The sequence below is a fragment of the Halobacillus sp. B23F22_1 genome, from assembly GCF_043497005.1.
GTDB lineage: Bacteria > Bacillota > Bacilli > Bacillales > Halobacillaceae > Halobacillus_A.
Genome location: NZ_JBIEKE010000002.1, coordinates 1,152,074 through 1,380,367, shown reverse-complemented (window position 1 = coordinate 1,380,367; position 228,294 = coordinate 1,152,074). Strand labels below are relative to the sequence as shown.

The following is a 228,294-nucleotide window of genomic DNA, read 5'->3' as shown; positions in this document are numbered from 1 at the left end:
AAAAATTAGCAGCTACGAGCGATATTTTATTTTTAGCTGTGAAGCCATATATGTATGAAGGTGTTATCCAGGAAATTAAATCTTCCGTTACTGAGGACACGATTATTATTACAGTGGCAGCAGGGATTACGCTTGATAAAGTCAAACAATCTTTTGATTTTAACGTCAAAGTCATTCGTTCAATGCCGAACACCCCCTCTTTAGTCGGTGCGGGAATGAGTGTACTTTGCCCGAATGATTTTGTAACAGAAGAAGAGCTGGCTTTGGTGAAGGAACTCTTTGAAAGCTTCGGCGAGTCTGAAGTGATAGGCGAGCAGCACATGGATGCGATTCCTGCAATAAGCGGATCTTCACCTGCTTATGTTTATATGTTTATTGAAGCTATGGCTGATGCAGCCGTGCAGCAAGGACTGCCAAGAGATAAAGCATATAAACTGGCAGCTCAGTCGGTTCAAGGAGCAGCAAAAATGGTCCTCGAAACTGGAAAGCATCCAGGTGAATTAAAAGATATTGTATGTACGCCGGGAGGTACGACCATCGAGGCCGTAAATATGCTTGAACAAACTGGTATGCGCAGCTCTGTCATTCAATCTATGAATGCAGCAACGACGAGAGCAAAAGAATTATCAAAAGGAAAGAAATAATCGTAAAAATCCAGACTCGTTTAGTCTGGATTTTGTTTGAATTGAAACGTTACCCTAAGGACATTCGTATATAGTCTGGGATGGAGGATTGCTAATGAACGAACCAACTCAACGAATATCAACTCGTGCATTAACCTTATGGCGGCTTTATGGAATCATTCAGGCAGGCATTATCGCACTGCTGACAATAGGAACGGGAGTTTTTACATATTTGTTTAACTGGCCGCTGTGGCCATTCCTTTCCATAAGTACGATCTTAGTACTTGTAATTGTATTATACATATTTGTCGTTCCAAGCGTTAGATGGAAACGATGGAGGTATGAAGTACGTGATCAGGAAATCGAACTTCAATATGGTCTGTTTATTATTACACGGACACTTGTGCCAATGGTTAGGGTGCAGCATGTTGATACAGAACAAGGACCGCTCTTAAGAAAATACGGGTTAGCTACGATTAGTATCTCTACCGCAGCTACGACTCACAAAGTTCCTGCGCTCGATGAAAGAGAAGCAGAGGAATTGAGGCATTCGATTTCCTCACTTGCAAGGGTGGCTGAAGACGATGTATGAACCTAAACGGCTGCATCCGATCTCAGCTCTGATTAATTTTATTAAAGGATTAAAAGATGCAATTCTTCCTCTTGTAGCTATTGTTTTTTTAAATAGCAATCGTGGAGATGGTTGGCTTGGAATGCTTCCGTTTCTATTTTCGGGGCTGCTCCTTTTAATCATTTTCGCGGGGGGAATCATTAAATGGCTGCGCTTTACCTATTGGGTGGAAGAAGGCGAACTTCGCATTGAACACGGACTTTTTGTGAAGAAAAAAAGATATATTCCTATTGATCGTATTCAAAGCTTAGATTTCTCTGAAGGTATATTCCATCGTCCATTTCAGCTTGTAAAAGTTAAGGTGGAGACGGCCGGCTCCTCTGATGTAATGGAAGCAGAAGCTGAACTGACGGCGATTCGTAAGGAAGAAGCAAAACAGCTTGAACATTTTATCGAAGAAGTTAAAAGCGGCAGCCAGCAGAATGGAGAACGAGAAAGTGATCGTCCGAAACGCCAGCTCGTTTATAAAATGAGTATGAAAGAAATTATCATTATGGCTTTAACCTCAGGTGGAGCAGGTGTGGTCATTTCAGGTGTGTTAGTTTTTCTTTCTCAAGGAATGGAATTCCTTCCAGTCGACGCCATTTACGATGAAGTCATTGACTGGCTGCAGTTTGGATTCTTAATTATTGCAAGTTTGATTTTATTTGTTTTACTAATTGCTTACGGTATCTCCGTTCTATTAACGGTTCTTCGCTACAGTCAGTTTTCTGTATTTCTAGATTCTGGAGACATCATTATGACGAGGGGACTACTGGAAAAGAAACAAGTCACTGTCCCTTTAAATCGAATTCAAGGCATACGTATTGATGAAAATTTAATTCGTGAGCCTTTAGGTTTTGCTACAGTTACGATTATTAGTGCAGGAGGCTCTCTAAAGGATGATTCGGAACAAACATTACGAGTGCTGCCGCTCATTAAGCGTAAAGAGATTGAACATGTTCTTCGCCGAATTTTGGATGATTATCAGCTTGATCTTCCTGTAAAACGGCCGCCAAAGCGGTCAGTTATTCGTTACCTTTTACGATTTGTATGGTTACCGGCCGCAGCATCAACGGCGGCCAGCATTCTTTTTTATCCTTTAGGTCTCCTCTCATTACTTGTTCTTCCTGTGTTTGGCTGGCTCGGGTATTTGTCGTTCAAACATGCAGGATGGAACATTGAAGATCATCAGCTTACGTTGACCCGCCGCCTTTTTGTTAAACAAACTTATATTATGAAAAAGTTTCGCATCCAATCGATGCAGAGAGACCAGTCTGTCTTCCAGAAGCGTGCTCAATTAGCTATGATTGGAGCTACATTAAAATCGGGGGTAGGCGGGGAAAGTGCTAGAGTATGGTATCTTGAAGAAGAAGATACACACAAGCTGTTAAACTGGTACCGCCATGAAACATAAAAATAGAGCGATAATTTCCTTGTTTAAGAGGAAATTATCGCTTTTTATATGCGAAAACCGAACATTTTTAAGTTTATAGTTGAAATTTGTTCGTAAAACGAATAATATATTATTTGTTGGTTATTTCATTCGAAAGTAAGGTGTTTGTCGTGTTCAAAATGTTTCAGTTAGAAGAAAATAAAACAAATGTGCGAACAGAATTATTAGCTGGAGTAACCACGTTTTTAACGATGGTTTACATTGTCGTGGTGAACCCAGCGATTTTATCAGAGGCTGGATTGCCTTTTGAGCAAGTATTTATGGCAACGGTATTAGCTGCTATTATAGGTACTTTAATTATGGCGCTTGCCGCAAATTATCCTATAGCTATTGCTCCAGGTATGGGAATGAATGCTTATTTTGTAACGGAAGTAGTTCAGCAGGATGTCAGCTATTCGGTTATTCTTGGAACCGTTTTTCTAGCTGGGGTGTTGTTTGTGATTCTAAGCTTAACTCGTTTACGAGAGATTTTAATTACAGCCATTCCTGCTTCTCTAAAATATGGTATTACATCAGGAATCGGTCTCTTTATTGCTTTTCTAGGATTAAGGATGTCCGGAATTATCGTTTCTGATGAGTCAACACTAGTGACGCTGGGTGACCTGGCTGCACCTGGTACATTTTTAACGATTATTGGTTTGTTTATTACACTAGGATTGATTGCTAGACGAGTGACAGGAGCTTTATTTATCGGAATGGTAATTACAGCAATTATCGGAATGTTTACCGGTCAGTTATCGTTTAATGATGGATATGTCTCCTCGCCGCCGACTCCGGTTTTTTGGGATGTTGATTTGGCGGGTGTGTTCAGCAACGGACTTTATACGGTAATTTTTGCATTCTTACTCGTTACTATTTTTGATACAACAGGTACGATGATCGGAGTAGCCGAACAGGCTGGTTTTATTCGAAAAGATGGAAGTCTTCCCCGTGCACGCGCTGCTTTAATGGCAGACGCAACAGCGACAACAGCAGGTGCGATGTTTGGCACAAGTCCTTCTTCTGCTTATATCGAATCTTCTTCAGGCGTGGCTGTAGGAGGAAGAACGGGTTTAACAACTATTGTGGTAGCAGGCCTTTTCCTGTTATCGATTTTCTTCTCGCCTCTCGTAGGAGCCGTATCAAATCTTCCTGCTATTACAGCTCCAGTCCTTATTATTGTAGGCTGTTTTATGATGGAAGGGCTGGCAAAAGTAAATTGGAAAACGTTTGATGAAGCTTTTCCCGCTTTTATTATTATTTTGACGATGCCTTTAACTTCCAGCATTGCTACGGGAATTGCGATTGGTTTTATAACGTATCCGTTATTGAAATTGTTTAGCGGAAAAGGAAGAGATGTACACTGGATCTTATACCTTTTCGGAGCGATCTTTATTATTCAAATGATTTTCTTCCCGGGACATTAATATTTTCACAACGAAATCGTAGTAAAGGCTTTTTTCATGGGCCCATGACAGAAAGTTGTAATCTTAATATCAGGGATAGAATTTATTAAATCGGTCCGTGCGGAATTTAATTTCCGCACGGACCGATTTTCTTCTAGGAGATATTTGAACATATGAATGAGCTTGTAGATTGATTACTGTTGTTCCCAAAATGAGCGTTCGGTGGTGACGCCTGCGGGAACTGTGCGAATACTGCTGACCGCAGTGTTTTTTTGTGAATCACCCTATGAATAGGATTCTATGATAATGGAATGCTAACAACAGGTGATGACTATGGGATTCTTTAGAGATTTATTCCAGAGAGAACAGCGAACGGATCGGCGGATTGCCGATGAAAGTCCAGAACCGCAAGAACCGAGCACAAGAAACCTCTCTAAAAATATTGACTATATCTTATATGCTCTAAAACGTACGGAAGATTTGAAAGTTCGTATTCTCAAAAAAGGAGACGCAGCTTTACTTTATTTTGAGTCGATGGTAGATCAGGAAAAGGTACAGGCAAGTATATTTTCTCCTATAGAAATTGGGAAAGCGGACTCTATCCATGATATTCCAAATGCGAAGGAAACGAGTAACTTAGAGGAAGCCGTAAAAAGTTTATTAAGAGGGCACGCCATTTATATTGAAGATGATAATCGGAGAATATCTCAGTTTAATGTAACTTCCGTTTTCAATCGGAATGTGGAAGAACCAGTGAATGAAAAAGTAGTCAGAGGGTCCCATGATGGATTTGTGGAAAATATTATGGTGAATATCAACCTTGTAAGAAAACGCATTGAGCATCGAGATTTAAAGGTAAAGTTTTATCGAGTTGGCAAGAAGACGAATACCAACCTGGCTATTTTGTATATGGAAGGCATTGCGGATCCAGAAGTCATCTTAAAAATGGAAGAAAGAATTAAGGGGATTGACTCTGATAAAGTGCAGAGTCCCGGATATATTGAGGAGTTCATTGAAGATAGTGCATGGTCTCCCTTTCCGCAGATGCTTAATACAGAACGGCCCGACCGTGTTGTAGCTAATTTGATGGAGGGGCGCGTGGCGTTATTTACGGAAGGCAGTCCGACTAGTCTTATTGCACCATCTACGTTTTTTATGTTTTATCAGTCGCCTGATGATTATAATACTAGATGGTATACAGGAACGTTCATTCGCTTAATTCGCTTAGCTAGTTTCTTGATTGCTATTGGACTGCCTGCTTTATATATTGCTATAGTGAGTTTCCATTTTGAAGTTATTCCGGACGATCTTATTACTCCAATTAAAGGTTCGATCAACGAAATTGCCTATCCCCCTGTAATAGAAGCGCTAGTTATGGTGGTTATTATTGAGTTGATTCGGGAATCCGGGATACGACTTCCTTCTCCCGTTGGACAGACAATAGGGATTGTAGGCGGTCTTGTAATTGGAGATGCTGTCATTAGAGCGGGGTTAGTGTCGAATATAATGGTGATTGTGATTGCATTAACGGCGATCTCTTCCTTTGTTGTACCGTCGAATGAATTAAGTACAACGCTTCGTTTGTTAACGTTCCCCTTAATAGGGTTATCAGCTACCCTTGGGTTTGTAGGGCTGATTTTTGGACTTTTGTTCATAGCGGTTCATTTAACTAAATTAGAATCGTATGGTGTACCTTATTTTGCTCCTGTGGCGCCGCTACGTTTAAGAGATTTAAAAGATACGTTTGTACGCCTGCCAATTTTCATGCTGAAGAACCGTCCTAAAGATGCCCATCCCATGAATGATCAAGCTATGAAGGACTCAAGGAAGTGGAAGAAGAATGAGCAGTCAAAAAAATCTTAAGTTGACAAGACGACAATACTTCTTCATTATTATTCAAACCCAAATCGGGGTAGGCATTCTTGCTTTACCATTCGATCTGCATACAGCAGCCAAACAGGATGGCTGGATTTCATTAATTATATCAGGGACACTGTTAATTATATTACTGATTTTTCTTTGGATGCTTGCCAATAAATACCCAGAAAAGGATTATTTTAAGATTCAGGAACATGTGCTTACGCGCTGGGTGGGAAAAACGTTATCTGTCCTTTATGTTATTTACTTTTCCAGTGTAGGCATCCTCATTCTTCTACTATACAGTCGGATGATTAGTTTATGGGTGCTGCCTAATACTCCGTATTGGGTTCTTTCCATTATGATGATTCTCATTAGTATGTATATTGTATGCTGTGATCTTATCACGATCGGCCGCCTTTACACGATGTTTTCAGCTCTTCTCATTTTTCTCGTAGGTCTTATTATATACTCTGTTAAAGACAGTAAGCTCATGTACTTACTGCCGATCGCTTCAAATGGGTGGGGTGAGATTTTAACAGGAGTAGACAAAGGACTCATTTCCTTTCTCGGATTTATTGTTGCTTTAGTCATTTATTCTAAAGTTGAAGGAAGAGCCAAAGATAAATTAAAGACGATTATATATGCGCAATTTACTGTTTTGGTGTTTTACTTATCGATCGTGCTTGTTACTTTTACCTTTTTTAGTACGAAGGAAATAGCTTTAGTTCCTGAACCTGTCCTTTATATGTTAAAGTCTTATCAATTTCCTATTGTAGCCAGAATTGATTTGTTTTTTATTTCAATGTGGATGGTTTTTGTAGCTACTTCTCTTTCTACTTATTTGTATATGGCTGGGCTTGGGGTAAGGCGGATTTTTAAAACACAGAATAATAAAATGACTGTATTTTCAGTAGGATGTTTGCTTTTTATCTCCTCTTTATTTGTAGGATTTGATTTAGCTAAATTGGATATCTTTAGGTCCTACGTTGTTTATGGAGGCTATATTTTTTCCATGGGGATCCCGCTAGTGATTCTGCTGATTAGTTTGTTTAGGAAAAACAGAAACAAGGTGAAAGACTCATGAAGCGACTATGTTTAATTTTTTTAGTTTCTATACTTACGCTCACGGGATGCTGGGATCAAAGACAATTCAAAAACGTGAAGCTTGCTTTGTCCATTGGAATTGATCAAGGATCGAATGGTGAAATAGTTAAAACCGTATCCGTACCTACAGTAAGCGGTGGAGGAGAAGGAGGGGAAATAAGTGAAACAATTCAAATACTTTCAACTGAAGGGCATACAATGCTCGATGCGAGAGAGAAAATTGATCGTATGCTGGATCAGTCCTTCAACCCGTCCAAAATGAAAGTAGTTATATTAGGAGAAGACATAGCTAAAAAAGATATTTATCCTGTTTTGGACAGCTATTATCGCAACCCGAATAGTAACTTAAATGCTCACTTAGCCATTGTAGAAGGAGAGGCCAAAGATGTTCTCTCTTTTAAAGGAGCCGGGGAAGCGCGAATTAGTGAATATTTAAAAGGCATACTTAATGGAGCTACAGCTGCATCAAGAACAACTGGAGAAAATCTGCAAATGATCTGTGCAGAGCTTGTAGAAGAAGGAGAAGACTTCACGGTTCCGCTCATGAAATTAGATGAAGAGAATAATACGATTAAATTTAACGGCCTTGGATTAATGAGCGGAGAGAGCTATTCTGGAGTGAAGCTATCCCCTGAACAAGCACCGCTGCTTATGTTAATGATGGGGTATAAAGGAAGAGTGGCTCAGCTTACCAAAAAAGTGAATGAGCATCAGAAGGAAAAAATATTAGATTATATCACTGTTGAAGTAATGAAATATGAAAATGATTTAAAAATACATCCAAGTGAAGATGAGGTACGTGTAGATATTCAATTAGACTTAGACGTCCGTGTAGTCGAATATCCGCATGACCATCTTGTTTCAGAAAAAGTAATTGATGAATTAAACAGTAAATTAAAAGAAACGCTTACCAATGAGGCTGAAGAAATTTTCACGGTGTTGCAAGAGGCCAACAGCGATGTATTTTCTATAGGGAGAAAAATACAAGCTTATCATCCGAAGGTTTGGGAGAAAATCGATTGGAAAGAAAAGTATCCGGAAGTGCAATTTAATCCGGAAATAAACGTAAAAATTCAGCAGCATGGAATTGTGAATTAAAAAAATAAAATAGGTAAAACCATACGAACGGTTGCATCGTCTAATGTATAGAAGTGCTTTAAAGCGCTAGTGAATCATGTAATTCTCTAGGCGGCAAAGCCTTCTATGAGAAAGCTGGCACCCAAGCTGCGGGTTGCATTTTTTCAAAACGATATACCTCCCCTTAGGTATAGCACCCTTCGTCTGACCACCGAAGGGTGCATTTTAGTGTGCCTACAGAGTCGGATTTTGCCTCATTCCCTGAAAAGTTCCAAAATAAACGTCTACATTCGACAATGAATTAAAAAAATCTACAGAAATTTAGGAAAAAAATCACCGTTCATTAATGCGCTTACCTGCCTATGGAGCAAGGTTTCTCTTATCAAAAGTGTGAACTAGTGATTTAGTAGCAATATTCATTTTTTTAATTTATATTGCAAGACGTCTGACAACCTGTTAAAATCCTATTAGAAACAAGTGATGAAAGCATTTTCATTTTTGTTGTATGACGACTTCTAAAACTTTTTGAGGAGGAAATTAAGCGTGGATATTATATTGGGTATTCTAGCTATTGGTGTTATTCTTGGTATTGCTTTCTTAATGTCTAATGATAAGAAGAACATCAACTATTTTGGTATTGGTGTCATGTTGCTGGCTCAAGTGATCACAACATTTTTCATGTTCCAAACACAAGCCGGTGCATGGGTTATTGAAAAGATTTCAGCAGGATTTAACAAACTAATTGAGTTTGGTACGGAAGGTGTTAACTTTGTACTGGGCGGATTCGTTCTCGAAGACGGAGCGACTATTTTCTTCTTTAATGTCTTACTTCTCATTATTTTCTTTGCTACAATTTTATCCGTTCTTACTTACTTGAAAGTATTGCCATTCATCATTAAATATTTGGGACAAGCCTTGTCTTACATTACACGCTTACCTAAAGTTGAATCGTTTAATGCTGTAAACAGTATTTTCTTCGGTCAATCCGAAGCCATTATTGCGATAAAGTCACAGTTTAAACAGCTTAGTGACAACCGCTTATATATTGTCAGTGCTTCAGCGATGGGATCTGTCTCGGCATCTATCGTAGGTGCGTATATCGGTATTCTTCCCGCGGATTATGTATTAGTAGCCCTGCCGCTTAACATGTTCAGTGCTTTAATCGTAGCATCACTTATTGCACCTGTACGTGTTCCTAAAGAAGAAGACCACGTAGATGTGCACGATGTATCTAATGCAAAAAGCTTTTTTGAAGCGATGGGAAATGGTGCGCTTGATGGAGGTAAAATTGCTTTAATCGTTGCTGCTATGCTGATTGCTTTTATCGCATCCTTAGAACTGGTAAACGCAATGTTCTCAGGATTGTTTGGAGGCATCACGCTGCAGGAGGTATTAGGCTACATTATTTCTCCTATCGGTATATTAATGGGTATTCCCACTTCCGAAGTATTGGATGCTGGTTCGATCATGGGTACCAAGATCGTTACAAACGAATTCGTAGCTATGCTTGAGTTCCAGGGTATGGTTGATTCCGTTTCAGAAAAAACAGTAGGTATTGTTACTGTATTCTTGACTAGTTTTGCTAATTTCTCTTCAATCGGGATCATTGCCGGTACCGTTCAAGGGATCGATGCAGACAAAGGTGCGCGTGTATCTGGTTTCGGTATGAAACTATTGATCGGTGCAACACTTGGTTCCATGCTTTCAGCTACAATGGCTGGTCTATTTTTATAATAAAGTGAACCAGGCTAAAACAAAACTGAATAAAGAAAAAATAATCCGAACGATTTTGTAGAAATCAGTTCGGATTATTTTATATAAATAGAATTCATACAGCCCCGAGCGGTCTCAGCTCCCTTAAAAATCAACTAGCGCTTTCCAGCAGGAACTTAGGTGAGGCTTCGCATTTTGACCTCACTGCTTTACTCATAAATTAAAGAGTAAGCCGCCCATTAAGAATTTGCATAAATTTTATTTTGCATACGACCGTATATTTGCTCTTTGCAGCTGAATCATACGAAACCATAAAGTAATGGCGCCGGCGGTTAATCCGATAATTAAACTCATCCAATATCCGTATGGACCGAGGTCTGTATAGTTTGCCAACAAGTAACCACTTGGCAGACCAATAACCCAGTAAGAAACAAAAGCCATTACAAGTGTAATATTAACATCTTTGTAACCACGTAAAATGCCTTGCAAGGGCGCCCCGAAACCGTCAGATAACTGAAAGAAAATCGCATAAAAGATAAAAGACTTTGTTAATTCAATCACTTCTTCATTGGAACTGTAAAGTCTGGCGACTGTATCATCAAATATATATAAAATTAGTCCTGCCAGGATTGACATTCCAACAGCCATAGTAATCCCTAAGTAAGAATAAGTACGAGCCTCTTTATAACGTTCAGCTCCAACTTCAAATCCAACCGCAATCGTCAGCGCAAAAGCAATGCTGAGCGGCATCATGTAGACTAAAGAAGCAAAATTAATAGCGGCCTGGTGAGCAGCAATTGTGTATGTATCGTAAACTGTCATAAAAAATGTAACTGCAGCGAAAATGCTTGTTTCGAAAAAAATCGCAAAGCCAATAGGAATTCCAATGCGTAACTGTGCATACCAGCTTTTGAAGGACGGGGGAATCCAAGTAGAGAAAATGCCATATGTTCGTAATGGATACAGCTTGTGGACCACAAGAACAATTAAGCTGCAGGCTACCCAGTACGTTAGAGCGGAAGCAACGCCAGCCCCGACACCTCCAAGAGCGGGTGCGCCCCATTTCCCAAAAATGAAAATATAATTAAACAATATATTCGTAGGAAGAGTGAGTAAAATGATACCCATCGAGATTTTTGTCTGGCCTAATGCATCAATAAAAGAACGAAGTAAATTAAAGACAAATAGAGGAATGATACCAAATCCCAAAGTGATCAAATAGTACTTGGCTACGTATCGCACTTCTTCTTCAATCGAAAACAAGTTAAGTATAGGATCTAAAAGCAAAAAGCCGATTAATCCAACAGCTGACGCTAGGACAATTGATAAATAAAACCCCTGTTTTACAGAATAGGAGATTTCTTTTTCTTGCCTGGCCCCTTTTTGCTGGGCCACAATGGGGGAGATGGCCATCATAATACCATTCAATCCTGTGAAAACCGGCAGCCATATGTTTGAACCAATCGCTACTCCGGCTAATTGGTCAGGGCCGGATTGTCCAGCCATAATGGTATCGAAAAAGTTCATTAAATACATGCCGATCTGAGTCACTAAGATAGGTAATAAAATAATGAGAAATAATTTGATTTTTTCACGTAATGTTTTAGTTTCGTACATAAACGTTCTCCTTTTTGATACAATTCCTTTAGGACACGAGGATTATAGCACAAGCCAGTGCGTTAACCTAACCCCACGCACCTAAAGAAAGGACGTTGAAGAATTTGAGTCAAAAGCGAATATTATTTACAGGGGGCGGGACGGCCGGTCATGTCATCGTCAATCTCGCGCTCATCCCTGAATTTCAAAAACAAGGGTATGAAATAGATTATATTGGTTCCTACGAAGGTATTGAAAGGAATTTGATTGAATCATTAAACGGAGTAAACTACCACGGGATTTCTACTGGAAAGTTAAGACGTTATATGTCTAAAGAAAACTTTAAAGATCCATTTAAGGTATTAAAAGGTCTCTATCAATCCTTACGCATTATTGGGAAGCGAAAGCCTCAAGTGATCTTTTCTAAAGGAGGATTCGTTTCTGTTCCTGTAGTTGCGGCCGCCAAGCTGAAAAAAGTCCCAGCGATTATTCATGAATCAGATTACACACCTGGACTTGCAAATAAACTGTCTTTTCCATTTGCAGAAAAAGTACTGGCCACGTTCCCTGAAACGATGAAATACTTGCCGGAAGCAAAAGGAAAATATATTGGGGCCGTAGTCCGTGAAGAGCTTTTTGAGGGCAGTCGGGAGGCAGGCTTACGATTTTGTGGATTTTCCCAATCGAAACCAGTTGTTTTAGTAATGGGAGGAAGTACGGGCTCGAAAAAAATCAATGTCGCCATCCGTGAAAATTTAGATGAACTACTAAAAGATGTGCAAATTGTTCATTTATGTGGAAAAGGCCATAAAGACGAATCAATCAACCGCACCGGCTATACGCAGTTCGAGTATGTCAATGAAGAGTTGAAAGATTTATTTGCAGCTTGTGATTACATTATTTCCAGAGCAGGGTCCAATGCTATCTTTGAATTTCTTGCTTTAAGAAAACCCATGCTTTTGATTCCTTTATCTCGTCAAGCGAGCCGCGGGGACCAAATATTAAATGCCGATTCATTTGTTAAACAAGGATACGCTTTAAAACTCGAAGAGGAAGATTTAACTTCAGAAACGCTGTTAGAAGAAGTTAATAAACTTAGAGATAGAAGCTCTGAGCTCTTAGAGAATATGAGGACCTATGAAAACAGAAAAACAAAACAAGAAGTGATTCAGCTTATTAAACAAGCTGAAAGGTAATAAAAGCAGCCGCTGTGATTTATTTGCAGGGGCTGCTTTTCATTTTAGAAAAAGCTGACAAACCATCAGGCAGCTCAATTCAAACTTCTGCCGATAATATCTGAATGGTATTAAACTTAGAATAGAAATGATGTTACGAAATAGGGAAGATATAAGATATAATAAAAGAAGATGTGAAAGTTTCTTCATCTAAAAATATAACCATCAGGAGTAGGTGCCATGAGTACGAAAGTATGTCGTTATTGTTATAAGCAGATACGTGATCGGGATGAACTCGTTACAGCTTCCAATTGGTTTAGAGTCAGACCATATCACTATCGATGCTTTCAGTTATTAGAAGAAGACACGAGTACGATTGCAGGAACGTGGACACCAATTAATGGGAGAGTAGGGTTAATTACGGTTGCCTTAATGCTGGTTTTATCCATTTGGATGCTTACAACTGATACCCTTTCTATGATTGGTGATCTAATAGGTGTATTAGCTTTATATCCTGTTCTGCTGCGCATTATTTCCTTCTTGTTTATTGAAAGTCGTTTACCTAAATACATAGAAAACAAGCCTCACCTGTAACAAGAAACCGCTCTCTAATACGGTTCGTGAGATTTAACTATATCTTTGACAGCTCTTTAGAGTGGGGAAGGACTTTTTCAGTTGCCTCAATAGTCGTTGGTCAATGAGGCAGGCTTATCTCTACAAGCTGAGAATTGCTTATATCAGTTTTTCTGTTTATTTTTTTATGGATAAGGGGAAAAGGACAATAAAATTGGTAATTAGGGGGAAATTTAATTGGATTTAGAATCGACACTTGAACTTTCAAATGGTGTTAAAATTCCTCAGCTTGGATTAGGCGTATACAAAGTTGAGCGAGGAGAGGAAGTTTACCAAACCGTACACTCTGCTTTAAACGTCGGGTATCGACATATAGATACAGCATCTTTCTATGGAAATGAGGAAGGGGTAGGGAAAGCGATTAAGGATAGCGGAATTTCAAGAGAAGAATTGTTTGTCACAACGAAAGTATGGAATGACGAACAAGGATATGAAGAAACCATTGAAGCCTTTGAACGCAGTCTGAAACGGCTGCAGTTGGATTACGTGGACGCGTATTTAATTCACTGGCCCGTTCCTGATCAATTTAAACAAACGTGGAAAGCGCTCGAAAAGCTTTATTATGACGGGAAAGTAAGGTCGATTGGAGTGAGTAATTTCTTGCAGCATCATTTGGATGATCTGCTTTTAGAAGCTGAAATCGTGCCCATGATCAATCAAGTGGAGTTCCATCCACAACTCTATTTAAAAGAACTGCTTCACTATTGTCAAAAACGTGGCATACAGCTGGAAGCCTGGTCTCCACTAGCACGTGCTAAGTATTTAGACCACCCTTTACTGCTTCAGTTAGGGGAAAAGTATGGAAAATCTCCTGCTCAAATTATTTTAAGGTGGGACCTGCAGCATGAAATCGTGACCATTCCTAAGTCTACCCATCAAGAACGGCAGATTGAAAATGCAAATGTATTTGATTTCAGTTTAACAGAGCGGGAGATGGAGGAGATAAACAGCCTTCATTGTGATCGCAGAGTAGGTTCGCACCCAGATCAAATCAATTCATAACTGATAAAGTACCGTCCGATTCCATCGGTCGGTATTTTTTATTTGCTTTCTTTCTGAGTCACTGGGTCTTTATCCCGCACATCTTCCTTGTAAATGACGAAAAATGGAAGGAACATAATAATTAGCAAAAAAGAAAATAAGATGATTTTAGCAATTAAATTAAACAAAAAGAAGATCGTTAGAAAAAAAGCTGCTAAGACTAACATTGGAATGATATAAGCGTAAATCAAGTCATTACCTCCTTTCCCATAGCTTTCCCCAATTCGCATAAAAAAACAAGGTATTGTGAACAATAAAACAGAAAGAAAGCCGGTATAAATGAATACGGTTAAGGAGTTTAATCATGTGGAAATGGAAGCGGAAACGAGTACAAGAAGAAAAACAGCAAGAGTTAAATACTAAGGCAGAAGAGACATTGGAAACGTTATTCGAGACCTTGAAGAAATCAGACGATTTTAAATCCTACCAAGCTGGGGTTAGCAGCTACATTGTTTCCTACATGGGAACGTTATGTGAACCCAGGCTTCTTAACCATTCCGTTTTACCTGTACTTAAGCAGCATACGGTGTATACGCTTGATGATTTAAAAAATCTTCTTCCAGTGGAAGATCTTCAGATTACGAATGATCCGGCCTTGGTCAGACAAAAAATTATGACAGGGCATATTGCAATTCAATTAAATGAGAAAGACCCAGGGGTTTTGCTTATTCCGGCAGTAACGGTTGAAGGAAGAAAAGTTTCCATTCCTGAAGTGGAGTTTAGTGTCGTAGGTCCAAAAGAAGCGTTTGTAGAATCCATTGATAAAAATATGAGTTTAATGCGGAAGCGATTAACTATTCCACAATTTACGATGAAAGAAGTTAATGTTGGAAAAATAACTAAGACAAGGGTAGGTGTGGTGTACATAGATGGGATTGCCGATCCGGATAACGTAAATACGGTGCTGCAGCGATTAGAGGATATTGAATATGACCAAATAATTGACAGTTCATTTATCACTCAGATGATAGCAGATAACTCTACATCACCTTTTCCACAGCTGTTAGACACAGAACGTCCAGACCGGGCCGTACAAGTAATTGTTGAGGGGAAGATTGCGATTATCGTAGACGGTTCCCCCCATGTTTTGACATGTCCTACCACAGTGGTCGAATTTTTTTCATCCTCTGATGACTATTTTTTACCGTGGCCCTTAGCCAGTGTCTTTCGTTTAATTCGCCTGTTTGCAGTATTCTTTTCTGTGCTTAGTACTTCTTTGTATGTTGCCATTTTAACCTATCATCATGAAATGATTCCTGAGGAGTTAATGTCGACAATTGTATCTTCAAGAGCTGACATTCCTTTTCCTCCAATTTTGGAAGTTATCATTTTAGAACTAACCATTGAATTACTTAGGGAAGCGGGAGCCAGACTTCCTACTAAAATCGGTCAAACGATAGGTATTGTAGGAGGAATTGTTATTGGAACAGCGGCAGTAGATGCAGGACTGACAAGTAATGTCCTCCTCATTATTGTCGCACTGGCAGCACTGGCGTCCTTTACTACCCCTGTGTATCAGATAGGTAACACCATCCGCCTCATTCGATTTCCATTTCTGCTTGGTGCTCAAATGTGGGGATTAATTGGTGTTTCAATGGTGATGGCCTTTTATATTGGGCATTTGATTAAATTAAAGTCTATTGGCCGCCCATTCTTTGCGCCAATTTATCCCTTGCGGTTTCGCGATTTAAGAGATGCGTTTATTCGCCTGCCGTTCAACAAGCAGTCGGAAAGGCCTTTACAGACCCGCCCGGTTGATCCGGTCAGGTTTAATATTAAACGAACATCTGAGAAGAGGGATGTGGATGAATAAACTTTCAAATACAAATAGCGTTCGTATACCTGAACAGTTTCTTATTACTCCGATGTTTGTATTTTTTATTATTCATTCGATGCAAGTAGGAGTAGGGATATTAGGATTCGAGAGTTATATAGCTGAACATTCAGGATTTGATTCCTGGATTTCAATTTTGTTAGCTGGGGCATTCATTCATCTTTTGCTATGGATGGTGTATGAGATTCTCAAAAAAAGCGGAGGAGATATTGTATCTGTTCATAAAGACTTGTTTGGAAAGTATATAGGCGGACTGTTTAGTCTGTTCTTTAGTTTTTACTTTTTACTGTTAGCCCTTACTGTGTTACGTACGTTTATTGAAGTGATTCAAGTATGGGTGTTTCCGAGTCTTCGAATAGAAATTTTTACTTTAGTATTTCTAGGGCTGATCTATTATTTAGTCATCGGCGGTTTTCGTTTAGTTACTGGTTTTTGCATGATTAGCGTAGTGTTAACAGTTCCGCTGCTTCTATTGAAATTCTTCCCAATTGAAGTAGGAGAAGTCAATTATTTATATCCTGTCGTTGATCACAGCTTACTCGATTTTTTAAAATCGGCAAAGGCAAGCATTTTAAGCTTCTTAGGCATTGAACTGCTGCTAATTTTTTATCCTTTTATAAAAAACCCCCAAAAGTCCGTCAAATGGGCCCATTTCGGAGTTTTCTATACAATTTTAGTCTATTTAGCAACTGCCCTTGTAGCTTTTGTCTATTACAGTGAAGAGCAGCTTCAACATGTAACGTGGGGAACAATTTCTTTATGGAAAATTGTTGAGTTTCCGTTTATCGAACGTTTTGAGTACATCGGTATTGCCTTATGGGTATATGTCATTGTTCCTAATATTTGCTTAGCTATGTTGGGGGCTAGCCGTATTCCAAAACGAATATTTAATGTGAATCAAAAAGTAATGATTGTCATTTACTGTCTTATCCTTTATGCAGCTGCTTTATTCCTGGATGACCGGGAAATAGTGGATAAAGTGAACACATTTACTGGAGAAGTAGGTTTGTATTTTCTTTTGTATATTCCTGTATTGTATGTATTAACGTTGGTACTCCATAAAGTGAGGAATCAAAAATGAGACGAAAAAGCTATTGGCTGCTTGTTGTTATATTGTTAGCAGGGTGTCAAGCGATTTATAGTGTGGAAGACCGGGCAATCGTTCAAATTTTAGGCTATGACTATGTGGATGAAGATCAATTGAAAGGAACGGTCGGCATCCCTCATTACGGCGAAGACGCATCTCGAACTGTAGAAGAGTTAAACTTAACGCTCACAGCAGAATCATTAAAGGACTTCTCAGAGAAGGTCGAAAGAGAAACCTCTAAACCATTATCAATGGGTAAATTAGCTGTGACGCTTTACGATGAGCGTATAGCACAGGAGGGGATAGAAAAGTTCTTGGATGTATTAAGCCGTGATCCTAGGGTGGGGCGTAATATTTACATGGGGATCGTAGAAGGTGATGTGCAGGAATTAATTGAAGAGAAATATGAGCAAAATGAGACGACCGCTAAATATGTGAAAGGGGTTATTGAAAATAACAGTCAACGTAATTTCCCGGAAACGAATCTGCATTCTTTTTTGTACGCTTACTATGCAGATGGAATAGATGGTTTTCTCCCGTATATTACAAAGAAGAATGGTCACATTCAAATATCAGGTATAGCTTTATTTGATGGAGGTAAATTAGTATCGGTTGTTTCTGAAGAAGATGCTTTGACTTTAAAGTTACTTAAAGATGAAGTAAATCAAGGAGCAGCTAACATTAGGACTGCTCAGGAAAGCTTAGGAAATGTAGGGATTGAAGTAACTGATTCAGCTGTAAAGTATAAAATAGATAAAAGTAAAGAAATGCCCGAGTTCGAAATTAATATCAGGGTGAAAGCGTTTATTAATGAAATGAAACAACAAGAAGTCGATAGTGTCCAAACTCCTGAACTTGTAGCAGAGATCGAAAAGAAATACAAAGAACAATTTAAGGAAACAGCAGAAGACTTAGTCCAGCAATTTCAAGAAGCCGGTACGGATCCATTAGGTCTTGGGAACCTTGTAAAAAACAGGTATCGGAACTTTGATAAAGAAAAGTGGGAAGAACAGTACCCTGAGGTGCCGGTAAACGTAAATGTAGAGGTTAATATAACTGGTACAGGAATTTCACTATAAAAAGACAAGTTGGGACAAAACTGAATAAAGGCATAAATAACCCGAATGATTCTAGTAGAATCAGTTCGGGTTATTTAGTCAAATCGCTTGAGGCCGCTAAAAAGTCTTTTTCTCATCTAAAAGAGCTGTTAAAGTTTGTTTTTAGATCTCACGAATCGCTTGTCGGTGGATGCTTGCAGCGGGCAAGGCCTCAGCTTCTGCTGAAAGCAAAGAGGGCTCATCGACTTGCGCTGTTTTATGTTTTATTGGTTTAAACGGCTGTAAATCTCAACATAATGGTTCTGACGAGAAGTCCGATTCCTATGCCAGGAATAAGAAAAAGAATAGGGAGCCATATCGGACCTAAAAGCATTCCATTCACCTTAAATTCAGCAGAATAAATTACTCCAATGGTAACGAAATAGGCTGAAAAAGCGAAAGGGAGAAATGACAGCGGTGGTGTGTCAGAGTCTGCACCTGCCTGTTTATAAGCATCCCAAATGGCGAATGTATAAATACATGGGTAGAACATCAGCCATTGATAATCCGTTATTTCAACAGCCTCCGAGATCTTTCCTTTGAAACTAAAGAGGATGGCGGTATTAAAATGACTATAAACGTTAATAATCACTTCCAATAGAATGAAAAAAATCCCTTTTAAAAATTGGTGATTAAGCAGCTGACCGAACCCTGGAAAAGCGATACTCCAGAATAAAACTTCTAATCTTTTGTTTTTCATAAGTTGGCCTATCCCTTAATGCGGTTAAATAGCTGGGAACGATTTACCGCTTGGGGAGGTTCCTCTAACCAGTGGTTTTTGATCATAAGATCAACTCCGTCTTTTGCATATAAACCTATCTCAATGGCGAGCTTCTGATAAAGGAGCACAAGATCATAGCGAAGACTTGCCGTGGATGCAGCAGAGTAGTTACCCTGCCCAGTGCTCGTTAATACACTGATGAGAAAAACAATCAATTTATTTGAAAAAGGAGCAATTGTCGATTGAGTCACGTAGGATGAAGAGCCCATTGGCGGATGAATATTAGATTCGTTAAATAGCTGCGTGAATAATTTAATGTGCTTTTGAGATGCATCTCGACCTTTAATCATAAAGGTTTGGACTTTTTTACTGTTTGTGGTTTGAGCAAACCCAGTACATAATAATTCACCAATTGCGTTGCTCTTAATGTTTTCAAACAGGTGAGTCATTTCAACTGCATTTAAAGAGCGCTTATGAAAAGGACTTAAATATTTTTTTCCTTTTACAAATTCAACTTCTTTCTCAATCTCAATTTCGGGAGCACTTGTAAATATTCCTTTCGATATTGATGTGGCAACAGCGTTATTGAAGAAATTGGTGGTGGCTGTCAAGGTTGTTGAATAAAAGGAGCGAATTTCCTCAGTCACACTTGAAGACAAAGATAAGCTGTAGGCCAATAATCCGGCTTTGCCCATGTTCTCAACAAATTGAAGCATTAAAGCATCAGAAAAAAGTTTAGGTGCTTCTAAATTAACGTCATCTTCAGTAAATCCTACGGGAATAGGGAATTCCCCTACTTCTAAATATTGTTGGGTTTGTGCATATACATCATTCGAGACTTGAAAAGTTTCGTCTATAATTTCTTTAATGTTTTCGTCTTCGACCGTTTCTAAAAAGTATTTTAACACTTGAATTGACATTCCTGCCTGCAAGTTTTGTGTCCAAAGTGATCCTATTTCATTTGTAGTTAATTTATTAGTCATTCAACAATCTCCTTTACTTCCTCATTTTGATTTATTCTTACCATAAGTGCTCATTTTATTTCTTTTGTTTTAGCATCAGTCTGAAAATAAAGGAAAAGATAATCGAAACTGGTATTTAGTAAAGGAGGGAGCAGCCATGAGTTTACAGCTCGTAGAAGTTCATGTTCCTCCGTCACACCTTGAATTGTTTCATAATAAGTTAGACGATTACGAATATGAGTCGTATTGGATTGAAACTCAAAAGGACGGAAGAACGTTATTTCGAATTCTTTCTAGAACAGGAAATGTGGAAGATATTTTAAATGATTTAGAAGAAGTTTCTCATCAGGTGGAAGGGTTAGAAACCGTTCTATTGCCTGTGAGAGCTTATTTTTCTAAGCACACAATTAAGTCGAAAGATAAAAAAGAAGAGAAGAACCAGGAAGCAAAGCTGAAAAGAGCGAGCCGTCAAGAGCTCTTAACTACGATCGAAAAAAATAGCAAAGTCACATGGAATTATTTACTTCTCATTTTATTATCAGCTATTGTTGCTACGACTGGTTTTCTAAAGGACAGTGAAGCGGTAGTCATAGGGGCGATGGTTATAGCACCTATGATCGGTCCCGTGATTGCAGTTGCGTTTTCCTCCATTCTTGGAGATTATAAAATTCTCGGTAAATCAGCTTTCACCTCCTTTATAGGGGTATTCATTGTCGTTGGTATTTCTATTCTTTTTGCCGGGTTGATGAACCTGGATTTAGAGACGAAGCAATACTTAAGCCGGACGGAAGTCACAATCATTGACGTTATTTTAGGAGTGGCTTCAGGAGCAGCTGGAGCGTTGGCTTTTCTTAACCGCTTGTCTGGAAACTTGGTCGGTGTAATGGTGGCCGTTGCCCTTCTTCCTCCCTCGGTTGCTTTAGGGATGTCGATAGGTAGCGCGGAATGGGCGTTCGCTTATGGTGCATTTCTGTTAGTGACTGTCAATATTATGTCCATCCTATTGGCGGCAGTCGTGATTTTCTCGATCAGCGGGATCCGTCCTGTGCAATGGAGAGAAGTACAGAAAGCAAATGTGTCCCGCCGTTTGTCGATGGTTTTTATCTTTACCATCGTAGCGGTTCTCGCTTTGTTAATATTTATAAGTGAAGGACAATCCAATTTGTAAAAATTTCAATTTGTATTGCAATAATTTTCCGAAAACTATATAATAAATAATCATTAAGTAAAGGGGGTCACGAACATGAAAAAGCAGCTGAATGAAGTACGCATGAACTTCATATTTTCGTGGCCTCTACGTTTCTTCTAAAACAACATTAAGAGAAGCAAAAGGGTCACATATGTCCGTGGCCAGCTCTATTTATTTTTCTAAGCATACGTCACGTACGTATGCTTTTTTAGTGTCCAGGAATTATAAAATGCCACACAGAGGCATCCAGTTCCAGCGTTTTAGTTTTGATTAAGCGGTTTCATCCGCTTCTCATAAAATTAAAAAAAGGAGGAAGGAAAGATGGATCAACAAAAAGCTGAAAAGAAAACGTTAAAAGAATGGAAAGAGAGTGGCTAGCTGTTTTACGGTGGAAAGGATGATTAGATGTTTAGTGTTTTATTTAAGTTAAGCTGGTTTTTTAAAGAATATTGGAAACGATATACGTTTGCAATTGCAGCGCTGATTATCGTTAGTGCCATTGACTTAATTCCCCCAAAATTAGTGGGGATGACGATTGATGAAATACAATTCAATACGCTGACAAGGGAACGATTAATAGAAATTTTAATGATTTACGGCGGCATTATTTTTGTGAGTTATTCGCTGTCTTACATGTGGGATTACACATTATTTAGTGGAGCAGCAACTTTAGAAAGGACCATGCGTTCACGGCTGATGAATCACTTTTTACGCATGACCCCAAGGTTTTTTCAAAGCAACAAAGTTGGAGATTTGATGGCACGATCAACTAATGATTTAAAAGCCGTCATGATGACTTCAGGATTCGGAATCTTAACGTTAGTGGATTCAACGGTATTTATGATTTTAATTATACTAATGATGGGGTTCACCATAAGCTTTAAGCTTACTTTAGCAGCTTTGCTGCCTTTACCGATTATGGCGGTGGTCATGAATCGTTATGGAAAAGTGATCCACGCAAGGTTTATTGAGGCTCAGGAATCGTTTGGTGATTTAAACAACAATGTGCTGGAATCTGTGAGAGGAGTACGGGTAATTCGCGCTTTCGTACAAGAGAAAAATGATGAAGAAGCGTTCCAGCGCATGACGAATGAAGTGTACAACAAAAATGTGGCTGTAGCAAAAATAGATGCTTTATTTGAACCGACGATTACGGTTTTAGTAGGAACTGCGTACACGATTGGCTTAGGATATGGTTCTTCGCTCGTCTTCCAGAATGTTATTACGCTTGGTGAAATGGTTTCGTTTAATGTCTATCTTGGGATGTTAATTTGGCCGATGTTTGCTGTAGGGGAACTCATAAATGTGCTGCAGCGAGGAAATGCGTCGCTTGACCGAGTGAATGAGACGTTAGCTCAACAACCTGATGTAGCTTCTCCATTAAAGCCGGTCCACATAAATGCACCTAAATTAATAGAATATCAAAATGTTTCTTTTACTTACCCGAATACAAGAAAGCCAGCATTAAAAGGGGTGGACTTGCGTATCAAACAAGGCGAAACAATAGGGGTTGTAGGTAAAACCGGAGCTGGAAAGACGACCTTTATCCGGCAATTTCTCAGGGAGTTTGCCGGTATGGAAGGTTCAATTAAAGTAAATGGGGTGGACTTAAACGACATTGATTTAGATGAGACTCGTTCTTGGATGGGCTATGTTCCTCAGGATCAGGTGCTTTTCTCAAAAACAATACGTGAAAACATTCAATTTGGTAAACAGGAGGCCTCTGATAAAGAAATTTATCGTGTATTAGATCTCGCCTGCTTTTTAGAAGATATCAAAGTCCTGCCAAATGGATTGGATACCCTAGTAGGGGAAAGCGGTGTTACATTATCTGGAGGCCAAAAACAAAGGGTAAGTATAGCCAGGGCATTCATTAAGAATCCTGAAATTCTTCTACTCGATGATGCAATGTCGGCTGTTGATGGGAAGACAGAAGCAGCAATTATTAAGCATCTTCGAAAACAGAGAATGAACAAAACAACCATTATTGCCGCACACCGATTATCGGCTGTGACTCATGCTGACCATATTATCGTTTTGGCTGAAGGAAAAGTCGTGGAAGAAGGAAGACACGATGAGTTAATGCAAAAAGGCGGCTGGTACCAACAGCAATATAAACACCAGCAGTTGAAGGAGGGGACAGAATGAAACGACGCTCAACAGAAAGAAGGTTAATTGAATATGCTTTCACGTTCAAAAGAAGTGTAGCCATAGGTTTGATCTGTCTCATCGTTGCTGTTGGACTTGAACTAACAGGACCTTTTATAGCAAAACATTTAATAGACAAACATATCGTAGGGATAGAAACACAATGGCACGAAGTAACAAAAGAGGATCAGTGGACGGTCTCTTATGAAAATAAACAATATAAAAGGGATGATCGTTTAACGAGTGAGGAAGAAAGCAGGGGAGTAGCTACGATACTCCAAGTCGGACGCCAGTATTATTTTGTGGATGAAGAAGTTCCAATGACGGGAAGTCGTTCAGTTACAGATGGGGAGCTTCAGGTGGAACAGTCTGATCAAAGTATTCTCGTGGATGCGAACCCATTATCTTTATCAGAGCTTTATTCTTTTTTCAAACCTGAACAAGCACCAATCTATTGGCTGCTTGCTCTATATGCAGGTCTCCTTCTTATTGCGGCATGTTTTCAATTTATCCATACTTTCGTATTACAGAAAACATCCAACCGTATTATTCGCAAGATGAGAGATGATTTATTTAGTCACGTCCAACGGCTGCCGCTCTCCTATTTCGTCAATCAACCAGCTGGGAAAGTAGTAGCTCGAATTACCAACGATACAGAAGCAATTCGAGAACTTTATGTAAAAGTATTAGCTACATTTGTAACGAGTGTTTTCTATATGACGGGAATTTATGTGGCATTGTTTCTGTTGGATGCCAAACTAGCTTTGCTATGTTTAGTGGTGGTACCGATCATATTTATTTGGATGAAAGTTTACAAGTACTACGGCGGTAAATACAATACAGTAGTGCGCTCCACAGTCAGCGACATGAATGGAAATATTAATGAAGCTATTCAAGGTATGTCAATTATTCAAGCTTTTCGTCAAGAGAGGCAGACTTCTCAGGATTTTGAAAAACTTAATAATAAACATTTTTTCTACGCACGGAAATTAGTTCAGTTAAGTGCGTTAACATCTTTCAACCTTGTGAATGTGATTAGAAATATCGCTTTTGTAGCTCTTATATGGTATTTCGGCTCAGGGTCACTTGGGGCAGAGGGAATCGTAACAGTAGGAGTACTTTATGCCTTCGTTGATTATTTAAATCGATTATTTCAGCCGGTAACGGATCTCGTTAATCAGCTTCCTCAATTAGAACAAGCTCGTGTAGCTGCAGGAAGAGTGTTTGACTTGATGAATGAAGAAGGAGAGAAAGTTTCTGAGACACCAATGAAGCGTTATAAAGGTCATATTGAATTTAACGATGTGTCTTTCGCCTATAACGATAAGGATGATGTTCTGCACCATATATCTTTCGAAGTAAAACCGGGAGAAACAGCGGCTTTTGTGGGGCATACCGGTTCAGGGAAAAGTTCAATTATGAATGTGCTTTTTCGATTTTATGACCACCAAAAAGGAACAGTGAAAGTGGATCAACAATCTATAAGTGAATGGTCAAGACAGCAAATCCGGAGTCATATGGGTATAGTACTTCAGGACCCATTCATCTTTTCAGGGACGATTTTGTCGAATGTTACGATGAATGATAAGAACATTTCCCGTGAAATGGCGATTCAGTCATTGAAGGCTGTAGGAGCTGACCGTTTTATCGAAAAACTCCCCCGGCAGTATGATACTCCTGTAAGAGAAAATGGCGATGCATTGTCAATGGGAGAGAGGCAGCTGATATCGTTTGCCAGGGCACTGGCTTTTGATCCTGTGATTCTTATACTGGATGAAGCTACAGCCAACATTGATACAGAAACAGAACAGGTAATTCAGAAAGCTTTAGAAATATTAAAACAGGGGAGAACGACGCTGGTTATTGCCCACCGTTTATCGACGATTAAGCAAGCTGATCAAATTTTTGTGTTAGATCGTGGTACAATAATAGAAAGTGGGAAGCACGAAACTCTTATTCAAAATGGCGGGAAGTATCATCACATGTATAAAATGCAGCAAGGTGCCTTAAAGGAGCCGGCTGTGTAAGGTGTTACCTATACTAGTTCACGAGGTGGATTAATGGCTGATCGTGACGAGCACAAAAAAGATATTATCGATGAAGATCTCTATGAGGACATAGATGAAGAAGAAATGTATGAACTTGTTCAGGAAGAGAAAAGAAAAGCGATTGAAAAGGCGAGAAGTGAAAAGAAATCTACTGTTAAACGACCTTTTCCTAAGTGGGTTTTCTACTTCATTGCATGTATGATGGTTGCAGCCATTCTGCCAAATACTTTTTCCTTACCTGCGTTCGATTTCCTGGTGACTTCAGCAAAACTTTCTACTAACGATCAAATAGCAAAATATAAAGAATCGGTCGTAGTCGTAGAAGCAGGAGAAAGCAAAGGGACAGGATTTGCTGTCAGCGCTGACGGTCTGATTTTAACCAATCATCATGTGATTGAAGAGAAAAGGAGAATTTCTGTAAGTTTTCCTGAATCAGGTCTTCATGAAGCTGAAGTTGTGGAAGAAATGCCTGATATTGATTTAGCAGTCCTGAAAGTAGAAGGGAATGATTTCTCTTATTTACCATTAGCAGAAGAGACTGTTTTTGATCCCGATGAGGAATTCTCATTCATAGGAAACCCCTTGAACTTTACAGGAATTGCTAATCAAGGAACCATCATTGATTATACAGAGCTGAGTAACTGGGACCGCCCTGTTCTTATGCTGGATGCTCCCATTTACAGAGGGAATTCGGGAAGTCCTGTTATCAATGAAGATGGCGAAGTAATCGCTATTGTGTTTGCTACTTCACGTAAGGAGGAGCATGGACGTGTGGGATTAGCCGTACCTGTCGATTATTTCTATGAAGAAAGCGACAGCCCCCTCATTCAATAAAAGAGGGGGCTGTTTTACGTTTCAGATGTGTCTTTTATCACAGGGATGGGGTGGAAGCTTAGGATTTCGGCAAAGTTAATCAAATTTGTACTCATCTTAGCCACTTGGGTTTGAATAGAAGTGGAAATATAATCAGGGTGACAGGCTTCGCTGCAAATAGACCCTGCATGAGGTGGAATTGTAAAGCCGAGCATAGACAGGCTGTACATGATTGATTGAACGGCTACTCTTGCCCCGCCATCTCCCCCGTCTACAGCAATGATTCCTCCAACTTTATTGTAAAAGAGGTGCTGACCTTTTTGATTCTTCATATCATGATAGCCTTGCAGGCGTTCAATAATTAAAGTAGCTATACTGCTCTTCTCTCCGAGTGTGATGGGAGTAGCAAAAAGTACAATATCCGCTTCGCAAATTTTATCGAAAATAAATGGCCAATCATCATCTCCATCTAAATTACTGGTGATGCCAAAAGAAATATGGAAATCACGGAGGTGCACTCTTTCAACATCTGTCTTTTCACTTTGGAAAGTAGAGGCGGCTTCATTGAGTAGAAATTCTGTATCGGTTTCTTTGTAACCTTTTTCCAAACTGCAGTTTAACAATAATGCTTTCATTTAATTACCTCCATTAAATGTTGCTAATGAAGGTTTAACCTATATTAAATATTTTAAACGTAAACGACTTATAGTTTTTCTTTTTGTGGGCTAAAAGACCTAGTTACGTTTGGTTAGTTCAGGATGAAATCCTCATAAGGCGGAATGTAAGTCATTAGTACTGTTTTTTGAAATGATTATTTAACAAAATGTAAATCGAGTGTGGTGGTATTTTTGTAGAATTTTGAGTAAAATTGTCTTGCTCGATACAATACCCAAACATGCCTATTTTATATAATTAGTGAAAACTGCTTCATTTGACATGGTTGATACAAGATTGTAATCTAATTGAAATTATTTTTTAAAACACGCCCAAATAAATTAAAAATTATACGAAAACGTATGAATGGCTGGAGGTGATGAAGGTTGATCAAGCGCCTGGCAAGAAAGAAAGACACCTTCCTTGATGAACGTGTAGCAGCTGCAAAAGAGGGAGACGACGATGCAAAAAACGAAATTCTACAACAGTATCAACCTTTTATCGCCAAAAGTGTTTCTGAAGTATGTAAAAGATATATCGATCCTGCGAAAGATGATGAATTCAGTGTTGGTTTATTAGCTTTTAATGAAGCGATCCATGCTTATTCTTATGATAAAGGAAGCTCATTTTTATCTTTTGCTAAATTAGTGATCAAGCGTAAGGTTATTGATTACATCCGGAATGAGCAAAAACGTCCTAAAATGGTTTCTTTAGACGAAGAATATGTAGACGATGAGCAAATGGAGAATCCTTCAGAAATAAAAGCTGCTAAAGACCGGTTCATCTTGGAAACAGAGTCCTGGTACCGGCGAGAAGAGATCGTGGAGTTTCAGTCCCAGTTGCATAAGTACGGGCTGACATTTGGCGAGTTAACAGAATCATCTCCAAAGCATGTGGATGCCAGAGAATCTGCGGTACACGTGGCTCGTATTGTATACAATGACGACGAACTGCGCGAACAAGTACTTTTAAAAGGACGTCTGCCTATGAAAGATCTAGTGAAGAAAGTAGACGTTAGTAAAAAGACGCTTGAACGGAACCGTAAATTCATCATCGCCATGGTTCTCATCTTAGCCGGTGATTATGTATATCTAAAAGAATATTTAAAGGGTGTGGGTATGTGAGGAAAGGTATTGTAATGGAGCAGAACGAAAAATTCACCATCGTTATGGCAAGTGATGGTACCTTTCATAAAGCCAAACGCTTAAAGCGGGCAAATATTGGGATGGAGGTTCATTTTCAACCCTTTAAAGAGTCAAGTATGAAGAATATGTTTCTTATCCATCGTATGAAATTTGCTGCGGTTGCATTAGCACTTCTACTGACGCTGTTCCCTGCTTATTTTTGGCACGAAAATAATAAAGCTTACGCCTATGTAAACGTTGATATTAATCCTAGTGTTGAGATGGAAGTTAATGATCAAATGAAGGTGCTAACCTTAAATCCGCTAAACGAAGAAGCAGAGCAGCTGATAACTAAGTTAAATAATTGGAAAAAGAAACCGGCCTCGGAAGTAGCTCTTCAAATGATCTCATTAAGTCAAATAGAAGGTTATATGAAAAGCGATCAAGAGGTTTTAATTGGAGTCAGCTATATAAAGGAAAGCGCCGTTGATTTTTCTGAAGCGATCGAAAGTTATTTGGATCAAGAGGTGGAGGACCTCATGCTGGCTTCTTATAACGTTCCAAAGGGAGTACGAAAACAAGCGGAAGATAAAGATACGTCGGTCAATGAATTGATGGCTGAATCTTTAGAAGAAGAAGCTGAGAATATGAATAAGGAAGGCAGCTCCATTGAAGATGATGACAAAGCCATTATACAATCCTTTTATGAAGAAAGTGATTCGTCTGAAATAGAAACGCTTCCGAATGATTCTTTAGAAAACAATTCTTCTGACACTCCTTTTGAAGAAGAGTTAATACTTCCTGACCAAAAGCCTGAACGTGAGCAGCCTGAACTGCAAGAAAATAAAGGGAAGGCTGATCCCTCAGAGGGAGATCAGCCTTCTGCCCAAGATAAAATGAATAAAGCTAGTGAAAATAAAACTCAAGAGAATAAAAAAGATAAAAACAGTAAAAATGATCTAAAAAAAGATCACCCTTCTGAGATAAAAGAAGAGAATGGCAAAGATAAATCCAATGGAAAAAAAGAAGATAATACTAAAGATAACGCTAATAGTGAAAGACAACATAAAGAAAAGCCAAAGGGAAAAAGTAAAAAGAATAAAGAAAATACTGGACCTAAAGACAAAGATGATGAGCATCCCTCCCATCAAAATAACGGCCAGAAAGGCAGCAAACCGGATAAAGAGGATAACCAAAAACCTCAGTAATTTATTATTTCAACATTTCCAGGATAAATGGAAGTGTTTTTTTATAAGCAAAATAGTGAATATATAAACAGTAGTCAATGAGCTGAGGAGGAAGAGGAATGGCGCAGTTATATTCAGGAATTAAAAATGGGTATTTATCACCGTGTCCAAAGTCGCCTAATTGTGTATCTACTCAAACCGATCAAAATGATAAAAGGATGGAGCCTTTGCCTTTTATTGTTAATACGAAAAGAACAAAGGAGGTTGTTAAAAGTATTATAGAAAAAACGAAACGAGTAAAAATGCAGGATGAAGCAGAAAATTATCTCCATTTTACATTCACCTCCAGAGTGCTAAGGTTCAAGGATGACGTTGAGTTTTATATGGATGATGAAACTAATCTTCTTCATTTTCGCTCTTCCTCAAGAGTGGGATATTCAGACTTGGGAGTTAATCGAAAACGAATGGAGGAGTTCTCCAAGAGGTATGCACAAAAATACGAAAGTGAGGCTTCTTCATGAATTATGACTTTCAACTAGCCGTCATCGGGGGCGGGTCGGGCGGCCTTACTGTAGCTGCTGGAGCAGCTAGTTTTGGCGCATCCGTGGCGCTCATAGAGCGTAAAAGTGAGTTAGGCGGCGACTGCTTACATTATGGATGTATGCCATCTAAAGCACTCATTCAGGCAGCTGCAGAAGTTCAAGAAACAGCGGCCCATACGGAATTGTCCTATGAGCAATATAATCAAATGTTTGATAAAGCTATGGCACGCGTGCGCGAAGCGGTTCAGGATGTCCAGGTTCATGATTCTAAACAGCGTTTTATTGATTTGGGGATTGATATATACGAAGCGGATGCTCAATTTGAAGATGATCACACGCTTAAAGTAGGAGAAGAAGTGATTACGGCGAGGCGTATTGTCATTGCTACAGGATCATCCCCTGCTATTCCTCCAATCAGTGGTTTAGAGGACGTTCCCTATTTAACGAATGAAACCATTTTCTCACTTGAGGAAAGACCAAGTTCGCTTATAGTGATTGGCGGAGGTGTGATTGGTGTTGAGCTTGCTCAAGCCATGGCTGATTTAGGGGTGAGTGTGACAATTCTTGAAAGTTCTGAACGTATTCTTTCGAAAGAAGATAAGGAGATTGCACTTTTAGCTCACGAAGCGCTTGCTCATAAACTTACCATTATTACCCATTCTCAAGTAGAACGTGTAGAGTCGTCTACTCAAGGTGTAACTGTTTATTTCGACAAGCAAGGCGGCCGGGCGTCAGTACAAGCAAGTCATTTACTCGTAGCTGCCGGAAGAAAAGCTAATGTTGAAAAACTACGTGTAACTCAGGCAGGTATTGAAACAAAAGATGAGGCGATTCAAGTAGATCAACGTCTTCGAACGAACAAATCTCATATTTATGCTGTAGGTGATTGTAATGGATCAATGCCTTTTACCCACGTAGCAGGGATGGAAGGGAAAATTGCCGTATCGAATGCAGTATTTGGTCTTTCGAGAAAAGTGTCTTATGAAAATGTGCCTTGGGTTGTCTATACTACACCGGAGATCTACCACCTGGGGTTAACAGAAGAAGAAGCATTTACAATGCATGGAGATAAGCTGCTTACGTTTAAAACGAAGTTGAAGGACGCCGATCGCTTTATGGCTGAACGTAATACGTCAGGGCTCATTAAAGTGATAACAACGGACAAAGGAAAAATAATCGGTGCTCACGCTTTGGGTCCAGGAGCTGGAGAGTGGATGCAGGAAGTTGGCACTCTTCAGGCACTAAATAAGAAATTTCAAACCTTATCCACGATTATTCATCCTTATCCAGCAAGAAATAATGCTTTAACTCAGACAGCTGACTTGTATTGGCGGGAGAAACTCTTTAACAGCAGGTGGAATCGACTCATCCAGTGGTATGTCCGGACTTTTCGTTAAACAGACCTTTAGATACTAGACAGTGTTACCTGCACTAAGCAGGATAAGTGAAAGTAGAAGTTAGAGATGAAAGGATTAATGAAGATGTCAAAGTTAGACTTATCTCAGTTTGAGAAAAAAATGATTGTTAGAAACACGATAGACGCTGACATTGAACAGCTTCTTCAACTTCAGAAGCTTTGTTTTCCTAACATGGAGCCATGGAAGAGAGAGCACTTGGAAAGCCATTTGCGCCATTTTCCAGAAGGCCAGTTTGTTGTGGAATATGATGATGAAATTATTGGCAGCTGTTCAAGCCTGATTGTCAATTTTGATGAATATGATGACAAGCACACGTGGGACGATATTACGGATGAAGGGTATATTACGAATCATGATCCTGATGGGTATAATTTGTACGGCATTGAGGTTATGGTGCATCCTGAATTCCGGAGAATGAAAATTGGACGTCGTTTATATGAGGCGAGAAAGGAGCTGGCTCGGGAATATAATCTAAAGAGTATTATCATTGGAGGCCGGATTCCAAACTTTCATAAATATGAAAGCGAAATGTCGCCAAGAGAATATGTAGAAGAGGTTCGTAACCAAAACATTTATGATCCTGTCCTAACATTCCAAATCATGAACGGGTTTGCTGTCATGCGGATCAACCCGAACTACTTACCGGATGATGAGCTCTCCTCAAAGTACGCTACACTAATGGAATGGAATAATATTGACTACCGGGCAAGATCGAAGCGTCACTTTAAAACGAGTCATCCTGTAAGAATCATGGTTATTCAATATATGATGAAAAATATCGTTTCTTACGAAGAATTCAGTCGACAGTGCGAGTACTATGTTGATGTAGCTGCAGATTACGGAGCGGATTTCGCTGTTTTTCCTGAAATCTTTACGACCCAGCTCATGTCTTTTTTAGAAGAGAAAGTTCCATCCAAATCCGTCAGGAGGCTAGCGGAGTATACGGAGGAATATATTGAAATGTTTACCTACTTAGCCGTGAAATACAATGTAAATATTATTGGCGGCTCTCACTTTGTGGAAGAGGACGATCAGATCTATAATATTTCTTATTTATTTAGACGTGATGGTACCATTGAAAAACAGTATAAAATACACATCACTCCAAATGAACGAACGTGGTGGGGCATCCAGCCTGGTGATGCAGTAAAAGTGTTTGACACAGATTGCGGAAAAATTGCCATACAAATTTGTTATGATATTCAATTTCCTGAACTTGCCCGTTATGCTGTTGATCAGGGAGCCAATATTATTTTTGTTCCTTTTTGTACCGATGATCGTCAAGGTTACTTGCGCGTGCGTTACTGTGCCCAGGCACGGGCGGTGGAAAATCAAGTATACACCGTCATTGCAGGGACGGTTGGCAATATGACACAAGTAGAAAATATGGATATTCAATATGCACAATCGGGGATTTTTACTCCTTCAGACTTTGAATTTGCACGTGACGGTATTGTAGGCGAATGCAATCCAAATGTAGAAAGTGTTGTCATTGGCGACGTGGATTTAGAGATTTTAAGAAGACAGAGAAAATCAGGAACGGTGCGCCAGCTTCGTGACCGTCGTAAAGATTTGTTTGACCTGAATTTCAATGTGAATACTGAGGTTAAACCTGAACGAACGTAAAAGAAAACCACCCTTCTTATGTGTGATGAAGGGTGGATTGTCTATACATAATACTCTGTTTTTGTCGTCGTAGCATGGGCATGGTCAATATAGTGTAATAAGTTTTCGTGTGATACATATAGGGAAGCTTCATGGTTTGGGTAGTGAAAAGCGTGAAGGAAACACTCGATTTTTTTAGCTAAAAAGTGATCGCGCGTCCTTACCATAAGGACAAGTAAATCATCCCACTGGCCCCAGATCATATAATGGAGAGCTTTCTCATAATCGTCTGGAAACATGAAGTCACATCCTTCTTGGAAAGGAGTGTTTTTATTATCTCCTTGAAGGGTAACTTAGAAACGAGAGAGTTCTTCACAGTTATGGAAAAATCGACAACTATAAATTAGGAATAGAACTCAAATTATTGGCGGGAAAGGATTCGTTAGGAAATGGAAGGAGCATTAGGTTCAATGACGGAAAGACAGTGGATTTGGATTAACGTGGGAAACGTTATAGCTTTCCTTACATTTGTATTATTATCATTAAGTACTGGAGGTCAGCGAGCGATTGTTGTATTAACAGAGACAATGGGCGTGCTGGCTTTAGTTTTTGCTATTATAACAGTCATCTATAGGAAATCTGAATATAAATGGTTCGCCTTGTGTGCCATAGCTTATTTGGCCCCCTGGGCAGTTTTTGCTATTGGGTATGAAACAGGGATAACAGCTGCTAGCAGTTATTATCATCTTGGATTCCTGTTTTTTTATATCGTTATGATTGCTTCTATCGTTTTTCTTAAAATCAGCTTTCAAAAGCTGCATGAGCAATTCAAATTAATGCCTGTATTTTTGCTATTTTTTCATGCGATCTTGCTTTTATTCGTAATGGTTATACATATTTGGTGGCTTCTCCCTTTTTAAGTGAATCAACCGCATATTTCTTCTTTCCCTACGCATACTACTTGTAAGCGATGGAAGGAGGGAAGATAAAATGAAACTAAAAGTATTTACAATCGGTTTGCTCGCTTCATTTTCGCTTGTAGCTTGTCAAGCTGAACAACAAGAATCATTAGACAATACAGGCAATTATGATGGAGTAGAAAATACACGTTTTGAACGAACAACAGATCAGGATTACAGTGAGGCTCCTCAAAACAGAGAAGAAAATGATCGAGGAATGCAGCACAATACAAACTATCAAGTAGCGGAACGTGCAGCAGATCGTATTACTAAAGATGTAGAAGGTATTGAAGATGCATATGTATTAAAAACCCGTGATAATGCATATGTCGCAGCTGTATTAGATAATAAAAACGGAGAGTCAGATGAAGTATCTGATGAAATTGAAAAACAGATTACGGATATTGTAAAAAATACAGATCAGGATATCAACAATGTGTATATCTCGACAAACCCTGATTTTGTAGACTTAACAAACAACTACGTAAACAATGCTGAGGAAGGTGAACCTGTCGAAGGTTTTTTCCGTCAGTTTGGCGAAATGGTTGACCGTATTTTCCCTAATCAAGAAGGTTAATTAAAAGTCAGGTTCTCTTAAAAAGGGAATCCTGGCTTTTTAATATTTACTAATTAAGGTTTGCTGCCCGTTTAAATGTCCTCGCTATCGTATAGGGGAGTCTATATTAGAAAATCAATTGTGAAAAATACTCTTTCTTTGTTCATTTAGATAGTTTTTATTCATATAGATAACTATGTAATTCAAAGGAGGGGGCAACTTGAAGCCGCAAGATCAAGTTGAATTAGAAAGAGCGATTGGCGAAATTACTGAAATAGCGGACGGTTTTGGTTTAGACTTCTATCCAATGCATTATGAGATCTGCCCTGATGATATCATCTATACGTTTGGTGCTTATGGAATGCCTACGAGATTCTCTCATTGGAGCTTTGGAAAGCAATACTATAAGATGAAGCTTCAATATGATTTAGGATTAAGTAAAATATATGAGCTCGTCATTAATTCAAACCCTTGCTATGCTTTTCTGCTAAATTCAAACAGTCTGATACAGAATAAGCTGATTGTGGCACATGTATTAGCACATTGCGATTTCTTTAAAAATAATGCTCGCTTCCAAAATACAAAACGGGATATGGTTGAGAGTATGGCTGCCACAGCGGAGCGCATTGCAAGTTATGAGAAGAAACATGGGAAAGAAGCAGTGGAGTCATTTTTAGACGCAGTATTGGCGATTCAAGAGCATATCGATCCATCGCTCGTTCGGCCAAAACTAACGTGGCAGAAGGATGAACCTGAAGGTGAAAAGAAAAAGCGGAGAACGCCTTATGATGATTTGTGGAAGCTAGGTGAATCACCAGATGAACCTGTGTTTAAAAAAAGTAAGAAGTTCCCGCCTCAGCCTGAAAAAGATTTGCTGCTGTTCCTTGAGCAGTTCAGCCGGGAATTAGAAGATTGGCAGTGTGATATCTTAACGATGATGCGAGAGGAAATGCTTTATTTCTGGCCGCAGCTTGAGACAAAGATAATGAACGAAGGATGGGCATCTTATTGGCATGCACGAATTATAAGGGAAATGGATTTAACGAGTGGGGAAGCGGTTGATTTTGCTAAATTAAACGCAAGTGTTGTTCAGCCTTCCAAAACCCAGCTTAACCCCTATTATTTAGGCTTGAAGATTTTTGAAGATATTGAGAATCGTTATAATAACCCAACAGAAGATATGATCCGCCATGGGGTGAAATCTGGATCAGGCCGGGAAAAAATGTTTGAAGTTCGTGAAGTTGAATCTGATCAAAGTTTTATCCGTAATTACTTGACTAAAGAATTAGTAAGAGAAGAGGATTTATATTTATTTCAAAAGCAAGGCCAGAAGTACAAAATTACTGATAAAGATCATGAAGCTGTTCGGGATCAGCTCGTCACCATGCGAGTGAATGGTGGATTTCCTTATATTACGGTAGAAGATGGAGATTATATGAAGAGCGGGGAGCTTTACCTTAAGCATCATTATGAAGATGTGGAACTGGACTTAACCTATTTAGAAAAAACATTGCCTTATGTTTATCAGTTGTGGGGCAGACCAGTCCATATGGAAACTAGAGTAGAGGACCGTGATGTGGCCTTTAGTTATGGTGGAAAAAGAGTGCAGAAAAAATATTTATAATTCACAAAATGAAGATCATCCTCTGTAGGATGATCTTCATTTAGGTCATTCGTACCATATTCAGAATATTATATGAATGACACGACGGTTCACGGTTTTTTTGGTAAACTAGGCGTTACACAGATTCAGCTTCAAGGAGGCATTTATATGAGCGTATACGACTACATTTTGACACATACGAATTTTGTAAAGAAAGATGATTTGAAGTATCCATTTGAAGAAAGAGGTTTGCAATTCGGTGATGGAATATACGAAGTGATTCGAGTCTATAAAGGGAAGTATTATCTGATAGAAGAACACGTGGAAAGGTTATATCGTTCAGCAGAAGCCGTAAAAATAGAAATTCCTTTTACAAAAAAAGAAATGTACAGCCATTTAGACGAACTTTTACGTAAAAACAGCATTGCTGCGGATGCAAAAGTTTACTTGCAAATTACGAGAGGCTCAGCCCCTCGTGATCATGCGTTTCCATTAAACACGACAGCTAATTTATATGCTTACGTACAGGACTTACCGCGCAAAATGGAAATTATGCGTGAAGGGGTATCTGTGATTACCCAGCCTGACGTCCGCTGGGATTGGTGCTATATTAAAAGTTTGAATCTGCTTCCAAATGTTATAGCTAAACAAACAGCAAGTGAAGCAGGCTGCTTTGAAGCTATTCTTCATAAAGATGGCGAAATAACAGAGTGCAGTTCTTCTAATGTATATTTAGTAAGGGAGGGCAAAGTATATACCCATCCTGCGAAAAAAAATATCCTTCATGGCTGTGTTCGAATGAAAGTGGAACAATTTTGTAAGGAAGAAGGTATTCCTTTCATCGAAGAAGCGTTTCGAGTAGAAGACATTCAGTATGCAGATGAACTATTTCTTTCGAGCAGTACAGCAGAAGTAACCCCTATCACTAAAGTAGATGAACATTTTGTAAATGAAGGGAAGCCTGGGCCCATTACGAGAACAATTCAAGAGAAATATGAACAGGATGCTCATATTGACAAGGTTTCCTCGATTTTCGCGCAGGAAGTTTAAGTATGGTATAATGACCCTGCTTACATTATCACCCAGGAGGGTTACCATGAAAAAGATAAACTTGGAATTAGATGAGAAACAATACCAAACGTTAGTTGAAGCCGTTTTTCTTGGTACTTGGATGGTCAATTCAACAAAATTGGAATTAGATGAAAATTTTGAAGAAATTAGAGAACTCGTATTATCAAAGTATAAAGAAGCCGGGCTTGAGGATAAAATCAGTTTTCAAGAGGCTTTTGAAGTTCATGATTTGCAAGCGGCTTACGAACGCCAGCTTTTTGAAAAATATGTAGATGAATATGAAGAATTCAGCTTTTGGGATATGCTGATTGAAAAGATGTCTGAAAAGCGCTTGAAAGAAGAATATGGAGATATTAGCGTACCATTATCAGATGAAATGATGGAACGTCGTTTACAGATAGAAGAAGAGTTAGGAAATGAACTAGAAGAACGAGGCATAACGAATTTAGAATTAAAATAATGAAGATAAGCAGAGGGTGTACCATTGCAGGACACCCTTTGTTATTTCTTGACAATTATTTAATGGAAAATTAAGATTATTTTATACAATTCACTAGTCCAAAGGTTGGGTCCAGTAATGTAGGAAAAGCTATTTTATATTTTGTAATTTTCGTGTAAAATAGGGGTGTCGTCTATATGTGAACTTTCATTACATTTGTGGACGATCATTCAACTTTCAAATTGTACATAGTAACGACACGGTTTGAAGGTGGAATGTGGTCATAAAATTATTAGGGGAGGAATCATTATGTTTAGTAAGAAAAGCTTGTTAACTATTTCAATGTTGTTAGCGCTTTCTCTGATCTTGTTCGCTTGTGGCGGCGGTACATCTGATGGCGGCGGCGATGACGGCGAAGAAGGCGGAGGAGCGGATGAACAATTCATTCAAATCCTTACGGGTGGTACAGAAGGAACATACTATCCACTTGGAGGTACTTTTGCTCAAGTCATTAATGATAATGTAGAAGGTGTAGAAGAAGCTAACGCGACCTCTACCGGTGCTTCTGTAGAAAACATGAACTCTATTAGTGATGGAGACGGTGAAATCGCCTTCACCCAGACTGACATTGCATCATATGCAGCTGAGGGCGAAGTGATGTTCGATGAAGCGAATGAAGACTTTGGGGCAATTGGTACCCTTTATCCTGAAACGATTCAAATTGTAACAACGCAAGACAGTGGAATTGAAACGGTTGAAGATTTAGAAGGAAAGACAGTTTCCGTAGGTGCTCCAGGATCTGGTACTTATGCAAACGCGGATAATATCCTTGAAATTCACGGTCTTAGCATTGATGATGATATTGAAGCTCGTGACTTAGACTTCGGTGATTCAACGACAGGTATTCAAGATGGAACAATTGATGCAGCTTTCATTACTTCTGGTACACCTACTGGTGCAGTTGAAAGCTTAGCCGCTTCTGTTGACGTTAACATTGTCAGTGTTTCAGAAGAAAAAGCTCAGGAACTTATGGATGAATACAGCTACTATGCTGAAGATGAAGTACCTGAAGGAACGTATGGATTAGAAGAAGCTGTTCCAACTGTAGCTGTACAAGCTATGCTCGTTGCTCACAGTGATCTTAGTGAAGATACAGTTTACGAAATTACGAAAGCTATCTTTGACAACACGGATGCCATTTCACATGATAAAGGCAGTCAAATCGATGCAGAGAGTGCACTAGATGGAGTAGGTGTAGACCTTCACCCAGGTGCTCAGAAATATTTTGATGAAGAAGGAATTAGTGAGGAATAAGGCTGAATAAAATGAAGTCTTGCGGGGCTGTCTTAGGTTTGAATTGCTAACTAAGTAATAAAACCTGAGAACAGTCCCTTCTCATGTAAAATGCAATAAGTAAATAATTGCATCTATTACTATTTGCTGGAGATTAGGTGATCAGTTTTGAGAGTTCCTAGAAGATATATCATCATAGGTGCGGGCTTAATAGGGCTTTTTTTGACTATCGTATGGGCATTTTATCCTTACCGATCTGTGGTGGCATTTCAATCTATGGATCGGCAAGGGCCAAATGCCTATATGCTCATTACGGAAAATGAAAATTTCGAACTTAAGTTTACTCATTCTGTTCACTTATCAGATGTAATAGAAGAATATAAGGTCAAAAATGGAAAGCTATACCCTGTGCAAATGATTTACGAAGATACGGCGATAGGTATGCCTTCAAACGCAGGTGAAGGGGAAACATTTGAAATGAAAGACGGGAAGTATTACATTTCAAATCTGCAAGGTTCTCATGAATCCATTAACTTATCAGTCGGTCAAGTCCGGGCAGATCATACCATTATATATAGAAAGCAATCTTATCTTTTGAAAGATATCGTCGGTGCTGGCGCAGTGATCAAGATTGAGCCTGACCATGTATCGAATTGGGAATTGATGAGAGGAGAGACACTTGATGAGTGAGGAAAGCAAAACAATATCGACAGAAAAACAACAAGAAATCATGGAAAAATATGATCCAGATGCAGGAAGCCGGGAGTTAACAGGATGGTTAGGCAGACTTGCATTTATAGGTCTGCTCGCTTTCTCTTTATTCCAGCTCTATTCATCAACGATTCACCCCCTTCCTGCACAAATTTTAAGATCAGTGCACGTTGGATTTGGACTCGTATTGATTTTCTTATTATACCCTGCTACAAAAAAGAATCGAAAATTAGGAAAGCTAGCCTGGTACGATGCAATATTTGTTTTATTGAGTCTCGTAGTCGGCACTTACTGGTTGTTTTTTTATGAAAGAATCGTTACGCAAGCAGGCTCGTTAACGACTATTGACTTCTATGTGGGAGTTTTAGCTGTACTGCTTGTACTTGAAGCAACACGAAGAGCAGTAGGAATTCCGATAACTGTCATTGCTATCGCGTTTCTTGTTTATGCTTATTGGGGAAGACAGATGCCCGGCTTCCTTATTCATAGAGGAGTCGACGTAGACAACCTCGTACAGTCAATGTTCTTTACAACTGAAGGTATACTTGGAACACCAATTGCTGTGTCTTCAACGTTTATCTTTTTATTCTTATTGTTTGGAGCTTTTCTTGTAAAAACTGGGGTCGGTCAGTATTTTAATGATTTAGCTGTGACACTGGCGGGGCGTCGTACAGGCGGACCGGCAAAGGTTGCCATTTTCTCCAGTGCACTTCAAGGAACTATCAGCGGAAGTTCAGTTGCTAACGTAGTAACTTCTGGTGCATTTACGATCCCGATGATGAAAAAACTCGGTTACCGAAGAGAGTTCGCCGGCGGTGTAGAAGCCGCAGCTTCTACAGGTGGTCAATTAATGCCACCAATTATGGGTGCAGCAGCCTTTCTTATGATAGAGTTTATCGGAGTGGACTACTGGTCGATTGCCAAGGCAGCATTGATTCCCGCCATCCTATACTTCACAGGGATATGGATCATGACACACTTTGAAGCGAAAAGGACAGGGCTAAGCGGTTTGTCGCCGGAAGAAATGCCAAACCGTAAAGAAGTATTTAAAAAGCTTTACTTATTGTTACCTATTCTTGCTATTATTCTTTTCTTAAGCAGCGGAATGAGTGTTATGCGTGCAGCGCTGTATGGTATTTTGACTACTATTGTTGTGGGATTACTGAGAAAAGAGAAGTTCCGTAAGCTGTATATCATTGCTTTTGGAGCCGGATTTATCGGCTACGTTATTTATGGTATGGCAACAGGCGGATTTGAACTTGTGCAGGCATTCATTGTTGCTGGTATGGTCACCGTAGTTGTAAGCTATTTGTTTGATGGAAATCTTGTAGAATCTATTGAAGCCCTTGTTGACGGGGCGCGTACGGCTCTGGGTGTTGTAGCAGCAACAGCTGCTGCTGGTATTATCGTCGGGGTCGTAACGAAGACAGGCCTTGGATTGAAATTAGCCAACAGCCTTGTATCAATAGCTAACGGTCAAATCTTATTAACATTGTTCTTTACGATGTTAGCGGCTATTATTCTGGGGATGGGTTCTCCGACAACAGCCAACTATGTTATTACGTCCACGATCGCAGCACCTGCTGTTATATTACTAGGTGTACCGGATTTAGCAGCCCACTTGTTTGTGTTCTACTTCGGTATCATTGCAGATATTACGCCTCCGGTAGCATTAGCAGCTTTTGCAGCCTCAGGAGTTGCTTCCTCGGAACCGATACGAACCGGGGTGAATGCCGCCAAGCTCGCCATTGCAGCGTTTATTATTCCATATATGTTCGTATTGGAAAATCAGCTGCTTATGATAGGTGTGGATAACGCTTTTGAGCTTGTGTGGATTTTATTTACAGCTATTTCAGGTATGATTGCTATTGGCGCCGGGCTTGTCGGGTACTGGTTCCGTAAAGTAGAATGGTATGAAAGGATTCCTGCTGTCATAGGGGGGCTTTCCTTAATTTACCCAAGTACGATGAGTGATATCATTGGAGTGTCCGTATTCGTTATTCTTCTAGCTCTGCAATTCCTGGTGAATAAAGATAAAATAGGCGTCCCCGTTTATAGGGCGAGGCGTAAGTCTTCTAAGGAACAGGAAGCCTAGGGTAGAAAGAAAAAGCGTGAATCCTGCAATTAGGATTCACGCTTTTTTCTTTCAGATTCGGTCCATATGCTAGCGATTGGACGTGACAATTGGTAAGCCCATTGAATGACGGGACCAAGGCCGAGAGCAACTATTAAGGTTCCAATCCCTACTGGAGCACCAAGTAAAAAACCGATAAGAGCCATGCCCGATTCAATAAAAATACGTGAGGTGCTTTTAGACTGCTTTGTCTTTTGATCGAGAATCATCATAAAATGGTCCAAAGGAATACGGGAAAAAGGGGTACGTAAATAAACTGCGATTCCAACAGCCGTTGCTAACAAACCGAGAGTGAAAATTCCCCACTGCGAGTACCATGCTTCATAACTCGCATCTGATAACCATCCGTATAGGAAATAGTCCAGACTCGTTCCCCGGACAATAATGGGCAATAATGATTCATATTGAGGTCTTTTCTTCTCTAATTTCGCATTAACAAGTAATAAGATGACAAACGCGATGATCATGACTGTCCCTACTGTGATAGGGGTATGCATAGAAAGACCAACGGCAATACTGTCTCCCGGGCCCACACCTAATCCAGAGCGGATAATGAGAGCAAGCCCAAGACTTGATACAATTAAACCAATTAAGTATATAATAAATAAGTATAAATATTTCATAGTGACTCCTTCTTCATGACGCGGAGATAATCTTTCATAATCATATATGCTCAAATGGGTGTTGTAAAGGTATACACGCTTACGAGTGTTTTATATTTAATTAGCCGGGGAAATGTAAAGTAGAAAAAAGGAGGATATATAATGAAGTACGCAATAGTAACAGGGGATTCCAGAGGGCTGGGAGAAGCGATTGCAGACCAATTTCTTGAAAAAGGGATTCACGTTATTGGAATATCGCGAACATATAATGAAGATCTTAAAGAGCAGGCAGAAGGAAAAGATGTGACGTATTCCCACATCAGCTGTGATTTAAGCGATGCAGATGACTTGACTCAAGGCATTGATAAGGTTATGTACTTAGCCTTTCAAAATGACGTTGATATGGTTTACCTCGTTAATAATGCCGGAGTAATTGATCCGATAGAGACAGTGGGAAATTTAGACACTGGATTAGTGAATAAACATCTTCAGATTAATTTAGCAACTCCCATCCTGTTTATTAACCGATTGTTAAAAGAGGCAAATGAGCAGGGAGTAAAAGCAGGCATCGTAAATATAACGTCAGGTGCTGCCGAGAAGACGGTTCATGGCTGGAGTGTTTACAGCAGTGGAAAAGCAGCGATCAATCAATTTACCGCTACAACTGCTATGGAACAAGAGGAAGCTGGCAAAGATCATACCATTATTGCTTATAGTCCTGGAGTAGTTGATACAGAAATGCAGGGAGAAATCCGGGCTTCTGCTGAATCAGCTTTTGCTGATGTTGACAAATTTAAGAAGCTTAAAGAAGAAGGTCAGCTCCGTTCTCCTCAAGAGGTAGCTCGTGTATTGATGAACGTTTTATTTAATGAGGGTTCAATTGAGAATGGTAAAGTGTATAAGCTGTATGATTTGATAAATAAATAATTTTGCAAGAAAAGTTGTGATCTTACATTGATCAGCTTATAATAAAGATAGCGAAATAGAAGGGACTGACGTTTAAAACAATGAAGTACTAATCCTTATGTTTTTACGAGACATGTTTATAAAAACACTCGTTTCAGAACAAGGGATTAGTCTGCCATTTAAAAGAATGTCATTGCTTCAGCATACCTTCAAGTATGTTGTCTTTGCCTTCGAACGGTTTGATTAATCCTCTCTGGAACGAGCAGGGAGGATTTTTATTATGCAAAAATTGAGAGCGATAAATATCCATTATGAGATTGGAGATCGTACGCTTCTTAATATCGATGAACTTGTTGTTCACCAAGACGACCGAATTGGATTAATTGGTAAAAATGGCCAAGGAAAAACACTGCTTTTTCAATATCTCATGAAGGAACTTGTAGAGACGGCGGATGTGAAAGTCAGCGGCACAATAGAATGGCTTAAACAATTAAATAATGAAGAAAACATGATAGGGAGCGGGGGCGAGATTACTCAGCAAAAAATTAAAAGAGTCTTTCTTGCTGAGCCGGATGTGTTACTTTTAGATGAGCCCACGAATAATTTAGATATTAAACACATTCACGATGTAGAAGAAAAACTAAAGTTATTTAACGGGGCTTATATCGTCATCAGCCACGATCGTGACTTACTAGATCATGTGTGTAATCAAATTTGGGAGCTTCAAGATGGAAAACTCCATTACTATCGTGGGAGCTATACTTTTTATGAACATCAAAAAGGAATAGAGAAGAATCAGCAAATCGAAGAGTATGAAAAATATCAGAAAGAAAAGAATCGTCTTCAGGAGACAATTCGCAACAAACAGGATCAAGCAGGTAAAATGAGAAAGCCGCCCAGCCGAATGAGTAACTCCGAGTGGCAATTAGGTAAAAATAAAGCAGCCGCCAAACAAAAAAAAGTACAGCGGGCCGGAAAAACATTGGAGAAAAAATTGGAACGGCTCTCAAAAGTGGAAAAGCCCTTCGAACGTAATCAATTAAAAATGAGTTTTAACCAGGTTGAGCCTATTTACCATAAATATGTAATGGATGCAGAGGACGTGGAAAAGAACGGCTTATATCGTATTTCTCCCCTGCAGTTGAGATCAAATTCTAAAACGGCCTTATTAGGAGCCAACGGATGCGGAAAAACAACTCTGTTAGAGCAGATCTTAAATTGTAAAGAGGCTTGGAAAGAAAATGCCAGAGTCGGTATATTTCAGCAAAACTTAACTGAGCTTCCTGATGATCAGACGATATATGATTACGTGAGTGAGGGAAGTTTATTGCGAGAGTCTGACATTCGAACCGTATTAGCACGTCTTCATTTTTACAAGAATGACGTGTTCAAGAAGGTTGGACATTTAAGCGGAGGGGAAAAGGTAAAAGCCGCTCTCGCTAAATTACTCGTTGGTCATTATAATGTTCTCTTTTTAGATGAACCGACTAATCACCTAGACGTGGAAGCGAGAAAAGCCTTAGAGTCATTAATACAAGATTATCCCGGTACGGTTTTATATGTCACCCATGATCGACGATTTATAAAAGAAACAGCGAATCAACTGTGGGTGATGGATAATGAAACAGTTAGAACATTTGATGGAACGTATGAGGAATGGGAGATGGAAAGAGATAAACCTTCTTCTGTCAGTGAGGAAGAGTATGACACGATGGCCCTTGAAACAAAGCTTACTGAGTTAATTAGCCGACTGAGCATGCCATCACCCCGTGAAGATCTTCAATTATTAGAGGAGGAATATGAAGAAACGTTGAAGAAGTTAAATAAGAAACGGATATAGAAGGAGAGAATTTAATTGTCAGTACCAGTATTTGATGGGCACAATGATACGCTGCTGAACTTGTACATGAATTACGATGCTTCAGCTGAACAATTTTTTCAAGAGATAAACGGAGGACATATCGATTATTCCAGAGCTCAAAAAGCTGGACTGAGGGGAGGATTTTTTGCTATTTTTCCACCTCCATACGCCGGGTTATCAGTTCCTGATCCGGAAGACTATTTAATGGAAGAAGGGTACGATGTCCCTCTGCCGGAAGAAGTGGATGCTGAGGCGTGTAAACGGGTAACGGATCATATGATTGATCTTTTATACCGAATGGAAAGCTCTTCGAATCATAATTTTAAAGTGGTTACCAATTTTGATCGCTTACGTGAAACCTTTGCTCATAATCAACTGGCAGCTGTCCTTCATTTTGAAGGGGCAGAAGCGATTAATCCTGATTTAAGTAATTTAGAGAATTACTATCAAAAAGGTTTGCGTTCGCTTGGACTCGTATGGAGTCGTCCAAACGCATTCGCTCAAGGGGTACCTTATCGTTATCCTTCAACAGGCGATATCGGTCCGGGACTTACGAAAGCAGGTAAATCTCTCGTCAAGAAGTGTAACCAGCTTGGAATCATGCTGGATACCTCGCATTTAAATGAAAAGGGTTTTTGGGACGTAGTGAGTGTGTCGGATGCGCCTATCGTAGCCACTCATTCGAATTCCTATTCCCTATGTCCGATTTCAAGAAATCTCACTGATGAGCAGCTAAATGCCATTAGAGCATCTCAGGGTGTCGTGGGAGTGACTTATAGTGTGAATATGCTTCGAAGCGATGGAAAAATGAACCGTGATACATCTCTTCAAGAAATTGTACGTCATATCCGTTATATTGTGGATTTAATAGGAGTGGAGCATGTAGCCCTTGGATCAGATTTTGACGGTACGACTCTGCCTAATGAATTAAAAGATGTAACTGGCGTGCCAAAAGTGGTAGATCTTTTACGGAAGGAAGGATTTACTCTTGAAGAGGTTCATAAAATTGCTTCTCAAAACTGGATGAGCGTATTAAAAAAGACGTGGAAATAGGGCATCAGGTACGGTTTTCCTTCAGCTTGTTTGAGGAAACGACTGAGGTCACTGAAAAACTAAAGGTCGATGAAAGATGGTGAAATTCGGTACCTGGTACCGAATTTCTTCTTTACTTTAAACGGCTGGCTTAGCTTCTTTATTATTACGTAAAAACATGTAAAGAGAAGCACCGAAAATAGTGAAATACCCTACTATACTTAACCAGTCTGGAACTTGTCCAAATAAAAAGATGCTGATAAGAGCAGAGTACACGACGGTGGAGTAGAAAAATATAGATATCTCTCTGGCGGGAGCAAATTTGTAAGCAATCGTCAGGCCGAATTGACCAACTGTTGCAAATCCTCCTGCAGAAAGAAGGTAAATCCACTGTTCAGTAGACATAGGCTCATAGTACGCAATCGTAAACGGAGTCAGGGAGACTGTCGTAAAAAAGGAGAAATAAAATACAACAGTGTAGAACTTCTCTTTATCTCCTAACACTCTTAACAATGTATAGGCACCAGCAGCGAATACGGCAGAAAAGATCCCTGCTAAATAGGGGATAAATTCGATGGAAAACTGCGGTTTAATAATGAGCAGGGTGCCAAAGAAAGCAATGACAATGGAAACCACCTGGTACGTTCGCGCTTTTTCTTTTAAAAAGATCGCTGAAAAAATAATTAATAAAAATGGACTTAGTTTATTCAGCATATCAGCATCAGAGAGAACAAGATGGTCAATAGCATAGAAAAACAGCACCATTCCAATCGTACCCAAAGCTGAGCGAGATAGGAGAAGCCCCTGGTTTTCTTTTTTTCCAAATAGACGTTCTTTATGGTAAATCACTAATCCAAAGGCGATAACTGCCGAAACAGCATTTCTAAATAATGTTTTTTGGACAGTAGGTACATCACCTGAAAGTTTAACGAAAGCCGCCATCATAGCGAAGCCGAATGCTGAAATAAGTAGTAGTATGATTCCTTTATTACGGTTGCTCATGCTTAGGATCCTCCATTAATTTTAGCTTTTACAAAAACACCTGTACTATCCTAATACATTCACATGGTAATTGAAAGAAAAAGGCACAAGTTTGACACAGGAGAGTGTTATCGCTACCCTTAAAGAAGAATATGGGGAAGGAGGCGTATAAAATGATCTGTTCTCAGCCGATCGTTTGGGTGGTGCGAGAAATTAAACATAACCAGCAGCATTTCATCGAAGAGGAATCTTCGATCGACTTATACTATGATCAAGTAGTTACGCCGTTTGAACAATTCCCTATGAAAGATATTCACGATGCGTCTTACCGTCCCTTATCAGGGCGTTTAGGTTTCTTTTATTTACACACCATACGAGGCGTTTTTTCCTATAAAGTTAAAGAATCACCTGAAAAATGGATTGCTGAATATAAAAAAGTGCAAATAAAGTAAAGAAGGAACAGAACGGAATAAAGCAAAAAATCATCCGAACGATTCTATTGAAATCAGTTCGGATGATTTTTATTTCATCGAATGTAAGCCGCTCGCTCAAAATCCATGAGGTCACTGAAAAACTATAGTTCCAAGAAAGATAGAATGTAAAAAAGCAGCCCTTCATAAGTTCTCACGTTTTTTCGCCAGACACCGCATAGAAAGTTTTTTTGAAGTAGTTATTTGTTTGAACATACGTATGGGTGCTAGATTGATCTCTGTTGAACTTCTTGACCATGTTATCTGAGGCCGTGCCCGCGGCAAGCATCCATCGACAAGCGATTTGTGAGGCTCAATATGATTAGACAGGACTTTTTCAGTGACCTCAAGGGGCTTTCGCTCCTGATGACAAGCAGGGTTTCTCTTTTCTTTCTTTTATGAGGCTATGGAATAAAAGTGATTGTTAATCATCTTTTTTAAAATGAGATGACTGACGAATGTAGACACAGCGAGCAGCACTGTTAATACACCTGTTGTACTCCATAGACCAGTGATAAACGATGAATTCCATATAATTAAAACCATACTGCCAAAGAGAACGACTTCTATTACTAAAGCCAAAATACCAATTATCCGTCCTTTAAAGATTTCACGTTCATCCGTCCATTTAAGGTTCGGCATATATAAGTCAAGGGAGGTGCCCACAACACTTGCCGCCCAGTTAGTAACCAATGATAACACCAGCCATACGCTGACAATATCAGCAGGAATGTTCATAAAGCCAAGAGCAATTAAACTGATTACAAGTAAGGTGATCAGATTGATGGTGAAAGCAGCAAGTACTTTACTAAAAATCACAGTTTTAGGTTGAAGCGGCATATATAAGTGATTAAACCAGCTCTTTCCATCCCGGGAAACAGATGAAATGGATGCAGGATTAATTCCAAGCGCAAATACAGTAAAGCCAAGCATAGCCAGCACGATATATTTTTCATCCGTCCCCTCAAGCATCGAGCCAATACTTGCTGCTGAGAGACTGCTATTACCTGTATCAAACACAACGATAACGATAAACAACACAGGAAAAACGAGAGACTGGACAATGATTTGAGTGAAGAAAGTCGGTGTGCGCAGCATAATCTTCATTTCTTTCATCCAGCTTATATACAGGACGTTCTTTTGCCTCGTTTGTTTTATCACTTTCTTTTTATTTAAGCGGTTTTTAGACCCAGCTGATAAACCTAGCACTCCTTTAAAATAGAGCTTTTGTCCAGCCGTAAGGTAAATGAGAAATAGGAGAGCGGTTAATAAAAATAAGAGCATCAAATAAAAGAAACCAAGTAACGTAGCCGGCTGGGTTAAGCTAATTGAGCTTAAGTAAGCAGAAGGGAAGAAAGCTGTAACTAGTTCTAACAGGGCATTCTTTTCCATAAACACTTGGCCAAGATCTTCACCAAATTGAGAAGATCCTGAGTCTAGTCGCAATATAATATTTAATCCGATGATAAAAACAAATGTAAATAAACCTGTCATTATTTTTATTCGATCTTTATTCTTGGATAGGTTAAGAAAACGCATAAGATACATTATGACGATGGCGGTCAAGGCAAAAGGAAGAAGGGGCGTAACGAGCCAGATTAAAAAAGCGTACATGTAATAAAGTACTCCGGCATCACTGTACCCTCCATAAATAAATAATGCTGGAGCTAAGATCACTGCATTCGTTACATATAGCGTTAAAAAAGGAGCAGCGGATTTACCAAGCATAATTTGATAAGGGTGGTAAGGCAACGAAATAAAGGCTTCAATATCTTCAGCAAAGTAAAAAGAGCTGATAATTGAACCAAGACTGATAAATATAAATAGACAGAACATTGAAATGAGTAGAATTCCTATAATGAAACTTTCATTGTTTAAAGGGGCAAGGACCTCATAAAGACCCCCTATAATGCCGTCCATCGCGTAAAAGATAAATAAAGAAAAAGGGATAGCAAAGATAAATAGAAATAGATAACCCATTTTCTCACCTGAGCTTTTGCCTGCCATGGAAAACTGCATCTTTAACATTAATCGGATTAAGCGCCAGGTTTTATTCATGCTGAGTCAGCTCCAAGAAGACTTTTTCTAAATTATCATCATCTTTAAAGTGACGTTTCATCTCGGCCATATCACCTAAGAATTCAAGTTGGCCGTTATTAATAATAGCCACTTCGTCACACAGCTGTTCAACCACTTCAAGAACGTGGGTAGAGAAAAACACGGTTTTGCCTTTTCTGGCATGTTCACGCATCATTTCTTTTAAAGTAAAAGAGGATTTAGGGTCTAATCCTGTTAATGGTTCATCAAGAATCCACACCTCAGGATCATGTAGTAAGACCCCACACACGACTATTTTCTGCCTCATGCCATGAGAGTATGTAAGAATATGATCGTTTAACGCATGTTGAATACCGAAGCTTCTCGTTAAGTTGTTAATTTTCTCTTTTCGTATTTCTGTAGGCACGTGGTAAACATCGGCAACATAATTTAAATATTCGATTCCTTTTAAGCGTAAAAATACATCAGACCGATCCGGCACGTACCCTATTTTTTGTTTTGTTTCTAAGGGCTTTTTAGCCATATCACTACCGTTGAGGATAATCCTGCCTTCATCAATAGGTAAAATACCGGTCATCATTTTAATGGTCGTTGACTTGCCAGCTCCGTTTGGGCCAAGAAAACCAAAAATTTTTCCGTTATTTACTTGCAGAGATAAATCACTTACAGCCACTTTACCAGAAAATTGCTTTGAGATATTCTCAATCTCAATCATAAAGGTCCCCCCTTTGTTCTCTTAATCTATACGACTAAAGTGTAAAAATGTTTCAGCTTCCAGGGGAAGAAATGAAATATTCCATCCAGTACTCATCTAGATAGCGGTCTTGAAGCTTAATCGCATGGTGTTCTGTTCCAAATATTTTAAAACCTGCTTTTTCATATAATCGAACGGCTGGTTTATTATCAGTGACAACCGCAATCTGAATGAGCTCTATTTCTAAAGAAGCAGCTTCTTTGATCATTTCCTCAATAAGTAGTTTTGCTGTTCCACTGCGACGGTGAGCGGCTGTTACGTATACACCCACAATAGAAGCTTTATGGAGGTATTTGGGGTGAGAGCCTTGAATGAGCGTGGCTACGCCTATTAGCTGTGGTCCCTCAAAAGCACCGACTGTGATTGCTTGAGAGCTGTCTAATCGTTCAGCTGTCGATTCAATTGGGTTCGGTCGCTGCTTTTCTTGTTCATAAGTCGTAATAAAAGCATCTGGGTTGGTTAAAAGTGCTTCAAGTCTTAATTCGCGATAAGCTGCGGCATCTTGGCCTGTTAGTTTTTTTATGTTCATCGTATTATCCTCTCCTAATTGTTCTAAGGTTAGCGAATCAATGTGATAAAGTAAAGGAAGAATATTTAAAATTAATATGAAATAAGGGGAATGTCAAATGTCAGAAAAAGAAAAGATGATAGCCGGAGAGCTTTATAAGTCATGGGATGAAGAGTTAGTGTATGAAAGGCAAAGAGCAAGACAGCTTCTACATGAATATAATCATTCAAAGGTGACGGAAGAACATTACCGCGGGCAGATTCTTCAAGATTTATTTGGTTCAAGTGGGGAAGGGGCCTTTGTCGAACCTATGTTTCAATGTGATTATGGCTATAATATTCATGTTGGCGATCACTTTTTTGCAAATTTCAATTGTGTTTTTCTAGACGTATGTCCGATTATGATTGGAGATCGAGTCATGTTTGGGCCGAATGCTCAAGTGTATACGGCTACTCACCCTTTAAGTAAAGAGGAACGAGCAACGGGGCTGGAATCCGCAAAGCCGATTACAATCGGTGATGATGTGTGGGTAGGAGGCAGTGCTGTCATTAACCCGGGAGTTAAAATAGGAAATGGTGCTGTCATTGGTGCAGGGGCTGTGGTTACAAAAGACGTGCCATCCAATGTGTTCGTTGGAGGAAACCCGGCCAGGATAATTAAAGAGATTTAAGACGGCGTACTAGTCTTGAGTCTTATTTTTCGTTATGATACAAGATGGCAGAAGCATTTAGATAGTAAAGAGAGGGATCGGGTATGATTAAAAGAAAGAGTAAGCGAGAAATAGAACTTATGCATGAAGCGGGGAAGCTGCTGGCAAATGTTCATAAAGAACTGCGTCACTTTATTAAACCAGGGGTTACAACATTAGAAGTAGAGAATTTTGTAGAGAATTACTTAGCCAAACACGGAGCTACTGGTGAACAAAAAGGATATCAGGGCTACGAGTTTACAACTTGTGCTTCGATAAACGATGAAATATGCCATGGATTCCCTCGTGATGAGAAGTTGAACAAAGGGGATATCGTAACAATTGATATGGTAGTTAATTTAAACGGTGCGTTAGCAGATTCAGCTTGGACCCATGCTGTAGGTGAAATTAGTGAAGAGGCTCAGAATTTATTAGATGTAACGAAAACGGCATTATATAAAGCTATAGAGCAAGCGCAGGCGGGTAACCGTATTGGTGATATCGGCCATGCTATACAATCTTATGCTGAAGGAGAAGGTTATTCAGTTGTACGCGACTTTACCGGCCATGGCATTGGAGAAACGATTCACGAGGATCCGTATATCCCTCATTTCGGTCAAGCGGGTAAAGGAGCACGGTTGAAAGAGGGGATGGTGATTACCATCGAGCCTATGATTAATATCGGAACGTACGCTAATAAAATGGATGAAAACAATTGGACGGCACGAACACTGGATGGTTCATTGTCAGCTCAGTATGAACACACCGTGGCAATTACAAAAGATGGTCCCCTTATTTTGACTGAGCAAGACGAATGATAAAACAGCCTGTCTGAGACAATTAAAAAAGCTCCCATAAAGGGAGCTTTTTTTATATTATGCTTTTTGAACGTTAGCAGCTTGAGGTCCGCGTTGACCTTCTTGGATTTCGAAGTTTACTACTTGTCCTTCTTCAAGAGATTTGAATCCTTCTTCTTGAATAGCAGAGAAGTGAACGAATACATCGTCTTGACCTTCAACCTCGATGAAACCGAAACCTTTTTCTGCGTTAAACCATTTAACTGTACCTTCTACCATGTAGAATACCTCCTGCGTGGAACTCTCTCCACAATGTATTACTATTCTTGCTCTTCACACAATCAAGACGAAAATCACTATGAAGCAATTTCTTTGAATCGTATCCGAACAACAATAACTATAAATAGTATAACAAATTGAGCATTTAAATGATACTATTTAAGAAATAAATTTTTTGCACACTGGTTTTTTTTTTAGATGGGAATTGTTTAAGGAGCTTTGTTCAATAAAAAAACTCCCATTACGGGAGTTTTTATTATTATGCTTTTTGAACGTTAGCAGCTTGAGGTCCGCGTTGACCTTCTTGAATTTCAAAGCTTACTGCTTGTCCTTCTTCTAGAGATTTGAATCCTTCTTCTTGAATAGCAGAGAAGTGAACGAATACATCGTCTTGACCTTCAACCTCGATGAAACCGAAACCTTTTTCTGCGTTAAACCATTTAACTGTACCTTCTACCATGTAGAATACCTCCTGCGTGGAACTTTGCCCCACATTGTATTACTATTCTTGCTCTGATATTCAATCAAGACGAACTCACTATTACGTTACCTTCTCTGTTATGAATCGAACAACAATAATTAACCCAAGTATAACAGGTTGTGAGGGAATTGCAACCCCTACTCCTGAGATTGAATATATTTTGATTCTTCCATAACTTGATAAAGGGACTTTTCAATCAATGTTATGACGCGGTCTTCAGGGATTAGGAGCAGTTCTGGTAAGGTATATCCTCTTTTTAACATGTGTTCAACCACGCACCAGCCGACGAATCCAGCTTCATTCTGATAACCAGATGCTCCAGTTCCTTTTGTAAAAGAATAGATGGCCTTATAGTCAGACCGGCGTAAGTGAGGGAAGATATTCATCATGATTCGTGTAGGTTCAAGCTGACACTTTGACATCCAGGGATAGAGGCTTGTTCGGCTGGTATCTGAGGCTGCTACTAGATTAGCCGTATGTAGAGCCAGCCCTTCAAGAAAGATAACAAATGCAATATTAATTAAATGTGATGGATTTATTTTTGATTGGTTAAGATAAACAGCTTTTACGAGCTCATTGACGAAATAGATGGGTTTCCACTCTTTTTCAATCGGATAATAAAGCGTGTACGCTTCGTTATCTTCTATCTCAATAAATGGATCGGTTTCAAAATCACCGACAAAGAAAACAACGTTCAAGTGCATAGGTTCAAAGGCGCGAAGTTGTTCTCGAATGCAGGATACATAGCGGTAAATGCTCTCTTCTTCAAGTTCAAAACCGCTGATATGACAGAGTGCTTCTTCGTACTTGGGAAAAGCTTGAGTGAGCATTTCTTTAGCTAATTGTTCTCTCTGCTCTTCTCTTCGAAAAGGATTAAAGCCATAATGTTTTTTCCAAATATAAAACCGTTCCTCCAGGTCGGCATTTAAATTTGAAGCGTGTTCATAAAATGTTAGAAATTCATTTTTATAATGAGAAATCTTGATGGCGTCCACATTTATCCCCCTTATCCTTATTGAGTTATGAACTCAAGGCGCTTTCTCCAGACGTTTGCAGCATATTCTCCAATCCAAATGAGATGGCTGTCTGATTTAACTTCATATATTTCACAGTTTGGTACCGTAGATTGCAGCAACACAGCATTAGAATAATCAACGCTGCGATCCTTTTGGGTGTACATCCCTAAGACAGGAACTTTTATTTGATTCATATTTGCAGCTTTGTGCGTGATGTCTAACAGGAAACCTTTACCTGATTGAAACGAGCACAACATATCATAGATAAAGCGGCGATCATTGGGAGAAAGATTATTTAAATAATCTTCTACCGGCTCTGTCGTTAATGAGCCCATTATTTGTTTGATCGCTATGTTAGGGGAGACTTTAAGCAAAGTTCTCATAACTTTCCACACAGCTTTTTCCCCTCTTCCAAAAAGTATGCGTGCCTGCGACAGAGTTTTATGATCCCAGGGGCTGAGCAGGGCAGCTTCCATGATTAACTTGTTTACTCTTTCATGATGGTTAACAGCTAAGGCAACACCTGTAGGACCAGCGGCAGAAATGGCAATAACGGTAACTTGATCAATTTTTAAATGGTCAAGTACTTCAATTATGGTTTGAGCAAACTCTTCAGGAGTCCGCCCAGTAGTTACTTCTGTGCAATCATAACCCGGGCGTGAAATGGATAGTAAAGCATACCCTTCGTAAACTAAGCTATTGTGTGACAAGTCAGTATCTCTAGTGCAATGACCTCCTTTAAGAAGCAGAAGGACGGGCCCATCGCCTATATAAGAATACTCGACCAATCCTTTGGAAGTATCAAACAATGTTGATGCCACACTGTTCACCCTTTCTATCTTTTTCCTTATCCTAAATATAAGCTATAATGAGAGAAATTGAAACATCAGACGATTCAGAAAAAAGGAGTGGTTTTATTCGAATTGTGTCGATTTGCCCAAGCAATACTGAAATTGTAGCTTATCTAGGTTTGACGGGGATGTTGATTGGTGTCGACAATTATTCTGATTATCCTGACACCGTTCATGAATTACCTAAATTAGGGCCGGATCTTTCTATAGATATAGAGAAGGTAGCTAGCATGAATCCTGATCTCGTGCTTGCATCATTAAGCGTTCCAGGAATGGAAAAGAATATTGAAGGATTGAAGGACCGTCAGATTCCTTATGTCGTTCTTAACCCTCAGTCTCTAAATGAGATTGCAGAGGATATTAAGAAGGTAGGGGAAGCAGTCGGGCAGAAAGATTTAGGTGATAAGAAATCGATAGAGTTTTTAAAAGAGATCGAAACGTATCGTAAAGCTGCTCAGTTATCTAGTCACAAAAGACCTTCCCTTTATTGGGAATGGTGGCCTAAGCCTATCTTTACCCCAGGGAAGGCAAATTGGTTAACTGAAATAAGTGAGTTAGCCGGCGGATATAACATATACTCGGATGAAGAAGAAGCAAGCATACAAACCAATTGGGAGGATGTTAGAAAGAAGCAGCCTGATCATATTTGTATGGTGTGGGTGGGAGTAAAGGAAGAAAAAATGAACCCAGACATTGTGAAGAAACGACCGGGATGGAGCAAATTAGAAGCTATACAAAATGACCGGATTCATGTTTTAGAAGAATCCCTTTTCTGTCGGCCTAGTCCGCGGCTTTTAAAAGGACTGAAAAAAATAAAAGGTGTCTTAAACAATTACAAATAAAAAGACCGGCAGTTATTCTGGGCGGTCTTTTAATGAAGCTTGCTTTGATTATTAGGGATAGCAAGTTCTTTAAAATTAAGGGCAAGATGACTCAACTGTTCTTGGAGAAGCTCACCATCCATAGGGAGGCCATGACCTGTTAAAGCTGTGACAGGGTTAAGTGCAGCAAGTTTTTTTACAGAACGTTCAGCCTCTGGCCAATTAGGAGTGAAATAAGCTGGGGGACCGTGAACGTGCTGATGTTGAATGAAAGCTGCCATACTGGATTCCTGCTTCACAGTGATGAAAGCATCTCCAGCGATCAAGGTTCGATCTCGATCTCGAAATAGGGAGATGTGACCAGGCGTATGCCCGGGTGTATGAATTACTCGCCATTCATTTGAAAAAGGGATCGACCCATCTTTCGGCAGCGGATGAACCCATTTTTTTAGATTGACGGGTTCCGTTGGGAAAAAAGGTGAGAGTACGGCCAGTAATCCACCTCCAACTGTTGAATTCCCTACTGGGTAAGATCTCTTGCCTGTTAAGTAATCCAATTCTTTTTCATGGGCGTAAATAGGAGTCTTGTAGTGTTGTGCCAGTTTTTTGGCCGAACCGATATGGTCGAAGTGTCCATGTGTTAAAATAATGGCTTGGGGCGGCTCAGGCCCATACCTTTTTTCAGCGGCTTCAATTATTCTTTTTGCATAATGATTAATGCCGCAGTCCACTAAAACCCATTCCTTAGACCCGGGTTTACCTATAAAGCCTACGTTAGCCATTAGTGTACGATAATAAGCAACATCCTCCAGCACCTCATCTGCTTCGGCGTGGGTCATGTCAAAATAGCCATCTTGCGGCAGCTCTTGATGTTCTTCCTTCATGTTCTCATCACTCCTTTACTCGATTAGTTTGGATGAGGAAGCAAGGTTCTATTCGCAGCTTTAAAATAACAAACCTTGTGCCTGTAATCTTTTTTTGCCGGCAGGAGTGGAAGTGTTAAGCTTTTAGGTAAGAAAAAGGCTCTCGTCCATATTGTTGGTAAATGGATGAGAGCCTTTTTCCTATCTTTTTCGCATCACCTCTTCATTTAAAGCCATTGGGGTTTTCCCCTTTCTAAATAGAAAAAGCACATAGCTTATTTAGAAGAACAGGTATTTCGTACTTATGTTCTTTATTAATTCGTTGTTGCTTTGGTTAAGGTTTTTCCTGTAATTCCATAAAGGATTGTTAATAATGGTGATAGTAAACAGAAAAAGGCAAAAGGTAAATAGTCAATGACCGGTACTTCTAATACGTCAGCTAAAAATACTCCGCAAACACTCCACGGCACGAGTGGATTAATTACTGTGCCTGCATCTTCGAGTGTTCTCGATAAATTCTTACGCGCCAGGTTTACTTTCTCATAAAAATCCTGATAAGCTTCTCCTGTTAATAGGATAGATAAATATTGTTCTCCTATGGCTAAGTTAATGCCTATCGCCGTGAAAGCAGTGGAAAGCGTAACAGAGCGAGCAGAAGTTAAAGCATGCTGTACATTTTGTAATATGGAAGGAATGATTCCTGTAACGAAAAACAAACCTCCCAACGCTAAAGCCAGGATGACAAGGGAAATAGTGAACAGCATATCATTCATTCCCCCGCTTGATAGCAGTTCATTTACAATCTCATGATCAAAATCAGCGACAAAACCTCCAAACCAGGAATTCCACAGTTCCGACCATGTCAGTGAGCCTCGCAATCCTGCGATACCTGTAGCTATTACACTTGTAATGGCTAGCGAGATAAAAGCTGACTTCTTACTAATAGTTAATAAAATAAGAATCCCCAGTGGAATCCATGAACTCCAATGAATAAGCTGCGTGGAAACAAGCTCTTCCTGCAAGGATGTTAATTCCCCGCTCCTAGATTGAACAGAAGGAGAAAGAAAAGCAAATAAGATAAAGCTGATGACGAAAGCTGGGACTGTGGTCCACGTCATGTTTTTTATATGCTCAAACAAATCAACTTTAACAATGGTTGAAGAGAGGTTTGTTGTATCAGATAGTGGGGACATTTTATCACCAAAGAAGGCCCCTGAGACAACAGCTCCTGCCGTAATAGATACAGAAAAGTCTCCTGAAGAAGCGACGCCTATCACTGCGACGCCCACAGTAGCAGCTGTAGTAAAGGAGCTGCCTAAAGCGACTCCTACAATTGCAGTAATCGCAAACGTCAAGGCGTAGAACCAAGGCCCTCCCGTTAATGTGAAAGCAGCATTCATAAGAGCAGGGATGGTTCCACTGGCCATCCAGCTGGAAATTAATATACCAATGAGAAAAAATAACAATACAGCTCCTAATCCGGTTTGAGCTCCTTGAGTCATTCCGTATTGAAGCTTGGAGAAAGGCATTTTTTTAATGGAGCCATAGGTAATCATAATAAGAATACCGAGCAGAATTGGAACGTGAGGAGCACTTTCTATCCAGATAATGAAATAGCTGATAATTGCCATGATAACGAGAAGTAAAGAAGCTGACTCGATTACTCCGGGTAGTTGTTTTGGGCTTAAATGAAACATCTTTTATACCTCCTTAAATCATAAAAAAACTCCGTCCCCTTCTATAAGGACGAAGCTGAACTCCGCTTTCCCACCCTGATCGAGGTGCAAAATCATCCGCTTTATAGATGGGGTCATGCTTGATGTTCAGGGGATTTTCAACGGCTGCCTGATCTATAAGAACTGTGATTTTCCACCATACTTTAAGAGGGGGTGTCACGATTGTATTTTCATACTTGAACGCTTTTATGCACTGAAGAATCCTTGTAAATCATAAAATAGATTTTAATAGATGTCAATTTATTTTCAACTAAAAACGAATCATGTATAATAGTGGAAATTTGGTGAAAGGAGACTTGAACAATGAATTCAGAAGCCGTACAAATGATACAATATTCCCGGTTTCAAATGGTAAGGCGCGGCATTATGGCTGGATTCCCGATAATGCTGGGTTATATCCCTGTAGCATTAACTTATGGGGTGTTAGCTTCACAGTCAGGAATGACAAATATTGAATTAACGTTAATGAGTGTACTTGTATTTGCAGGAGCCGCGCAATTTTTAGCTGTGAGCATGGCAGCTGCAGGTACAGGGGCTATTGAAATAATAATCGCCACCTTTGTCTTAAACTTTCGCCACTTCGTTATGAGTCTCTCTTTCATGAATCGATTGCGATCGATTGGATTAAGAGCTAAAGTGCCGTTAGCACTCGGTTTAACAGATGAAACATTTACAATGTCTTCTTTACATAAGCGGGAAGCAAAAGAGGAGTTTGGATCATGGTTTTATGCTTCATTAATGTTAACTGCGTATTTTTCATGGGTCGGCGGTTCATTCTTAGGCGGGGTATTGGGGGATGTGATCCCGCAGCGTTTAAGTGAGAGTATGGGGGTCGCATTGTATGCTATGTTCATTGGTTTACTAATCCCCTCTGTAAAAAAATACAATCGAATTGCTTACATTGCACTTGCAGCAATGGTTATCAATTATTTGTGCCAGATTTGGGGAATGAGCCAGGGGTGGGCGATAGTAGTGGGGACCCTTCTTGGAGGGGCAGCCGGTATATGGATCCTGGATGATGAGGAGGAAGAATAATGGTATGGATGATTATAGGAATGGCTATCGTTACAGCGGTGCCACGATTTTTGCCAGCTTTCATCGTTGATCAAATTCGTTTTCCTAAGTGGATTGACAGATGGCTGAATGCGATTCCTTATGCCGCCTTGGGTGCTCTAATTTTCCCCGGGATCCTAAGTGTTAAGCCGGATGCTCCACAAATCGGGGTGATTGCAGCTTTAGTTGCCGCTGCTCTGGCCTGGCTTAACCTTAATATTATCCTTGTCGTGGCAGGGGCAATTGCCTCCGTTTTTATCATGACTTTTTAGCACGCCCATTAGGTTTACGCATAACTTATAAAGAAACTCCATGAAGGGATGGAACGTTATGCATAGACAAAATGGATTTCCTGGAGGACAATTTCCTGGTTTAGGCCCAGGACAGGGAGGACCAGGCGGAGGCATGGGACCCGGAGGACAATTTGGCCCTGGAGGTCCTGGTGGAGGCCCCGGGGGACCGTTTGGCCCTGGAGGCCCCGGGGGCGGTCCCGGAGGTCCCGGCGGACCACCGTTTGGTGGAAGTCCACAGCTGCCACCACCTCCAAGCGCGCCGCCTTCTGGACAGAGCCCAGGTTTATACGCAGTAGATCCTGGTTCACTTTATGGCTGTCTGTATCGGTATACGTGGATGCGTTTAAACAACGGGCGGCGTTTTTGGTTTTACCCAGTATTCATAGGAAGAACTTCAGTAGCAGGGTATAGATGGCGTCCTAACCGACGTCAGTGGGATTACTTTGGCATTGATACAAACCGAATTGCCAGCTTCCAATGTTTCTAAACAGGAGAATATGGAAAAAGGTATCACAAGCGTGATGCCTTTTTTTCTGCTAAAATAAAACCATCAACAAGGTGGAAAAGGAGAGGTCATGATGGCCCAAGTAAGAGAAGCTAAATTTGAAGATGCGGAACAAATTGCTAATATTCACATACAAAGCTGGAAATCTACATATAAAGACTTAATTGATGAACAGGATATGAGCAACATTACGTTAGAAAATCGTATAGCCTTATGGGAAACGATTTTAAAATCGCCTATAAACGGGCAGATTGCCTATGTGATAGAAAATGATAACGGGCAAGTAGTGGGTTTTGTTTCAGGAGGAAAAGAACGAACGAAGAACTACAGTTATGATGGGGAAATTTATGCGATTTATATGCTGGATAACTACCAGCGAATGGGATATGGGAGTATGCTCCTTAGTACTTTTGCCAAAGCAATGAAAGAAGCAGGCTATGAGTCTCTGCTCGTTTGGGTGCTTACGAGAAATCCTTCAGCCATGTTTTATAAAATTCTTGGGGCTAAGCCTGTAGAAGCTGAGGAAGTAACGATTGGCCAAGGAACTTATGAAGAAACAGCTTATGGATGGGAAAACATTAACGAATTGGTACAGGATATATAAATACCATTTAATCGTTTAACTAGATGATTTTATCTGGAAGAAAAAGACGCATTCCATGAAGCATGGCGAATGCGTCTTTTCTAACACTTAATTCTCCTGTCATCAGAACCTATTTCATTTCAAAATGTATTATCCTCTGGTTAAACTTTTTCTAAATGTTATTTCTAAATGTTATAAGGGGGGATTTATTCTTCATATGGCTCAATGTGGATGTGAGCGTAGTAAATGTGAAGTTTCTTCTCTAAGATGGATTCAACTTCATCCGTTATTTCATGGCCTTCCTCTATCGTTATTTTTGGATTCACATGAATCGTAGCCTCAACTAAAGTCTGATTGCCTTGCAGTCTGCCTTTTACATCTCGCACAGCCCAGACTTCTGGGTGAGCCTCTATAAGTTTGCGGATTTCCTCGATTTCTTCTTCATCAAATCCATCTGTTAAACGGTGACTAGAATCTCTAAAAATATACCAAGCCGTTTTACAAATGATGAATCCTACTATTAAACCGGCTAAAGGGTCCAGCCAATAAGCACCAAATTGAGATCCGAATATACCTATTGCGGCACCCACACTGACAAGAGCATCGGAGCGGTTATCTTGAGCAGCAGCATATAGCGCATTGCTGTTAACCTTTTTAGATAGATTTAAGTTGTAGCGATACACACCAAACATAACGACAGCGGCAGATAATGCGGTCCAAGCTGTTAGTAAAGAAGGTTCGATTGATTTCTGCTGGATAATATCTTGAAATGTTCCAATAATGACTTCAAGTCCAACAGTCATCATAATGAAAGCAGCAATTAATGAAGCAATGGTTTCTGCACGGAAATGCCCGTAATGGTGATCCTCATCCGGTGGTTTTCTTGAGATTTTTAATCCAATTAAAACAGCGACAGATGCTACTACATCCGTTGTATTATTTAATCCATCGGCTCGTAAGGCTTCTGAATTACCGATCGAAGCTACGATGAGTTTAACTGCAGCCAGGATAAGGTAAGCAATAATACTAACCCAGGCCCCGCGCTCTCCTTTTTTTAAGTTTTCATATTCTCCCATCATTTTGCGCCTCCACTCCGTAACTTAAAGCATGGTTAAGCTTACCAAAATCAACCCGTGTGGGTCTAGAGAAAAAAAGCTATCCCAATGCACATCCCTTGGATAAGGTAAGGTTCTTTGCGTGAACTCAACTCATTAGGATTAAAGATCGGGGAGTTAGGGTAGATATTTATAAGATTTTATATTTAATTATATATTGACCAGAGAGGGGAGTATTTATGATTCAAGAAAAAATTGTTATAGAAGGTTATGTCAAAGGAATGAAATTTTCAAAGACGTTAAACCTTACGTACGACCCCGATCATCAAGATATAGAGGAAGCACTCATTTATTATTATGGGAGTAGTGCGCTGTCATTTGAAGAACTCGCCATTGAACAGGGCTGGCACGATTCTTATTGGACATACCCAACATACTTAAACCTTGTAATGTAGAGCCTTCTAAAGAAGGTTCTTTTTTTGCCAAAATATCTCGAAACTAAGATTCTTTAGTTTGAGTGATGGAGGAGCAGGGTAAAAGTTATATGTGAATATGACATCTTATGGTGGAGACAATAGGAACTACACTTAAAAAGGAGAGGTTATTTATGGCAAATGTGAAGTTGGCGATTATTTATTACAGTTCAACAGGGACGAACTATCAAATGGCCCAATGGGCTGAAGATGCGGCTCAGCAGGCTGGAGCTGAAGTGAAGCTTGTTCGTGTTCCTGAACTTGCACCGATGGAAGCTATTGAACAAAATCCTGCCTGGAAAGAACATTACTTAGCAACGAAAGATAAAGTACCTGAAGCGCAAGTGGAGGATCTAGATTGGGCCGACGCACTGGTTTTCAGCTTTCCTACAAGGTTTGGTACACTTCCTGCCCAGGCGAAGCAATACATTGATCAGGCTGGCGGATTATGGGCGCAAGGTAAACTCGTCAATAAAGTAGTGAGTGCTATGACATCCGCTCAGAATCCTCACGGTGGACAAGAAGCCACCCTATTAAGCTTATACACAAGCATGTTCCACTGGGGGGCCATTGTGGCAGCCCCTGGCTACTCCGACAATTCCATCTTCTCTGCTGGAGGAAATCCGTATGGAACAAGTGTTAGTGTAGACGGAGAAGGTAATATGAAGGATGATATTGAACAAGCGGTTCGTCACCAGGTAAATCGAACATTGGAAGTAGCAGGAAAAATTGTGAATGGTTAAACGCTGAAAGCTCTTCTTCGAAGAGAAATCAGGCTGTCAAACTCTCGACAGCCTGATTTTTTTCTGACTTCTTTCATTTTTTACTTCGCTTATTTGTTATTAAGAGAAGGTGGAGCTTAGCTTTGCATTAAAAGAACTGCATGGGCTGTGTTATAGTCGTTTGCGTGGAAAAGAGAAAATGAAGGTATGGACGCTGATAACGGCTGCATGCCAGAATTGGAAAAAGGTTGTCCTCCATCAAGCGAGGGTGAGCTTGGTGAAGGAGAGTCTTTTCTGACTTAAAAAAATTTCAAAAGGCCTTCGCTACTGGCGGCAAGTAATAAAGCTTGTGGTAAACAGGGGGTGCTCCACAATTTGAGCTCTATTCTTTGAAAAGAACTTTTATTTTTTAAAAAAAATTAAGACGAGCAAATGCCTCTATAGAGGTTTAAAATGAAGAAATTCGGGAATTGTATAACTAAATATTCAGAATATTGTTGCTAAAAGTCTGGAAATCCTTCATAATGAAAAAAAGCAATTAGGGGGTAATCTCATGAGAAAGCAAAAATTAATCTACGTGCTGCGTCGTGACCCTGGGTTTAGAAATCGTGAAATTACTGCAAAAAGAGAATTGTCCTTTGGGATTAAATTAGCCTCAAGGCTTATGCTAGATGAATTAAGCTTTCAGTTTAATAAAGAACGTTTAGATGAAGAAATCAATATGGCCATTGCAAATAATGATCGTGAAGAATTTGAGCGCTTAAGCTTAAAATATCAGCCATATACATGGGAATAATAAATTCAGGTGCCTCTCTCAGGAGTGGCACTTTTTTTGAAAATGTTTATGCAGATGCTTCATAACAATGTTATAGTTGGAGAGAATATTTTACGTAGGAAGGTTTTAAGTGATGAGAGTTCGACCAACTATACTCTTACTGTCAATAAGTCTTTCTTTAACGGCCTGTTCATTAGATGAATGGACGAACCAACTGACTGGTCCTTCAGAAGAAGAACATCCTTCTGAAGAGCAGCAAATTGAGGAAGATGAGAATAAGACAAACGAAGAGGAAAATGAAAACAGGGAAGAAGAGTCAGAGAAACAGCATGAAGATGCCCATCCGAATGCTTATGCCAATGAACTTGATGAAGAAGTGGATGAAGATGGCTTAACGATTATTGAAGAGCCGGATCTTATCGAAGTGGTAGTAAATAAAAGCCGTAAGCTTCCTGAAGGATACGAGCCTGAAGAATTAGTAAAACCGGATGTTCGATTCCCTTTTGAAGAAGATCTGCCGAAGAAATATATGCAGCCTGAAGCAGCAGCAGCCCTGGAAGAATTATTTGCTGCCGCAAATGATGAGGGAATGAGATTATATGCGACTTCCGGTTACCGATCTTATGAAACGCAAGAACAGATCTATGAGAGTAATGTAGTTGAAAAAGGCCGAGAGGAAGCCGATAAGTTCTCTGCCCGCCCTGGTACTAGTGAACACCAAACTGGGTTGGCCATGGATGTAACAACGGCTGAAATGGAATTTAAGCTTCAACAATCCTTTATCGATACAAAAGAAGGGAAATGGCTGGCGGATCATGCGCACGAATATGGTTTTGTTATTAGGTACCTAGAAGGTACAAATGATATAACCGGTTATGAGTATGAACCATGGCACTTACGTTACGTAGGAAAAGAATTATCAACAGATATACATGAAAGCGGCGGCACATTGGAAGAATTTTTCGGCTTTCATCCTGAATAATAAGAGGATGGAGCTAAATGGAATAAAGCATAAAATCATCCGAACGATTCATTGAAATCAGTTCGGATGATTTATGTTCATAAAAGAATTTTTCTGACGTTCTTTCAAAACCGCGGAAATGTCCACAGCTTCTTCTTAAAGCAAATAGCGCTTCTGCTGGATCTTTGACTCGCGCTTTTCCCCAGGAGTCCGCGTACGCTTTCACCTCATCTTTCCCCGCGTAAAAGTAATTCTTTCATACATTGTACTAAACATGATTTTTTAGTAACTTAATCCTACTCTCGTATGGTGAAATTCCTCTTTTTTTATTTCTTCTAAAGCAAATCGAGCGGTATCCGTTACCGTTATTTTTTTGCCATTCTCAGGCAGGTGATTTTCCTCATAGCGAATTTTACCTTCAGTGTCACCGTCAGGCAGATATGTTGGACATAAGATGACCCAGTCTAATGCGCTCTTGTTCAAGGCTTGATAAGCTTTTTCATGTTCTTCAGCTGCGAAAGTAGATCGACGCTTTGATTCATTGGACTGGTAACGATATTTTCCTTTCTCCGTGCGACTATTTAAAATACCGGCAGTTCCAATCGTAATAATCCGCGAGATGTTGTGCTTTACCATCATTTGGATGATCACTGGTGTTGCCGTAGAAAGAGTGTCTGTTTTATCTGTATTCAGGGCGCTGAATACTAGATCGCATCCTTCGATCGTTTGTTCTACTGCCTTGTGGTCTTCTACCTGCCCATGGACGATGTGTGCTCCTGGGATGATGGATTCTGCTTTTTCTTTATCCCTTACTAAAGCTTTCACGTCAAAACCTTCTTGTAAAGCAAGGTTAGTTACTGTTGACCCTACGCGACCGGTAGCTCCAAAGATCGCAATTTTCATAAAAAAACTCCTTATCATGTAAATATTTTAAAAATTCGCTCTATATCTCTTTTTCTTTTGCTAAGCTATAAGAAGAAAAGGAAATGGGGGAAGCTTATGAAAAAGAAGCGAGAGATGAGCTGGATACTTTATGATGTCGGTAACTCTGCCTTTGCCACTACCATTATGGCGGCCGTTCTGCCTGTCTTTTATTACGACGTAGCGGCTAAAGGTTTAGATCAATCGTTAGCGGCGAGCTATTGGGGATATTCCCAATCTATAGCCGTTCTAATCGTAGCTCTATTAGCACCTGTTTTAGGGGCCATCAGTGACTTTTCTGCTGCAAAGAAAAAATTCCTCATGTTTTTTGCCTTTATGGGCATGACTGCTAGCGTTCTTCTTGCATTTGTAGGAGAAGGCGACTATCTGTTAGCTTCTCTGCTCCTTATAGTCGGCACCATTGGTTTCTCGGGAGGAAACGCATTTTACGATGCTTTTTTACCGGAAGTAGCTGATGAGGAAAACATGGATAAGGTGTCTTCCTGGGGCTTTGCTTTTGGCTATATAGGAGGAGGCGTCTTATTGGCAATAAATTTATTAATGATTTTAAACTACCAATGGTTTGGTCTCCCCAGCTCACTAGCAGGAACAAAGCTGGCATTCATTTCTGTTGGTATTTGGTGGCTTATTTTTTCTATCCCCTTATTTAAAAATATAAAAGAAGAAAACAAGAAGCAGAAAGAGCGCTCTCACTCTTATGTAAGAGTCGGTTTTAACCGGGTAAGGACTACCTTTAAAGAAATAAAAAAATTTAAGCAGCTATTATTATTCTTAGTTGCTTTTTGGCTTTACAACGATGGAATATCAACCATTATTAAGATGGCAACGATTTATGGAAGAGACATAGGAATCGATAGCAATTCATTAATCATCGCTCTGCTTATTACTCAATTTGTTGGTATTCCTTGTACGTTTTTCTTTGGTTACCTTGCGGGGAAAATTACTGCTAAAAGAGCCTTAACCCTCTCTTTATATGTTTATCTAGCCATAGTGGCACTTGGGTATTTTATGACATCGGCGTTACATTTTTATGTACTTGCAATATGCGTTGGTCTCGTTCAAGGAGGTGCTCAATCATTAAGCCGCTCCATTTTCGGTAAAATGGTGCCTGGTGATCGCCACGCAGAGTTTTTTGGATTTTACGGAATTTCGGCTAAGTTTTCCGCCATTTTTGGTCCTTTTGCTTTTGCTCTAGTCGGTCAATTGACGGGTTCGAGCCGTTTAGGGATATTATCATTAATTGTTTTTTTTATTGCTGGCATAGTGCTGTTAAAGTTTGTTGATGTTGAGAAGGGCAGAGAAGAAGCTAAAGCTCAAACGGACCCTGAACTTAAGACAGTGATTAAAACATAGAAACGAGGCCGTGCCATAGCTAAAGCAGGGATGTCAAAAAACGAACGATCGAGCAACTCTATTGCAGCGAGAGAGCATAAAGGTACCAGGTACGGAAAAGCTGTAAAAGAGCGAAGTGCCAAGAGTGAATTTCGGTACCTGGTACCCTGTCCCATCCTCGTTATACGATCGGATCACTATATAAATTATCTCGCTTTTCAGCTAAGGATGTACCGGTATCGTAAGAAATGTGCTGCACGATATTTTTTACTTGTTGGAAAGTTGTTTGCTGTTGCGGTGACCAGTAATCTAAAATCGTTTCAAAGAGGGTGGAGGCTTCTATTAAAGCCTGATGATATAAATCCTCAAACGATTCATTATATGGCTCATAAGTAGCTGAATGGCGCCAAGTATTACGGTTTGAATTTAAATAGTCGACGCGGCCTGTAAGCGGCTGGTGGGAGAAAGAAGAAACGAGAGAGCCCAGCCATTTGTTTTTCCAGCCATAAGGGTCAAATAACACACGTTGCGCCACTGCCATATCTTTAAAGGATTTTTCAATAAAATGTTTAGGAAGAGCTTCAGTAGAATAGTGCTTTTCAATAGTTGGTTTCAACCACGAGGCGATCTCCTTTCTCTCTACTCTTTTTAAACGAATGATTGGTGATACAGACGTCTGCCACGTTTGTATGTGACGGTGTTTCTCAAGCATAAGTGTATCAATCGCGACTTCTAGCGCCTGGTGCTTATTTCCTTCATACCCCGCTTTGTAATGGACGTATGGATGAGTGATACGATCGAGAATATGATGACTGACGAAACCGAGAATATAGGCCTGTTTATTATTCTTAAAAGAGGCACCCTGATTAATTAAATCGATTAAAAAATTTCCGCATTCTTCTTTATGTAAACGAAGTCCCAAATCATTGACGCCATGATCATTTACTTTAGGCCAGAAGTTAAAGTAGAAAAAAGGATCCGGTCCTTGTGCACCCAAATAAAGATGGCGTTCACTAGTAGCTAAGAGATCGTCTCTTTCAATATTTATGCATAGATCTTCAGCAAAAAGAATATGTGTCCAAATATTCGGCATGCTATCACTCCTAGAATCCATAAAAAAGAGCCTGTGTAAGGCTCTTTTTTAACCATTTACCCATTGAAAAAGATCAAGCAAAAACAGTTTAAAGTTCTCCAGCCCTCCTTAAAGGAATATGTAAAACTCTTCTGTTTCTGCCTCCTTTCTTTAAGTTATTCTTATAATACTACAAAGATTGAATAATGTAAATACTCTGATTATTTAAATTTCGACATGATTGTATCCATCTTATCGATTGTTTGTGAGAATATTGATACAATTATAAATGGAATTTAAGTTTATTGAAAAGGGAGGATCCACATGGATTATCGTATTGAAAAAGACACATTAGGTGAAATTAAAGTACCAAGCGATAAGTTTTGGGCTGCGCAAACTCAAAGAAGTAAACAAAACTTTCCGATCGGCCAAGAGAAAATGCCGGTTGAAGTTATTGAAGGATTTGCGGTTTTGAAGAAAAGTGCCGCTAAAGCGAACGCTGAGCTGGGATTGTTGGAAGATGAGAAAGCCCAGGCTATAGGTTACGCAGCGGACCTTATTTTAAAGGGTGAATTAGAGGAACATTTTCCACTAGTTGTGTGGCAGACGGGAAGCGGTACACAATCGAATATGAACGTTAATGAAGTAATCGCAAACGTGGGGAACACGTGGCTTGAAGAAAAAGGAAGTGAGCTGCGCCTCCATCCTAACGATGATGTTAATAAATCTCAAAGCTCAAACGATACGTATCCGACAGCGATGCATGTGGCTTCCGTAAGAAAAGTAGAAGAAGTACTATTGCCGGCGATCGGACAGTTCAAACAAACACTAAAAGAAAAAATGGAAGCGTTTCAAGAGATCGTGAAAATCGGCCGTACACATTTGCAGGATGCAACACCGCTCACATTAGGACAAGAAATTAGCGGATGGCATCGTATGCTCGAAAAAACAGAAACGATGCTTGTTGAGAGTACAAAATATGTGAAAGAATTAGCCATCGGCGGGACAGCTGTAGGCACTGGTTTAAATGCCCATGTAGATTTTTCAGAACAAGTAGTAAAACATATTAACGAGGAAACATCCAATTCCTTTATTTCTGCACCGAATAAATTTCATGCTTTAACTTCTCATGACGAACTTGTTCATACTCATGGAGCTATTAAAGCACTTGCTGCAGACGTTATGAAAATTGCGAATGACGTACGCTGGTTAGCTAGTGGACCTCGCTGTGGGATTGGAGAAGTTACAATTCCAGCAAATGAACCTGGCAGCTCGATCATGCCTGGTAAAGTTAATCCGACCCAAAGTGAAGCTATTACGATGGTGGCGGCCCAGGTTATGGGGAACGATGCTGCCATTGGGTTTGCAGCGAGCCAAGGAAACTTTGAACTAAATGTTTACAAACCGGTCATTGCTTATAACTTCTTGCAATCCGCTCAGCTACTGGCTGACAGTATTGTGTCGTTTGATGAGCGATGTGTAAGCGGACTTGAACCTAATCATGAGCAAATTGAAAAATATTTGCGCGATTCTCTTATGCTTGTTACAGCTCTAAACCCGCATATTGGCTATGAAAATGCTGCTAAAATCGCGAAGACAGCTTTTGAAAAAGATCAAACATTAAAAGAAACGGCTGTAGAATTAGAGCTTTTAACCGAAGATCAATTTGAAGAATATGTTGATCCAAAAGCGATGACTAAGCCAAACGCTTAGGATCGATCAATCGTTAGCCAGGGATGGTAAAAAAAATACCGTTTATTACCAACTTATTTCTGTGATAAAAAACGTAGTCCGTGATCATACTACTATCATACACAGGAGGTGAGACAACATGGCTAACAACAGATCTAACGAGTTAGTAGTACCTGGTGTACAACAAGCTCTAGACCAAATGAAATACGAAATCGCTCAAGAATTCGGAGTACAGCTTGGTGCTGATTCTACTTCCCGTTCTAACGGTTCTGTAGGTGGAGAAATCACTAAGCGTCTAGTACAAATGGCTGAACAGCAGTTCGGTGGACAACAAAAGTAAATAAAATGAAGAAGGAGAAAGGGTGCGCCCTTTCTCTTTTATTTTGTATGAATTCAAAAAGCAACGAATGGGCGGCATAAAAAAACACACGGCCGAAACCGTGTGTTAGGGGGAGCTTAGCGGATACGTTGTTCTGACTCAGCATCAAAGAAGTGGACTTTGTTCATGTCGATCGCAAGTTCAATTTTGTCACCACCGTGAATATCTGAACGAGAGTCAACACGAGCGATAAATTCCTGATCAGCAATACGAGAATACAGGTAAGATTCTGCACCCATAAGCTCGGCCACTTCAATATCTGCTGTAATTTTTTTATCCGGGTTTGCATCAATGAATAGCTGTTCATCATGCATATCCTCCGGACGTACACCCAGGACAATATCTTTACCAATGTAACTTTGCTCACGTAATGTTTTCATTTTACCTTCCGGAATGGCAATTTGCACATCTCCCAGCTCTACGTGACCTTCACGAAGAGTAGCATTAAAAAAGTTCATAGCTGGTGATCCAATAAATCCTCCTACAAAGACGTTTTCTGGTTTATCATAAACTTCTTTTGGAGCTCCAACTTGCTGGATAAGTCCGTCTTTCATAACAACAAGACGTGTAGCCATTGTCATAGCTTCTGTTTGGTCGTGCGTTACATAAATGGTTGTCGTTTGCAAACGCTGGTGAAGTTTTTGAATTTCAGCACGCATTTGAACACGAAGTTTAGCATCAAGGTTGGAAAGCGGCTCATCCATTAAGAATACTTTGGCATCACGTACAATCGCACGTCCCAATGCAACACGCTGACGCTGACCACCTGACAGCGCTTTCGGTTTACGGTCTAATAAGGCTTCCAGACCAAGAATTTGTGCTGCATTATTTACGCGCTGTTCAATTTCCTTTTTATCCATTTTACGAAGCTTAAGGCCAAACGCCATGTTATCGTATACATTCATATGTGGATAAAGAGCGTAGTTTTGGAATACCATTGCGATATCACGGTCTTTAGGAGCAACGTCATTCATACGCTTCTCATCAATTAAGAAGTCTCCGCCTGTAATTTCTTCCAGCCCGGCAATCATACGAAGTGTAGTTGACTTACCACAGCCTGATGGGCCTACAAATACGACGAATTCTTTGTCGCCGATATGTAAATTAAAGTCGTCTACTGCTTTCACACTTTTATCATACACTTTTTCAATATTATTTAGCTTTAACTCTGCCATTTTTAGTTCCTCCTCAGTTGAAATCGCTTTCTTTTGTATGTTTATAGTCTAGCGAAGTTGAGGAATCAGGTAAATGGACAAAGTGCACAAAGAATTTTGTCGTTCTTTGTGCACCCTGATTAGAGACTGTTTTCAAGTAAGAGTAAATATACGATCAGACCTTGCTGAAACTGCTTTATATCGACTCCTGTTTTTTCAATAAACTTATCGACCCGGTATTGTAAACTGTTTCGATGCATAAATAAGAGCTTTGCAGCTAAACTGGTATTTGACCCGGATTCAAGGAATACTTTAATTGTGCGAAGCAGATCACGGTCTGATGCTACTTCTTTTAGAATGACTTGCTTTAGTGTTTCCAGCTCTTCTTGTGGTAGAGCATCAATAAACATATAAGGAACGATTTGCTCAAAAGTGACCACTTTGCCAAGTTTATATTTCTTTGAAAGGGAAAAGCATTTATATGCCCAGTTGTAATGAAGGGGTGCACTTTCAAGTTCATTCAATTCTTCACTTATGTAAAAGTGTAATTTAGTATAAAAATCACTCATTAGTACATCAACTAAACTGTCGAGTGAGACAGCTTCCTGATCAGATTCAAAAAACTCTTCTATAATTAGACCTTCCGCTGCCCCTAACCATATGAGCGGCATCTCATATGGGAAAGAAGCCTGCAGGGCTTCTCTAAACGTGTCCTGGTCTGCAGGTAGATCAGAAATAGAGAAAAGGATCAACCGAATTTTCAGTGGACGGTCAAGCGATAATACTTGATCCTCTTTGTTGTCAATAATAAAGTTTTTCCATTGGCGCTCTTTTTCAGTCAGGTGGCTTTCGTTCCACTTTACCGGCTGAAGGAAAGCGGATAATAAATCATATTCCCTCTTTGGTAAATCAGTGGAGCCAATTCCTATAATCCCTCCGTCAGCTGTTCGAAATAAATAATAATCATCCACAGGCCGCTCCATACCTGATTCGTAAACGATAAGAGAGGGGTAGTTTTTTTTCAATTGGTCAACATAGGACATATAGAGAACTTCCTTTTTTAAATAAAATTTACTATTATGATAATATACAGTATAAAATAAATGTTTATCATTTTATAGTATACATCAAGTCTAGCTTTTCATAATGGGACAGGAGGATATAAACGTGGCAGATGTGAAAAATAAATACGAGTATCCGCAAGAAACGAAAAACCGCTTAAAACGAATTGAAGGTCAAGTTCGCGGTGTCTTAAAGATGATGGAAGAGGATAAAGAATGTAAGGATGTTATCACTCAGCTTTCAGCTGCTCGATCAGCTATGGATCGAGCCATAGGATATATTGTAGCTAAGAATCTGGAAACTTGTATTAGAGATGCGAAAGAAGAAGGCGAATCAGCAGAAGAGTTAATTAAGGAAGCTGTCAATATGATTGTTAAAAGCCGTTAATAAAAGATGAAGCCCTGTAGGAGCTTCATCTTTTTAGTTTGCAGGGAAACCTTAGTTATTTTTATAGTTTTTTATTCAACGTTAATTATTCAGTTTTTCCTATAACTTTGTTATTTTTTTTGTTCTGTTTTTTGTTCAGGAATTGGGTGATCTTCACCTATTTGCTCATGACCGTAAGCAGACTGAGGCCGGCCTCCTGCCATTCCTTCATTAATCATTCGATCGACATCGAGTTCGAAACGGTCTTTTCCTTCGTCCACTTGTTTTGCTCGCTTGTCCATTTGATTCACCTCCCTTCTCTTAGTCTTACCAAATAAGAAATTTGCTGCTTTGCTAATAAATGGAGAAAATTAAGCTTCATCAGTGCTGTGAGTAGCTAAGCGCATGATATTGATCTATAATTGGACAGGAGTTCTAGAGGGAAATGAGGGTCTCATCAATGAGTACATTTATATTGATTTTATTAATGATGACAGTGGGTGCCGCAATTGGTGGTGTAACCAATTCGTTAGCCATTAAAATGTTGTTTCGTCCTTATCGGCCGATCCAATTAGGAAGTGTCCGGCTCCCGTTTACACCCGGGTTAATACCTAAGCGTCAGAATGAGTTAGCCAGACAGTTAGGAAAGATGGTCGTTAATCACCTTCTTACGGCGGAAGGGTTGAAACGTAAAATAGAAGGAAAAGAATTTCAAAATCAATTGACAAGCTTTGCCCAAACAGAAGTAGAAAAAGCATTACAAAGTGATCAATCGCTTGAACAGCTTTTTCATTCCTTTGACGTAAACATCGATAGGGAAAGAGTGGAAGACGCGGTAGCTGCGTGGATTGACCGCAGGTATAATGGCATGATGAAAGAGTTGAGGCAGAAAAAGGTGAAAGATATTCTCTCTTCAGATTGGCAGCAGAGGGCGGAAGCGGAGACGAATCAGCTTGCTCACTATATCCAGAATAAAGTTCATCAGTATTTAACGAGCAGAGAAGGAAAAGAAAAAGTGGGTGCTCTCATCGATGATTATTTAGAGAAACAAGGATTTTTAGGGAATATGATTCAATCCTTTATGGGGTCCGAGCGAGTAATTGATCGTGTTCATCCGGTTATTGTCCGCTACGTATCAGCGAGAGAAACAACAGAATGGCTTCAAACAATGCTGCAAACGGAACTGAAAAGCGCGTTGAACCAGCCCCTCGACTACTTTGAACAAAAAATTGGAAAAGATACCATTTCCTATGGATTAGGCCAGGCGGTCACGAAATCTATTCCTATAGAGGAATGGCTTCGTCAGTCTGTTGCTGTATGGACAAAACCGCTTCACTCAAAAATCATATTAGACGTTGTTCCTGCCCTTATACCAAAAGCGACTCACTTGCTCTCTTCAAAAATTGAAACGATGATGGAGTCGATGAACTTATCAGAAATTGTGCAGGAACAAGTGGAATCATTTAATGTGAGCAGGCTGGAAGAAATGGTCCTCGATATTTCAAGAAGAGAGTTTAAAATGATTACCTATTTAGGTGCTCTCCTTGGAGGAATTATTGGAATTCTACAAGGAATTCTCGTTCTTTTTATTGGATAACCGTCAATTCCTATACATGCGCAATCATGTTTGTTATAGTGAGGAAGGAGTTTAAAACTCAACATTTCTAGGAGGTACTTTTAACTTATGGCTAATATTTACGATCACGCATATGACCTTGAAAAAGCAATTCGCAATAGCGAAGAATTTACCGGATTAAAAGATGCTTATGAAGCAGTAATGGAAGATGAAGCGGCTAAAAAAATGTTTGAAGATTTCCGTCAAACACAAATCACCCTTCAACAAAAGCAAATGCAAGGTGAAGAGATTTCTGAGGAAGAAGTAGAGCAAGCTCGCCAGGTCGTTGAGCTTGTACAACAACACCCTCAAATTTCTAAGCTAATGGAAGAAGAGCAACGCCTGAATACGGTGATTAATGATATTAGTAAAATCATTACAAAACCACTAGAGGATCTTTATGGAAATCCAGAAGAGCCTCAACAGTAATTTTTACAATCCTAAAAGCTGCCCAATCGGGCAGCTTTTTTTGTACAAAGAGAGACTGATAAAATTTAAAAAGAAACGAATATGAAAAAAATTGTCGAACGAGCAGGAACATAAACGTCTTCTGGCGAATTTTTAAACTAAGAATGTGGAAAGGGGATACGTATGAAATTCTTTAATGTAGACAGACAGGGTTCAGCTGTTTATATCACACTTGCCCGCGGGGAAAAGTATAACGCGCTGCATGTGGATATGCTTAGTGAGTTTGCAGAAATCGTTCAAGATATAAAGCATGATGAGCAATCTCAAATTGTCGTACTCTCTGGTGCAGGAGACGGTTTTTGTGCGGGCGGCGATGTTTCCATGATGCAGGACGTAAGTGACCCAGAAGTGTATGACCAAGTTATGAATCATATTGAAACCATTGTTACCGGTTTTTATACAATGCCTAAAATCGTTATTGCAGCGCTGCATGGTCCGGTTGTAGGGCTGGGCTTAAGTATTGCACTATCAGCAGATTACCTTATGGCTGAGGCCGATACAAAACTATCGATGAATTTTATTGGGATCGGTTTAGCACCAGATGGAGGCGGACATTTCTTCTTGGAACAGCGGCTGGGTACTCATCGAGCGAAGCAATTTGCCTGGAATGGAGAGCAGATGCGAGCTAAAGAAGCGTATGATTTTCAATTAATTGATGTAGTTTTTGAAGGGTACATTTATGATGAGGCACAAAAACTTGTAAAGGAATGGACGCAGCGTCCGCTGCAGTCCATGATCGCTACGAAAAGCATTTATCACCAATATGGTATCGATCAACTGCTGCAATATCTTGCGAAAGAAAGACATTCACAATGGAAACTTAAGCAGACAGCAGATCACCGTGAAGGTGTAGAAGCTTTTCTGGAAAAAAGAATACCTGCATTTAAAGGGAAGTAAAAAAGTCGCGTATGCTGCGCGACTTTTTTACTGTTCTATTATCGATGAAAAAGAATAAGATGTCCTTCAGGAGCTGCGCAACGGTGAGTGTGTTCAGAGAAGCCCTGCTGCTCAAGTTTCTGAGCACCGATCCGCTTAGCTTCCTTATCATTCTCCGCCTCAAATGTTTCATCGAGTAAATTACTGCCATCTTTCTCAAATACAGTTAGAAAATATTTTTTCATGGAAGAAACCTCCTAAGATGAATGGTGACTCATTTTATACATTAGTCATTAAGGTGCTTAATTCCTGCTTGTTTTTTAAAAAAGTTGAAACTAATTTTAACTATGTTTCGTAATGTAAAAAGGAAAGGGGAAAAGATTGTGACGTTAAAATTACATAATGTAACGAAAAAATTTGGATCATTTACGGCTGTGGATCGTCTATCCATTGAAATACCTGAAAAGCAGGTTTTCGGATTTCTTGGTGCGAATGGCGCTGGGAAAACGACAACGTTTCGAATGATTTTAGGACTTATTGAAGAAACGGATGGGGAAATATCCTGGAATAATGGAGAAATAGGATATGAACAAAGTCATTTAATTGGTTATCTTCCCGAAGAGCGGGGGCTGTACCCTAAAATGAAAGTTCAAGATCAGCTCATTTATTTAGCGAGACTAAGGGGTATGAATCGAGCAGAAGCAGCCTCTGAACTTACGTATTGGCTGGATAAATTTAAGGTGCCCGATTATAAGTCGAGAAAAGTGGAAGATCTGTCAAAAGGAAACCAGCAAAAAATTCAATTTATATCTGCTGTTTTACATAAACCCAAACTGCTTATTCTAGATGAACCTTTTTCCGGACTCGATCCTGTAAATGTAGAGATGTTAAAAGAAGCCGTGATTGAATTAAAGAACTCCGGCACATCCATCGTATTTTCTTCTCACAGGATGGAACACGTAGAAGAGCTCTGTGAAAATTTATGCATTCTTCATCATGGCAAGCCTGTGGTACACGGAGAGCTTAAGGAAATTAAAAGGTCCTTTGGCAAGAAAAATGTACGGGTCAAGGCCGAATTTGATTTAGACTTTCTGCAGGACCTTCCGGGCGTAACAAAGTTTAAAGGCTTTGGAGGGCAGTGTGAAGTCCAGATCGAAAATGAAGAAGTCTCTCAGCTCCTATTTAAAGAGCTGAATGGAAAAGGATTTGTACGCACCTTTGACTTAGAAGAACCTTCTTTAAATGACATTTTCATCGAAAAGGTGGGGGCTGCGTATGAATAAATTTTTTATCATGGTGGCACAAACGTTTAAATCGAGAGTGAAATCAAAGTCTTTTGTGATTACGACAGCTATTACGCTGGCCCTTATTTTAGTGTTAACAAACCTTCAGACGATTATGGAAACGTTTGATCGAGGGGAAGAAGATGGAGACGGTACAACTGAAATTAGTGTTGTCAGCGACGAGGCAGAGTGGGCATCATTGTTCCAGGATATACTTGGCGCTGAAGACTCATTTTCAGTTACGGTTAACGAGCGTGAATTAGATAAAGCGAGAGCCGAAGTGGAAAATGGGGGCTTAGATTCTGTTATTGAAATAAAAGCTGGAGAATCCGGTTTGCCTGAAGCAACAGAATACGTGGGTGAACAAACTACTCCAATGAATAGTGAAATGATCCAGCAGGCCTTACAGCAAGTGAAAATGGCTGTGGCAGCAGACGAAGCTCAAGTAGATTCTGAAACAATCGAAGCTATTAATGCTCCGGTTGCTTATGAGACGGTCACTCTAGGAGAAGAAGGAAATTCAGAAGAAGAGATGCAGCAAACACAGGGCCTCGTCTACGTGATGCTGTTCTTGCTTTACTTAACAGTTATGATGTATGGAAGTATGATTGCGACTGAAGTTGCTACTGAGAAGTCGAGTCGTGTAATGGAAATTCTCATTTCAAGTGTGTCCCCCGTATCGCAAATGTTTGCTAAGATTACTGGGATTGCATTGTTAGGGCTGCTGCAATTTTCATTGATTCTTGGGGTCGGTTACTTTGGTGTTCAACAAAATTCTGGAGAAGGCTCTTTTCTTGAAAGTTTTGGCATTGGGGATATTCAGATGAACATCATTTTGTACGGTATGGTGTTCTTTGTACTAGGTTATTTCTTATATGCTACTTTAGCTGCTACACTAGGTTCTCTCGTCAGTCGTTTAGAAGATGCTCAGCAAATGATTTCACCTATGATCTATTTGATCATCATTGCTTTCTTTATATCGGTATTTGGTTTAAATGCGCCAGATACGCCGTTTATTACATTTACTTCTTACATTCCCTTCTTCTCCCCATTAATTATGTTTTTGCGGGTCGGAATGCTTGATATACCGTCGTGGGAAGTTGCATTATCAATTGGTGTTCTTGTTGGTTCGATCGTCGTTCTTGCATTAATAGGAGCCCGTGTTTATAAAGGAGGCGTACTGATGTATGGTAAATCTTCTTCTTTAAAAGATATAAAGCAAGCGATGCAGCTTTCGAAAAGAGAAAAATAATGCTGACTTCCTTCTCCACAAACATGGGGAAGGAAGTTTTTTTGATAGGATGGGCTTAGATACGGCCGTGTGATCTATTTTTGGTATATATATTAAACAGCTGCATTTTCGAGTGGTTTCCCGCACCTCCTTCCACTATCCTTGGTAAGGGAAATCAGTCACCCTTTGAAAAAGGATCGTACGTTCGTATGATGTTCACTGAAGCTTCCCTCGTGCTAAACTATAAATAAAAAGGGGAAGTTACATTGCAAGCAATAAAGTTTATTCATAGCGCAGACTTACATTTAGACAGCCCTTTCAAAGGAAAAAATCAGCTTCCGGATCAATTGAAAGAAAAACTGCGCACTTCTACCTTTAAAGCTTATGAACGCCTTATTCAACAAGCAATTCATCATAAGGTTGATTTTGTTTTGTTAGTAGGTGACTTATTTAACGAAGAAACGCGAAGTTTAAAGGCGCAGGTGAAGCTGAGAGAAGGATTTGACCGCTTACATCAATATGGAATTCAAGTGTATATCAGCTATGGAAATCATGATTATATAATGGGGGCTCATTACCCAATTCAGTATCCAGAGAATGTACATATTTTTGAAGAAGAAGAAGTAAAGGTGCTCCCTTTTTATAAAGATCATGCGTTGCTCGCTAACATTTATGGATTCAGCTATGAACAGAGAGCCATAACGAGAAAGATGACTCCTTTTTTTATAAAAGAAGGAGATGCCGCATTTCATATTGGCATGCTGCATGGAAGTCTCGAGACACAGACTGACCATGATGTATATGCTCCTTTCTCCATGCAGGACTTGTATCAAACTTCTATAGATTATTGGGCGCTTGGTCACATCCATAAGCGCCAAATTCTATCGGATGACCCTCCTGTCATTTACCCTGGTAATATTCAAGGACGTTCGCATAAAGAGAGTGGAGAAAAAGGTTGTTATTTGGTGGAAGGGAAAGGAGAGGCGTTTAGCTATCAGTTTCTCCCTCTTCACAGTTTTACTTACGAGCAAGTAACTCTAGAATGTGATTCCATAAACGATGTGCAGCAACTTGAACAAGTATTAGAAGATGCTAAAGCCATGGTTACTTGTGACGGTGCGGTGATGCTGAAAGTGAAAATTAAAAGCAGTCAAGGAATATTAAAAAAATGGAGAGCAGCAGGGCTGGTAGATGAGTGGAGGGAGCTTGTTAACGATCGAGAACCGCTCGATGACTCCTGGGTTTGGATTGATCAAATTCAATTGGAAGACGTTTCTACTTGGAATGAAGAAGAATTAAGAAACAGCAGTCATTTTGCTGGTGAATTTTTAAGGAGTTTGGACGATATGACAGAGGATGAATTCTATGACATTATAGCACCTTTGTTCTCTCATCGTAGAGCTTCTAAATGGTTAGATCAATTATCTGATACAGAGAAAAAGGAAATGATAGAAGCAGCAAAAGAAATGGTGCTTCAAGAGATCGTGGCAGGGGAGGAGGAGTAAATGAAGATTATTTCGTTACATATTTACGGGTTTGGGAAGTGGAAAGACCATACCATACACTTATCGACCCATCCTCTTACCGTAATTACTGGAGCTAATGAAGCGGGTAAGTCAACGCTTCAACAGTTCATTTTGTTTATTTTATTCGGATTGCCCCCTAGAAAAAGAGCTTTTTATCAACCGAAAACTGGTGGTACGATAGGCGGGCGATTAACTATTTATTCGGAAGCATATGGAGAAGTCATTATTGAGCGAATGGATGATCGAGATCAAGGAGAAGCCGTCTGCTGGCTTTCGAATGGGGATAAAAGAGGCGAAGCATTTCTTAAGAAGACTTTGGGAGGTCTTTCTAAGTCAGCTTACCAATCGATTTACAGCTTTAACGCAGAAGAGTTAAGTAAACTTCAGCAACTGACAAGCGAAGAAATTGGAGAGGTTCTTTTAAACATAGGATTAACAGGCTCAGACCAAATTTATCAAACCGAGAAAAAGCTAGAGAAAGAACTTAATGAGCAGTTTAAACCTAAAGGAAGAAATCCTAAGCTTAACCAGGAGTTACTTCATTTAGAAAAAACAGCGTTAAAGCGAAACAACATGGAGAAGGAAGTCGGCGATTATCAGCTTATTTTAGAGAGGTTAAAGAAGCTCAATGAGGACATTGAGGAAGCGGAAATAAAAAGAGAAAAGCTAAGTCGTTTATATTTTAGTTATCAGCAAATGAAGAAAGCCCTGCCGGTTGTCCAGCAATATCATCAGCTGGTGATTGAAGAAGAAGAGGACTTTGTTCCCGAAAATGCTCGGTTGTCCATGCGGCAATATCAGGATGCGCTGTTACCTCTTCAAAGTGAATGGAGAACGGTGCGTGAGAACAAGCTGAATAAGCAAGAGCGTTTAACGACAATTGAGGAAGATTTGCTTCCTCTTCCTCAGAACCAACTTCAGTCGCTCCTTGAAGAGAAGTTATCTTATCAGCAGCATGAGAAAGAAGCGACACGGCTCGAACTTCAAATACGCAGGGCGAATGAGGAAATGGAGCAAGAAATGAATCGTATCGATTTACCTATCCAAAAAAATGATCTTTTCGATTTTGAATTTCCTTTTTACCTTGAGGAGACTTGGCGGGCACTAAGAGAAGAAGATCAGCAGTTAGTTCAAGAAGAATCACAATTGAAACAGGAAGTAGAAAACTTAGGAAAACAAGAAGACCAAACGCTTCACCAGTTGAAGAATTTAAGAAATATGACAATTGGTGAGGAGGAAGCGGTTGAACATTCAGAACTAGTTGACCTTTACATCCACTCGAACGCTTCTCCATCAAAGCGAGCTAGTCCCTCTATAGATTCGAAACGGACGTATGGTTTGGCTGCCCTGTTATTCTTAGGAGGTATTGTGCTATCGCTAGTAACTTCTCAGTTTATACCATCCGTCGTAGCGTTAATTTTTGCAATTGGTGTCCTTTTGCTTGATAAAACACAGCGTCCGACTGAAGAGGAAACCGGGTCATCCTCTTTCATTACAAAAGAAATGTACATGAAAGCGAGACAAGAGCTTCAGCAATTTGAACAAGCCAAAGGAGAAGCCGTTTACCTTCACGAACAGAGAAAAGAACAGGAGCAAAGACACAATCGATTAATTGATCGCAGAGAACAACTGGAACAGATGAAAAAAGTTTTTCAGAAACGATGGAAGGAACAAATAAGAGATTATCCATTTTTAGAGTCCTTGAAACTTCATCACTGGGAAAAGCTTTATCATTTGCTGAAACAACTAAAAGATAAGCAGCGAGAGATTTCTAATTGGGAAGAAGAGTTTGAAACACACTCTCAAAAAATGGGAGAAATTGAAGAGAAGGTAAGCAGGTTTTTAACAGAACAAAAGTGGGAACATAAGGACAAAACCATAGAGGAGAAATTTTTGGTAATTGAAAAGTTTTTGAATGAACAAAAACAATTGTTAGATGAAATGGTTCACCTTAAACAAGAGGTGCATTTATTAGAGAAGCAGCAGCATCGATTGGAAGAGGAAATTGCCCCCCTTCGTGACCAGCAGAGTGAGTTGTTCGACGCTGTCGGGGTTTTAAATGTATCAGAATTCTATGAACACCTTGATCGTTATGAAGAGCGACAGCATCAGGTCGAAAAGAAAAAGCAGATAAAGCAGCAAATTCAAATTATGCTTACGGTAAACGAGCAGGAACGTTTTCACGTGTGGACTTTACCTCCCACTGACGCTGACATTGCTTTTGAAATCGAAAAGCAACAAAAAGAGTTGGACGACTCTCAGGCGTTGATAAAACAACTCCAGCAGGAACGTGCTGATTACGAACACAAAAAGAATCATCTGGAAAGCTCGGATGAACTTTCCAATCTTACTCATCAGTTCGAACTGGATCGAACCCGCTTTAATGAACGAGCAAAAGAGTGGGCAAGCTACAAAATAGCACTGGACGTATTGTCCAAAACGAAAGAGAAGTATCAAAACCAATACCTCCCGCTTGTATTTGAAGCAGCTCAAGGCTACTTTGATCAGGTCACTTTAGGGAGATATAAAAATCTTCAACTTGATAGAGATCAGCAGAAAATGATGGTTCAAGATAGAAATGGGTTTTATTTTTCAACAGTTGAACTTTCCCGCGGAACAGCAGATCAGCTGTATGTATGTTTACGATTAGCATTAGCTAAAACTTTTTCAGAGCATGCAGCCATCCCGTTCCTCGTGGATGATGGCTTTGTCCATTTTGACGAAGCAAGACTTTCTATTATGCTGCAGATTATTCAGGAGCTGTCAATGAACAACCAAATCTTATTATTTACGTGGAGAGACGATATCGCCCATCATGTGGATCAAGGGACTGTAAATTTATTTCAGCTATCTAAATGATAGGGTCGCAAACCTATCCTATTAATGATAAAATGTTTTAAGATTAAAACGACTGATGGAATGGAGGGTGACCCTTTGACAGAACAACAACATAATCAAGAGTGGGAAAAATACCAAAATACAATTGAGCAATTTATTCAAGTAATTGCAAAAAATATGAATTTATACGGGGTTACGCCTTCCATTGGACGGCTGTACGGAGTGCTTTACTTTGCTGAGGATCCGATGACTTTAGATGATATGCGTGAAGCTCTTGAGATGAGCAAAACAAGCATGTCCACTGGCGTCCGTGCCTTATCTGACATGAAGATGGTTGAGCCTTCTTTTAAAAAAGGAGTGCGTAAAGATCTATACAAATCGGAGGAAGACTGGTATAAATCATTCACTTCATTGTTTGGAAGCCGATGGAAACATCATACAGAAACCAATATTGAAGAAGCCGATGAGACGATTTATGAACTGAACAACTTAAAGGAACAGACAACGGATGATGAATTAAGGCAGAAGATTGATTCCGACATCGAACGTCTTTTATATGCCCAGGATTACTACCGATGGCTTATGCGGTTTATTCACGTCGTCGAATCCGGCGAAATTTTTGAGTACGTTCCTAAGATTGAACAGAATCGCCGTAAGAGAAATGAATGAAGAAAGGACTGTTCTTATTCTTTCCCAGCCAAAATGGTGTGGGATTGATGTAGGGACGGTCTTTTTTACAATGGGAAGAGGGGAGTCGAGTTTATGAAAAAAGGAATCGCCAACTATCAAATTGGGGAAACGTTTGATCATTTCTTACTTATTAAAACTGCAAATAAAGGAGTAGCGAGTAATGGCAAGCCGTTTCTTTCATTATTTTTAAAAGATACGACGGGAGAGATTGATGCGAAACTGTGGGAAGCCACTCCCGAGGATGAAGGGCTGTTTACGCCTGGAGAGCTTGTTAAGGTAGTAGGAGAAGTGGGGCAATTTAGAAATCGTGCCCAATTGAAAATACAAAGCATTCGACCGGTGCAGCCGACCGATGGGGTACAAGCAGCGGATTTCGTTGAAAGAGCACCAGTAAATAAAGAGGACTTAATGGAAAAAGTGACAGAAGTCATTTTTGAAATGAAGAATCCTAATATTCAGCGAGTAACACGACATTTTGTAAAGCATTACCAGGAAGACTTACTGACGTATCCAGCTGCTGTTAGAAATCACCATGAATATGTCTCTGGTCTTGCTCACCATATCGTTTCCATGTTAAACATCGCTCAACAGTTAAAAAATCTGTACCCGGATATTAATGCTGATTTATTTTATGCCGGGATTATATTGCATGACTTAGGCAAAATTAAAGAGTTATCTAATGCCAGTTCACCATCCTATACACTAGAAGGAAAGCTGGTCGGCCATATTCCCATTATGGTAGAGGAAATAAGGAGTGCAGCTAATGAATTACAGATAGATAGTGAAGAAATTACAATTCTTCAGCATATGATTTTAAGCCACCATGGAAAAGCAGAATGGGGGAGCCCGAAACCACCTTTGGTTCGTGAGGCAGAGCTTCTGCATCAGATTGACATGATCGATGCCCAGATGAATATGTTAAACCGTGCGTTAAAAAAGGTAAACCCAGGGGATTTTACGGAGAGAATCTACGCTCTCGATCAAAGGTCGTTCTATAAACCATCGTTTGAGGATTCCTAATTGTTCGTCATAACCTGGACGGCTTGTTCATAAACTTATTTATAAAAGAATGGACAGGGAGGAAACAACATGATTTTAGGGCTTCCAGTATGGGTGTTTCTTTGTATTATATTTATTTTTCTTAGTGGTTATATGGCCTATCGGGCGATGAAAGCAGAGCAGAAGGTAGAACAGCAATTTATTGAAAAGGAAGGAAGAGTCTACTTAAGTCGAATGGAAGAAGAAAGAGAGAAACGAAGTAAACAGAATGATCAATTAAGACAAAGAGCAAGGTAGACACTAGATGTCTGCCTTGCTCTTTCTATTACTATTCTTCTGAGTCTTCTGCGGGTTCTTCTGCATCTTCTTCTGGCACTTCTGCTTCTGGGTCTTCAACAGGAGCTTCCGGCTGTTCAAATAGATCTTCATATTCTTCTATTTTCACATCGACCTCTGCATCTTCCAGCAGCTGGTTCATTTGGTTTTGCAATTCTTGCTGGTCAACCTTTTGACTAACAAGCGTGCGTTTAATTTCATCCTTGGAATCTTCAAAAGAATCTACGTCCTCTACTTCACGCTTGTCCGTCACTTTTATAATATGGTATCCAAACTGGGTTTGTACTGGATCACTGACTTCATCGACTTCCAGTTCATAGGCTGCATCTTCAAAATCAGAATCCATGGTACCAGGCCCAAAGTAGCCCAGTTCTCCGCCTTGCTCAGCTGAACCATCTGTCGAGTATTCACTAGCCAGGTCAGCAAATTCTTCCCCGTCATCCAGCTTTTCTTTTACTTCATTTGCTGTTTCTTCATCTTCAACCAGGATATGACTAGCTTCTACTTCAGTTTTCATACGCTCGTAATAGGATTGCATTTCTTCTTCAGAAATATCTACATTTTCAGCAGCTGCCTGCTCTTGTAGTAGACTTAGACGAATTGTTTCTTTAAATTCATCTTCATCTGAAAAACCACTCTGTTGAAGAACCATATCAAATTGTTCTCCATATTGTTCTTTAAGACCTTCTAGTTCTTTTTCTACGTCTTCATCTGAGATTTCATAGTTATCAGCTAATACTTTATTTAAGACAAGTTGCTGAAGTACTTCTTCCCCAGAAGCCTTTTTCAATTCCTCATAAAATTCTTCTTTGGTTACGTCTCCGCCATTTGTTTCGACTACAGCTTCAGTATCATCTTCTTCAGAACAAGCGGATAACACAATTAAACCTGAAGCAAGTATAGCAGTAAGTATTCTTTTATTCTTTTTCAATTGGTACACTCCTCAAGCATATGATGGATTTATGATATGTGGACGTAGAAATTCTAAAGGCTCAGTCGCAGGGAATAAATCTCTTTCATCGGAATAGGATTCAGCCATGGAAGTTTCTCGTAGTCCATAAACTAATATAACATATTTTTCATTATCGGTTCTATATGTATTAAAAAAATAGGAAATTGGGTAGGTGGCTGCCCATTCGAATTAAGAGCAGAAGGCATATTATGTGTTATGTCTTAAGCATGGGGGTGAAGATATGGGTTACGGATATGGTGGAGGCTTTGCGTTAATCGTAGTATTGTTTATTCTACTCATCATCGTAGGTGCAGCTTGGCTATAAGATGAAATGACAAACAGGCTATGTATAAAGCATAGCCTGTCGCCTACATATGGTTGATTACATCTACGTAGGATGAAATCAACAAAATTGTTAGGAGTATATTGATCGTTCGAAATACTCGTGATTGTTTTTCACTAGACATTTTTGTTTTTAAACATAAGGAATGTGTAAGAGAATTGAATATGAAAAGAACGATGAGTCCATAGATGACAAACAATATTGCAACGATTGTGAAAACCTCCTTTATTCCCTATGAAACTACTTTATCAAATATTCCACTTATTGAACAGAAGAAAACCTTAAATAAAAAACACAGAGCTCATGAAATCGAGCTCTGTGTTTTTTAAATTTCTTGATTGCGTATGAGTATATCATAACCATCCTTGGCATTTTCGATGACACACTGACGAGGCGCTCTCATAAATTGATTTAAATAAAGGAAGTCGCTAAACGACAATCCGATATTTACTGAGGCAAGAATCACGAGATAAGCGAAATAACCCGGAAATACGAAACTCATCATAAGCGCCGGTGTTGTAATAAAAAATGTCGGTGCCATAGCCATAAGAATGGAAGTTCTTTTAGATAACTTTGACTTGCATTGATATGAGAATGTTGGTGTTATTCGGTTAACAACGGCAAAGTGCACTTTCACTTTTTTATACGCTAACAACAGCGGCAGTATATGCATTAAACGATGGATCGACGGGAGGAACAATAAGATGACTACCAATGGAAGGAATCCGTGGTCCTTGACATCTTGTGTCCCATGCATAATGGAAAATGGTAAATATAAAAATAGAAAGGACATCAGTCCTGTTAACAACGACATAAGATAGACACGGTTGAGCCCGAATTCCTTGTTGATGTTTACTGTTTTCCAGCAATTCATCTTAGAATCCCCCTTTGCTGTAAAAATACTGTGAAATATAGTATATTTTCGAGTATGATAGGCAGTGCTGCCGACTTCGAACACTAGATGAATGATAGTATGTTTCGGGGGAAAAAGCAATAGGTTTTTCGTAAAAAAATAAGTAGTTTTTTTAAGAAGCTTAAACATGCATGAGATCAATGTTCATGAACGGATAAGGAGAGGGGGAATGTGTCGAAAAATGACCGTTCAGAAAACTTGTCTATTTACATACAATTACTTTTAAATTTAGAAGGATTAGACCAGTTCCTTTTACAAAAATGGTCGTAGAACAAAAGTTTTCAGCGTTGTTTATATACATCTGAGGAAGAAGAGGGATATTAACTACAGCCACTTATTCATTCATTTTGCCGAAATAATGACAACGAAGCATCCTGTCGACCAAACGGTTACAGCTATGGACAAAGAAGGAATTTTTCAGGAACCATATGTGAGGTCATTATACAAAAAAACCCTTCTCATAGAGAAGGGGTTGTGGTTTAAGATGATTTGCTTGTTGTAGTTTTGTAAGCTTCAATGTGCGCAGGGTTATCCAAAAGGTCTGTTTCATCTTCAATGTTTTCGAGGGATCGTTCTAGAATTTCCATGTATTCGTCACCATAAATTTCTTTAATTAATGCTGACAAATCTAAAAATTCCGGAAGTTTTCCGTACATTTCTGTCATCGGGAGTACGCCACGTAGTACAGAATTATTATTCGGCTCGTATTCCTTTAGTGTTTCCTCTAATAAATCTGTGCCTTTTTCCGTTAATTCAATATACGTATTTCTTTTATCATTCTCCCGCTTAGAAAATTGAAGCAGCCCTCGCTCTTCTAGTTTCTTTGAGAAATTAAAAGCGGTTGAAACGTGCATCACGCCATACTTGGAGATCTCCGAAATACTAGCCCCTTTTAAATGATAAGCAATCCAAAGGATATGATGCTCATTTATATTTAACTTAAAGGGTTTAATCCAGTCCTGCCAATCTTTCTCGATAGCTTTCCAGAGTGCTTTAGACAACTGTGCCATTTTATGGCTATAAAAAATCGCATCCTGCTTGGAAATTTTATCCTTCATACATCTCACCTTTTCTAGGGTTTAAGTTCGTTCGTAGAGCATCGTCGAATTCCCTCAAAGCAGAAATGATAATAGGTTCCTCGAAAACTATTACTTACTCCTTATTCTAGTAGATATTATTTTTTTTTCAAGATATAATGTTCTACTATATTATATTTATAAAATATTTTAAATTATCTGATAAGGAAAAGTTTGATATAACAGGTGAGATTAGTTGGATTTAAAGAATTTTTCAAAGGAATTTGAGATTTGTTTATGAAATTCAATCATTTGTGCCAATCGTTCATCCACAAGCTCGCTGCTTGTATCCTCATTTGAAAGTTCTTGTTTTATACTTTGTAACGTTTTTCTCTGTGTTGATGCTGCATCAATCCAGCGTTGAACGTAAGAGAACATAAACTTTTTATAAAGCTGATCGTTGGATTTATAAAGGTCTTTGCGAACTCCTTTCTTCCACACTCTCTCTACAAGACCCTGGTCTATAAGACTTCGCACACCAGTACTTATAGCGGTTTTACTCTTTCCTAATGCTTCACTTAATTCATCTAATGTCATAGGTTTCGCATGCAAATAAAGGCTGGTAAAAAGTCGGGAATCTGAGGGGGTCAGTCCAAACAATTCAAGTGTTTTTGAAAATTCGTGGATGACCGATGTATGTATATTTTCTAGTGTTTGGTTTTGTTGAAATCCCATAAGATCCTCCTTCTCGTTTAGCTATTCACACATTACTATATTTGGCAAATTTAGAAAACTGGGATATTTGGGCGGAATCTAGAGAAAATAAGAGGAAAACAAAAGAAATATGCTTCTTAATTCTGTACAGTTTAAACTGTATGTTATTTTTAAACTTAATTGATAGAATTTATGGTTTGAACTTTATGTTACAAATAGGTTACAGTGTATAAGGTGTGTTGATGATCGTGAAAATACTCCAAATGAATGCTAACAAGAAGAGGTGACTGCAGTGCCAATTATAGAAGTAAAAAACTTATCTAAGATTTTTGGAAGGAACGCTAAAAAAGCCACAAAATATTTGGATGATGGTCTTTCCAAAGATGAAATTTTAGAAAAAACAGGTAACACGGTGGGGGTAAACCGTGCCTCATTTAATGTAGAAGAAGGAGAAATCTTCGTTATTATGGGTCTTTCCGGAAGCGGTAAATCGACGTTAGTTCGACTCATTAATCGGTTAATCGACCCCACAGAAGGAAGCGTCATGATTGACGGAAAAGACTTAGCCAAGATGGACAGTAAATCGTTACGGAATGTACGTCGTCAAAAGCTGAGTATGGTTTTTCAGCGCTTTGGACTTTTTCCTCATCGTACAGTTCTTGAAAATGCAGAATTTGGGCTGGAAGTCCAAGGGTTAGACAAGCAGGAAAGGAAAAAGAAAGCACAGGAATCGCTTGAGATGGTCGGATTAGGCGGATACATTCACCAATATCCTGGACAGCTCTCAGGGGGAATGCAGCAGCGTGTTGGACTAGCGCGTGCATTAGCCAACGATCCAGAAGTACTGCTCATGGATGAAGCTTTCTCTGCCTTGGATCCATTAATTCGTAAAGAGATGCAAGATGAACTTCTCGAACTCCAAGAATCTATGAGAAAAACGATTCTCTTTATTACGCACGACTTAGATGAAGCTCTTCGAATAGGCGATCGTATCGCCCTTATGAAAGATGGTCGTATCGTACAAATAGGAACACCGGAAGAAATTTTAGTAAATCCAGCCAACGAGTACGTTGAGAAATTCGTAGAAGATGTTGATCGAGCGAAAGTTCTTACTGCCGAAAATGTTATGAAACGACCAGAAACAGTAGACGTTGAAAAGCATGGTCCTAGGACCGCGCTCGAAAGAATGCGTAAAGAAGGGCTATCAAGTATTTACGTAACAGATGCAAAACGAAAGCTGTACGGCTATGTAACGGCTGATGATGTATCAGAAGCGGCTAAGCAGGAAATTAAAGAGTTGAAATCAATCTTACGTACAGATGTTCCAAAAGTACAAAAAGATACAGCCATGAATGAAATTTTCACAATTATCCATGATTCTCCTGTACCTATTGCCGTTGTCGAAGATGAAAAGTTAGTTGGTATTATTGTACGCGGTGCTGTTATTGCAGCATTAGCTGGAAATGAGGTGAACCTGAATGGAACTAATGCCTAAACTTCCAGTGGCAGAGTGGATCTCTAATGCCACGGATTGGATTAAAGTTACGTTTAGCGGTATATTTAATTTTATTAAAGATGATTTTGGAGATTTTATTGAGTTTTTTGCTGAGACGGTATTGATGTCTATTCCTATTTGGTTATTTATTACGGTCGTAGCCGTACTGGCCTTTTTCGTATCCAAGAAACGCTTTGGTTTACCCGTTTTTTCTATAGTGGGTTTATGGTTTATCCAAAACCAAGAACTATGGTCTGAGTTAATGAACACATTTACTCTCGTCATATTCGCTAGTTTAATTTCAGTCATTATAGGTGTCCCTTTTGGGATATGGATGGCGAAAAGTAAACCCGTGGAGCAGCTTCTTACCCCCGTACTCGATTTCATGCAGACTATGCCGGCTTTTGTTTATTTGATTCCAGCCGTTGCTTTCTTTAGTATCGGGATGGTGCCAGGCGTATTTGCTTCCGTTATTTTTGCAACACCACCGACTGTTCGATTTACAAACTTGGGCATTAGACAAGTGTCTCATGAACTTATTGAAGCGTCAGATGCTTTTGGGACGACTGGGACTCAAAAGTTATTTAAAGTACAGCTGCCTATGGCTAAGAAGACTATCATGGCTGGTATTAACCAGACTGTTATGCTTTCGTTATCGATGGTAGTTATTGCTTCTATGATCGGTGCTAAAGGGTTAGGGCAGACCGTAATTACTGGTCTTCAGCGTGCCGATGTAGGAACGGGCTTTGTCGCAGGACTTGGAATTGTAATCCTGGCGATCATTATTGACCGCTTCGCGCAAAATTTAAATACCCAGCGTGGAGATCAAACCTAACTAAACAGAAAAATCCGCCTCCAGATAGGGGCGGATTTTTTCAGCTTGGGGAGAAACTTTAGTTAGTGTAAACAATTCTGGCGTTAGCAAGAGGAAAGGGTTTTAGGAAACGACTCCCTTTCCATGGGCGAATGGTGTGCCTCCTCAGGCTTTATCAGCCTTCCGGGGTCACACCTTATTCGTATCTCCCATAGGAGTCTCGTCGTTTCCTAAAACCCTTTTTCGATAAAAGCAGCTAGTGGATGACGGAAAATCCGTCTAAACGGTTAGAGACTTTCCCTCCTTGCCCTGTGAAAGCGGCGCTTTTTCCTGTTCCTTTTCTTTAGAATCTAATGCAGGAACCAGAGACGCCATATTTATATTCATTTTTTTACGACAGACTAAGAGGCCGGGACATACCTAAAGCAGGGAATTCAAAAAACGAACGAATGCATACACGCAGATCATTAGCGTAGCCAAAACACGCAGACTCCTGTGGGAACAGCGCGAGTCGAAGATCCCGCAGGAAAGCGCTCTTTGCTTTCCGAGGAAGCTGAGGCCGTGCCCACGGAAAGCGGAGTGTTTTGACGGAGCGGTGGTGTGGAGTCTCATCAACATAAATAATCCGAAATGATTTCTCTAGAATCGTTCGGATTATTTTTTGTTTTATTTAGTTATGTCCCATTTTTTAAAAAAGATGGAGGAAGTAATGATACATCTTTTATCTACGTGTTTCTAGAGTTACACGCAGCCATTAAAAAAGAGAATTCTCAGGTCCCTCACTCTGAAAACTCTCTTTGAATAGGTACTAGTGGCTAGGCTGAGTATCTTCGTCGGCTGGATCTGTATTCTGCTCAGCTTTAGCTTTTTCTTCAAGTTCTTTTAAGCTTTCTTCGATTTGCTCTAAATATTTCTGGATGTTTTTCTGATGAGGTTCAACTGTGCGCTTCCAGCTTTCGACCGAGCTCTTTACGTCATCAGTCAACTCTTTGATAAGTTCAGCACCTTCTTTTGACGTTTGAGCAATTTGATCTTTTAGTTGTAATCCTTCTTCCTTCAGGCTTAAGATCGTAGTTTTTAGATTTTCACTTTTCAATCGAGCGTTTTCCCGGAAGTCTCGCCCGGAAGATGGAGTATTGAGTAATGTGTAAGCAGCACTTGCAGCACCACCAATGATGATCCCTAAAACTAAAGATTTCGCATTTGCCATGAGAAAAACTCCTTTCAGAAACTATGACTATTTATTATTTTCTCTTAATATGTACGTTTAAAACCTAATAATTGAAATAAAACAGGCCGCTACAAATTCAAGTAGCGGCCTTGGGTGATGACTAAGACCACCTTTTTGCTTTAAACGCTCATAAGCTGAGCTGGTGTTGTACGCTTGAGTATAGTTTGTGCCACTGGATAAATAACTACTATGGCTGCCGTATTAATAACTGCTGTAGGCAGTACAATCGTCAAGAACATGGCTCCAAAGCTAGCTTCCATCATTCCAATGACAAAAAGGACACAGCTTAGAAATATAGTTCCGCTAATGAGCGTACCTATCGCTGTTAAAACAGGTGCTGCACTATGTTTCAGCACATTACGTAAGCTTAAAAATAGTGCAAAAAAGATGAGCGCAGTAATGGGCTTATCAATTAAATTTGCCAGTTGTCCGCCTGGTACCGTCGTAGTTAAAGCTGAAATCATCCCGGAAGCAGCGGATAAAATCAAGACGTACGGCAGCTTAGGAAATAGGATAATGCCTAAAAACATCATCGCAAGCATCATATCAGGCCGCATTCCTAAGAAAAATGGCGGCAGGACAGCGTGCAAAACCGCACCCATTCCGACTAATAATGAAAGCATAACTAAAACTCGTGTATTCATTTGTTTTTCTCTCCTCTTCTCTACTAAACTCCTCTATTTCACCTCAACCGTATCCTTTGATCGGTTGCAGATGCATACATTATTATAGCAAAACCAGTTGATTTTACAAGTTGACTAGCCGATTCGGCTGTTAATTTCTTTGGCCATGGCTTGAAGTTCTTCGTTTGAATAATCATCTGTGTGAACGATCCAATTTGGTTCAAATCCATCATATTCACCATAGCGGGGGATAAGGTGAATATGTAAATGGAAAACAGATTGGCCGGCCGGTTCTTCGTTATTATTCAGGAGATTCAGTCCAATAGGCTGAAAAGCACTCTTGAGGGCGCTGGCTACTTTTGGGATGCGAGCGAACAATTTTTCAGCAACCTGCTCATTTGTTGAATAAATATCTTTTGTATGTGTCTTTGGAATAACGAGAGTGTGCCCTTTTGTTACTTGGCTGATATCAAGGAACGCATACACGTCTTCGTCTTCATATACTTTCGCTGATGGGATGTCTCCGTTAATGATCTTACAAAAAATACAGTTACTGTCATGATTCATTTTTTCGTCACTCCTTACATAATTGTTTTGTATAATTGTATCATAAAAGGGATATATTTCTCGATTGTAAGCCATCTATGGTGTTTAAGTGTCACGCTCATTAGATTATGATAAAATTTTATTAGAAAGCAGTATGCGAGAAAGAGGGATTAATTTGAACTCATTATTACATATAGAAGATTTATATGGAGGGTACACCCATAAAAATGTACTGCATGGGATCTCGTTTGATGTTTTCCCAAATGAAATAGTAGGTTTAATCGGACTAAATGGAGCAGGGAAGAGTACGACCATTAAACATGTGATTGGAATGATGCAGGCGAAAAAAGGAAAGGTGGCTATTAATGGGACAACATTTGATGAAAATCCCGAAGGCTATCGCCAGCAGCTCGGCTATATTCCAGAAGTTCCGATTCTTTATGATGAACTGACGTTATACGAACATCTTCATTTAACGGCAATGGCTTATAATATTCCTGAAGCAACGTTTAAGAAGAGACTTGATCCGCTGCTCAAAGAGTTCCGTTTGTCTAAAAAGTTGAACTGGTTTCCTGTTCACTTTTCTAAAGGGATGAGACAAAAGGTGATGATCATGTGTGCATTCTTAATTGAGCCAGACCTCTACATTGTAGACGAACCCTTCGTTGGTTTAGACCCTTTAGGCATTCAATCTTACCTGGAACTCATGGAGGAAATGAAGGAGAAGGGAGCGGGTATACTCATGTCAACCCATATATTGGCGACGGCTGAAAAGTATTGTGACAGATTTGTCATTTTACATGATGGAGAAATCCGTGCCCTTGGTACTTTAGAGGAGCTGCGCCAATCATTTGGAAAGCCGCGTGCCTCTTTAGATGATATTTATATCCAGTTAACAAAGGAAGACGCCGATGATTAATGCAAGAGATTTATGGAGTCAGCGTTTTCAGGCTCATATTAAAGAAACAAGCCGGTATTTAAAATATATTTTTAATGGGCATATTGCGATTGCTATGTTCTTTTTTATCTCAGCCCTTGCCTACTACTATCAGAGGTGGCTGGTGGATCTTCCGGAAGACTTTCCGACAGCCTGGGTCATAGGTGTTGTTTTTGGACTGGCGGCCAGCTACAGCCCTGTTCGAACTTTATTAAAGGAACCTGATTTAGTGTTTCTCTTACCTGCTGAACACCAGTTAAAGGGTTATTTCAAGCGATGCTTAGGATACAGCTTCATCATACAGCTTTATTTAGTCTTTCTTGTTGTGGCTGCCCTGGGACCGCTTTACTTTGAATCCTATCCTGAATTAGGAATGAACCATTATCTTTACATGCTTGTTGGATTGCTTGTGGTTAAAGCGTTAAACATGTTTGCGAATTGGTGGATGTTAAAAGAAAGAAACCCTGTGATTCGTTTGACTGATCAAACGATTAGAACCATAGTTACCATTAGTTTGTTCTTTTTCTTTGCGGAAAATGAACTTTTATTTGTAGGTATAGTAACTATCATTCTTGTTGGTTTAGTGATTTATATTTACCAATATTCAAGTAAAAAGGCCGGCCTCGTCTTTGATTTGCTAGTTCTTAAAGATCAAGCTAGAATGCGAACTTTTTACCGGATTGCCAACATGTTTACGGATGTGCCTCATTTACGAAATACAGTAAAGAAACGACATGCGCTTGTACGATTATTGACCACTTCTATCCCTTATCGTCAGAACGAGACGTTTACCTATTTGTATCGGATTACTTTTATTAGGAGCAGCGATTATTTAGGGATGTATTTCCGGTTAATTGCAATTGGTGGCCTTGCGATTTGGTTTGTTCCTAATCTATGGGTTAAGGTTGCTTTCGCAATTCTTTTCCTTTACTTAAGTGCTTTTCAAATGATGTCACTTTGGAATCATCACAGAATCATTGTTTGGCTCGATTTATATCCTGTTAAAAAAGAATGGAAGCAGCAAGCGATGCTTACCTTCTTAAAGCAGCTGATGCTTTTTCAAACCATATTATTTACGTTGCTGTTCTTAATGCAGTGGAATTTGACAGGTGTAATCATCGTGGCGGCAGGAGGCACGTTGTTCACCTACATCTTTATTCAAAGCTACGTGAAACCACGTCTGGTGTAAGACATATGCGGTGGCCGCATTTTTGGAGGGTTATCATGAGAAATTATGAAGAGAAGAAGTATAAAGAAGCCCTGCGTTGGAGCCGATCACTTGAGAAGCGTTCTGGCGTGATTCAAAGAACCTCAAAAGGGTTTCAATCGAAGGTGAATAAAAAAATCCCAGAGCGAGTTCATTCCGTTGTGACTGAAAGTATTAAAAAAATGATTGAATTATCTTTAACGTCGTCGCAATATATCCGTCCTATCGAGCAACAAGAAGGCTGGTCATTCTACGAACGTGAACAACTGGTGATCGAACGTCTGCAACAATATAAATCGACGGCCTCCTGGGAAGGGGCAGGTACTGGAGCTGGTGGTTTCTGGCTTGGAGTGGCTGACTTTCCATTATTATTAAGCATCAAAATGAAGTTCTTATTTGACGCGGGACAATATTATGGGCTGGACGTCCATCGATATGAAGAAAGAGTGTTTTTACTCCACATTTTTATGCTGGCTTTTTCAAGTGATGAGCAGCGGGTTAAAGTGAGAGACTTGTTAGTGAATTGGGAAAATGAAGGAGAGACAAGGAAGCAAATCGATTGGAAAACCCTGCAGATAGAGTATCGAGATACGATTGATCTCGTGAAACTTATGCAGCTTTTACCTGGCTTGGGGGCTGTTGTTGGGTATGTAGCCAATGGAAGGCTGTTGGAGCAGTTAGGGGAGACGACGATGAATGTTCATCGCCTCCGCCTGCTCCGTTAGGCTTGTTCCTGATAAGAACGGTAAGCTTGAATCAAGGTTTTGGCGGCGTGTGGGAGCGCCTTTTCATCAAAATCAAATTTTGGATGATGGTGCGGATAATAATGATCTGGAATTTGGGCGCCTGTAAAGTAAAAGGCTCCCGGCTTGTTTTCCAAGTAATAAGCAAAATCCTCACCTGCCATGACAGGTTCCACTTCTTCCGTAGTAAGGGAAGCATCAGCTTTAGGGGCATCACGTAAAATTAATGAGGCTTCCTTTTCGTGATTGACTACAGGTGTATAACCTTTAAAATAGTCAAATTCATAATCTGCATCATTCCCCGTGCATGCTCCTTTAATCACTTTTTCCATTTCTTCGATGATTAATTCCTGTACCTCAGGTCTAAACGTTCGAACAGTTCCTGTTAAAAAAGCAGAATCCGCAATAACGTTAAAAGCATCACCTGACTCGAACGTACCCACTGTTAATACAGCAGTGTCCAAAGGATTTACTCGTCTGCTGGCGATTTGTTGTAAAGAGGAAACAATTTGAGAAGCGATCACAATGGCATCCTTCGTCTGATGAGGAATGGCACCGTGTCCGCCCTTTCCTTTAACTGTAATATGAAAACGATCGGCTCCAGCCATAAAAGGCCCTTTTGTCGTTTGAATGACTCCCGTAGGCGTGTTGACCCATAAATGAGTACCAAAGACAGCGTCTACATCATCCAGGGCTCCAGACTCTATAATCGGTTTAGCTCCGCCGGGGGCGTATTCCTCGGCGTGCTGGTGTAAAAAAACGATCGTTCCTGGTAATTCTTCCTGGAAAGGTAAAATGGCTTCAGCCAGTCCTAATAAAGCGGCTGTATGACCGTCGTGACCGCATGCGTGCATCACGCCGTCGACTTTTGATTTGTATTCCACATCATTTTCTTCATGAATCGGAAGAGCGTCGAAGTCAGCTCGTAACGCAATTTTTTTACCAGGTTTTCCCCCTTTTAAAGTAGCGAGAACTCCATTCCCCCCTACATTTTTTTCGTATGGAATGCCTAAGCGGTCATACGTTTTCTGAATGAATGCAGATGTTTCTGTTTCTTCAAAAGATACTTCTGGATGCTGGTGTAAGTAGCGGCGCGTGCTCACCATATTCTCATATTGATCCTCAATGGCTTCAAAAATATTGTTCCACATAGTTTCGACCTCTCCTTGTCTTAATGTTGTACTTAATATATCAGACTATTTTTAATAGTTAAAGCAAGGGAAAATACTTAAGGTGAGCGCAGCTCATCATGAAAAAAAGCCTGTCGAATGAGTCGACAGGCTTTTTTTGGTAATAATCTTTATTCGTGAAGTCTGGAATCCTGAAGCAATCGATCGATTTCTTCCATATGACCCGTTTCATCAGAAATAAGGTCATCAAGCTTCACGGACAATTCAGTTAAGTTAAGTTCTTCAGCTTGCTGTTTACGCTCTTCATATCTTTCAATTGTTGCACGTTCTGCTTCTCGCGCTTCTCTGAGCATAGATTTTACTTCAGTATGCTGCTTCACCTCAGCAGGAGTAGTCGTTGGTGTGCCTCCTAAAATGCTGATTTTCTCAGCAAGGTATAAAGCATGACCTTGTTCATCCGCTACTTCACTTTCGAAGAACGGCTTGAGCACAGATCGGTATAAACCGGATACGACGGCAGCATTGTAAGTATACATAATGGTCGCCGCGTATTCATTCGCTAGGTCTTCGTTGAGTCCATCGATTAATTGTTGCATTTTTTCGTCCATTTCATGATCATCCTTTCTGAAAAATCTTGGCACATTTCAAATATTCCCTGTTCTTTCTGGTTTAAACGTAAAATCAACCAGATTGTATTTCCTATTTTGATTTCAAAAGAATACCTAGTATAATAACAGTGGGAGAGAGGAAGAAAGGAATTTAGAAAATGAAAAAGAGAAGCGAAACCTTACTATTTATAGCATGGGCTGCCTCATTAGCTGCAACGCTGGGGAGTTTGTTTTTTTCAGAGATACTTAACTATACACCTTGTGAATTATGCTGGTATCAGCGGATTCTTATGTATCCTTTGGTTGTTATCTACGGCGCATCGTTAATTCGGAGAAATACAGAAGCGGCGGCAGCAGGGTTAGCGTTAAGCGGAATAGGGACATGTGTTTCCATTTATCATTATATGATTCAAAAAGTTCCTGCTTTTCAATCTGCTGGTGATTCGTGCGGAGTAGTGCCTTGTAACGCGGAGTATATTAACTGGCTTGGTTTTATGACCATTCCATTTCTAGCAGGAACAGCATTTATTATTATTTTTGTTAGTCACGTACTAACGATTCGGGTGCAAAGGAGAAACAGGTAATGAAAAAGAATATGATTATTTTTGCGACAGTGTTAGTGGCTCTGGTCGTCATCTTAGCTTTTGTAGTCAACTATCAAAATTCTCAAAAATCAGCAGATAATCCTTACGAAAAAGATAACCTTGAGCAGGGAACAATTGATCAACTCGATGATCCTAACTACCAGAATCAGATCTTACCAGATGAACTGGAAGAAGAAATTGAATCAGGGGAACCTGTAACAGTTTACTTTTATAGTCCTGACTGTGTTCATTGTCAAAATACGACCCCTGAACTTGTACCGCTTGCTCAAGATATGAACGTCGATATGAAGAAAATGAACCTGTTGGAATTTGAAAGCGAATGGAATAAATATGGAATTGAAGCGACACCAACTCTCGTTCACTATGAAAACGGGGAAGAGCAGGATCGTATTATGGGAGAGAATCCAACTGAGCAGTTCGAAAGTTTTTTTGAAGAAAATACAGGTGAATAAAAAAGTGAGCGGTAAATGCCGCTCACTTTTGCTATGTGTTAATCGGGCTGGATCATTTGATATTTTGTAATATATGGTTTGCCATCAATAAATGAAGGCTTTTCTTTATTATTAGGACCAGAGTTGTCGTGTGCTTTTTCAAAAGCCTGAGAATTCTTCCAATCTTCGAAACTCTGTTCATTGCGCCACTGAGTAAATACAACGTAGGTATTTCCTTTTACAGGTCTTAGAATACGAATGGCCTGAAAGCCATCCATGTTTTCCACACTGCCGGCGCGCTTCTTAAATCGGTCTTCAAATACAGGGCGACCCTCGTCAGAGACAGGGATGTTATTCATGACGACAAATCCCGCCGGCTGAACATTACCTACAGATTCAACGATTTCATAATCTCTGCCTTCAGCAAAAAAAGAAGATTGTTCTCCTTCATAGAAAGCCACGGTTTTGTCTTGATCTTGCATTAACAAAAGTTCAGGGTGTTCCTGTTGTAGCTTTGCTAAATAGTTTAAGGTACCATTTGTCATAGATACGGTCATAAGTTTGTCTCCTTTCCTACATCACGCTTTAAGTGTAGCAAGTTAGACAAAACTTCTGCAAGCTTTAACACATGGAAGAAGAAAGGATGCACGAGGCTTGAAAACAAAATTAAAAATACCTCCAATGCCGCGTTGGATAAGGCGGGTGAAGTGGCCGGCTGTCATTGTTACAGCTCTTGTGTTCTTAGCCATCATTGGATTTTTAATCATACTTTTTGGGGGAAGGTTTGTTGTCTCAGAAAAAGACTTAGCCTTAAATACGGCCTCTACGGTTGAGACGAAAGAAGGGGAAGTATTAGAAAGGATTTATACAGAAAACCGGACTTTGGTTGATATAGATGATATTCCTGCTCATGTTCAAGAAGCTTTTATTGCGATAGAAGATGGCAGGTTCTATGAACATTCAGGAGTGGATTTTAAAGCGATTTTACGTGCGGTTTATCGAGATATCATTGCTATGGATAAGGTAGAGGGCGGCAGTACGATCACTCAGCAGCTCGCTAAAAATCTTTTTTTAACGAACGAAAAATCGTGGATGCGTAAAACGAAAGAAGTCATGGCAGCCATACATTTGGAGCGAAAGTATACAAAGGATGAGATTTTGGAGCTTTATTTAAATACGATTTATTTTGGCGGAGGGTCCTATGGAGTAGAGGAAGCGTCCAAAACATATTTCAATACATCGATAAAAGATTTAACTGTTGCTCAGGGTGCCCTGTTAGCGGGACTTCCTAAAGCTCCTAACTCATATTCGCCTTTTGATCATCCAGAGCATGCATTAAACAGGCGGAATACTGTGCTGGCGCGAATGGAAGCACTGGATATGATTGCGGCTGAAGAAATGGTTAGTCTTCAAGGAGCTACATTAGGTGAGGAAAGAAAAGACGAGAAAGAAGAAACATGGAGCAACAGCTATGTAGATGCGGCGATACGCGAAGCTGAGAGGATTTACCACATTTCTCGAGACGAACTAAAACGAGGCGGTTATAAAATTGTCGTCGAAATGGACCCAGACATACAGCGAATCGCTGCCGATCAAATGAAAAATGGAGAATTTGCCCCTGGATCTCAAGGTGAGGTCGAAGGAGCTTTTACTTTAATGAATCAAAAGACCGGAGCAGTAGCTGCTTTGGTGGGAGGTCGCGATTTTAAGCATGGAGAACGTAACCGTGCATTAACGCGTAAACAGCCTGGTTCAGTTATTAAACCTTTGTCCGTTTATGGACCGGCACTTATGCACAAAAAGTATATTCCTTATTCATTATTAGAAGACAAAGAGAGAAGTTATGGAGATTACACGCCAAGAAACTATGATGGAGAATATGATGGCTTTACTTCTATTTATCAAGCGATCATCGAATCTAAGAATGCTCCTGCCGTTTGGCTGCTAGACCAAATGGGAATTGATTATGCGAAGAAATATTTAGATGACCTTGGATTGCCAACAGAAGATGAGGGACTATCCCTTGCGTTAGGTGGTTTATCAGAAGGATACACCCCTTTGCAATTAACTGAGGCATACCGCAGTTTTGCTAACGAAGGAAAAGTGACAAACGGTTTTACGATACAACAGATTATTGATCGAAACGGTGAAGTCATCCACCAGCATGAACAAAAGGAGAAACAAGTATTTAATGAACAAACAGCATGGGATATGACCCAGATGTTAGAAAAGACAGTGGAAATCGGTACCGCACAGGCAGGAAGCTTTTCTAAAGCTCTCGCAGGAAAAACAGGCACACAGCAGCATCCTTCCGTAGAGGGTGAAAATAAAGATGCTTGGTTTGTAGGCTACACGCCAGATTACGTGGGGTCACTATGGATGGGCTATGATCAATCCGGAGACGATTATTATCTAACGGGTGGCAGTGAATACCCTACAGCTCTAATGAAGTCTATTTTGTCAGAGGTCGATAATCAAAAAGATATGACAGCTTCATTTAAACGCCCTGAAGGTGCTGAAAACCTCCCTGAACCGATCTCACTGCCTGAAATCACGGATGCTAAAGGGTCTGTAAGCTTTGGTGGGTTCAGGATTGTCTCAGGTACAATTGAATGGACACCTGGTGAAGATGATCGCATCATTTATCGAATTTATGAGAAAACTGGAGAAGATATGAAGTTAGTCGGGGATGTGAAGGGAGAAGGAGAGTACCGTGTAAGTACCTTCAGCCTGCTGAACCCTCGCAAGTATGTGGTAGTTCCATATGATCCTCTGACTGGACTCGAGGGTGAACCTTCCAATGAAGTTACAGTTAATTAACACCTGTGAAAAAATGCACAATCCAGTGACGAAAAGATCGTTTTTCTATACACCTGGTTAAAAAATCAGTATAGTTGTAATCGGATAAACGTTGAACGTGAAAAAGGAGTTTTAGGGATGACCAAACCATTTAATGACACAATCTTAAAAGCATTTCGCGGGGAGCAGACAGATCATACACCTGTATGGTTCATGCGCCAGGCAGGCAGGTCGCAGCCGGAATATAATAAATTAAAAGAAAAATACTCACTTTTTGAAATTACACACCAACCGGAATTAGGGGCTTACGTCACCCGGCTTCCCGTTGAGCAATACGATGTGGATGCAGCGATTCTTTATAAAGACATTATGACGCCATTACCTGCCATTGGAGTCGATGTGGAAATTAAGAAAGGGATCGGTCCGGTTATTGACAATCCGATTCGCAGTAAAGCGGATATCGAGAAGCTGGGAACAATTGATCCGGAAACGGACGTATCTTATGTAATGGATACGATTCGTTTATTGACTCAAGAACAGTTGAATGTTCCGCTTATCGGATTTTCTGGCGCGCCATTTACGCTGGCGAGCTACATGATTGAGGGCGGCCCCTCCAAAAATTATAATAAGACAAAAGCTCTCATGTACAGCGAGCCGAAGACGTGGTTTGCGTTGATGGACAAACTGGCGGAGACGACGATCACTTACGCTCGTTCTCAAGTTGCTGCTGGAGCAAGCGCTATACAAATCTTTGATTCATGGGTAGGCGCATTAAATGTAGAGGATTACCGAACTTTTATTAAACCGGTAATGAAGCGGATATTTACAGAATTAAAATCAACAGACGTTCCATTAATCATGTTTGGAGTGGGAGCAAGGCATTTAGTGCTTGAATGGAATGACCTTCCTGTTGATGTTGTAGGTTTGGATTGGCGCCTTTCCATTAAAGAAGCAAGAGACATGGGAATCACGAAGCCGCTGCAAGGAAACCTTGATCCTTCCATTTTACTGTCTGACTGGGATGTCATTGAAGAGCGCGCAAAAGCGATTATAGATCAAGGAAAGCAGTATCCCAGCCACATTTTTAACTTAGGACACGGGGTTACGCCGGACATTAAACCAGAAACCTTAAAGCGACTAACCCAGCTCATTCACGACTATTCAAAAAAGAATTAAGAGGTGAATTATAATGGAAAAGAAACAAGTAGGTCTGCTCGTTATGGCGTATGGGACGCCTTATGAAGAAGAAGATTTAGAACGTTATTATACACATATTCGCAAAGGCCGAAAGCCGTCTGATGAAATGCTGCAAGACCTCCGTGACCGTTACAATGCGATTGGGGGCATATCACCATTGGCCCGTATTACAGAGGACCAGGCGACAGCTCTGCAAGATACGTTAAATGAAGAACAAAATGAATTGGAATTTAAAATGTACTTAGGTTTAAAGCATATTGAACCTTTCGTTGAGGATGCTGTTCAGAAGATGGCTGAAGATGGCATTGAAGAAGCGGTATCTATCGTATTGGCCCCTCATTATTCCACATACAGTGTGAAATCTTACAATGGTCGTGCGCAGGAAGAAGCTGAAAAACACGGCATTACAATACGTTCAGTAGAAAGCTGGTACGACGCTCCTGGTTTCATTGATTACTGGAGTGAACACATTTTATCAGAATATGAAAAAATGCCTGAGGAAGAGCGCGCGAAAGCATGCTTAGTCGTTTCAGCTCACAGCTTGCCTGAGAAAATTTTAGAAGGCGGCGACCCTTATCCTGATCAGTTAAAAAGAACAGCTGAATTAATCTCTGAAGAAACGGGCATCACACAATATGAGATTGGCTGGCAAAGTGAAGGAAATACGCCTGACCCGTGGCTTGGACCAGATGTTCAAGATTTAACGAGAGATCTTTTTCATGAAAAAGGCTATCGTTCCTTTGTATACGCACCTGTAGGGTTTGTTTCTGACCACCTTGAAGTTCTGTATGATAATGATTATGAGTGCAAAATAGTGTGTCATGAAGTAGGGGCAGACTATTACCGTCCGGAAATGCCGAATACCCACCCTAAGTTTATTCGGACACTAGCTGGTGTTGTACTAGCTAAAATTGAAGAGCAGGGTTAAGTATGGAACATAAAAAAGTAGTAATAGCTGGCGGCGGGATCTCCGGATTAACCGCTGCTTACTATTTACAAAAAGAAATTCGTGAAAAGCAGCTCCCGATTGATGTTCAATTATATGAAGCCAGCAATCATTTAGGTGGGAAGATTGATACGATAAAGTGTGACGGTTTTACAATTGAAAGAGGTCCGGATTCTTTCTTAGAGCGTAAGAAAAGCGCCACAAGGCTGGCTCGTGAAGTGGGGCTTGAAGATAAACTTGTTCCGAATGGAACAGGGCAGGCTTATATTCTTGTCAAAGACAAGCTGCATAAGATGCCGAGCGGATCATTTATGGGCATCCCTACAAGAATACGCCCTTTTTTATTTTCAAGTTTGTTCACACCTGCTGGAAAAGCAAGAGCGGCATTGGATCTCATAAAGTCAAAGCAGCCGGCCGAAGGGGATCAGTCATTAGGACTGTTCTTTAGACGCAGACTCGGGAATCAAGTGGTAGACAATTTAATTGAACCTTTATTATCGGGAATTTATGCTGGTGATATAGATGATTTAAGTCTTCAAGCTACGTTCCCTCACTTTTATCAATTAGAGCAGGAACATGGCAGTTTAATTAAAGGATTGAGAAAAACCGTTCCGAAGCCGCCAAAAAATAAACCGAAGCCCAGCATGTTCCGTACGTTTGAAGATGGTCTTCATTCGCTGGTCGATGCTATTGAAGGGCAGTTGAAGCCGGAGTCCGTTCATAAAAATACAGGAATTGATCACATCGAGAAAAAAGCAGAGGGTTACCACGTTCTATTAAGTAATGGAAGCGTGGAAAAAGCCGACGCTGTAATCGCTGCTGTCCCTTATTTCGCAGTACAGCGCATGCTTTCCCAATACGACTTCATGGATACCCTAAAAGAGTTGAAAGCGACTTCTGTTGCAAATGTTGCTATGACCTTTGATGCCTCGGCGATCAAGAAAGACATTGACGGTACGGGATTTGTTGTCTCTCGTAATAGTCGTTTCCGAATTACTGCATGCACGTGGACGCACAAAAAGTGGCCTCACTCTACACCCGAAGGCAAAGTGATGCTCCGCTGCTACGTTGGAAAACCGAATGATCAAGAAGTGGTTGATTTACCAGATGAAGAAATAACGGAGATTGCCCTCCGCGATCTCAATCAAATAATGAAAATTAGTGAACAGCCTGAATTTTCAATTGTTACAAGATGGTATGACTCCATGCCGCAATATTCAGTAGGGCATAAGGAGCGCATCCAACAAGTCACAGAGCAATTGAATAAGCAATTGCCAGGTGTTTACCTAGCAGGTGCTTCTTATGAAGGCATAGGACTCCCTGACTGTATTGACCAGGGAGAAGCAGCCGTCGAACAAGTCCTCCAGCACCTCAACCTCTAACTGCTGCCGAATAGGCAGCAGTTTTTTTTCTTTTTTTCTTTTTTTCTGGGTACCAGGTACACAGTATTTCATTTTGCGTACCTGGTACCCTGCAACGATAAATTTTCTCTTGCATATTTAGGTGGTTGTTAGTATGATTTGTTATGAAAACGATTTCAAAATGTGGCTGAATCAGGGGGAGTTAAAATGGCTACTATTGAGGATGTGGCCCGCCTGGCAGGATTGTCGCGGACTACAGTATCTCGGGTGATTAACGATCAACCCTATGTCACGGAAGAGAAAAAAGAAAAGATAATGGAAGCAATGCATCAGCTTGGGTATGTACCGAATTCATCGGCTCGCCGGCTGCGCAGTCAACGTACAGAAACCATTGCTGTATTGCTGCCCCGTGTTACCAATCCGTTTTTTGGTCATTTAATTGAAGCGATGGAGCGGGAAGCGTCAGAATTCGGCTATCAAGTTATTGTCTGCCAGACACATGATAAGAAACAGAAGGAATTGGATTACTTACAATTGTTAAAAACAAAGCAAGTTGACGGAGTTATTATGGCTTCGTTATCGAATGAGTGGAAAACGATTGAACCATATCTCGAATCAGGTCCTATTGTCCTTTGTAATGAGTACATGGAGACAGATCAAGTGTCGATGGTACATATTGATCATCGTCAGGCCGCCTACGACGCAACGGTCCATTTAATAGAGCAAGGGTGCATAACGATTGCTTACGCTACTGGAAGTCAGGAGACGCATATTACGAACGAGCGTAAGTTAGGTTTTCAGCAGGCGTTAGCTGATTTTAATTTATTTTTTGAAGAAAATCTGGAAATCAGAGATGCACTGGACGTGAAAGATGGACAAAAAGTGTTCTCCTATCTCCAACAGCAAAATAAAAAAGTAGACGGGATATTTACAGGATCGGATGAAGTAGCTGCGGGCATTGTTTATGCAGCTTCGCAGTCAGGCTATAGTATCCCGGATGATTTATCAGTGGTTGGATTTGATAACCAAATGATCTCTCTTTTAATGGTGCCATCTATTACGACTGTGCAGCAGCCTGTCGGAGAGATGGCGACGAAAACCATCCAAGTACTCGTTAATAAAATGAAAAGCAGTCATCAACAGCAGGAGCAGCGGTTTGTGTATCCTTATGAACTGCTTAAAAGAAAATCAACGGCACGAATTGCTTTAAAAGAATCCGCCTCTTCGTAGAAAGAGGTGGATTTTTTATGCAAAAAAAAGAGCCGCTCATTAGCCGCTCATTAAAATTACATGTTCGAAAACATTAGAGGTGTGGAATACTATGATTAACGGGCAGGATGACTGCACTCGTCACAGACATTGCCGTAACAGTCCGCCTGCTCTTGAATCGCATGGCCACATTTTGTGCACTGCTTTTTAGGTAGGTTGCGGAAAAACTCAATGACATTCATCATTTGAAATCGCCTCCAATAAGTTGTTGTAAAGTCATTGTATTATAACAATATTCAGAATTCAACCATCTGTTATAAAACAATTGAAAAATAGGATAAAAGTCTGATAAGGAGTGATAGTTGTGAAAGTAACTACGATAGGCTATTGGGGCGGCTACCCAGCTGTAAACAGCGCCACTTCATGCTACTTATTTGAAGAAGAGGATTACAAATTATTAATTGATTGCGGAAGTGGTGCATTGGCCCAGCTGCAGAAAAAATTAGAAGTAACCGATTTGGATGCTGTCGTGTTATCCCATTATCATCAGGATCACATCGCGGACATTGGTGTTCTACAATATGCGTGGCTCGTGCAAAATACGATTCAGGAAACGAGCGATGTGCTCCCGATTTTTGGCCATGAGCAAGATGAAAAGGGTTTACAATCATTAACCCATCAGTATACAGAAGGTGTTGCTTATGATCCGCATCAACCCTTAGAGCTTGGCCCGTTTACTATTGAATTTTTACAAACCAAGCATCCTGTTCCTTGTTATGCGATGAAAATCTGTAGTAATACAGATCAAGTCGTTTATACAGCAGATACTAGCTATTTTGAGGAGTTAGCTCCATTTGCAGAAGGATCTGACTTACTTATAACAGATACGAACTTTTATAAAGGGATGGATGGAAGCGGACCTGGGCATATGACGAGCGAAGAAGCAGGCAGAGTTGCAAATCTTGCGGGCGTTGAAACGTTATGGCTCAGTCATCTGCCTCACTTTGGAGAAACGAATATACTGAAACAAGAAGCAGCTGACGTGTTTAAAGGTCATATCAAATTGGCTGAAAATGAATTAACGTGGAATTCCGGTGCTCAATAAATTGTGAAATATCGTCGAATTTTATACAATGGAAAGTAGAGTGAAACGCGGGAAAGGATGAGACGATGTTATTTATAGATCATGAGGGAGTAAATGATCCACGCATTAATTTGGCAATTGAAGAGTATGCGTTAAAGAACTTAAATATTAACGAGACTTACTTATTATTTTATATTAACGAACCATCCATCATTATTGGTAAGAACCAAAACACTGTAGAAGAAATCAATACAAATTACGTAGAAGAAAACGGAATTCACGTGGTACGCCGCTTATCTGGCGGTGGAGCCGTTTATCACGATCTGGGCAACCTTAACTTCAGCTTTATTACGAAGGATGACGGGGATAGTTTTCATGATTTTGCTAAGTTTACAGAACCTGTTACTCAGGCGCTTAACAAGTTAGGCGTTCAAGCGGAATTATCCGGCCGTAATGACATTGTGGTTGATGGCAGAAAGATTTCCGGAAATGCTCAGTTTTCAACGCGCGGGCGTATGTTTAGTCACGGAACGTTAATGCTCGACTCTGAAATTGAGAATGTTGTTTCTGCATTGAATGTAAAGACGGAGAAAATTAAGTCCAAAGGAATCAAATCCATTCGCAGCCGAGTAGCAAACATTTCGGAGTACTTGGACGAATCGATTACAATGGATGAGTTTAAGCAGCTAATTCTGCGTTATATCTTTAATGTGGAAGATGTAAAAGATGTTCCGCAGTATCATTTAAAAGAGGAAGACTGGAAAGAAATCTATAAAATTGCCGATGATCGTTATCGCAACTGGGATTGGAACTATGGGAAATCACCTAAGTTCAACATTCAGCATACGAAACGGATTGAGGGAGCCGGAAGCTATGACATCCGTCTGGATATCGCAAAAGGGTACATTCGAAATGTTAAAATTTATGGCGACTTCTTCGGTGTAGGAGATATTTCTGAAGTTGAAGAGCAGCTCATCGATGTGAAATATGAGCGCGCCGCTATTGATGAGGCGCTTGAGAATGTAGAGATTCCTCACTTTTTAGGTAAAATTACAAAAGAAGATTTCCTTAATATGATTTATTAAACCTGGAGGCCGCGAGATAAGTAAAACATTCTCTTCAAAAATTAAACTGTAAGTACGCAGATTCAAAATACGGAGAGTCCTGGGGAAGTGTTTTGATAGAGCGATGATGAAGATTCTTTTTTGAATATAAATAATCCGAATTGATTCCAAGAGAATCGTTCGGATTATTTTATGCTTCATTTAGTGTTGTCCCAAGCTTTTTAGTTCGTGGTAGAGTTTAGGATCAGGTCTTTAAGAAATACCAAAGTTGCACATCAATTGACAGTATTTTATAATAAAAATGAATATTTTTTAAATATAAAATGAATGACTATTCATTCATTACAGCATGGAAGGGGAGGAATGTATGAATTTAAGCGCTCAATTGATGCGCACCGCTGATCGTGATCCGTCAAAGGAAGCTTACATATTTCAAGGTGAAAGTGTAAGTTATCTAGAGTTTAATGCCTCTGTTACTAAATTTGCCTCAAAACTTCACGAATTAGGATATGGAAAAGGGGACCATATTGGATTAGTGAGTGGAAACAGCCCATTATTTATGATTGCACTATATGGTTCATTGCGAGCGGGGGCTACGGTTATTCCAATTAATCCCACGTATACGGTGGACGAGATGAGTTACATCTTAAGCAACGGCGATGTTAAGGGAATTGTTACGATGGATGTATTAATGGATAAGTTTGAACACATGGATGCTCACTTAGCCGTTCAAGACTATTTTGTAGCTGATACTGGAGCAGAGTCCAGAGAATCTTCGTTAAAAGGAAAAATGAAATCGTTTACAAAGTACGTATCTGAGGGAGACGTGGATTTTATTGCTCCTGATCTGGAAGAGGAAGATGTCGCTGTTATTTTGTATACATCAGGGACAACTGGAAAACCAAAAGGGGCCATGCTCACCCACAAAAATTTGTATTCAAACGCTGTAGATGTCGCTGAATATTTGCAAATTTCATCCAGTGATCGAGTTATAGCTACTTTACCGATGTTTCACGTATTCTGTCTTACTGTAGCTTTGAACGCCCCGATTATGAATGGAGGCACTGTTTTAATTATCCCTAAGTTTTCGCCGCCTGAAGTGTTTGAAGCTGCGAAGAAATATAAAGCTACTGTGTTTGCTGGTGTACCGACGATGTATAATTACTTGCTGCAGACAGGAAAAGATCAAGTCCATACGTTTGAAAATATGAGGATTTCTATTTCAGGAGGTTCCTCTCTCCCTGTATCCTTATTAAATGATTTTGAAAAACACTTTAAGGTAAGGGTGTCAGAAGGGTATGGCTTGTCAGAAGCTTCACCTGTGACGACATTCAATCCGTTAGACCGTCCCCGAAAGCCGGGATCAATCGGAACAAATATAAAAAATGTAGAAAATAAAGTGGTCGATGAACTTGGCGGAGAAGTACCTGATGGAGAAGTAGGGGAACTCATAGTTCGAGGTCCTAATGTCATGAAAGGCTACTACAAACTTCCGGAGGAAACGGCGGTGACGATTCGTGATGGATGGCTTTATACAGGAGATATGGCCCGCCGGGATGATGAAGGTTATTTTTATATTGTAGACCGTAAGAAAGACATGATCTTAGTGGGGGGATATAATGTCTACCCTAGAGAAGTCGAAGAAGTATTATACAGCCACCCTGATATTACGGAAGTCGCTGTGGTAGGAGCACCTGACCCTCAAAGCGGGGAAGCGGTGATCAGCTTTGTAGTATCTTCCAACCCTTCTCTTGAGGAACAAGAGTTAAAAGAATTTTGTCAGGGCTCATTAACGAAGTACAAGCAGCCGAATCGAATTCATTTTATGGAAGAGTTACCGAAAAACACAACAGGTAAAATTTTACGAAAGAGTTTACGAGAAAAGCTTTCACAACGGTGATTGCGGGGGGCACGCAGCGAAAAGGATGACATTAGTTGGCAATAGCGCAACGCTTTGCGGAACACCGCAAAATTTTTTCGGTGAATCAGAAGGAGAGATATATTACAATAAGAAATAGATAAGCGATCATGCTTATTTATTACACACTACTTATGATTCGGTTTCATAAGTGGGTCAGTAATGTACGTTACTGATGAGTGGTGTTGATGAAAAGGCGCAAGCTTTTTCTCACATTAATTCCCTCACTCAAAAGTTAACCAGTCGTCTCATTGGCCAATGCTCTACCCGGAGCATTGGCACTTTTTTGTTCTTATTTGGGCTTTTGATACGTGATCATAAATTCTTCATTGGTTAAATAGAATTCCCTTTCAGGTCGGTGAGTCAGTAAATGCAGCCGGTCTAATTTATGGTAGCTGATTCGTTTATATGGATCGAGATCAATAACAGGAGCTTCCCCAGTTTGTTGAATATACAAATCCACAGCTTGCTGCACCATGTCCATTTCTTTAGCGAGTTCATAATTTTCTTCTTCAAACAATTCATAGGTTTCTTTAGACATGTAGTACGTTTTTTGAGGAATGCCGGCGATATAAGGGGATAGCAAATCATAGTCTATCGTTAAGTCTTGATTGATAATGACGCTTAAAGGGACTTCATTCGGCTTTCGCTCTGCGTATTTATGCACAGCTTTTCGAACGTCGTGAATAGATAAGTCCATTACTTCTAGCGGAGTTTTTTCTTCGGTTGCTTTCTTCTTTTTCCACATGCAGATTTCCTCCTTTTCTAATAACGGAAAATTCTTACTTTTTCTTATAATTATAACAGAGAAGGATTATTTTTTGAGAATTTTTAGACTTTTTTATCGAACTTTGGTAAATTAATAGAGATAAGGTAGTCAGCACCACGTTGGAAGGCTGTCGATCTTAAAAAAAGAAGGGTGTTGTGAAAAGAATGAACTTGGTTTATAAAAAAGAATATGAAGTGAATCCTCGAACGATGGCTCTTGTAGCAGGCTATGATGAGCAAGGGCAGATCATTACTGAAATTATTGAAAGTGATCAATGTTTTTATTTGAAGGATTGCCCCAGCAAAATTGTTGATCATTCGTGTCGTTACTTTGCCAGCAGTTTAGAAGGACGAATTTCCGGCACAAAGCAAGTAGCCGGTTTCACTCATAAACCCCCGATTGTCATTTCCCAGACGATGAGCATGTATTTCTTTCCTATTATCTCCCCTAAACGAAAAGAATGTTCCTGGATCGCCCATAAGTATATTCGCACTTATCAAGGTGAAAAAGATCATTCCACTACCATTACATTTACAAATGGTGCCTCCATCAATGTTCCCGTGTCCGTAGGGATGATCTCTAACCAAGTTCAGCGTACTGCCCAGTTTCGATTCAGCCTGGAAGATCGTTTGAAGCATTCGGCTCCAAAGAACGACGTCGTCGCAGAGAATTATGCATAAGCTCAAACAAGATGGTTTCGACTTTTTTTCTTATAGCCGGGTTGAAGTAATTTCGCTTCTCTTCGTACCCATGAGCTAAGAATAAGAACGAAGTAAATGAATCATTACGTCCCGACTCAATGACCTGAAGTTTCTGAGCTTCCATTTTTGATCTCAACGCTTTCCTTTCTTCGCGGGCTTCGAGTTCCATCTTCCCGAGCAGCTCCATATAGGGCTCCTTAATTTTAAAATCTCCTTGCTGAATATGCTTCCGATCTTGACGAATTACCGTAATGGCCATAGATAAGAAGAGATAGCGTGAAGCTGTTTCTAATTCTTTCTGTTTTAAGTGACGCATATTTTCTCCTCCTATAAATACGAACATTTGTTCTATATTATACCACGTTGATCTCTCGTGTATACAACCAATTTTTGTCGATTAAAAAGATCTTAGAGTGGGGAAACTGTATTATATTAGGCACAGAGTGCTGGTTTAGATTAAAATAGAAGTATGGATTTAAGCTTGTCATCGATAAGGGGAGCCGTTATGGAGCTGTTAATGATTGATATAGATGAGATACAATATATGGCAGAAAATGATCGGCTATTTGATTATGCCATTGATCAACTTGAACAACTTGAACGATTTGGACCATTGCCGGGCATTCTTCTGCCTCTTATTGAGGCCTTCTTGCCCATATTACCGCTCGTAGCTTTTGTACTTGCTAATTCTGTGGTTTATGGTTTATTTAAAGGATTTCTTTATTCTTGGATTGGAGCCGTAACAGGTGCCATCTTTGTATTTCTTCTATCGCGAAAGCTTGGGCAGCAGCGTTTTTTTAATTTCGTCAGTCGACATAAACAGGTGAAACGTGTGATGAATTGGGTAGAAGAACATGGATTCGGCCCTTTGTTTTTACTGATGTGTTTTCCGTTTTCGCCTTCCTCTATCATTAATGTGGTTTCTGGATTATCAAATGTGAGCCGGCAGCAGTTTATTTTAGCGGCTGTTCTAGGGAAGTCGGTTATGATCTTTACAATTGCGTACGTGGGGAGCAGCATGGCGTCTTTTGCCCAGAATCCAGTAAAGTCTGTAGTAGTCGGCGTATGCATTCTAGCATTTTGGCTCCTCGGGAAATTAATAGAAAAAAGAATTCAACATACGTCAGAGAGACGAGCTCAGCGTCACGGTTAAAATGGTGGTAAAACGGGTATGGTGTAATTAGTAACCAACCTGGAGGATGCCACCATGAAAAAGTACACGACCATTTTTAAGGCCGTCTTAATTGCGGTACTCATTGCTTTTGTATTTAAAACTTATTTGTTTGCCAGTTATATAGTCGATGGTGAATCAATGGAACCCACCTTATACGACGGAAATTTACTGATGGTAAATAAAATTGCGTACGACATACGTGACATTGACCGAACGGATGTGATTGTTTTTCATGCGAACCCTGAAGAGGACTACGTGAAACGCGTCATCGGCTTGCCCGGAGATGAGATTTCCTTTGAGAATGACGTTCTTTATATCAATGGAGAACCTGTAGCGGAAGCTTATTTAGATCAGTTACGGCCTAATGATGGGGAAGTATTCACCGAGGACTTTACTTTGGAAGAAGTTACAGGAGAGAAAGTAGTCCCTGAAGGTGAGTTGTTTGTTATGGGGGACAATCGGCGTGACAGTTTAGACAGTCGTTCCTTTGGATTCGTTTCCAGTGAACAGATTGTAGGAAAAGTAGATATGCGCTATTGGCCATTTTCTCAAGTGGCTGTTCAATTTTAAGCCGTCCTTTTAGGGCGGTTTTTTAATGAGGAGAGTGACTTGCTTCATTGGAAATTAGGAAAATGATAGGATAGTAGATAAGAAGAAGAAATGAGGAGAGGTGAGCCCATGGGCATTCAGTTTACATTAGGGCGTTCAGGTACAGGAAAAGGAACGCATTGTTTACAAGAAATTCGTTCACGACTGGCAGAAGAGCCTAATGGAGCCCCCATAATGTATATCGTTCCTGATCAAATGACTTTTCAGCAGGAATATGCGCTGCTGACAGGAGGAGATATTGAAGGATCTATACGAGCCCAAGTTTTTAGTTTCTCACGTCTGGCCTGGCGTGTTTTACAGGAAACTGGTGGAGGCACGAAGAAATTTATCAGCTCTACCGGCGTTCAGATGATGCTTCGTAAGATTATTGAGGAACGAACTTCGGATTGGAAAGTTTTTCAGAAGGCGATTGAAAAACAGGGATTTGTCGAACAGTTAGAGAATATGATTACAGAATTTAAACGGTACCAGGTAACACCAGTGATGCTGCACGAGCAAATGCATCAAATGGACCAATTTATGCATCGTACGAGTCATGAAGAAGGTCTGAGAGACAAGCTGGATGATTTAACATATATTTATGATCGCTTAATCGATGCTTTAAAGGAGCAGTACATAGATAGTGAAGATCAGCTGCAGCTTTTATCTGAAAAAATTCCGGAGGCTGATTTTTTAGAAGAAGCCGAGGTATATTTGGAGGGTTTCCATAGCTTTACGCCGCAGGAATATGCGGTTATCGAAGCTTTGTTAAAAAAGTGCCGCACGGTTAAAGTGACCTTAACGATGGACTCCCCGCAGGAAGGTGACGAGCTTGACCTTTTTCATGAAACAAAAGATACGTACTTTAAATTCAAAGAAATGGCTGAAGAACTCGGAATCGCTGTCGAGCACGTAGAAGTGCTTGATATGCAGCAGGGACGCTTTAAAGACAGACCGGCTTTGCAGCATTTAGAAAAATACTTTGACCATCGGCCTGCGCCAGTTTTTGAAAAGAAGGCTCCGATCAAAGTCGCAGAAGCCGTCCATCCTAGAGCTGAAGTCGAAGGCGCAGCTCAGGAGATTTTACGTCTTGTTCGAGAGGAAGGTTACCGCTACAAAGACATTGCTGTTTTAATTCGTGAGCCTAATGTATATCATAGTCTCATTGATACGTTGTTTGGGGATTACGAAATTCCGGTTTTCATCGATGAAAAGCGAACGATGCTTAACCATCCGATGATTGAACTGATCCGTTCGGGTCTCGATGTAATTGAAGGAAACTTCAGATATGATGCTGTGTTTCGATTGTTGAAAACGGGTTTTATCCCGTCAACAAGTCAGCAGTATCCCCTGAATGAAGAAGCAATTGATGAATTAGAAAACTATGTTCTTGAATATGGAATTCGAAAAAGAGATCGGTGGTTTAGTGAGGAACCGTGGATCTTTCAGCGTTTTAGAGGGTTTGAGCAAGCAGCTCAAACGGACGAGGAAAAAGAAAAACAAACCCGTATCAATGCGTACCGCAGCCAAATTACTCATGTGCTACAGCCCTTTGATGAACAGTTGCGCAAAGCAGATACAATTGCGGAACGTGCCAAAGCTATTTACCATTGGCTGGAAACATTACGTGTACCTCAGCAATTGGAAATGTGGCGAAACCGCTATGATGAAAGAGGTGAAATTGAAAGAGGCCGGGAACAGGAGCAAGCGTGGGATGAAGTATTGCAGCTACTTGATGAGGCAGTTGAAATTGCCGGTGATGAAAAAGTTTCTTTGCAAGTGTTCAGAAGCACGATCGAAAGCGGCCTTGAATCTTTGACGTTTTCTCATGTGCCGCCAAGCATGGATCACGTGATTGTAGGGGATGTTGACCGTTCCCGTATAACGGGTATCAAAGCTTCGTTTTTACTTGGTGTAACCGATGGAATATGGCCGATGAAACCATCCAGTGACGGCATGATGACGGAGAGAGAAAGGGAGATTCTATCTGGAAGCGGTCTGCAGCTTGCCGATGGGGCCAACCGTCAGCTGCTCGATGATCGTTTTTACATGTACTTAGCTTTAACGATGGCTAAGGATTATGTATGGGTGAGCTATCCTTTAAGCAATGAAGAAGGTAAATCGAAAGTTCCTTCTCAAATTATTCAGCGTCTGGAAGAGCTGTTTCCTTCTGTCAGCAGTCACTTGACGCTGCAGGATGCAGATGATCTTAAAGATGCCTCACGTTTTATTACTACACCAATGAAAACGAGGTCAGCTTTAACATCGCAGTTAGCCCGGCATTTAAGAGGGTATCCCATGGAAAACGTCTGGTGGAATGTCCTCAATTGGTATATAAAAAAAGAAGAAAAAAACGATCTGACGAATCGAGTCTTGCAAAGCTTATTTTACCAAAATAAGCCCGTCCATCTTTCTCAGCCTACGAAAGAAAGGTTATTTAACGGGCCGGTAAAAACCAGTGTGTCGAGGCTTGAAACCTATCACCGCTGTTCTTATCAATATTTCGCCGGGCATAATTTGAACTTGCAAGAAAGAAAAACGTATAAATTGGATGCCCCTGATATTGGCCAGTTGTTTCATGAAGCCTTAAAGCAGATAACGGAGTGGGTACAGCAGGAAGGGCGTAACTTTGCTCAATTAGATCAACAAGAGACGACTAAATATGCAGAGAAAGCGACTAATTTACTGGCTCCTATTCTGCAAAATCAAATACTCCATAGCTCGAACCGCCATCATTATATTAAATATAAACTACAAGGCGTTATTGCGAGAGCTGCGTATATTTTGAGTGAGCAGGCGAGAAAAAGTCACTTCTCTCCAGTGGGGTTGGAGCTGGGATTTGGGTTGGAACAAAATTCGAAGCTTCCTCCGTTAACACTTGGTCTGCCAAATGGACACGAATTGATGCTGCGGGGCCGCATTGACCGGGTGGATCGGGCTTTAAACGAAGAAGAGTTGTATTTACGTATTATTGATTATAAATCCAGCGCCAAAGGGCTGGATTTAATCGACGTTTATTATGGGCTGTCTTTACAAATGCTTGCTTATTTAGATGTTGTGCTATCTAATGCCGAGCATTGGCTTGGCTCAAAAGCGCTTCCTGCCGGCGTGCTATATTTTCATGTTCATAATCCAATGATCTCAGGAAAACAGTGGCTTGAGGATGACGAAATTGAGCAGGAAATATTTAAGAAATTTAAAATGTCGGGCTTGCTGCTGGAAGACGAACAGCTCGTCTCAATGATGGATACAAGTCTGGAAAAAGGACGCAGCCAAATCGTTCCCGCTGGACTAAAGGCAGGGGGAGGATTTTATAAAGGATCAAAAACACTGGAAAATGAAAAGTTTGACCAGCTGAGAAAATATATTCGTGAACTTATGCAAGATGCAGGGCAGCGCGTTACGAATGGAGAAGTAGCATTGAATCCATTTCTTAAAGATGATCAGGCAGCTTGTGATTATTGCCCGTTCCGCTCTGTCTGCCAATTCGATCCGGCGTTAGAGGATCATCAATTCCGCAAACTTAAGCACTTGAAAGAAGAGGAAGTTATTCAGCAAATGACGGAACGAAAGGAGAATGACCGTGGTCAGCTGGACTAAAGAACAAGAACGCGCGATTTACAGCCATGGGAAAAATATTCTCGTTTCAGCGGCTGCGGGCTCTGGTAAAACAGCTGTCCTCGTTGAACGTATTATTCAAAAGCTTTTAAATAAAGAAGCACCTGTTAACATTGATTCCCTGCTTGTCGTAACGTTTACGAATGCAGCCGCACAAGAAATGAGAAATAGAGTCGGGTTAGCTTTGAGTAAATCTTTAGAAAGCAATCCTGAATCACGACACTTGAAAAAACAGTTATTTTTATTACAAAACGCATCCATTTCTACTCTCCACTCATTTTGTATGGAGGTAGTGCGTAAATATGCCTATCTTCTTGACTTAGATCCCGGTTTTAGAATTGCAGATGACGTGGAGGCCGATTTAATCCGCCAGGAAGTACTGGAAGATTTATTTGAAGACTGGTACGGAAAAGAAGGGGAAGAACAGCAGCTGTTCTTCGACGTTGTCGATCGCTTTTCCAGTGACCGAAATGACCTAGACGTAGAGAAACTCGTTCTCGATCTTCATACCTTTTCTATGCAAAACCCGTGGCCTGAACAGTGGCTGGAAGATATGGTCGCTATGTATCAGAAAGATGAAGGGCAAAGTGAAGAAGATCTACCATGGCTTCAGCTGCTCAAACGAGATGTGAAAAGCCAGCTTGATTCGATGGAAGCTGAGATTCAGCAGCTCGTTGATCTTACGAGAGAAGCCGACGGTCCTTCAAGCTATGGAGAGACGGCAGCTCTTGACCTTGAAATGGTTCACCAGGCAAGAGGGGCGCTTGAGATCTCCTGGGAAGAGCTGCAAACGTACATGAGTACAAGCAAGTTTGCTGCCTTGTCAAGAAAGAAAATGGAATGTGACGAAAAGAAAAAAGAACGTGCAAAAAAAATCAGGGACCGTTATAAAAAGCGTTGGATGAGCATGAAAGAAGAATGGTTCCATCGTAAGCTTGCGAGCTATTTAAACGATATGAAATCTCTGCATCCTGTTATAAAGCAGCTTGCTGTAGTCGTCAAGGATTTCCATGAGCGTTATCAACAGTTGAAAAAAGAGAAAGCGCTCGTTGACTTTTCGGATTTAGAGCATTATTGCCTGCAGATCCTTTTAGACGAAACATCTACGAAAGAAAATCTGGTTCCTTCTTCTGTAGCGAGAAGTTTTCATGATCAATTTTCAGAAGTGCTGATCGATGAATATCAGGATACAAACCTGGTCCAAGAGACATTACTTCGCCTGCTGACTGATGATCCAGAAGCTGGCCATTTATTTATGGTTGGTGACGTAAAACAGAGTATTTACCGCTTCCGTCATGCGGAACCATCTTTGTTTTTAACCAAGTATCAGCTATACGGCCAGGCGGACCATAATGGAGAACGGATTGATTTAGCACGTAATTTTCGAAGCCGCAAACAAGTGTTAGATGCGGCTAATTATGTCTTCCGTCAAGTACTGGATGAAGAAGTAGGAGAAATGAATTATGATCCAGAAGCTGAGCTCATTTACAGCAATAGTGTCTACGATGAAAATCCATCGGACTATGCAAAAGCTGAACTGTTGATTATCGACCGTGAAGTGAAAGAAGAGCCGTCTCAGGAAGAAAGCTTTGAAGATTTAGAGAAAGCACAGTTAGAAGCAAGAGCGTATGGAGAGAAAATTCGTACGTGGCTGGGGTATGGCGATGAAGAGCCGCTGCAGGTAGTGGATAAAGAAACCGGCGTAAAGCGTGCAGTCCAGTATCGCGATATTGTCATTTTAATGCGTTCGATGACGTGGGCATCAACCATTGTTGATGAGTTAAAGCAACAGGGAATTCCAGTTTATGCTGAGCTTTCCACAGGATATTTTGAAGCGATAGAAGTAAAAGTCATGCTTAACCTGCTCAAAATAATTGATAATCCGATGCAGGATATTCCGTTAGCTTCTGTACTCAAATCGCCTATTGTCGGCTTAAATGAAGATGAATTGATGAACCTTCGGCTGGAGGAGAAAAGAGTAAGCTATTTTGAGTCGATAAAATTGGCGGCAGGACGTTCAGAAACAGGGAAAAAAATTACTGATTTTCTTAAGCAATTGGATGAGTTTCGTGAGCGTGCCCGCCAAGGAGCTCTATCTGATTTAATTTGGCAGATATACCGTGAAACGGGGTACTACGATTTTGTTGGAGGAATGCCTGGAGGTCGTCAGCGTCAAGCCAATTTGCGCGCATTATACGATCGCGCACGGTCCTATGAATCTACTTCTTTTCGGGGATTGTTTCGCTTTCTTCGCTTTATTGAACGGATGGAGGAGCGGGGGGATGATCTGGGAGCTGCGCGAGCGCTTGGGGAACAAGAGGACGTCGTCCGGATTATGACCATCCATAAAAGTAAGGGACTGGAGTTCCCTGTGGTACTGCTTGGGGCTATGGACAAGCAATTTAATATGATGGATTTAAAAGAGCGCTATTTGCTTCATAAAGACTATGGTTTTGGGTCAAGGTACATTGATCCGAATAAGCGCCTCATGTTTCCGACTCTTGCTTATCATGCCATTAAACGTGTGAAGCTCAGGGAGTTATTAGCAGAAGAAATGCGCGTACTTTATGTAGCTTTAACAAGAGCGAAAGAAAAACTAGTTATGGTTGGAAATGTGGCCTCTTTTGAAAAGAAACAGGAAAAGTGGCTGACCTATTTAGACCATCCTGACTGGGTCCTGCCTCCGCACGACCGCCTGGAAGCTAAATCTTATTTAGATTGGGTCGGCCCTTCCCTCATTCGACATCAAGATAGTAAAGACCTCCGCACAGAAGAAGTTGAAGTAAAAACAGCGGAGGATATTGAAAAAGATGCCTCTGAATGGGACATACACTTGGTTCATGGGAGTGAGTATGCGGTAATTGAGGAGAGGGAACAGCAGCGTGACGAAAAGCTGCAGGAACACATCGAACAGTGGAAGCCTGTAGAGGTTGAAGCAGATGAGAGAGTAGCTCGTCTTGATTTTCTGTACCCTTATGAAAAAGCTGCTCATTCACGAGCTAAACAAACCGTGACTGAAATTAAACGACAGCGAGAAGTACTTGATGAATACTCAAGCGATCAGCTCCTGGTACCTAATCGCGCGCCTCTTGTAAAGCGCCCGCGTTTTATGCAGGAGAAACAAGGTTTATCAGCCGGTGAGATAGGTACGGCGATGCATACGGTCATGCAGCATCTCCCGCTTTTTCAGCCTAAAACACCTGAAGAAGTGGAAGAGTTTGTCGAGCACCTTGTGCACAGGGAAGTTCTTCGCCGCGAAGAAGCTGATGAAATTGACCATCAAGCCATCGCAAACTTTTTTGAAACGCCAATGGGTAAATTGCTGCAAAATGCTGAATATATTGAGCGTGAAGTTCCTTTCAGTTTAACGCTGCCGGCAGATGAAGTGTATCAGGATTGGCAAGAAGCAGCGGAAGAGAAAGTGTTCATCCAGGGGGTCATCGATGCGGTTATTCCTTATGGCGAAGGATTGCTCATTCTGGATTATAAAACGGATGCGATTCCTGAAGGAGAGCAGGTACAGGAGCAATTAAAGGAACGTTACCGCACGCAGATTCAATTATATAAAACGGCTTTAGAAAAGATTTGGAGGAAGCCGGTCGAGAAAAGCTATCTTTATTTCTTTAATGGATCTCTTACGGTGGAGGTGGAATAGTGTGTGCGATCAATGCGAATTGTGTCAGCGCAGCCCCGTAAAGACTACAGAGCACCATTTGATTCCAAAACAGCATGGAGGAGCAGCCGGGCCGGCAGCTAAGCTGTGCAGCGCCTGTCATCGTCAAATCCACGCCCTGTTTACAAATGAAGAGCTGGCCGGTTTCTATCACACGCTGGCACGGTTAGCGGATCACCCAACTATGAGAAAGTATGTACGCTGGGTGAAAAAGCAGGATCCAGAGAAAAAAATAACCACAAGAACGTCAAACCGAAAGAAAAGATAAAAGGGCAAAAAAAGCCTTTCACCCGCTGTAAAGGGATGAAAGATTTTTTTGCACTTTTATGGTGTGAGTGCTGACGGTACTGCTCTTTTGCGGTAAGAGAGCTGATCGGTACCAGGTATCGAGAGACAAAAAAGTGGTAAGAGACAGAAAAAAGAGAGTCTCGGTACCTGTACCGCCGTGATGCTCATTTACGCTCAGAGTGCTAATGGTACCGCAGTGACGCTCTCCTCTAGGCGCCGCCTACATTTTGATCGTTGACATCAGGATCAACTGGCTGGACGTTACTAAAACCGTTGTATGTTGCAATGAAATCACCGGTATTGGATGAACCTGACCCGGTGGTCGTTTTTGAGGAGCTCTTAGGAGAAATATAGAACGAATCTCCGAAGTTAACGACTCCTCCACTTATACTATTGATACGGAAAGGACCAATAATGGATGGCATAACGAAGTCCTCCTTATCTGCTTACTATTATAGCTTATGTGAAATTATCTTCACTGTTCACTTTCCAGGATACGAATATGTTTTAGTCTAGATTCACCGTCTACATAATCGATGCCGCCAATTTGTACAAGTCCAGCCGTAGATGCACTTTTTATATGGACATTTTGGACGCGAATAGATGAATGGTGATGGATAATTGTAGTGTCAATATTTATGGGAGGTTTCGGTGGTGAAAGTTGGGCGTTAAAAATCGGTAAATCTTCAAAATCAATGAATTCTTGAAAAGTACGAGTTTCTTCTTGGACAGCTAGCACTTTTGCCCGGGGATGGTAGTGTACCAAGTCACCAATGAGCAAGCCGGAACCAATGGTAATTGTAGTCATGTCCGCTTGGTGGACATCAGCTGTTCGCTTGTTCGTCATTTTCTATTTCCTCTGGTTCTTTTTTATAAGGGCCTATAATTAAGGATTCTGGAGGTGTGTCAAAATAAGAACGCAATCGAATTGTACGGTTATCCCCTATTAAAAAGACGGAAGACGTCGTTACACTTGTTACATGTACGTTCCCAACATCTAATCCGTAGTTATGAACGGTGAAATTCATTGTGATCCCCCATTTTCATATTGGTCTAAATATTGACCGACAGAACGTTTAATTTCTTCTGTCAGCCGCTGGGCAATTTGCTCATTGGATAGGTTTGGTTCGCGCTTTTTATGTTCCTTAAATCGTTCAGGCAATTGGTTATTTATATCTTTAATCATGTGGTCCCGGTGATCACCGGGAAGAGAAAGGTCATGATTTCTTACATAGTCATCAATCGCATGGGGAACTGAGTGTCCCATCAGCTCATCTAAATAAGGTTCAGCAGTTTGTCCGGTATACAAGTCTTCAATATTCGTTTCTGGAGAACCGTTTGGCGTCAGGCCAATTTGTAATGTGCCCTCAAGTGTTTCAATTTTTAGTTGATCAAAATGGTATTCAATCTTTTCGATCACTGTTTTCGTCTGGTCTCTCGATTGTAAATGCTCAAGCTTTTGGGTGAGTTCTTCTATAAGCCGCTGTTGTTCAAGCATTTGTTCCATGACTTGCTGCATCCACTGATCCCAAGAATAATAGTTATTCATTAGCGTTCACCCCTTTTTTAGCTTATGCTGATTGACACGGCAATTTGCCTATGAAGTCGTAAGTGGAACGAGAGGACCGGAATCTGCCTCAGGAATGTATACTTCTCCATCTTTAGGTTCGGGTTCCTTTGCGGGTTCAGTGAACGATCCTGAATTATACAAGTCAGCCTGTGCTTGAATAACGCCTGAGCTGCCTATTTGAATAATGGAAGAATTAGCAACTGTTCCAATCTTAATGTAGCGGATGGAAATGGTTTGATAAATGGTCATATTCACAGTGAATCCTCCTTATTCGTTAAAAGATTGATCGATGACTTCTTTATCATTAATATACGTTTCTGCTTTATCTAAATGGATGCGAATCCCATTTCCTGTGTTAAATGAACCTCCTCCGGCAAAAGTTTTCGAAGAAGCGTGGGGTGTCATACTGAACACATCTCCAATATTAAATACACCGGCGGAAGAGACGGTAATAATTTTAACGAAGCCAACTTTTGCAGGCATGAATATTCTCCTTTCTACATCTATATGAACCAACATTGTGTAAATATCGTAATAAAAGTAAAATGAAAGTAATAAGGGGGAGTCTTAGTGAAACAGCAGGGGGGACCTTTACAAGATAAAGATCGGCTGAACTGGATTGATGCGGCTCGCGGATTGGCAATTTTAGGTATTTTTATGGTGAATGTTCCTGCCTTTAACGCACCTTATTTCTTGTACGGCGGCGAGGAACAATTCTTCCCTTCAGAAACGAGTCAAGTCGTTCAAACGATCATTGATATCTTCTTTCAAGCTAGCTTTTATACACTATTTTCACTTATGTTTGGCTTTGGTCTTTATATGATGAAGGAACGATTAGAACAAAAACAAATATCCTACCGCCCCATCATCTTACGCAGACTATTGGTTTTACTAGGTTTTGGGGCTGGTCACGCCTTTCTCATCTGGCATGGCGATATTTTATTGTCTTACGGGTTATTTGGATTTGCAATGTTTGCCTTTTTTAACGCTTCGCCAAGGGCGCTGATCATTACGGCCGCCACTATGCTTGGTGTTCTTACTTTCCCAATAACTTTAGGGCTCTATGCGGTGCGAAGTAAGCTCGGTGCTTTTAACTCATATGCGGAAGTGGAAGCAGCAAAGCAAAATTATGGAGATGGATCGCTGCTCAATATTTGGCAGCAAAATTTTTCCGATTGGACGTACAGTAACAATCTAGGTACTTTTCCTCTGCTTGCTTTATCTCTAATCCCTATGTTTTTATTAGGTGCATATCTTGCTAAAAAGAAATGGCTGCATCGCCCGGAGGATAATTCATCCACGATTAAGAAATGGTGGGCGGTGACCGGGATATTATTTATTTTATTTAAAGCCGGCCCATATGTGATAGGGAATCCCGAATGGTTTCAATTGATGCAGGATAATATCGGAGGATCTTCTTCCGCCGTTTTTTATTTATTAACAGTCACGCTGGCTTTTCGCTCATCTGGAGGTAAAAAGCTGCTCCAGCCTTTAACGTGGGTTGGACGTATGTCACTAACAAACTACATTTTTCAGTCGGTGATTTGTTTTATATTATTTTATTCTGTTGGTTTTGGGTGGTATGGGGAAGTTACTCCGCTTGCAAGTGCAGCAATCGTTTTCATTATTTTTAGCTTTCAAGTGGTATTGAGCAAGCTATGGATTAATAAATACAAATATGGACCGCTGGAATGGTTATGGAGAACACTTACGTATGGTAAGAAACAGCCTCTTAAACGTTCTGACAGCCAGGCCTCTTAGGAAAGGGATGATCGTGTGAACCGCGGACAACTTGAGAAGGAATCGGAACGCTGGGTAAAAGATGGGGTAATCACTTCCGGGCAAAGGGAACAAATTCTCAATCATTATGAAAAAAAGACAGGGCATCCGGTTTTACTTACCTTTGCGGCATTATTTATCGGTTTAGGATTTCTGACGTTTATTGCATCAAATTGGTCTGCCTTATCAGATCTTGTAAAAATGGCGATTATCCTCTTTTTCCTGCTTGTTTTTTATGGAACGGGAGCGGTATTATATCAACGACGTTCAAAGCCAGTAGGACTCAGCTTCATTATCATTTCCTTATGTGTGTTTGGAGCCGGCATCTTTTTAACCGGACAAATGTATCACTTTTCCTCATTTAGTGCTTTTCCTTTCTTAGTATGGTCGCTGGCTTGTTTTGGTTTATTGCTAGTTTTTAAAGAATCTATTTTATTTTTAGCTGCGTTAGTTATTGTTACGGCTGGTCAAATTTATAGCGGAATTACGTATCAGGAGTTCTACATCCCACTCGGAATATTGTTTATTGCCGGCCTTGGCTGGGTTTTGTACAAAAATGGAAACCGTCTTTTAACCGGGTTGTTTGCCCTCAGTTATATCATTCAATCGATGGTGTTTGTTTTTTCATATGGCTGGTCTTATTATTGGCTGATTCTTCTTTTTCTCGCCCTTTATATCGTGAGTCATCTGCCGTATGGGCAGCTCCATTTGAGAACCTTTGGCTCAATCGCTGTATTGTCTATATTTACGGTAAATCTTTTTCAAGTGTTTCTTTTAGGCTATGAAAGTAATGATGTCGAGTATTCAAACTTCTTCTTCCTGGCCTGGTCTATACTCTTTCTGTATGCTGTTATTCAGTCAGCCATGGAGTCAACAAAATTTAATTGGATTGATTTGGTGCTCTTCATTCCTGTATTTCGAATAGGGGCAGGCGATCTTTTGTCGCTGCTGCTTATGTTCGTCTATTCGCTCGGATGGCTGCTTGCTGGCTACCGAAAGGAACGTGCAGATTGGGTGATGAAAGGAACGGTGGCTTTTCTCATTACGACATTCGTTGCTTATTTTCAACTGGCCTGGGCGTTTATGGATCGTTCGATCTTCTTTTTTACCGGAGGCATTTTATTATTTATCCTCAGTTACTTTTTGGAGAAAAAACGCCGCCAAGTTAAGGGAGGGGAGCCATCATGAAGTGGACACTATTTTATGTCGTCGTCAGCTTACAAGCTCTCTTTCTTATCGGAATGTCAGCTTCTTATTATGCAATGGACCGGTGGGGCGAAACCATTTATTTGGAAACAGAACCAATTGACCCACGGGATCCGTTTTATGGAGATTATGTGACGCTTCGTTATGATATTGAAAGCTTTTCTGAAAAGCTTTGGCAGGGCAGTGATGATCCAGAACGAGGTGATGTGGTGTTCGTAACTATCGAAGAGGGGGATGATGGTAAGTACGAGGTTGTTCAAGCTGGTCCGGATTCTTCTGCTGCAGAAGAAGGGCAAGTGGAACTAAAGGCAAAGTATGAGTGGAGCGATATGTCCCAGAATAACTTGCACGTCAACATTGGCTTAGATCGTTATTTTATTGAAGAAGACACAGGAGATTCGTTTGAACAAGTGGAAAGCCGAGTAGTGGAGATTGTCGTTGCTCCGTGGGGGCAGAAAAAAATTACTTCCATTGACTAATTTAAGTAAATGTTATTAATAGTGTTTGAAATGAAAGAAATCCTTTCTCAAATGTTATAAAAACCACTCACCCAATCAGAAAAAAGCTTCGGCCGCGGCCGAAGCTTTTATTTTTATTGGCTGAGTACTTCTTTAATTTGTGCAATCGCCCAATCAAGATCAGATTTATCAATCGTTAATGGAGGAGCGAAACGAATGACGTTTTCGTGTGTTTCCTTACATAGCAGTCCTTTTTCTTTTAGATCTTCACAATAAGGTCTTGCTGCTTCCGTGAGCTCAACTCCAATGAATAATCCTTTACCACGAATCTCTTTAATGATCGGATTATCGATTTTACTAAGTTCTTCCTTCATATACGTTCCGAGTTCAAGCGAGCGATCGGCCAGCTTTTCTTCTTCGATGACATCAAGAGCAGCCATGGATACGGCACTAGCCAGCGGGTTTCCACCAAATGTTGAGCCGTGAGAGCCAGGATTGAAGACACCAAGAATATCTTTATTGGCAACAACACAGGAAATAGGAAACACGCCGCCGCCAAGAGCTTTACCAAGTATTAAGACATCAGGAGAAATTTCTTCCCAGTCACAAGCGAACATTTTTCCGCTGCGTCCTAATCCTGCCTGAATTTCATCAGCTATAAATAGAACGTTTTCTTGTTTGCATACTTCATATGCCTCTTTTAGAAAGCCTTCAGGCGGCATGACGATCCCTGCTTCTCCTTGAATCGGCTCAAGCAGAAAGCCAGCTGTATTCTCCGTAATTGCTTCTTTTAATGCATCGATATCACCATAAGGAATCAGCTTAATACCCGGAAGAAGCGGTCCAAAGCCACGCTGATATTCTTCTTCAGATGATAAGGATACTGCTGTCAACGTTCGCCCATGGAAATTACCCTCACAAGCGATAATTTCAGCTTGGCCGTCTGGTACACCTTTATGATCATAAGCCCACCGGCGGGTGGCTTTAATGGCTGTTTCTACAGCTTCCACACCAGTGTTCATCGGCAAAGCCATTTCTTTATTTGTTAACTTACAAACCTTTTCATACCAAGGTCCCAGCTGGTCATTGTGAAAAGCACGAGAAGTAAGAGTTACACGATCGGCTTGATCTCTAAGTGCTTGTATGATTTTAGGGTGACGATGCCCCTGATTGACAGCAGAATATGCGCTAAGCATATCCATATAGCGGTTGCCTTCAGGATCTTCCACCCAAACACCTTCTGCTTTGGAAATAACAATCGGTAAAGGGTGATAGTTTTTTGCACCATATTCTTGAGTCTGATCGATGATTTGTTGACTTTGAACTGCCATGATATCCCTCCAAATTCAATTAAACTTCACGTTCAGTATAACAGGTTTAGTAACAATTTTCTTACTAATAAGAAAATAATCAGTTAAGCTTTTTTCAAGAAAAAAGGAATCACACGTGGTATGATGAAGGAAGATTCATGAAGAAAAAGGAGGAATATTGTTGGCACACTTACATATTACCTCATGGGTAATTGCCTTTGCCTTAGTAGGACTGGTCACAACATTTACAAGAAGCGGTAATGAAAAAGCAGCAAAGATCTCACACATGATTTTACGCGCAGCCTATCTATTAATCTTATATTCTGGTGGATCCTTGTTTGCGGAATACATGGGGTCTGATCAAATTGGATTAGCTATTGTTAAATTACTTGTTGGGTTATGGGTCATTGCATCAATGGAAATGGTTACAATAAAATACAAGAAGAAAAAACCAGCCGGTGCATGGTGGGCACAGCTTTTAATCGCTGGAATACTGGCACTTATCCTTGGTTTTGGATTCTTACCGTTAGGTATACTTCCTGCCTAAAAATAAACCTGCATGCTTTCGTCGCATGCAGGTTTTTCATGTAAAGGGGGAATGATTTTTTTAGGATCAATATTATTGGGGGAAACATTGATCACTCTCTTCAATAATAATGATAATCATTATCATTGGTAAAGTCAACGGTTTTTAAAAAAAATCATAGCATCCAAGCCCAGCGTCATACCTTATACTATGATGCTCTCTTTATGAGGAAAAGACCAAGTGCTTAGTATGTGAGTTGAGTACGTTAAGGTAAAAGGAAGGTGATGCCTGTGTGCGGGTTTGTAGGGTGGGTGAATACCCAGAGTAGAGAAGAAGAAAAGCTTCTCATGATCGATAAGATGTCTGAAACGATTAAGCATAGAGGTCCAGATGATTATCAAAAGTGGGTGAAAGGGCCGGCAGGGTTTGGCCACCAGCGGTTAATTGTCGTTGACCCAAAAGGCGGCATTCAGCCCATGATCCGCCAGGCTGAAGGAGAGGAATATGTTCTTTGTTATAACGGAGAGCTGTACAATACGGACGAAGTAAGAAATCAATTGAAGGCAAAAGGCTGGACGTTTAAAGGTCATTCAGATACTGAAGTCGTTCTCGTTAGTTATATGGAATGGGGCGAGGCATGTCTTCATCAATTTAATGGAATATTTGCGTTTAGTATTTGGGAGGTCCGCAAGCAGCGGCTATTCTTAGCACGCGATCGAATGGGGGTTAAACCTTTATTCTATAGTGAGCAAAAAGACGGGCTGCTTTTTGCTTCAGAGATAAAAGCTATTCTTGCTCATCCTCAAAAACAAGCGAGCATTGCTGAGGAAGGTATACTTGAAATTCTTACGCTTGGGCCTTCACGAACACCGGGGCATGGAATATTTGAAGGCATCCATGAAGTCAGACCGGGTTTTTGTGCCATATGGCATCAAGGTGCTTTTTCCGTGAAACGGTATTGGAACGTGTCAAGTGATGCTCATAACTCTTCATTTAAAGAAACGGTCGAACAGGTAAGGAAGCTGTTCGTTGATGCTGTTGAGCGCCAATTAGTAAGTGATGTGAAACTAGGTACATTTCTTTCTGGGGGAGTAGATTCTAGCGCGATTACATCCGTAGCTGCAGACCATTATAAAAATGAGGGGCTGGGTTCATTAGAAACGTTCTCCATTGACTATGAAGAACAAGAGAAATTTTTTAAAAAGAACGCTTTTCAGCCTGATCGTGATTTCACGTATATCCAAATGGTGCAGAAAGCACATCAAACGAAGCATTACACTTTGGAAGCAAGCGTGGAAGATCTTGTTTCTAGATTAAAAAGGTCTGTAGAGCTGAAGGATCTGCCGGGTATGGCCGATGTTGATTCCTCATTATTATGGTTTTGTGAACGTATAAAAAATCATGTGACGGTGTCTTTGTCGGGAGAATGTGCAGATGAAATTTTCGGAGGTTATCCATGGTTTTATCGCAAAGAAGACAGGGATAGAAAGGGTTTCCCATGGATTCGCTCGATTCAGGAGCGGCAAAAACTAGTTCGAAAGGACATCGTACATCAATATGACTTAGAACAATACATGCTGGACCGCTATCAGGATTCCATTAATGAAGCTCCGCTTTTAAAAGGAGAATCTACTGCTGCTTCTAAGCATCGACAAATGCTGTATTTAAATATGAATTGGTTCATGCAGACGTTATTAGAAAGAAAAGACCGGATGAGTATGGGGGCGAGCCTGGAGGTTCGAGTTCCTTTTAGTGATCACCGACTCGTAGAATATGCCTACAATATTCCCTGGGAAATGAAGCACCATGGAGAACAGGAAAAAGGTTTGTTAAGGGAAGCGTTAAGAGGAATTTTACCTGAAGGTGTGTTAAAGAGAAAGAAGAACCCTTATCCTAAAACATTTAACCCTGCCTATACGAAGGCCGTAACAAAATGGATGGATGAGATTTTAAGCGTCCCTCATGCTCCAATCTTTGATTTGTTTGACCATAATGAATTAAAAGCATTGAATCAATCTGAAGGGAAAACTATTGATACCCCCTGGTTTGGACAGTTGATGACAGGACCGCAGTTAATCGCCCATCTTTGTCAAATTAATTACTGGTTAACCACTTACAATATTCAAATCAAATAAGGTGAAGGGAATAAAATAGTAATTTAAGAAAGGAAAGCCCCGATTCCTCAACATCCTATGCTTATATAGTAGAGGCATGCAGAGACTCAGTTTTTATGGCATACCCAATATCAATTCTTTTCTTATCTATAAAAAGATATTTCATTTCTGGATTGACGGTTGGTGGTGCAAAGGGATAATCTTAAAGACATAGATTATAAATAGGGGGAACGGAAGATGAGAAAGCTTGCAACCATTCTCATGCTCATTCCGTTTCTTCTTTTTTGCGCCCATAACTCCCATGCGGCTGAAAAAGAAGAACGTAAATGGCAGGACGAAAGTATGTATTTTATTATGGTCGATCGGTTTATGAATGGCGATAAGGAAAACGATTACGAAGTGGACACCGATAATCCCACGGCTTACCATGGTGGTGATCTTCAAGGAATCATTGAGCAGCTTGATTACATTGAAGAGTTAGGTTTTACGTCGATTTGGCTGACGCCTATTATGGAAAATGGAGAAAAAGGCTATCATGGTTACTGGATTGAAGACTTTATGGAAGTGGAAGAGCATTTCGGAACAATGGAAGATGCGAAAAAACTAGTGGAGGAAGCACACGAGCGTGATATAAAAGTCATCTTTGACTTTGTAGTTAATCACACGTGGGACCAGCATCCCTGGCTGGATGATGAAGAGAAAGATGATTGGTTTCATGAAGAACAGTCGATCATGGGCGAGGATCAACAACGATTAGAAGATGGCTGGCTCTCTGGACTGCCGGACTTAAATACTGAAAATCCTGAAGTGAAGCAATACTTATTTGATGCGGCAGAATATTGGATTGAAGAAACCGGTGTGGATGGATTTCGACTAGACACTGTGAAACACGTCCCTAAAGAGTTTTGGACAGAGTTTAATGATCACGTGAAATCGGTGGATGAAGATTTCTTTTTATTAGGTGAGGTGTGGAGTGAGGACCCTACATATATAGCAGATTATGAATCCACAGGCATTGACAGTTTCATCGACTATCCTTATTATAATGCGGCAACTGAAACGTTTAAAGCTTCCGGTGGTTCTCTTACACCCCTGTCTAATGTATGGCAGAGGAATAAGGAGTATTTTGAAGAACCGTATCTTTTAGGTAACTTTATTGATAATCATGATAATAAAAGGTTTACTCGGGTGGCTGGAGAAGAAAATGAAAACCCGATTACTCGCTGGAAATTGGCATTAACGCATATGTTTACAGCCCCTGGGTTCCCTATTACGTATTATGGAAGTGAAGTACCTCTGGATGGAGGAGAAGACCCTGATAATCGCAAAATGATGAATTTTAAAGGGGGAGATGAGCAACTAGAGCAGCGGATTGAGAAGCTGAATTCCATGCGTGATGAGTTCCCAGCGTTAACACGAGGTGATTACGAGGAGCTTTATAATGAGGATGGAATGTCCGTTTATAAACGAGAATATGAAGAAGAAATTATGATTATCGCGATTAATAACGCTTCTGGGACGCGTTCTACTGATTTAACGGATTTACCAGATGATCATCAAATGCGCGGTCTATTAGAAGACGGAGTGGTCAGGCAGTCTAACGATGGAGCTTATAAGCTTGGGATGGAACGTGAAACATCTGATGTATTTGTAGTGGAAAAGGATCAAGGCTTTAACTGGTTATTTATCGGCTTTGTCGGAGGCATTTTGCTGCTGTTTGTGATCGCAGTCGTTTGGATAAGTTTAAAGAATAAGCGTGAGGCCTAGCATACGCTGGGCGAATAGTATGATATATTAAGGGGAAGAGTAGACCAACTATTAATCAGAAGGTGAAGGATATGGGAGTAACGATCAAAGAAGTAGCAAAAGCAGCTGGCGTAGCTCCGTCAACCGTTTCCAGGGTGATTGCGGATCATCCTCGCATCAGTCAGGCTACGAAAAAGAAGGTAAAGAAAGCAATGAAAGAGATGGGGTACCACCCAAACGCTAACGCGCGTGGGTTAGCTAACCGTTCAACTCAGTCGTTAGGTGTGGTGATGCCTTCAAGTGCAAATAAAGCGTTGCAAAACCCATTTTTCCCTGAAGTGTTACGAGGTATTAGTGCGGTAGCTCATCAGCTTGATTATTCTATTTTATTATCTACGGGAGAGAAAGATGAAGAGATGCTTGAAGGGGTAGAGCGGATGGTTTATGCTAACCGCGTAGACGGCATCATTTTACTCTACTCTCAAGTCAATGATCCTGTACTTCATTTTCTGTTGGAAAAAGACTTCCCGTTTGTCGTTATTGGAAAACCGAGTGAACGAGTTGACGAAATTACTCACGTAGATAATGACAACATTCGAAGTGGAAAAACCATCACCAACCATTTAATTGATCTCGGTCACGAGAATATCGCGTTTATTGGCGGTTCTACAGATTTAATCGTGACTATCGATCGGATGAGAGGATATCAGCTGGCGATTGAGGAGGCTGGCCTTCCTTATTTAGAAGAATACAGAGTACATACGGAGTTTTTAAAATCCGGAGGAAGCCAGGCAGTAAGTGAACTATTTAACTTGCCAAAACCGCCCACAGGCTTAGTGATCGCTGATGATTTAATGAGCATTGGGGTTATTAATATGCTTGAAGAGTTTGGTATGCTCGTGCCTGAAGATGTGTCGATTGTCAGCTTTAATAATGTGTATTTATCAGAAGTGACCCGCCCGCCTTTAACGACTGTGGATATTCACATTTATGAACTGGGCTATCAAGCAGCGAAGTGTTTAATCGATAAAGTAAAGAACAAGCTCGAGCCGGCTAAACGTATTATTGTTCCTTTTACAATTGAACTTCGCCAGTCTGCACAATCGAGAGCAAAAACGCTGAACGAATAAACGAAGAAGCAACGGGGCTTCTTCGTTTTTTAACGGGGTTATTTAGGTTCATCATTTAGGAAAAATAAAGCAATGGTGCCGGGTCCGGCGTGGGCACCAATAACTGCTCCGATCATTTCAATATGAATGTCTTCTGTCCCGCATTCTTCTTTAATCATATCGGCCAGCTTTTGAGCGGTTTCGATGTCGTCCCCGTGACTAATTGCAATACGCTGCTGGTCTAAGACTAAACCGCGTTCTTTCATCATATCAACCATACGTTTAAGCACTTTTTTAGAACCACGGATTTTTTCAAGCGGAATGAGTTTACCATCTTCTACGTGGAGGAGAGGTTTAATGCGCAGCAAACTGCCGACAAAAGCGGCTGTTTTACTCACACGTCCGCCGCGGTATAAATACTCAAGATCATCAACGGTGAAAATATGCTCCATGTGCTCTGCATAATATTTTCCGGCTTCTTTGAGTTCATCGTAGCTTTTTCCTTCTTGAGCAAGCTCGGCTGCCCTCATTACTATGAGGCCGTAACCTAATGAAGCAGCTTTGGTATCGATGACTTCAAATTTTGCGTCAGGGTGGTCTTCTTTAATTTCTTGTTCAATCATTTTGGCGGTATGATAAGTTCCTGACAATTCAGAAGAAAGAGCAAAATAAAGAAAAGGCTGGTCCTTCTCAACAAAATTCGTAAAGGTTTGACGAAACGCTTCAGGTGAAACCTGTGACGTTTTGGGTGCTTCTCCCTCTTTCATTAAAGAATAAACTTTCTCAGGTGTAATGGTTTTGCCGTCTTCATACTCTTTGTCTCCAATTGTGACACCTAAGGGTAAGCATTCAACATTCATTTTATGTAAATAATCTAAAGATAGGTCACATGCTGAATCACTTATAATTGATACATTCATCTTTTCACCTACCGTCATTTGTTTGTATACTTTTAAGTGTAGGCTTAAGAAAGAAGATAGTAAAGTGAAATCTTTTGACAGGCATGATTATGGAAATGTTTTTATGGGAAACGATAATGAAAGGCTTGATTTTAAATTTTAACGGTGATAAAAAAAGGTTAGCGCATTTAAGCTGGATAGGAGGTCGACATGTTTTCATTTGAAATTAAACGAATTTTAATCGTACTCATTGGTGCCGTATTTAACGCCGTATCTCTAAACTTGTTCCTTATTGAAGCCAATGTTTACGCAAGCGGATTTACCGGGGTTGCTCAGTTACTGACGAGTATATTCCAAGACTTTTTAAACGTTCCTGGAGTAAGTACAGGTCTTATCTTATTTATACTTAACATTCCAGTTGCGATCTTAGGTTGGTATAAAGTCGGTAGAGGTTTTACGGTTTACAGCGCGATCTCTGTTGCCTTTACAACTTTATTCCTAGAGATCATCCCGATTCAGCAATTATCTGAAGATATTATTCTAAACGCTGTGTTCGGCGGTGTGATCGGTGGTTTCGGTGTAGGTATTACACTGAAGTGGGGTGCTTCAACAGGCGGTCTGGACATCGTGGCTATGATTTTATCACGTATGAAAGATCGTCCAATTGGCATTTATTTTTTAATCATTAATTCTGCTATTATAGCAATAGCAGGTTTTCTTTATGAGCCTGAAAACGCCCTGTATACGTTGTTGACGTTATATGTTACGACTCGGGTTATTGACGCGATTCATACACGTCACGAAAAACTGACAGCAATGATTATTACAACAAGAGCAGCCGACCTGGAAAAAGCCATTCACGCGAAAATGGTACGGGGGATTACTACTTTGCCTGCGAAAGGTGCTTTTACCCAACAAGATAAAAATATGCTTGTTATGGTCATAACCCGTTATGAGCTTTATGACTTGCAAGGCATTATCTCAGATGTTGATCCGCAAGCATTTACGAATATTGTTCAAACTACTGGTATATTTGGTTTCTTTAGAAAAGATGATAAGTAGACTTTTGGAGAAAAGGATGTGTTGACGCTGAAAAAATGGATTCCGATCGTAGCAGGATGTTTAGTCGTATTTTTAGTTGGTTGTTCAAATGACGACTCAAATGAAGAGGAGAAAAATAATTCGGAGGAGGAGTCCTCCGAGTCAAATGAAGAAACTGAGCCGGAAAATATTGTTTCTCTTATTGAACAGTTAACCTTTGATTCCAATGTAGAATCTACAGAGAAAGGCATAAACTTCAATTTCCACATTACAAATGAGGCGGATGAACCTATTATTCTTGGCTTTAATTCAAGTCAAAAATATGAAATTGTTCTGGAGAATCCCGAGGGAGAAGAGGTTTACAAATATTCCAGCGAACAAGCATTTTCTCAGCAATTGACTACTGAAGAGCTGGAACCTGGTGATAAGCTGGAAGCGAACGAAACGTTACAAGAGGAGCTGCCTCCGGGAGAATATGAGGCAACGATGTCATTTTTAGTAACTTCTATTAATGATCAGCCACTTGAGACGAAGCCTTTTGAAATTACTGATTCCGTGACTGTAGAAAACGGGGCATCTGAACAAGAGACGGACGCAGAAGGAGAGGCTGGCGGGGCAGAACAAGTTAGAGAAGAAATAGAAGCTGCCGCAAATGGAGAAGAAATTTTCAGGGAGCTTACGCTCACGGGAGAGAATGGCCAGTACAATATATCAGGAGAAGCTAAAGTCAAAGGTGGAGAGTTTTTCTACAGCGTCGATGATGGTCATAATGTATATATAGAAGAAGAAACTGCGCAAGTAAATGATCCAAATTCAGAATGGTCTCCTTTTGAACTTGATGTAACGGTTAATGAAGAAGACCTTCCTGAAAACGGAGCCCTTATTATGACAATGTTTGACCGGGATGAAGAAGGACAACCCATTAATATGAACTTTGTTCCGCTGGATAATTTTGAGTCTTAAAAATGCTCTCGCAATCACGGTTCCCCCATTTTGGCGGAAGGATGAACAGTAAAAAAATGTAGAGAAACCTAAAGTTTCTCTACAAGCTGGAGGTCGGGACATAACTAAAGCTGGGATGTCAAAAAAAGAACGATCGAGCAACTCTATTGCAGCGAGGGAGCATAAAGGTACCAGGTACCGAAAAACTGTAAAAGAGCGAAGTGCCAAGTGTGAATTTCGGTACCTGGTACACGGAACACAAATAATCCGAACTGATTTCTCCAGAATCGTTCGGATTATTTTATGTTTTATTTAGTTTTGTCCCAAACCTTTTTTAATAACCGAATTCAGTTAGAACGCCTTCTACTTTAGGAGTCAGCACATCCCAATCTGCATCAGGTAAACGATTTACTGTAATAAAGTTCTGGAAGCCAAAGACATTGTCTACGCCATCAAGCTCCATAAGTTGATTCATAATGTCGTATTCACTCGTTTGTCCAGGCATGACGGAAACGCTGCCGTCACCTTGAAAAATAAGAGACTCGGTTGTAAATTTACGTGCGTTCGGGTTTGGTGTTTCTTCAATTGTTATTGCCATGATTATTCCTCCAATCTTCCTTATACTCACTCATTTTAGCAGAAAACTGAAAAAGACTAAACTGGAAGCCTTTCTGATTCAATAATTTTTAAATGATATGATACAATATGAACAATTTCAGGGAGGTATGAAATGGAAACCAAATTAGTAGATGTACTGCAAGCAATTAAAGAAAATAATTTTGAAATCCCGCAAGGCCAGAACTTGTCAGAGTTAACGACGATTATGCTGCAGCGTGTAGGATCTCCGGATCCAGTACTTCGGGATGACTTGATTCATACTATTTTAACAAAATTTATTGAGCGGGATTATTATAATGCTGATCAATTGAAGAATATTCTGCGCTCGGTATTAAATAAAAATTACTTGTTCTATCGAATAAAGATGTCAGCAAGAGAAGAAAATGCTGTCTTTAAAAGAAGTTTTTCAGTGCTGCTTATTCCTCCGATTATGAAAAAGCATCAGCAGACTGGATTGCTTGGGGAAGCGGAAGTACACCGCGTATGGGAGAATTTAAAACGTTATATGGAACAGGAGAAAGACCATAGGGGCTATATTCAAGGAAAAGGGTGGGCCCACTCTATGGCTCACGCGGCTGACGCGTTGGACAGTGCAGCTGCGTGTAATGAAATTACGAGGCAGGAAGTCATCGATATGCTTCCTACTATCCGTAGTCAGTTTTTAATTGATAAGCCCTATTTGTTTGATGAAGAAGAACGTATGGTGACAGCCGTCTTAACCATGTTTAAAAAGATTGAGCCCGATGAAAGAGTGGAGTGGTTAGAAACGTTGTTATATCAAAGAAAAAGCTGGGATGATCCGGCTGAAGAAATAATTATTAACAACAGTAAACACTTCCTGCGTGCTTTATACTTCAGGAATTTGGACTATCCATGTGATGAAGGCAAACTGCGCCAGGTTTTAGAAACCATCTTAAGGGAACTTAGAAAACAAGAAGCGTATTAATGTAGTGGAGGCATGTACGATGTTCATTAAATGGGGAATTTACATTGGCACAACTTCTGGACTGGCCTTAGGGATTTACATGTGGTTTGTCGAGTTGATTACCGAAAGGAAAGTTTATACCCTGTTAATGAATGTGGATTTCATTCCGGTGATTGGTTCCATCGAGTGGCCGGTGTTTGTGGAATGGTTATTTCATATGAGCATCTCGTGGATCATCGGGATGCTGTTTTGTTATATTTTTATGAAAAAAATTAACGTAACGTCTAAGCGTCAATGGGGTGTTGCTTTGGGTTTGGCTGGTATTGCCGCCCTAACTTATTTTCCTTTAACCGTGCTGGCTATTAAAGAAACTCCCGAAGTAACAGATGTTACCGCCATAATGTATTGGATCATAGGTCACCTCATTTATGCGATTGTATTAAAGTCTTCTTATTATCGTACATGATATTATTCAGCTTGTTGAGAACCGTAAGCTTTCTCTGCAAGCTTTTTTATTTCTGTTGATTGGCAAACAGTAACTACGACGATACGAAAGCCCTTCTCCGTAAATATAAATTTCTTTTCCTTTAGAAAAAGAATGGTTTGTTCCTGAGGCCACTGAAAAAGTCCTATCTAATTTAAAGAGCGTCACGAATCGCTTGTCGCTGGATGCTTGCCGCGGGCACGGCCTCAGCTAACTTGGTCAATAAGATCACTTGACCAAGTGGATCTCCGGCTCGCACTGTTCCCGCGACGCACCGGAAGTGGCCGGTTTTAATCGACCAGGCGTCATCCGCGAATGCTCCTCGTGGCATCAATAGAAATCAATCTACCCATTTATACGTTACCTGACTAAAATCACAAATGTGAAAACGAATTGTTAAACTTATGTAGGGATAGAAGGTACAAATCTCTGAATAGTTAGAAAAAAAGCGTCCTGGGTGGAAATTTTTTTATTCTATCTTTCCTCGACCTTTAGTTTTTCAGTGATCTCTTTGTTCCTCCCTCCGTGTTTTATAAAAGATTTTACTATTTAATTACAATCTTTTACCTGGTTCCCTAATAAGATTTACAACGATTTACAATAATAGAAGAAAGGAAAACAGGAAGGGGAAGAGGCGCATGTTCGATCAAGTGAAATGTATCATTTTTGATTTAGATGGAACGTTATATGAAGATACACATCATTTTGAGTATTACGCCAATCTGTTGAAAGAAAAGCTAAGCTATGGGAAGCATGAGGCTTTTGAAGAGGATTACATAAATGTTTTACAAGGCGTACATCCTCTGTCGATAGGTAAAGCCTATGATCTGAAGACAGACGCTGTATTGACGGTTGACCCTTATACAAATTTAGTAGTGTCAGCTAAGAACTGGAAAGGTGAACCATGGTCTCATACACAAGTGGCCCACCACTATCCTGAGAAGGTTTCTTTTAATTTTGATAACATGATCGCTATTGGTGATGGTTGGTGGCTGCCTTTTTCAATTGCTGTTCATCATGGGTTATCTTTAAAAGATTGTTATGAAAGCTATGTGAAAACAAAAGATTATATGACCTCAGCTCAATTTAAGTTGACAAAAACAAAAGGATTAGAACGGATGCTTGAGGAGTGGAAGCAGGATAAGACATTAATTTTACTGACGAATAGCGAATCCTATGATGTAGTCAAGCTGCTGGAAGAGCTTCAGCTGAATAATATTTTTGACGAAATTATCGTTTCAGCTCAAAAACCAGCCTTAACGAAGAGATATTTTAAGCGCATTTTACAGGAATACGAACTTTTTCCGGAAGAAGTGATCTCCGTCGGGGATAACTTCATGAATGAGATTGCCCCAGCACTCATTTTAAACATGAAAGCTCTGCTCATACAGACGACTCCGTTTACGTACAAACATCCAAATCTTCAAGTTGTTTCCAGTCTTGCCGATGTTATTAAAACAGAAAGTATTAAAAAAAGATCAGACTCACAAAGAGTCTGATCTAAAAGATTTAACGCATGTTATTTTGCTGTTGCTGCTGCTGACCGTTGTGTTCGGATTCAAGTTTTTGTTCTAACTGCTGTAGCTCTTGCTTCTCTTCTTGAGAGCACTGGCTATATGCAGATTGAATTGCTTGTTTGGCAGCTTGCATATCTTCCTGGCTTGTGTGGTTACCTTTTTGACGACCCTGTGTCATTCGGTTGACCGCATTACGTGCGTTTTCAAATAGGGAATTGGCCATTTTAAAACCCTCCTACTGTGTGTTGGTCTGCTTCCATTTCCTTGCGTTTAGCATCGGATAACCGCTTCGGTTCCATTTGACGTTCATCAAATGGACGTACCTCAGTCCAACGTTTGTCATCTTTGTTTTGCTTATCCATGACATTCGCCTCCTGGCACAAAAAAAGCCTGAACGCTTTGTGCGTCCAAGCTTAGTATGACCCGTGCCAAACAGGTTACTCAAGGAAAAAAATAACTTACATGGCTTTGCGGTTTAATTTTAAAAAGTCTGTCAGAAACTCACCAATTCCATTTTGTTCATTTGTGTCGGCAACATAATTGGCCATGTTCTTAAGTTCGTCAATCGCATTTCCCATCGCAACGCCAATACCAGCATACTCAATCATCTCAAAATCGTTATCTTCATCGCCAAAGGCAATGATTCGCTCTTGTGGAATGTGATAATAATGAGCAATTTTTTGAAGGCCTACTGCTTTATTCATACCTGCACGAACAATTTCAATAACATGCCACGGTGCACCCCATTTACGATGTTCAATAAGCTCAGCATGCGTATCCAGTTCTTCACGAAGAATTTTTATTTTTTCTTCTTCAGGATGGATCAATAGGGAAGTGGGATCATCCTGTAAATTGGCTTGCAGGTTTCCTACGTTGACAGGGTTATCATCATTGGTATGGAAGATTTCCATGATTTCTGCATCGTACTGATCCAGGTAAACCGTGTCTTTTACTTCCGCCAATATATTTCGTACGCCTAATTCATGACACTTGTGAATAATCTTATGGGCTGTTCGTATTGAAAGTGGAGAATGAAGAGCATCCCAATTTTTATTTTTCGGATGGTGAATGAGAGCTCCGTTAAAATTGACCATTGGTGTTTCTAAACCGAGCTCTTTATAGAAATCAATGCTGGCTCGGTGAGGCCGCCCTGTTGCGATGCATACGATATGTCCATGGTCGATCGCATCAAGTACAACTTCTTTTGTTTCAGGGTTAATACGTTTGTCGTCTGTTAAAAGTGTTCCATCTAAATCTAATGCAATTAAATGTTGGTTTGTCATTTTTTCACCTCATTCATAATAACAGTTTAGCGATAATAAAACGTGAATGCAATCTTCGAAGGGCTTTAACCACTATCGTAAAGACATTCCCCACCATTGCAAAGCCTAATCCTTTCCAATTAAAACACTCAGTGTTACGATATTAATTATACAAAAGAACATGTAAATTTCGATGATGTTCATGTAAAGATTGGAAGAAAGGAATAGGAATTCATGATTGGTATTTATCGGGAAACAATAAAGAATATACCCTCCCTAATTATTGTAGACACAGAAAAATATGAGCAGCCGCTGCCTGTTTTTACATACTATCACGGCTTTACTTCAGCTAAGGAGCATAATTTACCCCAAGCCTATTTACTTGCGCAAAAAGGTTTCCGTGTTGTTTTGCCTGATAGTATGTATCATGGCGATCGAACCGATGATTTATCCAAAGAAGAATTAAGCTTTAAATTTTGGGACATTGTTTATCAAAATTTAAAGGATTTACAAGACATTAAACATGAAATGGATCAACGTGATCTTATATTAAATCGGCGATTTGGCGTCGGAGGAACCTCAATGGGAGGAGTTACGACAAGCGCTGCCTTAACGATGTATCCATGGATTCAAGCAGCAGCAGTGATGATGGGCTCACCTAAGCCTGTTGACTTTGCTAAAAAATTAATCAAAGACGTTGAGCAGACCGGCATACAGCTTCCGATTAATGAAATGGAATTAAATGACCTTTACAGCTCGCTGCAAAGTATTGACTTATCAGCTAATACACACAAATTAAACGCACGTCCGTTATTTTTCTGGCACGGTGATGCTGATCCAGTGGTGCCTTTTGAACACGCGTATGATTTCTATAATGAAATCGTAGAGGACTATAAAAACCCAGAAAATATACGGTTTTTACGAGATGTCGGGGTAGATCATAAAGTAAGCCGCTTCGGTATCTTAGAAATGGTGAACTGGTTAGAAATCGTACTATAAAGGTTAGTGGTTTAATCTATGAAGATTTTTGTTTATAATAGAACATGAACTAATGAGAAGGGGGTACTATTATGGATGCAGCACTTGAAGAAAATGTTATGGGCGCCCTTGAAAATGTAATTGACCCTGAACTTGGTATTGATATCGTCAACTTAGGTCTCGTATACGGGGCTGACATGGATGAAAATGGCAATACTACAGTGACAATGACATTAACAGCCATGGGCTGTCCTTTAGCTGGGCATATCGAACAAGACGTTAAACGTTGTCTTGCTGATCTTCCTGAGGTTAACGAAGTTGAAGTGAACATTGTGTGGAATCCGCCATGGACCAAGGATCGTATGAGTCGTTACGCAAAAATTGCGCTAGGCATTCCAGATTGATCAAACATTCCCTTTCCCCTTGTGGAAGGGGTTTTTGTTTAGGCGGAGAAGGGAAGTGATCGTACGTGGGACCCGTTGTCTTTCAAATAGTAGGATATAAAAATAGCGGAAAAACAACCTGGATGACAGAGATGGTGAACTATGCCTCCACGTCAGGTGATTTTGTCGCTTGCCTTAAGCATCATGGAGATTCTTCGCCGCTTTCGCTGCCGAAAGCAACAACAGATAGTGTCAAACTACATAGAGCCGGGGCTTTTATGACGAGTGTTACTGGAGCGGAAGAAACTCAACTGCTTATGAACGGTGAACTTTCACTCTCACAGCTCATAAACTGGTATGCTGTATTACAACCCCATCTGATTTTAGTAGAAGGGTTTAAGCATGAAGACTATCCAAAAGCTGTAATTCTAAAAAATAAAAATGACCTGAAGCTGCTGGAACTTTCTAATGTTCAGTTAGTCTTTACATGGGATAGAGAGCTCGCAGTAAACCTCGATATTCCTGTTTATCACATAGATCATTGGCATGTTTCGATAAAAGAGATTTATAACTATATAAAAAGGGAGGAGTGGAGATGAGCCATTTCTTTTTTATAACGGAAGACCCCATCTCAATTGAGAAAACCGTCGGACTTGTGTCTCGTCCTGAGGCTGGAGCTATCAATACTTTTATAGGAACTGTTCGTGAAATCACTGAAGGGAAGAGGACTCTTTTCTTAGAATATCAAGCCTATCAGTCGATGGCCGAAGCAAAATTAGCTGAAATCGGCGATGAGATTTCAGCCAGATGGCCAAATACAAAAACAGCCATAGTTCACAGAGTCGGCAGGCTTGATATTGAGGACATTGCTGTAGTCATTGCTGTATCGACGCCTCATCGGGCGGACTCTTATGAAGCAAGTCGGTATGCCATTGAGCGAATTAAAGAAATAGTCCCGATTTGGAAAAAAGAACATTGGGAAGATGGAGAAGAGTGGATTGGTGATCAGAAAGAAATAAAAGCTTATGCTTCAGGAAAACCGGAAAAGGAGGACTTGTCTTGAATAAAATATTATTCTTTGCCGGCCTGCAGGAAAAAATGGGAACAGAATTTATTGAAATCGATGCTGCAGGTCAAAGTGTGAAGCAGTTGAAGGAATATATAGAGAAAGAGTATAGCCTTAGTAAGGTGCATGAATCTATGGCTGCTATAAATGAGGAGTTTGCTCCGGCCGAGGAAACAATTAAAGAAAACGATACGATCGCCTTTATTCCGCCTGTAAGCGGAGGATGAGCCAACCTCAGGCTGTCGAGAAAGCTGGGAAGAACACTGTATATCATGGTTACTCCACTAGAGTGTTGAGAAAAGAAGCAGAAAAAAGAGCACGAGACAAAACTGAATAAAAACTATCGCTTTTAGTAACTGCGATTAATATGGGGCTGCCTGTTAAAACACTCCCTCCATCTAGAAAATTGAGAATTTCAAAGGTACCTCAACTCTTAAAGAAAAGAAAAAAGCTTGCGGAAAACCAGAGAGTTGCCCGCAAGCTTTTTTCTTTTTTATTAGTAAAAGCTTATTTTTAAGTGGAATGTTCTTATCTGCTTGTAAGAAAGCAGGCGTAATCTTTATAAGAAGAACCAGACAAGTCCACCGACGACAAAGCAATAAATGGCGAAATATTTCAAGTTCCCTTGAGCCATAATGTTCATAAACCATTTTAGTGATACGTAAGAGGCTACAATGGAGGCAAGAAAAGCAATGAGATAACTCGGCCACATTACTGCAAAATCAGCGGCTAGTAAATCATCGATCGACAGCAGCATTGTTCCTAAACTGACAGGTATAAATAAAAGAAAGGAGAACCTAAGGGCCGTTTGCTGCTTCATCCCTAGCAGCATAGCAGCGACGATAGTGGCCCCCGACCGGCTGATACCTGGAATGAGAGCAACAGCCTGGGAAAGGCCGACAATTAATGCGTCTTTCCACGTAAGCATGCCATCATTTTTAAGACCTCTTATGTTTCGAATCGTCCACAGAGCAATCCCTGTAATAATTAAAGTAACACCCACGGTTTGTGTTCCTTTTAAATTATCAAATGCGTCACTTAGTAATATACCGATTACTCCTGCTGGTACAGTACCGATAAGTAAGTAAATAATGAAGTTAAAGTCATCTTTCTGACGCTCGTCCTTTGTTAGTAGAAAACCTATGCCATTACGGATTAAACGAAGGATATCTTCCCGATAAATAATGATAACGGCTATTAATGAGCCAAAGTTAACGAGCACTTCAAAAGCATAACCATCCATTCGTAAGGCCATTAACTCTTGAACGATAACTAAGTGACCACTAGAAGAAATTGGAATAGGTTCCGTGAAACCTTGAAATAGTCCTAGAAATAAATACTTTATAATCAACCAAATTTGTTCCATCCAAACTTGTCCCCCTTGTATAAACTCACGAAATACATTTATTCGAATTTACTTTCCATTATATGTACGACGTAACTCTATTTTTCATTACACGTGCTTATTATTATGTTAAAAAATCCATATAATCAAGAAAAAACGCTGCTAAAGGTAGCAGCGTTTTTCTAAGGAGACTAAGCTTCTTCTTCCTTAATAACTCCTTCACCAAGTACAATTGCGGCAATGCTGAATATAATTGTCATAATAATGACCTGGGAAAATGCAAATTCCGATCCAGCCATGTTGCTGACAACGTATGCCATCATAAAACTTAATAGGAAGGCCCATAATACGGTCCACATCATACGCATAACTACTCACCTCGTTTACACATTCTTTGTTCATTCTACCAGAAGCATTATAAAAAATAAATATGGAATCGCTTTGCTAGCATGAATTATGAAAGCGGCGAATAATATATAGAAGCAAATAGAAAGGGGGCGTCTGTTTGGTTGTTGTATTATTTAACTGTTTTCACTGGATGGGCTACCATTGCGCAAGGCAGCTGCTCCATAGTGGCCACGAAGTCATCGGTGTAGATGAAATTGATGATGCAATGAAAGAACAGTTGTATATGTATGTAGCTCGAAATAGTAATTTTCAGCATTTTAATACAATCGTAGAACGGGATAACCATAGTCATTATACGAATGATGAACCGCATATTTCTATTTTAAATGAATCACTTGCGATTAAGTATAAATCTCTTGAGGAGGTTACGATGGAACTGCCTCCATTGTTCGGGGAATGGATGGATATGAAAGATAAAGAAATAGAAACGATTGATGATTTAAAACTATGGATCCTTGAGAAAGGAGCTTTATACGCAGGCGATTTCTTTGAAATTGTAATCGATCACGTTGAAAAAGGAGAGGTCTCGTCGTTAAAAGAGAAGAAGTTTTCTCTTACCGAACGAGAGACTCAGCCTCAAGAAGTGTTAGAAAGAATTTGGAACGTCCGTCATCTAAATCAGTAAGCATTTATTTACATTATATGATACAGCCCTATAATAGAGAAAGGGAATAACTTTATAGGGGTGTACGTATGTGAGAATCTATGGATTAATGGTTTTATTATTACTTTTCACAACCGGCTGCCAACGGCCGCCAGCCTTTGGGCATGAGGATAGAGTTGGTCTTTTATTAGAGACGACCATTCACGATGAAGCATGGGGGCAGCAGGGTTACCTGGGACTTCAATCAATTAAAGACAGCTTTGGTATGGATGTATATTTTAAAGAAGGCGTTCAATCTTATCAAGATACGATAGAAGCTGTGGACGAATTGGTTGATCAAGGCGTCAACATCATTTTCGGGCACAGCCAAATGTATGGATCTCATTTTAAACAACTTCATGAAGATTATGGAGATGTTCAATTTATTTATTTTAATGGAGCATTTACAGCAGAGAATGTGACAAGCTTAAACTTTAGTGCAGATGCAATGGGATTCTTTGCTGGAATGGTTGCCGGCGAAATGACAGAGTCCAATAGAATCGGTTTAATCGCTGCCTTTGAATGGCAGCCTGAAGTGGAAGGTTTCTATGCGGGAGCCACTTATTATAACCCGCAGGCAGAAATCGATATAAAGTATACGTATGATTGGGAAAATGAAGAGACAGCGGAGTTTCTGTACGAAAAAATGCAAAAGGACGGGGCAGACGTTTTTTACCCCGCTGGTGATGGATTCAATATTCCCATCATAGAAAAAGCCCAGGAGGATGAACTTTACGCCATAGGATACGTACAAGATCAATCAGGAATAGCAGAAAACACGGTCCTTACAAGCACTGTGCAGCGAGTTGACCGCGTCTACGTTATGGCAATGGATCGCTACCTGGAGAATGGACTTCCAAACGAGCCTATTACGTTTGGTTTTAAGGAGGGAGCTATAGAAATCGGGTCATTTAGTCCTGCTGTACCTGAGAAAGTTCAACTTCAGATTGAAGAAGCCGTGGATCAATATATTGAAAATGGACAATTTCCATACACACGTTAACACGGGGAACTTTCCCGTGTTTTTCTATTTGTTTAAAGGCTTGATTAAAGGAATGATATACATTAAAATTAGTACCAAGTCATAATAATTAGTATAAATAAGAAGGGTAATTTACAATGAAGTCAGGTTCCTCTATGATAATGAGGGGATAAACCTGCTCGTTCATGCGGGATAAAAATTACCTTTAAGGGGATGAATATATGAACGCTGGATTCATTGGAGTAGGCCATTACGCTCCTGAAAAAGTATTGACCAACAAAGATATGGAAAAGATTGTAGATACAAGTGATGAATGGATTCGTTCAAGGACCGGGATAGAAGAAAGGCGTATTGCTGAAGATGATATGGATACATCTGATATGGCGTTTCGTGCAGCTCAAAACGCTCTTGACGATGCGAATATGACAGCAGACCAGATCGATTTAATTCTTGTTGCGACGGTTACACCTGACAATCCGTTTCCCTCTGTAGCAACGATGCTTCAGCATAAATTAGGAGCAAGAAAAGTAGCAGCGATGGATATTAGTGCCGCTTGTGCAGGATTTATGTACGGTGTGATTACCGCAAAGCAGTACATTGATACAGGTGCTTATGAAAATGTGCTTGTGGTAGGAGTTGAAAAGCTCTCTAAAATTACTAACTGGGAAGACCGCAACACATGTGTCTTGTTCGGGGATGCAGCAGGAGCCGCTGTAATTGGTCCTGTGGGCGATGATAAAGGTATCCTATCATTTGAACTAGGTGCAGACGGAAGCGGCGGCCCTCATTTATACCAAGAAGATTTTCTTCACATGAACGGCCGTGAAGTATTCAAGTTTGCCGTCCGTCAAATGCCTGAATCCTCAGTAAATGTTGTGAAGAAAATCGGCCTTAAAGAAGAAGACGTTGATTACCTCGTACCTCACCAGGCGAACATTCGTATTATGGAAGCGGCGAGAGAGCGATTAGGTATACCAGTAGAAAAAATGTCAGTGAAAGTGAATAAGTACGGGAACACATCTTCAGCTTCCATCCCGCTTGCTTTGTCAGAAGATGTGAAAGCGGGTAAAATCAAAGATAATGATCTTGTAGTACTCGTCGGATTCGGTGGCGGCCTCACATGGGGAGCCGTTGCACTCAGATGGGGTAAGTAATCAAGGAGGAATAGTGTAATGGAAAAACGACGTGTCGTAATTACCGGGGTGGGAGCTGTTACTCCTGTCGGTAATTCAGTAGAAGAAATGTGGAACAGCATAAAAGCAGGGAAATCAGGAGTAGGCGAAATTACAAAAGTTAACAAAGATGATTATCCTGTCAAAGTAGCAGCGGAATTAAAAGATTTTGACCCTTCCACCTATATTGACCGAAAAGAAGTACGCCGCATGGATCCTTTCGTGCAGTATGCTATGGTGGCCTCTCATATGGCAGTAGAAGATGCTGGTCTTGAGATTAATGAAAGTAATGCCGATCGTACGGGGGTTTGGATTGGTTCAGGAATCGGCGGTATGAACACGTACGAATCTCAATTTGAAACCTTTCAGAAAAAAGGATATCGCCGTGTCAGCCCATTCTTCATTCCAATGATGATTCCTGATATGGCAGCAGGGCAGGTTTCTATTGCATTAGGTGCTAAAGGAATCAACTCTTGCTCGGTTACAGCATGTGCCTCAGGAGCAAATTCGATCGGAGACGCTTTTAAAGTAATCCAGCGTGGAGATGCTGATGCTATGATTACGGGTGGAACAGAAGCACCTATGAATAAAATGTCATTTGCAGGATTTGCTTCAGCTCGAGCTCTTTCTTTAAATGAAGATCCCAATACGGCGAGCCGGCCTTTTGATAAAAACCGAGACGGTTTTGTTATGGGAGAAGGGGCAGGAATTCTTATCATTGAGTCTCTGGAATCAGCACAAAAACGCGGTGCTAAGATTTATGGTGAAATTACAGGTTACGGTTCAACCGGAGACGCGTATCATATCACTTCTCCAGCCCCTGAAGGAGATGGAGCAACACGCGCTATGAATCATGCTTTAGATGATGCCGGAATTACAGCTGATTCGATTGATTATTTAAATGCACACGGAACATCTACGGATCTAAATGATAAGTTTGAAACCACAGCTGCTAAAAATGTCTTTAAAGACTATGCGGCTAAGTTACCAATCTCTTCAACGAAATCAATGACGGGTCACTTACTCGGTGCAGCAGGTGCAGTAGAAGCTATCATATCCTTAAAAGCTATTAATGAAAGTCTCCTGCCGCCAACGATTAATTACGAAACACCAGACCCTGAATGTGATCTGGACTATGTACCAAACGAAGCGAGAAAACAAGAGATTCATACAGTAATGAGCAACTCATTAGGCTTTGGTGGTCATAATGTTACTCTTATCTTTCAGAAATTTAATGGGTAATTGACTGTAAAAGCGGTCTCCCATACGAGCTTGTAGAAAACCTCCATGTTTTCTACAAGTTTTTTTATGTTTTGAGTTTGGAAGTCTGAGCATCGTCCGCTCCTCACTTATATACATAGATTAAATAAAAAAGCACTCGACCTTTAAGAGTCGAGTGCTTTCATTTTACCTATTCCTCAAAAAATTCTTGTATATCTTGAGCGCTTTTTTCTTCATCGTGAGCGAGAACAAGTCCTACCGGGTAGTCCAGCCGCTCATTCCTGACATTGTCTTCTGTCGGTAAACTAAAAGTCTCAATATCATTTACAGGATTGAACAGCAAGTCTTTACCCAGGTCTAAAATCTTTCCACTCCCAACATTTGTATCAATATAAGGCTGGAGAGTTCCGATCATCCGAGGAGCTTTCATTACTCCGTTGAGCGAGACTGCTTCATCTTTTAAGAGTTTAATGACTTCTTGCTGCCGCTCTACACGGGCAAAATCACCCTTAGAATCACTGCGGTACCGTGCATATCCAAGCAGTTCTTCACCATTTAACTCCTGGGTACCTTGTTTTAAGTCGATATTCGTATCAGATGCTTTATATTGCATGTTTTTCTCTACATCTACTTCAACCCCATTAGGAGCAAGTGTATCAACAATATGAGTAAAACCATCAAAGTCAATGATCGAATAGTATTCAACATCTATCTCGAAATTTTCTTTAATGGTTTGGCGCATCAGTTCAGGTCCGCCAATAGCAAAGGCTGCATTAATTTTGTTATACCCATGTCCGGGAATATTTACATATAAATCACGCATCAGGGAAGCTACTTTAGCTTTTTCACCATTCTCATCATATTGGGCAATCATTATTGTATCTGATCTTGGTGTTTCGTCACTTCGCTGGTCAACACCCAGTAATAAGACGTTCGTTTTCCCGTCATTATTATCTACACCTTTAAATTCATCTTTATATTTACTTGAGATATCATCTAGTTTAATATCGTTTCCGTCATCGCCGGAAACTCTTCCTTGAGATTCTTGTTTCCCCATCATATATTCATAGCCTGTATAGCTTATGGCAGTTATAAACATAAGAAAAATAATAGCAATAAAAAATCTTTTTTTACGTTTCCGTTTACGACGGGTACGCAAGGAGCGTTGCTCTGACATAACATCATTCCTTTCCAAAAAAAAGCTCCCCTTCTAAATTTACCTGTATTTACTCTGTAAGTAAAGAGGAATATGTAGGAACAAGTCGGATAATGGTAGACATGCTTTTTACAATCCCACATAAAATAAACAAAGAGGAGGGGGACAAGCGATGTGGCAATGGCTGCTTCTGCTCGTAGGATTTGGCTTTTCAGTAGCAGGGGGCACGGTTACCATTACATACTTGAACCTTGTCCCCGCAGGTTTAACGTGGATCGAGTTTTTGCTGCTCATACAATCACGACCAGAGTGTTACTTATTTCCAGTTGGACTAGCCTTTAGCTTGCTGGCTTTATTATTTATGAGAGATTAATTTACTAAATGATGGATGTTAAGAATAAAAAAACCAACATTGGTCATAATGTAACCTAAAGAGTTCACGGTATGAAAGAGAGGTTGCGCTATGTTATATATGCATGATCTATGGGTGAATTGGTTTGAAGGAGAAGAGAATGGTTATAACGTATGTCACTTTCATGAGTGGCGCAAAGAAGATGGAATTGAACTAGTTGATCAAATTCCTTTATTACTTATTGATGAAGATTTATTTGAATTTATCGAGAATGACTTACAGGAATTACCAAAGTCTATGCTGGATGACATTCACAAACGTACCTACATGAAAAAAAATCAAGAACGCAAAACAATCGACTATGCAGCTGTAGTAACAGACGGAAGAAGTGTATTGGTATTTGATACCTTAGGTTATTCACTTCCTGTTAAAAAGAGCAGACTGATTCCTCGCCAGGAGCGGCTCGTTTTTGACATGGTGGAGGGAAAACGCCCATCCATCTATGAATTAGATAATCCTACACCTAAAGAATACCATATCTTATCATTATCTCCAGAAAAAATGGCAGGATTAACTCGAAGAGAAAGACAATTAAAGCAATTATTAATGATGGCACTTGATCAACTGCGACATACAGATCATCCAGAAGAAGTAGGTTATTGGTTAACAGAATGGGACCCTTCCCAATACGAATTAATGAAGGAATTGACAGCCGAAGCAGCCTGGCAGCGCCTGTACTATGGAACAATGGAAGGCTGGAGCAAGCAGCACGAGGATTTATGCGGAAAATTAATCAAAGGGCAGCCTTTCTTTGAAACGATGTGGCAGTCTGAAAACGAAAAAAGTACGAAGCATTTAAAAAGCCAGAACTGAGTGACAAACTCAGTTCTGGCTTTTTGTTATTTTTTCTTTTTCACTCGTCCAAGCCCCATCGCTTTTTTAGCTTTTGCCAGCATTTTATCGGCTTTGAACGAAGCTTCTTCTGCCCCCTGATCTAAAATTTGATCTAATTCCTCAGATTGAATAAGTTCATTATAACGCTCCTGGATCGGCTTTAACACTTGAATAACTGCCTCAGCCACTCCAGCTTTAAAATCACCATATCCTTTACCTTCGTACTTTTGTTCTAAATCTGCAATAGTCTCTCCGGAGCAAACGGATTCAATAGTTAACAGGTTGGATACACCCGGTTTGTTCTCTTTATCATATTTCACGATGCCTTCTGAATCTGTGACGGCACTTTTTATCTTTTTCGTAATTTGTTTTTCGTCATCCAGCATCGAGATAAATGCTTTCTGATTCGCATCTGACTTGCTCATTTTCTTCGTGGGCTCCTGAAGGGACATAATACGGGCACCTTCTTTAGGGATTCTAACTTCTGGAACAGTGAAGATATCATTGTACTTATTATTGAATCGCTGCGCTAAATTTCTCGTTAACTCTAAATGCTGCTTCTGATCATCACCAACCGGTACAATATCGGTTTGGTAAAGTAAAATATCTGAAGCCATTAAAGGAGGATACGTAAGAAGGCCGGAAGAAACAGCTTCTTTCCCCCCTGCTGATTTATCTTTAAACTGGGTCATCCGTTCAAGTTCTCCAATATAACTGACGCATTGTAACATCCATCCAAGCTGAGTATGCGCGGGAACCTCAGATTGAATGAACAAAGTAGAACGTTCTGTATCGATCCCAGAAGCTAAGTATAAAGCTGCAAGAGACTTTATGTTTTCTCTTAGCTTTAATCGGTCTTGCGGCACTGTGATGGCATGCTCATCAACAATACAGAAGTAACATTTATACTCCTCCTGTAAGTCAACAAAATGTTTCATAGCCCCTAAATAGTTTCCAAGGGTCAACGTGCCGCTTGGCTGAATACCTGAAAAAATGGTTTTCATCATCAATCACCTCTCTAATAGTTATAAAAAAAGAACCAATCGTTCCTTCCGTTATGGAAGGGACGATTGGTTCGCGGTACCACCCTAATTACTTTTGAAAAAGTCAGCTCACATTCGTTAACGCCGAAGACACGGAGCTGCTCCAAAGTCCCATTTCACTGCACCATGCTTGACTGTTTCCACCACACACAGACTCTCTATAAAAGCGATTGGTACTGCTACTCATTCTTTTTCGTTGCAGCTGTTTATATTAAAATCTTGCTCAAATTATAGATGATTCAAAGATGGTTTGCAAGTGGAAGTTATCCCTTGTAGTAAACAATCAATAGAAGCAGAAGAGCAATTAATAAAATAGCTCCTTGAAATAAAAAGAAATGCACAAATTTCCTCTTAAACATTTGGGAAGGGAGTGGTTTGTCCTCGAAATCATCGAGGTAATCTTTATTTTTAGCTACTCGATTTGTTACTTTTCTAAAACTGTACGTAATCGCATCAAAAAAACCGCCTTTAATGATCCATAGAAGCAGACCGATGAACAGGTAAAAAAAACATAAGTAAAATAACAAGTCAATAAAGGTCACTAAATCATAAGCTGGAGCCAGCAAACTGAAAATTAAGCTGATCAGCAGCAGGTTAATCGCCACGAATCCCCATTTATTCCGTACGAATAGCACTTTCTCACACATCCTTCACGATCTTAAACTAAGAGATAGTATACCATTTATGAACATTCTAAAACACGTCTAAATATAAGTAAAAAACTGAAAATTCCTCATAAATTGAATAATGCATGGGATATTCACCTATGTGAAAATTTCGCCGCTATCTGGCGGAGACTGCAAAATAACGGTACTTTTTTATTCATCTATGTGAATAGTTATCAAAATAGAACCGAAAAGAATGTAAAATAAACTAGGTAATTAGTCTTATTTTATGTCATTTAAACGTAATAATAAAAGGCTTTCAGCAAAAATTTTGAAAAAAAGGAATGCAAAATTGTTTGAAAACTTGTATAATTCGATATGTGGACAACGTGCCACGTCAAAATTTTTATTTTTTAGGGGAGGTCATTTTCTACATGAAAAAGGCAAATTGGTTATTGCTGGTGCTTGCATTAGCACTTAGCATGTTCCTCGCAGCTTGTTCTGGAGAAGACGATTCTGGCAATGAATCCGATGCAGAAGGCGGCAGCGATGGAGAAGACACAGAAGAATCATCAGGCGGGGAAGGCGATAGTGAACAAGTACTTAACTTATACGACACTTCCGAAATTCCAACGATGGACGCTTCCATGGCAACTGACACTGTTGCGTTTCAATGGTTAGGTTCTACTATGGACGGGCTGTATCGTGTAGGAGAAGATGGTGAAACGGAAGAAGGTATTGCGATTGATCATGAAGTAAGTGAAGACAGCCTTACTTGGACCTTTAATTTACGCGAAGATGCTACATGGACAAATGGTGACCCTGTAACAGCACATGACTTCGTTTATGCTTGGCAGCGTGCTGTCAATCCGGACACTGGATCTGAGTATGGACCATATATGCTGGGCGGAGTAGTTGAAAATGCCCAAGCAATCGCAGATGGAGATACACCTGTAGAAGAATTAGGTGTTGAAGCTGTAGATGATTATACATTTGAAGTAACGTTGGAAAAACCGACTCCTTACTTTGAGTCTTTAACAACTTTCGGTACTTTCTTACCTTTAAATGAAGACTTTGTTGAAGAGCAGGGCGAGGATTATGCATTAGAGGCTGATAGTTTACTTGCAAACGGACCATTTGTTATTACAGAGTGGGACGCTAGCGGCTGGAAGCTTGAGAAAAATGAAGACTACTGGGACGCTGATCAAGTTAAGCTTGAAGAGATTAACGTTGATGTAGTTAAAGAAACATCTTCTGCTGTTAACTTGTACCAGACTGGTGAAGTTGACCGAGTAGCACTTGATGCAGAATTTGTAGATGAATACCGTAGTGCTGAAGATTTCCTTACAATGGAAGAGCCTACTTTATTCTACTTGAAGATGAACCAGGAAAATGAAATCCTTTCTAACGAAAATGCTCGTAAAGCAATTCAGAGAGTAATTGACCGTGAATCACTAGTTAACACATTACTGAACAACGGTTCTCTAGCTTCTGCTGGTAACATGCCGCAAAACTTTGTTTTCCACCCTGAAACAGAAGAAGATTTCCGCGAGTTAAACGGAGACCTTTTTGAAACAAATGTGGAAGAAGCTCAAGAACTCTGGAACACTGCAAAAGAAGAGTTAGGTATTGAAGAAGCTGAGATTGGATACCTTGGTGGAGATACTGAATTATCTAAGAACATGGATGCTTACATTAAAGACCAGCTTGAAAACCTTGAAGGTTTAACAGTTAATGTCCAGGCTGTGCCTTTCCAAGAGCGTCTGGATCGTGATACTGAAATGGATTATGATCTTCAGAACGCCGGATGGGGTCCTGACTATATTGATCCAAACACGTTCTTAAACCTATGGGTAACAGATGGTGGAAACAATAAGACAGGCTACTCTAGTGAAGAGTATGATTCACTTATTGAACAAGCTAACAATGAACTGGCTCAAGAGCCGGTAGAACGTTTTGACACATTACTAGAAGCTGAAAAACTTCTTATTGAAGAAGATGCTGTTCTAGCACCACTTTATCAACGTTCACGTGCTTATCTATGGCAGCCATACCTTAAAGATGTAACGTTTAATCAGGCAGGTCCTGACTTCACTTACAAGTACGCTTATATTGACGGTAAGGAATAAAAACGAGCCAAACATAGGCTAACTTATAAGGGAGAGAGTATATGTCCATATGTTGGCGTATACTCTCTTTTTCCCTGTAAAGGAAATAGTCGGATAATAAACAAATTTCAGTTAATTTCAAGGGGTTTCGACAAAGGTTAATCTAACAGGAGGTGTTGGCATGGGACGTTATATTACGCAACGTTTAGTGTACATGGTTATTACAATGTTTTTAATCGCAACCTTTACGTTTTTCTTAATGAAGTTTTTACCGGGAACGCCTTTAAGTTCTGCCGATAAACTATCAGAAGAACAACAAGCGGTTGTTCTAGCTAAGTATGGTTTGGACGAGCCCATTCCAGTTCAATATTTCAACTACATGGTCAATTTATTGCAAGGTGATATGGGGATTTCCTTTCAATTTGATAATCGTGAAGTAACGACGATTATATTGGATCGGGTCGGCCCATCACTGCAATTAGGGTTTCAAGCGATGATTATTGGTACTATATTAGGAATGTTGTTAGGCTTAGTTTCAGCCATTTACCATAATGGAGTACTGGACTACGGCTCTACTTTTACTGCGGTTATTGGTCAATCTATCCCATCCTTTGTATTTGCAGGAATACTTCAGTATTTTGTTGGCGTAAAGCTAGGATGGTTTCCGGTGGCTCTATGGGGAACATGGCAGCATACAGTTCTGCCTACGATAGCATTAGCTATATTCCCGCTGGCAATAGCAGCCCGCTTTATGCGAACAGAGATGCTTGAAGTTATGGGCTCTGACTACATCACAACCGCTCGTGCAAAAGGGGTAAATAAATTTGGCGTTGTATTTAAGCATGGGGTGCGTAATGCTTTAATTCCTTTAATTACGGTATTAGGACCACTGGCTATTGGTTTAATGACAGGTACACTTGTTATTGAGAACATTTTTGCTGTTCCAGGAATTGGTGAACAATTTGTTAAATCAATTAATACCAACGATTATCCAATCATTATGGGGACCACATTGTTTTTCGCCATCTTTTTCATCCTCATCGTTCTGATCATTGACCTGCTTTATGGAGTCATTGATCCGAGAATTCGACTTGCAGAAGGAGAGTAGTACCTATTATGGAAAATCATAAACCTAACAAGGATTTATTTGTACCAGTTGATACGAGAGATGATGATAGCGAAAAAATCAGCCGGCCGAGTTTGTCGTTCTGGAAGGATTCATTTATCCGTCTACGTAAGAATGTAGGGGCAATGGCTGGGTTAGTTGTATTAATCATCTTAATAGCTTTAGCAGCTTTAGGACCTTACATGAACGAATATGATCAATTTGAACAGGACTTATCAAGAGCAAAAATGCCGCCTAAAGTTGAAGGTCTGGGCTGGCTGGGGATGGATGGTACATTAAGTACAGTACAGACGAACGCTTCCCTTGAACAAGCCGAAACGAATGCTCTAATGCGCTTTAACAATGATGAAGAGCATATTCAAACCACCGTTTTAAATGACGGAACAAATGGTGAACCTGCCGAAGTGGAAGCTGTTTATGATGTCTATGCTGCAAAAGATATGGACCAGAATTTCTGGTTTGGGACAGACGGGCTCGGCCGTGATTTATGGACAAGGGCCTGGGAAGGTACAAGAATTTCGTTGTACATTGCATTCCTGGCTGCTGCCATTGATATGATTATTGGTGTTGCATACGGCGGTATTTCAGCTTATTATGGCGGCCGGGTTGATAACTATATGCAGCGTTTTATAGAGATTTTAGTAGGGATACCGAACCTGGTTATTGTCATCCTCATGATTCTCATACTCGATCCTGGGATTCTATCGATAACGATCGCCTTGACCATAACAGGCTGGATCTCGATGGCCAGGATAGTCAGGGGACAAATCTTAAAACTGAAAAATCAGGAATTTGTTTTGGCCTCCCGTACATTAGGGGCTCAGGACGGCCGCATATTAAGAAAGCACTTGATCCCGAACGTTTTAGGATTAATTATTATTAATACGATGTTTACGATCCCATCTGCAATTTTCTTTGAAGCCTTTTTAAGCTTTATTGGGTTAGGACTGCCTACTCCATTAGCATCATTAGGTACACTAGTAGAAGATGGGTTCCAGTCACTGCAAATCTATCCACATATTTTATTATTCCCAGCTATAATCATTTCACTTATTATGATTGCGTTTAACATGCTGGCTGATGGTCTTCGAGATGCTCTAGATCCGAAGATGCGCGAATAGGAGGTAGGTGTACAAAATGGAAAAATTATTAGACGTAAAAAACATGCACGTATCCTTTGACACCTATGGCGGCGAAGTACAGGCTGTACGTGGGGTGAACTTCAGTGTAAACAAAGGGGAAACGTTAGCTATAGTAGGAGAATCAGGTTCAGGTAAATCTGTAACAACGAAAGCTTTAATGAAATTAATTCCGATGCCGCCTGGCCGTATTAAAGAAGGGGAAATCCTTTTTGGAGGACGCGACCTTGCAAAATTAAGCGAAAAAGAAATGCAGAAAATTCGTGGGAAAGACATTTCGATGATTTTTCAGGACCCAATGACTTCGCTTAACCCGACGATGAAAGTGGGAAATCAAATCGCAGAAGGTTTAATTAAACACCAGAAAATGAGTAAATCAAAAGCAAAAGCCAGGGTAAAGGAATTGCTTGAGTTAGTAGGGATTCCAGATGCCGAAAACCGTATGAAACAATATCCTCACCAATTCTCAGGCGGGATGCGTCAACGTGTGGTTGTAGCGATAGCGCTAGCCTGTAATCCTAAGCTGCTTATTGCTGATGAGCCTACGACCGCTCTTGATGTAACCATTCAGGCACAGATTCTGGAATTAATGAAAGATATTCAGAAAAAGACAGACGCTGGTATTATCTTTATTACGCACGATCTTGGGGTCGTAGCTAACGTAGCGGATCGTGTTGCGGTTATGTATGCAGGCAGAATCGTTGAAATTGGTACAGTGGATGATATTTTCTATAACCCAAAACACCCTTATACTTGGGGATTGCTTGGGTCTATGCCATCTCTGGATGCGGAAGATGCGGAACTTTATGCTATTCCAGGGTCACCACCTGACTTGCTGAATCCGCCAAAAGGAGATGCATTTGCGCCGCGTAATCAATTCGCTATGCAAATTGATCGAGAGCAGGAGCCTCCATTGTTTAAGGTGTCTGATTCGCACTATGCAGCGACTTGGCTGCTTCATGAACACGCGCCTGACATTGATCCGCCTGAGGCAATTAAAAAGCGAATGGCGGCTATGGCTTCTACGGGCAGTGGGAAAGGTGATCGTGTATGAGTAAAGAAAAATTACTTGAAATCAAAAATCTAAAACAGCATTTTAAAACCGGACGCCACAGTGTAGTCAAAGCTGTAGACGGCATCAGCTTTGACATCTACAAAGGAGAGACCTTTGGCTTAGTTGGTGAGTCTGGCTGCGGTAAGTCGACCACCGGCCGCAGTATCATTCGTTTGTACAATGCGACTGATGGAGAAGTTCTTTTTAACGGGGAAGACGTTCACGGGAAAAAAAGCCGTACTGAATTGAAGAAGTTTAATAGAGAAATGCAAATGATCTTTCAGGATCCATATGCGTCTTTAAACCCTCGTATGAAAGTAGCTGATATTATTGCTGAAGGCATGGATATTCATGGCTTAGAAAGCAATGAAAAGGTGAGGAAAGCTAAAGTAGAAGAACTTTTAGAAACGGTAGGACTTAACAAGGAGCACGCCAACCGTTATCCCCATGAGTTTAGCGGAGGACAGCGTCAGCGTATTGGAATCGCGAGAGCACTGGCTGTGGATCCTTCGTTTATTATCGCAGATGAGCCGATTTCAGCACTAGACGTTTCTATTCAAGCTCAAGTTGTTAACCTTTTAAAGCAGCTTCAAAAAGAAAAAGAGTTAACATACCTGTTCATTGCTCACGATTTGTCAATGGTAAAATACATCAGTGACAGAATTGGTGTCATGTACTTTGGCAGACTAGTAGAACTCGCAGATGCGGAGGAGCTTTATCGTAACCCTATTCATCCATATACACAATCACTCCTCTCCGCCATTCCACTGCCGGACCCTGTGTATGAACGTTCACGTGAGCGTTTCACGTACGATCCATACGATCACGATACGAGCGAAGAACCGGAGTTTCGGGAGGTGCGTCCAGACCACTGGGTGCTTTGTACAACAAAAGAATTCGAATATTATCAGAAAGAGCATAGTACTGTCACTTGATTTATTAAAAGGACCTTGCTTCGGTAAGGTCCTTTTTTTGATGGGTACTGGGTATTTTGTCATGAGACTTCTAGGTATATGGTAACTTTATGGAAAAAATAGCGAAAATATGCACATCTGGTCTATTCATGGCAAATAACTCTCTATATAATAAGTAGTAGAAAATAAAAAAAGTGGGAGAAGGTAGAAATGGGGAATATACACCTGAAGAAGGTCATCTATGCTGGCATTATTGCGCTGGCCGCGACGTTGTTCGTACATAACTCAGAAGCAAAGGCCGCAAAAGATGTGACGGAACATACGAGCAAAGAGATTTACCTGCAGAGTCTGGATGTACCTGATCGAATTGCACGTTTTGTATTTAATGCAGGACTTGAGTTTGAATATCCGGAGGCGGTAAGAGGGATATACGTCACAGGACCTTCAGCCGGAGGGGCTAAGATGGCAGAATTGACGGAGCTTGTTGAGTCAACGGAGCTGAATGCAATGGTTATTGATGTGAAAGAGGATCACGGAAACATATCATTTGAACCACCTGAAGACTCACCATATGCAGATATTGCAGAGCCTTACATAGACGATCCAAGAAAAATGCTTGAAGAGCTAGAAAAGAAAGGAATCTATCCAATAGCTCGTGTCGTTGTATTTAAAGACAGTTTATTGGCTGAAGAACGTCCGGATTTATCATTCACAAAAAATGGGGAAGTATGGAAGAACAGCCGTAACGAAGCATTCGTTAACCCTTTTAAACAAGAAGTATGGGAATACAATTTAGAAATTGCAAAAATGGCAGCTGAAATAGGTTTTCAGGAAATCCAGTTTGACTATGTTCGCTTCCCTGAAGGATTTGAGAACCGGGATGAGGAACTTGATTACGGTGAAGGAGAATATGCAGAGTCAAAAGATAATAATATTAAAAAACGAGTGAGTGCGGTTACTGATTTTGTAGAATTCGCCCGTAAAGACTTAAGTGATTATGATGTTGATGTGTCTGTCGATATTTTTGGGTACGCAGCAACGATTGAAGAATCACCAGGTATTGGACAGAACTTTTCGCAAATCTCTGATAATGTAGATGTGATATCTTCAATGATTTACCCGAGCCATTGGGGACCGTACTTTGGTATTGATAAGCCTGATACTGAGCCATATCGTATAATCGATGAATATGCACAGGTGGAAAACCAAATTCTGGGTGAACTTGAAGATGCGCCAGTGTCACGCCCTTGGCTGCAGGACTTTGAAGCACCATGGCTATACTCTGGCTCTACTTTCCAATATGGAAAAGCAGAAGTAGAGGATCAGATCCGTGCGTTACAAGATAACGGAATAGAAGAATATTTACTTTGGAACGCAACCAATAATTACACAGAAAACGTTGATTATACTCCATAAATTTAAAAGAAGCACTGAATATCAAGTGCTTCAGCCTGTTGTTAGACGGGTGAAAAAGGGAGAATTTAGAGTTTCTCTATAAACTGGAAGCAATGGATATCCATTGCTTTTTTTGTTCACACTAATAGGAGACGATCGTTATTTAACAATGAATGTATAATCAGTTATAATGAAATTATCAATTGGTAAGGGAGTAGATCAATGAGTTGGTATAATAAACTGAAACAGTATTTTCCAGTAGAGGAAATGAAATCACAAGAGCATATGGAAACCCTGCTAAAAGAAAAAAGTGATGTGTACTATAAAGATGAAGGAGAGCATCACGTATTAATGTATGCAGAATTTAAATCCTTTCTTTTTATTGACTATGTGTATGTATCTTCGAACGCCAGAGGCCAAGGACTTGGTCATAAATTAATCGAGAAAATGAAAGCAAAAGGAAAACCGATTATTTTAGAAGTAGAACCTGTTGACTATGAAGAAACTGACACAGCAAAAAGACTGCATTTTTACCAGCGAGAAGGATTCAAACACGCTCAGTCTATTGGTTATACTCGACGATCACTTGCTACTAACGAAGAAAACCAGATGGAGATACTGTATTGGTCTCCTGACGATGCTTCTGAAGAAGAAATTTATGAACAGATGAAACGAATGTATGAAGAGATTCACACGTATAAAGATAGTGAATTTTACGGAAAATCATACCAGCCGGTTGACGAAGTATTAACTCTAAATGAAAATCGGGAAACTGATGATATTTTAAAAGATTTAAAGAGAAGTTGATAAGAATTTAAATCCCTGCTTTTTTAGGCAGGGATTTTCAATTTCTCAGCGTAGATGAAAATGAAAAACTTCACAAAGATATAAAAAAAGTGGTTTAAAATAACCGCAGATGTGGTACATTACAGTGTATGCTGTTCTAATCGTTAAAATTCTGTGAATGTAAGCCTTTTACCTTTCAACATATAGATTTTAATTGACAACTATGTTATAGTTATACTATAAGATTAGATTATACTAATTTTAAATTAGAGCCGCTTAAAAAATAATTATAAATAAAATTCGAGGAGTGAAGTTTCTATATGGTAACACTTTATACCTCACCAAGTTGTACATCATGTCGTAAGGCGAAAGCCTGGCTTGAGGAGCACGATATTCCTTACACTGAAAGAAATATCTTTTCAGAGTCTTTGACGATTGATGAGATTAAAGAGATTTTAAGAATGACAGAAGATGGTACTGAAGAAATCATTTCTACCCGTTCTAAAGTCTTTCAAAAACTGAAAGTTGACTTCGATCAACTTCCAATGCAGGATTTATTCGACTTAATTCAAGAAAACCCTGGTTTGCTTCGCCGGCCAATTATTATTGACGACAAGCGTCTGCAAGTTGGATATAACGAAGATGAAATCCGCCGTTTCTTACCGAGAAGTGTGCGTACCTTCCAACTTAAGGAAGCTCAGCGCTTAGTAAACTAAATGCTAAACTGTCCCGATTAAAAAATCGAGACAGTTTTTTATTTTTCTGCCACTTGCTTGTTGTAAAAATAACCGGTCATGATAGTTAGTAATACAACCACAAATGGAAATACGGTCATGATTGGAGCTATGACATAAATCCATTCCTCGACATGAGGATCTTCGAGAATCATTTCGGCAGCTGTAAAAGCTAATATACCAGCACCAATATAGACAAGTATCGGAAATTTTTCCATTAATTTTAAAATGATCCGACTACCCCAGATAATTATGGGCACAGATATTAGTAAGCCCATCACAACTAACGTAATGTTTCCGTGAGATGCGCCTGCAATTGCTAGTACATTGTCAAAGCCCATAACAATATCAGCAAAAACGATGGTTTTTATAGCTGATAGTAAACTATCGCTGCTTTTGATGGATGTATTATCTTCTTCATTAATTAAAAGCTTGATCGCTATGTAAATGAGAAGCAATCCTCCGATTAAACGTAAATAAGGAATGGCTAATAAATACAAAGCGACGGTAGTAAGTACTACTCGAGAGGCTACAGCCAGGCCTGTCCCAATAAAAATCGCTTTGTTTCGCTGATGCTCTGGTAAATTTCGGCTGGCTAACGCAATCACTACGGCGTTATCTCCGCCAAGAATAATGTCTATACTAATAATGATCAGGATAGGTTCAAGCAAGTCCCAGTTCATTTAAAAAACCCCCCTCTAAGTAGTGACAAATTTCAAAAAATAAGCTAGAATAAAAAATCAACCATCCCTATAGATAAATCATAGAGGGCTTGGGTTCTAGTTATCTGCTGATTCGAAGCAATTTGTTTTCCATTTTAGATTTACTATCATACAATATAAGTACATCAATCCTTACACTAAAACATCACGATGGTTGAAGCTTTGACCTGAAGGGTAAGGTATGAATAAGCGACTTAGGGTTACGATCCCTTCCGCCTATTAAACGATAGAAGGGAGAGAGAGAAATGGAAATCGAACGCATAAATGAAAACACTGTTAAGTTTTACGTTTCTTATCATGATGTGGAACAGCTGGGATTTGACCGCGAAGAGATTTGGTACAATCGCGAAAGAAGTGAACAGCTATTCTGGGAAATGATGGATGAAGTGAATGATCAGGAAAACTTTCAAGCCGACGGACCGCTCTGGATCCAGGTTCAAGCAATGGACAAAGGCCTAGAAGTGATCGTTACTAAAGCGCAGGTTTCCCAAGACGGGCAAAAGCTCGAACTCCCAAGTGATGAGGGTAAATCAATTGATGTACCTGTAGACGAGAATTTAGAACATTTACTTGAAGATAAATTAGGGCATTCAGATTCAGACGAAGCAGTAAACGAACAAGATGAAGAAACAGTGAATGAACAAGAAGCACTGGCTCCACTCAATTTCACATTACGTTTTCAAGAATTTGAAGATGTGATCCAATTGAGTCACTATATGGATAACAAGTCAGATCAAATTGATCACGCGTTGTATCACTTTGAAGGTGCCTATTATTTATATATTCAGTTCAATGATGAAAATATGAGTGATGATGAACAAGAAAATATTTTAAGTCAGTTAATGGAATTTGGACATGAGTCGTCTGTGACGGTTTATCGTCTGCAGGAGTATGGAAAAACGATTTTTGCTGAACAAGCATTGACTCAGGTGAAAGATTTTTTTCCAGCTGATAAGTAAGAGCGCACTCACACTTGGAGTGTGCTTTTTTTTGTAGATAAAAAGAGGGTTTGTGAGTAGATTGTCGAATCATAATACATAGAGGGGGGTGCTCTATGTTCCATGCTTACGATGAAAACGGCAAGCTTACATCTCTTTATCACTATTCATTATCCACATTAGAAAAAGTAAGGAAAAATTCATCCTTTTTTTGCCCCGTATGCAAAGAAAACCTCATGATCCGTGCTGGTCAAAAAATAACTCCTCACTTTGCGCATTTTCCTACAAGTACGTGTGAAATTAATCGTGGGGAAAGTGTATATCATGAAGCTGGTAAGCGGTTGTTATATCAATGGTTACACGGGCAGGGGTATCAAATTGAAGTAGAGGCTTTTCTGCCTGAAATCCAACAGCGACCCGATTTGCTTCTCAAACACAACAAAAAAAGAATAGCAATTGAGTTTCAATGTGCAACTATTCCATCGGGCGAGGTATTAAAGCGCACCGCAGGATTTCGGAAGGCTGGCATTTTTCCACTATGGATCTTAGGAAGAAATCAATTAAATCAAAAAGGAATATATTTAGTTCAGCATGAGCAGTTTCATAAGTCTATGGTGTATTTTTTTCAAAAGCAGTACTGCATGTATTTTTTAGACGTAAATGCACACGCTATGACCACCGTTCATCAGTTAAACAGTACTTCGGTTCGTTCTTCTTTTGCTTTCTTTCAAACATCCCCTTTACAAGCTATACGTTTCCCTCAACTATTTAAACCCTCTTTAACTTCTTTTTCCCCCTTGTATTCGATGTGGGAGAAGCAACTGTATCAGTTTCGTACTCACTATCGAAAACGTGTAGGATCTATAGAAAGTCAATGGAGGCAATTACTTTATTTAAAGGGACATCACTTTTCACTTATACCCAGCGTTTGCTATCTGCCTGTAAGAAGCCAATTATTTCTAGGTGAAGCACCTTATGTGTGGCAAACAAAATTCATTCTTCAACATTATATGCCCAGAGCAATCGGGGACGTGATTACTTTTCCAAAAAGATCAATCCAGACCGCCGTTAACAGCCGAAGCAGTTTACTTTATGACGAGTACCTGGAACTGCTGCAGCAATTAGGATATGTTCATCGTACAAGGCAGCAAGAATGGGTGAAGAAACGGAACATTTGTTTTCACGGTAACATTGACCAGGCGATTGCTGAAGATCGAAGAGTAGTAAATGAACTTAAACGCCATAATAATATATAACGAGGAGCAGGAATTACGGTCAGGACCTAGAAATATTTAGTGTGACGAATTATTTTTGAGGAGGATTTGTATGTCATCGACCAAGCAGTTACCAAAACGAGAAGAAATACCTAAAGAAAGAACATGGGATTTAGAATCAATATTCGAAACTGATGAGAAATGGTATAAAGAATTTGAGCAGGTAAAAGAAGTTATTCCTGAAATTGAACAGTATAAAGGCAGTCTCGGGGAGTCTTCTGAACAGCTTTTTAATTTGTTGAAACTGCAAGATGAAATCTCTCACCGAATTGGTTTGTTATTTACGTATGCGCATATGAGAAATGATCAAGACACGACGAACTCTTATTATCAGGAAATGAATGCAAAAGCAGAAAGTCTATATACAAAAGTAGCGTCATCTATGAGTTTTATCACTCCGGAAATCCTCGCTCTTCCTGAAGGAACAGTAGACCAGTTTATAAATGAGAATAAGGATTTAGAACTGTACAAGCACGCCTTAAAAGAAATCACTCGCCGTAAAGACCATGTTCTTAGTGAGAATGAAGAGCGTTTGCTCGCAGGATTTTCTGAGGTAGCTTCGAATCCATCGCAAACGTTTGGAGCTTTGAACAATGCGGACTTAACGTTCCCTTCTATTAAAAATGAGGAAGGTGAAGAAGTAGATTTAACACACGGACGTTATGTTGGATTTCTTAAGTCAGAAGATCGTGAAGTGCGTAAAAATGCATTCCAGGCCATGTATGATACGTTTGGCCAGTTTAAAAACACGTTTGCCTCCACCCTGAGTGGAAATGTGAAGAAAAATAATTATTTTGCTACAGTGAAACATTATGAACGAGCGAGGGAAGCAGCACTCGATCGTAACAATATTCCAGAAGAAGTATATGATAACTTAATTGAAGCGGTGAACGAGCGTCTGCCTCTACTGCATCGCTATGTGGAACTTAGGAAGAAAGTGCTTGAGCTCGATGACCTTCATATGTATGATATGTACACCCCTTTGATTAAAGATGCTGAAATGAAAGTGTCTTATGAAGAAGCGCAGGACCTTGTAGTTAATGGCTTAAAGCCGCTTGGAGATAGTTACGTTAACACGGTGAAGGAAGGCTTTAAAAACCGTTGGATTGATGTTGAAGAAAATAAAGGCAAACGCAGTGGGGCGTACTCCTCCGGTCATTATGGAACAAACCCATTTATATTGATGAACTGGCAGGATGATGTAAACAATTTGTTTACCCTTGCTCACGAGCTTGGTCACTCATTGCACAGTTACTATACGCATGAGAATCAACCTTACCGTTATGGTAATTATTCCATTTTTGTAGCAGAGGTTGCCTCTACGTGTAACGAAGCACTCCTGAATGATTACATGTTGAAAAACACAAATGATAAAAAAGAAAAGCTCTATCTTTTAAATAACTTTTTAGAAGGATTCCGCGGCACTGTATTTCGTCAAACGATGTTCGCTGAATTTGAACATGAAATTCATATTCAAGCCCAGAACGGCGAAGCGCTCACTGCGGATAAACTGACTCAAATCTATTATGATCTGAATAAGAAATATTTTGGCGAAGAGCTTGTGATTGATGACGAAATCGGCCTTGAGTGGGCACGTATTCCTCACTTTTATATGGGATACTATGTGTATCAATATTCTACAGGCTATGCGGCAGCAACCACACTTGCCGAACAAATTTTAACAGAGGGTGAACCTGCTGTTGAACGCTATATGAGCTTTTTAAAGGCGGGAAGCAGTGATTATCCAATTGAAGTATTGAAGCAGGCTGGAGTAGACATGACTTCTAAAGATCCTGTTTATGAAGCATTGGACGTTTTTGAACAGAAGTTGAACGAAATGGAAGAATTATTAAAATAAAAGTTGAAAAAGTTCCGCAGGTGTCGTTAAGAGAACCCGCGGAACTTTTTTTTGTGAAAAAAGAGATGAAGGAGAAAATAAAAAGAGAGCACGAGAAGAGGCGTAGTAATATAAAGAGGGTATAGGCGCATTAAAGCAAATAAATGAAAAAAGCAAATGGCAAGAAATATAATAAGATATAGAATCAATAACCAGGTCTTCATAAAGAGAGTACCCCTTTCTTCGTTCGTAATCATAATCATTTTATTCAAAAAGGACAGGATTATGAAAGACATAAAAAATCCATGGCAAGCGTTGCAGCTTACCATGGATCGTTCATTATTGGCCACTCATATACTCCCAGAATGTGCCGTGTTTTACTGGGATTTCACGTGCTTTTTGCTTTAACACTAGTTTCTTCATTTCTTTCTTGGCTTGCTGCTCTGTCCAGTCATAAACTACAGCGATTTCTTTAGTCGCGACGAAGCGGTAGTGGCTTAAGAAATCTTCAAGCAGGGGCTTCTGAGCTGGTTTAGGATCTTTTTGTAACATTTCTTTTAATACTTTTACATAAACATCATATGAATAAATGCCGGTAATCTTAAGACCTGCTTCTTCATCAGATTCGTTGAAAACGACCATAGAAGGGGATGAATCAACGTCCATTTCACGCGTTAATTTAATATCGCATTGTAATGCTTTTCTGGCGGATTCGGAATGTAAATCCTTCTCAAATTCATGAACATCGAGACGACTTTTCTTCGCACATTCCAGCAAGACACCTTCGTCAGAAATGTTCTTTTTCTCTAAGAAGACATATTCCTGGACTTTGCGAAGAAACCGCATGCCTGCTTTCTTTCCTTGAAGCTCGGCTGCTTTAACAGCTAGTGCCGTAACTAGAGGAGAGGATACGGGGTTTTCAATCCACACATCTCCATCGCAGCACATTCCTGTGCGGGATCCTGTTTTATCCCACACTTTTTTCAGCTTCTCTGGTCGATCGGAATCACAGTTTTGCAGGGAAGCCAAGTTTCCACTAATGATCGGGCGAATAGAAAAGAATCGTCCATATTCGATGGTAAGCTTTTTCAAGATCGGTTCGAGTGACCAACAATCTGGGCAAAGTGGATCCACGAATACATACATCTCGATTGGCCTTTTTAATAAATCAAAAAAACCAGTGGATGTACCTTGTTGCTCGCTTGAGCTGTTTAAGCTTTTCCAACTCACATCGATTCTCCTTTCTCCTCGTCCTCTGGTGTGTTCATCATGTGGTTAGCTGTCATCGTTAAGCGGTCTAGCATTGCTGTACGATAAGGTTCTTCAATTTCCGCATCCGTCAAAGCCTGGTCCATACAAGTAAGCCAAGCGTCACGACGGGTTGGTGTAATTGTAAAGGGGAGGTGGCGTGCCCGAAGCATCGGATGTCCGTGCTCTTGAATATACAGGGGGGGTCCACCGAAAAATTGAGTAAGAAATTGCTTTTGTTTGCGTCTTGTTTCCGTCAGGTCATCCGGAAAAATAGGGATGAGATCAGGATGCCGGCTTACATAATTATAAAAGTGATCAACAAGTTCGTTTAATTTTTCTTCTCCAATAGCTTCATAAATAGTGCCTGGTGTAGGTTGCATAAAATCCCTTCCTGTCTGTTTATTTATTTTAGCAACGGACAACAAGAACGGCAACTAATCTGATTGCGGCTTCGCATTAAAGAACCTCTTGATCTTATTATCGGTTTTTCTCTCAGGAATATGATAATGATCGAGCAGTTCGCGGAAAACTTTCAGACCTGTTTCTTTAGAATGGGCTTCGAGCTCAAGTTCATAATCACTTTTTTCAAAATAAAAGCTGTGATCAAGGACTACCGTTGTGTTCTTATACTCCCGTTCTTTTCTGCGGGTCATAAGAGAACCCATGTATTTAAGTTCATTAATGGACACACCAAGTTCGCGCAGTTGTGTTTCAACATGTTCCGCTGAGACAGGTCGGCTGATCATCCATTGGTTTACATCTTCTTGTGTGAGCACATCGTGTGTTTCCAGTAGGCCATCAGTATGAGGCTGCTTTAACGTCAGCGTCCACGTGTCTTTTTTTCTGCGAATGCGCAAAGCCGCTCCCAATTGTTTCAGCTTAAAGTCTTCAGTTTCAAAATAATAGTTGGTTTGTTCTATAAGTTCAACTGATTCAAAAGATAAGTCGTCATAGAGCCTTACATATTCTTCTTCGGTCAGTAGGTTTTTAAATTCAATTTCTATTTCTTGGGCCATTTGTACTTCACCTCTTTATTATTTATTATGATTTATATGTATTGCAAATTGCAAAGATTAACCATTCCCGTCATGTTTGATTCTAGTTTGGACTGGTAATTATGATACAATATGGATGAGTCAAACAGCTCAACCATGCTAGACTGTAGGATACATAAAGGTGGTGCTCAACGCGCATGAATTGGGAGATATTTATAGCACCCTATGCTCAAGTGGTGGAAGAATTAAAGGTTAAATTAAAAGGAATGAGGCAACAATTTGAATATGAGCGTGATCAATCACCGATCGAATTTGTAACAGGTCGAGTGAAACCTAAATCGAGTATTATTGAAAAAGCTAGACGAAAAGGGATTAATCCAGAAAATATTGAAGATGAAGTGCAGGACATTGCCGGCGTTCGTGTCGTTTGTCAATTTGTCGATGATATATATTCTGTGGTCGATATGCTCAAGAACCGCCATGACTTTGATATTGTCGAGGAAAAGGACTACATCTCACGAAAAAAAGACAGCGGTTATCGGTCGTTTCACGTAATTATTAGATATCCTGTAGAAACCATTCATGGTGAAAAAAGAGTTCTGGCTGAAATTCAAATTCGTACGTTAGCTATGAATTTCTGGGCAACAAATGAGCATTCATTAAATTATAAATATGCAGGACAGATTCCAAGTGAAGTGAAATCCAGGCTGAAACGGGCGGCTGAAGCTGCTTTTCAATTAGACGAGGAAATGTCCAAAATAAAAAGTGAAATCCAAGAGGCACAAAAGATTTTTAATGAAAAACAAATGAAAAAACCAGAAGGGAGCTGACGGTATGAAATTTTCGATCCTCTCAAAGGGTGATAAAAAATCCAACGAGATACGCACAAAAATTAAAAATTACTTAACTGAATTTAAACTTGAATATGACGAAGAGGAACCGGACTTAGCGATTTCAGTTGGTGGCGACGGAACGCTTTTAGAAGCATTTCATACCTATGTTCACCGTTTGGATAAGACTGCTTTTATCGGTGTTCATACCGGCCATTTAGGTTTCTATGCAGACTGGACACCGGATGAGTTGGAAAAGCTGATTATTGAAATCGCCCGGACCCCGTTTCAAGTGGTGGAATATCCGCTTCTTGAAGTGATCATTCGTCCTAATAGCGGTGGGACGGAGGATCGTCATTTAGCTTTAAATGAGTGTGCGATTAAAACTTCTGAAGGATCAGTTGTGCTTGATATTGAAATTAAAGGCGATCATTTCGAAACCTTTAGAGGTGATGGCCTTTGTATTTCTACTCCTTCAGGAAGCACAGCTTACAATAAAGCTTTAGGGGGGGCGATTTTACATCCTTCGCTTGAAGCGATTCAGATTACTGAGATGGCGTCTATTAATAACCGCGTGTTCCGTACAATCGGTTCTCCTCTTATTTTACCTGGCCATCACACGTGCTTGTTAAAACCGAAAAATGATAAGAGCTTCCTTATTACAATAGACCACATCACAAAAACCTATAAAGATGTAAAATCGATTCAGTGCCGGGTAGCGAAAGAACGGGTTCGTTTTGCACGTTTCCGCCCATTTCCATTCTGGAGTAGAGTGCACGACTCATTTGTAGCAGATGAACATTCCATGTAAACCGTTGATTAAATCCTGGCTGATTCAAGAATCCATTGGTATGAAGGCTTTTTTAAGAAATCGTGCGAATTTTTCCGCTCAGTTGTACAAGCACGTAAAACGGGAAGCTGTCATTCAAGTCAATGGCGTGAGTGCTCCCCACTGGAAATATTTACAAAAAGGGGATCGGCTTTCGATTATTTTTCCTAAAGAGGAACGGGGGTCGGTGTTGGTTGGTGAACCGGTCTCGTTATCGATCATTTACGAAGATGAAGATATTATTGTGCTTCATAAACCCTCAGGGATTGAAGTGTCTCCGCGTCCGAACCACCCTTTTGGAAGCTTAGCTCAAGGATTGATTTATTACTATGATACCAAGGGGCTTCCGTATACAGTTCATATCGTGACGCGGCTCGACCGTTACACTTCAGGACTAATGCTTGTGGCCAAGCATAAGTACAGCCATTCCGTTTTAACTGCTAATCGTAAAGAGGTGGAACGAAAGTACACTGCACTGCTCGAAGGAAGAATGAAGTTGAAACAAGGAGAAAAAGGTACCGTTGAGGCAGCAATCCGGCGTAAAACAAATTCCATTATTGAGCGTGAGGTGCACCCAGAAGGTAAGCATGCAGTTACAGAGTATAAAATACTGCAAAAAGGAAGACGGTACACTCGGGTGGAATGCAAGCTGCACACAGGACGGACTCATCAAATCCGAGTCCATATGGCATCGGTCGGCTACCCGTTGGCAGGAGATACATTGTACGGAGGAGAAGAGACAGCAGCATTGGATCACCAAGGACTGCATTGTCATGAACTTACGCTGCGCCATCCATGGACAAGGAAATGGATCCGCTTCACCTCAGATCCACCTTCAACCTGGAAAAAATACAAATGACAAAAAGCAGGCATAAGGTCCCTGCTTTTTTTCTTTTTTATCTATGTACCAGGTACCGAAAAAGAATAATGGTGTACCTGGTACCGATATTAATTAAACTTTTCTTCTACTAATGGCATCGTGGAGGGGACGCTGACGGTTGTTTCTTCGGGCAGGCGGAAAGCTGTGAGTTTATTGCCAAAGACACAGCCAGTGTCGATGTTGACGGTTTTATTAACGAAGCGAGGCTCAAATACAGGGGTATGTCCATAAACTATCCACCGCTCTCCCTTATAATGCTGGGCCCAATCTCTTCTTTCGGGCCGGCCATCTGGTAATTGTTCACCTGTAATATCTCCATAAAGAACGAAGGTTCTGATCCGTTTATTTACATTACCGATGTCTTCCTCACGTATACCGGCATGAGCAATAACTGCATGGACTTCAGGTATTTCAATATATAAAGGAGAGGATTCATAAAGTTCAATAAACTCCTGTTTCACCTGTTTCTGCTCTTCTTTTTTTAAGCTTTTTAATTCGGCAGCTGTCGTTTCAAGTCCGTGCTTTTCCTGTACAGGATTTCCTTTAAAGTAGCGGTACAACTTATTGCAATGATTCCCTGGCACATACTTTGCAGAGCTTTCTCTCATTACAAGTTTGTAAACGAAGCGGATGGTTTCAACTGACGAAGGCCCCCGGTCAGTAAGGTCGCCTACGAAAACCGGAATACGCCCGTCAGGATGATGAGGCATTTCATTTCTCCACTCGTATCCAAGCTCTGAAAATAAATTTTTTAATTCATATAAGCATCCGTGTACATCCCCAATAACATCAACTTTCATAAAGATAACCCCTTTTAAAAGTGTACCAGGTACCGAAAAGCACCTATGGTGTACCTGGTACCCAGAAAATAAAGAAAAAAACGCAGGTTTAATGATATAATCGTGCCGTGCTGCTTTTTTGGATTGGTTGGTGTTCGAATTTTTTTACATTTGAGCAATTTGATTGGTTGCCTTTATAATTATAAGTGTACTTCAATATGCTAATTTTTATTAATAAGCAGGCAGTGTTAAACATTTACTAAAAGAATAAAAGTGGGGAGGGATAAGTATGGAGCATTTAGAGGATGATGAACGTATGGACGTCTGGAAAACGATTGAAGACGCTCTTTTTAATGAACAAATTGATCAGTTCCGTGCCGAATTTCTTGATTTGCATCCTTACGACCAGGCAAAAATATTTGAAGAGGTAGAAGATGACGTCCGATTGCAGATCTATACTTATTTGTCTCCTGAAGAAGTCGCCGACGTAATGGAACATATTGACTATGATGAAATTGAGCCGTTTTTTACGGAAATGGATCCCAGATTTGCAGCCCAAGTGTTTGCTGAAATGTCTACCGATGATGCGGTTGATATTTTAAATGAGTTGGATAAGAATAAGGTTGCCAGCTTTTTAACGATTATGGATGACGATTCAGCTGAAGAGATTAAAGATTTGCTTCACTATGAAGAAAAAACGGCTGGATCGATCATGACGACTGAATTTGTGGTTGTCAAAGCAGGAATGACGATTCGGGAAGCCATGCTTCATTTAAGAAAGGAAGCTCCTGATGCAGAGACGATTTACTACACATATGTTATTGATGAAGATAAACGACTCGTAGGCGTTATATCCTTACGTGATTTAATTATTTCAGAAGAAGACTGGGTGATCTCAGATGTGATGAGTGAGCGAGTCGTCTCTGTATCAGTAGCGGAAGACCAGGAAGAAATTGCACGAATGATGAGAGATTATGACTTTCTTGCTTTACCGGTCGTTGATTTCCAACATCATCTCCTAGGGATCATTACCGTGGATGACATTATGGATGTTATGGAAGAGGAGGCGAGTGATGACTACTCTAAATTAGCAGCCATCTCAGATGTGGACGGCCCTGATGATCGAGCATTTACCTCGGCTAAAAAGCGTCTTCCATGGCTTGTCATTCTTTTGTTCCTGGGAAGCTTAACGGCTAGTCTTATCGGCAGATTTGAAGAAACACTGGATCAAGTCGCAATCCTGGCAATCTTTATTCCTTTAATTGCCGGAATGGCAGGAAATACCGGAACACAGGCGTTAGCCGTTGCTGTTCGCGGGATTGCAACTGGTGAGACTTACAAACAAGGAAAGTCAAAGATTGTTTTCAGAGAAGCGGGTACCGGTTTAATAACCGGGATTTCTTGCGGGGTTCTTATCTTTTTAATCGTTTTTATTTGGCAGAATAATCTTTACTTAGGATTACTTGTAGGGCTGTCGATTATGATTACCTTAATTGTGGCGACCCTGGCAGGGGCTCTTGTACCTCTTGTCATGCACCGCTTTAATATTGACCCAGCTGTAGCATCCGGTCCTTTTATAACGACGATAAATGATTTAATATCCATTCTGATTTATTTCGGACTGGCGACGGCGTTTATGAGTTTACTCCTATAGCGTTTGTATTTTTGCAAGTGATATAATAAAATAGGAGCAGGTACTAATAACAAATCATAATACTAATGAAATCACCTCGAGGAGGATTTTGAAATGAGTAATTTTTCACTAGAAGGTCGTACGTACGTCGTTATGGGCGTAGCGAACAAACGAAGCATTGCATGGGGGATTGCACAATCTCTAAACAAAGCGGGGGCGCGCTTGATTTTCACATATGCAGCGGAACGCTTTGAAAAATCCGTGCGCGACTTGGCAGCGACACTGGAAGGCCCTGAATCTCTTTTCTATGAATGTGATGTAACGAATGATGAAGCGATTATCCAAACATTCGAAAACATTCAAAAAGATGTAGGCGTCGTCCACGGTCTTGCTCACTGTATCGCATTTGCTAATCGTGATGAACTAAAAGGCGAGTATTTAAACACGAGCCGTGATGGGTTCCTGACAGCTCACAACATCAGCTCATACTCCTTGACAGCTGTAGCAAGAGCGGTTCAGCCGATTATGTCCGAAGGCGGCGGAATTGTGACTCTTACCTATCTGGGCGGGGAAAAAGTAGTGGAAAACTATAACGTTATGGGTGTAGCTAAAGCGAGCCTTGACGCTAGTGTTCGTTACTTAGCTAACGACTTAGGGAAGCATGCGATCCGTGTGAACGCCATTTCTGCAGGACCGCTTCGTACACTTTCTGCCAAAGGTGTCGGGGACTTTAATAAAATCCATCAGGTGATCGAAGAACGTGCACCGCTACGCCGACCAATTACTCAAGAAGAGGTAGGCGACACAGCTTACTTCTTAATGAGCGACTTGTCTCGTGGAGTAACGGGAGAAATTATACACGTAGACTCTGGTTTCAGCACAGTTGCTTATTAATTCACAGTAGAAACCGTCCTGACATTAAAGTCAGGGCGTTTTTTTGTGGATTTAAACGGGTGTTTGTTAATCTGGCTAAAGATTTCTTTCTCACTTGTCCTTTAAAATTGGGCACATGAAAACTTTTCGGCGCATATACATAGAATGATGAATTGAAAAGGAGAGATGAACGTGGCGAATAAAAAGCAAATGGCAAAACCACCGATTCTTTACATTACCCAGCCTAATCTGCAACCCGCCGAAGTTTCTATGCAAACAAGTTTTCGCAGTCAATCCACCACTATTAAACCATCCTTACAAGAAAATGAATTACGAGCACGAAACCAATCCATTATCAATGGGGAGGGAGGAACAACTACAGAAGAAGCGCCTCCAAGTGAGCCAGCGGATAAGCCAGAAGCCGATTTAACTTTTAGTTCACGTAAAGATCGGCGTCAACGCTTTCGGGACATGTCGCTGGAAGAGAAAGTGAACTATTTTGTTCAGCTGCCAAGTCAGCTTCCAAAGATGAAGTGCGAAGTGACCACAGCTGAGGATACATGGAAAGGCTATGTTCAGAAGTACGAAGATGGAATAGTTTATATGAAAACTTTTCAAAAGCCCTTTCAACAAGAAGTTCCATTTAAAGATATTCAATCGATTCGGTTGCTTGGTTTTTAAACGCAAAAAAACCGCGCCTGTTGCGCGGTTTTTTCATGTACTTAGGATAATGCTGTAATTGCTGGTAAGCAAGTCACATGGCAGAAGCAGTCTAAGTCGACGGAAATGCAAATGCCAGTAGCTTTTAGATGACCTGTTTTTTGCTCAACTGGTGAACTTGGATCGTCGCACTTGTCTTCTGGGTCCCGAAGAAGTTCAAGTGTTGCACAGCAGTCTTTATCCACATCTTTTACACGGAAATAAAAGCTTGCTTTAATGTCTTTGATGGAATCACGACGAGCACCAAATCCCTTAAATGGTTTGCAATTCCCTTTGCAGTAAAGCAATACAGGGACCGTGTCACGACCTGAACCTCCTGTGTCACCAAGCAAATCTCCAATCGACTGCTCACAGCTGGTGTTGCAATCGGATAGTACATCATTTTGTGCTGCAACGATCTCACTTAAAATGTCACAAACACAATTACCTGAATCATGATGTTTGCCACAGCTCATTTTCGTTTGCCCCTCTCGATACGTATTGACGTAATGTCTTTAATAGAATATGTCGTTCATAGATTCGGGTGTGGGCATTTGTCTCTTTTGTGCAAAATCGTAGGCTAATGATTATGCTCTAGGCCATTGACCATACCAATTAGGGAAATAAACCATACAGTATCAATGACTATTAATAAGGAGATGAAACGAATGTCTGAAAAGAAGCGGGAAAAGAAAGTGATTTATGTAAAAGATTTAGTAATAAAAGCCGACAACGTTTTTATTGATTCAGATGATAAACACCGCAAACATGGTAAAGATGATCATAGAGATGAGCGCAAAGACCATCACAAAGACCACCACAAAGACGATCGGAAAGATCGCAAACATCGTGACCCGTTTTTTGGCGGGTGGTTTGATGATGAATCAAGCAGCTCTGACCGTCACCATAAAAAACGAAAGCACGACGATGAATCAAGTTCTCACGGTGGATTTTCTTGGATTTAATCCCCCCGGTCACTACCTCGTAGTGACCGTTTTCTTTTAATAAAAGGAGGCTGAATTTATGGTGACAGGGCTGGAGTTGTTTTTAATTGTTTTTGCCACATTTCGCATCACAAAACTAATTGTACAGGATGTTATTTTTGAGCCGTTGCGTGCGCCTTTTTATAAAATTGTTCAAGAAGGAAAAGAAGAGTGGCTGGAACCTAAAGGAATTATTGGAGAATTAGTTAGCTGTCAATGGTGTGTTGGGGTTTGGGCATCGCTGTTTGTTGTTTTTCTTCATCTATATGTACCGTATAGTGAACTGTTCATTCTTATCCTGGCAGTAGCAGGCATTCAATCAATTATCTACGAATGGAGCCAACGAAAAGGGGAATAATGGGAGAAGAAAAAGGGTAAGCATAATAGCAAGGAGGAGAGAACATGGGATATATTCTGCCAATCCAGCATTATCAATACCAGGATTATCACCAGAGAGTTACTTCCGAGGAACGGTCACCGTTTATGCTCGACCCTGTGTTTAAAGTAACACTGGACCACCGGCTGAAGGAAAACTATACCCCTAGAGAACCACATCGAAAAGATTCCAACGATCTCCGGCATGAACTTCATACATCTAAAAAATTTTACTATAATAATGAAAAGAAACGTTCACATCTTCTAAAAGAAAAAGTTTATTCAGAAGTCACAGGGAAAGGTCAGCGTTTCAGTGAATCCATTTAAAGAAATAGGAGATAATTTATGTCATTCCATCAAATTAATGAACAATGTTATTATTACGAAAGCGCAGTAAACATAGGTTACGTAACGGATGGCATAACAGGGCTGCTCATTGACACAGGGATTGATCGCTCATCTGTGAAGAAGGTAGAAAAGGAGCTTCGTAAAAGGGAGCTTCCTTTAACTCACCTTTTTATCAGCCACGCCCATGCTGACCATTATGGAGGGGCTGCTTATTTGCAGGACAACTACGATCTACATACACTTGCTACACCGTTTGAAGCTGCCATTTTACAAAATCCACCGTTAGAACCTTTGTATCTATTCGGTGGAAACGATCCTCTTCCCGAACTGCGCAATAAGTTTTTAGAAGGCCCAGCTATGAAAGTGGACGAACTCGTTGAAGAAGGGGAGTTTACAATAGGTACGCTGCCTATAAAAAGTATTTCAACCCCTGGTCATAGTTATAACCAGTTATCTTTAGTGATTAACGATACGTTATATGCAGCTGACGCTTATTTTAGTGTTGACCAATTAAAAAAACATAAAATCCCTTACATCACAGATGCTCATGAAACAATAGAAAGCTTAAAAAAGCTGCTTAATCTTTCATGTTCCGGAGGACTGCCGGGCCATGGAACTTATGAAAGAGACTTTAAAGCTACTGTCCAAGCAAATATTGACTACCATGAACGTTTATTACACTGGGTAGAAGCAAATTTAGAAGAAGCCATGACTCACGAAGCGATAGTGGCAAAAATGTGCGCTGAATTTGAGGTTCACGCTCCCCAATTGTCTCAATGGTTATTATACCGTACAGCAGTGACCGCTTACTTAACGGGTCTCATTAAACGAAAAAAAATCACCTACAAGGTAAGTGATTTCTGCTGGACATTTTATCGGGTAGGCTGTTCATAACCCATTACAAAAAGTTGTTCGCCTGGCGTATACTCTGCTATTAATACATCTTTAACTTCGCGGAAGTCCTGTGTATGAAGTTCGGCTTCCAGCCATTTTTTATCAAGGCCGATTTCTTTTAGATTATCCCAAAGAATTTCCCCATCGCTAACGAGCAGTCGAGGAAGCCCTTTACGCGTGAGAGGGAGGTTTAAATCTTGAAGAGTCGGTGTGTCAGCGGCCGTTTTTTTCATAACAGAAATGGTTCCATCTGTCTCTAATACGGCAAAAAGGACGTCTTGAATAGAAAAAATATCTTTTGAACGAAGCAAGTGCTGCAGCTGATTAATGTCTAGTTTATTTTTCTTCATTTGTTCGCGAATGATCTGCCCGTGATCAATAATGACAGAAGGAGAGCCTTCTAATGCTTTTCGTGATCCCTTAAACTTCTCAGTAATAATTTCAGTAACATAAATGAGTATGCCCCATAAAAAAACAGCAAATGCAATTTGAGCGATTCCCACTTCTTTATCATATAAGGCATTACCGACTAATTCTCCTAGTACTAACGCTGCAATAAAGTCAAACGCTGTAATTTGGGTAATTTGTGATTTCCCCAAGAACTTTGTTAATACAAATAAGGCGCCGAATCCAAAAAAGGATTCAATAGCTATTCTCATAAAATCCATAATATCCCCATCCCCGCCAAAACGTATTCTTCAGCATTGTGGACGAGACCGGGGCATTTTATACAAAAAACCTGCCCGAATTCAGGCAGGTTGTGTAAGGATTATAATGATTTTGTCATTGTTACATGAGGAATACCCGCGTCCATGAACTCTTCGGAGACAGTTTCATAGCCTAAGCTTTTATAAAAACCTTCCGCATGCGTTTGAGCATTTAGTTTCGATTTCTGATAGCCGCCGTCACGTGTGACCATCTCCATGTACTGAATGACTTGTTTGCCGAGCGACTGACCACGGTGTGATTTGGCTACACATATGCGCTCAAACTTTCCGTAATCTCCTACAAAGCGCAGACGAGCGGCGATTAAAGGTTTTCCGTCAATATAACCCACAATGTGGGTCGCAGTCTCATCATATTCGTCGTGCTCATCTTCTACAGCTACATTTTGCTCTTTTATAAAAACTTCCTCACGTACAGTAAAAGCATCTCGTTTTTCCAGTTCATTCGTCACGGTGCGTAAATTTACAGCCATATCAGCCTATTCTCCAAAGCGGAACGTTTCATAAACGCTCCATGCTCCGTTCTCAAGCTGATAAAGCAGTTGGAAACGATCAATTTTATCTTCAATATTGAACTTCAACATGCTTAACGTACCGTATACATCAGAATACTCTTCATCAGAAAGCTTTTGAGCAATTGTAATATGAGGCACAAAGGAGTACTGCTTATTATCTGGTAAATGATCAGTATGCAGTCGTTCATTAATTGAAGAGATCTCCTCAGACGGCTCCACTTTTAAATAGATGGTGTTAGTGACTGGTGTAAAAGAACTAACCTTTTGAATATGAATATTAAAAGGCGTCGTTTCTTTAGCAACTCTCTTTAACTCAGGAATAATTTTGCTCTCAATTTTATCTTCATCGGCTTCGAACGGCTCTTTCAAGGTGATGTGTGGTGGAATCAAGGCGTAGTGTGGGTCGTAACGCTTCCGATAAGAATTCGCTTCGTCCTGAATTTTTTTTGATGGAAATGCTGCAATTCCGTATTTCATTTGCTGAAACCCTCCTTAATCTTCTTTCGCAAACATCGTTTTCAACGCATTAGGAAAATCCTTTTGCCAGGATCCCCACGTGTGGTCCCCCTCCAATTCGTAGAACACATAGGAAAGGGGCTGCTTATCTAAGTATTGACGTAACTCAAGATTAGGCTTTAGAAAGTTCTTTCGAGCCGCATCTGTCGTCTTCACATCAGTCTCTTGATTTCCAATCGTATGGTAAATGGTTAAATTTGATAAATCATTAATTGATTGAATGTACTCAAGGACGTGTTCATCAATATAAGGACTCTGCATGATGACATTGCCAAAAATATTAGGAAATCTAGCCGCTGTCATTAATGCCAGCGTTCCAGCAAGTGAATCGCCAACGAGCGTGCGGCCTTTTCCTATACTAAAGCCTGGAAGTTCCTCATCTAATAAAGGAACAACTTCACGAACAAGGAAATTTACATAATCCCCTTGTTTCTTTCCATCAGGGTGATATTTATCCTGACGATCATATTTATCATTATAATGAATACCAATGAAGATGGTATTTTCAATTTCGCGATCCGAATGAAGCTTATCACTCAGCGTCGCTGCACGCCCCATTTGGAAGTAATCATCACCATCTTGCATAATACAGAAATGATATTTATAAAGAGGTGAGTAATTCTCAGGCGTATACACCTTAATTGTCATATCCTCATTTAAATACTGACTAGAAATTGTAAAATTTTGAAACTTACCTTTACGTCCCACAAAGCTCCTCCTAACAACAACGATTACTACAAAAATTCCCGTATCACAGGCTTCATAAACGTACCACCTTTATTTTATCATATTATTCAGGAAAAAGTGGAAGAGATACGCGTTCCCTTATTATTCCGTTTTATTCGACAAAATACGCTAAAAAATAAAAAATGTAATAGGAATCGTTGACAATATTTAAATCTCATTGTATATTATTATTTGTTCGTAACAAAATTTACGAACGTTTTACGTTACATATATGATTCCGTAGCTCAGCTGGGAGAGCGCCACCTTGACAGGGTGGAGGTCGTTGGTTCGAGCCCAATCGGAATCATCCATACAAAGTGCCGGAATGGCGCGGTTTCCTAGCAGAGGGGAGGCCGCGTCATTTCTTTTATTTTTAAGGAAAGATGACCGATTGTGGACCAAAAGGAAAAACTAGTTTTTCCCTTTTGTTATTTCTTTTCCCCCTTTTGTATTAATAGAAATTTTCAAAAAATTGACCATTCAAGGGTTGAATAATGAAAAAATTATGTTTAAAATGAATTTAGTTCCGTTAAATAAAACTAAATTCCGATAGATGGAACAAAAGAAGGTTGAGTAAACATATGACGAATGCCAAAAGTGAACAAGGTCTGCGAACGGTTCAAAGAGCGCTTGATATTCTCAATTGTTTTAATGAAGACCAATCTGAGCTTAGTCTAACCGAGATTGCATCAGAAATAGAATTGGCTAAATCGACCACGAGTAGACTACTAAGCACATTAGAACAAAACAGCATCATAGAAAAAGATCAGCAAACGCTGAAATATAAGCTTGGAATGAAAGTTTATTATTTAGGATACTTAGCAGGGAAATCAATAGAAACCAGATTAATTGCTAAACCGATTATGGATGAGGTTAGAGATCACACAAAGGAAACTGTAAATCTTTATAATATCGATGATATCTACCGGGTATGTCTGGAACAGGCGGAGGGGCTCAGGTCTGTGCGTCACTCTGTTAAAATCGGGCAAAAGCTTCCGTTATGGGCTGGAGCGGGAGGGAAAGCTTTATTAGCTTTTCAAGAACAGAATTTTATCAATGAGCTGCTTACTATTGTCGATAAACCTGAGCTTGAAGAAGAATTAAGAACAATCAGGGTTGAAAAGGTATGTTGCAGTATTGATGAGCGAGGTGAGGGGACGTCTGCTGTTGCTGCTCCTATATTCAATATAAATGGAAAGGTAAAGGCGTGTCTCTCCATTTCAGGTCCTGCCATGAGATTCTCTCAAGATAAGATTGTAGATTATCAGCAGTTGGTTAAAGAGTCGGCCTCAGTGATCTCAGCGAAATTAGGTTACAGGAATTGAAAGGGGGAGAAGACGATGAAGAAAGTGGAACCAAACGTCTGTACACCATTAGTAGGGGAAACCGTAGAAGAAATTATCAATGAAGTACGTATGATTGTTCCTCAAGAGCCTGATATCATAGAATGGCGTGCTGATTATTTTAAAGAAATACAGAATATCGGCCAAGTAGAAACGGTCCTTGAAAAGACAGCTGATCTCTTAGCTGATATCCCTCTGTTGTTTACGATTCGCAGTGAGAAAGAGGGAGGGCAGCCGCTTTCTTTACGTGAGGATGAGAAAATAGAGATTTTAAAGGAAGTCAGCCGAACTCCCTTTGTAGAATTCATTGATTATGAGGTAGCTAATTCTGAGCAATATATTCAGCAGTTAAGATCAGCAACACAACAGAACGGGACAAAGTTGATTTTGTCGTATCACAATTTTAATCACACTCCCGAAGATTCTGTTTTACTTAAAGCCCTTCATCAGGCTGAATTTTATAAGGCGGATTACGCTAAGCTCGCTGTAATGCCTCAAAGCAACAGTGATGTTCTGCAATTGCTCATGGTCACAGAGAAAGCCAGAAGTTCGATGGGTACCCCTTTAATTACTATTTCTATGGGTGGTTTAGGGATCATTACGAGAATGTTCGGCTGGGTTTTTGGGTCGAGTATCACTTTTGCAGTAGGAGAAAAAAGCTCGGCTCCCGGACAAATCCCTTTAAAAGAATTAAAAGACGTCATCGAGCTTACGAAGAAATATAAAGGCGCTCCATAGAGCTGCTTTGTAGGAGACACCGCTGCTAGTCATGCTGGCGGTGGTGCAAAGCTTACAGGTAAGAAGGGATTATTTTTTTATCTCAAATTAGATCGATCTAATAAAAGGAGAATAACTATGACTACACCTAAATTTGGTCCATTAACTGGAGTGAAAATCTTAGATATATCGACAATGATCGCTGCCCCATTTGGAGCTACACTCTTAGCTGACTTTGGAGCTGATGTAACCAAAATCGAGTTACCCGGTAAAGGGGATACGTTAAGAACAGTAGGTCCGTGGAAAGGAGAAGAAGGCTTAAGATGGCCAGGGCTGGCACGTAACAAGAAATCGATCACCCTGGATATCCGCACAGAGGAAGGAAAAAAGCTCTTTAAAAAGTTAATCGCCCAGCACGATGTATTAGTCGAAAACTTCCGCCCTGGAACAATGGAGAAATGGGGACTGAGCTATGAAGAATTAAAAAAGGTGAATCCTGATTTGATCATGTCGAGAGTTTCTGGCTATGGACAGACCGGACCTTACAGAGAAAAAGCAGGTTTTGGAACGCCTGGGACAGCATTCAGCGGACACACATCCATTCAGGGTTACCCGGACCGTCCGCCTGTCAGCCCGTCGTATTCTTTATTAGATTATATAACCGGCGTCTATGTTGCATTAGCTACAGTAAGCGCTTTATATAATCGTGATGTTAATGAAGAAGGAGAAGGGCAGATCGTAGAGATGGGGCTTTATGAATCGATTTTCCGTATGCTTGAGTTCTTAGTAGCGGAATATGACCAGAACGGAAAAGTACGGGATCGCAGTCCTGGACTGTCAGGACATTCAAGCCCCGCAGGTACGTACGCAACAAAAGACGGTAAGTTTGTCGTTCTCGTCACAAGTACCGATTCAACTTTCAACCGATTGGCTGAGGCGATGGATCGAATGGATATGTTAGAAGATGAGCGGTATTATTCCAATTCTGAACGGTTGAAGCATGATGATGAAGTCCAGGAGATTGTATCCAACTGGATTAGAAAGCATACCCAGAAAGAATTATCAGAACTTCTGGACTCTTACGGGGTGCCGGTAAGCCCGATTTACACCATAGAAGATATCTTCGAGGACCCTCACTATAAAGCTCGTGAAAATATCGTTGAAGTGGAGCATCCTCGTTTAGGGAAAGTAAAGGTGCCAGGCGTGGTTCCTAAATTCTCAAAAACCCCAGGCACTATTCGCCACCGTGCTCCTGATCTTGGAGAGCACAATGAGGAAATCTATAGTGAAACCTTAGGGCTGTCTAAAGAAGAGGTCACTCAATTACAAGAAAAGGGGATTATCTAATGAATGCACAGAATCTAGTATTACCTTCTAAAGCAGTTATGTGTGAAGTAGCACCGCGTGATGGCTTCCAGGCTGAAAGAGAATGGATTCCAACAGACGCTAAAGTGAACATCATTCGGGAGCTAGCGAAAACAGGGATTCAATCAATGGAAGTTACGTCTTTTGTCCATCCCCAGGCAATTCCCCAGTTAAGGGACGCAGAGAAAGTCGTACGTCAGGTCCAGGACTTAGAGGATTTAAAATTTCGTGCGCTCGTTCCTAATGAAAAAGGGGCTCAAAGAGCAATTGATTCAGGAATTAAAAAATTAAAACTGATGCTTTCAGCTACGGATTCCCATAGCATGTCCAATGCCAATGCCAAAGTCGCAGATGCTCAAAATAAGCTGGAACCGATTATTGAGACCGCCCATAAACAGGATGTAAAGGTGGGAGGCTCCTTATCTGTCGCTTTCGGTTGTCCTTATGAAGGAAAAGTACACGTTGAACAACTGATTCCGATCATAAAAAGGTATGAAACTATGGGCATTACTGAGATATCACTTGCTGATACGACAGGCATGGCTAACCCTAAACAAGTGTACGAATCGTTAGGAGTACTAAAGCAGGAATTCCCCACGATTACTTTTTCGATGCACTTTCATAACACACGGGGGATGGCGCTTGCGAATACATTTAGTGCTCTGCAGCAAGGAGTTATCCATTTTGATAGTTCCATCGCTGGGCTGGGAGGCTGTCCTTATGCTCCAGGTGCCTCAGGGAATATAGCTTCAGAAGATCTTGTTCATTTTTTACATGAAATGGGGATTGAGACAGGGATTGACCTGCAGGCTTTAATTCACACCGCCGACTATACAAAACAAGTGATAGGGCACGATGGGGGAAGCTATATGTTGCAAGCCGGCCCTTGTTCTCTGCTTTCTAATAAGCCTACAAGTCAAGAGAAAATTATAAAAAAATAAGGCGTTACTTTAATTTAAAAGAATTATTCAAAGAATTTTCTGAAAATACATTGATTAATAGAATTAGTCCATTTAAAATGAAGTAAATGTTCCAATCGATTAGATCGATCTAATTAAGTCGTGATCTTATTAGATCGATCTACTGAAAAAGGAGTGGATATCATGAAGAAAATAAAGCTCATTGGATTATTGGCAGTCTTTGCAATTCTGGGGGCCGGATATTATATCAATATGTTAGAAGCCGCTGGTAAAGAAAAGAAAACGATGAGACTGGCTGTAGTAACCCCAGAAGATCGATCTTTAACTAAAGGACTCTATAAATTTCAGGAAATCGTTGAAGAGAAGACAAATGGAGAAATCAATGTAGAAGTCTATCCTAACGGTGTACTAGGCGGAGATAGAGAGGTGCTGGAAGGGTTACAACTTGATACCATTCAAGGTACAACCATGTCTACAGGTCCTATCGCTCAATTTGCTGAACGATATCAGATTTTCGATCTGCCTTTTTTATTTCCTGATAGAGAAAGCGCTTACGAAGTTCTTGATGGACCTGTGGGCGATCAGCTATTGAACGATTTAGAAGACCAAAATCTAAAAGGATTGGCTTACATGGAGAACGGGTTTAGGCAGCTTACGAATAACAAGAAAGAAATCAGCAATGTAGAGGATATTCAAGGGTTGGATATACGAACTCTTGAAAATGGACTTCATATGTCCATATGGAATCAACTAGGCGCAAATCCCACACCTATTAGTTATACAGAATTATATTTAGCGCTTGAACAAGGAACGGTAGACGGACAAGAGAATCCTGTTGGTAATGTGACGACGGCTAACTTTTATGAAGTTCAGGAGTACTTAACGAAAACGAATCACGTCTATAATGCAAGCGCCTTCATGGTCAGTAAGCCATTTTGGGATTCACTGACGGAGGGTCAAAAATCCGTTATGTCAGATGCTGCTATTGAATCTAGGGACTATCAGCGAAAGCTCAATAAAGAAGAAAGCGAAGAAGGCTATGACCTAATAGAAAAAAAAGGAATGAAGGTAACAGAACTATCTAAGAAAGAAAGGAAGGAAATGGTGGAGGCTGTTCAACCTGTTTACGAGAAATACAAATCCATTGTCGGAGAGGATTTATTAAACCAAGTTTTTGAGGATGCAAATGGATTTCCATTGGAAGAGTTAAAAAACTAGGGAGACATGGATTGTCTATTATGATTAAAAGGAGATGAACAGATGAAAGTCATCAAATGGTTAGACGAGCACTTTGAAGAATCACTACTCGTTTTCTTTTCAGTGATTATGGTTGCTGCGATATCCTTGCAGATTTTCATGAGATTATTTGGAGAATCATTAGGGTGGTCTGAAGAGCTAGGAAGATATTGTTTTATATGGCTGGTGTATATAGGGATTAGTTATGGAGTTAAAAAACAGAGACATATAAAGGTGGATGTGATGCTGTTATTGCTTAAAGAAAGAGGTAAAGTGATTCTATCAATGATTTCAAATGTCATTTTCTTAATTTTTGCTGTTTTCGTGGTCATTTATGGATTAGAGATTGCCTATAAAATTCTAGAGTGGGGCCAGATGTCTCCAGGTTTGCATCTCCCTATGGGGCTTGTTTACCTGGCAACACCAGTAGGTATGGGGATTACAGCTGTTCGAATTATTCAACAACTCATTAACCAGTATGCTTCTTTAAAAGGGAAAGAAGATCAGGATGAAGAAAAAGTGGCCAATTTTAATACCAGAACCCACGTGCTTGTCCATGAACAAGAAATGACAGGAGGAGGAAGATCATGACAGCTACACTGTTATTTGGTGGTTTAACGGCCTTGTTACTCGTAAGTGTCCCCATCGGGATTGCACTTGGGGTAGCTTCCCTGCTAGTACTTATTTATAGTAATGCGCTGCCTGTAGAATATATCACTCAAACGTTAATTTCGGCTGTGGATTCCTTCCCTATTATGGCTGTTCCTTTCTTCATCTTAGCTGCAGAAATTATGGGTAAGGGAGGGATCTCTAACCGGTTGTTTAACTTAGCTAATACACTGGTTGGCCACAGAACGGGTGGTTTTGCAATGGCAACCATTGTCACGTGTATGTTTTTTGCAGCCATTTCCGGATCGGGTCCAGCCACTGTGGCGGCGATAGGAGGAATTATGATCCCCTCAATGGTGAAAATGGGATATGACAAAAGATTTGCAACTGGTCTGGTCGTAGCTGCCGGCTCGATCGGGGTTCTTATTCCGCCGAGTATCCCAATGGTAATCTATGGAATCGTTGGAAGTGCATCCGTAGGCGAGTTGTTCATTGCGGGTATTTTACCTGGTAGTATAGTGGCTATTGGATTAATGGTCTATGCCTATTTCTATTCGAAGAAGATGGGCTATAAAGGCACAGGTGAAAAGTTTACGCCTCAGCGCTTTCTGAAATCCTTAGGAGAAGCTAAATGGGCACTGCTGATACCGATTATTATCATAGGGGGAATTTATGGAGGGATCTTTACTCCTACTGAAGCAGCTGCCGTTGCAGTAATCTATGCCTTGGTAGTAGGATTCTTCTTATATAAGGAACTTAAACTAAAAGACCTCCCCAAAATATTTGCTGACTCCGCTTTAACTACGGCTACCGTTTTGATCATTATTGGGGCAGCTACTGTATTTGGACGAATCCTGACCATTGAACAAATCCCTTCTCAAGTCGCCAACTTTCTGCTGTCCATTTCGGAGAATCCGATTGTCATTATTATGTTGATCAGTTTGCTTCTGCTGTTTGTCGGCTGTTTTATGGACACACTTGCAGCCATTATTATTCTAACTCCTATCCTGCTTCCTATTGTGGCAGACATTGGATATGATCCTGTTCACTTTGGTGTGATTATGGTGGCTAATCTTGCAATAGGATTTATCACGCCTCCGCTGGGAGTTAATTTATTTGTCGGTTCAGGGATCTCAGGATTATCTATTGAATCTCTGTCAAAGGCTGTTGTTCCATTCTTTATCGTTATGATTTTTACATTGATACTTATCATATTCATCCCGCAGTTTTCTCTCTTGTTTTTAGAGTAATAAAGGTGAATTTAAATACTGAATCCGTGTTGTCTCTTAAATTGACAGTTGAAATCAATGCCAATATACTTAGTAATAATTGAAGGATTTATACTAATTCGTTTGTTTGAGGTGAACAATTTGAGCAAAAAAAAGGCTCGCGTGACTTTAAGCCAGGTCGCAGAACACGCTGGAGTGTCTCGAGCGACCGCATCACTTATTGTACGTAACAGTCCAACTATTAAAGATTCGACTCGGGATAAAGTATTAGCCTCTATGGAGGAATTAGGATATGTTTACGATCGTGTAGCAGCTAACTTAAGAGGACAGAGTTCAACTACAGTGGGGTTGATTATTACAGATATTGCTAATCCATTTTTTGCAGAACTTCTAGTGGGTGTCCATAGTAGACTTGAAGAAGAAGGATATACTGTTATTCTTGGTACCACGTTCGATTCAGAAGATAAGCAAAAGAAACTTATCTCAACCATGATGGAACATCGGGTAGGCGGGCTTATTTTATGTCCGGTGTCTGATAGTTCGGCGATCAATATGGAGAAATTGAAAAACTGGAATTTATCTATCGTGACAGCTGTTAGAGAAATAGAAGGACTACCTTGTGACTATGTAGGAATCAATTATCTTGAAGGGGCTAAAATGGCTGCCCGGCACCTTATTGATAAAGGACATAAGCGTATTGCGTTTGTGGGAGGGAACTCCGAATCTTCAGCCTGGAAAAATCGGAAAAAAGGATTTGAGCAGGCACACGAGGAATCGGGGATAGATGTGATTGAGTCCCTGATCGTAGAGAGCTCCGCTGAAAGAGTAGGCGGTGTTGAGGCGGTCGAGCGAGTCATGGCAGAACCTGATCCACCTAGTGCGGTCTTCTGTTTCAATGACCTGGTTGCCTTTGGAGCGATAGAAGCTTTGCGCAATGCAGGGTATGAACCTGGAAAAGATATAGCAGTGGTCGGATTTGACAATGTGGAAGCATCAGCCACTTTATCGTATCCACCCCTGACTACGATTTCTTCCCACGCTAAAGAAATCGGAAGTAAAGCTGCAGATTTATTGCATCACCGTATCCAAAACAAAGGGGAAGAAGAAAACCAGCGCATTATCCTGCCGCCAGACCTTGTTATAAGATCCTCAACTTAATGAACATTAAAAGGCTGAGACAAAACTGAATAAAGTATAAAATAATCCGAACGATTCTATAGAAATCAGTTCGGATTATTTATGTTAAATGGGCGCCGGGTACCAGGTACCGAAATACACATCTGGCACTTCGCTCTTTGACAGCTTTTAGGTACCTGGTGCCCTTAAGCTTTCTGGCAGCACTAGAGCTGCTCCACTGTTGCAGTAGTTTTTGTCATTATTGCTTTACTTATGCTCAAAAAACCTCTATTGAATTCAGTCATAGAGACTCCATGCCATTTTTAAGGAATCTGTAATATAATCAGCCGCCTCTTCCTCATTAAAGGCATCGGTAACGAGTATAGAATTATGATCAGAATACGTGTTTTTTCTTTCATAAAACAACGCTTCGATTTCCTCCACTGTTTTTCCCTGCAGCACGGGCCGGCTGTCTACTAAAATACTGAGTCTCTCTTTCCAGGAATCCCAGGAAATATCTAAATAGAAAACAATACAATTCGAAAGACACACATTACGTATTTCCTCTTGCAGAAAAGCTCCTCCTCCAAGAGAAATGACTTTCAGCTTTTGCTGACAAGTAGTCATAACCATATTTTTCTCTTCTTCACGAAAGGCCTTTTCCCCAATGGCTTTAAAAATTTCCGAAATCGGTTTTTGATGCTTTTCTTCAATTTCTTTATCTATATCGATAAAGCTCCTGTGAAGCTTCTGGGCCACCAATTTCCCGACCGTGGTTTTCCCTACTCCCATGAATCCAATAAATACAATACTTTTCTCACGCAGAGGGATCTCCTGCTCCAGTTTTACCATGCACATCACCTTTTCTGCCGTTCATAAAATTATAAAGATTGCAACGATTATATTATATTTGATGGTATTTGTACAATTCCCATGCATAGTTTTTCTTAAGTGTTCGCTTTAAGAGTTCATGGTTATGACTTAATGGAATTTTAAGTAAATTTATAGTGGATATTCTTTTTACCATTGTCACTAATCTGCAAAGAAACGAGGGGGTTCCATGTCTGCAAAGCAAAACAAACGAGATATTGAAGCCCAATTGGAAGATTTATCAAAAAGCTATGATGATTTTTATGAGAAGCTCCGAACAGCTCGAACCACTTCAAAAGGGACCTATTCCTTTCCCCAGCACATAAAAGTGATTGGGTCCTTGCTGATGGATTTTCACAATAACTTGTGGCCGCTTATCACTAGCGGTTTTGGAGGAATTGCTTTAATCTGGGGTACCGTTGGTTTTGACAGCTTATCTTTAGAATATAAATTATTGAGCTGGATTTTATTTGTACTCATTCTGGTTTGGTATTATGACCGGAAAGCAATACTCCTTTCCACCAATGCGTCGGATGAGAATTTTAACTTAGATGCTTACCGTAAATATAGAGAAGAGGATTTTATTCGTCACTATGATTACTTTTATGATCAGTTATTCTCGTTTAAAGAGTTGTTGGATGACTTTAATGCAGTTGTGGGAGACAATGACATCGTGGAGCGGGAATTTTTTATCAACACTCTTAAAGAAAAAGATGAAGAAATTGAAGAACTCTCAAAGTCTCTTGTTATCACTACGGAATCCATGGAAATGCATGAATACCGAAGCAAAATTTCTTTGAATACTTTAAGAATATTTGATTTCTTAGCTCAGGGAAGATTAGATTATAAGGACCTGCATTTTGGGGTGGATTTTGCCATATATAAAGTAGAGGAAGATCATCTATCTTTGCAGGAAAAAGATGCCGTCGATTATATTTTTGAGAAAAGGGTGCCATTAAATACGGATCACCATTTAACGAACGTACTAAATAAGAAACCAAAAGAATATGTAGTTGAACGGGAGAGGCATATAACGTGGTACCTGGAACCTACATCGACCGAGAAATACGTCGTGACACTTCCTTTGAACGAGAGAGACAACGACAAGTTGAACCCTTATTCGGAACTTGGTAAGATGAATATAAGAACCGTCGTTACGTTAATGAGTAACTTCATCGTTTTGATCGGGATGCTCAACGATTTAGCTGGTAACGGAGAGGATGATAATGATAAAGAGAGCTAAATATGTAAGAAATGCTAAGATCACTGACCAGTCCCTGGGAAGCATTAAACTCATCCGTTCTACTACGAGCAAAGCAGCTCGCGTTGTAAGCAGCAATGAGTTAAGCGTTCATAATCTTAAGCATTTAAATACGATTAACTTATCTCCCTTAGATGAAAAACAACTTGAAGAACTATCTCGATCTACACATCAACTTGCGGAAGACAATTATAAATTGATTAACAATGTCAATCGTTCACGGAACAGAGACTATATAAAAGAATTAGAAGAATATAAGAAACAGCGGAATGTATATGCTAAACCATAAGTTCAGGTCTCAGGCCTGAACTTTTTTAATATTTCTTTGGCTTCGCGCGAATTTTTTTCGACCCTTCCAATTAACTTCTGGTTATGTTCTTTGATTGCCTCTGTGTGCTTCTTATTCATTTCGATGAGCTCCTGGTAGCTGTCGTTAAAACTTTTTTCCACCTGACTATGCCTCCTAATGGTTTAACTCCCTAAATGATTCTATGTAAGTCAAGATTCCCTTGTGATTGGTGGACTGGCTCTTATAGTATGATCTTCAATTAAACTATTAACCTTCTCGCTACGCATCTATTCTATCTTAATAAAGAATCACCGAAATTTAGGTGTTGATTTTTTAAAATGTTTATCGTAGGATGATGATAACGGTTACATTAGATCGATCTAATTTTGGCGGTTTCAGTGAATACTCTCTTTTTTTAAGCTTTTATTAGATCGATCTAATAAAATTTAAAGAGGTGATAGTAATGCAAAAATCACAACCCTTTATCGGAGGAGAATGGATCTCAGCCGACAGAGAAAAACTTGAGATAAGAAGCCCTTTTACTCAAGAAGTCATTGGAGAACAATATCTAGCCACAGCAGAAGATGTAGAGCAGGCACTCAACCAAGCTTATACAAGTAAAAAGGAAATCAGAAACATTCCTACGTTTAAGAGAGCTCAAATTTTGAAAAAGGCATCGGAATTATTAGAAGAAAATAAACAAAAATTTGCTGAGATTATTTCCAGTGAATTAGGCAAGCCTTTGAAGAACACTTTAGGTGAAGTAGATCGATCTATTGAAACAATGGAATTATCTGCAGAAGAAGCGAAACGGCTTCATGGAGAAACTTTGCCAGGAGATGCTTCAGAAAGAGGAGTAAACACTGTGGCATCCACTCACCGCGTACCTGCTGGTGTAGTAGCCGCAATTACGCCATTTAACGCACCGTTAAATCTAGTTTGTCACAAAGTGGGCCCCGCCTTTGCAGGAGGGAACGTCACCATCTTAAAGCCTGCCCCACAAACTACTTTGGTGGCAACAGAATTTATCAAACTATTATTAGAAGCTGGCTTTCCTAAACAAGCCATTCATATGGTGCTTGGCGGTGTTGAAACCGGTCAGCAAATCGTACGGGATGATCGAGTGAATGTTATTTCGTTTACGGGAGGAACGGTCGCTAGTAAAAATATCTGTGAAACAGCCGGGATAAAGAAAGTTCTATTGGAATTAGGCGGTAATGCAGCAACGATCGTTCATAAAGATGCGAACATCACCGATGCAGCCACTCAATGTGCAAAAACAGGATACAGTAACTCAGGTCAAAGCTGCATATCTGTTCAACGAATTTATGTTCACAGGTCAATCGTCGACGATTTTGTTTCTCTTTTAAAACAAGAGGTTTCAAAACTGAAAACGGGTGATCCGTTACTTCCGGATACGGATGTTGGCACGCTTGTTGATGAAAACTCCGCGAACCGAGTGATGGAATGGGTTAACGAAGCCGTTCGTTTAGGAGCTGAAGTAGTAACCGGAGGAGAGAAAAAAGGAGCTTCTGTTGAACCTACTGTTCTGATTAACCCACCTAAGCAAAGCAAAGTCGTTTGTCAGGAGGTTTTCGGTCCCGTCGTCAGTGTCATTTCATACGACAACTTAGAAGAAGCTGTGGCAGAAGCCAATGACTCCTCGTTTGGATTACAAACAGGAATATTCACCAACCAAATCGACCTGGCTTATCAAGTAGCTGATGAACTGGAAGCAGGAGGTGTGGTCATCAACGGCACTTCGAATTTTCGATTAGATCATTGGCCATACGGAGGAGTAAAACAAAGCGGGATTGGAAGAGAGGGTCCTCGTTATGCCATCCAAGAAATGACCGAACCCAAATTGATCGTACTTAAACTGCCTAAATAAGAATCTGACATACAAGGGATCAGCAGAAAAGGATTGGGGTGATAAACATGATGGGATTATATTTAAAAAATCCTAGTGATCTAGAATTAAAAGAATTCGAGTCTATACCAACGCTTCAAAATGATGAAGTAAAAATCAAGTTAATTTACGGAGGAATTTGCGGATCAGACGTCAATGTTTTCAAAGGAATGATCGAACATGCCAGCTATCCTGTTTTACCGGGGCATGAATTAGTCGGTGAAATTGTGCAGAAGGGGCAGCATGTCAAAGAAGAAATTGGACAGCGGGTCGTTATACAGCCGAATTCATTTTGCGGAGAGTGTGACTACTGCAAGGAGGGTCGGACCAATATTTGTCCTGAAAAGAAATCTTTAGGGGTTAATAAGAACGGAGGGTTTGTGCAGGAGTTTGTCATTTCCTCTAAATACATCTTACCGATTCCGGAAGACTTATCCAATGAAAATGCAGTGTTAATCGAACCCCTTGCCGTCATTGTTCACGGATTTAAAAAAGTGACGATCACTCAAGACACTACACTTGCCATTATCGGGTGCGGAGCCGAAGGGATGCTGGCCATCGCTCTTGCTCATTATTTAGGCGCCGATATAACCGCCGTGGATATTAATGGAGAGAAATTAAAGAAAGCCAAACATCATTACAATGGGATAACGACCTGTTATCCGGAAGAAGTAAACCATGGAACATTTGATGTGGTGATCGAAGCTGCAGGTGCAAAACAATCGTTTGAGCAAGGTGTCGATATCTTAAAGCCAGGAGGGTCCATGGTAGTAGTGGGTATGACATCGAAAGCTGAAATACCAGTGATTCGAATGGTACGTAAAGAATTAACGCTGTTTGGATCGATCATTTATAATTTTCCGGAAGATTTTTTAACAAGTATTGAATACTTACAGGAAGGTGAGTTTAGTGTACAACCTGTGATTTCAGAAATACTTCCTTTGAAGGAATATAAAAAGGCCTATCAACATGCGGCGTCAGGTGAACACGGAAAAGTAATCCTAAATTTTCAGGAGGGTGACACATGGAGAAGTTAGTTTCGAATTTGCTGGTTAATTACCTTGAAGATCGAGGAGTCGAGCACGTCTTTGGATTATGCGGCCATACCAATATTGCTGTACTGTCCGAACTTGAGAAAAGTTCAGTGAATTTCGTTAATGTCAGACACGAACAGATCGCAGCACACATGGCCGATGGTTACGCAAGAGCAAAAAAACAGACATCTGTAGTCCTGAGTCACTTAGGGCCAGGATTAACCAATGCCGCGACAGGAGTAGCGAATGCAGCATTAGATTCGATTCCGATGGTGGTGATTGCAGGTGATGTACCGAGTCATTACTACGGTAAACATCCACACCAGGAAGTAAATTTACATGCCGATGCTTCACAGTATGAAATCTATCGCCCATTCGTCAAACGATCCTGGCGGGTAGACCGTCCGGATCTTTTTCCAGAAATTATTGAAAAAGCCTTTCAACTTGCGGAAACCGGCAACCCCGGCCCAGTCCTAGTGTCCGTTCCGATGGATATCTTCTCTAAGAAGATTGATGAAGCCTTATTTGAAAAAAACAAGCATCACACCAAATCAATCTCCAAGCCTTCCATTGATGATGAAAAGGCAAAAGAAATTATCCAGACCCTTATTGATGCAGAAAACCCGCTGTTTTACGTGGGAGGAGGCATCATGCTGGCTGATGCAGCTGAAGAGTTAAGAGAACTAGTCAATCATCTGGATATACCTGTCGCTCATTCCTTAATGGGCAAAGGTGCGGTCTCTGATGAGATCGATATAACTCTTGGCATGACTGGATTCTGGGGAACTAAGTTTATTAATGATAAATGTAAAGAAGCCGACTATATATTCGCCATGGGCACCCGGTTTGCAGAAGCGGACAGCAGTTCATGGGAGTCAGAATATACCTTTAACATTCCGGATACTAAACTAATTCAAATCGATATCGACCCGAATGAAATAGGCAGGAACTATCCAGTTGAATTAGGAGTCGTAGCGGATTTAAAGCAAGCGCTTACTGTCTTAAATCGCGTCGCCAAAGAAATGATTCCTGAAGGGTTAAATAATGAGCAAATCAGGCAGGAAATTGCGAATAATAGACTAGCCTTTAATGAAAGCAATCGAGAGCTAAAAGAAGATAACAGCTTTCCTATGATGCCTCAACGAATTTTAGCCGATGTACGTGAGGTACTCCCAAGAGATGGGTACATTACAACAGATGTAGGCTGGAACAAAAATGGAGTCGGTCAGCAATTCCCCGTCTACGAAGCGGGAACCATTTTCACCCCGGGTGGTTATGCCACTATGGGCTTCGGTGCCCCGGCTGCCATGGGAGCTAAAATTGCCTCTCCAGAGAAAGTTGTGGTCTCCCTTGTCGGAGATGGAGGATTTGGCCAGAATCCAGCCTTATTAGCCACCGCTGTTGAAGAAAATATCCCTGTTATATGGGTGGTTATGAATAACTCCGCTTACGGAACAATCGCCGGACTTGAAAAAGCTCATTTCGATACCACACACGGAACGGTGTTTGAAAGAAATGGAGAATCGTACAGCCCTGACTATGCGAGCATTGCAAAAGCATACGGAGTCGATGGTGTGAAAATTCAGTCAGCGGATGAATTTAAACCGGCTTTACAGCAAGCGATTAAAGCCAATAAACCTTTTGTTATAGATGCACCGATGATTAATAACCCTGTTCCTACGGATGGACATTGGAACATTATGGATATTTATTCCCCTGATAAAAAAGTTCATCACGCGAGTGTCAATTAGAGAAGAAAGGAGGAGTCGGCCATGCGTCTAGCTCACCTTAATGAAATGTTTAGTTCGTTCGGATACGATGCACTTAATGACATTTTTGCTATTCAACAAGAGAACTTATTCGAAACAGAACGAAGAAGATTAATCAGGCTGGCTATGGAGCAGGAGTCAGATGAACACTTAAAAGAGCAAGTGAGTCAAATTAAAGAAACAACCGAAGACGAACAAGTGAGAGCCCGGCAGCTTTTAGATTTAGTGAAAGATCATTAGCCATGAGTCATTAATTCGGATCAGTTATAAGGAGGAATTGAAATGACCAAGAAGTTTTCCCTGGCTCATCTAACCGCCCTCGGCTGTTCCCCCCCCAAGCTGACGTATATAGCTTCTCGGGCGGGCTATGATTACGTAAGCTTGCGTCCAATTTATATGGGGCTTCCTGACGAACCTAATTATGAATTAGCCACTAATAAACAAATGTTCCGGGAAACCAAATCAGCTCTTTTAGATACCGGGCTTGAATTACTAGATATTGAATTGGCCCGCGTATATGACGGAGTCGACCCCAAAAGTTATGTACCTGCCATGGAGGTAGCTGCCGAGCTGGGCGGAAGTCATATCCTTAGTAGTATCTGGACGGATGATCGTAACTATGCGATCGAGCAATTTGCTGAAATATGTGAGTTAGCGAAACCATTTGGACTGACAGTGGAATTAGAATTTGTTCCTATCGCAAGTGTGTATAATCTTTCTGGGGCGATAGACGTTCTTAAGCAGGCAAACCAAGAAAATGCCGGCCTAATGATCGATATCAATCATTTTTATCGCTCAGGAGATAAAGTAGAAGATTTAGATGCTGTCCCGCGGGATTGGTTTCGATATCTTCATTTATGTGACGCGTCGACCAAACCTCTTAACTCTAAAGAAGAAATGACGAGAATCCTTCGGGAAGAACGTCTGTATTTAGGAGAAGGGGGAATTGATGTAAAGAGTATAGTAGACCGTATTCCGGAAATACCTTATTCTATTGAAATGCCACATGCTAAGCGTGTGCAAGAATTAGGATATGAAGAGTTTGCCCGTCGTTGTTTACAAACGGCCAAAGATTATTTTAACCAACCTCTTCAATTGAACTATACTTCCTCAGATAGCCGTGTACATGATAATAGGGGCTAAACGTGAACGAAGCAAGCGTTATCGAAAGAAGAAATTCGGTAACGCTTTTTGTTTGGGTTACCCTAAAAAGTTTAACTTATCTAAAATGAAACAAGATAATCAGTTGTTTCGTTTGAAGAAGGGGGTTCAAGAAAAAACATTCGTCGTGGTTTGATAGTCATCTACATACAAAGAAAATATAAATGTCTGTAATATGTATGACATTTAAGTTCTACGTGGTACAGAGGATGATTCTTTTCCAATAGCGACCATTACGACACGATCAATGATGCAAATCACTTTGAGGATAAGGAATCATTAAATGAAGAAAGTAATCAGGACTTAACATTTGCTCAAGAGAATTAATGAGCAAGAATCAATAGAAGGTGATTCTGCAGATGTTAATGAAGAAGAAAGACATTGGAAATCAAGGATAGACAAAGCATCTTATCTGGAGTGCTTTTTTATTTAATATGCCCTTTTGGGTTAAATACAGAAACCACGATTACTTACAAAGCAATCGTGGTTTTTTTGTTATTCGATTCTTTTATATGGATATGAGTATTTAATGTATGAATGGTGGTAGCGTCCTTTAGAATCAGCTGCTATAAGCTCTTCATAAACGTATATCGGTACTCCTGAATATTCATATATACATTGATTCTTAAAACGAACATAAAGCTTACAACTCTGTGGGTCGTACCTCACTGCTTTTAAGTTAGGAGATGTAACTGGAACCATATTCACAAAATCACCCCCTCAACCACTAATATTCATAAGGGAAGATTTTATTCCGAAGTAGATATGTAAAGTCGTAGGTTGGATGAACCTACAAAGGGAAAGAATTGTAGCTGGTGAAGAATAGGAATTCTTTTTGCCATGAAGTCATTAGTTCTAGTCCAATTGGAATCACTCAATCGAAGGGGTGCAGTGGCGTGGTTTTCCAGCAGAGAGGAGGATGGGTCATTTCTTTTAAATTTATATTATACAAAAATTCGTAAGTAGCAGCGCGTTATTTGTCGAATTATGTTACGATGTGGAGAAAACTAGTTGAGTAAAGACGCTTGGAGGTTTTCTTTATTAAAGAGATAGGTGCACTTTTAATAATTCTGTTTCTTCCTCTATGGATCTATATCCGTGAAAAAGAAATAGAAGTAGAGAGTTACAAAGCTTTAGACAACGGTAAATATTAAGATGAAGAAAAAGCGCTGGTTTAATTTTTAAACAGCGCTTTTTTATATCAATAAACAAAGACGTGGTCACTTCTACATTATAAATAATGAAAGAAGCGGCCCAACGTCTTTGAAAGTAGTGTTCGATCTTTAACGAGTAGATCGAGAGAGTCCTAGTGGTGGAGGATAGGATTCAAATTTAAAACCAACGATCCCAGTGACGGCCCTTGTTTTTTCGGCGTCGGTCATCTTCAGCGTCAGCCAGGTCATTGCGCAAGCAGCGGTTTACAGCACGGCAAAAGTCTCTTCCATCAATAGAAGCTTTTACTGGTACGCGGAAGTTATCATCAGAAGTCCCTGCTACGTCGTTGTTGTTACAGCTGCTTCCGTTAAAATTACGAACCCCTGCTACGTCATTTCGTCTTTTTCTGCGGTTATTTGAAGCACCGCCTACATCATTGTTGTTGCAACAGCATCCCATAGAAGTCACCTCCTTTTCTATTGGATACTGTAGTGTATGAATATATTCATAATGTGTATAAGACAATCTACCATATATAGAAAATATTCATAGTATACTAGTTAAGACTTCGTCATAAGAAAAGGAGAAGCTGCAGACTGGTAGCAGTTTCTCCTTTTTTATTTACCCATTTACAATGATGCCGCCATTGACGTGGATCATCTGTCCCGTTACATAGCTTGAATCATTACTTGCTAAATAAACAAAGGCAGGGGCAACTTCTTTTGGTTGTCCTGGACGGGCCATGGGGTTATCGGAACCGAACTCTGAAGCTTTTTTAGCATCAAAGCTTGATACAATTAAGGGTGTCCATATAGGACCTGGCGCTACTCCATTTACACGAATTCCTTTTCCAACTAAGGATTTAGATAGAGCACGGGTAAAGGAAGTGATAGCTCCCTTGGTTGCTGTATAGTCAATCAGTTGTTCATTTCCAGCGTATGCTGTAACAGATGAAGTGTTGATAATCGTACTGCCTTGCTCTAAATGAGGGAGGACAGCTTTTGTCATATAAAAGTAGGAGAAAAAATTAACCCGAAATGTCTGTTCCATTTGTTCATTAGTAATGTGCAGAAAGTCTTCCTGTGGGAACTGCACAGCCGCATTATTGACTAACACATCAATCCTGCCGAGCTCACTCGTTACTTTTGCTACAGCATCTTCGCAAAAACCTGCATTTCCGATATTTCCGCTGATTAATATACATGTGCGTCCTTCTTTTTCGACCAATCCTTTAGTTGCTTCAGCATCATTATGTTCATCTAAGTAAATAATGGCTACGTCTGCACCTTCTTTGGCGAAATAGACGCTGACAGCTCTGCCTATTCCGCTGTCGCCTCCGGTAATCACAGCAACTTTGCCGTCCAGCTTACCGCTCCCTTTATAGTTGGGGTCTACATATTCCGGCAGTGGATTCATTTCGTACTCGTAACCCGGCTGTCTATCTTGATGTTGTTTAGGCTGGATGGGTTTCTTTTGATTATTCATATGCAAAATCCTCCTGGAAAAAGTAAGTTAACAGTAAGGTTGCCCAATAAGGAAAGAATTCAACCATAGAGGTTTTTGCCGAGTACAACGTCACTTTGTCAATTAATGTTCTAATTAATTTTACATTTCGTCCATTGATGTTGAAATATTCTGAAATTATACTTAATGAGTATAGGAAACAGAATCTTACAATTGAGGTGAAAAAATGGAGACAACTTTCTCAAAGTCTAATCAACTGTTGATTCAAAATTTTATTAATGGAGAATGGGTCGCTTCTGAAGGAGATCAAGTGGAAGAAGTACCAAACCCTGCAACGGGTGAAATCATCGCTCGCGTTCCCATTTCATCGAAGGATGATGTAGATAAAGCGGTAAAATCAGCAAAGAAAGCTTTTAAAAGCTGGAGCAAAACTCCGGTAACGAAGCGTGCACGAGTGTTATTCGAATATCAACAGAAGTTAAAAGAAAACCACGAAGAATTAGCGGAAGTTATTACTCAAGAAAACGGGAAGACGAAAAAAGACGCAATGGGTGAAGTCCAGAGAGGAATTGAGTGTGTCGAATTCGCTGCAGGAGCACCTTCCTTAATGATGGGAGAAATGCTTCCTGATATTGCCGACGGTATTGATTCTGGCATGTATCGTTATCCCATTGGTGTCGTAGGCGGTATTACACCATTTAACTTTCCAATGATGGTGCCGCTTTGGATGTTCCCGTTAGCGATCGCGTGTGGGAATACGTTTGTTTTAAAGCCGTCTGAACGCACGCCGATTCTTGCTAAATATCTTGTTGAGCTAATGAATGATTCAGGTCTGCCAAAAGGCGTGTTAAATCTAGTAAACGGGGCCCATGATGTCGTCAACGGCTTACTAGAACACGATGATGTAGAAGCGATTTCTTTTGTAGGCTCTCAGCCTGTGGCTGAGTACGTGTATAAGACAGCTGCAAATCATGGAAAACGCGTGCAGGCATTAGCCGGAGCGAAAAACCATTCCATTGTTATGCCCGATTGTCATTTGGACAAATCAGTGGAAGGCATCATCAACGCTGCTTTTGGCAGTGCAGGAGAACGCTGTATGGCATGCTCTGTCGTCGTAGCCGTTGGTGATGTAGGTGATCAATTAGTAGAAAAAATAAAGCAGGCGGCTGATGAGCTTAACGTAGGTGACGGATTGGCTGAAACGACGAGTTTAGGACCGTTAATTCGCGAGACTCATAGAGATCGTGTCGTCCATTATATTGAAGAAGGTGAGAAGGACAACGCCAAGTTGGTTAGAGATGGCAGAGTTGAACTGCGTGAAAATGAATCGGGTTACTTCTTAGGAGCGACGATTTTTGACTACGTGACAGAAGATATGAAGATATGGAAAGACGAGATTTTCGCGCCAGTACTTAGTATTGTTCGCGCTGATTCGCTGGACGAAGCAATTAAAGTAGCAAATAAATCAGAATTTGCGAATGGAGCCGTTATTTATACTTCAAGCGGGCAGGCGGTTAGACAGTTTAGGGAAGAAATGGATGCAGGCATGCTTGGTGTTAACGTAAACGTGCCCGCTCCTATGGCTTTCTTCCCGTTTTCCGGAGCGAAGAAATCATTTTATGGAGATTTACATGCCAATGGCAAAGATGGCGTGAACTTCTATACGAAGAAGAAAATGCTTACGCAGCGCTGGTTTTAAAGAACACAGTTAAAAGGCGGACTCCTTTCCGAGGAGTCCCGATCTTTTAAAACCCCCTTTTCTCATTTCAAAAATCTCTGTGAGATTATCTCACACACCTCAAAAATCCATCTATTTTAAAGAACAATTTTTTACAAAATGGCAAAATTTCTACTATGGAATTTAACAAAGTGTATAGTGGAAAAAATGTAAAAATAGTGTAAAGTATTAATTAAGTTACAAAATTTTCAGTAAATAGAAAAAATTCAATAAATTATAAAAGGGGCGGATTTCTTCCACAATCACTCTGGTTTTACACCTTCTAATTAAAAACTCTTACATAAGGAGGAATTCAAGTGTCAGATAAAGTACAGATTGGATTAATACAAGCTTCCCACGATGTAGATGGTAACGAACCGGTTGATGTTCACAAAAAGCATGCGATAGAAAAGCACGTGAAGCTCGTAAAAGAGGCAGCGGATAAAGGTGCTCAGATCATTTGCTTACAGGAGATTTTTTATGGACCATACTTTTGTTCAGAACAAAACTCAAAATGGTATGATGCGGCTGAGGAAATCCCAAATGGTCCAACGACTACACAATTCCAGGATTTAGCTAAAGAGTTAGGTGTAGTGATTGTATTGCCTATCTATGAAAAGGAAGGTATTGCGACCTATTACAATACGGCTGCCGTTATTGACGCTGACGGTTCATACTTAGGAAAATATAGAAAACACCATATCCCTCAAGTAAAAGTGGGAGACGAAGGATATGGGTTTTGGGAGAAGTATTACTTTAAACCTGGCAACTTAGGCTACCCTGTATTTGATACAGCTTTTGCCAAGGTAGGCGTTTATATCTGTTACGATCGTCACTTTCCAGAAGGGGCAAGATTACTTGGTTTAAATGGTGCAGAGGTTGTCTTCAATCCTTCAGCCACAGTAGCTGGTCTCTCAGAGTATTTATGGAAGCTTGAGCAGCCAGCCCATGCGGTAGCTAATGGTTATTACTTAGGGGCGATTAACCGGGTGGGTTATGAAAAGCCTTGGAATATGGGAGAGTTTTACGGACAGTCCTATTTAGTGGATCCGCGAGGCGGGTTTGTGGCCACTGCCAGCCGTGATCAAGATGAAGTAATTATTGGAGAGATGGATAAGAAATTTATAAGAGAAGTTCGGGATACGTGGCAGTTTTATCGCGACCGCCGACCTGAAACCTATGAAAATATGGTTGAACTGCTGCCTTAATCAATAAAAACACACAACGTAAAGGGTTTACATAGAGCAAAAGGAAAATATAATAATTTTCTCTATGTAGCCCTTTTTTATTAGTGAACTGATGGGAAATGCAACGAGAAGCACCTGCATAGATCGGATCTATACAAGGAGGGTAAGCGCATTGAGTCAGTTAAAAAGCAAAGGAATTTCATTAGAGGATTTAAATCTTAACTTTGAAGAGGTTCATCAGGGTTTAACAAATGCTGAAGCCACAGAAGAAGCGAATCGATGTTTGTATTGCTATGATGCACCTTGTATCAAAGCATGTCCGACTGATATTGACATACCTAAGTTTATTAAAAAAATTGCCTCAGGCAATTTAAAAGGATCAGCCACGACCATTATGTCCTCAAACCCTGTCGGTGCGACGTGTGCTCGTGTTTGTCCAACGGAAGAGTTGTGCGAAGGGGCGTGCGTGTTAAATCATTCGACCAAACCGATCGTTATTGGAGATTTACAGCGCTTCGCCACGGATTGGGCCATTCAAAATGAGCAGCTGCTATTTAAGCCGGGTGAAAAGAATGGCAAGAAGGTTGCGGTTGTGGGTGGTGGCCCGGCAGGATTGTCGGCTGCACGTGAACTCGCTCGTTTTGGATACACGGTTACGATCTTTGAAGCGGAAGAGCAGGCTGGCGGATTAGATACATACGGCATTGTTTCTTTCCGGCTGCCACAAAAAATATCGTATTGGGAAGTCGAGCAAGTTGAAAAGATGGATGTTGAAATTAGAACCAATACGAAGGTAGGACAAGACGTCAGTTACGAGGAGTTAATGGAGCAATACGATTCGATTGTTCTGGCGATAGGAATGGGAAGCGTTCCAATGCTTGGGATTGAAGGAGAAGAACTCGACGGCGTTCACGATGCGATTGATTTCGTCAAGAGTACAAAATCAGGAGAAATCACTGAAGAATTAATGGGTAAAAAAGTCGTCGTCGTCGGGGCAGGAAATACAGCCATTGATGCCGCAACTTGTTCAGTTCGTAAAGGTGCTGAAAACGTGAAAATTGTGTACAGACGTACAGCAAATGAAATGACGGCCTATGATTTCGAATATGAATTTGCTAAGCAGGACGGTGTGGAGTTTAATTGGCTGACCCAGCCGATCAGCATTAAAGGGGATGAGAACGGCAAGGTTCAAGAGCTTACGTGCATACAAATGGAACTGGGCGAACCGAGTGCAGATGGAAGAAGACGACCGGTCCCTGTTGAAGATTCCGAGTTTACGATCAAAGTTGACGCGGTGATTAAAGCGATTGGTCAGACGCGACACTTAGATTTAATTGAACGCTTTGGACTTGAACACGAAGGTGGAGTAGTAAAAGTGGATCCTGAATCGAGACAAACGTCGAATCCTAAAGTATTCGCAGCAGGCGACGTCATTTTTGGAAAAGGAAAAGGAGATGCGATGGTGGTAACAGCAGCCCAGCAAGGAAAAGAAGCAGCGCTTGCGATCCACAAACAGTTATCTCCAGCTCCAACGGCCACAGCGTAAGATCAGAACGATTCATATTTAAGGAGGCGTAATAGAATGGCAGATTTGAGACTAAATCTTGCAGGAATAGAATCTCCCAATCCCTTTTGGTTAGCTTCTGCTCCTCCAACGAACTCAGGATATCAAGTACAGCGTGCGTTTGAAGCGGGCTGGGGGGGAGCTGTTTGGAAGACATTAGGAGACCCCATTTTAAACGTATCTTCTCGTTTTGCCGGGGTAAGTTTTAACGGACAGAACATGGCTGGCTTTAACAATATTGAATTAATAACCGACCGTCCGCTTGAGGTCAACTTAAAAGAAATCTATGAAACGAAGAAACGTTTTCCAAACCATGCGATTATCGCATCTTTAATGGTTGAGCCAACCCAGGAGAAATGGCATGAGATTGTGAAGCGGGTAGAAGAGGTTGGAGTGGATGGATTAGAGCTTAACTTTGGATGTCCTCACGGGATGGCAGAACGCGGGATGGGTGCCGCTTCCGGACAGGTACCAGAACTTGTTGAGAAACAAACGATGTGGGCAAAAGAAGCGGCCGAAACGCCGGTTATTGTTAAGCTTACGCCAAACATAACAGATATTACCTTCACAGCCGAAGCTGCCGTTCGCGGCGGAGCGGATGCTGTAAGTATGATTAATACCATTAACAGTTTAGCGGGTGTGGATATTGACACGTGGGATACGATTCCAAACGTGGCAGGCAAAGGAGCTCATGGAGGATACTGCGGTCCAGCGGTCAAACCAATCGCCCTTAACATGGTCGCGGAGTGTGCCCGTCATCCAAATATCAACGTGCCGATCTCAGGAATGGGCGGTGTGTCAAGCTGGCGTGAAGCCGTTGAATTTATGCTTATGGGAGCTACGGGTGTACAAGTATGTACGGCTGCGATGCACCATGGATTTAACATTGTAGAGGATATGAAAGATGGATTAAATAATTATTTAGATGAGAAAGGCATTGGCTCTGTCATGGACCTTGTTGGAAAATCGGTTGAACGATACTCTGACTGGGGCAATTTAGATCTAAACCATCAGATCGTTGCGAAAATCAACAATGACGTATGCATTAACTGTAATAAGTGCCACATTGCCTGTGAAGATACGTCTCACCAATGCATTGATATGCTGAAAGATGAAAATGGAAACGACATCCTGCGTGTACGCGAAGAAGATTGTGTGGGATGTAATTTATGTTCCATCGTCTGTCCAGTCGATGGAGCCATTGATATGATCGACTACGATAACGGCGAACCGCCGATGACGTGGAACGAAAGACAGGCGGCTATTGGTGCCACTGCATCATGTGACGTGAAATTAGTAAAGTAATTTAGTTTCAACATATACAAGGAGGGCTACGATGAAGAAAATTATTAAAAATGGAGTTATTGTGACGGCATCCGATACGTTTAAAGCAGACATTTTAGTTGAAAATGAAAAGATTGTGTTAATTGGACAAGATTTATCCGATCCCGGTGCAGAAGTCATTGATGCAGAAGGTCACTACGTTTTTCCAGGAGGAGTAGATCCGCACACGCATTTAGAAATGCCTTTTGGCGGTACAGTCAGTAAAGATGACTTTGAAACAGGGACGATAGCGGCAGCATTTGGCGGAACGACAACAGTCATCGATTTCTGCTTAACGAACAAAGGGGAACCCCTTCAAAACTCAATTGATCAATGGCATGCGAAGTCGAGAGAAAAATCAGTTATCGACTACAGTTTCCATTTGATGATTGGTGAAATCAATGATGCAGTTATTGATCAATTACCGAGCGTCATTGAAGATGAAGGAATTACATCGTTTAAAGTTTTTATGGCTTATAAAAATGTCTTCCAGGCGGATGATGAAACACTTTTCCGTACGCTTGAAGAAGCGAAAAGGCTTGGGGCCCTGGTCATGGTGCATGCGGAGAATGGAGACGTTATTGATCACTTAGTGAAAAAAGCCCTGCAGGAAGGGAATACGGATCCGATTTATCATGCGCTGACACGTCCTCCTGAAGCAGAAGGGGAAGCGACTGGGCGTGCAGCTCAGTTGACGGGGCTGGCCAATTCGCAGCTTTATGTCGTACACGTATCATGTCAGGAAGCGGTTGAAAAAATCTCTGAAGCACGTAAGAAGGGGTATGAGGTATGGGGGGAAACATGTCCTCAATATTTAGTGCTTGATCAAAGTTATCTGGAGAAGCCGAACTTTGAAGGAGCCAAATACGTTTGGTCCCCTCCATTGCGAGAAAAGCATAACCAGGAAGTGTTATGGAATGCATTGAAAAATGGTGAACTTCAAACGTTAGGATCTGACCAATGTTCGTTTGATTTTAACGGGCAAAAGGATTTAGGCAAAGGAGACTTTACGAAAATCCCTAATGGCGGACCTATTATAGAAGACCGTGTGAGCATCCTTTTCTCAGAAGGGGTGAAAAAAGGAAGAATCACGTTAAATCAATTCGTTGATATTACTTCTACGCGAGTGGCGAAAACATTTGGTTTATTCCCTCAGAAAGGCACTATTTCTGTCGGAGCAGATGCTGATATCGTTATATTTGATCCGAAAGTAGAACGTACGATTTCGGTGGAGACAAGCCATATGGCAGCAGATTACAATCCATTTGAAGGGATGGAAGTGACAGGCCAGCCAATAAGCGTATTATCCCGCGGGGAGTTTGTTGTTCGTGATAAAAAGTTTGTTGGCACATTAGGTTCAGGGCAGTATTTAAAACGTGCACGCTATGGTGATTTTAAATTATCCTCCCAAGAACAACTCACTATTAAATAATAATTGATTTTTTAAAGATCCTTAAAATAGAAAAAACTGCTTGGCTTATCGAAAAAGCCAAGCAGTTTATAAAAATTTATAGGTAATAATTAGGAGGATTCCAGTACATGGACAAAAAAGATCAGCATTTAATGTCGCCCGATCTAATGCCAATTCCTCATCGTGAAAAGAAAATTAGTACGCTTGGTTTTTCGTTTATGTGGGTAGGTATGGCGGTCGTTTTAGCAGCTTTTGCTATTGGCGGCGCTGGTGTTCAGTCAATTTCTCTGATGGCCGTTGTTTTAGGAACATTGTTAGGTACGATACTTATTGGACTTGCCATTACGATGACTGCTGATATTGGAATTGAACATGGGATATCCTTTCCTGTTTATATGAGGGCTCCTTTTGGGACGTTAGGTACTCACTTTCCTTCTGTCGTCAGAGGGGTAGCAGCTTCCATGTGGTTTGGGATTAATACTTATTTTGGTTCGACTGCGATGAACGGTATATTAAATATTTTATTTGGATTCGACAGCTGGATCACTTGCTATATCATATTCGCTTTATTTCAATTAATAAACACGGCTTTAGGAATTAAAGCGGTAGAAAAATTTGCTGACTTAGCCGCTCCCGTTATTATCCTGATTGGAATATGGATGTACTACACGCTAGCGGGGTCAGCCACTGAAGCCGGAAGAGATATTTGGTCATGGGTGGAGAGCCCGGTCACAGGTGGCGCGGCGTTCACAGCGTTTGTTGTTGTAGTGGTTAGTAATATGGGATTTTGGGCAACATTGGCTGCAGACGTTTCTTCTATTTCACGGTTCATCAAAGCTCCTAAGTTTGAAAGAAACTGGTTTAAGCGAAATAAAGGGGCTATGGTAGGAAGTTTAATTGCTCTACCCCTTACGCAAACCTTTATCGTTGTGCTTGGTGCAGTGTCATATATTTCGGTAGCCAATTATGATCCTGTGGTCGCTTTGCAGGAAGCAGCCAGTGGAATTGTATTAGGAGTGCTGCTGCTGATGATTGTACTGGCTCAATGGTCTACGAACGTCTCTGCAAATATCGTACCGGCTGCTACCATTTTCTCTAATGTAGGAGGACCAAAGCTTCCGTTCTGGGGCGGAGTTTTTATTGCAGGATTGGTTGGCACGGTCATTCAGCCGTGGAGTGTATTCAACCTGTTAATTCCGGTCCTTCTCGTGGCCGCAGCTATTCTTTCCGTAATTGTAGGAATTATTTTTGCCGATTATTATTTGTTGCGTAAAAGAAGGATGAATGTTTATGATCTGTATAAAAAAGAAGGTCAGTTCTCTTATCAAGGTGGAGTAAACTGGGCCGGAATGATTTCCTGGGTAATAGGAAGTATTGCAGCTTACACCTTCAGTAACTACTCTTTCTTTGTTGGGTTTCTCGTAGGAGCGGTCTGTTATTACTTTCTGGCTAAGTACTGGTATTTTAAAAAGTATGTACAGGCGGAGATTGAAAATCCTGATGACAACGAATACCTCGGCATTACGGTGGGTCGTGACTGGGAAATTGGAGAAGCTTTTGTAGAAGAAAGACTGGGTAAGAAAACGGGCACAGAATCAGGTCCGACGAAAATCGACGCCTAATCTGATTAGGGTGAAGGAGGATGAGCATGTCATCTTATCGGGAATTTGCATTAGAAAGAGAAAAGATCGATTTTTTGCTAGAACAGGGATACGTCATGACGGCTGTGACTGAGAATCTAAGCGGGGCATTTATTGAATTCACCTATGAAGGAAATGACCCAAAAAAAGAAGAGAAGGAGAGACTTCAAGTTCTGCATCCAGACTCGCGAAAATATTTTTCTACAATTCTCTTTCAACAGCAGAAACAGCTGAAATAAAAAAATTTATAACAATAGGAAAGAAGAGACGGGAACCGCCGTCTCTTTTTCATGTGGTCTTGAATGCTCCTTCATATTTCATAGATTTTTCTGAATAATTATAGTACCTTTGAATAAGGGGTCATTCTATGAAGAGTCACTTTGCTTTTTCAATACATACCATTTTAGGGAGAGACCATTTTAAATGCGCCAGCGTCGTAGCAGGAAACAAAGGACTGGACCGCCTGGTCAAGTGGGTTCACGTATTTGAAATTACTGAGGTTAGAGAAAATTTAAAAGGCGGAGAACTCGTCCTGTCCACTGGGTTTGGCTGGAAAGAAAACGATGAGCTTTTCCTTTCGTTATTAGAGCAATTGATTGAAAGAAACGTAGCCGGCCTATGCATTGAACTAGGAAGTTTCATTCACAAGATTCCTGAGGCAGCCATTGCTTTGGCCAATAAACATGATTTTCCCATCATTACGTTTGAAGAGGAAGTATCTTTTGTAGAAATCACGCAGGATATTCATTCAGACTTAATTAATCAACAGTACGAGCTCATTACAAATTTAGAAGATTACTCGCAGCGATTAAATAAAAAGCTGCTCTCGATTGACAACTCTTTTGAAATTCTTAAATACTTACAGCAATATTTAAACTGCCAGCTCGTTTATATACCGAATGATCATCAGGTAGTAACGATACCAACTGTAAAAGAGACAGAACGGGAACAATTGAAAGCTGCTGTTGAAGAGGTTAAACCAGCCAACACTAAAAAAATTTTAAAGCAGACGGTTCAAGTGTTTGAAAGAGAATTTGCTACTATTTACTTGCTGTCTAATGAGAGAGACTTTGGTGAGTTTGAATCTCTTTTATTAGATCGCACAGCTACAGCTTTAGCTCAATATTCGCTGCGTGAACTTTACACGGAAGAAAAACGGAAAGCGGAAGAAACGGAGTGGATGCTCGAATGGCTGCAAGGCGTCCACAGCCTCGATGAAATTAATGAGCACCTTACTGTTTACAAAATGAACGGTGCCCTCTCAGGAGCCATTGTACTTATTGTTAAAATAAAAACGGAGAAGAATGAACCTTTACATACAGACGTGACTTACTTAAATATGTTGATCCAAAATGTATTTGATCAAAATGGATATTTTGTTTTTCCAGTAGAGAAGCGTCACCTCCTTACGTTTATTCTCTTAAATAAAGAAAGCGAAATAGATTGGAAAAGCCGAACGGCCAAAGGTATCGAAAGGCTGGAAAGGATATTGGAAGATGCTCATGTTTCTTCTTTTCAAATCGCAGGGGGCAAGTATGTAAGGCGTCTGGATGAGCTTCATAAAAGCTTTAATACGGCGAAAGAAACGTTATCGATTCAAGGGAAAGTCCCGTCCGGGCAGTCTAAATATTTCTATGAAGATATGCATATGTATCGATTAATCTCTATTGTACATAAGCATAGTGATTTAAACAGCCTTATAAATGAGTATTTGGAACCCATCATTGAATATGATCAGAAAAATAATACGAACTTGCTTCAAACCTTAAAAGTATATTTAGAATCTAATGGTTCCAAAAAAGAAACAGCTAAAAAGATTTTCGTCGTCCGTCAGACGCTGTACCATCGTTTAGAAAAGCTGGAGCAGCTGTTAGGCAAAGATTTTATGGAAGCGGAGAAAAGACAAGTAATTGAATTTACCCTCCTAGCTCACGAGTATCAAAAAACAATAAAAAAGTAATGTCTGTCCTTTCCGGGCAGGCTTTTTTTATGAGAAGCATCGAATGGAATATATTTGTAGTCATTATGTGAATGTTTAAAGTGATTTGTTTGACAGTATGTCTAATGATAATATCCGTCTGATATTAGATAATTAAGATAATTCTAACAATTATTTTAATTACTATGAGGGGGGAGCTCCGTTGACAAAAGCTCAAGTGACTCAAGACGTACTTGCAAAAGATGAGAAGTATGTATGGCATTCAATGAAGCCTTACACACCTGAGGCTACAATGGTGGCAAAAAGTGCAAAAGGTTCCTGGATTACTGATATAGATGGAAACCATTATTTAGACGCAATGTCCGGGTTGTGGTGTGTTAACGTCGGCTATGGAAGAGAAGAATTAGCAGAAGCAGCTTATGAACAGTTAAAAGAATTATCTTATATGCCGTTAACGCAAAGCCATGAACCTGCCATTCAATTAAGTGAAAAAGTGAGTGAGCTTTTAGGCGGCGATTATGTTGTATTCTTTTCAAACAGTGGATCTGAAGCAAACGAAGCAGCTTTTAAAATTGCTAGACAATACCATCAGCAAAACGGTGATCTACACCGCTATAAATTCGTTTCCAGGTACCGTGCCTACCACGGAAATTCTACAGGAGCTCTGGCAGCTACCGGCCAGGCTGAACGGAAGTACAAATATGAACCATTAGGAACAGGGTTCCTTCATGTCTCTCCGCCAGATACATATCGAAACGATCATAGCGAAAAAGACAGATGGGGCGCTGAGCCAATTGACCAAGTAATGACGTGGGAGATGAGCGATACGATCGCCGGAATGATCATGGAGCCGATTATTACAGGTGGAGGCGTGATTGTTCCTCCAGAAAAATATATGGCGGAAGTTCAAGAAATCTGTCAGCGTCATGGAGCCCTGCTGATTGCAGATGAAGTCATTTGCGGTTTTGGGAGAACAGGGAAACCGTTTGGGTTTATGAACTATGGGGTGAAGCCGGATATAGTGACAATGGCTAAAGGCATTACGAGTGCTTATTTACCTTTATCCGCTACAGCAGTGAAGCGGGAGATTTATGAAGCCTTTACAGGTGAGGAACAATATGACTTCTTCCGTCACGTCAACACGTTTGGAGGCAACCCCGCAGCATGTGCCTTAGCTTTAAAGAACATTGAGATTTTGGAAAAAGAAAAACTATTTGAGCGCTCCAGGGAACTGGGAGAAAGGATAAGGCAGGAGTTTACAGATCGTTTCCAGAACCATGAGAATGTAGGTAACGTTCGAGGAAAAGGACTGCTGATTGGCATTGAGTTAGTAGAAGACAAAGCAACCAAAGCCCCGCTTGAAGGAAGTAAAGTGAACAGTGTCATTGCGTACTGTAAGAAAAAAGGCATTCTTATCGGAAAAAACGGTATGACTGTGGCTGGATTTAATAACGTTCTCACGATTGCTCCGCCTTTATCGATTGAAGAAGAAGATCTCATTTTGTTAATCAATACGTTGGTTGATGGAATTAAACAGTTATAAGCTGCAACATGTCCCTGGAGGTGATATCCATGCGAATAGGCATTCCTAAAGAAATAAAAAATAGTGAAAACCGCGTCGCTATCACACCCGCTGGAGTATTGAGCCTTACGAACGAAGGGCACGAAGTTTTTATTGAAGCCACAGCGGGCACCCATTCCGGATTTTCGGATGAGCAATATGAGGTCATGGGTGCCAGAATCGTAGGAACTGCAGCGGAGGCTTGGGCGCAGGAAATGGTCATTAAAGTAAAGGAACCACTCGCTGAAGAATACAAATTCTTTTACGACGGCTTAATTTTATTTGCCTATCTCCATTTAGCGGCTGAAAAGGATTTAACGAAGGCCCTTGTAGAAAAAAATGTAACCGCCATTGCTTACGAAACGGTTCAGCTGCAAAATGGCATGCTGCCACTGCTCACTCCTATGAGCGAAGTAGCTGGACGCATGGCTACCCAAATTGGAGCGCAGTTTCTTGAGAAACCTAAAGGGGGTAAAGGTGTGCTGCTTGGCGGCGTGCCCGGGGTAAAAAGAGGGAAAGTGACGGTGATCGGCGGAGGTGTTGTAGGAACCAATGCCGTGAAAATTGCGATTGGTTTAGGAGCAGACGTGAACATTCTCGATCTCAATCCTGACCGTCTTCGTCAATTAGACGATTTGTTCGGAACGTCTGTAAACACTTTAATGTCGAATCCTTTAAATGTAGAGGAAGCCGTGCGGGAGTCCGACCTCGTCATTGGAGCCGTACTTATTCCTGGAGCTAAGGCACCTAAGCTTGTAAGTGAAGGTATGGTACGTTCTATGAAAGAGGGTTCGGTGATCGTTGACGTCGCAGTGGATCAAGGGGGGATTGTCGAAACGGTAGACCAGGTGACAACTCACGACGCCCCGACTTATGTGAAACACGGGGTGGTGCATTATGCCGTAGGAAATATGCCGGGTGCTGTTCCGAAAACTTCTACCATTGCTTTAACGAACGTTACAATGCCTTATACAAGTCAAATGGCTGACAAGGGTTACGAGAAAGCATGTATAGAGGATGAGGCTTTATTAAAGGGTATTAATGTAGTAAATGGAAGTGTCACGTATAAAGAAGTAGCCCTTGCTCATCAAATGGATTACGTTGATGTAAAACAAGCGTTACAGGTAAAGTCTATCGTATAAAGCCATCGTCTCACCGCAAGCAAAACGGTGAGACGATGGCTTTTTCAGTGGCTCAAAAAGGAACGGCAGCCCGCTGTTGTTAATGCTTCTCTAGTTCCTAAAGTGATATTCCTCTATTGATAAACTTGTTTTTGAGGAGCCAGACGGTAAATGAAGCGGAAGGCGATAAGTCCAATAGATCCTATGAGCGCAATATAGCCCAGCCACTGATAAAGCACTGAACCGCCAAACGTGTCGATAGTAAATCCACCAAATAAAGCTCCAATAATTCCAGAGAGACCAAAGCTTACACTTAAAAACAGCAGATGACCTGTCGACTGCAATTCATTTGGAACGATATCACTTAAAAACTCTAACGAGGCAACATAAATCACCGCAAAACAGATGCCATGAGTCACTTGAAGGATCAAGATTTCAAATGGCTGTGACGCAGCCGACATTAATAGCCAGCGGAAGCCGTACAGTAAGCTTGCAAAAATAATGAACGTAAGTGGCTGAAACCGTCTAAACCAAAGAGCACTAAAAGCAAAGACAAATGCTTCGCTCATGACCCCGATGAACCATACCCATCCAATTAAACTAGCGTCGCCGCCGATTTCTTTTACATACATGCCTATAAAGTTATCATTTGTACGATGTGTCGTTGTTACAAATAGTACGATGAGTAGAAAGGTGGCCAATTTTTTGTTAAATATGAGTTTTGCCGCATCGGTAAAGGCTACCGGTTTACTGCTGATGGATGCATCCCTTAAGGTGAATCCGACGAGAATCGTTAACGTAACGACGATAAGAAAAGGATATAACAGATTTTCGATGCCGATGATCGAGAGTATTTTACCACTGATTAACGACGTACAGGCAAAACCTACGGATCCCCACATGCGAATTTTTCCAAAAGGAATGCCCCTCTGGATGGATGTTTTCTTGGCAAGATTATCACCCAGTCCTCCAAGAGCAGACATAAAGAGAAAAAAGAATGCACCAATCACAATTAATGACGTAAACGAATTCATCTTAAATAAAAATAAACTGCTTATCAGCAAGCCTGACAAACATAAAAGGAGCGTTTTTTTAACTGTTTTATATTTATCGCTAAAATAGCCCCACATCGGCTGCGAGAATAACCCAATGAAAGGACCGATGGCTAGTAAGAAGCCGATCTCGGAACCTGTAAAGCCTTTATCATCAAAATAAACAGGCAAATAACTAATAATTAAAGTTATAATCGAGTTACTAAAAAATAAGAAAATGCAAAGTAAAAGAAGGGGTTTAGATTGAATCAATGAAGTTGCTCCTTAGTTTTGTAATGGGAATGAAGATACTTCTATTTATGGTACCATGAAATTTGTTATAATTCAGAAAATTAGCTTAACTAAGGAGGTCTTTATGAAACCTGCCGACTTTTCAAAGATTGCAGACGTTTACGACTATAATTCTTTTAGACATGAAGAAATAGGAGTAGATCATACTTTAAAATCATTTGTAAAGGATCAAACAAATGTGGCACCACTTCACGTCTTGGACCTGGCTTGTGGTACAGGCATCTATTTAAATCATCAGAAACGTTATTTTCAGAAGCAGCCAATCAAGTGGTATGGAGCAGATGCGTCAGATGAAATGCTGCATAAAGCGAAAGAAAAGCTGCAGGATGTTTCCTTGACTCAAGCTTTAGCTGAGAATCTGCCTTATAGAGATGAAGTTTTTCATTACATATGCAGCAATTATGCGTTTCACCATTTTACAAACAAGGAAACGGCTTTAGATGAAGTGAAGCGCGTATTGAAAAAGGGAGGAGTTTTTAAAATCCACAACATTAATCCATATATGATGAAGAAGTGGTGGGTTTATCACTACTTCCCTGAAGCTTACCAAGAAGATGTAAAACGTTTCTGGCAAGTCGAAGATCTATTTAATGAGCTTACCGAAAGAGGATTCGAAGTTAAGATCGAAAGCAGTTATCGAATGGAAAATGTACGCACGGCCGATTACTTGTCTTACGCAGAAAATCGGGATATCTCGGTATTAACTTTAATAGATGATAAAGCCTACGAGCGAGGGCTGAACCGAATGAGGGGGGATGTCCATATCAATCCTGACAAAAAGATCACCAATGATTTTGCTGAGATCTTTTGTATAGCGAAAAAAAGCGGTAAATAAGGTAAACTATCGTTTCGCTTCCTTATGAATAGGAAATATTCTATAGTAGGAACATACTGTATTTTTTAATAGGGAAATTCCTAAAGGGGGAAGCCATACGTGATCATTGCGATCATATTATTAATCTTTGTTTCACTATTCTTCTCAGGAAGTGAAACAGCTTTAACAGCAACCAATAAAATGAGGCTTCAAACGAAGGCTGGGCAACAGAATAAAAAGGCAGAGAAGCTTTTAAACTTAGTGTCCAGACCTCAAGAGTTTATCACAACCATATTAATAGGAAACAATATAGCGAACATTCTTTTACCTACACTCGTTACGACAATTGCAATTCAATATGGTTTTAGCGTCGGGCTGGCTTCAGCGATTTTAACTATCGTCATCATTATTTTTGCAGAAGTCATACCTAAGTCTGTGGCTGCCGCTTTTCCGGATCGAATAGCTTATATGGTATCACCTATTATTCGTTTCTTTGTCATTGTTTTTAAGCCGATTACGATTGTGCTGAATTGGCTGACGGGAGCCATTACACGAGCTCTTTCTAAAAATCAAGACGAGGAAATGTCGGTTTCTAAAGAGGAATTACGTACGATGGTGGATATTGCAGATTCTGAAGGAACATTTGATCAGACGGAATCTTTTCGTATTAAGGGAGCCCTTGATTTTTATAACTTAAATGTTAAGGATGTCATGAAAACGCCCCGCGTGGAAATTGTGGCGCTGCCAAGTTTTGCCACGTTCGAAGAAGTTCGCGATGTGGTCATTAATAACCCGTTTACCCGATACCCGGTTTACAATGAGGATATGGACGATATTGTTGCGGTGTTTCACTCTAAATATTTGATCTCCTGGTCAACTACAGAGGACAAGCTATTTAAAGAGTTTGTCGATTTTGACCCTTTAATCGTGTATGAGTTTCACACGATAGAGTATGTATTCCGCAAAATGACCAAAGAAAGAAAGCATTTGGCGATCGTCTTAGATGAGTACGGTGGAACAGAAGGCATTCTCACGCACGAAGATATTATCGAAGCCATGATAGGCTTAGAGATAGAAGATGAGATGGATCTTGAAACAGACACATTAGTTGAAAAGGTTACGGAAACAGAGATTATTTGTGACGGTAAAATTACGCTGCGTCGCTTAAATTCAATTTTTGATACCCAAATTCCTGAAGAAGAAGATGTACTTGCAGGGTACTTGCTGAAGGAATGCAATGATTTTCTTGAAGAAGGGGAAGTACTTGAAAGATTAAACCTTACGTTTAAAGTGTTGGAAATTGAAGGACGCATGATACGTAAAGTTCAAATCATTAAATAATTCATAAAGCCTGGTGAGTTTGTCTTGCCAGGCTTATTTCCTTGATTTAAAATTATGAAAACGGAACCAAATAATTTAGAACAAGTTGAAACATATGGAGAGTCCTAAAGGAGAAGTTTTGTATGATTAATTACAATAATCGAACGTTTATGTCAGTTGAAAACTCAGCAAGTGGAGAAGTCTCTTCACGCACCTATTTCCATTACTACCAGGAGGACAATATCGTTTACGCGGATTATGGCGGAGGGGATATTGTAAAGGGAAAGCTGATTGGCATAGTGTATCCTGATGATTCACTGGAGTTCCGCTACAATCATGTGAACATAAACGATGAAATTCGAGGCGGGCAGTGTACATCCATTCCAATGATAGTGGAGGATGGAAGATTAGAATTGCACGAAAGGTGGCGGTGGCTGGACGAGGAACAGACCACTGGGCAGTCGATTATCCAGGAAGTCAAACAGGGTTAAGGACGCTCAATTAAGGGCGTCTTTTTTTAATGAAGTAAATAGGTTTACAAAATTAATAATGTCCCTTATAATTTTAAAGCGTAATGATTACTATTTACGGCGTAAGATCATTTCTTTCCAACGAGAGATATTTTTTTGATCGTTTTTAAAACGTAATGATTACTCTTTATCTAGTTCTACTTACGGGATGAGTTAGATGAACCAACGTTACAGTTCTGCAGGTGTTTTTTCAATCAAATATTAAAAGGAGAGTGAATGGATCATGGCTAAAAAGTCAAAGGTCGCAAAAGAGAAAAAACGTCAGCAAATGGTAGCTAAATATGCTGAACGACGAAAAGAACTGAAAGCAAAAGGTGACTATGAAGCCTTACGCAAACTTCCGCGTGACTCATCTCCAACTCGTCTGCAAGGTCGTTGTGAAGTCACCGGCCGCCCACGCGGCTACATGAGGAAGTTTAAGATGTCTCGCATTGCCTTCCGTGAATATGCCCACAAAGGCCAAATTCCTGGTGTGAAAAAATCCAGCTGGTAAAAGGAGCGTGGCAAGATGTATCAATGGGTGATTGTCGGGGGAGGCATTCAAGGCAGTATGATCGCCGCCCATCTTCTCCATTACAAAAAAGTGAATAAAAATGATCTGCTCATTATTGATCCATTTGAACAGCCGATGACAAAGTGGAAGGCGCTCACGAAACGAGTAGGAATGTCCTATTTGCGCTCCCCTTCAGTACATCATCTTGATCCTGATCCTTACAGCTTAAAAAAATATGCAAAAAATAATGACTACGCCGGTGCATTTCTCGGTTACTATGGCCGCCCGCGGCTGGATATGTTTAATCAGCATTGTGACGATTTGGTCCATCGTGAAGGTGTGCAGGATTGCTGGAGGCAGGGTTTTGCTACAGGTTTGGAGAGAGAGTCAGCGCAATGGCTGATTTCTATAGATCATGCGGACGTAGTGGAAGCTGAGAGGGTTATTCTTGCGCTTGGCGTCAATAACAACCCTCATTATCCCGATTGGGCTGCTGATCTTTTACGTCATAAACCAACACGAGTGCATCACATTTTTAGTGAAAATGCGGAGACTCAGCAAGGTCGAATCACGATTGTAGGGGGCGGGATAACCGCTGCTCATATGGCAAAATCACTTGCCGAAAAAGCCTCTGAACCAGTGAATCTCATTAAACGACATTCGTTTCGAGTTGAGGGTTTTGACAGCGACCCAGGGTGGCTCGGACCTAAGTATTTACACCGATATCATCGAACAAGATGTTATCAAAAACGCCGTAACTTAATACAAGAAGCAAGGAATCGCGGCTCCATTACAAAAGGACTTCGCAGTGAGCTGAAAACTTTAGAGCAAAAAGGCAAATTAACAATTATTACAGATGAAATCAATGAAGCTGCTTATAAAAACAAGGAGATCAAATTAAAATTGATGCATCGTCCAGCTATTTACACAGAGAATCTTATTCTAGCAACAGGTGCCGAACCCTGCCTGCCGGGGAAGGAATGGTTAGAAAAAACGATTGTTAAGCACGACCTTCCCTGTGCCCCATGCGGATTTCCCATCGTTAATCAAAAACTGGAATGGGGAGAAGGCTTATTTGTTGCAGGAGCATTAGCCGAACTTGAAATCGGACCGGCCGCTCGTAATATCGCCGGTGGAAGGAAAGCAGCTGAACGGATCGTTCATGCGTAGGAGGATCATTTTATGAAGTCAAAAATACCGGTTACCGTACTAAGCGGATATCTTGGGTCAGGGAAGACTACCTTATTGAATCATTTGCTTTACAATCAAAGCGACTGGAAAATTGCTGTTGTAGTCAACGACATGAGTGAAGTGAATATAGATGCCAGCATGGTGAAACAGGGAGGATTTAAACGTACTGAAGAAAAACTGGTCGAGCTGCAGAACGGCTGTATTTGCTGCACGTTACGAGAAGATTTAATCAGAGAAGTTGAAAAGCTTGCGACTATGGACATCGATTATATTTTAATCGAATCAACTGGTATATCCGAACCCATTCCTGTAGCTCAAAGCTTTACTTATGAGGACGAAGAACTGGGTATTTACTTAGGTGAGAATTGTCGTTTAGATACGATGGTGACCGTCGTAGATGCCAATCGTTTCTGGGATGATTATGCTTCAGGGGAAACGTTGCTGGACCGTCAACAAGCTGCTGATGAAACAGATACAAGAGAAGTTATTGATCTATTAATGGATCAAATCGAATTTGCTAATGTCATTGTGCTAAACAAAATTGATCTCGTAAAGGCTGAAGATCGTGAAAAATTAAAAGCTGTTCTCCAACAGCTCAACCCCGAAGCACGAATTGTAGAAAGTGAGTTCAGTCGAGTAGCTCCTGAAGAAGTTTTGAACACAGGGAGTTTTGATTTTGAGAAAGTAAGTCAAGGTGCTGGATGGATGAAAGAGTTGAACGAGGAGCACGTACCTGAAAGTGACGAGTACAACATCTGCTCTTTTGTTTACCGAAGGAAGAAGCCATTCCATCCTGAACGATTCATGGCATGGCTTGAGAACTGGCCCGCACCTATTATACGAGCCAAAGGGTTTTTCTGGCTTGCTTCTCGTAATGACATAGCTGGTTTGCTATCTCAGGCTGGCTCTTCGTTATCGATTCAAGGAACGGGAGAATGGGTTGCGGAGCTTCCGGAATCTGAGCAACATGAGATTTTAACGGAAGATCCAGAATTACGAACCAGGTGGGATGACACTTATGGGGATCGTCTAACCGAGCTTGTATTCATTGGCATTGAAATGGACCAGAAGGAAATTGTAGAAACGCTTGACCAATGTCTGCTTTCAGAAGGAGAAATGGAGGAAGATTGGGAGACTTTTGCTGACCCTCTTCCTGAATTTACAGGTGAACACGCGCGATAAGTCGATAGTCCTTGGAATAGTACGGAGAAATAAATTCCTTTTATGGAAATAGACTCATTTTTTAAAAAGTTCATTGACGGTTTCGTTCCCAACTCTTTACACTGAATTAGTATTCAAAATTTTACAAAAAATTCAGTGGAGGGAAATATATGTCGATCAAAAAGAAAGTGAGCGCTACACTCGCTGCAGGCGTGATCTTCTCCGGAAGTATGTTTGCCTTAACATCAGAACACTCACCTCTATCAATAACCGCTGATGAAAAACGAGAATCAAACTTGGAAGTTGATAAAAAATCACCGAAGAATGTGATCGTGATGGTAGGGGACGGCATGGGCGTCGGTCAAATGGAAATAGCCAGACTGCTAGAGTCTGGAAAATCAGGTGACTTATTTATGGAATCTCTCGAAAATGTTGGAATGATGCGTACATATTCAGATGATAATTTTGTAACCGACTCAGGGGCCGCTGGTACTGCCATTGCAACAGGGAATAAAACGTATAATGGCGGTATCGGTGTTGATGCAGAAGGCGAAGAAGTCGACAGTATCTTAGATCTTTATCAAAGCGAAGGTAAAAAAGTAGGCGTTATTTCAACGAACACAGTAACGGATGCCACGCCGGCAGCCTTTACGGCGAGTGTATCTGATCGTGACGGGCAGGAAGAGATTGCTCGCCAAATGCTTGATCAGCAATACGATGTGCTGCTAGGCGGGGGAGCCGATTACTTTAGTCCTGACAACCAGGAGGGGAATGATTTAGTAGAAAAATTTAAATCGACCGGCTATGAGGTTGTAGAAAATGAAAGCAGCCTTGAAGAATCAGGTACGCCTGATAAACTGCTAGGCTTATTTAATGATTCATATATGAGTTATAAAACTGATCGTGATGAACTTAATAGCGAAGAGCCGACCTTAGAAGCGATGACTGATAAAGGGTTGGACGTGTTGTCTCAAGATGATGATGGCTTTTTCTTAATGGTGGAAGGAGCTCGTATTGACCATGCGGCACATGCTGCTGATGCCACTGGGGTTTGGCAGGAAACGATGGAATTTGATCGTACGGTTGAGCAAGTAGTGAATTGGGCGGAAGACCGTGATGATACGATGGTCGTTGTATTAGCCGACCACGAAACGATGGGAATGTCTGCTACGGAGCCTATGGATGTGGAAGGATTAAAAGACATTGAAGTCTCTCCAGAATACATAGCTCAGCAGCTGGAAACTGATGAAGAAACAGGTACATTCTCTGTAGACAGCGTGAAACAAGTATTTGCCGAGCATGCAGATATTGAATTGTCCGATGCAGAAGTTGATGAATTCCTAACAAACGTGGAGGATAACGATGGTGAAGTTTACGCTGAGTATCGTGTCGGCTGGGAAGTTGGTTCGATAATAGCTGACCACTACAAAGTAGGAGCTGTTAGCACAGACATTCGTGCAGAAAGCGGTACAGGCGGTCACACGGGCAACATGGTTCCTGTATTTGCCACGGGGGCTGGAAGCGAAGACTTTGAAGGCGTAATGGACAATACGGATATTATTGAATTAATTGCTAACTCAGCCAAATATAATAACGGGAAAGGTCCTGAAAACAGCAAGGGCAAAGGGAAAGATAAAGGAAAAGGACCAAATAAATAAATGGCAAAAGACCACCTTCTCTATGAAAAGGTGGTCTTTTTTTACTTTGGAAAACAATGGTACGATAAAGCTAGTACTTAATAAAAGAAGGGAGGATCCTGATGAAAAAGCCATTTGCTGGTTTCATTCTCTTAACTTTAATGGCGTGCGGAAACCCTCCTTTTACAGATGATAAAAAAATCCGTACTCTCATTATAAAGATGAGGAAATGATCGGAACTTTTTTGAAAGTGAATGAGAAGGAACAGCTTATAGAAGTCGATATTTCGGAATGGGCCAAGCGTGATTTAGAAGAACCTAGGACCGATGAAGGGTATTGATATAGAGGGAACTACTCTAGTGATACGGTGTTTCGTTATGAAGATGGCTCTTCTGCTTCGATCGAAGAGATGAAAGACGGGCAAAAGGTTTTAGTAAACCCTCCTGCACGATATAAATATAAGGGGAAGACTGAAGAGGTTGTTCTTCTCGATATGACGCATAAAGAGAAATACGGAGAAGTTCTATCTCAAAGAGAAGGTAAACTCAAAGTCGTTGTTATCTATGAGGATGGCAGAATGATGCCAAGTGAGTTAGATGAGCAAATGCTTGAAAATTTAAACCCCTCCCCTCTTGGAAGTTGGATTAAATACGAGGAGGATTACGTTGTGGACTATAAGGAAGAGTTTGAGATTAAAGAGTTGCCTGTTATTTTAGTTTTTGACCAAGAAGAACTGCTTTTTAAAACATATGAGCGAGAAGGGCTTGAACAATATTTTAAGAAACGCGGGAAATAGCATAAGGTATATGAAACAAAATAGCGGTCTGCTCGTATATATAGGAGGGTTTTGTTAACAGGAGGCAGATAAAGCAGTATTTTAATTAAGACAGTTGGGTATGGTTACCATTTCAATCTCTGAATCTGTTACCTTAACATTAAGGAAAAGAAGATATGACTGAAAAGGTACTACATATAATAGAAGAAGAAGCTTCAAAACCCTGTTTCTATAAAGGAGAGTATTATGGAAGATTGGTTAATCGGAATCATTGATGAATTTGGTTACATAGGAATTTTATTATTGATTGCAGGAGAAAACATTTTCCCGCCCATCCCCTCTGAAGTTATTTTAACGTTTGGAGGCTTCGTTACGACCACATCTTCCTTGAGTATATTTGGAGTAGTTATTGCTGCGACCGCAGGTTCAGTAATCGGGGCGCTGGTACTCTATGGAATAGGTCAACAGTTGGACGTGGTCCGTTTAGAAAAAATGGTTGATAAATGGGGACACCTGCTGAGGTTGAAGAGGAACGACGTTTACCGGGCAGATCAATGGTTTGATAAGTACGGTCCATGGACGGTTTTCTTTTGTCGATTCGTACCTCTTATAAGAAGCTTAATCTCCATTCCAGCAGGTATGTCCAACATGCCTCTGCCATCATTTCTTTCGCTTACTACGTTAGGAACGCTTATATGGAATGTAGTCCTCGTGAATTTAGGGGCTTCCGTCGGCGCTTCCTGGGAAGAGATCGTTCATTACATGGACGTATATGCGAAGATTATTTACGTATTATTGATTCTACTATTTATTATTTTAATAGGAATGTTTATTAGAAAAAGAAAGCGGAGAATGTAAAGAATTTAAAAGGGGGAATCCAAATGCGGAGCCGTTCTCTATTAATGCTGATATTATTTGTTATTATGATTTCCTCTATAACCAGCGGTATCGATGCAATTGAATATCATATTAAAACCTTAATTTATGGATTTTCTATGGTGGTTTTAATAGCTATTGGATGCAGCGCCCTATACTATAAGTGGAAAAAAGTGCAGTAAAAGGAGGAAATAAAGTCTTGGACGAGTATAAAGAAGAGCAAATCTTACAGGAATTACGAGAAATCAATCGGAAACTAGATGCAATGACTAACGATGAATTAGAAGTTCATAAAGAAAAACCGCTGCTGTACGATATTTTAAAGTCACTTGTTATTGGGACAGTGATTGTTGGACCTGTGTTAGCGGTGTTAATGGCTTTAGGAGGGGTCTTATCGGCAAACTAAGAATTGGACTAGCAGGAATGGTCATCATTTTAGGCGGTTACGGATTAATAACCGGGGATACTTCACTATCCTCATTAATGCTTTTTACAGTAGGACTTTTATTGCTGATGGATGGAGCTATCGAGCTTGGGAAAGATAAAAAGAGTTTCAGGGCATACTCTGGTTTCGCAATTGCAGCTTTTGTCTTTTTTGTTTCCGCTTATACGCTCTTTTCATAAGCTTATACTTTCGCTCATTTACATACGCTTCTAAATAAAATGAAGAAAGCCGTCTTTCCTATTATAGGAAGACGGCACTTTTCTTAATTAATCAAATAAAGGACTCACAGGTTCTTCGTTGTGCACACGCTTAATTGCTTCACTAATGAGCGGAGCAATCGTGAGCTGCGTTAGTTTATCGATTCGTTTCTCATCTGTTAATGGAATACTGTTCGTAACGATCAATTCTTTCACAGGAGAGTCATCAATTATTTTAATTGCTTCTCCAGACAGTACAGGGTGCGTACTGCATGCATACACTTCTTTCGCTCCTCTTTCTAATAGAGCTTTCGTGCCGCTTGTTATCCTTGTTCCTGTATCCACAATGTCGTCCATGAGAATAGCCGTTTTTCCTTCAATATCACCGACAATGTTAGTTTCACCCGGGAAATCTTTTCTTGGCTCACGCTTATCAATAATAGCGATCTGCGTTTTCAATCGATCGGCCATTTGGCGAGCTCTCTTCACGCTGCCGTGATCGGGTGAAACCACTACAATGTCCTCAAGGTTTTTCTCCGTAAAGTATTCAGTAAGTATTGGCATTGCAAGCAGCAAATCAACAGGTATATTGAAGAAACCCTGGACTTGCGGCGCATGTATGTCGATGGACATCATTCTGGTAGCACCAGCTTCTTCAATAAGATCAGCAACCAGCTTGGCCGTAATTGGTTCTCTGGAACGTGCTTTACGGTCCTGGCGGGCGTAGCCGTAGTATGGAATGACTACGTTGATGGATGCAGCGGAAGCGCGTTTAAGTGCGTCGATCATAATAAGCAGTTCCATAATATGATCATTCACGGACTCGCTCGTTGACTGAATAACGAAGACATCGCATCCACGAACGCTTTCTTCTATATTAATCTGTAATTCTCCGTCACTAAATTCATTTACTGCACACTTCCCTAAGTCTATACCAAGATTATCAGCGATTTCCTCAGCAAGTTCACGATTTGAATTCAATGAAAAAACTTTAATATTATCCTCAGCTCCTGCAAATGTCATGCCACAGGTCCCCCTTAAATAAAGCGATCTTAATCATACCTACTATTATCACAAAAAATACACCGAGAAACAAGAAACTTCCTTGTGAACAAAATAAGAAATCAACTTTGGACATACCTTCTAGTAGGGAGGCGGTACAAATGAAACGATAAAATAGTCGCAGCGCTTATGATTGTGGCAGGTTTGCTCTTATTCTTCGAAAGTTCCCTGCAAGAAGAGGATGAATGGACTTTACTTTTAGATGCAGTAGAAGAAGAAACCAAAGATTTTGAAACCGTAGAAGAAGTAAAGCTTAATAAAGAGCAGGATCTAATTATTATTGAAACATCGATTCAAGAAGGAAATTTTAATGAAGCGTTCACCTTAGACGATCAAATCGTAGAGAAGCTCCAACCGATCAATGATGAATTAAACATGACTTACTTCACTCAGTCGAATTTTAGTAATGGCACGCCCTTTGCTTCTAATAGCTTTCATAATTAAAGAATGACTTTTGGAAAAATAGGGTAAACAACTCCTGACGAACGTGTAAGGAGGTTGTTTATCATTAAGGAAAAAAGAAGGTGTAAATCCTGCGGCTGGGTCATTCCCTATCGAGAAATAAGGACGTCCAAAATGGACAACATTCAATGCCCTGACTGTGGAGAAATCAATCGCGTAGCTAAATCAACTCAATTTATTTGGTTTGCAGGCATCTTCGTATTACTTTTCATTGCAGCAATTATTAATAGTAAGGCGGATTTGAATTTTCCTCAAAAAATCTTATGGAATATGGTTATTATTCTTCCTTTATTCTATGGGGGATATTTCTCATTTTTAAAATTAGAAAGAGAGGAGGCGCATCATGGATAAACTCATCTTCAGCAGAAAGGGATTTGACTCATCGGCTGGACATGGCTACTCTCCTTATGATCCCAAAACCGGCAGATATATTGTCCTTCCGATCCCTGGAGACATTGTAAATAATAATGGATATAAATACGAGGATCTTCTCCTTAAACCAAATTATTTAGAAGGGGTTCAAGCGAATAATCTAAAAGAGCTTATTCATAATAACCATTTAAACTTCAGCAGAAAAGCCCGTGAAATTATTCACAGCTCTTATGCTCATTATGATCCGGTTCTAGGATCCCCGTCGTGGTTAGAAAACGGGCCGGCATTTGGGGCTTTCGGACAAGCAGAAGCAGCCGCCGGCCACCTGCGCAATCACCACGTGCAGGAAGGCAGTGTATTTTTATTTTTTAGTCGATTTAAACCTATTCAAAATCGGCTTCACCCGCTTGACCCTGAAGGTGGATGGAATAAAGGAGCCTATTTTATTTATGGCTGGCTGAAAGTTGGGAAAGTCATCACCTCAGATAACCTCTCAGAATTACCTCACGATATAAAAGAAGACCATCCTCATGGCTCAGATGAAGACTTTAGCCAAAGGAATCAAAATACAATATATATTGCATCTGACAAGTTATTTGATGACGCTGATATTCCTGGATGCGGCTATTTTCCAAGATTAAACTCGAATCTGCTGCTCTCTTCACCTGTTCATAAAAACAAACCGAGCATCTGGAAACTACCTTCGTTCTTCAATGAAGATCAATATCGGCCTACGTATTTAAATGTGGAAGATAAACGGAAAGATCGGTGGCTGGCATGCCCGGATGATGAAGACTATTGTTTTGTGCAGTCAACTGGACGAGGCCAGGAGTTTGTTTCCGTATTAAAGGATCAATCAATGGAGTGGCTTAAAACTTTATTTAAGGATAATTACTAAAGTTGGCTTTGCAGGAGGGATTTTATGGAGACTTCTTTCATTAAAATGTGTCTTTATACAGCTTGCTCGCTATTCATTTTATTAACTGCATCGGGCTGCTTTTGAGGGGAAACCTACAAGTTTGTTGGAGATAGTAATCATTGGGAAGGGACGTTAAACATTTCAAAGGACAGCAACACTGTGCAAAAAGAGTTTATCGTTGCCTATAAAGGGAGGGTAGAAGAACTTAGAAAGATAGAAAGAATTTCCTTTGGATATGATGCGGGGACTTCCAGTAGTGAGGAATCTCGAACATTTGATCGGGAACCGACTGAAAAACACTTCGTTACTGAAAGCAGCGCCGCGGGAGATACGCGAATCGAAGAAGGCGATGTGATTAAAGTAACCGTGCAGTGGGATGATCAGGAAGAAAGTTTTGAAATGAAAGTAGAATAGAAAAAATACTTCAGCTAAGCCCTATGGTTTCCGTTAACAAGTGCTGGTTTGTCTTATCATCATCTATGTAAACGAAATGAATGATAATTTATACACATAAACTGTGAGACAAACATATAATAAAAGACAACAAAATGGCGTGGTTTCCTATTCAATTAGAGGAGGCTGCGTCATTTTTTGTTTTACAACAAATGACAGCAATAGACAAATGATGTCAATGATTCTACGTTTACATACACTTTACCGTGGGAAAACCGAAGTATCGTCAAAAAAGGAGGAAGGCACGTGTCTGCTGATGTCATAGGTTTCAGCCTTCTTGTGATGGGTGTATTTTTAATCATAGGGAAGCTGATCCGCGTAAAAGTTAAATTATTTCAATCGCTGTTTTTACCCAGTTCCATTATTGGAGGGTTTGCAGCATTATTATTAGGACCGCAAGTGTTGGGTAACGCTCTTGCACCGCTGGCAGGGGAAGATTCTTTTTGGTCCTCAGGTCTTCTTACAGAAAATATGACTGTAGTGTGGGAGGCATTACCAGGACTCATGATTAATGTTATTTTCGCTTCACTTTTTTTAGGAAAAACCACCCCT

242 protein-coding genes, 1 tRNA gene, 1 pseudogene and 1 other annotated feature (2 of these 245 only partly in view) are annotated in these 228,294 nt (G+C 40.4%); of the genes and pseudogenes, 170 read left to right on the top strand and 74 right to left on the bottom strand.

All coding sequences use genetic code 11. The annotated features are described in order from the left end of the window. The 8 genes from proC to ACGTNH_RS14815 form a co-directional block, all read left to right on the top strand. A protein-coding gene (gene proC, locus ACGTNH_RS14850) for a pyrroline-5-carboxylate reductase (RefSeq protein ID WP_394587651.1) crosses the window boundary here: on the top strand, positions 1-644 show its 3' portion. Its footprint begins 172 nt before the window's first position; only the last 644 of its 816 coding nucleotides appear in the window; the start codon falls outside the window, past its left edge; it ends in the stop codon at positions 642-644. Positions 645-738: 94 nt separating this feature from the next. Further along, a complete protein-coding gene (locus tag ACGTNH_RS14845) occupies positions 739-1,215 on the top strand; it encodes a PH domain-containing protein (RefSeq protein WP_394587650.1) in 477 nt (158 codons plus the stop codon). Next, positions 1,208-2,650 (top strand): PH domain-containing protein, encoded by a 1,443-nt coding sequence (locus ACGTNH_RS14840; RefSeq protein ID WP_394587649.1) that lies wholly within the window; start codon positions 1,208-1,210, stop codon positions 2,648-2,650. Before ACGTNH_RS14845 ends, ACGTNH_RS14840 begins: the two co-directional genes overlap by 8 nt. 158 nt (positions 2,651-2,808) lie before the next feature. Next, complete coding sequence (locus ACGTNH_RS14835; protein WP_394587716.1) at positions 2,809-4,095, top strand: NCS2 family permease; 1,287 nt, start codon at positions 2,809-2,811, stop codon at positions 4,093-4,095. A gap of 312 nt (positions 4,096-4,407) precedes the next feature. Beyond that, entirely contained in the window at positions 4,408-5,937 is a 1,530-nt protein-coding gene (locus ACGTNH_RS14830; protein ID WP_394587648.1) for a spore germination protein, read from the top strand. Continuing rightward, positions 5,915-7,018, top strand: coding sequence for a GerAB/ArcD/ProY family transporter (locus ACGTNH_RS14825; protein ID WP_394587647.1), 1,104 nt, complete (start codon positions 5,915-5,917; stop codon positions 7,016-7,018). Before ACGTNH_RS14830 ends, ACGTNH_RS14825 begins: the two co-directional genes overlap by 23 nt. Continuing rightward, positions 7,015-8,136 (top strand): Ger(x)C family spore germination protein, encoded by a 1,122-nt coding sequence (locus tag ACGTNH_RS14820; RefSeq protein WP_394587646.1) that lies wholly within the window; start codon positions 7,015-7,017, stop codon positions 8,134-8,136. The genes ACGTNH_RS14825 and ACGTNH_RS14820 overlap by 4 nt, the downstream gene beginning before the upstream one ends. Before the next feature lie 522 nt (positions 8,137-8,658). After that, positions 8,659-9,849: a NupC/NupG family nucleoside CNT transporter gene (locus ACGTNH_RS14815; RefSeq protein WP_394587645.1), complete on the top strand. Its 1,191-nt coding sequence runs from the start codon at positions 8,659-8,661 to the stop codon at positions 9,847-9,849. A gap of 237 nt (positions 9,850-10,086) precedes the next feature. On the opposite strand, the gene ACGTNH_RS14810 is transcribed toward ACGTNH_RS14815, so the two are convergent. Then, a complete protein-coding gene (locus ACGTNH_RS14810) occupies positions 10,087-11,445 on the bottom strand; it encodes an MATE family efflux transporter (protein ID WP_394587644.1) in 1,359 nt (452 codons plus the stop codon). A gap of 104 nt (positions 11,446-11,549) precedes the next feature. Here ACGTNH_RS14810 and murG point away from each other — a divergent pair, with 104 nt between their 5' ends. The 3 genes from murG to ACGTNH_RS14795 all read left to right on the top strand — a co-directional run bounded on the left by murG (position 11,550) and on the right by ACGTNH_RS14795 (position 14,234). Continuing rightward, positions 11,550-12,620, top strand: coding sequence for an undecaprenyldiphospho-muramoylpentapeptide beta-N-acetylglucosaminyltransferase (gene murG / locus ACGTNH_RS14805; protein ID WP_394587643.1), 1,071 nt, complete (start codon positions 11,550-11,552; stop codon positions 12,618-12,620). A gap of 219 nt (positions 12,621-12,839) precedes the next feature. Beyond that, complete coding sequence (locus ACGTNH_RS14800) at positions 12,840-13,193, top strand: hypothetical protein (RefSeq protein WP_394587642.1); 354 nt, start codon at positions 12,840-12,842, stop codon at positions 13,191-13,193. A 216-nt stretch (positions 13,194-13,409) separates the two neighbouring features. After that, entirely contained in the window at positions 13,410-14,234 is an 825-nt protein-coding gene (locus tag ACGTNH_RS14795; RefSeq protein WP_394587641.1) for an aldo/keto reductase, read from the top strand. A 38-nt stretch (positions 14,235-14,272) separates the two neighbouring features. On the opposite strand, the gene ACGTNH_RS14790 is transcribed toward ACGTNH_RS14795, so the two are convergent. Beyond that, entirely contained in the window at positions 14,273-14,464 is a 192-nt protein-coding gene (locus ACGTNH_RS14790; RefSeq protein WP_394587640.1) for a hypothetical protein, read from the bottom strand. Positions 14,465-14,577: 113 nt separating this feature from the next. On the opposite strand from ACGTNH_RS14790, the gene ACGTNH_RS14785 reads away from it, so the two are divergent. Genes ACGTNH_RS14785 through ACGTNH_RS14775 form a run of 3 tightly spaced genes read left to right on the top strand, consistent with a single transcriptional unit; the run spans position 14,578 to position 18,273 of the window. Further along, positions 14,578-16,086, top strand: a complete 1,509-nt coding sequence (locus ACGTNH_RS14785; RefSeq protein WP_394587639.1) for a spore germination protein — start codon at positions 14,578-14,580, stop codon at positions 16,084-16,086. Continuing rightward, entirely contained in the window at positions 16,079-17,188 is a 1,110-nt protein-coding gene (locus ACGTNH_RS14780) for a GerAB/ArcD/ProY family transporter (RefSeq protein WP_394587638.1), read from the top strand. Before ACGTNH_RS14785 ends, ACGTNH_RS14780 begins: the two co-directional genes overlap by 8 nt. Further along, positions 17,185-18,273: a Ger(x)C family spore germination protein gene (locus ACGTNH_RS14775; protein WP_394587637.1), complete on the top strand. Its 1,089-nt coding sequence runs from the start codon at positions 17,185-17,187 to the stop codon at positions 18,271-18,273. Before ACGTNH_RS14780 ends, ACGTNH_RS14775 begins: the two co-directional genes overlap by 4 nt. Positions 18,274-18,523: 250 nt before the next feature. Here the strand turns inward: ACGTNH_RS14775 and ACGTNH_RS14770 are convergent, their stop codons facing one another. Continuing rightward, positions 18,524-18,991, bottom strand: a complete 468-nt coding sequence (locus ACGTNH_RS14770) for a hypothetical protein (protein WP_394587636.1) — start codon at positions 18,989-18,991, stop codon at positions 18,524-18,526. An 8-nt stretch (positions 18,992-18,999) separates the two neighbouring features. Continuing rightward, entirely contained in the window at positions 19,000-19,995 is a 996-nt protein-coding gene (locus ACGTNH_RS14765; RefSeq protein WP_394587635.1) for a DUF3231 family protein, read from the bottom strand. A gap of 136 nt (positions 19,996-20,131) precedes the next feature. Here ACGTNH_RS14765 and ACGTNH_RS14760 point away from each other — a divergent pair, with 136 nt between their 5' ends. The 4 genes from ACGTNH_RS14760 (at position 20,132) to ACGTNH_RS14745 (ending at position 26,193) form a co-directional block, all read left to right on the top strand. Beyond that, positions 20,132-21,142, top strand: a complete 1,011-nt coding sequence (locus tag ACGTNH_RS14760; protein WP_394587634.1) for a TIGR00341 family protein — start codon at positions 20,132-20,134, stop codon at positions 21,140-21,142. Between the two features lie 426 nt (positions 21,143-21,568). Continuing rightward, on the top strand, positions 21,569-23,311 hold the full coding sequence (locus tag ACGTNH_RS14755; RefSeq protein WP_394587633.1) for an ABC transporter ATP-binding protein: 1,743 nt from the start codon (positions 21,569-21,571) through the stop codon (positions 23,309-23,311). Further along, a complete protein-coding gene (locus ACGTNH_RS14750) occupies positions 23,308-25,338 on the top strand; it encodes an ABC transporter ATP-binding protein (protein ID WP_394587632.1) in 2,031 nt (676 codons plus the stop codon). The genes ACGTNH_RS14755 and ACGTNH_RS14750 overlap by 4 nt, the downstream gene beginning before the upstream one ends. 33 nt (positions 25,339-25,371) lie before the next feature. Beyond that, entirely contained in the window at positions 25,372-26,193 is an 822-nt protein-coding gene (locus ACGTNH_RS14745; protein ID WP_394587631.1) for a S1C family serine protease, read from the top strand. 14 nt (positions 26,194-26,207) lie between these two features. On the opposite strand, the gene ACGTNH_RS14740 is transcribed toward ACGTNH_RS14745, so the two are convergent. After that, entirely contained in the window at positions 26,208-26,807 is a 600-nt protein-coding gene (locus tag ACGTNH_RS14740; RefSeq protein WP_394587630.1) for a flavodoxin family protein, read from the bottom strand. Between the two features lie 405 nt (positions 26,808-27,212). Between ACGTNH_RS14740 and sigI the strand changes: the two genes are divergently transcribed. The 5 genes from sigI to ACGTNH_RS14715 all read left to right on the top strand — a co-directional run bounded on the left by sigI (position 27,213) and on the right by ACGTNH_RS14715 (position 32,723). Then, positions 27,213-27,950 carry an RNA polymerase sigma factor SigI gene (gene sigI, locus ACGTNH_RS14735; RefSeq protein ID WP_394587629.1) on the top strand — a complete coding sequence of 246 codons (738 nt, stop codon included), beginning with the start codon at positions 27,213-27,215 and terminating at the stop codon, positions 27,948-27,950. Continuing rightward, positions 27,947-29,158 (top strand): anti-sigma-I factor RsgI family protein, encoded by a 1,212-nt coding sequence (locus tag ACGTNH_RS14730; RefSeq protein WP_394587628.1) that lies wholly within the window; start codon positions 27,947-27,949, stop codon positions 29,156-29,158. Before sigI ends, ACGTNH_RS14730 begins: the two co-directional genes overlap by 4 nt. A gap of 98 nt (positions 29,159-29,256) precedes the next feature. After that, on the top strand, positions 29,257-29,658 hold the full coding sequence (locus ACGTNH_RS14725; protein WP_394587627.1) for a DUF1499 domain-containing protein: 402 nt from the start codon (positions 29,257-29,259) through the stop codon (positions 29,656-29,658). Further along, positions 29,655-31,076, top strand: a complete 1,422-nt coding sequence (locus ACGTNH_RS14720; RefSeq protein ID WP_394587626.1) for a dihydrolipoyl dehydrogenase family protein — start codon at positions 29,655-29,657, stop codon at positions 31,074-31,076. Before ACGTNH_RS14725 ends, ACGTNH_RS14720 begins: the two co-directional genes overlap by 4 nt. Positions 31,077-31,160: 84 nt before the next feature. Further along, positions 31,161-32,723, top strand: a complete 1,563-nt coding sequence (locus ACGTNH_RS14715) for a GNAT family N-acetyltransferase (RefSeq protein WP_394587625.1) — start codon at positions 31,161-31,163, stop codon at positions 32,721-32,723. Positions 32,724-32,764: 41 nt separating this feature from the next. Here ACGTNH_RS14715 and ACGTNH_RS14710 read toward each other — a convergent pair whose 3' ends face one another. Next, positions 32,765-33,001 (bottom strand): YhdB family protein, encoded by a 237-nt coding sequence (locus tag ACGTNH_RS14710; RefSeq protein WP_188376708.1) that lies wholly within the window; start codon positions 32,999-33,001, stop codon positions 32,765-32,767. Positions 33,002-33,151: 150 nt separating this feature from the next. On the opposite strand from ACGTNH_RS14710, the gene ACGTNH_RS14705 reads away from it, so the two are divergent. The 8 genes from ACGTNH_RS14705 (at position 33,152) to ACGTNH_RS14670 (ending at position 41,429) form a co-directional block, all read left to right on the top strand. Next, on the top strand, positions 33,152-33,622 hold the full coding sequence (locus ACGTNH_RS14705) for a hypothetical protein (RefSeq protein ID WP_394587624.1): 471 nt from the start codon (positions 33,152-33,154) through the stop codon (positions 33,620-33,622). 70 nt (positions 33,623-33,692) lie between these two features. After that, positions 33,693-34,238 (top strand): YhcN/YlaJ family sporulation lipoprotein, encoded by a 546-nt coding sequence (locus tag ACGTNH_RS14700; protein WP_394587623.1) that lies wholly within the window; start codon positions 33,693-33,695, stop codon positions 34,236-34,238. 199 nt (positions 34,239-34,437) lie between these two features. Then, complete coding sequence (locus ACGTNH_RS14695; protein WP_394587622.1) at positions 34,438-35,841, top strand: SpoVR family protein; 1,404 nt, start codon at positions 34,438-34,440, stop codon at positions 35,839-35,841. A gap of 147 nt (positions 35,842-35,988) precedes the next feature. Further along, on the top strand, positions 35,989-36,870 hold the full coding sequence (dat, locus tag ACGTNH_RS14690; protein WP_394587621.1) for a D-amino-acid transaminase: 882 nt from the start codon (positions 35,989-35,991) through the stop codon (positions 36,868-36,870). Between the two features lie 46 nt (positions 36,871-36,916). Then, entirely contained in the window at positions 36,917-37,351 is a 435-nt protein-coding gene (locus tag ACGTNH_RS14685) for a hypothetical protein (RefSeq protein WP_394587620.1), read from the top strand. Positions 37,352-37,639: 288 nt separating this feature from the next. Then, a complete protein-coding gene (locus tag ACGTNH_RS14680; RefSeq protein WP_394587619.1) occupies positions 37,640-38,644 on the top strand; it encodes a TAXI family TRAP transporter solute-binding subunit in 1,005 nt (334 codons plus the stop codon). Positions 38,645-38,791: 147 nt separating this feature from the next. Continuing rightward, positions 38,792-39,313 (top strand): DUF1850 domain-containing protein, encoded by a 522-nt coding sequence (locus ACGTNH_RS14675; protein ID WP_394587618.1) that lies wholly within the window; start codon positions 38,792-38,794, stop codon positions 39,311-39,313. Continuing rightward, on the top strand, positions 39,306-41,429 hold the full coding sequence (locus ACGTNH_RS14670) for a TRAP transporter permease (RefSeq protein ID WP_394587617.1): 2,124 nt from the start codon (positions 39,306-39,308) through the stop codon (positions 41,427-41,429). The genes ACGTNH_RS14675 and ACGTNH_RS14670 overlap by 8 nt, the downstream gene beginning before the upstream one ends. 29 nt (positions 41,430-41,458) lie before the next feature. On the opposite strand, the gene ACGTNH_RS14665 is transcribed toward ACGTNH_RS14670, so the two are convergent. Further along, a complete protein-coding gene (locus ACGTNH_RS14665) occupies positions 41,459-42,091 on the bottom strand; it encodes a YczE/YyaS/YitT family protein (RefSeq protein WP_394587616.1) in 633 nt (210 codons plus the stop codon). Positions 42,092-42,232: 141 nt separating this feature from the next. Here ACGTNH_RS14665 and ACGTNH_RS14660 point away from each other — a divergent pair, with 141 nt between their 5' ends. The 3 genes from ACGTNH_RS14660 to ACGTNH_RS14650 all read left to right on the top strand — a co-directional run bounded on the left by ACGTNH_RS14660 (position 42,233) and on the right by ACGTNH_RS14650 (position 45,890). Next, a complete protein-coding gene (locus ACGTNH_RS14660) occupies positions 42,233-42,997 on the top strand; it encodes a (S)-benzoin forming benzil reductase (RefSeq protein WP_394587615.1) in 765 nt (254 codons plus the stop codon). A gap of 259 nt (positions 42,998-43,256) precedes the next feature. Then, a complete protein-coding gene (abc-f, locus tag ACGTNH_RS14655; protein WP_394587614.1) occupies positions 43,257-44,816 on the top strand; it encodes a ribosomal protection-like ABC-F family protein in 1,560 nt (519 codons plus the stop codon). A 15-nt stretch (positions 44,817-44,831) separates the two neighbouring features. After that, on the top strand, positions 44,832-45,890 hold the full coding sequence (locus ACGTNH_RS14650) for a dipeptidase (RefSeq protein ID WP_394587613.1): 1,059 nt from the start codon (positions 44,832-44,834) through the stop codon (positions 45,888-45,890). Positions 45,891-46,007: 117 nt separating this feature from the next. On the opposite strand, the gene ACGTNH_RS14645 is transcribed toward ACGTNH_RS14650, so the two are convergent. Continuing rightward, on the bottom strand, positions 46,008-46,871 hold the full coding sequence (locus tag ACGTNH_RS14645; RefSeq protein WP_394587612.1) for a DMT family transporter: 864 nt from the start codon (positions 46,869-46,871) through the stop codon (positions 46,008-46,010). Between the two features lie 152 nt (positions 46,872-47,023). Here ACGTNH_RS14645 and ACGTNH_RS14640 point away from each other — a divergent pair, with 152 nt between their 5' ends. Continuing rightward, positions 47,024-47,302, top strand: a complete 279-nt coding sequence (locus ACGTNH_RS14640) for a hypothetical protein (RefSeq protein ID WP_394587611.1) — start codon at positions 47,024-47,026, stop codon at positions 47,300-47,302. Positions 47,303-47,716: 414 nt separating this feature from the next. On the opposite strand, the gene ACGTNH_RS14635 is transcribed toward ACGTNH_RS14640, so the two are convergent. Genes ACGTNH_RS14635 through ACGTNH_RS14625 form a run of 3 tightly spaced genes read right to left on the bottom strand, consistent with a single transcriptional unit; the run spans position 47,717 to position 50,661 of the window. Next, on the bottom strand, positions 47,717-49,378 hold the full coding sequence (locus ACGTNH_RS14635) for a putative ABC transporter permease subunit (RefSeq protein ID WP_394587610.1): 1,662 nt from the start codon (positions 49,376-49,378) through the stop codon (positions 47,717-47,719). Continuing rightward, positions 49,371-50,093, bottom strand: coding sequence for an ABC transporter ATP-binding protein (locus tag ACGTNH_RS14630; protein WP_394587609.1), 723 nt, complete (start codon positions 50,091-50,093; stop codon positions 49,371-49,373). The genes ACGTNH_RS14635 and ACGTNH_RS14630 overlap by 8 nt, the downstream gene beginning before the upstream one ends. 52 nt (positions 50,094-50,145) lie before the next feature. Then, positions 50,146-50,661, bottom strand: coding sequence for a GNAT family N-acetyltransferase (locus tag ACGTNH_RS14625; RefSeq protein ID WP_394587608.1), 516 nt, complete (start codon positions 50,659-50,661; stop codon positions 50,146-50,148). Positions 50,662-50,758: 97 nt separating this feature from the next. Between ACGTNH_RS14625 and ACGTNH_RS14620 the strand changes: the two genes are divergently transcribed. Both ACGTNH_RS14620 and map read left to right on the top strand, forming a co-directional pair. Beyond that, positions 50,759-51,310, top strand: coding sequence for a sugar O-acetyltransferase (locus tag ACGTNH_RS14620; protein ID WP_394587607.1), 552 nt, complete (start codon positions 50,759-50,761; stop codon positions 51,308-51,310). Between the two features lie 83 nt (positions 51,311-51,393). Beyond that, entirely contained in the window at positions 51,394-52,146 is a 753-nt protein-coding gene (gene map, locus ACGTNH_RS14615) for a type I methionyl aminopeptidase (RefSeq protein WP_394587606.1), read from the top strand. A 57-nt stretch (positions 52,147-52,203) separates the two neighbouring features. On the opposite strand, the gene ACGTNH_RS14610 is transcribed toward map, so the two are convergent. From ACGTNH_RS14610 to ACGTNH_RS14595, 4 genes are all read right to left on the bottom strand, one after another. Continuing rightward, on the bottom strand, positions 52,204-52,404 hold the full coding sequence (locus ACGTNH_RS14610) for a cold-shock protein (RefSeq protein ID WP_079529279.1): 201 nt from the start codon (positions 52,402-52,404) through the stop codon (positions 52,204-52,206). Positions 52,405-52,663: 259 nt separating this feature from the next. Beyond that, on the bottom strand, positions 52,664-52,864 hold the full coding sequence (locus ACGTNH_RS14605) for a cold-shock protein (RefSeq protein WP_188376689.1): 201 nt from the start codon (positions 52,862-52,864) through the stop codon (positions 52,664-52,666). Positions 52,865-53,022: 158 nt separating this feature from the next. Continuing rightward, complete coding sequence (locus ACGTNH_RS14600) at positions 53,023-53,880, bottom strand: hypothetical protein (RefSeq protein ID WP_394587605.1); 858 nt, start codon at positions 53,878-53,880, stop codon at positions 53,023-53,025. Between the two features lie 17 nt (positions 53,881-53,897). Beyond that, positions 53,898-54,722 carry an alpha/beta fold hydrolase gene (locus ACGTNH_RS14595; protein WP_394587604.1) on the bottom strand — a complete coding sequence of 275 codons (825 nt, stop codon included), beginning with the start codon at positions 54,720-54,722 and terminating at the stop codon, positions 53,898-53,900. Positions 54,723-54,817: 95 nt separating this feature from the next. Here ACGTNH_RS14595 and ACGTNH_RS14590 point away from each other — a divergent pair, with 95 nt between their 5' ends. Continuing rightward, the gene (locus tag ACGTNH_RS14590) at positions 54,818-55,594 is read left to right on the top strand and encodes a cobalamin-binding protein (RefSeq protein WP_394587715.1); all 777 of its coding nucleotides are present in this window, start codon (positions 54,818-54,820) and stop codon (positions 55,592-55,594) included. A 29-nt stretch (positions 55,595-55,623) separates the two neighbouring features. Here ACGTNH_RS14590 and ACGTNH_RS14585 read toward each other — a convergent pair whose 3' ends face one another. Next, on the bottom strand, positions 55,624-56,457 hold the full coding sequence (locus tag ACGTNH_RS14585) for an MBL fold metallo-hydrolase (RefSeq protein WP_394587603.1): 834 nt from the start codon (positions 56,455-56,457) through the stop codon (positions 55,624-55,626). Positions 56,458-56,750: 293 nt separating this feature from the next. Beyond that, entirely contained in the window at positions 56,751-58,133 is a 1,383-nt protein-coding gene (nhaC, locus tag ACGTNH_RS14580) for a Na+/H+ antiporter NhaC (RefSeq protein ID WP_394587602.1), read from the bottom strand. A gap of 342 nt (positions 58,134-58,475) precedes the next feature. On the opposite strand from nhaC, the gene ACGTNH_RS14575 reads away from it, so the two are divergent. From ACGTNH_RS14575 to ACGTNH_RS14560, 4 genes are all read left to right on the top strand, one after another. Next, positions 58,476-59,207 (top strand): AzlC family ABC transporter permease, encoded by a 732-nt coding sequence (locus tag ACGTNH_RS14575; protein ID WP_394587601.1) that lies wholly within the window; start codon positions 58,476-58,478, stop codon positions 59,205-59,207. Next, positions 59,207-59,497 carry an AzlD domain-containing protein gene (locus tag ACGTNH_RS14570; protein WP_394587600.1) on the top strand — a complete coding sequence of 97 codons (291 nt, stop codon included), beginning with the start codon at positions 59,207-59,209 and terminating at the stop codon, positions 59,495-59,497. Before ACGTNH_RS14575 ends, ACGTNH_RS14570 begins: the two co-directional genes overlap by 1 nt. Before the next feature lie 58 nt (positions 59,498-59,555). After that, positions 59,556-60,005, top strand: coding sequence for a hypothetical protein (locus ACGTNH_RS14565; RefSeq protein ID WP_394587599.1), 450 nt, complete (start codon positions 59,556-59,558; stop codon positions 60,003-60,005). 91 nt (positions 60,006-60,096) lie between these two features. Then, a complete protein-coding gene (locus ACGTNH_RS14560; RefSeq protein ID WP_394587598.1) occupies positions 60,097-60,627 on the top strand; it encodes a GNAT family N-acetyltransferase in 531 nt (176 codons plus the stop codon). A 185-nt stretch (positions 60,628-60,812) separates the two neighbouring features. Here the strand turns inward: ACGTNH_RS14560 and ACGTNH_RS14555 are convergent, their stop codons facing one another. After that, positions 60,813-61,682 (bottom strand): cation diffusion facilitator family transporter, encoded by an 870-nt coding sequence (locus ACGTNH_RS14555; protein ID WP_394587714.1) that lies wholly within the window; start codon positions 61,680-61,682, stop codon positions 60,813-60,815. Positions 61,683-61,900: 218 nt separating this feature from the next. On the opposite strand from ACGTNH_RS14555, the gene ACGTNH_RS14550 reads away from it, so the two are divergent. From ACGTNH_RS14550 to ACGTNH_RS14535, 4 genes are all read left to right on the top strand, one after another. Beyond that, the gene (locus ACGTNH_RS14550; protein ID WP_394587597.1) at positions 61,901-62,116 is read left to right on the top strand and encodes a hypothetical protein; all 216 of its coding nucleotides are present in this window, start codon (positions 61,901-61,903) and stop codon (positions 62,114-62,116) included. A 152-nt stretch (positions 62,117-62,268) separates the two neighbouring features. Beyond that, a complete protein-coding gene (gene wrbA, locus ACGTNH_RS14545) occupies positions 62,269-62,877 on the top strand; it encodes an NAD(P)H:quinone oxidoreductase (RefSeq protein ID WP_394587596.1) in 609 nt (202 codons plus the stop codon). 532 nt (positions 62,878-63,409) lie between these two features. Further along, positions 63,410-63,652, top strand: coding sequence for an IDEAL domain-containing protein (locus ACGTNH_RS14540; RefSeq protein WP_394587595.1), 243 nt, complete (start codon positions 63,410-63,412; stop codon positions 63,650-63,652). A 112-nt stretch (positions 63,653-63,764) separates the two neighbouring features. Beyond that, positions 63,765-64,613 (top strand): M15 family metallopeptidase, encoded by an 849-nt coding sequence (locus ACGTNH_RS14535; protein WP_394587713.1) that lies wholly within the window; start codon positions 63,765-63,767, stop codon positions 64,611-64,613. Between the two features lie 13 nt (positions 64,614-64,626). On the opposite strand, the gene ACGTNH_RS14530 is transcribed toward ACGTNH_RS14535, so the two are convergent. Both ACGTNH_RS14530 and ACGTNH_RS14525 read right to left on the bottom strand, forming a co-directional pair. Further along, positions 64,627-64,818, bottom strand: coding sequence for a hypothetical protein (locus ACGTNH_RS14530; RefSeq protein WP_394587594.1), 192 nt, complete (start codon positions 64,816-64,818; stop codon positions 64,627-64,629). A 56-nt stretch (positions 64,819-64,874) separates the two neighbouring features. Beyond that, the gene (locus ACGTNH_RS14525) at positions 64,875-65,495 is read right to left on the bottom strand and encodes an NAD(P)-dependent oxidoreductase (RefSeq protein ID WP_394587593.1); all 621 of its coding nucleotides are present in this window, start codon (positions 65,493-65,495) and stop codon (positions 64,875-64,877) included. A 96-nt stretch (positions 65,496-65,591) separates the two neighbouring features. On the opposite strand from ACGTNH_RS14525, the gene ACGTNH_RS14520 reads away from it, so the two are divergent. Next, a complete protein-coding gene (locus ACGTNH_RS14520; protein WP_394587592.1) occupies positions 65,592-66,887 on the top strand; it encodes an MFS transporter in 1,296 nt (431 codons plus the stop codon). Between the two features lie 160 nt (positions 66,888-67,047). Here the strand turns inward: ACGTNH_RS14520 and ACGTNH_RS14515 are convergent, their stop codons facing one another. Next, on the bottom strand, positions 67,048-67,959 hold the full coding sequence (locus ACGTNH_RS14515) for a zinc dependent phospholipase C family protein (RefSeq protein ID WP_394587591.1): 912 nt from the start codon (positions 67,957-67,959) through the stop codon (positions 67,048-67,050). 303 nt (positions 67,960-68,262) lie between these two features. Between ACGTNH_RS14515 and fumC the strand changes: the two genes are divergently transcribed. Further along, the gene (fumC, locus tag ACGTNH_RS14510; RefSeq protein ID WP_394587590.1) at positions 68,263-69,651 is read left to right on the top strand and encodes a class II fumarate hydratase; all 1,389 of its coding nucleotides are present in this window, start codon (positions 68,263-68,265) and stop codon (positions 69,649-69,651) included. Positions 69,652-69,769: 118 nt separating this feature from the next. Next, positions 69,770-69,970, top strand: a complete 201-nt coding sequence (locus ACGTNH_RS14505; RefSeq protein ID WP_253923334.1) for an alpha/beta-type small acid-soluble spore protein — start codon at positions 69,770-69,772, stop codon at positions 69,968-69,970. 116 nt (positions 69,971-70,086) lie between these two features. Here ACGTNH_RS14505 and ACGTNH_RS14500 read toward each other — a convergent pair whose 3' ends face one another. Then, positions 70,087-71,184 (bottom strand): ABC transporter ATP-binding protein, encoded by a 1,098-nt coding sequence (locus ACGTNH_RS14500; RefSeq protein WP_394587589.1) that lies wholly within the window; start codon positions 71,182-71,184, stop codon positions 70,087-70,089. 119 nt (positions 71,185-71,303) lie between these two features. Then, entirely contained in the window at positions 71,304-72,206 is a 903-nt protein-coding gene (locus ACGTNH_RS14495; protein ID WP_394587588.1) for a PucR family transcriptional regulator, read from the bottom strand. Between the two features lie 124 nt (positions 72,207-72,330). Between ACGTNH_RS14495 and ACGTNH_RS14490 the strand changes: the two genes are divergently transcribed. Beyond that, positions 72,331-72,612 (top strand): metal-sensitive transcriptional regulator, encoded by a 282-nt coding sequence (locus tag ACGTNH_RS14490; protein WP_394587587.1) that lies wholly within the window; start codon positions 72,331-72,333, stop codon positions 72,610-72,612. 110 nt (positions 72,613-72,722) lie between these two features. Here the strand turns inward: ACGTNH_RS14490 and ACGTNH_RS14485 are convergent, their stop codons facing one another. Further along, positions 72,723-72,893, bottom strand: a complete 171-nt coding sequence (locus tag ACGTNH_RS14485) for a hypothetical protein (RefSeq protein WP_394587586.1) — start codon at positions 72,891-72,893, stop codon at positions 72,723-72,725. Between the two features lie 158 nt (positions 72,894-73,051). Here ACGTNH_RS14485 and ACGTNH_RS14480 point away from each other — a divergent pair, with 158 nt between their 5' ends. The 3 genes from ACGTNH_RS14480 to ACGTNH_RS14470 all read left to right on the top strand — a co-directional run bounded on the left by ACGTNH_RS14480 (position 73,052) and on the right by ACGTNH_RS14470 (position 75,571). After that, positions 73,052-74,188 carry a DUF445 domain-containing protein gene (locus ACGTNH_RS14480; RefSeq protein WP_394587585.1) on the top strand — a complete coding sequence of 379 codons (1,137 nt, stop codon included), beginning with the start codon at positions 73,052-73,054 and terminating at the stop codon, positions 74,186-74,188. 87 nt (positions 74,189-74,275) lie between these two features. Continuing rightward, positions 74,276-74,635: a YlbF/YmcA family competence regulator gene (locus tag ACGTNH_RS14475; protein WP_394587584.1), complete on the top strand. Its 360-nt coding sequence runs from the start codon at positions 74,276-74,278 to the stop codon at positions 74,633-74,635. Between the two features lie 162 nt (positions 74,636-74,797). After that, positions 74,798-75,571 carry an enoyl-CoA hydratase gene (locus ACGTNH_RS14470; protein WP_394587583.1) on the top strand — a complete coding sequence of 258 codons (774 nt, stop codon included), beginning with the start codon at positions 74,798-74,800 and terminating at the stop codon, positions 75,569-75,571. 38 nt (positions 75,572-75,609) lie between these two features. Here the strand turns inward: ACGTNH_RS14470 and ACGTNH_RS14465 are convergent, their stop codons facing one another. After that, on the bottom strand, positions 75,610-75,795 hold the full coding sequence (locus ACGTNH_RS14465; protein WP_394587582.1) for a YhzD family protein: 186 nt from the start codon (positions 75,793-75,795) through the stop codon (positions 75,610-75,612). A gap of 138 nt (positions 75,796-75,933) precedes the next feature. Here ACGTNH_RS14465 and ACGTNH_RS14460 point away from each other — a divergent pair, with 138 nt between their 5' ends. The 7 genes from ACGTNH_RS14460 to ACGTNH_RS14430 all read left to right on the top strand — a co-directional run bounded on the left by ACGTNH_RS14460 (position 75,934) and on the right by ACGTNH_RS14430 (position 84,414). Next, positions 75,934-76,833: an ABC transporter ATP-binding protein gene (locus ACGTNH_RS14460; protein WP_394587581.1), complete on the top strand. Its 900-nt coding sequence runs from the start codon at positions 75,934-75,936 to the stop codon at positions 76,831-76,833. Beyond that, complete coding sequence (locus ACGTNH_RS14455; protein WP_394587580.1) at positions 76,826-78,085, top strand: ABC transporter permease; 1,260 nt, start codon at positions 76,826-76,828, stop codon at positions 78,083-78,085. Before ACGTNH_RS14460 ends, ACGTNH_RS14455 begins: the two co-directional genes overlap by 8 nt. A gap of 245 nt (positions 78,086-78,330) precedes the next feature. Continuing rightward, positions 78,331-79,569 carry a metallophosphoesterase family protein gene (locus tag ACGTNH_RS14450; protein WP_394587579.1) on the top strand — a complete coding sequence of 413 codons (1,239 nt, stop codon included), beginning with the start codon at positions 78,331-78,333 and terminating at the stop codon, positions 79,567-79,569. Beyond that, positions 79,570-82,449, top strand: a complete 2,880-nt coding sequence (locus tag ACGTNH_RS14445) for an AAA family ATPase (protein WP_394587578.1) — start codon at positions 79,570-79,572, stop codon at positions 82,447-82,449. Between the two features lie 75 nt (positions 82,450-82,524). Then, a complete protein-coding gene (locus ACGTNH_RS14440) occupies positions 82,525-83,097 on the top strand; it encodes a GbsR/MarR family transcriptional regulator (protein ID WP_394587577.1) in 573 nt (190 codons plus the stop codon). Positions 83,098-83,190: 93 nt separating this feature from the next. Further along, on the top strand, positions 83,191-84,138 hold the full coding sequence (gene yhaM / locus ACGTNH_RS14435) for a 3'-5' exoribonuclease YhaM (RefSeq protein ID WP_394587576.1): 948 nt from the start codon (positions 83,191-83,193) through the stop codon (positions 84,136-84,138). 69 nt (positions 84,139-84,207) lie between these two features. Further along, positions 84,208-84,414, top strand: coding sequence for a sporulation YhaL family protein (locus ACGTNH_RS14430; protein ID WP_394587575.1), 207 nt, complete (start codon positions 84,208-84,210; stop codon positions 84,412-84,414). 31 nt (positions 84,415-84,445) lie between these two features. On the opposite strand, the gene ACGTNH_RS14425 is transcribed toward ACGTNH_RS14430, so the two are convergent. After that, on the bottom strand, positions 84,446-85,384 hold the full coding sequence (locus ACGTNH_RS14425; protein ID WP_394587574.1) for a peptidylprolyl isomerase: 939 nt from the start codon (positions 85,382-85,384) through the stop codon (positions 84,446-84,448). Between the two features lie 262 nt (positions 85,385-85,646). Between ACGTNH_RS14425 and ACGTNH_RS14420 the strand changes: the two genes are divergently transcribed. Next, on the top strand, positions 85,647-85,730 hold the full coding sequence (locus ACGTNH_RS14420; RefSeq protein WP_101844812.1) for a YjcZ family sporulation protein: 84 nt from the start codon (positions 85,647-85,649) through the stop codon (positions 85,728-85,730). Positions 85,731-85,773: 43 nt separating this feature from the next. Here ACGTNH_RS14420 and ACGTNH_RS14415 read toward each other — a convergent pair whose 3' ends face one another. The 4 genes from ACGTNH_RS14415 to ACGTNH_RS14400 form a co-directional block, all read right to left on the bottom strand. Further along, positions 85,774-85,959, bottom strand: coding sequence for a hypothetical protein (locus tag ACGTNH_RS14415; RefSeq protein ID WP_229734965.1), 186 nt, complete (start codon positions 85,957-85,959; stop codon positions 85,774-85,776). 114 nt (positions 85,960-86,073) lie between these two features. Beyond that, entirely contained in the window at positions 86,074-86,622 is a 549-nt protein-coding gene (locus ACGTNH_RS14410) for a DUF3267 domain-containing protein (protein ID WP_394587573.1), read from the bottom strand. A 518-nt stretch (positions 86,623-87,140) separates the two neighbouring features. After that, positions 87,141-87,719 carry an HTH-type transcriptional regulator Hpr gene (locus tag ACGTNH_RS14405; protein WP_394587572.1) on the bottom strand — a complete coding sequence of 193 codons (579 nt, stop codon included), beginning with the start codon at positions 87,717-87,719 and terminating at the stop codon, positions 87,141-87,143. 210 nt (positions 87,720-87,929) lie between these two features. Further along, on the bottom strand, positions 87,930-88,412 hold the full coding sequence (locus tag ACGTNH_RS14400) for a GbsR/MarR family transcriptional regulator (protein WP_394587571.1): 483 nt from the start codon (positions 88,410-88,412) through the stop codon (positions 87,930-87,932). A gap of 271 nt (positions 88,413-88,683) precedes the next feature. On the opposite strand from ACGTNH_RS14400, the gene ACGTNH_RS14395 reads away from it, so the two are divergent. Next, positions 88,684-89,886: a quaternary amine ABC transporter ATP-binding protein gene (locus ACGTNH_RS14395; RefSeq protein WP_394587570.1), complete on the top strand. Its 1,203-nt coding sequence runs from the start codon at positions 88,684-88,686 to the stop codon at positions 89,884-89,886. Then, positions 89,870-90,721 (top strand): ABC transporter permease, encoded by an 852-nt coding sequence (locus ACGTNH_RS14390; protein WP_394587569.1) that lies wholly within the window; start codon positions 89,870-89,872, stop codon positions 90,719-90,721. The genes ACGTNH_RS14395 and ACGTNH_RS14390 overlap by 17 nt, the downstream gene beginning before the upstream one ends. Before the next feature lie 787 nt (positions 90,722-91,508). Here ACGTNH_RS14390 and ACGTNH_RS14385 read toward each other — a convergent pair. From ACGTNH_RS14385 to ACGTNH_RS14375, 3 genes are all read right to left on the bottom strand, one after another. Then, on the bottom strand, positions 91,509-91,910 hold the full coding sequence (locus ACGTNH_RS14385; RefSeq protein ID WP_394587568.1) for a YtxH domain-containing protein: 402 nt from the start codon (positions 91,908-91,910) through the stop codon (positions 91,509-91,511). A 140-nt stretch (positions 91,911-92,050) separates the two neighbouring features. After that, the gene (locus ACGTNH_RS14380; protein ID WP_394587567.1) at positions 92,051-92,575 is read right to left on the bottom strand and encodes a tryptophan transporter; all 525 of its coding nucleotides are present in this window, start codon (positions 92,573-92,575) and stop codon (positions 92,051-92,053) included. A 114-nt stretch (positions 92,576-92,689) separates the two neighbouring features. Beyond that, positions 92,690-93,121, bottom strand: a complete 432-nt coding sequence (locus ACGTNH_RS14375; protein ID WP_394587566.1) for an HIT family protein — start codon at positions 93,119-93,121, stop codon at positions 92,690-92,692. Positions 93,122-93,275: 154 nt separating this feature from the next. Between ACGTNH_RS14375 and ACGTNH_RS14370 the strand changes: the two genes are divergently transcribed. The 3 genes from ACGTNH_RS14370 to ACGTNH_RS14360 are packed head-to-tail and all read left to right on the top strand — an operon-like array spanning position 93,276 to position 95,969. After that, positions 93,276-94,019 carry an ABC transporter ATP-binding protein gene (locus ACGTNH_RS14370; protein ID WP_394587565.1) on the top strand — a complete coding sequence of 248 codons (744 nt, stop codon included), beginning with the start codon at positions 93,276-93,278 and terminating at the stop codon, positions 94,017-94,019. Then, positions 94,012-95,226: an ABC transporter permease gene (locus ACGTNH_RS14365; RefSeq protein ID WP_394587564.1), complete on the top strand. Its 1,215-nt coding sequence runs from the start codon at positions 94,012-94,014 to the stop codon at positions 95,224-95,226. Before ACGTNH_RS14370 ends, ACGTNH_RS14365 begins: the two co-directional genes overlap by 8 nt. 35 nt (positions 95,227-95,261) lie before the next feature. Further along, positions 95,262-95,969 carry an EcsC family protein gene (locus ACGTNH_RS14360; RefSeq protein WP_394587563.1) on the top strand — a complete coding sequence of 236 codons (708 nt, stop codon included), beginning with the start codon at positions 95,262-95,264 and terminating at the stop codon, positions 95,967-95,969. Here the strand turns inward: ACGTNH_RS14360 and ACGTNH_RS14355 are convergent. Continuing rightward, positions 95,966-97,138 (bottom strand): M20 metallopeptidase family protein, encoded by a 1,173-nt coding sequence (locus ACGTNH_RS14355; protein ID WP_394587562.1) that lies wholly within the window; start codon positions 97,136-97,138, stop codon positions 95,966-95,968. The two genes, ACGTNH_RS14360 and ACGTNH_RS14355, sit on opposite strands and share 4 nt — an antisense overlap. Positions 97,139-97,287: 149 nt before the next feature. Next, a complete protein-coding gene (locus ACGTNH_RS14350; protein ID WP_394587561.1) occupies positions 97,288-97,725 on the bottom strand; it encodes a ferritin-like domain-containing protein in 438 nt (145 codons plus the stop codon). Between the two features lie 158 nt (positions 97,726-97,883). Here ACGTNH_RS14350 and ACGTNH_RS14345 point away from each other — a divergent pair, with 158 nt between their 5' ends. Both ACGTNH_RS14345 and ACGTNH_RS14340 read left to right on the top strand, forming a co-directional pair. Next, complete coding sequence (locus ACGTNH_RS14345) at positions 97,884-98,309, top strand: disulfide oxidoreductase (RefSeq protein WP_394587560.1); 426 nt, start codon at positions 97,884-97,886, stop codon at positions 98,307-98,309. Next, complete coding sequence (locus tag ACGTNH_RS14340; RefSeq protein ID WP_394587559.1) at positions 98,309-98,782, top strand: thioredoxin family protein; 474 nt, start codon at positions 98,309-98,311, stop codon at positions 98,780-98,782. Before ACGTNH_RS14345 ends, ACGTNH_RS14340 begins: the two co-directional genes overlap by 1 nt. Positions 98,783-98,820: 38 nt before the next feature. On the opposite strand, the gene ACGTNH_RS14335 is transcribed toward ACGTNH_RS14340, so the two are convergent. Then, positions 98,821-99,318 (bottom strand): antibiotic biosynthesis monooxygenase family protein, encoded by a 498-nt coding sequence (locus ACGTNH_RS14335; RefSeq protein ID WP_394587558.1) that lies wholly within the window; start codon positions 99,316-99,318, stop codon positions 98,821-98,823. A 97-nt stretch (positions 99,319-99,415) separates the two neighbouring features. Here ACGTNH_RS14335 and ACGTNH_RS14330 point away from each other — a divergent pair, with 97 nt between their 5' ends. The 5 genes from ACGTNH_RS14330 to ACGTNH_RS14310 all read left to right on the top strand — a co-directional run bounded on the left by ACGTNH_RS14330 (position 99,416) and on the right by ACGTNH_RS14310 (position 106,294). Further along, a complete protein-coding gene (locus tag ACGTNH_RS14330) occupies positions 99,416-101,581 on the top strand; it encodes a transglycosylase domain-containing protein (protein WP_394587557.1) in 2,166 nt (721 codons plus the stop codon). 117 nt (positions 101,582-101,698) lie between these two features. Next, complete coding sequence (hemE, locus tag ACGTNH_RS14325) at positions 101,699-102,736, top strand: uroporphyrinogen decarboxylase (protein ID WP_394587556.1); 1,038 nt, start codon at positions 101,699-101,701, stop codon at positions 102,734-102,736. Between the two features lie 13 nt (positions 102,737-102,749). Next, the gene (gene hemH, locus ACGTNH_RS14320; RefSeq protein ID WP_394587555.1) at positions 102,750-103,685 is read left to right on the top strand and encodes a ferrochelatase; all 936 of its coding nucleotides are present in this window, start codon (positions 102,750-102,752) and stop codon (positions 103,683-103,685) included. Between the two features lie 2 nt (positions 103,686-103,687). Beyond that, positions 103,688-105,085: a protoporphyrinogen oxidase gene (hemY, locus tag ACGTNH_RS14315; RefSeq protein ID WP_394587554.1), complete on the top strand. Its 1,398-nt coding sequence runs from the start codon at positions 103,688-103,690 to the stop codon at positions 105,083-105,085. Positions 105,086-105,271: 186 nt separating this feature from the next. Next, complete coding sequence (locus ACGTNH_RS14310) at positions 105,272-106,294, top strand: LacI family DNA-binding transcriptional regulator (RefSeq protein ID WP_394587553.1); 1,023 nt, start codon at positions 105,272-105,274, stop codon at positions 106,292-106,294. 95 nt (positions 106,295-106,389) lie between these two features. On the opposite strand, the gene yhfH is transcribed toward ACGTNH_RS14310, so the two are convergent. Further along, on the bottom strand, positions 106,390-106,518 hold the full coding sequence (gene yhfH, locus ACGTNH_RS14305) for a protein YhfH (protein ID WP_101843432.1): 129 nt from the start codon (positions 106,516-106,518) through the stop codon (positions 106,390-106,392). A 119-nt stretch (positions 106,519-106,637) separates the two neighbouring features. Here yhfH and ACGTNH_RS14300 point away from each other — a divergent pair, with 119 nt between their 5' ends. The 3 genes from ACGTNH_RS14300 to ACGTNH_RS14290 all read left to right on the top strand — a co-directional run bounded on the left by ACGTNH_RS14300 (position 106,638) and on the right by ACGTNH_RS14290 (position 110,321). After that, on the top strand, positions 106,638-107,378 hold the full coding sequence (locus ACGTNH_RS14300) for an MBL fold metallo-hydrolase (RefSeq protein ID WP_394587552.1): 741 nt from the start codon (positions 106,638-106,640) through the stop codon (positions 107,376-107,378). Between the two features lie 65 nt (positions 107,379-107,443). After that, positions 107,444-108,442 (top strand): lipoate--protein ligase, encoded by a 999-nt coding sequence (lplA, locus tag ACGTNH_RS14295; RefSeq protein ID WP_394587551.1) that lies wholly within the window; start codon positions 107,444-107,446, stop codon positions 108,440-108,442. A 346-nt stretch (positions 108,443-108,788) separates the two neighbouring features. Further along, entirely contained in the window at positions 108,789-110,321 is a 1,533-nt protein-coding gene (locus ACGTNH_RS14290; protein WP_394587550.1) for a fatty acid--CoA ligase family protein, read from the top strand. A 310-nt stretch (positions 110,322-110,631) separates the two neighbouring features. Here the strand turns inward: ACGTNH_RS14290 and ACGTNH_RS14285 are convergent, their stop codons facing one another. Continuing rightward, on the bottom strand, positions 110,632-111,087 hold the full coding sequence (locus ACGTNH_RS14285) for a DUF3939 domain-containing protein (protein ID WP_394587549.1): 456 nt from the start codon (positions 111,085-111,087) through the stop codon (positions 110,632-110,634). A gap of 185 nt (positions 111,088-111,272) precedes the next feature. Between ACGTNH_RS14285 and ACGTNH_RS14280 the strand changes: the two genes are divergently transcribed. Continuing rightward, a complete protein-coding gene (locus ACGTNH_RS14280; protein ID WP_394587712.1) occupies positions 111,273-111,788 on the top strand; it encodes a competence protein ComK in 516 nt (171 codons plus the stop codon). Here ACGTNH_RS14280 and ACGTNH_RS14275 read toward each other — a convergent pair. Then, positions 111,721-112,125 carry a YhjD family protein gene (locus ACGTNH_RS14275; RefSeq protein WP_394587548.1) on the bottom strand — a complete coding sequence of 135 codons (405 nt, stop codon included), beginning with the start codon at positions 112,123-112,125 and terminating at the stop codon, positions 111,721-111,723. The two genes, ACGTNH_RS14280 and ACGTNH_RS14275, sit on opposite strands and share 68 nt — an antisense overlap. A gap of 189 nt (positions 112,126-112,314) precedes the next feature. Here ACGTNH_RS14275 and ACGTNH_RS14270 point away from each other — a divergent pair, with 189 nt between their 5' ends. From ACGTNH_RS14270 to ACGTNH_RS14250, 5 genes are all read left to right on the top strand, one after another. Then, the gene (locus tag ACGTNH_RS14270) at positions 112,315-112,962 is read left to right on the top strand and encodes a TVP38/TMEM64 family protein (protein WP_394587547.1); all 648 of its coding nucleotides are present in this window, start codon (positions 112,315-112,317) and stop codon (positions 112,960-112,962) included. A 54-nt stretch (positions 112,963-113,016) separates the two neighbouring features. Further along, on the top strand, positions 113,017-113,553 hold the full coding sequence (gene lepB / locus ACGTNH_RS14265) for a signal peptidase I (protein WP_394587546.1): 537 nt from the start codon (positions 113,017-113,019) through the stop codon (positions 113,551-113,553). Positions 113,554-113,661: 108 nt separating this feature from the next. After that, a complete protein-coding gene (gene addB / locus ACGTNH_RS14260; protein ID WP_394587545.1) occupies positions 113,662-117,171 on the top strand; it encodes a helicase-exonuclease AddAB subunit AddB in 3,510 nt (1,169 codons plus the stop codon). After that, positions 117,155-120,844 (top strand): helicase-exonuclease AddAB subunit AddA, encoded by a 3,690-nt coding sequence (gene addA, locus ACGTNH_RS14255; RefSeq protein ID WP_394587544.1) that lies wholly within the window; start codon positions 117,155-117,157, stop codon positions 120,842-120,844. Before addB ends, addA begins: the two co-directional genes overlap by 17 nt. Before the next feature lies 1 nt (position 120,845). Further along, positions 120,846-121,130 (top strand): HNH endonuclease, encoded by a 285-nt coding sequence (locus ACGTNH_RS14250; protein ID WP_394587543.1) that lies wholly within the window; start codon positions 120,846-120,848, stop codon positions 121,128-121,130. A gap of 229 nt (positions 121,131-121,359) precedes the next feature. Here ACGTNH_RS14250 and ACGTNH_RS14245 read toward each other — a convergent pair whose 3' ends face one another. From ACGTNH_RS14245 to ACGTNH_RS14220, 6 genes are read right to left on the bottom strand one after another with little or no spacing between them, the layout of a single operon-like run. Beyond that, positions 121,360-121,575: a spore germination protein gene (locus tag ACGTNH_RS14245; protein ID WP_394587542.1), complete on the bottom strand. Its 216-nt coding sequence runs from the start codon at positions 121,573-121,575 to the stop codon at positions 121,360-121,362. Between the two features lie 50 nt (positions 121,576-121,625). Then, positions 121,626-121,997: a spore germination protein GerPE gene (locus tag ACGTNH_RS14240; RefSeq protein ID WP_394587541.1), complete on the bottom strand. Its 372-nt coding sequence runs from the start codon at positions 121,995-121,997 to the stop codon at positions 121,626-121,628. Beyond that, positions 121,975-122,178, bottom strand: coding sequence for a spore germination protein GerPD (locus ACGTNH_RS14235; protein ID WP_394587540.1), 204 nt, complete (start codon positions 122,176-122,178; stop codon positions 121,975-121,977). Before ACGTNH_RS14235 ends, ACGTNH_RS14240 begins: the two co-directional genes overlap by 23 nt. After that, complete coding sequence (gerPC, locus tag ACGTNH_RS14230) at positions 122,175-122,699, bottom strand: spore germination protein GerPC (protein ID WP_394587539.1); 525 nt, start codon at positions 122,697-122,699, stop codon at positions 122,175-122,177. Before gerPC ends, ACGTNH_RS14235 begins: the two co-directional genes overlap by 4 nt. A gap of 48 nt (positions 122,700-122,747) precedes the next feature. Next, positions 122,748-122,969 carry a spore germination protein GerPB gene (locus ACGTNH_RS14225; protein WP_394587711.1) on the bottom strand — a complete coding sequence of 74 codons (222 nt, stop codon included), beginning with the start codon at positions 122,967-122,969 and terminating at the stop codon, positions 122,748-122,750. An 18-nt stretch (positions 122,970-122,987) separates the two neighbouring features. Beyond that, a complete protein-coding gene (locus ACGTNH_RS14220) occupies positions 122,988-123,203 on the bottom strand; it encodes a spore germination protein (protein ID WP_394587538.1) in 216 nt (71 codons plus the stop codon). Between the two features lie 87 nt (positions 123,204-123,290). Here ACGTNH_RS14220 and ACGTNH_RS14215 point away from each other — a divergent pair, with 87 nt between their 5' ends. From ACGTNH_RS14215 to ACGTNH_RS14205, 3 genes are read left to right on the top strand one after another with little or no spacing between them, the layout of a single operon-like run. Then, positions 123,291-124,481: a DUF418 domain-containing protein gene (locus ACGTNH_RS14215; RefSeq protein ID WP_394587537.1), complete on the top strand. Its 1,191-nt coding sequence runs from the start codon at positions 123,291-123,293 to the stop codon at positions 124,479-124,481. 15 nt (positions 124,482-124,496) lie between these two features. Then, complete coding sequence (locus tag ACGTNH_RS14210) at positions 124,497-125,687, top strand: DUF2157 domain-containing protein (protein ID WP_394587535.1); 1,191 nt, start codon at positions 124,497-124,499, stop codon at positions 125,685-125,687. Then, on the top strand, positions 125,684-126,184 hold the full coding sequence (locus ACGTNH_RS14205; protein WP_394587534.1) for a GDYXXLXY domain-containing protein: 501 nt from the start codon (positions 125,684-125,686) through the stop codon (positions 126,182-126,184). The genes ACGTNH_RS14210 and ACGTNH_RS14205 overlap by 4 nt, the downstream gene beginning before the upstream one ends. Before the next feature lie 113 nt (positions 126,185-126,297). On the opposite strand, the gene ACGTNH_RS14200 is transcribed toward ACGTNH_RS14205, so the two are convergent. Further along, positions 126,298-127,494 carry an ornithine--oxo-acid transaminase gene (locus ACGTNH_RS14200; protein WP_394587533.1) on the bottom strand — a complete coding sequence of 399 codons (1,197 nt, stop codon included), beginning with the start codon at positions 127,492-127,494 and terminating at the stop codon, positions 126,298-126,300. 160 nt (positions 127,495-127,654) lie between these two features. On the opposite strand from ACGTNH_RS14200, the gene ACGTNH_RS14195 reads away from it, so the two are divergent. From ACGTNH_RS14195 to ACGTNH_RS14175, 5 genes and pseudogenes are all read left to right on the top strand, one after another. After that, positions 127,655-128,020: a YisL family protein gene (locus ACGTNH_RS14195; RefSeq protein ID WP_394587532.1), complete on the top strand. Its 366-nt coding sequence runs from the start codon at positions 127,655-127,657 to the stop codon at positions 128,018-128,020. Positions 128,021-128,289: 269 nt separating this feature from the next. Further along, positions 128,290-130,134 (top strand): asparagine synthase (glutamine-hydrolyzing), encoded by a 1,845-nt coding sequence (gene asnB / locus ACGTNH_RS14190; protein ID WP_394587531.1) that lies wholly within the window; start codon positions 128,290-128,292, stop codon positions 130,132-130,134. 86 nt (positions 130,135-130,220) lie between these two features. Beyond that, a pseudogene (locus tag ACGTNH_RS14185) lies at positions 130,221-130,313 on the top strand (sugar ABC transporter permease); the annotation flags it as partial. Positions 130,314-130,350: 37 nt separating this feature from the next. Beyond that, on the top strand, positions 130,351-131,880 hold the full coding sequence (locus ACGTNH_RS14180; protein WP_394587530.1) for an alpha-amylase family glycosyl hydrolase: 1,530 nt from the start codon (positions 130,351-130,353) through the stop codon (positions 131,878-131,880). Between the two features lie 71 nt (positions 131,881-131,951). Then, positions 131,952-132,989: a LacI family DNA-binding transcriptional regulator gene (locus tag ACGTNH_RS14175; protein ID WP_394587529.1), complete on the top strand. Its 1,038-nt coding sequence runs from the start codon at positions 131,952-131,954 to the stop codon at positions 132,987-132,989. Positions 132,990-133,027: 38 nt separating this feature from the next. Here the strand turns inward: ACGTNH_RS14175 and fakB are convergent, their stop codons facing one another. Then, entirely contained in the window at positions 133,028-133,888 is an 861-nt protein-coding gene (gene fakB / locus ACGTNH_RS14170) for a DegV family protein (protein ID WP_394587528.1), read from the bottom strand. Positions 133,889-134,077: 189 nt separating this feature from the next. Here fakB and ACGTNH_RS14165 point away from each other — a divergent pair, with 189 nt between their 5' ends. Then, entirely contained in the window at positions 134,078-134,929 is an 852-nt protein-coding gene (locus tag ACGTNH_RS14165) for a YitT family protein (protein WP_394587527.1), read from the top strand. Between the two features lie 18 nt (positions 134,930-134,947). After that, a complete protein-coding gene (locus ACGTNH_RS14160) occupies positions 134,948-135,871 on the top strand; it encodes a BsuPI-related putative proteinase inhibitor (RefSeq protein WP_394587526.1) in 924 nt (307 codons plus the stop codon). 313 nt (positions 135,872-136,184) lie between these two features. Here the strand turns inward: ACGTNH_RS14160 and ACGTNH_RS14155 are convergent, their stop codons facing one another. Continuing rightward, complete coding sequence (locus tag ACGTNH_RS14155) at positions 136,185-136,448, bottom strand: NifU N-terminal domain-containing protein (protein WP_394587525.1); 264 nt, start codon at positions 136,446-136,448, stop codon at positions 136,185-136,187. 132 nt (positions 136,449-136,580) lie between these two features. Between ACGTNH_RS14155 and ACGTNH_RS14150 the strand changes: the two genes are divergently transcribed. The 3 genes from ACGTNH_RS14150 (at position 136,581) to ACGTNH_RS14140 (ending at position 139,376) form a co-directional block, all read left to right on the top strand. Further along, positions 136,581-137,414, top strand: a complete 834-nt coding sequence (locus ACGTNH_RS14150; RefSeq protein ID WP_394587524.1) for a DUF2785 domain-containing protein — start codon at positions 136,581-136,583, stop codon at positions 137,412-137,414. Positions 137,415-137,433: 19 nt separating this feature from the next. Beyond that, positions 137,434-137,859, top strand: a complete 426-nt coding sequence (locus ACGTNH_RS14145; RefSeq protein ID WP_394587522.1) for a hypothetical protein — start codon at positions 137,434-137,436, stop codon at positions 137,857-137,859. A gap of 656 nt (positions 137,860-138,515) precedes the next feature. Continuing rightward, a complete protein-coding gene (locus ACGTNH_RS14140) occupies positions 138,516-139,376 on the top strand; it encodes an HAD family hydrolase (protein WP_394587521.1) in 861 nt (286 codons plus the stop codon). A 10-nt stretch (positions 139,377-139,386) separates the two neighbouring features. Here ACGTNH_RS14140 and ACGTNH_RS14135 read toward each other — a convergent pair whose 3' ends face one another. The 3 genes from ACGTNH_RS14135 to ACGTNH_RS14125 all read right to left on the bottom strand — a co-directional run bounded on the left by ACGTNH_RS14135 (position 139,387) and on the right by ACGTNH_RS14125 (position 140,677). Further along, positions 139,387-139,617: a DUF3813 domain-containing protein gene (locus ACGTNH_RS14135; RefSeq protein WP_394587520.1), complete on the bottom strand. Its 231-nt coding sequence runs from the start codon at positions 139,615-139,617 to the stop codon at positions 139,387-139,389. 1 nt (position 139,618) lies between these two features. After that, entirely contained in the window at positions 139,619-139,756 is a 138-nt protein-coding gene (locus ACGTNH_RS14130) for a hypothetical protein (RefSeq protein ID WP_188376605.1), read from the bottom strand. Positions 139,757-139,852: 96 nt separating this feature from the next. Next, positions 139,853-140,677 carry a Cof-type HAD-IIB family hydrolase gene (locus ACGTNH_RS14125; RefSeq protein WP_394587519.1) on the bottom strand — a complete coding sequence of 275 codons (825 nt, stop codon included), beginning with the start codon at positions 140,675-140,677 and terminating at the stop codon, positions 139,853-139,855. Between the two features lie 213 nt (positions 140,678-140,890). Between ACGTNH_RS14125 and ACGTNH_RS14120 the strand changes: the two genes are divergently transcribed. From ACGTNH_RS14120 to moaD, 5 genes are all read left to right on the top strand, one after another. Beyond that, positions 140,891-141,655 carry an alpha/beta fold hydrolase gene (locus tag ACGTNH_RS14120; RefSeq protein WP_394587518.1) on the top strand — a complete coding sequence of 255 codons (765 nt, stop codon included), beginning with the start codon at positions 140,891-140,893 and terminating at the stop codon, positions 141,653-141,655. 71 nt (positions 141,656-141,726) lie between these two features. Continuing rightward, a complete protein-coding gene (locus ACGTNH_RS14115) occupies positions 141,727-142,038 on the top strand; it encodes a metal-sulfur cluster assembly factor (protein WP_188376602.1) in 312 nt (103 codons plus the stop codon). 65 nt (positions 142,039-142,103) lie between these two features. Next, positions 142,104-142,616 (top strand): molybdopterin-guanine dinucleotide biosynthesis protein B, encoded by a 513-nt coding sequence (mobB, locus tag ACGTNH_RS14110; protein ID WP_394587517.1) that lies wholly within the window; start codon positions 142,104-142,106, stop codon positions 142,614-142,616. Beyond that, positions 142,613-143,080 (top strand): molybdenum cofactor biosynthesis protein MoaE, encoded by a 468-nt coding sequence (locus ACGTNH_RS14105; protein ID WP_394587516.1) that lies wholly within the window; start codon positions 142,613-142,615, stop codon positions 143,078-143,080. Before mobB ends, ACGTNH_RS14105 begins: the two co-directional genes overlap by 4 nt. Beyond that, the gene (gene moaD / locus ACGTNH_RS14100; RefSeq protein WP_394587515.1) at positions 143,077-143,310 is read left to right on the top strand and encodes a molybdopterin converting factor subunit 1; all 234 of its coding nucleotides are present in this window, start codon (positions 143,077-143,079) and stop codon (positions 143,308-143,310) included. Before ACGTNH_RS14105 ends, moaD begins: the two co-directional genes overlap by 4 nt. Before the next feature lie 332 nt (positions 143,311-143,642). Here moaD and ACGTNH_RS14095 read toward each other — a convergent pair whose 3' ends face one another. Beyond that, a complete protein-coding gene (locus ACGTNH_RS14095) occupies positions 143,643-144,449 on the bottom strand; it encodes an undecaprenyl-diphosphate phosphatase (protein ID WP_394587514.1) in 807 nt (268 codons plus the stop codon). A 170-nt stretch (positions 144,450-144,619) separates the two neighbouring features. Then, entirely contained in the window at positions 144,620-144,796 is a 177-nt protein-coding gene (locus ACGTNH_RS14090) for a YjzD family protein (RefSeq protein ID WP_188376597.1), read from the bottom strand. A gap of 137 nt (positions 144,797-144,933) precedes the next feature. On the opposite strand from ACGTNH_RS14090, the gene ACGTNH_RS14085 reads away from it, so the two are divergent. The 4 genes from ACGTNH_RS14085 to fabF all read left to right on the top strand — a co-directional run bounded on the left by ACGTNH_RS14085 (position 144,934) and on the right by fabF (position 148,875). Next, positions 144,934-145,461, top strand: a complete 528-nt coding sequence (locus ACGTNH_RS14085) for a hypothetical protein (RefSeq protein WP_394587513.1) — start codon at positions 144,934-144,936, stop codon at positions 145,459-145,461. Positions 145,462-145,531: 70 nt separating this feature from the next. Continuing rightward, positions 145,532-146,482: a BMP family ABC transporter substrate-binding protein gene (locus tag ACGTNH_RS14080; protein WP_394587512.1), complete on the top strand. Its 951-nt coding sequence runs from the start codon at positions 145,532-145,534 to the stop codon at positions 146,480-146,482. Positions 146,483-146,682: 200 nt separating this feature from the next. Then, complete coding sequence (locus ACGTNH_RS14075; RefSeq protein WP_394587511.1) at positions 146,683-147,615, top strand: beta-ketoacyl-ACP synthase III; 933 nt, start codon at positions 146,683-146,685, stop codon at positions 147,613-147,615. An 18-nt stretch (positions 147,616-147,633) separates the two neighbouring features. Then, the gene (fabF, locus tag ACGTNH_RS14070) at positions 147,634-148,875 is read left to right on the top strand and encodes a beta-ketoacyl-ACP synthase II (protein WP_394587510.1); all 1,242 of its coding nucleotides are present in this window, start codon (positions 147,634-147,636) and stop codon (positions 148,873-148,875) included. 169 nt (positions 148,876-149,044) lie between these two features. Here the strand turns inward: fabF and ACGTNH_RS14065 are convergent, their stop codons facing one another. After that, positions 149,045-150,031 (bottom strand): LCP family protein, encoded by a 987-nt coding sequence (locus ACGTNH_RS14065; RefSeq protein WP_394587509.1) that lies wholly within the window; start codon positions 150,029-150,031, stop codon positions 149,045-149,047. Between the two features lie 151 nt (positions 150,032-150,182). Here ACGTNH_RS14065 and ACGTNH_RS14060 point away from each other — a divergent pair, with 151 nt between their 5' ends. Both ACGTNH_RS14060 and ACGTNH_RS14055 read left to right on the top strand, forming a co-directional pair. Beyond that, positions 150,183-150,383, top strand: coding sequence for a YuzI family membrane protein (locus ACGTNH_RS14060; RefSeq protein WP_394587508.1), 201 nt, complete (start codon positions 150,183-150,185; stop codon positions 150,381-150,383). Between the two features lie 90 nt (positions 150,384-150,473). Next, complete coding sequence (locus ACGTNH_RS14055; protein WP_394587507.1) at positions 150,474-151,235, top strand: YjbA family protein; 762 nt, start codon at positions 150,474-150,476, stop codon at positions 151,233-151,235. Positions 151,236-151,261: 26 nt separating this feature from the next. On the opposite strand, the gene trpS is transcribed toward ACGTNH_RS14055, so the two are convergent. Continuing rightward, positions 151,262-152,260 (bottom strand): tryptophan--tRNA ligase, encoded by a 999-nt coding sequence (gene trpS, locus ACGTNH_RS14050; protein ID WP_394587710.1) that lies wholly within the window; start codon positions 152,258-152,260, stop codon positions 151,262-151,264. Positions 152,261-152,315: 55 nt separating this feature from the next. Then, positions 152,316-152,505 (bottom strand) — a binding site (T-box leader). Positions 152,506-152,562: 57 nt separating this feature from the next. Next, the gene (locus ACGTNH_RS14045; protein WP_394587506.1) at positions 152,563-152,934 is read right to left on the bottom strand and encodes a DUF3899 domain-containing protein; all 372 of its coding nucleotides are present in this window, start codon (positions 152,932-152,934) and stop codon (positions 152,563-152,565) included. Positions 152,935-153,338: 404 nt separating this feature from the next. On the opposite strand from ACGTNH_RS14045, the gene ACGTNH_RS14040 reads away from it, so the two are divergent. The 8 genes from ACGTNH_RS14040 to spxA all read left to right on the top strand — a co-directional run bounded on the left by ACGTNH_RS14040 (position 153,339) and on the right by spxA (position 162,142). Next, the gene (locus ACGTNH_RS14040; protein ID WP_394587505.1) at positions 153,339-155,033 is read left to right on the top strand and encodes a peptide ABC transporter substrate-binding protein; all 1,695 of its coding nucleotides are present in this window, start codon (positions 153,339-153,341) and stop codon (positions 155,031-155,033) included. A gap of 160 nt (positions 155,034-155,193) precedes the next feature. Further along, positions 155,194-156,120 (top strand): oligopeptide ABC transporter permease, encoded by a 927-nt coding sequence (gene opp3b, locus ACGTNH_RS14035; protein ID WP_394587504.1) that lies wholly within the window; start codon positions 155,194-155,196, stop codon positions 156,118-156,120. 8 nt (positions 156,121-156,128) lie between these two features. Further along, positions 156,129-157,259, top strand: coding sequence for an oligopeptide ABC transporter permease (opp3C, locus tag ACGTNH_RS14030; RefSeq protein WP_394587502.1), 1,131 nt, complete (start codon positions 156,129-156,131; stop codon positions 157,257-157,259). Between the two features lie 16 nt (positions 157,260-157,275). Continuing rightward, complete coding sequence (locus ACGTNH_RS14025) at positions 157,276-158,331, top strand: ABC transporter ATP-binding protein (protein WP_394587501.1); 1,056 nt, start codon at positions 157,276-157,278, stop codon at positions 158,329-158,331. After that, positions 158,328-159,266: an ABC transporter ATP-binding protein gene (oppF, locus tag ACGTNH_RS14020; protein ID WP_394587500.1), complete on the top strand. Its 939-nt coding sequence runs from the start codon at positions 158,328-158,330 to the stop codon at positions 159,264-159,266. The genes ACGTNH_RS14025 and oppF overlap by 4 nt, the downstream gene beginning before the upstream one ends. A gap of 189 nt (positions 159,267-159,455) precedes the next feature. Beyond that, positions 159,456-160,661 carry a putative glycoside hydrolase gene (locus ACGTNH_RS14015; RefSeq protein ID WP_394587499.1) on the top strand — a complete coding sequence of 402 codons (1,206 nt, stop codon included), beginning with the start codon at positions 159,456-159,458 and terminating at the stop codon, positions 160,659-160,661. 201 nt (positions 160,662-160,862) lie between these two features. Further along, positions 160,863-161,447 carry a GNAT family N-acetyltransferase gene (locus ACGTNH_RS14010; RefSeq protein ID WP_394587498.1) on the top strand — a complete coding sequence of 195 codons (585 nt, stop codon included), beginning with the start codon at positions 160,863-160,865 and terminating at the stop codon, positions 161,445-161,447. Between the two features lie 299 nt (positions 161,448-161,746). Further along, a complete protein-coding gene (gene spxA / locus ACGTNH_RS14005; protein ID WP_188376582.1) occupies positions 161,747-162,142 on the top strand; it encodes a transcriptional regulator SpxA in 396 nt (131 codons plus the stop codon). Between the two features lie 38 nt (positions 162,143-162,180). On the opposite strand, the gene ACGTNH_RS14000 is transcribed toward spxA, so the two are convergent. Next, a complete protein-coding gene (locus ACGTNH_RS14000) occupies positions 162,181-162,843 on the bottom strand; it encodes a TerC family protein (RefSeq protein WP_394587497.1) in 663 nt (220 codons plus the stop codon). 284 nt (positions 162,844-163,127) lie between these two features. Between ACGTNH_RS14000 and mecA the strand changes: the two genes are divergently transcribed. The 3 genes from mecA to pepF all read left to right on the top strand — a co-directional run bounded on the left by mecA (position 163,128) and on the right by pepF (position 166,952). Then, positions 163,128-163,841 (top strand): adaptor protein MecA, encoded by a 714-nt coding sequence (gene mecA, locus ACGTNH_RS13995; RefSeq protein ID WP_394587496.1) that lies wholly within the window; start codon positions 163,128-163,130, stop codon positions 163,839-163,841. A gap of 95 nt (positions 163,842-163,936) precedes the next feature. Continuing rightward, a complete protein-coding gene (locus ACGTNH_RS13990; protein ID WP_394587495.1) occupies positions 163,937-165,076 on the top strand; it encodes a competence protein CoiA in 1,140 nt (379 codons plus the stop codon). A gap of 70 nt (positions 165,077-165,146) precedes the next feature. Then, positions 165,147-166,952, top strand: a complete 1,806-nt coding sequence (pepF, locus tag ACGTNH_RS13985) for an oligoendopeptidase F (protein ID WP_394587494.1) — start codon at positions 165,147-165,149, stop codon at positions 166,950-166,952. A 26-nt stretch (positions 166,953-166,978) separates the two neighbouring features. On the opposite strand, the gene ACGTNH_RS21170 is transcribed toward pepF, so the two are convergent. From ACGTNH_RS21170 to ACGTNH_RS13970, 4 genes are all read right to left on the bottom strand, one after another. Further along, positions 166,979-167,155 carry a hypothetical protein gene (locus ACGTNH_RS21170; protein WP_507161311.1) on the bottom strand — a complete coding sequence of 59 codons (177 nt, stop codon included), beginning with the start codon at positions 167,153-167,155 and terminating at the stop codon, positions 166,979-166,981. A 115-nt stretch (positions 167,156-167,270) separates the two neighbouring features. Further along, positions 167,271-168,161, bottom strand: a complete 891-nt coding sequence (locus ACGTNH_RS13980; RefSeq protein ID WP_394587493.1) for a ClpXP adapter SpxH family protein — start codon at positions 168,159-168,161, stop codon at positions 167,271-167,273. Continuing rightward, the gene (locus ACGTNH_RS13975) at positions 168,158-168,562 is read right to left on the bottom strand and encodes a globin domain-containing protein (protein ID WP_394587492.1); all 405 of its coding nucleotides are present in this window, start codon (positions 168,560-168,562) and stop codon (positions 168,158-168,160) included. Before ACGTNH_RS13975 ends, ACGTNH_RS13980 begins: the two co-directional genes overlap by 4 nt. Positions 168,563-168,616: 54 nt before the next feature. Then, complete coding sequence (locus ACGTNH_RS13970; RefSeq protein ID WP_394587491.1) at positions 168,617-169,198, bottom strand: CYTH domain-containing protein; 582 nt, start codon at positions 169,196-169,198, stop codon at positions 168,617-168,619. A gap of 176 nt (positions 169,199-169,374) precedes the next feature. Here ACGTNH_RS13970 and yjbM point away from each other — a divergent pair, with 176 nt between their 5' ends. The 3 genes from yjbM to ACGTNH_RS13955 are packed head-to-tail and all read left to right on the top strand — an operon-like array spanning position 169,375 to position 171,695. After that, positions 169,375-170,007 (top strand): GTP diphosphokinase, encoded by a 633-nt coding sequence (gene yjbM / locus ACGTNH_RS13965; protein ID WP_394587489.1) that lies wholly within the window; start codon positions 169,375-169,377, stop codon positions 170,005-170,007. A gap of 4 nt (positions 170,008-170,011) precedes the next feature. Then, positions 170,012-170,818 (top strand): NAD kinase, encoded by an 807-nt coding sequence (locus tag ACGTNH_RS13960; protein WP_394587488.1) that lies wholly within the window; start codon positions 170,012-170,014, stop codon positions 170,816-170,818. A gap of 40 nt (positions 170,819-170,858) precedes the next feature. Continuing rightward, entirely contained in the window at positions 170,859-171,695 is an 837-nt protein-coding gene (locus ACGTNH_RS13955) for an RluA family pseudouridine synthase (RefSeq protein WP_394587487.1), read from the top strand. Positions 171,696-171,784: 89 nt separating this feature from the next. On the opposite strand, the gene prpE is transcribed toward ACGTNH_RS13955, so the two are convergent. Next, positions 171,785-172,516: a bis(5'-nucleosyl)-tetraphosphatase PrpE gene (gene prpE, locus ACGTNH_RS13950; protein WP_394587486.1), complete on the bottom strand. Its 732-nt coding sequence runs from the start codon at positions 172,514-172,516 to the stop codon at positions 171,785-171,787. 268 nt (positions 172,517-172,784) lie between these two features. Here prpE and mgtE point away from each other — a divergent pair, with 268 nt between their 5' ends. The 3 genes from mgtE (at position 172,785) to ACGTNH_RS13935 (ending at position 175,682) form a co-directional block, all read left to right on the top strand. After that, positions 172,785-174,149 (top strand): magnesium transporter, encoded by a 1,365-nt coding sequence (mgtE, locus tag ACGTNH_RS13945; protein WP_394587485.1) that lies wholly within the window; start codon positions 172,785-172,787, stop codon positions 174,147-174,149. A 93-nt stretch (positions 174,150-174,242) separates the two neighbouring features. After that, positions 174,243-175,022 carry an enoyl-ACP reductase FabI gene (fabI, locus tag ACGTNH_RS13940; RefSeq protein WP_188376570.1) on the top strand — a complete coding sequence of 260 codons (780 nt, stop codon included), beginning with the start codon at positions 174,243-174,245 and terminating at the stop codon, positions 175,020-175,022. 171 nt (positions 175,023-175,193) lie between these two features. After that, on the top strand, positions 175,194-175,682 hold the full coding sequence (locus tag ACGTNH_RS13935) for a CotO family spore coat protein (RefSeq protein WP_394587484.1): 489 nt from the start codon (positions 175,194-175,196) through the stop codon (positions 175,680-175,682). A gap of 41 nt (positions 175,683-175,723) precedes the next feature. On the opposite strand, the gene ACGTNH_RS13930 is transcribed toward ACGTNH_RS13935, so the two are convergent. Then, on the bottom strand, positions 175,724-176,176 hold the full coding sequence (locus ACGTNH_RS13930) for a CotY/CotZ family spore coat protein (RefSeq protein WP_394587483.1): 453 nt from the start codon (positions 176,174-176,176) through the stop codon (positions 175,724-175,726). 192 nt (positions 176,177-176,368) lie between these two features. Between ACGTNH_RS13930 and ACGTNH_RS13925 the strand changes: the two genes are divergently transcribed. Genes ACGTNH_RS13925 through ACGTNH_RS13910 form a run of 4 tightly spaced genes read left to right on the top strand, consistent with a single transcriptional unit; the run spans position 176,369 to position 178,300 of the window. Beyond that, complete coding sequence (locus ACGTNH_RS13925; RefSeq protein WP_394587482.1) at positions 176,369-176,665, top strand: hypothetical protein; 297 nt, start codon at positions 176,369-176,371, stop codon at positions 176,663-176,665. Positions 176,666-176,723: 58 nt separating this feature from the next. After that, positions 176,724-177,041, top strand: coding sequence for a DUF1360 domain-containing protein (locus ACGTNH_RS13920; RefSeq protein WP_394587481.1), 318 nt, complete (start codon positions 176,724-176,726; stop codon positions 177,039-177,041). A 44-nt stretch (positions 177,042-177,085) separates the two neighbouring features. After that, positions 177,086-177,385, top strand: a complete 300-nt coding sequence (locus ACGTNH_RS13915; protein ID WP_394587480.1) for a hypothetical protein — start codon at positions 177,086-177,088, stop codon at positions 177,383-177,385. 18 nt (positions 177,386-177,403) lie between these two features. Further along, complete coding sequence (locus ACGTNH_RS13910; protein WP_394587478.1) at positions 177,404-178,300, top strand: MBL fold metallo-hydrolase; 897 nt, start codon at positions 177,404-177,406, stop codon at positions 178,298-178,300. On the opposite strand, the gene ACGTNH_RS13905 is transcribed toward ACGTNH_RS13910, so the two are convergent. The 4 genes from ACGTNH_RS13905 to ACGTNH_RS13890 form a co-directional block, all read right to left on the bottom strand. Further along, on the bottom strand, positions 178,279-178,968 hold the full coding sequence (locus tag ACGTNH_RS13905) for a DUF421 domain-containing protein (RefSeq protein ID WP_394587477.1): 690 nt from the start codon (positions 178,966-178,968) through the stop codon (positions 178,279-178,281). The genes ACGTNH_RS13910 and ACGTNH_RS13905 overlap by 22 nt on opposite strands. Before the next feature lie 101 nt (positions 178,969-179,069). Beyond that, entirely contained in the window at positions 179,070-179,498 is a 429-nt protein-coding gene (locus tag ACGTNH_RS13900) for a GNAT family N-acetyltransferase (RefSeq protein ID WP_394587476.1), read from the bottom strand. 6 nt (positions 179,499-179,504) lie between these two features. Further along, entirely contained in the window at positions 179,505-180,017 is a 513-nt protein-coding gene (locus ACGTNH_RS13895) for a YjcG family protein (protein WP_394587475.1), read from the bottom strand. A 15-nt stretch (positions 180,018-180,032) separates the two neighbouring features. Continuing rightward, positions 180,033-180,764 (bottom strand): alpha/beta hydrolase, encoded by a 732-nt coding sequence (locus ACGTNH_RS13890; RefSeq protein ID WP_394587474.1) that lies wholly within the window; start codon positions 180,762-180,764, stop codon positions 180,033-180,035. A 252-nt stretch (positions 180,765-181,016) separates the two neighbouring features. Here ACGTNH_RS13890 and ACGTNH_RS13885 point away from each other — a divergent pair. The 9 genes from ACGTNH_RS13885 (at position 181,017) to ACGTNH_RS13845 (ending at position 189,359) form a co-directional block, all read left to right on the top strand. Next, a tRNA-Val gene (locus ACGTNH_RS13885) sits at positions 181,017-181,089 on the top strand. A gap of 274 nt (positions 181,090-181,363) precedes the next feature. Continuing rightward, positions 181,364-182,107: an IclR family transcriptional regulator gene (locus ACGTNH_RS13880; RefSeq protein ID WP_394587473.1), complete on the top strand. Its 744-nt coding sequence runs from the start codon at positions 181,364-181,366 to the stop codon at positions 182,105-182,107. 15 nt (positions 182,108-182,122) lie between these two features. Then, positions 182,123-182,863 carry a type I 3-dehydroquinate dehydratase gene (gene aroD, locus ACGTNH_RS13875; RefSeq protein WP_394587472.1) on the top strand — a complete coding sequence of 247 codons (741 nt, stop codon included), beginning with the start codon at positions 182,123-182,125 and terminating at the stop codon, positions 182,861-182,863. A 117-nt stretch (positions 182,864-182,980) separates the two neighbouring features. Beyond that, positions 182,981-184,189: a CaiB/BaiF CoA transferase family protein gene (locus tag ACGTNH_RS13870; RefSeq protein ID WP_394587471.1), complete on the top strand. Its 1,209-nt coding sequence runs from the start codon at positions 182,981-182,983 to the stop codon at positions 184,187-184,189. Next, positions 184,189-185,148: a hydroxymethylglutaryl-CoA lyase gene (locus ACGTNH_RS13865; protein WP_394587470.1), complete on the top strand. Its 960-nt coding sequence runs from the start codon at positions 184,189-184,191 to the stop codon at positions 185,146-185,148. The genes ACGTNH_RS13870 and ACGTNH_RS13865 overlap by 1 nt, the downstream gene beginning before the upstream one ends. A gap of 162 nt (positions 185,149-185,310) precedes the next feature. Continuing rightward, on the top strand, positions 185,311-186,345 hold the full coding sequence (locus ACGTNH_RS13860; RefSeq protein WP_394587469.1) for a TRAP transporter substrate-binding protein: 1,035 nt from the start codon (positions 185,311-185,313) through the stop codon (positions 186,343-186,345). A 42-nt stretch (positions 186,346-186,387) separates the two neighbouring features. Further along, the gene (locus ACGTNH_RS13855; RefSeq protein WP_394587468.1) at positions 186,388-186,954 is read left to right on the top strand and encodes a TRAP transporter small permease; all 567 of its coding nucleotides are present in this window, start codon (positions 186,388-186,390) and stop codon (positions 186,952-186,954) included. Then, complete coding sequence (locus ACGTNH_RS13850) at positions 186,951-188,222, top strand: TRAP transporter large permease (protein ID WP_394587467.1); 1,272 nt, start codon at positions 186,951-186,953, stop codon at positions 188,220-188,222. The genes ACGTNH_RS13855 and ACGTNH_RS13850 overlap by 4 nt, the downstream gene beginning before the upstream one ends. Positions 188,223-188,342: 120 nt before the next feature. Next, entirely contained in the window at positions 188,343-189,359 is a 1,017-nt protein-coding gene (locus tag ACGTNH_RS13845) for a LacI family DNA-binding transcriptional regulator (RefSeq protein WP_394587466.1), read from the top strand. A 255-nt stretch (positions 189,360-189,614) separates the two neighbouring features. On the opposite strand, the gene ACGTNH_RS13840 is transcribed toward ACGTNH_RS13845, so the two are convergent. Continuing rightward, positions 189,615-190,169 carry a shikimate kinase gene (locus tag ACGTNH_RS13840; RefSeq protein ID WP_394587465.1) on the bottom strand — a complete coding sequence of 185 codons (555 nt, stop codon included), beginning with the start codon at positions 190,167-190,169 and terminating at the stop codon, positions 189,615-189,617. Between the two features lie 208 nt (positions 190,170-190,377). Between ACGTNH_RS13840 and ACGTNH_RS13835 the strand changes: the two genes are divergently transcribed. Then, positions 190,378-191,430 carry a hypothetical protein gene (locus tag ACGTNH_RS13835; protein WP_394587464.1) on the top strand — a complete coding sequence of 351 codons (1,053 nt, stop codon included), beginning with the start codon at positions 190,378-190,380 and terminating at the stop codon, positions 191,428-191,430. Then, positions 191,414-191,737 (top strand): hypothetical protein, encoded by a 324-nt coding sequence (locus ACGTNH_RS13830; protein ID WP_101842635.1) that lies wholly within the window; start codon positions 191,414-191,416, stop codon positions 191,735-191,737. Before ACGTNH_RS13835 ends, ACGTNH_RS13830 begins: the two co-directional genes overlap by 17 nt. Positions 191,738-191,739: 2 nt before the next feature. Here ACGTNH_RS13830 and ACGTNH_RS13825 read toward each other — a convergent pair whose 3' ends face one another. Next, a complete protein-coding gene (locus ACGTNH_RS13825; protein ID WP_394587463.1) occupies positions 191,740-191,898 on the bottom strand; it encodes a hypothetical protein in 159 nt (52 codons plus the stop codon). A gap of 302 nt (positions 191,899-192,200) precedes the next feature. Here ACGTNH_RS13825 and ACGTNH_RS13820 point away from each other — a divergent pair, with 302 nt between their 5' ends. Genes ACGTNH_RS13820 through ACGTNH_RS13800 form a run of 5 tightly spaced genes read left to right on the top strand, consistent with a single transcriptional unit; the run spans position 192,201 to position 197,592 of the window. Then, positions 192,201-193,628, top strand: coding sequence for an aldehyde dehydrogenase family protein (locus ACGTNH_RS13820; protein WP_394587462.1), 1,428 nt, complete (start codon positions 192,201-192,203; stop codon positions 193,626-193,628). Positions 193,629-193,675: 47 nt separating this feature from the next. Next, positions 193,676-194,683, top strand: coding sequence for a zinc-dependent alcohol dehydrogenase (locus ACGTNH_RS13815; RefSeq protein WP_394587461.1), 1,008 nt, complete (start codon positions 193,676-193,678; stop codon positions 194,681-194,683). Continuing rightward, entirely contained in the window at positions 194,671-196,431 is a 1,761-nt protein-coding gene (locus tag ACGTNH_RS13810; RefSeq protein ID WP_394587460.1) for a thiamine pyrophosphate-binding protein, read from the top strand. The genes ACGTNH_RS13815 and ACGTNH_RS13810 overlap by 13 nt, the downstream gene beginning before the upstream one ends. Before the next feature lie 21 nt (positions 196,432-196,452). After that, positions 196,453-196,689, top strand: coding sequence for a hypothetical protein (locus ACGTNH_RS13805; RefSeq protein WP_394587459.1), 237 nt, complete (start codon positions 196,453-196,455; stop codon positions 196,687-196,689). Positions 196,690-196,731: 42 nt separating this feature from the next. Then, entirely contained in the window at positions 196,732-197,592 is an 861-nt protein-coding gene (locus ACGTNH_RS13800; protein WP_394587458.1) for a sugar phosphate isomerase/epimerase family protein, read from the top strand. 513 nt (positions 197,593-198,105) lie between these two features. On the opposite strand, the gene ACGTNH_RS13795 is transcribed toward ACGTNH_RS13800, so the two are convergent. From ACGTNH_RS13795 to ACGTNH_RS13785, 3 genes are all read right to left on the bottom strand, one after another. Continuing rightward, complete coding sequence (locus tag ACGTNH_RS13795; protein ID WP_394587709.1) at positions 198,106-198,312, bottom strand: KTSC domain-containing protein; 207 nt, start codon at positions 198,310-198,312, stop codon at positions 198,106-198,108. A gap of 630 nt (positions 198,313-198,942) precedes the next feature. Continuing rightward, positions 198,943-199,224, bottom strand: a complete 282-nt coding sequence (locus ACGTNH_RS13790; protein ID WP_394587457.1) for a hypothetical protein — start codon at positions 199,222-199,224, stop codon at positions 198,943-198,945. A 162-nt stretch (positions 199,225-199,386) separates the two neighbouring features. Further along, positions 199,387-200,250 carry an SDR family oxidoreductase gene (locus ACGTNH_RS13785; protein WP_394587456.1) on the bottom strand — a complete coding sequence of 288 codons (864 nt, stop codon included), beginning with the start codon at positions 200,248-200,250 and terminating at the stop codon, positions 199,387-199,389. Positions 200,251-200,455: 205 nt separating this feature from the next. Here ACGTNH_RS13785 and ACGTNH_RS13780 point away from each other — a divergent pair, with 205 nt between their 5' ends. From ACGTNH_RS13780 to ald, 10 genes are all read left to right on the top strand, one after another. Further along, complete coding sequence (locus ACGTNH_RS13780; RefSeq protein WP_394587455.1) at positions 200,456-201,928, top strand: CoA-acylating methylmalonate-semialdehyde dehydrogenase; 1,473 nt, start codon at positions 200,456-200,458, stop codon at positions 201,926-201,928. A gap of 335 nt (positions 201,929-202,263) precedes the next feature. After that, positions 202,264-203,154, top strand: coding sequence for a nitrilase-related carbon-nitrogen hydrolase (locus ACGTNH_RS13775; protein ID WP_394587454.1), 891 nt, complete (start codon positions 202,264-202,266; stop codon positions 203,152-203,154). A gap of 151 nt (positions 203,155-203,305) precedes the next feature. After that, on the top strand, positions 203,306-204,679 hold the full coding sequence (locus ACGTNH_RS13770) for an NAD(P)-dependent oxidoreductase (RefSeq protein ID WP_394587453.1): 1,374 nt from the start codon (positions 203,306-203,308) through the stop codon (positions 204,677-204,679). 36 nt (positions 204,680-204,715) lie between these two features. Next, positions 204,716-206,002 (top strand): NAD-dependent dihydropyrimidine dehydrogenase subunit PreA, encoded by a 1,287-nt coding sequence (gene preA / locus ACGTNH_RS13765; RefSeq protein ID WP_394587452.1) that lies wholly within the window; start codon positions 204,716-204,718, stop codon positions 206,000-206,002. A gap of 31 nt (positions 206,003-206,033) precedes the next feature. Further along, positions 206,034-207,452, top strand: coding sequence for a dihydropyrimidinase (hydA, locus tag ACGTNH_RS13760; RefSeq protein ID WP_394587451.1), 1,419 nt, complete (start codon positions 206,034-206,036; stop codon positions 207,450-207,452). A gap of 107 nt (positions 207,453-207,559) precedes the next feature. Further along, positions 207,560-209,053, top strand: coding sequence for an NCS1 family transporter (locus ACGTNH_RS13755; protein WP_394587450.1), 1,494 nt, complete (start codon positions 207,560-207,562; stop codon positions 209,051-209,053). 26 nt (positions 209,054-209,079) lie between these two features. Next, the gene (locus ACGTNH_RS13750) at positions 209,080-209,310 is read left to right on the top strand and encodes a hypothetical protein (RefSeq protein ID WP_394587449.1); all 231 of its coding nucleotides are present in this window, start codon (positions 209,080-209,082) and stop codon (positions 209,308-209,310) included. A 128-nt stretch (positions 209,311-209,438) separates the two neighbouring features. Then, a complete protein-coding gene (locus tag ACGTNH_RS13745) occupies positions 209,439-211,031 on the top strand; it encodes a PucR family transcriptional regulator (RefSeq protein ID WP_394587448.1) in 1,593 nt (530 codons plus the stop codon). Positions 211,032-211,212: 181 nt separating this feature from the next. Continuing rightward, on the top strand, positions 211,213-212,553 hold the full coding sequence (locus ACGTNH_RS13740; RefSeq protein ID WP_394587447.1) for an aspartate aminotransferase family protein: 1,341 nt from the start codon (positions 211,213-211,215) through the stop codon (positions 212,551-212,553). A gap of 29 nt (positions 212,554-212,582) precedes the next feature. Next, the gene (gene ald / locus ACGTNH_RS13735; protein ID WP_394587446.1) at positions 212,583-213,713 is read left to right on the top strand and encodes an alanine dehydrogenase; all 1,131 of its coding nucleotides are present in this window, start codon (positions 212,583-212,585) and stop codon (positions 213,711-213,713) included. A 113-nt stretch (positions 213,714-213,826) separates the two neighbouring features. Here ald and ACGTNH_RS13730 read toward each other — a convergent pair whose 3' ends face one another. Further along, positions 213,827-214,996: an MFS transporter gene (locus ACGTNH_RS13730; protein WP_394587445.1), complete on the bottom strand. Its 1,170-nt coding sequence runs from the start codon at positions 214,994-214,996 to the stop codon at positions 213,827-213,829. 103 nt (positions 214,997-215,099) lie between these two features. Between ACGTNH_RS13730 and ACGTNH_RS13725 the strand changes: the two genes are divergently transcribed. From ACGTNH_RS13725 to ACGTNH_RS13670, 12 genes are all read left to right on the top strand, one after another. After that, entirely contained in the window at positions 215,100-215,870 is a 771-nt protein-coding gene (locus tag ACGTNH_RS13725) for a class I SAM-dependent methyltransferase (protein ID WP_394587444.1), read from the top strand. 99 nt (positions 215,871-215,969) lie between these two features. Then, positions 215,970-217,190 carry a hemolysin family protein gene (locus ACGTNH_RS13720; protein WP_394587443.1) on the top strand — a complete coding sequence of 407 codons (1,221 nt, stop codon included), beginning with the start codon at positions 215,970-215,972 and terminating at the stop codon, positions 217,188-217,190. Between the two features lie 122 nt (positions 217,191-217,312). Then, the gene (locus ACGTNH_RS13715) at positions 217,313-217,660 is read left to right on the top strand and encodes an avidin-fold protein (protein ID WP_394587442.1); all 348 of its coding nucleotides are present in this window, start codon (positions 217,313-217,315) and stop codon (positions 217,658-217,660) included. Between the two features lie 262 nt (positions 217,661-217,922). Further along, on the top strand, positions 217,923-218,192 hold the full coding sequence (rpsN, locus tag ACGTNH_RS13710; protein WP_394587441.1) for a 30S ribosomal protein S14: 270 nt from the start codon (positions 217,923-217,925) through the stop codon (positions 218,190-218,192). 15 nt (positions 218,193-218,207) lie between these two features. After that, positions 218,208-219,362 (top strand): FAD/NAD(P)-binding protein, encoded by a 1,155-nt coding sequence (locus tag ACGTNH_RS13705; protein ID WP_394587440.1) that lies wholly within the window; start codon positions 218,208-218,210, stop codon positions 219,360-219,362. A 12-nt stretch (positions 219,363-219,374) separates the two neighbouring features. Further along, on the top strand, positions 219,375-220,565 hold the full coding sequence (locus tag ACGTNH_RS13700; RefSeq protein WP_394587439.1) for a GTP-binding protein: 1,191 nt from the start codon (positions 219,375-219,377) through the stop codon (positions 220,563-220,565). Between the two features lie 149 nt (positions 220,566-220,714). Further along, entirely contained in the window at positions 220,715-222,202 is a 1,488-nt protein-coding gene (locus ACGTNH_RS13695) for an alkaline phosphatase (RefSeq protein WP_394587438.1), read from the top strand. Between the two features lie 346 nt (positions 222,203-222,548). Beyond that, positions 222,549-222,977, top strand: a complete 429-nt coding sequence (locus ACGTNH_RS13690) for a hypothetical protein (RefSeq protein WP_394587437.1) — start codon at positions 222,549-222,551, stop codon at positions 222,975-222,977. A 225-nt stretch (positions 222,978-223,202) separates the two neighbouring features. Next, positions 223,203-223,814, top strand: a complete 612-nt coding sequence (locus ACGTNH_RS13685; protein ID WP_394587436.1) for a DedA family protein — start codon at positions 223,203-223,205, stop codon at positions 223,812-223,814. Between the two features lie 23 nt (positions 223,815-223,837). Further along, on the top strand, positions 223,838-224,014 hold the full coding sequence (locus ACGTNH_RS13680; RefSeq protein WP_394587435.1) for a hypothetical protein: 177 nt from the start codon (positions 223,838-223,840) through the stop codon (positions 224,012-224,014). Positions 224,015-224,031: 17 nt separating this feature from the next. Further along, a complete protein-coding gene (locus ACGTNH_RS13675; RefSeq protein ID WP_394587434.1) occupies positions 224,032-224,238 on the top strand; it encodes a hypothetical protein in 207 nt (68 codons plus the stop codon). 17 nt (positions 224,239-224,255) lie between these two features. Then, entirely contained in the window at positions 224,256-224,456 is a 201-nt protein-coding gene (locus ACGTNH_RS13670) for a hypothetical protein (protein WP_394587433.1), read from the top strand. Between the two features lie 87 nt (positions 224,457-224,543). Here ACGTNH_RS13670 and ACGTNH_RS13665 read toward each other — a convergent pair whose 3' ends face one another. After that, positions 224,544-225,497 (bottom strand): ribose-phosphate diphosphokinase, encoded by a 954-nt coding sequence (locus ACGTNH_RS13665; RefSeq protein ID WP_394587432.1) that lies wholly within the window; start codon positions 225,495-225,497, stop codon positions 224,544-224,546. 174 nt (positions 225,498-225,671) lie between these two features. On the opposite strand from ACGTNH_RS13665, the gene ACGTNH_RS13660 reads away from it, so the two are divergent. The 5 genes from ACGTNH_RS13660 to ACGTNH_RS13640 all read left to right on the top strand — a co-directional run. Beyond that, positions 225,672-225,980, top strand: a complete 309-nt coding sequence (locus tag ACGTNH_RS13660) for a hypothetical protein (protein WP_394587431.1) — start codon at positions 225,672-225,674, stop codon at positions 225,978-225,980. A gap of 132 nt (positions 225,981-226,112) precedes the next feature. Further along, a complete protein-coding gene (locus ACGTNH_RS13655) occupies positions 226,113-226,349 on the top strand; it encodes a hypothetical protein (RefSeq protein WP_394587430.1) in 237 nt (78 codons plus the stop codon). Beyond that, positions 226,342-227,268: an Nmad3 family putative nucleotide modification protein gene (locus tag ACGTNH_RS13650; RefSeq protein ID WP_394587429.1), complete on the top strand. Its 927-nt coding sequence runs from the start codon at positions 226,342-226,344 to the stop codon at positions 227,266-227,268. The genes ACGTNH_RS13655 and ACGTNH_RS13650 overlap by 8 nt, the downstream gene beginning before the upstream one ends. Positions 227,269-227,448: 180 nt before the next feature. Further along, positions 227,449-227,703, top strand: coding sequence for a hypothetical protein (locus ACGTNH_RS13645; RefSeq protein WP_394587428.1), 255 nt, complete (start codon positions 227,449-227,451; stop codon positions 227,701-227,703). Positions 227,704-227,988: 285 nt separating this feature from the next. After that, positions 227,989-228,294, top strand: partial view of a sodium/glutamate symporter gene (locus ACGTNH_RS13640; protein ID WP_394587427.1) — the beginning only. 1,119 nt of this gene lie beyond the right edge of the window; the window shows 306 of its 1,425 coding nt (coding positions 1-306); it begins with the start codon at positions 227,989-227,991; its stop codon lies beyond the right edge, outside the window.

Bases quoted from the DNA above. Each gene is read 5' to 3' on its own strand.
- ACGTNH_RS14390 (WP_394587569.1), top strand. From the start codon at position 89,870: ATGGAACTAATGCCTAAACTTCCAGTGGCAGAGTGGATCTCTAATGCC.
- ACGTNH_RS14235 (WP_394587540.1), bottom strand. From the start codon at position 122,178: ATGAATTTCACCGTTCATAACTACGGATTAGATGTTGGGAACGTACAT.
- ACGTNH_RS14275 (WP_394587548.1), bottom strand. From the start codon at position 112,125: ATGCGTCACTTAAAACAGAAAGAATTAGAAACAGCTTCACGCTATCTC.
- hydA (WP_394587451.1), top strand. From the start codon at position 206,034: ATGAAGAAAATTATTAAAAATGGAGTTATTGTGACGGCATCCGATACG.
- ACGTNH_RS13725 (WP_394587444.1), top strand. From the start codon at position 215,100: ATGAAACCTGCCGACTTTTCAAAGATTGCAGACGTTTACGACTATAAT.
- ACGTNH_RS14280 (WP_394587712.1), top strand. From the start codon at position 111,273: ATGAACTTGGTTTATAAAAAAGAATATGAAGTGAATCCTCGAACGATG.
- ACGTNH_RS13970 (WP_394587491.1), bottom strand. From the start codon at position 169,198: ATGGCCCAAGAAATAGAAATTGAATTTAAAAACCTACTGACCGAAGAA.
- ACGTNH_RS14540 (WP_394587595.1), top strand. From the start codon at position 63,410: ATGAGAAAGCAAAAATTAATCTACGTGCTGCGTCGTGACCCTGGGTTT.
- ACGTNH_RS14525 (WP_394587593.1), bottom strand. From the start codon at position 65,495: ATGAAAATTGCGATCTTTGGAGCTACCGGTCGCGTAGGGTCAACAGTA.
- ACGTNH_RS14585 (WP_394587603.1), bottom strand. From the start codon at position 56,457: ATGAAGGAAGAACATCAAGAGCTGCCGCAAGATGGCTATTTTGACATG.
- ACGTNH_RS14555 (WP_394587714.1), bottom strand. From the start codon at position 61,682: ATGGGAGAATATGAAAACTTAAAAAAAGGAGAGCGCGGGGCCTGGGTT.
- ACGTNH_RS13870 (WP_394587471.1), top strand. From the start codon at position 182,981: ATGACTACACCTAAATTTGGTCCATTAACTGGAGTGAAAATCTTAGAT.
- ACGTNH_RS14240 (WP_394587541.1), bottom strand. From the start codon at position 121,997: ATGACGAACAAGCGAACAGCTGATGTCCACCAAGCGGACATGACTACA.
- ACGTNH_RS13900 (WP_394587476.1), bottom strand. From the start codon at position 179,498: ATGGCTGTAAATTTACGCACCGTGACGAATGAACTGGAAAAACGAGAT.
- ACGTNH_RS14755 (WP_394587633.1), top strand. From the start codon at position 21,569: ATGTTTAGTGTTTTATTTAAGTTAAGCTGGTTTTTTAAAGAATATTGG.
- mecA (WP_394587496.1), top strand. From the start codon at position 163,128: ATGGAAATCGAACGCATAAATGAAAACACTGTTAAGTTTTACGTTTCT.
- ACGTNH_RS14775 (WP_394587637.1), top strand. From the start codon at position 17,185: ATGAGACGAAAAAGCTATTGGCTGCTTGTTGTTATATTGTTAGCAGGG.
- opp3b (WP_394587504.1), top strand. From the start codon at position 155,194: ATGGGACGTTATATTACGCAACGTTTAGTGTACATGGTTATTACAATG.
- ACGTNH_RS13705 (WP_394587440.1), top strand. From the start codon at position 218,208: ATGTATCAATGGGTGATTGTCGGGGGAGGCATTCAAGGCAGTATGATC.
- ACGTNH_RS13780 (WP_394587455.1), top strand. From the start codon at position 200,456: ATGGAGACAACTTTCTCAAAGTCTAATCAACTGTTGATTCAAAATTTT.
- ACGTNH_RS14125 (WP_394587519.1), bottom strand. From the start codon at position 140,677: ATGACAAACCAACATTTAATTGCATTAGATTTAGATGGAACACTTTTA.
- ACGTNH_RS13975 (WP_394587492.1), bottom strand. From the start codon at position 168,562: ATGCAACCTACACCAGGCACTATTTATGAAGCTATTGGAGAAGAAAAA.
- mgtE (WP_394587485.1), top strand. From the start codon at position 172,785: ATGGAGCATTTAGAGGATGATGAACGTATGGACGTCTGGAAAACGATT.
- ACGTNH_RS13915 (WP_394587480.1), top strand. From the start codon at position 177,086: ATGGGATATATTCTGCCAATCCAGCATTATCAATACCAGGATTATCAC.
- ACGTNH_RS14800 (WP_394587642.1), top strand. From the start codon at position 12,840: ATGAGTACGAAAGTATGTCGTTATTGTTATAAGCAGATACGTGATCGG.
- ACGTNH_RS13860 (WP_394587469.1), top strand. From the start codon at position 185,311: ATGAAGAAAATAAAGCTCATTGGATTATTGGCAGTCTTTGCAATTCTG.
- ACGTNH_RS13905 (WP_394587477.1), bottom strand. From the start codon at position 178,968: ATGGATTTTATGAGAATAGCTATTGAATCCTTTTTTGGATTCGGCGCC.
- ACGTNH_RS14780 (WP_394587638.1), top strand. From the start codon at position 16,079: ATGAATAAACTTTCAAATACAAATAGCGTTCGTATACCTGAACAGTTT.
- ACGTNH_RS14605 (WP_188376689.1), bottom strand. From the start codon at position 52,864: ATGGTAGAAGGTACAGTTAAATGGTTTAACGCAGAAAAAGGTTTCGGT.
- ACGTNH_RS14670 (WP_394587617.1), top strand. From the start codon at position 39,306: ATGAGTGAGGAAAGCAAAACAATATCGACAGAAAAACAACAAGAAATC.
- hemH (WP_394587555.1), top strand. From the start codon at position 102,750: ATGGAAAAGAAACAAGTAGGTCTGCTCGTTATGGCGTATGGGACGCCT.
- ACGTNH_RS14365 (WP_394587564.1), top strand. From the start codon at position 94,012: ATGATTAATGCAAGAGATTTATGGAGTCAGCGTTTTCAGGCTCATATT.
- rpsN (WP_394587441.1), top strand. From the start codon at position 217,923: ATGGCTAAAAAGTCAAAGGTCGCAAAAGAGAAAAAACGTCAGCAAATG.
- ACGTNH_RS14640 (WP_394587611.1), top strand. From the start codon at position 47,024: ATGATCTGTTCTCAGCCGATCGTTTGGGTGGTGCGAGAAATTAAACAT.
- ACGTNH_RS14505 (WP_253923334.1), top strand. From the start codon at position 69,770: ATGGCTAACAACAGATCTAACGAGTTAGTAGTACCTGGTGTACAACAA.
- ACGTNH_RS13850 (WP_394587467.1), top strand. From the start codon at position 186,951: ATGACAGCTACACTGTTATTTGGTGGTTTAACGGCCTTGTTACTCGTA.
- ACGTNH_RS14560 (WP_394587598.1), top strand. From the start codon at position 60,097: ATGGCCCAAGTAAGAGAAGCTAAATTTGAAGATGCGGAACAAATTGCT.
- ACGTNH_RS13785 (WP_394587456.1), bottom strand. From the start codon at position 200,250: ATGAATAATCAAAAGAAACCCATCCAGCCTAAACAACATCAAGATAGA.
- ACGTNH_RS14385 (WP_394587568.1), bottom strand. From the start codon at position 91,910: ATGGCAAATGCGAAATCTTTAGTTTTAGGGATCATCATTGGTGGTGCT.
- ACGTNH_RS14465 (WP_394587582.1), bottom strand. From the start codon at position 75,795: ATGAAAAAATATTTTCTAACTGTATTTGAGAAAGATGGCAGTAATTTA.
- ACGTNH_RS14825 (WP_394587647.1), top strand. From the start codon at position 5,915: ATGAGCAGTCAAAAAAATCTTAAGTTGACAAGACGACAATACTTCTTC.
- ald (WP_394587446.1), top strand. From the start codon at position 212,583: ATGCGAATAGGCATTCCTAAAGAAATAAAAAATAGTGAAAACCGCGTC.
- ACGTNH_RS14135 (WP_394587520.1), bottom strand. From the start codon at position 139,617: ATGGCCAATTCCCTATTTGAAAACGCACGTAATGCGGTCAACCGAATG.
- ACGTNH_RS13990 (WP_394587495.1), top strand. From the start codon at position 163,937: ATGTTCCATGCTTACGATGAAAACGGCAAGCTTACATCTCTTTATCAC.
- hemE (WP_394587556.1), top strand. From the start codon at position 101,699: ATGACCAAACCATTTAATGACACAATCTTAAAAGCATTTCGCGGGGAG.
- ACGTNH_RS14000 (WP_394587497.1), bottom strand. From the start codon at position 162,843: ATGAACTGGGACTTGCTTGAACCTATCCTGATCATTATTAGTATAGAC.
- preA (WP_394587452.1), top strand. From the start codon at position 204,716: ATGGCAGATTTGAGACTAAATCTTGCAGGAATAGAATCTCCCAATCCC.
- ACGTNH_RS14345 (WP_394587560.1), top strand. From the start codon at position 97,884: ATGAAAAAGAGAAGCGAAACCTTACTATTTATAGCATGGGCTGCCTCA.
- ACGTNH_RS14340 (WP_394587559.1), top strand. From the start codon at position 98,309: ATGAAAAAGAATATGATTATTTTTGCGACAGTGTTAGTGGCTCTGGTC.
- ACGTNH_RS14095 (WP_394587514.1), bottom strand. From the start codon at position 144,449: ATGGAACAAATTTGGTTGATTATAAAGTATTTATTTCTAGGACTATTT.
- ACGTNH_RS14680 (WP_394587619.1), top strand. From the start codon at position 37,640: ATGTTTAGTAAGAAAAGCTTGTTAACTATTTCAATGTTGTTAGCGCTT.
- ACGTNH_RS14165 (WP_394587527.1), top strand. From the start codon at position 134,078: ATGTTTTCATTTGAAATTAAACGAATTTTAATCGTACTCATTGGTGCC.
- ACGTNH_RS14575 (WP_394587601.1), top strand. From the start codon at position 58,476: ATGAATTCAGAAGCCGTACAAATGATACAATATTCCCGGTTTCAAATG.
- ACGTNH_RS13805 (WP_394587459.1), top strand. From the start codon at position 196,453: ATGCGTCTAGCTCACCTTAATGAAATGTTTAGTTCGTTCGGATACGAT.
- ACGTNH_RS14630 (WP_394587609.1), bottom strand. From the start codon at position 50,093: ATGATTGAGATTGAGAATATCTCAAAGCAATTTTCTGGTAAAGTGGCT.
- ACGTNH_RS14665 (WP_394587616.1), bottom strand. From the start codon at position 42,091: ATGAAATATTTATACTTATTTATTATATACTTAATTGGTTTAATTGTA.
- oppF (WP_394587500.1), top strand. From the start codon at position 158,328: ATGAGTAAAGAAAAATTACTTGAAATCAAAAATCTAAAACAGCATTTT.
- ACGTNH_RS13955 (WP_394587487.1), top strand. From the start codon at position 170,859: ATGAAGGCTTTTTTAAGAAATCGTGCGAATTTTTCCGCTCAGTTGTAC.
- ACGTNH_RS13910 (WP_394587478.1), top strand. From the start codon at position 177,404: ATGTCATTCCATCAAATTAATGAACAATGTTATTATTACGAAAGCGCA.
- ACGTNH_RS14495 (WP_394587588.1), bottom strand. From the start codon at position 72,206: ATGTCCTATGTTGACCAATTGAAAAAAAACTACCCCTCTCTTATCGTT.
- ACGTNH_RS14015 (WP_394587499.1), top strand. From the start codon at position 159,456: ATGGGGAATATACACCTGAAGAAGGTCATCTATGCTGGCATTATTGCG.
- ACGTNH_RS14705 (WP_394587624.1), top strand. From the start codon at position 33,152: ATGGAAGGAGCATTAGGTTCAATGACGGAAAGACAGTGGATTTGGATT.
- ACGTNH_RS13865 (WP_394587470.1), top strand. From the start codon at position 184,189: ATGAATGCACAGAATCTAGTATTACCTTCTAAAGCAGTTATGTGTGAA.
- ACGTNH_RS14470 (WP_394587583.1), top strand. From the start codon at position 74,798: ATGAAATTCTTTAATGTAGACAGACAGGGTTCAGCTGTTTATATCACA.
- ACGTNH_RS14475 (WP_394587584.1), top strand. From the start codon at position 74,276: ATGGCTAATATTTACGATCACGCATATGACCTTGAAAAAGCAATTCGC.
- ACGTNH_RS13655 (WP_394587430.1), top strand. From the start codon at position 226,113: ATGGACAACATTCAATGCCCTGACTGTGGAGAAATCAATCGCGTAGCT.
- yhfH (WP_101843432.1), bottom strand. From the start codon at position 106,518: ATGATGAATGTCATTGAGTTTTTCCGCAACCTACCTAAAAAGCAGTGC.
- ACGTNH_RS14220 (WP_394587538.1), bottom strand. From the start codon at position 123,203: ATGCCTGCAAAAGTTGGCTTCGTTAAAATTATTACCGTCTCTTCCGCC.
- fumC (WP_394587590.1), top strand. From the start codon at position 68,263: ATGGATTATCGTATTGAAAAAGACACATTAGGTGAAATTAAAGTACCA.
- ACGTNH_RS14225 (WP_394587711.1), bottom strand. From the start codon at position 122,969: ATGACCATTTATCAAACCATTTCCATCCGCTACATTAAGATTGGAACA.
- ACGTNH_RS14635 (WP_394587610.1), bottom strand. From the start codon at position 49,378: ATGAATAAAACCTGGCGCTTAATCCGATTAATGTTAAAGATGCAGTTT.
- ACGTNH_RS13745 (WP_394587448.1), top strand. From the start codon at position 209,439: ATGAAGAGTCACTTTGCTTTTTCAATACATACCATTTTAGGGAGAGAC.
- ACGTNH_RS14750 (WP_394587632.1), top strand. From the start codon at position 23,308: ATGAAACGACGCTCAACAGAAAGAAGGTTAATTGAATATGCTTTCACG.
- opp3C (WP_394587502.1), top strand. From the start codon at position 156,129: ATGGAAAATCATAAACCTAACAAGGATTTATTTGTACCAGTTGATACG.
- ACGTNH_RS14040 (WP_394587505.1), top strand. From the start codon at position 153,339: ATGAAAAAGGCAAATTGGTTATTGCTGGTGCTTGCATTAGCACTTAGC.
- ACGTNH_RS14290 (WP_394587550.1), top strand. From the start codon at position 108,789: ATGAATTTAAGCGCTCAATTGATGCGCACCGCTGATCGTGATCCGTCA.
- ACGTNH_RS14535 (WP_394587713.1), top strand. From the start codon at position 63,765: ATGAGAGTTCGACCAACTATACTCTTACTGTCAATAAGTCTTTCTTTA.
- ACGTNH_RS14845 (WP_394587650.1), top strand. From the start codon at position 739: ATGAACGAACCAACTCAACGAATATCAACTCGTGCATTAACCTTATGG.
- ACGTNH_RS14090 (WP_188376597.1), bottom strand. From the start codon at position 144,796: ATGCGTATGATGTGGACCGTATTATGGGCCTTCCTATTAAGTTTTATG.
- wrbA (WP_394587596.1), top strand. From the start codon at position 62,269: ATGGCAAATGTGAAGTTGGCGATTATTTATTACAGTTCAACAGGGACG.
- ACGTNH_RS13650 (WP_394587429.1), top strand. From the start codon at position 226,342: ATGGATAAACTCATCTTCAGCAGAAAGGGATTTGACTCATCGGCTGGA.
- ACGTNH_RS13670 (WP_394587433.1), top strand. From the start codon at position 224,256: ATGGTCATCATTTTAGGCGGTTACGGATTAATAACCGGGGATACTTCA.
- fabF (WP_394587510.1), top strand. From the start codon at position 147,634: ATGGAAAAACGACGTGTCGTAATTACCGGGGTGGGAGCTGTTACTCCT.
- ACGTNH_RS14115 (WP_188376602.1), top strand. From the start codon at position 141,727: ATGGATGCAGCACTTGAAGAAAATGTTATGGGCGCCCTTGAAAATGTA.
- ACGTNH_RS13920 (WP_394587481.1), top strand. From the start codon at position 176,724: ATGGTGACAGGGCTGGAGTTGTTTTTAATTGTTTTTGCCACATTTCGC.
- ACGTNH_RS14485 (WP_394587586.1), bottom strand. From the start codon at position 72,893: ATGGACAAGCGAGCAAAACAAGTGGACGAAGGAAAAGACCGTTTCGAA.
- ACGTNH_RS14710 (WP_188376708.1), bottom strand. From the start codon at position 33,001: ATGTTTCCAGACGATTATGAGAAAGCTCTCCATTATATGATCTGGGGC.
- ACGTNH_RS14380 (WP_394587567.1), bottom strand. From the start codon at position 92,575: ATGAATACACGAGTTTTAGTTATGCTTTCATTATTAGTCGGAATGGGT.
- ACGTNH_RS14685 (WP_394587620.1), top strand. From the start codon at position 36,917: ATGAAAAAGATAAACTTGGAATTAGATGAGAAACAATACCAAACGTTA.
- ACGTNH_RS14140 (WP_394587521.1), top strand. From the start codon at position 138,516: ATGTTCGATCAAGTGAAATGTATCATTTTTGATTTAGATGGAACGTTA.
- ACGTNH_RS13755 (WP_394587450.1), top strand. From the start codon at position 207,560: ATGGACAAAAAAGATCAGCATTTAATGTCGCCCGATCTAATGCCAATT.
- ACGTNH_RS14310 (WP_394587553.1), top strand. From the start codon at position 105,272: ATGGCTACTATTGAGGATGTGGCCCGCCTGGCAGGATTGTCGCGGACT.
- ACGTNH_RS14830 (WP_394587648.1), top strand. From the start codon at position 4,408: ATGGGATTCTTTAGAGATTTATTCCAGAGAGAACAGCGAACGGATCGG.
- ACGTNH_RS14410 (WP_394587573.1), bottom strand. From the start codon at position 86,622: ATGAATTGCTGGAAAACAGTAAACATCAACAAGGAATTCGGGCTCAAC.
- ACGTNH_RS14155 (WP_394587525.1), bottom strand. From the start codon at position 136,448: ATGGCAATAACAATTGAAGAAACACCAAACCCGAACGCACGTAAATTT.
- ACGTNH_RS14180 (WP_394587530.1), top strand. From the start codon at position 130,351: ATGAGAAAGCTTGCAACCATTCTCATGCTCATTCCGTTTCTTCTTTTT.
- nhaC (WP_394587602.1), bottom strand. From the start codon at position 58,133: ATGTTTCATTTAAGCCCAAAACAACTACCCGGAGTAATCGAGTCAGCT.
- ACGTNH_RS14500 (WP_394587589.1), bottom strand. From the start codon at position 71,184: ATGGCAGAGTTAAAGCTAAATAATATTGAAAAAGTGTATGATAAAAGT.
- ACGTNH_RS14520 (WP_394587592.1), top strand. From the start codon at position 65,592: ATGAAAAAGAAGCGAGAGATGAGCTGGATACTTTATGATGTCGGTAAC.
- ACGTNH_RS14105 (WP_394587516.1), top strand. From the start codon at position 142,613: ATGAGCCATTTCTTTTTTATAACGGAAGACCCCATCTCAATTGAGAAA.
- ACGTNH_RS13790 (WP_394587457.1), bottom strand. From the start codon at position 199,224: ATGGGATGCTGTTGCAACAACAATGATGTAGGCGGTGCTTCAAATAAC.
- ACGTNH_RS13680 (WP_394587435.1), top strand. From the start codon at position 223,838: ATGCGGAGCCGTTCTCTATTAATGCTGATATTATTTGTTATTATGATT.
- ACGTNH_RS14840 (WP_394587649.1), top strand. From the start codon at position 1,208: ATGTATGAACCTAAACGGCTGCATCCGATCTCAGCTCTGATTAATTTT.
- hemY (WP_394587554.1), top strand. From the start codon at position 103,688: ATGGAACATAAAAAAGTAGTAATAGCTGGCGGCGGGATCTCCGGATTA.
- ACGTNH_RS14350 (WP_394587561.1), bottom strand. From the start codon at position 97,725: ATGGACGAAAAAATGCAACAATTAATCGATGGACTCAACGAAGACCTA.
- ACGTNH_RS13800 (WP_394587458.1), top strand. From the start codon at position 196,732: ATGACCAAGAAGTTTTCCCTGGCTCATCTAACCGCCCTCGGCTGTTCC.
- ACGTNH_RS14060 (WP_394587508.1), top strand. From the start codon at position 150,183: ATGTGGCAATGGCTGCTTCTGCTCGTAGGATTTGGCTTTTCAGTAGCA.
- ACGTNH_RS14245 (WP_394587542.1), bottom strand. From the start codon at position 121,575: ATGCCATCCATTATTGGTCCTTTCCGTATCAATAGTATAAGTGGAGGA.
- map (WP_394587606.1), top strand. From the start codon at position 51,394: ATGATTAAAAGAAAGAGTAAGCGAGAAATAGAACTTATGCATGAAGCG.
- ACGTNH_RS14550 (WP_394587597.1), top strand. From the start codon at position 61,901: ATGATTCAAGAAAAAATTGTTATAGAAGGTTATGTCAAAGGAATGAAA.
- ACGTNH_RS14785 (WP_394587639.1), top strand. From the start codon at position 14,578: ATGTGGAAATGGAAGCGGAAACGAGTACAAGAAGAAAAACAGCAAGAG.
- lepB (WP_394587546.1), top strand. From the start codon at position 113,017: ATGAAAAAGTACACGACCATTTTTAAGGCCGTCTTAATTGCGGTACTC.
- aroD (WP_394587472.1), top strand. From the start codon at position 182,123: ATGAAGAAAGTGGAACCAAACGTCTGTACACCATTAGTAGGGGAAACC.
- ACGTNH_RS14360 (WP_394587563.1), top strand. From the start codon at position 95,262: ATGAGAAATTATGAAGAGAAGAAGTATAAAGAAGCCCTGCGTTGGAGC.
- ACGTNH_RS14285 (WP_394587549.1), bottom strand. From the start codon at position 111,087: ATGTGGAAAAAGAAGAAAGCAACCGAAGAAAAAACTCCGCTAGAAGTA.
- ACGTNH_RS13840 (WP_394587465.1), bottom strand. From the start codon at position 190,169: ATGGTAAAACTGGAGCAGGAGATCCCTCTGCGTGAGAAAAGTATTGTA.
- ACGTNH_RS13930 (WP_394587483.1), bottom strand. From the start codon at position 176,176: ATGAGCTGTGGCAAACATCATGATTCAGGTAATTGTGTTTGTGACATT.
- ACGTNH_RS13880 (WP_394587473.1), top strand. From the start codon at position 181,364: ATGACGAATGCCAAAAGTGAACAAGGTCTGCGAACGGTTCAAAGAGCG.
- ACGTNH_RS14120 (WP_394587518.1), top strand. From the start codon at position 140,891: ATGATTGGTATTTATCGGGAAACAATAAAGAATATACCCTCCCTAATT.
- ACGTNH_RS14420 (WP_101844812.1), top strand. From the start codon at position 85,647: ATGGGTTACGGATATGGTGGAGGCTTTGCGTTAATCGTAGTATTGTTT.
- ACGTNH_RS21170 (WP_507161311.1), bottom strand. From the start codon at position 167,155: ATGAAGACCTGGTTATTGATTCTATATCTTATTATATTTCTTGCCATT.
- ACGTNH_RS14270 (WP_394587547.1), top strand. From the start codon at position 112,315: ATGGAGCTGTTAATGATTGATATAGATGAGATACAATATATGGCAGAA.
- ACGTNH_RS13715 (WP_394587442.1), top strand. From the start codon at position 217,313: ATGATTAATTACAATAATCGAACGTTTATGTCAGTTGAAAACTCAGCA.
- ACGTNH_RS14445 (WP_394587578.1), top strand. From the start codon at position 79,570: ATGAAGATTATTTCGTTACATATTTACGGGTTTGGGAAGTGGAAAGAC.
- ACGTNH_RS14810 (WP_394587644.1), bottom strand. From the start codon at position 11,445: ATGTACGAAACTAAAACATTACGTGAAAAAATCAAATTATTTCTCATT.
- ACGTNH_RS14355 (WP_394587562.1), bottom strand. From the start codon at position 97,138: ATGTGGAACAATATTTTTGAAGCCATTGAGGATCAATATGAGAATATG.
- ACGTNH_RS14025 (WP_394587501.1), top strand. From the start codon at position 157,276: ATGGAAAAATTATTAGACGTAAAAAACATGCACGTATCCTTTGACACC.
- ACGTNH_RS13795 (WP_394587709.1), bottom strand. From the start codon at position 198,312: ATGGTTCCAGTTACATCTCCTAACTTAAAAGCAGTGAGGTACGACCCA.
- ACGTNH_RS14645 (WP_394587612.1), bottom strand. From the start codon at position 46,871: ATGAGCAACCGTAATAAAGGAATCATACTACTACTTATTTCAGCATTC.
- ACGTNH_RS14010 (WP_394587498.1), top strand. From the start codon at position 160,863: ATGAGTTGGTATAATAAACTGAAACAGTATTTTCCAGTAGAGGAAATG.
- ACGTNH_RS14625 (WP_394587608.1), bottom strand. From the start codon at position 50,661: ATGAACATAAAAAAACTAACAGGCCAAGATGCCGCAGCTTATCGCGAA.
- ACGTNH_RS14760 (WP_394587634.1), top strand. From the start codon at position 20,132: ATGAGTTTACAGCTCGTAGAAGTTCATGTTCCTCCGTCACACCTTGAA.
- ACGTNH_RS13960 (WP_394587488.1), top strand. From the start codon at position 170,012: ATGAAATTTTCGATCCTCTCAAAGGGTGATAAAAAATCCAACGAGATA.
- ACGTNH_RS14145 (WP_394587522.1), top strand. From the start codon at position 137,434: ATGTTCATTAAATGGGGAATTTACATTGGCACAACTTCTGGACTGGCC.
- trpS (WP_394587710.1), bottom strand. From the start codon at position 152,260: ATGAAAACCATTTTTTCAGGTATTCAGCCAAGCGGCACGTTGACCCTT.
- spxA (WP_188376582.1), top strand. From the start codon at position 161,747: ATGGTAACACTTTATACCTCACCAAGTTGTACATCATGTCGTAAGGCG.
- ACGTNH_RS14725 (WP_394587627.1), top strand. From the start codon at position 29,257: ATGGCGCAGTTATATTCAGGAATTAAAAATGGGTATTTATCACCGTGT.
- ACGTNH_RS13895 (WP_394587475.1), bottom strand. From the start codon at position 180,017: ATGAAATACGGAATTGCAGCATTTCCATCAAAAAAAATTCAGGACGAA.
- gerPC (WP_394587539.1), bottom strand. From the start codon at position 122,699: ATGAATAACTATTATTCTTGGGATCAGTGGATGCAGCAAGTCATGGAA.
- ACGTNH_RS14515 (WP_394587591.1), bottom strand. From the start codon at position 67,959: ATGCCGAATATTTGGACACATATTCTTTTTGCTGAAGATCTATGCATA.
- ACGTNH_RS13855 (WP_394587468.1), top strand. From the start codon at position 186,388: ATGAAAGTCATCAAATGGTTAGACGAGCACTTTGAAGAATCACTACTC.
- ACGTNH_RS14565 (WP_394587599.1), top strand. From the start codon at position 59,556: ATGCATAGACAAAATGGATTTCCTGGAGGACAATTTCCTGGTTTAGGC.
- ACGTNH_RS13835 (WP_394587464.1), top strand. From the start codon at position 190,378: ATGTCTGCAAAGCAAAACAAACGAGATATTGAAGCCCAATTGGAAGAT.
- pepF (WP_394587494.1), top strand. From the start codon at position 165,147: ATGTCATCGACCAAGCAGTTACCAAAACGAGAAGAAATACCTAAAGAA.
- ACGTNH_RS14175 (WP_394587529.1), top strand. From the start codon at position 131,952: ATGGGAGTAACGATCAAAGAAGTAGCAAAAGCAGCTGGCGTAGCTCCG.
- ACGTNH_RS14770 (WP_394587636.1), bottom strand. From the start codon at position 18,991: ATGAAAAACAAAAGATTAGAAGTTTTATTCTGGAGTATCGCTTTTCCA.
- prpE (WP_394587486.1), bottom strand. From the start codon at position 172,516: ATGAAAGTTGATGTTATTGGGGATGTACACGGATGCTTATATGAATTA.
- ACGTNH_RS14430 (WP_394587575.1), top strand. From the start codon at position 84,208: ATGATTTTAGGGCTTCCAGTATGGGTGTTTCTTTGTATTATATTTATT.
- ACGTNH_RS14820 (WP_394587646.1), top strand. From the start codon at position 7,015: ATGAAGCGACTATGTTTAATTTTTTTAGTTTCTATACTTACGCTCACG.
- ACGTNH_RS14055 (WP_394587507.1), top strand. From the start codon at position 150,474: ATGTTATATATGCATGATCTATGGGTGAATTGGTTTGAAGGAGAAGAG.
- lplA (WP_394587551.1), top strand. From the start codon at position 107,444: ATGTTATTTATAGATCATGAGGGAGTAAATGATCCACGCATTAATTTG.
- ACGTNH_RS13925 (WP_394587482.1), top strand. From the start codon at position 176,369: ATGTCTGAAAAGAAGCGGGAAAAGAAAGTGATTTATGTAAAAGATTTA.
- addB (WP_394587545.1), top strand. From the start codon at position 113,662: ATGGGCATTCAGTTTACATTAGGGCGTTCAGGTACAGGAAAAGGAACG.
- ACGTNH_RS14400 (WP_394587571.1), bottom strand. From the start codon at position 88,412: ATGGGATTTCAACAAAACCAAACACTAGAAAATATACATACATCGGTC.
- ACGTNH_RS14835 (WP_394587716.1), top strand. From the start codon at position 2,809: ATGTTTCAGTTAGAAGAAAATAAAACAAATGTGCGAACAGAATTATTA.
- ACGTNH_RS14405 (WP_394587572.1), bottom strand. From the start codon at position 87,719: ATGAAGGATAAAATTTCCAAGCAGGATGCGATTTTTTATAGCCATAAA.
- ACGTNH_RS13820 (WP_394587462.1), top strand. From the start codon at position 192,201: ATGCAAAAATCACAACCCTTTATCGGAGGAGAATGGATCTCAGCCGAC.
- ACGTNH_RS13695 (WP_394587438.1), top strand. From the start codon at position 220,715: ATGTCGATCAAAAAGAAAGTGAGCGCTACACTCGCTGCAGGCGTGATC.
- ACGTNH_RS14200 (WP_394587533.1), bottom strand. From the start codon at position 127,494: ATGGCAGTTCAAAGTCAACAAATCATCGATCAGACTCAAGAATATGGT.
- ACGTNH_RS14620 (WP_394587607.1), top strand. From the start codon at position 50,759: ATGTCAGAAAAAGAAAAGATGATAGCCGGAGAGCTTTATAAGTCATGG.
- fabI (WP_188376570.1), top strand. From the start codon at position 174,243: ATGAGTAATTTTTCACTAGAAGGTCGTACGTACGTCGTTATGGGCGTA.
- ACGTNH_RS14455 (WP_394587580.1), top strand. From the start codon at position 76,826: ATGAATAAATTTTTTATCATGGTGGCACAAACGTTTAAATCGAGAGTG.
- dat (WP_394587621.1), top strand. From the start codon at position 35,989: ATGAGCGTATACGACTACATTTTGACACATACGAATTTTGTAAAGAAA.
- ACGTNH_RS14610 (WP_079529279.1), bottom strand. From the start codon at position 52,404: ATGGTAGAAGGTACAGTTAAATGGTTTAACGCAGAAAAAGGTTTCGGT.
- ACGTNH_RS14570 (WP_394587600.1), top strand. From the start codon at position 59,207: ATGGTATGGATGATTATAGGAATGGCTATCGTTACAGCGGTGCCACGA.
- abc-f (WP_394587614.1), top strand. From the start codon at position 43,257: ATGCAAAAATTGAGAGCGATAAATATCCATTATGAGATTGGAGATCGT.
- ACGTNH_RS13750 (WP_394587449.1), top strand. From the start codon at position 209,080: ATGTCATCTTATCGGGAATTTGCATTAGAAAGAGAAAAGATCGATTTT.
- ACGTNH_RS13830 (WP_101842635.1), top strand. From the start codon at position 191,414: ATGATAAAGAGAGCTAAATATGTAAGAAATGCTAAGATCACTGACCAG.
- ACGTNH_RS14375 (WP_394587566.1), bottom strand. From the start codon at position 93,121: ATGAATCATGACAGTAACTGTATTTTTTGTAAGATCATTAACGGAGAC.
- ACGTNH_RS13815 (WP_394587461.1), top strand. From the start codon at position 193,676: ATGATGGGATTATATTTAAAAAATCCTAGTGATCTAGAATTAAAAGAA.
- ACGTNH_RS14660 (WP_394587615.1), top strand. From the start codon at position 42,233: ATGAAGTACGCAATAGTAACAGGGGATTCCAGAGGGCTGGGAGAAGCG.
- ACGTNH_RS14335 (WP_394587558.1), bottom strand. From the start codon at position 99,318: ATGACCGTATCTATGACAAATGGTACCTTAAACTATTTAGCAAAGCTA.
- ACGTNH_RS14745 (WP_394587631.1), top strand. From the start codon at position 25,372: ATGGCTGATCGTGACGAGCACAAAAAAGATATTATCGATGAAGATCTC.
- ACGTNH_RS14740 (WP_394587630.1), bottom strand. From the start codon at position 26,807: ATGAAAGCATTATTGTTAAACTGCAGTTTGGAAAAAGGTTACAAAGAA.
- ACGTNH_RS13685 (WP_394587436.1), top strand. From the start codon at position 223,203: ATGGAAGATTGGTTAATCGGAATCATTGATGAATTTGGTTACATAGGA.
- fakB (WP_394587528.1), bottom strand. From the start codon at position 133,888: ATGAATGTATCAATTATAAGTGATTCAGCATGTGACCTATCTTTAGAT.
- ACGTNH_RS14765 (WP_394587635.1), bottom strand. From the start codon at position 19,995: ATGACTAATAAATTAACTACAAATGAAATAGGATCACTTTGGACACAA.
- ACGTNH_RS14700 (WP_394587623.1), top strand. From the start codon at position 33,693: ATGAAACTAAAAGTATTTACAATCGGTTTGCTCGCTTCATTTTCGCTT.
- ACGTNH_RS14720 (WP_394587626.1), top strand. From the start codon at position 29,655: ATGAATTATGACTTTCAACTAGCCGTCATCGGGGGCGGGTCGGGCGGC.
- ACGTNH_RS14075 (WP_394587511.1), top strand. From the start codon at position 146,683: ATGAACGCTGGATTCATTGGAGTAGGCCATTACGCTCCTGAAAAAGTA.
- ACGTNH_RS14715 (WP_394587625.1), top strand. From the start codon at position 31,161: ATGTCAAAGTTAGACTTATCTCAGTTTGAGAAAAAAATGATTGTTAGA.
- yjbM (WP_394587489.1), top strand. From the start codon at position 169,375: ATGAATTGGGAGATATTTATAGCACCCTATGCTCAAGTGGTGGAAGAA.
- ACGTNH_RS14065 (WP_394587509.1), bottom strand. From the start codon at position 150,031: ATGTCAGAGCAACGCTCCTTGCGTACCCGTCGTAAACGGAAACGTAAA.
- ACGTNH_RS14130 (WP_188376605.1), bottom strand. From the start codon at position 139,756: ATGGATAAGCAAAACAAAGATGACAAACGTTGGACTGAGGTACGTCCA.
- ACGTNH_RS14150 (WP_394587524.1), top strand. From the start codon at position 136,581: ATGGAAACCAAATTAGTAGATGTACTGCAAGCAATTAAAGAAAATAAT.
- ACGTNH_RS13665 (WP_394587432.1), bottom strand. From the start codon at position 225,497: ATGACATTTGCAGGAGCTGAGGATAATATTAAAGTTTTTTCATTGAAT.
- ACGTNH_RS14480 (WP_394587585.1), top strand. From the start codon at position 73,052: ATGAGTACATTTATATTGATTTTATTAATGATGACAGTGGGTGCCGCA.
- ACGTNH_RS14205 (WP_394587534.1), top strand. From the start codon at position 125,684: ATGAAGTGGACACTATTTTATGTCGTCGTCAGCTTACAAGCTCTCTTT.
- yhaM (WP_394587576.1), top strand. From the start codon at position 83,191: ATGAAAAAAGGAATCGCCAACTATCAAATTGGGGAAACGTTTGATCAT.
- ACGTNH_RS13700 (WP_394587439.1), top strand. From the start codon at position 219,375: ATGAAGTCAAAAATACCGGTTACCGTACTAAGCGGATATCTTGGGTCA.
- ACGTNH_RS13810 (WP_394587460.1), top strand. From the start codon at position 194,671: ATGGAGAAGTTAGTTTCGAATTTGCTGGTTAATTACCTTGAAGATCGA.